The organism is Haliscomenobacter sp., from assembly GCF_041740695.1.
Taxonomy (GTDB): domain Bacteria; phylum Bacteroidota; class Bacteroidia; order Chitinophagales; family Saprospiraceae; genus Haliscomenobacter.
The window spans coordinates 1-182,777 of sequence record NZ_JBGSLK010000026.1 but is presented as its reverse complement, the minus strand read 5'-3'; the positions used below and the strand labels follow the sequence as shown (position 1 = coordinate 182,777).

Below are 182,777 nucleotides of genomic sequence, written 5' to 3'. Positions count from 1 at the left end.
GATCAAAAAACCGTCGATGAGGTTTTCTACTGCTTTAATCTTTTTCTCGCCCCACTTATTTCGTTTGGCAATGGCACGAATTTCTCCAAGTGATACTACGGAAACAACCAGATTATGGGTTCCATTTAGCAGGTTTAAGCTTGTTTCAAGCTTTCGCGTCACCTCAGTATCGCGTACATAAGCCACTATAATATTGGTGTCCAGCAAATAATTCATCAATCCAGCATTTCCAAGAGTTCTTCCAAAGATTCATCCCACTCCAATTCCTCCGTTTGACTAAAAAAGGTTTCTTTTGTAGGAGGAGTATAGTGTTGGTGGGCAATCATTTCATCCAGAGTGATGGATTTCCCCACTGGCTTAATTGCTTCTAAAAAGCGCAAATCATCCACCTGTTGGAGTGCGGTAACTTGGTGCTCCAATTTGCTCAAAGCAGACTCATCTTCAAGGTTAATGATCTGTTGGATAAGCCTATATTTTCTATCGTTTAGATTTTGAGTCATGCCGAAAGTGCATTTATGCCAGTCAATTTACCCATTTTTTATGATTTCGGCAAATATTGAACAGTTCTAAAACTTGTGTCCAATAAAAAAAGCCTCACAACCCAGCTATGCTTTGATTATGAGGCTTTCGTGACCCCGTCAGGATTCGAACCTGAGACCTACTGATTAGAAGTCAGTTGCTCTATCCAGCTGAGCTACGGGGCCAAATCAAACTTGAACCAAACGCCCTTTCGCGTTCGCCCGGCAAATGTACTCTATTTTTATTTTTCGCGCAATCTGGCGATCAAAAAGTCCAAAAAATCTCACTTGACTTTGTGGCCAAAGAAATGTATTTTGGAAAATGGGGTTGAGAAAAGGTTGAGAAAGTTGAGGAAGGTTTAGGCTACCGCAGCAATTTGGACAAGGACATGCCTAAGTCGCTGCGGTAGCCCTCAACCTTCCTCAACCATCCTTTGTTCCAAATTAGTCCTTCACCTACTCTGTATTGCTACCCACATTCACTCATGTTAACCCATGTTGCCATGATACATCGCTATCTATACCCACTTTTTTCCCGCAAGCGCTTTTACGCTTCGGTGGTTTTGTTCGGATTTTTGGCTTACACTTACGACTTGGTTGAGGTAAGACTGACCGATGAAACGATGATGCGCAAACTCGCCGAAAACGCCTTTGCTTACGTACCCAAGGTGACCCATTTCCGGCAGTGGGGGCGCGAGATGCGCTACGTACAGGTGGGTGACGCCACCAAACCCCTGATCCTGTTCATTCACGGAGCACCTTCTTCTTCCTCATTCTGGATGGACATGTTGAGCGACAGCACGTTGCTCGCCCATGCCAAACTCATGGCCGTCGACCGCCCCGGCTATGGCTATTCCGGGTATGGCGATCCCGAAATTTCGGTCAAAAAGCAAGCGGCACTCATTGCGGGTATTTTGCAGGAAAAACGCGCCATCCACCAGCAGATCATCGTGCATGGCTCCTCGTATGGAGGCACGGTCGCGGCGCGTTTGGCGATGGATTACCCCGAATTGGTGGATGGACTGCTCCTACAATCGGCCTCCCTGAAACCCGGTGCCGAAACCACTTACTGGATCTCCTACCCTACCCATCATTGGTCATTGCGCAATTTTATCCCCGGTTCGTTCCGCACCGCCAATGCCGAAAAACTCTCTCATAAGACTGAATTAGAAAAAATGGTTCCCCTCTGGTACCGGATCCGCAGCAAGGTCATTTTGTTGCAGGGCATCGATGACACCTTGATTTTCCCTGAAAATGCGCCTTTTGCGGCCAAAAATCTGGTCAATGCGGCTTCGGTGAGTTTGACCTTGGTGCCCGGCTCCAAGCACGATTTGTTGTGGACGCAAACGGATTTGCTGAAAAGCTCTTTGCTCAAATTGATTCAAATCACCAAAAAATAATTAAACCGCCTAAACCCTACATTATCAATACTCAAGCCAGCATTTTAGGAATTTTCCAAAAGAAAAATTCATTTCCACGAAATTTTTCCTGTGTTTCGTTTAGGGATATAGGCACTTTATTCTACTTAGTAAAAGAGAGCGCTACAAATCAAGCCAACTGATTACAACTATGGGGGTAAAAGAGCTTACTGACAAACAACTGGTCGACTTGTTGCAAGCAGGCAATATCATGGCGTATGAAGAAATTTATCAACGCTACTGGTATAAGTCATTTACCTGGGCTTCGCATCAGGTGGGCGCTGCCGATGCAGAGGAATTGGTGCAGGAACTCTTTTTGAGTTTGTGGACCCGCCGAACTGAGGTAGTGATCAAACGACTGGATTTATACCTCGCTGTGGCCATCAAAAACCAGGTCTACACCTTCTTCAAATCCCAGCTCAGTTACCGCAAATACCAGGAGTATCTGCTTTTCAAAGAATTGGAAGAATCCCCCGATGGCAACCAAATCCTGAACTTCAAAGAACTGACCTCCGCTATTGAAAAAGCCCTGAATCGACTCCCCGAAAAAAGCGCTGAAGTATTCCGGCGCAGCCGCTATGAGAATCAACCCGTCAAGGAAATTGCCAAGCACCTCAACCTGAGTGAAAAGGCGGTAGAATACCACTTGACCAAATCACTGAAATTTTTGAAAGACACTTTAAAGTCATATCAGTCTGAGAATTGATAAACCTTAAACTATGTTGAAATGACCCAAAAGGAGTTCAATGAACTGTCCAAACGTTACCTTGATGGAAGAACCACTGCCGAAGAGGACCGAAAAATTCAAGCTTGGTATGACACACAGCTGGAGTTTCATCAGCACAATGCCCCTGATGAAGCATCCCAAACGATAGGCAAACGAATCTGGAGCAACATCCGCCAGGAGATGTATGATTCAACGACTGGCCGAATCACCCGCATGGCTTGGATAGTGGGCATTGCCGCTAGTATGCTTTTGGCTTTTGTATGGCTGAGCCATTTTGATTTGCCCCCCCCAGCAACTAAGACCGCCGATCAAACCCCTCCAGCCGTTGCCCAACGTGGGATCGAACTCAAAAACACCACTTTTTCTGATCAAAAAATCACCCTGGCCGATGGCTCTCTGGTCGTGTTAAAGCCGGGAAGTAGCCTGATTTACAACAAGAACTTCAATAAAACCAAAAGAGAATTACACCTGCATGGTGAAGCTTTTTTTGATGTGACTAAAAATCCCCAGAAACCTTTTATTGTACACGCAGGCAAATTGACTGCCGAAGTATTGGGCACCTCTTTCAGCATCAAAAATGCCGAAGACTCAAAAAACGTTTTAGTCGACGTATTATCGGGGAAAGTATCCGTTTACGCGGAAAAAAAAGCGCCGATCGCGTCGAATTCAACCTTAGATCGGCCGAGCGTGATCCTTACCCCCAACCAACGGGTGAAATACCTCAGCGCTGAAAATCGACTCGTCAAATCCATCGTTGAAGCCCCCAAGTTCGTCATCAGCAAAGCCGAAGTGCAAAAACTCAGCTTTGTGGATGCTCCAATCTCCCAGGTTTTTGACGCCATCGAAAAAGCCTACGGCCTGGAAATCATCTACGACGAAGTGGTGATGCGCGACTGCACCATGACCACCTCTTTTGACGAAGAGAACCTGCACGACAAATTATCCATCATTTGCAAACTTTTGAGCTCTTCCTTTAAAATGGTTGATGCTCAAATTGTTATATCCAGCAATGGCTGCCAATAATGTCGCCATTGTGCCACGAACAAACATTAACTTTTTGCTTATCACAAAATTTCATTAACTTAACCAACATCAGAGGCATGAAAAAAAATCTACTGCACCGTGAAAAATTGCTTCAGCTCATGAGAATCTCGCTTGCTCAAATCATTCTGGCTGGGCTTTTCGCGGGTATGGGTTACGCTAACCCTGCTTTTTCTCAGAAGGTGTTATTGCAAAAGCTTAGTCTCAATCTTCAAGACAAAAAACTATGCGAGGTACTATTTCTGATTGAAAAGAAAGCCGACGTTCGTTTTTCCTACTTACCGAAACAGATTGAAGCCGACAGAAAAGTAAGCATCCAGGCCGAGGACGAAAGTCTGGAAAAAATCCTGGATCGGGTGTTCAAAAAAACACCCATTCGTTACGAAGTTTTTGGGTCAAAACAAATTTTGCTGAGCAAAACGCCTCTGGAGCGTTACGAGCAGCAGGATTTTGAAAGCCTGCCCAAAATAGAGCCGATCACCATCCAAAAACCTGATTTCAGGATACAAGGCATGGTGACTGACAAAAGTGGAGAGCCTATGGTAGGCGCTTCAGTAGTGTTGGAAGGCACCACTCAGGGCGCGATCACCGACGCCAGCGGCAAATTCAGCCTGGACTTGGCCGATGCCAACCGCAACGGTGCACTGATCGTTAGCTTTGTAGGCTTCAGCACCATCCGCGTGGCTATTGATGGCCGTACTACGATCAATGTGGTCCTGGAAGAAGGTAAAGCCCTGGATGAAGTGATTGTAGTTGGTTACGGTACCCAAAAGAAATCGTCCTTAACTGGAGCGGTATCTTCGGTAACCCAAAAAGACTTGAAAGCGCTACCGGTCGTCAGTTTGACCCAGGCCATTCAAGGGCGGGTACCTGGTGTATCGGTCACCAACAACAGTAGCCCCGGTTCGGATCCGATCATCCGCATTCGGGGGATTGGTTCGATCAGTTTGAACCCCAATCCATTGTTCGTTATTGATGGTGTGCCTGCAGGCGGCTTAAACAACATCGACCCAAAGGATATTGAGTCCTTGGAAGTACTCAAAGATGCGAGTGCTGCGTCTATTTATGGCTCAAGAGCAGCCAACGGAGTTGTTTTGATCACAACAAAAAAAGGAGTTGCCGGTAAGATGAAGGTGAATCTGGATTCTTACTATGGAGTGCAATCCGCTTGGAAAACCCTTGATTTACTCAATCGCGACGAGTACATCCGCTATGGTACCGCCCTGCTGACTGCGTCTAATCAGCCAGTACCCGGTCGCTTCACCAACCTGAATACGCCCATTTACGACGGCGCGAGTACCACTTTTGGCCAAACCGATACGGATTGGCAAGATGTGATGTTCCGCTCCGCACCCATTACGGATCACCAATTGTCGATTTCTGGTGGCAACGATGTATCCCGGGTGTACACCTCTTTGGGCTACTTTAGCCAGGACGGGATCATGCCTGTTACCGATTACCAGCGCCAAAGTTTCCGCATCAACTCGGATCACAAAGTGGCCAAGTGGTTGACCCTGGGTCAAACCCTGTTGGTTGCTACGGATCAGCGCCGTTTGGAGCGTGACGGTGGGGGCCGTACTCAGATCCAGAATATCATGCGGATGATCCCTTACTGGCCAGTACGTGACCCAACTAAAATTGGTGGATTCAGTACTACTGCTCAAGGTTTGGACGCTACCGACCCTGAAAACCCGCTGCGCATCGCGGAGCAGGAGCAACAATACCAGCGCGACAATGGGGTAAAAATGCTGGGTACTTTTTTCACCGAAGTGAAATTCACCAATTGGCTGAAATACCGCTTCGTAGCGGGTGCTGATTTTGCCAATGGCCAGTTTACCAGCTTCTTGCCCATCTACAACGATGGCAACCGTAGCCGTGTCATTGCCGCACTGTCTGAAAACCGGAATAATTTCTTCTCTACCGTATTTACCAACCAGTTGACTTTTGATCAATCTTTTGGCAATCACAATGTCAACATCATTGCGGTAGCGGAAAAACAGGATGCCAAGTCGGAAGGCATCTCAGCCAGTGGTCAACGCCCTGACAACAACATTCAAGTATTGCAGGGGATTTCCAACCCGAATGGTTCTTCCTCTTTGTCTCAAAACTCGTTGATCTCCTATGTTGGTCGTTTGACTTACGACTACGCCGGAAAATACCTGTTAGGGGCTTCAATTCGTCGGGACGGTTCTTCCAAATTCGCTCCAGGCCGCAAATGGGGTATCTTCCCATCTGCATCGGTGGGATGGCGCATTAGCGAAGAGCCATTTATGAAATCGATTACAGCCATTTCTTCGCTGAAATTGCGGGCCAGCATCGGTCAAACGGGGTACAATGCCATTGGTGATTACGACTGGCAACCACTCATTTCGGCCAACAATACCATTTACCCATTTGGCAACACCACCACCAACTTGGGCTCATACTTCAACCGCTTGGGCAACACGGGCTTGAGCTGGGAAGAAACGACCATGAGCAACATTGGTTTTGACCTGTCTTTAGGCCGTTTCGACGTAAGTGCCGAATTTTACAAGCGTAAAACGAATGGCTTGCTGTTGAGCGTTCCACTACCTGAATCATTGGGTTTCTCTTCTAGCCCTCTGGCCAACGTAGGAAGTATGCAAAATACCGGTTTTGAACTCGCGCTCGGCTACAACCACCGCAGCACCGATTTCAACTGGAGTTTGACGGGTACTTTTGACATGATCCGCAACAAGGTTTTGAGCCTCGCAACGCCCAATGCTACCATCAACTCTGGCAACAATGCCGACTTTGGTGGTTTTGACATTACCCGTACCGAAGCAGGTCAACCTATTCAGTCGTTCTATGGCTGGCAGGTAGATGGCATCTTCCAAAGTGCTGCTGAGGTAGCTGCGGCCAATGCCCTGGGCAACGACAATGCGCCTTATCAAAACACGTCTACTGCGCCTGGTGACATTCGTTTCAAGGACTTGAATGGCGATGGTAAAATTGATGGCACTGACCGTACTTATTTGGGTAGCTATTTGCCTAAATTCTCCTATGGTTTGAACTGGGGCGGTACTTACAAAAACTTTGATTTTGCGGTTTACCTGCAAGGTGTAAATGGCAATAAAATTTACAATGGTGTCAAAGTCATTGGTCAAGGTATGCTGCGCCTCTTCAACGCCAGTACGGACGTCTTGGATGCCTGGACGCCACAGAATACCGACACCGATGTACCTCGTGCAGTAAGTGGTGATCCGAACCAAAACACCCGTACCTCCGACCGTTTCATTGAGGATGGTTCCTACCTGCGGATCAAAAACATCAGCATTGGGTATACCTTCTCCAGCGAAAGCCTGAAGGAAATGACCAACAATGTGCTCAGCCGGGTTCGTGTTTACGTATCCAGCCAGAACTTGTTGACTTTCACCAAGTATTCTGGATTTGACCCTGAGGTGGCTTCAAGAGGCAATAACCTGCTCAACAATGGTATCGATTATGGTCAATACCCACAGGCACGTACCGTGTTGTTGGGTGTAAATCTTGGCTTTAACTAAAAAACAATAATGCTTTGCCCTGTCAGTTGGGGTCTTCTCCTCCTGACCAAAAACTCAATTCATTATGAAAAAAATTGCTTTTTTAACCAGCATCATGATCCTGGGTCTGACTCTCAGCTGTAATGATGAGGTGCTCGATAAAGTCAACCCAAACGGGGTAACGTTGGATACCTATTTCAACAATGACGCTGAACTCACTGCGGGCGTAAATGCAGTTTACGCCTTGGTTCAACACAACGGTTTGGTATCCCGCGAATGGTTTTTCCTCCATGACCTGCGCAGTGATGAGGTGGCCACTGGCGGTGGTCAGTTGGAGACCCCTCGGGCGCAATTGCTCAATGGGGTAAACGATGCAGGAAACTCCGTGTCCAATTCGGTTTTTACCGGTTGGTTCCGCGTCGTCCACCGTGCCAATGTTGTCATTGAAGCTGGCGCTGCTGCCAAACCCGGCATTACTGATGCAGTTCGCACCCGTGTAGTGGGTGAAGCCAGGTTTTTGCGTGCCTGGGCTTATTATGAGCTGGCCACTTTGTGGGGTGGCGCTCCACTGTATACTGAATACGCTAAATCTGTAGAAGGTTCTAAGGCGCGTTCCAGCCAGCAGGATGTGTACAACCTGGTCATTAGCGACCTTAAGGCTGCTGAAACTGCCTTGCCTGCTACCTATACTGCGGCCAATTTAGGCCGTGCGACCAAGCACGCTGCACAAATGCTTCTGGCGCGTACTTACCTACAGTTGGGTGATTACAACAATGCCAAAACTGAGTTGCAAAAAATTGTCAGCTCCGGCTTGTACAAGTTGGTGGACAATTATCTCGATCTCACGAACGAAGAAGGAGAATTCAATACTGAATCTATCTTCGAAGTCGTGTATGCTCCATCTGGTGGTGCTTACAACTGGGGTGGAGATGGCGACGGTACGGCAGTACAAGAAGAAACTGTACGTACGCAGGAGTATTCCGCAGTGGGTTGGCGCAACCTGATCCCCTCCAATAAAATTTTGAACGACTACGAGAGGGCTTCTAAAGGCGATGCCAAGGATGACCCACGCTACGATATGTCTTACTGGAAGCCCGGCGACAAATTCAACAATGGTGCCAGCACCATGACCGATGATCGGGTACAAGGCAATACCTCAGTTGTAGACGGCCAAACGGTCAAAATTAGCTGGCGGAAATACTCTATTCTGTACAAGGTCGACAATGGCTTCTTTACGAGTGGCATCAACATGCGCATCATGCGTTATGCCGATGTACTGCTGATGTTGGCCGAATGCGAAAACGAAGCGGGCAATTCAGCTGCTGCAATCAGCCTGATGAACCAGGTTCGCGCCCGTGCATCGGTACAAATGCCACCGTATCCAACCAGCAATTATCCTTGCAACAACAAGGATGAAATTCTTCGTGCGCTGCAACACGAGCGTTTTGTAGAACTAGCTTCCGAGCAGGTACGCGATTTTGACATCCTGCGCTGGCGCAAGCACAAAAAGCTCAAAACTGAGCCTATCTCTTTCTTTGTAGCCAACAAACACGAGTTATTGCCGCTCCCACAAACTGAGATCGATAATAACCCAAACATTGAACAAGCGGATCAGAATCCGGGCTACTAGGGGCGATAAAAAATAAGTGTTCATTTTGCCAAAGGATTAGATAAGTAAACGCTTCAATTCAAGTGTCTTATCTAATCCTTTGGCTCAGGAAAAATGAATGCTTATTTTTGCCCCACTACCTAGGCGGTACTACGCATGAACTATAAGCAAATGAACCATTATTGAACAATGCCCTCCTTCCGTACTGGAAGGGGGGTATTGATTTTTAGAAGACTTGAAGGGAGTTGGTTATCAGGTAATTGATAATTTTCTTTTTTTTTGACTTACGAGTTTAGAATACATGACTTACGAGTTTAGAAGTGAGCTACCGCAGTTACTTAGACACAGCCTTGGTCTGAGCCGCTGCGGTAGCTCACTTCTAAACTCATAAGTCATGTATTCGGAACTCGTCACTCAAAAAATTATGCATTAAATCAATTGCCTAATAATCAACTCACTATTATGTTTGCATAGGCCAAAAAATCAACTCTTCCTATGTCACTACGCAACCTGTATCTATCATTGTTTGTCCTGGCAATTTGTGGCCTCCTCGGCTGCAAAAAAGCAGATCTACTTTTTGAAAAAATCACCCCAGCCCACTCCAATATCCATTTCAACAACCAGCTCAGTCCAGACGCTACCTTGAACGCCTTCAGCTTCACCAATTTTTACAACGGTGGCGGCGTAGGTGTCGGTGATTTTAACCGCGACGGACTACCCGATCTCTTTTTTACCGGCAATCAGGTCAGCTCTGAACTCTACCTCAATCGAGGCAATTTCCAATTTGAGTCCATCACCGAAAAAGCGGGCATAAAAACCGATCGCTGGTGCAGCGGGGTATCCATCATCGACATCAATCAGGATGGCTGGGACGATATTTACCTTAGCGTAGCCGAGGGGCCTGGTTTAAAAAATGTGCGTAACCTGCTGTACATCAATCAAAAAACCAGCAGTCCCAGTTTTAAAGAATCCGCACAGGCTTATGGCCTTGACTATGCTGGATTTACCACCCAAAGTGCTTTTTTTGACTACGATCTCGATGGCGATCTGGACGCTTTTTTGCTAAACACTGCCCCCGATTTGCAAAATCCGACCACCTTGCGCCGCCAAATGAACAATGGATTTTACCCCTCTACCGACAAACTCTTGCGCAATGAAGGCATCGGGAAAGACGGGCACCCGGTTTTTGTAGATGTATCCGCAGAGGCCGGGATTCGCTTTGAAGGTTTGGGGCTAGGCCTCGCCATTTCCGACCTGAATCAAGACGGCTATCCCGATATTTATTGCTCCAATGACTTCATGAGCAGCGACATCCTGTACCTCAATCAGGGTGATGGGACTTTTAAAAACGTCATCCAATCCGCTATGGCGCATACCAGCCAATTTGGGATGGGCCTGGATGCCGCCGACCTGAACAACGACGCCAAAATTGATGTATTTCAACTGGACATGTTGCCCGAAGACAATGCCCGCCAAAAACAAATGTTGGGCAAACACGATTACGACAAAAAAGAACTGAGCATTGCGCCTGAGTACGGCTACGAATTGCAGTACATGCGCAACATGTTGCAAATCAATACCGGAAACGACGCACAAGGCCCCATCTTCAGCGATTTGGGCCTGCTGGCGGGCGTGGCCAAAACCGACTGGAGCTGGGCTACCCTACTCAGCGATCTGGATCTGGATGGCCACAAAGACATCTTCATCACCACCGGCTACCGCAAAAACATCACCGACCTGGATTTTATCCATTACTACCAGGGCTCCACTTATTTTGGCAGTGATGCCAGTCGGGCCGAAGTACGGGAAAAACTGCTGGCCCAAGTGCCTGAAGTGAAATTGCGCAACTGTGCTTATCGCAATCGGGGTGATTTGGGGTTTGAGAACGTCGCCAAAGCCTGGGGACTCGACGAATTGTCCTACGCCAATGGGGCAGCTTATGCCGATTTGGATCAGGATGGCGACCTGGATTTGGTCGTCAACAATGTTGATGCTGAAGCCTCGGTATTTAAAAATCAAAGCCGTGAACGGCAAGGGCAAAATTACCTCAAAGTGGCTTTTCAGGGGCAGGAAGGCAATCGGAATGGCATTGGTGCCACCGTAAAAGTTTGGACTCAAGGCAAAGCCCAATTGTATGAACATTTCCCGGTGCGGGGCTACTTGTCTTCGGTTGAAGCAGGGGTGTTGATTGGTTTGGGCAAAAACCAAATTGTTGACTCCATACAGGTATTTTGGGGCAAAAACCTCCAGGAAACCAGGTACAAGGTTGCCGCCAATCAAACCCTAGTTTTTAGACATACGGAAGCAAAGCCAAAGCTTAAAAATGCAGCACCCACTGCAAAAATATTTGAAACACTCCCTCAACTCCTCCCCTACCAGCACCAGCAATCCGACTTCAACGATTTCAACCAAACCTTTGCCTTGCACAAAATGCGCTCCAAAAATGGCCCGGCTGCTGCCGTGGGCGATTTGAACGGTGACGGCTTGAACGATGTGGTTTTTGGCAATGCGTACCGGGGTCGTCCTGGCAATATTTTTCTCCAGCAAAAAAATGGCAGCTTCAAAGCGCTACCCGGTTTAAATACAGCAGAGTTTGAAACGGGTGACCTCGCTATTTTTGACGCCGATGGAGATGGTGATCAGGATATTCTGAGCGTAGGTGGTGGCAACGAACAAGCTTTGACCGTCAAAACCGCTTATCAACCCATCTTATGGCTCAACGACGGACAGGCTCATTTTACCCAAACCAATCAATTCCCTACCCTCGCGGTAAGCAGCCAAGCCGTTCGTCCCTTTGACTACGACGACGATGGCGACCTGGACTTGTTCATTGGGGGCCGCCAAATCCCGGGGACTTACCCATTGCCTGCGGCCAGTTATCTCCTGCGCAACGACGGCGGTCGATTTACGGACGTCAGCCAGACCGTAGCGCCTTTATTGCAGCAACTGGGATTGGTTTGTGACGCATTGCCCCTGGATGTGGATCAGGACAAGGACATTGATCTGGTAATAGTGGGCGAATGGATGCCAATTACCATTTTGGAAAACCAAAAAGGTCGTTTCGTGGCCAAAACTCTGCCCAACTCCGAAGGCTGGTGGAATAGCCTGGCCGCGGGTGACTTTGATCAGGACGGCGACCCCGATTTGTTGTTGGGCAACGAAGGCTTGAATACTTTTTACCGGGCCTCCCCTACCGAACCCATCGAAATGTTGGCCAAAGATTTTAATCAAGATGGCAAGGTTGATCCCATCATGGGGTATTTTATCCAGGGCAAGTGTGTGCCCGCCCTGCCTCGCGATGCGCTCAACCAACAGATGGTACAGTTTCGTAGAAAATACGCACTTTATGCCGATTATGCGAAGGTGGGTTTTGCCGACTTGTTCAGCAAAAAGGAGCGTGCCGATGCGCAAGAGCTGCAAGCCAAGGAACTGCGGAGTTGTTATGCCGAAAATCAAGGCAATGGGCAATTTGTACTCAAGCCTTTGCCCTTGCTGGCGCAACAATCGCCCATTTTTGGGTTCCTGGTAAAAGATGTCGACGGAGATGGGCACTTGGATGCTCTGGCTACGGGCAATTTTTACGCCAATGAAGGGCATATGGGCAGGCAGGATGCTTCGCGGGGGATTTGGTTAAAGGGGAATGGGAAGGGAGGCTTTGTGGTGGTGCCGAATGAGGAGAGTGGTTTGGCGATTACTGGTGATGCCCGCAGATCTTATTGGATCGATACAAACCGATTTTTTACCACACTGAACGGTGGGGAGGTTTTGGCGCAAAGGATTAAATAGCGCATCTCTGAGGTGCTTCTTAAGTGCCTTAGTAGTGGGGCAAAAATAAGTGTTCATTTTCCTTGAGCCAAAGGATTAGATAAGACACTTGAAATGAACCTTTTACTTGTCTAATCCTCTGGCAAAATGAACACTTATTTTTTTATCGCCCTTAGGTTTCTTAGGTGGTGAAAGAAAAGATTTTTTCACCACCTAAGAAACCACAGACACTTAAGGAATCACTTAAGGCAGGTAACGCACTAATTCACCACTACCCTACCCATTTTCCGTTCCTTCCCCATGAACACCTCCACGAAGTAAGTTCCCCTTGGCCAATCGCCCACCGAAATCACTTCCTGTTGAATTCCCGGGAACATCACGTCCATCACTTTGCGGTAAATGGGTTGTCCCAAAGTATTTAAGACCCGAATCTGAATCGGGCTCTTCTCTGGCTGATCCACCGAAAGGGTGATACTGGAACGCGCCGGATTCGGATAAATCAGCATGCCTTTGAAGTCGTCGGGCACCGTGCGACAATCCTGGCGCAGGTGCTCCATACTTCGGTACACATTCAAGCGACCACCCGTTACCGTGAGCTCCTTCAGCGCTTCCACGTCATCTACCCCTTTGATCAAGGCCTCCTTGACCCGGAGGGCCGTTGCCGAGGGCTCAACCAAGGTTTTGAGGGCAAAATCATTACAAGGCACACTGTACAGCAGTGCAATCGACCCTGCGAGGTGGGGCGCTGCCGCCGAGTTGCCGTTGAAGCTCCCGTAATTCCCAAAAGGTTTGGTCGTAAAGGAGTTTTGCCCAGGGGCGCCCATGTCAATCGACGTTTTGCCATAAGCCGAACCTACGTAGCGCTGATCCACTTCGGTGGTATTGAGCACCGTGAGCAGGTATTCGCTGGGGCAGGTAGTTGGCATGTCGCCCACTTCGTCCACATCCCAGGGATTATTGGCTGCACCGGCGGCGGTGAGGATGCCTACTTCGCCCATTTTGTCGTACATGTCGCCCCACATGACCTGATCCTTGCAGAAGAGGCGGTTGATGCCAAAAGACGCGTTGGTGGCTACGATGAAAGCCCCGTCTTTGCCTTTAGAGCGGTTGTAGCGATCGCGCTGCTCCAGGATGTATTCGTAGGCGGAAATGATTTCCGAAACCAGGCGAGCCTCCAGTACCATCACCTTGATGTGCCAGTTGATGCCCGTCACCCCGATGCCATTGTTGCCAACCGCACCAATGATTCCAGCTACGGATTGACCATGTTGTTCAACCTGGTGTTTGTTGCTGTTGCGGATAAAATTCCAGCCTTGCACATCATCGATGTAGCCGTTGCGGTCATTGTCTTTGTTGTCGTTGGGGGTTTCACCTCGATTGACCCAGATATTGGCGGCCAGATCTTCGTGGTCCACGTCAAAGCCGCTGTCCAATACCGCCACTACGATGGTGTCGCCTCGCGCAGTGACCCCACCCGTGGAGATGGCCCAGGCTTTTTGGGCTTCGATGGTCGCCAGACCCCATTGTTCTTGTAAGTTGGGATCGTCGGGGTCGGTGCGGTTTTCCACGTAATAATCAAAGGTGACCTCTTCTACCTCGGCTTGCAGACTCAACTCATACAGGAGTTCCTCCGCGTTGATCGTGGTAGAGTCGTACATCATCAGGTGTACATTGGAGCGGGTGCTCAGCGCTTTTTCCAGCCAAACTCCGCCACCTGCCCGGCTTTGTGTAGCAAATTCGACCATGAATTGCGCTGGTGTGGTCGTTTCTTTTAGCTTCACCAATACCCTGGCCTTGATTGGCTCTGTCTGAGCAAAACTCAGCAAAGGCAATAGCAAGAGTAGTGGCAGCAGAAGTGTTAGTCTTCTTGCCATATCTATGTTTTTGCGGTTTTTAAAAAAGGAGGAGGTACCGGGGATTCTTAACCAAAAGCCTTGCCAAACCGCGTCAGGAAAAAAGTTTTTTACTTTTTTTTTAATATGGAACAAAAAAGGCTGCTTTTTACACCTCTTTAAAAAACCTTATATCCCTATGAAATTTTCATTTTACAGTTTTATTCTGCTGCTGATGGGTTGCCAAGCCCCTGCTCAAGTCAAATGGCCTGCCTTTAGTGGAGGAAAAGTATCACTCATTAACGGTGTAGAAGCTGAGCAACGTTTCAAAATTTCGGAACGCCTGGGCACCATGGAGCTTCATGGCAAACCGGGTAAGGTGAAAGTGGCGGTGATTGAAGGCGAAAACATTGTGATGTCTAATTTACAGGATGAGGAATGGGGAAAACTGGCACACATAATCGTGATCAAAGGCAACCTCAAAGTGGATTCAGCCATTACACTCACTAAAAGTCAGCCCGATTTGCTGGTTTTGGGCAATCTTGAGACCAAGGTATTCATGGCTGGAAATGCACACCAACGCATCACCGGGGATGCCCTTATCCAATATGCACTGCTGGGTGGTGGAAACGATGGCGCCATCAAAATTGATGGCAAAACTGCCGTACCTTATGTTATTTCAATGGACCACGACATCGGCCTGAACGCACCTTACGCGGAATGGTTTGATTGGAATGAAGGAACAATTAATTTGCTATTGCGAGAAATTTACAACCCGGTGCGGGATCAATGGAATTTTGAATATTTGGTTCAACGCATTCGTGAAGGCAAACCCATTCGGAGAAGTGCAACCCGGGATACCACTTTCCAGGGCATTTGGACGGAATGGCTTGAGTTGTACGGCAGAGATTCAAGCTCCTTGTTTTTTGAATCTTTTACCAGCTTCCTGGAGCAGGAAAACATCATTCTTTCTTTCGATTACTCCGATGGTTATGACTTACCTGCGGAGGTTTTTACGCTTGAGCATCTGGAAGAGCTCAATTGTATGCACGTAGAACTCAATTCCCTACCCTCCGCCATTCAACAGTGCAAAAAGCTCAAAAAATTGAACCTGACTTTTTGCAAACTGGAAAGTATTCCCGCAGAAGTTGGCAACTTGTCAGAACTGGAGGAATTGTGGCTTTCGGGCAATCCTTTGAAAGAATTACCAGAGAGTATTTTTGGGTTAAAAAATCTCACGATGCTCGTTCTCGACGCTGAGCCATTTGACAAGGAAAAGCAAAAACAAATCCAAAAACGATTGCCGAAGACGGCGGTGATGTTTTATTGATAAGCACGAAAAAGGGCCTTCTGGCATTTCTTTAACCCTGCTTTACCAAAAGCGATATTATTTAATCACAAAGGGAAAATAGAGGGCACCAAGGACACAAAGCAAAGCACTGTCAACGTCTAACTTTGTGTCCTCTGTGTCCTCTATTTTTATTCTTTGTGCTAATTAAATGTCGCTTTAGCTTATTTGAGACTAAGCCCCTAACTCCTCACTTAAAATCATCCAAACTCCGTGGCTTTTCACCATTCAGCATTTGCTTCCGCATCTCCGCCTTCAGTTTTTCATAATTTTTCAGCTGCGCTTCGCTGAGCATAGGCTTCAACTCCTTCTCCTTGCGCTTGTTGATTTCACTGCCTTTGGTGTACATGGTCCATTGAGAAGCCCCTTGATCAAAAACCTCTTTTTGCATGATCTTGGCATATTTGAGGTTGAGTGTATAAATTTTGTCGATTTGGTCGGTCCGCAGGGGCAAGGCCGCTTTCATTTTTTCGGTTTGGAGTTTGGCTCGCTCCATAGGTGTACCAAAAGGGCTTTCCGTTTTGCTTTGTTGGGATTGAGCGCTCAGGGCAATGGTGCTCAGCAGGCTAAGTAGCAGGATCATTAGGGATTTCATGTGGATGGTTTTTTAGGTTGAGAAAGTTTAGGGAGGTTGAGGAGGTTAAGGCTACCGCGAGCGTCTTAGACAAGACTATTGTCAAAATCGCTCGCGGTAGCCTTAACCTCCCTCAACCTCCTAAACCTCCCTAAACCCTATTTTTAATCTGATTAAACGTGTTTTCATACTCCGGGTGATTCGTGCCCATCAGGCGATCCCAGATATTGAAATACAGGCCAAAATTGTAGTGTACCTTGGCGTGGTGCATGTTGTGGTGTGTAGGGGTGTTGAACCATTTCCAAAAGGGATGATCCACAAAACCTTTGGGTGCAATCTCATACCCCAAATGCCCCATTACATTGAACAACAAAGACCAGGTGGCAAACAAAAATAAGACCAGCGGGTGAAAAGGCATCACCAATACAATCAGGGGTACTATCCCAATTTCCAGAATGGCCTCCAGGGGGTGAAAGGACAAGGCAGCCAATGGCGTAGGGTTAAAAGATATATGGTGTACCCGGTGAAAAATGGGAAATAATTTGGGGTGGTGTACCATGCGGTGCATCCAGTAAAAGTAGGTGTCGTGCAAAAACACCAGAAACCAAAAGGAAAAGAACAAATAAGCCAGCCCGTATTCACTCATGTTCAGGTAGATGTGGGTGAACCCATTTTTGCGCAGCCAATAAATACCCAGGCCAACCGTGCCCCAAATGAATGCCGTGGCGATAGAATGCGACAACTCATTGGCAATGTGCTTGGTTTTGGGAGAAGTCTGCTGAATTTTTATCCCGAAATATCGCCGTTTGAAAAGCACGTAGAAGATCAAAAAAGCAGTACCTGCAAAAATCAGGTACCGCATAAAAATGGCCATTGACCCCAGCAACCAGCCAGGCAACAGACCGAAATGTTCAATGAGATAATCCATGGTATATTTTTTATGGTTGATTTTGGTTGTGAAAAATGATTTCGATGCCACAAAACAACCCCTTTGGATCCTGAGGTCAAAATATGTTCAACCAAGTGTAAAAAACCTTCAATGAATGGGTAGAGTTACAAGTTTTGAGTTTTTTTATTCAGTACGGATAGTTGGGTTCGTTGAAGAATTCTGACTGTTGGTTGAAAATGCCCGGTTATGCGCACTCCTTTGTGTAATTTTGGAAGTATACATTCAAGTAATGACAACGAATTCCCATTTTTTGAACAATCAGCGCCTTAAAGTCGCCTTTCACATTGGCGTTTGGGTGGTCTTGATTCTGGTTTACGCCTGGGTTTTTCAACCTTTATTTGGCGCAATGAGTATTGGCATTTCGAGAGGGCTCGGCAATTTGCTGCCCATGGCGCTGCTCTTTTACGCCAACCTTTGGCTGGTGGAGCGCTATTTTGAAAAAAACCATTACATCCAGTTTTTGCTGTGGTCAACCTTACTGATAATAGGCATTGCCGCTATTCGGGTCAATTTGAACCAGTTGTTTCCGGAAATCAAACCTGATGCAGTTCTACTGGTCCAAGGCAATAAGTGGTGGGCAGGCGCGATTTTAACCAATATCCTGACGCTGCTGGTCAGTACCTTTTACCAAATTCTGGAGATTCGTTTTCGGCACGAGCAACAAAACATGGCCATCATCAGCAAACAAAACGAGGCCCAATTGCAGTTTTTGCGCGCCCAGATCAACCCACATTTTTTGTTCAATACCCTGAATAACATCTATTCACTGGCCGTAGTGCGCTCGCCCCAAACGGCGGATATGGTGATGCAACTCTCCAAACTCCTGCGCTATGTGGTGTACGACTCCAAAGCCGAACAAATACCCCTGGAAACCGAAATTGCCCATATTGAGCAGTATTTACAGCTGTTTCGCATGCGCAGTGAAACGCCGCTCGACATTACGTTTAAAGTCAGTGGCCATATTGAAGGCCTGCGCCTGGAACCCATGTTGCTGATTCCCTTGGTCGAAAACTGTTGCAAGCACGCCGATTTCGAACTGAATGAAAAAGCCTACATTCAGCTTGAATTGAGTACCGAAAAAGGCTGGCTACATTTTAAAACCCGGAACAGCAAGGACGATGTACAGCACGTGCAAAAAGACAATGTCGGCGGGATCGGTCTAGACAATCTGCGCCAACGCCTGGAGTTGTTGCACCCCGGAGCTCATCATTTTGAAATCCAAGACCAGAACAGCAACTTTGAAGTAACTTTAAAGCTGAAGTTATGATCCGCACTTTACTCGTCGACGACGAATACCTCGCCCTCAATTTGTTGGAAGCCTACGTCCAGCAAGTGCCCGATTTGGAATTAATCGGCAAAGAGAAATTACCCATGAAAGCACTGGAGCGTTTGCAACAAGGTCAGGTTGATTTGTTGTTTCTCGACATCCAGATGCCAGTCCTGAGTGGCAATAACCTGCTCAAAACCCTGCAAAATCCGCCCCTAGTCGTTTTCACCACCGCTTACACCGAATACGCCATCGAAGCCTATGACCTCAATGTAGTCGACTACTTGCTCAAACCTTTCCCCTTTGAACGTTTTTTACAGGCCGTGCATAAAGTCAAACAGCTGCTGAATGCCCGGCAGTCAGGAAGCACCGGAGAGAGCACTACTGCCCCAGATTTTTTATCCCTAAAAGTGGATGGCAAATTGGTCAAGGTCTTTTTGGAAGACATCCTCTACATCGAAGGGCTGAAAGAATACGTCCGCTTTGTGTGCAGCGGCAACCGCAGGTACGTCACCCTCGAAAGTTTGCGCAACCTGGAGGAACAACTCCCGGTACAACAGTTTAGCCGGGTTCACAAATCCTACATCGTCGCCAAAACCAAAGTCAGTGCGCTGGATGGAAACATGTTGGAGATTGGTACAGTAAAAATCCCGATCAGCAGAGGGAAAAGGGATGAGGTCGTAGCGGACATCTTTAGGTAAAACCCTTACACATTCCAATCAATCTCTCCCATGCCATGCTCTTTTAAATAAGCATTGGCTTTGGAAAAATGTTTGCAGTTGAAAAAGGCACCACCTGCCAAGGGTGAAGGGTGCGCCGCTTCCAGGATCAGGTGTTTACTCCCATCAATCAAGGCCGCTTTTTTCTTGGCGAAATTGCCCCAGAGCATAAAGACCAAATGTTCCCGTTCCGTAGAGAGGGTGCGGATAACCGCGTCCGTAAAGTGTTGCCAGCCCGAACTTTGGTGTGAACCAGCCCGGCTTTTTTCCACCGATAGCATGGCGTTGAGCAAAAACACCCCTTGGGTTGCCCAATTGCTCAGGTCACCGTGACTGGGGATGGGAACTAACAGATCCGCCAACAGTTCTTTGTAAATATTTTGTAAAGACGGAGGCGTTTTTACACCTTTGGGCACGGAGAAAGACAGGCCCATGGCTTCGCCGGGATTGTGGTAAGGGTCCTGGCCCAAAATCACCACTTTGACTGCGGCCAAGGGCGTCAGTTCAAAGGCATTAAATAGGAGCGGCCCAGGAGGAAAAATGACTTTCCCAGCGGCTTTTTCCTTTTTCAAAAAATCAATCAAAACCTGAAAATAAGGCTTTTCAAATTCCTCGGCCAAGGCGGCTTTCCAGGAGGCTTCAATTTTTACGTCTGGCATGGGTATGGGTATTGGATGGAGCAAGGTTACGGAAAAAAGTTGAAAAGTTGAAGGGAGGTTGAGAAGGTTGAGGGAAGTTGAGGAAGGTTTAGGCTACCGCGAGCGATTTTGACCATGTCGATGTCTAAGTCGCTTGCGGAGCCTAAACCTCCCTCAACCTTCCTCAACTTCTTCTTAACCTCCTTTGGTCGATATTTTTTCAATTTTTCATCCAAGAATTTACAACAACAGCGTTCTTATGCCAACTTTTAAGCTTGGATTTGTCTTTATAGTATAATCCAGACACTTTATTTCTCCATTAAACCAATCAGCCTTATGCGCATTACGTATTCCCTGCTGTTATGCGTCCTGAGTTTGCCCTTTTTGGCCAACGCTCAGTTGAACCCAGTAAAATTCGAACGTTATACCTTGAGCAACGGCCTCAAGGTCATTTTACACGAAGAACATTCTACCCCAATTGTAGTGGTGTCCGTTCTGTATCATGTTGGTTCGAAAAACGAAAACCCGGAACGCACGGGTTTTGCACACTTTTTTGAACACCTGCTGTTTGAAGGTTCTACCAACGTAGGCCGCGGTGAGTTTGACAAATACCTCTCGGGTGCTGGTGGTGTCAACAATGCCAACACAAGCCAGGATCGTACCTATTATTACGAAATTTTACCTTCCAACCAGTTGCCACTAGCGCTGTGGTTGGAATCCGAACGGATGTTGCAAGCCAAGGTAGAAACCAAAGGCATCGAAACCCAACGCCAGGTGGTGAAAGAAGAGCGCCGTCAACGCATCGACAATCAACCCTATGGCCGCTTTTTGGAAGAAATGGCCGTACGCCTGTTCAAACAACACCCTTACCGTTGGACGCCCATCGGCTCGATGGAGCACCTGGACAATGCCACCGAATCGGACTATGTCAATTTTTACAAAGACTTTTATGTGCCGAACAATGCGGTGTTGACCATTGCTGGTGACATTAATCCAGCGCAGATCAAACCGATGATCGAAAAGTATTTCGCGACCATTCCCAAAGGGACTCGTCCGATTTATCGCCCAACCATCGTTGAACCTGCCTTGGGGACTGAAGTTCGGGATACCATTTTTGACAAGGTACAATTGCCTGGGGTCTTTATGGCTTACCGCACGCCGGCTCAAACCGACCCTGACTTTTATGCCTTGCAAATGTTGAATCGCCTGCTTTCGGGTGGTCAATCTTCGCGGATGTATAAAGCGCTGGTAGATGAAAAACAACTGGCCGTTGCCGCACAGTCGGTTTCGCTACCATTGGAGCAACCCGGCGCCTCCATTATCTTGGGCATTGCGGGTTTAGGTATCGCACCTGCCAAAGTAGAGGAAGCCTTGAATGCTGAAATTGAACGGGTAAAAACCGAATTGGTGCCAGAAACGGAGTTCCAAAAGCTGCGCAACCAACTCGAAGCCGATCTGGTTGACGAAAACAGCACCCTGGAAGGAATCGCCGAAAACCTCGCCAATTTTGAGACCTACTACGGCGATGCCACTCTGATCAATACCAACATCAACCGTTACCTCAAGGTGACGCGTGAGGATTTGCAGCGGGTAGCCAAAAAATACCTGGACAAAAACAACCGCGTAGTGCTTTATTGGCTGCCTGAACAAAAACAATAATTGACTAACCCGAAGAACTGTCAAAACATGAAAAAATACATCATTTACGGAATATGCTTTTTATTGGGTTTAGGCTTGAGTTTAAACCTGAAAGCACAGGAAGATTTTCGCAAAAAGGCACCAGCCGCTCTTCCTGCACCCAAAATTCAATTGGGCAATTATGTACAAAACGTATTGCCAAACGGGCTCAAAGTCATTGTGGTAGAAAACCACAGACTGCCTAAGGTATCCTTTCAGCTCTTCATTGATGCCCCACTTAACCTCGAAGGTGAGTACGCCGGGGTAGGTGAAATGGCGGGCTCACTCTTGAGCAATGGTACCAAAACCAAAACCAAGGCCCAACTGGACGAAGCCATCGATTTTATCGGCGCCAACATCAGTTCCAGCGCTACGGGTTTGTTTGGATCAGGTTTGACCAAACACCAGGACAAGGTGCTCGCTTTGATGAGTGACATGTTGTTCAATCCTGCATTTCCAGCGGAGGAGTTTGACAAACTGAAAAAACAGACCTTGTCTGCCTTGGCTTCTGCTAAAGATGAACCTGATGCCATTGCCGGGAATGTAGCCAATGTGGTGCGTTATGGCAAAAACCACCCTTATGGCGAGTTGAGCACCGAGGCCACCGTAGGTAAAATCACCTTGGAGCAGTGTCGTAAATATTATGCTACTTATTTCAAGCCCAATATTTCCTACTTGATTGTGGTAGGTGACATCACGCCAGCTCAAGCACTGGTTAAAGCCACCCAATATTTTGGCAAATGGCAAAAAGGAACGGTGACTAAAACCCCTTTTGCAGCACCCCTTGCACCCAAACAAAAGCAGATCGATTTTGTCAACCGCGATGGTTCAGTACAGTCCGTCATCGATTTTACTTACCCGATCCAGCTCAAGCCAAGTCAACCTGATTATTTGCCCGTAATTGTGATGAATACTTTGTTTGGTGGCGACGCCAATAGTCGTTTGTACCAAAACCTGCGTGAAGACAAGGGCTACACCTACGGTGCCTATTCAAACGTCAACCCCGATATTGAAGTGGGTTATTTTTCCGCTTCGGGTAGCTTCCGCAATGCAGTAACCGACAGCGCCATCGTGGAGTTCATGCAAGAATTCAAAAAGATGCGCGAGACATTGGTAAAACCAGAAGAGTTGAGTCGCGTTAAGGCCGTGATGGCGGGCACCTTTGCCATGCGTTTGGAAAGACCCCAAACCATTGCCAATTATGCACTCAATACTGCACGCTATGGTCTGCCCAAGGATTATTACAACACTTACTTGGAGCGCCTGAGCAAAATTACTGCTGAGCAAATTCAGGCCGCAGCCCAAAAATACCTGCTCCCTGAAAATGCACACATTGTAGTGGTAGGCAGCCAGGATGATGTGGTGGATAAGTTGAAAGCCTTCGGAACGGTCAATTATTACGATACGGATGGCAATCCGGTTAAAGCTCCTGCCGCTCCTGCCGTGGGTGGGATGAGTGCAGAGCAAGTCATCGATAAATACATCCAGGCCATTGGTGGCAAGGAAAAATTGATGGCCATCGTGGATGAATCCATGAGTATGGAAGCCAGTGTACAAGGCATGACCCTGGAAATGGTATCCATGAAAAAAGACCCAGGCAAAGTCAAAATCAGCGTAACCGCCATGGGCAATGAGGTACAATCGCAGGTTTTTGATGGCAAAAGTGGCAAAGTAACCCAGCAAGGCCAATCTGCGGCGATGGGTGAAAAAGAGCTGAAAAAAGCGTCGGGCGATGCATTAATTTTCCCCGAATTGCACTACGCAAAATTGGGGTACAAACTCAGCTACAAAGGCACCGAAGCCGTGAATGGCAGCGAAGCCCACAAAGTGGTGATCGAAGACCCGCAAGGCAACAAAGAGACCACTTTCTTTGATGTCAAAACGGGCTATATGGTCAAAAACGTTGAAGTCAACGAAGCAGGCACTCAAACCACTGAGTTTGCTGATTATCAAGAACAAAATGGCATTTTTGTGCCGCGCAAAGTCGTCATTGCCGGAGTATTACCTTTCCCCTTGGAGTTCAAGGTCAAATCCATCGAATGGAATAAGGGCCTGGATGATGCCAAGTTTAAGGTAGAATAATCCTAAATTTGTGGGATATTGAATAATGTAGAGGCGCAAGATTTTGCGTCTCTACGTTTTTATACCCAATACCATGATCCAAATCTTCGTCACTGGCGGCACCTTCGACAAAGAATACAATTACATCAAGGGAGAATTGTATTTCCAGGACACCCACCTGCCCAAAATGTTGGTCACCGGGCGCTGCACCCTCGATGTGGACGTCAAGACCCTGATGATGATCGACAGCCTGCAGATGACCGATGCCGATCGCTCCATCATTGCCCACAATTGCCAGCGCAATGCCCACCAGCAGATTTTGATCACCCACGGCACCGATACCATCGTCGAAACCGCAACTTACCTGGCCAATACTAACCTTGAAAACAAAACCATTGTGCTTACCGGTGCCATGATCCCTTATGCTTTTGGCACCTCTTCGGATGGGTTCTTCAACATGGGTAGTGCACTAGCCTTTGTGCAAATGCTCCCCCCTGGAGTATATGTGGTAATGAATGGCCGTTATTTCCATTGGGACAATGTGCGGAAAAATCGAAAAACGGGGAATTTTGAAACCATACACCCGGAATAGTTAAATCACGTTGACCTCTACCTCCAACACCACGCCAAATTTTTCTTTAACCGATGCCATAATTTCTTGCGCCAGTGCCCAAATTTCTGCACCCGTAGCCCCTCCTAAATTGACCAGCACGAGCGCCTGTTTTTCATAACAGCAAGCATTGCCCCTGCGTTGTCCTTTCCAGCCGCACTGTTCAATGAGCCAGCCAGCGGGCACCTTCACCCGGCCTCCTGGGGCAGAAAAATGAGGGATTTGGGGATATTCAGCTTCTAAGCGGTAGAACCGCTCAGCCTCCAATTCCGGGTTTTTGAAAAAACTCCCCGCATTGCCAATGAGTGCCGGGTCGGGCAATTTGGAACTGCGGATTTCCACCACCGCTCTGCTTACATCCTGAATGGTAGGTTGATCAATGTTAGCGGCTTGTAGTACCTCCTTGATCGCGCCGTAAGAGACGTTGACCACTGGCTGTTTTTGCAAGGTCAAATACACCCGGGTGATGAAATATTTGCCCTTGCCCGCCCTTTTGAAGTAGCTATCGCGATAGCCAAAGGCACAATCTTCCATTGAAAAAACCAACTCCTCGCCACTTCTCAACTCGATGGCTTCCAGCCCAGCAAAGGTATCTTTCAATTCAACGCCGTAAGCGCCAATGTTTTGAATGGGCGCAGCACCCACGGTGCCAGGGATCAGGGAAAGGTTTTCCAGGCCACCCCAATTGTGCTCAAGTGTCCACAGGACCAGTTCGTGCCAATTTTCACCAGCCCCAATACCAACCGTAACCTCACTATCCGTTTCCTCCACAACTACCTTACCCTTGATGCGGTTGAGCAGGACGGCACCGCCAGGGCTTTGGCGAAACAACACGTTGCTGCCTCCACCGAGGATGAGGTAGGGTCGTTTGGCACGCGTACTCAACAGTTCCAAGAGTTGTTCGCCTGATTCGACTACGAGCAACTCGGGTGCCAGGGCGTCTACTCCAAAAGTATTGTAGGTTTTTAATGAGGTCATGTTTTAGACTTTTTTGGGGCGATAAAAAAATAAGTGTTCCATTTTGCCCGCGGATTAGATAAGTAAACGGTTCATTTTAAGTTTCTTATCTAATCCACTGGCTTAGAAAAAATGAACGCTTATTTTTGCCCCACTACTTTTCGGTGCACACCCGAGGAGTAGGTTTGGAAAATCAAGTCTTTGACTTGTTGATAAGCAGCTGCTTCGTTGGCAAAATCGAGGTCTTCCAATTCGATGATCAGAATCGGAATAGAATTTTCGGTACGGAAAAACTCCAGGTAGGCGGCTTGGATTTGTTCCAGGTAGGCATCGCTGATGTCTTGCTCAAATGCACGGCCCCGTTTGCGGATTTGGTACATCAATCTTTCCACCGGGCGATGTAGGTAAACCAACAAATCGGGCCGGGGAAAGGTTGAATTCAGTACATTGAACAAGCTTTGAAACAAGCGGTATTCTTCTTCTTTGAGGTTGTTTTTGGCAAAAAGTAAGGTTTTGATGAAAAAATAATCGGCGATGATGGACTGCTGAAAAAGGTGGGTTTGGGACAATTCTTCCTGGAGCTGTTTGTGCCGTTCGGTCATAAAAAATAGCTCAACTGGAAAAGCGTAACGTTCGGGATTGTCGTAGAAGAGTGGCAAAAAGGGATTATCGGTAAACTGTTCCAGGATCAAGCGACAGCCGTACTCTGCGGCCAGTTGATTGGACAAGGTTGTTTTGCCAGCGCCGATGTTGCCCTCGATGGCGATGAACTGGTATGGAAAGGTGTCGTTCATAATCAGGTCGTTCAAATCCGCTCCACTTTCAGGGGATCGGGGCAGGCAGCCGCCAGTTCACGAATGCTTTTTTGTAAAACAGGGTGGCAAAAATCCGGTGCAATTTCAAGTAGCGGTTGCAACACAAAATTGCGCTCCTGGATAAAAGGATGCGGTATCGTCAGTCGTTGGGATTGGGATACCAGATCTCCATAAAACAAAATGTCGATGTCGATCAATCTTTCCCCCCAACGGATGCGGCGCTCACGCCCCATTTGGCGTTCGATGTCCATTACGGCCAACAACAAGGTTTCGGGCTCCAAATTGCTGTCTACCGCCATCGCCTGGTTCAAAAATTCCGGTTGGTCTTCAATGCCCCAGGCGGCAGTGCGGTACACCCCGGAGACTTGTACAATGTCGCCAACGTAACCTTCGATAAGCTCCAATGCCTTGGCCAGATGAGCCGATTTGTCGCCAATGTTGCTACCTGTAGCGAGATAAACCCTTTCCATGTGATTATTAGTAGTGGGGCAAAAATAAGTGTTCATTTTTTTAGGCCACAGGATTAGTTAATACACTTAAAATGAACCGTTTAATTAACTAATCCTGTGGCAAAATGAACACTTATTTTTTTGTCGCCCCTTTGCCATTATGTCAATTCTTCAAATAGCCCTTCAATGTCTTTTTCCACGCTGCGCAGTTTGTCGCGGCAAAAACGAATCAGTTCAGCCGCGCGTTGCAACTGCACAGCCAACTCGTCAATGCCGATTTTGCCCTCCTGCAAATTTTGCGTGATTTGTTGAAGTTCTTCCAAAGCGCTTTCGTAAGTCGTTTCCATAGCGAGCAAAGATAAAAATTGTTGGAAACATGAGTCATCCCGAATTTTTGAAAAGCCAAAATCGGGCTAAAATCTAATCGCTGAGCGATTGAATTTTGAATAGCCCCGGTCGTCCGGGGCTATTCAAAATTCAACCGCTTTCGCGGTTCGTTCTCCCAAAAATTCGGGATGACTCATGTTTACTCAACACCACCCCATCTTTAAATTCAGTCTCCAACATTTCCCCAGCCACAATATCCTGCGCCGAAGCAAGCGGCTTGCCATTTCTGGAAACCAGCGCAAAGCCCCGTTGCAAAGTCCCTTCAATGCTCAACAATTGGCAAATCTGCTCCAGCTGTTCGATTTTTTGTCCTTGCTCGCGTTGTTGGTAGCGGGCAACGAGGGGTAACTCCGCCGCGATGCGCTGCAACTTATCCTGATGCCGAGCTAAAAGCAGTTGAGGGGCAGTTTGTAAGGCTTGGATGCTGGTGCTGAGCTCCAATTCCGCCGAATGTAAACTTTCAGTCACCTGGTAGCGTAGGTACTGGCTCAACTCCAACAATTGGCTTTCAAAATGCAGGTTGTGTTGCAGCAAATAATCAGCAACCGCCGTGGGCGTCTTCAGCGCTGTATGCGCCACCAGATCCACCAAGGTTTCATCTACATCGTGGCCAATCCCGGTCAAAATCGGCAAGGAAAAATTGGCAATTGCTTCACACAAAGCGAAACTATCAAAACCCGCGAGATCCAGTTTGGCACCACCGCCCCGAATGAGGACTACAGCATCAAAACTAGCTGCCCGGCGGCGGATGGCCCGCAATTGTTTCAACACCTCAGCCTCCACCAAGGCACCTTGCATGGCGGCTGAAAATAAGCTGGATTTAAAGGCATAGCCGTAGGCATTTTCGCCCAGGTGTTGCAAAAAATCCTGATAGCCCGCTGCCGTTTCAGAACTAATCACGGCGATGCGCTGCAAAACCGGGCGCAAGGGCAATTCTCTATTTTTGCCCAACAGTCCTTGTTGCTTCAGTTGCTCATACAGTTGGCGGCGGCGTTGTTCCAGTTTGCCCAGGGTATAACTGGGGTCGATGTCGTCCACCATCAGTTTGAGGCCGTAGCGCTCGTGGTGTTCCACTTTTACCCGCAGCAGGAGCTCAGCGCCTACCTGGAGCAGGGCTTTCCAATTGGTGGCACCTAATTTGCTTTGTAAGCGCCGCTGCGCACTTTGCCAGATGACCGCCGAAGCCTGAGCCGTAGGTTCATTTTCATTTTCGGATTTTTCCACCAATTCAAGGTACACATGCCCCCGCGATTGGCTCAGTTGTGCAATTTCACAACGCACCCATAGTGCATCTGGAAAATTCAGTGCAACGACCTGGCGCAGGAAGGATTGGAGTTCGAAAAGTGAAATGGCTTGCATGAAGAGTGAAGAGTGAAAAGTGAAGAGTGAAAAGTGAAGTTGAAGTTGAAGTTGAAGTTGAAGAGTGAAGAGTGAAGAGTGAAGAGTGAAGAGTGAAAAAAAAATCGATAGCAGTTGAAAAACAATTGGTGTACATGCTCTGCACTTTTCACTTTTCACTCTTCACTCTTCACTTCTTCTTCCGATAATACTTCTCCAAATCCATCACTTCCACTTTACGAAATTCCACCGGATGGCTTTCACTTTGCAGCGAAATACTTCCCGAGGTAAGCATCTGGCCATCTTTTTTGACCGCAGGATCAAAACCGCTGACCGTGCCGCCGCCAATTTGTGGTTTGTAATACGTCAATACCGTATCCCCATTCACGATGTGTTTGATGATGGAATCGCCCAAGACCATCACCTCTACGCGTACCCATTCATCCCCGTAGTAGGTTTTGGATTTGGAATTGGTGCAATGGGGGGTGTACAATTTGCCATTCATCACGACGTTGGTGCCAGGGGTACAAAGGTTCGCGGTGGTGCGTGGTGCCTTGATGTTTACGTCCTGTCCCAGAAGTTGCACTTCAATGGAGATGGGAAAATCCTGGTCTTTGCCCATGGTTGCGGCGGGTTGGCCGTGCACCATGATGCCGCTGTTGCGAAAGGCCCAATCCGGCCCTTTGGGCGCTTGTTGGCCGATGAAGCGGTATTCCGCCGCTACGATGTAGTGGCTATAAGGTTTTTTGTAAAAAATGTGTCCAAACTGTTCTTTAAAGTCGGAGTACGCTTCATAATTCACTTGCATTTTCCCGTCTACCACCCGGAAGGTGTTGCCGAAATTTTCGTTGAGGGCATAACCCCGTATTTTCACATCCCAACCTTTCAGATTTTTGCCATTGAAGATCGGTTTCCATTTGCCTTTGAATTGAGGCTGAGCCAGGCAGAGTTGGCTCAAGGCCAGGAGGAGGACGACAAGTGTGAGTCTCATGATCATTAAATTTTGCCACAACATACTAAAAAGACTCAATGAACAGAAGTTGAAATTTTTCTTTTTAAAAGTCGCCAATAAGTTTTTATATTTTTGCTGTACCCAAGTGGGGTATGGTGAAACACCTATTATTGTCATGCGCAAAATCATCCACATCGATATGGACGCCTTCTTTGCCTCGGTGGAACAACGAGACAACCCGGAGTTGCGCGGCAGGCCCGTGGCGGTGGGTGGAGGTGGTACGCGGGGCGTCGTGGCGTCGGCCAGTTACGAAGCGCGTAAATTTGGGGTGCGCAGTGCCATGTCGGGTGGAATGGCGCGGCGACTGTGCCCGGAGATTGTGTTTGTGCGTTCCCGCTTTGACGAATACCGGACTGTGTCCAACCAAATCCGGGAGGTTTTTTTGGATTATACCGACCTGGTCGAGCCCCTTTCGCTAGATGAAGCCTACCTGGATGTGAGTGAAAACAAAAAGAACATGTCTTCGGCCACCCTGATTGCGCAGGAAATACGCCAACGCATCGAAAAAGAGACGGGATTGACGGCTTCAGCGGGGGTTTCTTTCAACAAATTTTTGGCCAAAATTGCTTCCGACATCAATAAGCCCAATGGCATCAAAGTCATTACCCCCGAAGAGGCCATCCCTTTTTTGGAACAACTCCCCGTGGAAAAATTTCACGGCGTAGGCAAAGTTACTGCCCGCAAAATGCACAACATGGGCATCTACAAGGGGGGGGATCTCAAACAGCGTAGCGAAGCCGATCTGGTGCGGTTTTTTGGAAAAGCCGGGCGGCATTATTACCGCATTGTGCGGGCAGAAGACGAACGGGAGGTGAATCCACACCGCATCCGCAAGTCGATTGGTGCCGAGCGCACATTTAATGACGATGTGAGTGACCCCGAGGTCATGAAAAACAAGCTCAGCGATTTGGCCGAAGGGGTACACCGCTACATGAGTCGAACCGAGAATTTTGGACGTACGGTGACCCTCAAGCTCAAGTCACCCGACTTTAAAATCCTTACCCGCAGCCGTTCCTTTGCTTCAGAAATTCGGAACCTGGATGAGTTGATTCGGATTGTACATGATTTGCTGGATCAACACCTGGAAGAAGCGCCAGTGGTAAGGCTGCTGGGGGTGACCCTATCAAACTTGGAGAAGGAAAATGAGGCAGAGGGCGGGATACAGCTCGAATTGGAATTCCCTTAGGTGATTCTTAAGTGTCTTCGGTTTCTTAGGTGGTGAAGAATACTATACCTGCTTCGCAGGTTTTTTCTTTTTCACCACCTTAGAAACCTAAGACACCTAAGGGACACCTCAGAAGGTAATGCTTACACTCGTACCCAGTGTCCAATAAACTGGGCGCTATTGTCAATGATGCGGTGAGCGCTGCGCCGGAAACCGATTCCACAGGCCTCATACGCAAAAAACAAACCCGCCTGATAGTAATTCCCAGCCTGATCACGCGCCAATTGCGCCAGCGCTTGATACACCTTGATTTGATTTTCGTATTCCCCACTGCGGGCAGTTTCAGGCAGGCCATCGTCGTCAAAAATGGCCACATTGGCACCTTCACGGCCCAGGACTACTTTTTCCACAAAAGGATAATTTTCACGTCCTACGGGTTCTTCCAGGGTGGTTTTTAAGAGCAAGGGGTCTTTGGGGTTCAGTTGCCAGAGGTACGCCATGAGCGCCTTGGATTGGAACAACATGGTGTAGGCCGGGTTGAGCACGATGGCCAGACCACGGGTAACGATGTTGGTCAGGATGCGCAACAAATCCGGTTCGTCCTCGGCGATGTATTCCCAAGGAATGAGTTTGAACCAAAAGGGATATTGGGTGGTATTTCCATCTTCCTCTTCGACGAAGATGCCATTGACATCCGAAAAGATGACTTGATCGATGTAGCGAAAAGTGGTCTCAAAACCAGCTTCCCGCGCCGCCGTTTGTAGGAGTTCTACATTGTGGTCATCTTCTGGTGCTCCAGCTAGGGTGGAAAACAAAATCGCGGCTTCACGTCCAGGATTGAGTTTTTTCAGCCGTTTAAAATTGTCGACCAGTGCTTCATACAAGAAGTTGAATTGTCGGTCTTCCGAAATGCCATTGGCCCGCAATTGAGCCCATTGAATGATGGCCGTTTCGGGCACCGATGTGGGCGTATCAGAATTGAATTCGAGTACCTTCATCGGCAGACCATCGACTCCTCCAACCAGGTCAAAGCGGCCGTAGAGGTGCAAGTGTCGCTCGTCCTCCCAAGTGTACTCAATCAAGTCGTATAAATTGGGTGGAATGCCCAAGGTGTGCAGGAGGTCATTGTCCAATACGTATTCCGCAGCTTCTACAAAGCGCTCATATAGGTGGTTTCCTGCGGTATAAAAAGCATCCCTTTCCTCGGCGCTGATTTCAACAATTTCCTCGGTCAGGTATGCATTTCCTTCGGGAGACAAAAAGTAGCTCCAGCCCATTTCCTCGTACACGGCGCTGGGCAATTGGGGCAATTGATGGGTCTGCATGTCTTTAGTTTAGGAACCGAAACGAGAGCGACCGCTGCCGCCAAAAAAGCCAGTTCTTCCCCGTACAGGCCGCATTTCGGTGCGGGAGAGGGAAGTGCTGCGCAGTTGATCGGTTACGCCTGAACTGGCAAAACCATTATTGCGGTAGACATTGTACGGAGAGGGGCTGTTGAAACCTCGTCCCATCATGTGCCCAAATGAACTCCAGTACAGTACAGGACCAATCCCATAACCATGTCTATAATGGGTTCTGTTATGTGTAGAAACGGTATCCTGACTGGTGACCAGTGATTGTGCTTCGGCCAGGCCCAGCGTATCTACTTGTCCACTTAACCGTTTGATGATGACGCTGGAAGCAGCTTTACCTTCGAGCAACTGCTCGTCCACCACTTCAAATTTATCGGGTTCCACTTCTTCCAGGGTGGTTTGTACCCCTTTGGTGACTTCATAAGTGGTTACCGCTTCCCAATCACCACTACCCCCGCTGTTGGTACATTGGGTATGGGTAGCCAACAAGGCGGCAACTGCGACATAAAGACCACCTTGGCGTAGACGATCATTGAACTTTGGGTTTGTACTAAAATGACGAGCGGGAGTCATGTTTGTTGTTTTGTTAAAAAATGTCTACAAATATAGCAAAACTTCCTGCACAAGGCGCAGATTTACGACGAGTGCCTAGGAGCTTTCTACCTTTGTTACAATACGCCACCCATTCTGGGTTTTTTCTCTATTTTACAAATGGTTTTCAAAAGATAATTTTGAGCTCATCAATGATTGTTTAAAGAAATTTCCATGAAAGGACTCTTGAAAAAACTTTGCGCACTACTGAGCCATACTGTCTGTGGTCTAATCCTGCTTTTAGGCTTGTCCCATCATGGATTTAGCCAGCAAACTGCGGATCAAAAAGCCACTAAAGCAACCCAGCGTTTGTACAGCGACCTACACCGAGCCATGAAGGACAGCCTGCTGCTTTTTGGCCACCAGGATGATTTGGCTTACGGCATTGGCTGGAAATACCAGCATGGGCAGTCCGATGTGCTGCGCAGCGCGGGTGCTTACCCAGCGGTTTTTGGTTGGGATTTGGGACATCTGGAGTTGGGTGCAGCCACCAATCTGGATTCAGTGCCTTTTGATCGCATGCGGGACTTCATCAAACATGCGCATAAAATGGGAGGCATTAACACCATCAGCTGGCATTTGCGCAACCCCCAAAGTGCAGGTAGCTCCTGGGATACGGCTACTGCCATCCGGCACGTTTTGCCAGGTGGAGAAAAACATGCCCTTTACTTGAGTTGGCTAGATAAAGTGGCCGATTTTATGCTGAGTTTAAAAACGGGGGTATTTGGTAAAAAAATTCCAATCATTTTCCGGCCTTACCACGAACATACGGGTTCCTGGTTTTGGTGGGGGGAAAAATCCTGTACCCCTCAGGAATACATCGCCTTGTGGAAACTGACGGTTGATCGTTTAAAAGCGCGAGGTGTAAACAATTTGCTATATGCCTATTCTCCAGCTGAGTTTCGCTCCGTAGAGCACTATTTGGAGCGCTACCCCGGTGATGACTACGTGGATGTGATTGGTTTTGATACCTACCACCACAATCCCCAGGATTCCCTTTCCAGCGTTTGGTTTTCTCAAAGGTTGTCCCAAAGTTTGGCTACCATGAGTCAAATTTCCGCCGCACATCAAAAAGTAATGGTGCTTTCGGAAACAGGTTGCGAACAAATTCCGGTACAAAACTGGTGGACTTCCGTGCTGTGGAATGCCCTTAAAAATTACCAGGCTGCTTATGTACTGGTTTGGCGCAATGGGCGGACGGATCACTACTACGCGCCTTATCCAGGACACGCCAGCCAGGAAGATTTTAAAAACTTCCAAAGCCAATCACGAGTGCTTTTTCAAGACAAGTGGAAAGCGTTGCGCAAGCAGAAATAGGCATCGCGAATGAAAGGAATGAAATACGATTTGTGAGCATTGAACTACCTTGAATGCGTAAAGTGCAAGCCAGCTATACGTTCCTTTTCCATTTCAACATGTTGCAAATATGCCTTTGCCACCGGAGATAAGTTTTTACCTTTCAGCCAGATTAATTGCCAGGCGGTTTGAATGGGCAGACCTTCCACCGGAATAATTTTCATCGCCCCACTTTGTAGCTCATTGCGTATGCCGATCAAAGGCATAATGGAGTAACCTAAGCCTGCCAATACGGCTTGTTTGACTGCCTCGTTGGAAGTCAATTCCATTTTTTTCGGCACATTGAGCTGTTGTGTTGTGATGAATTTCTCCATTGACTGGCGAGTACCGGACCCTTTTTCCCGAAAAATCAAAGGGCTTTGCTCAAATAACACCTTTAAATCAACTTGTTCGGATGGGGTTGTATCTCGATTGCCAACCAAATAAAGCTTGTTGTCCAATAAATCGATATGGTTCAAAGCCAAGTGCTCTGGCAAAATAGAAACCAGTGAAAAGTCCACCTCGTTTGCCTCCAAGCTCTTAATGACTTTGGTTTTATTGGTCACATCCATCTCTAGCTCAACACCTGGGTTTGCGTGCATAAAAGCAGTCAGGAAGTAAGGCATAACGTATTTTCCGGTAGACACCACCGAAACCTTGAGTTTACCAAACAACTGGCCGCGGTAAGCCAAGGTTTTGTGCTGAATGGCATCCACTTGTTCCAGAATTTGCTCGGCTGCCAGGGCAATTTCCCGGCCAAAATCAGTGATGTAAATCTTCCGACCAATCACTTCAGTTAGGGGAATGACGAACTGGTTTTGAAAATTGCGCAATTGAATGGATACCGCTGGCTGAGTAAGATGCAATTCCTCCGCAGCTTTGGTCACGCTCCCGGTTTGGGCAATTTTCTGGAATACTTGCAATTGGTTTAAAGTGCAATTCATAAATTTTGTTTATGATTTTCATTGCAAAGATAAATAAAAATCTATGAATAAAACTCCAGAGTTTTGTGCCGTCCACAATCAAAAAGACGGATATGACAAAGATAACTGTAGCAAAAGGGGATGGAATTGGTCCCGAAATCATGGACGCCACACTGGACATTATTCTGGCTGCTGGCGCTCAAATTGAGATTGAAGAAATTGAGGTAGGTGAAAAGGTTTACCTTGCTGGCAATACTGCTGGCATTGCCAAGGAATCCTGGGACATCATCCGCCGCAACAAGGTATTCTTGAAAGCGCCCATCACTACTCCTCAAGGGGGTGGCTACAAAAGTTTAAATGTGACGACGCGTAAGTTTTTGGGGCTGTACTCCAACGTACGCCCTTGCATGAGCTTACATCCCTTTGTCAAAACCAAACACCCGCACATGGATGTAGTCATTGTCCGGGAAAATGAAGAAGACCTATATGCGGGTATTGAACACCAACAAACCGATGAGGTGGTGCAATGCCTCAAGTTGATTAGCCGACCTGGCTGTGAAAAGATTGTACGCTACGCTTTTGAATATGCCCGTCAATATGACCGCAAAAAGGTAACCTGCTTTACGAAAGACAACATCATGAAACAAACCGATGGACTTTTCCATCAGGTTTTTGATGAAATCGCTGTGGAATACCCCGATATCGAAAACGAACACTGGATCATCGACATTGGTGCGGCGAAAATGGCGGATACTCCCGAAGCTTTCGATGTCATTGTGATGCCGAATCTTTATGGGGATGTACTTTCGGATGTAGCCGCTCAAATTGCTGGTTCAGTGGGGCTGGCGGGGTCAGCTAATATTGGCGAAAGTTGTGCCATGTTTGAAGCCATCCACGGCTCCGCACCACGGCGTGCCGGGCAAAATATGGCTAACCCTTCCGGCTTGTTGCAGGGCGCCATCATGATGCTCAACCACCTTGGCCAAACTGAAGTAGCTGAAAAGGTGCAAAACGCCTGGCTAAGAACCATCGAAGACGGCATTCATACCTACGACATTTACAAAGAAGGAGTGAGCAAGCAAAAAGTCGGCACCAAAGAATTTGCGGCTGCCGTAATTGCCAATCTGGGACAACAACCGCAACAATTGACGGCAGTGAGTTACGCCAAAGGCAAACCCCTCCAATTGCCACGATACCAGCGTAAAAAGCCAGCCAAAAAAGAACTTATGGGGATTGATTTGTTTGTGCACTGGCCTGGCACTAACCCTGATCAACTGGCCAATCTGATGAAAGAACTCGAGGTAGAGGAGGTCAAGTTGAAGATGATCACCAATCGAGGCATCAAGGTATGGCCAGAAGGGTTTGAAGAGACCTTCTGCACCGACCACTGGCGCTGTCGTTATCAGAGTCAGCAAGGCAAGTTCATCAAACACGATACCATCACCTTACTCATCAATGCCATGAAACATGAGATTGATGTCGTAAAAACGGAGAACCTGTACGCCTTTGATGGCAAGCCAGCCTTCTCCCTGGGGCAAGGACAATAAGAGCATCCACTTTTTCCTACTATTGTTGTTAATTTTCAATGCAAAGGCTTAGAGGACACCTGTTCCTCTAAGCTATTTTTTTTGAAGGCCGTAATGCCCAAAACAAAAGCCCACAGCACCATCAAAAAACAGCACTGTAGGCCACAGGGAATAGCAGTCTGATAATTTGAACTAAACAACTAAAACTTGAGTGAGGCGAAATACGCCTCCTTCACCGCAGGGTCACCTTTTTGTTCCAAGCTATTGAAATTCACGGTGTAACTTTTTATCCCTTTTACAAAGATCAGCTGGCTGATGATATTGACCTTTCCATCTCTGGGAAATTCGAGGTCAAGAGCCAGTGCAGGTTGGTCGTTGACTTGAATGCGTGCTGCTTTAAGCAATTTAGAATTTGTAAGCGCTTGCACAGAACTACTCTGCACTTGATCCCAAAACTCTGAAGTTTCTGCGGCTTCGCTCAGTTGCTCCGCGCTGATCCCCAGATTGCTCAAGTCGCGAACAAGCACGGTGAGTACGGCAAGGCTGTCTGCCGTTTTTAAGCGAAACAAGGTGATCCCACCATCCATATCGCGCTTGCTAGGAGCCTGAGGGTATTTGATGGAAACACCTTCACCAAGTTCTGTTTGCACCCAGTTTTCACTTTGTGCTTGCACATTAAGACCTACAAGGAGGCCAAGAATAATACAAATGGCTACAATGAGATTTTTCATGTTTTTTGGTTTTTGATTCAGGTATTTATTCTGCTTTTTGGAGTTTAAACACGTTTACACCAATGGCATAGCCATAGTGCTGGCCTTGCTCCTGATAAATGCGGATTTTGTTGCAAGCACGGCCCAGGTCTATTTTTGACCAGGTTTGGCCGCCGTCTTTGGTTTCGAAGCCGGTGCTCATCGTGCCAACATAGCCGTGAACTTCGTCCAGAAAACCAATACCAAACTCGCGGGCTTGAGCATCTTCTACGAGGTTGAGCTCTTGCCAGCTCAGGCCCCCATCGGTGGTTTTAGCCACACGCTGTTGCTTCACATTGGGGTCAGGGTTGTAGGATTGGATGGTGACATAGCCCACCTTGCGGCTAGGGAAAGAGACTTTCCAGGTGGTTTCAAAAGGGCGGCTGGATTGGAAGACGGGAGCCCAGGTTTTGCCCCCATCTTTGGTGTGCAAGATCAAGGCGTTGGATTCGGCTATATCGGCGTTTGAGGCTGCGCAGGCGATGCCTTCCTTGGTGTTGAACATCTTGATGTCGAAAAGCATACTGGCCTTTGCATTCAGATCGCTTGAAGTGAAAGTTTTGCCGTCGTCGTGAGAAACCATCATCATGGCTGGACTACCCACCCGGCCCACGGCGTAGATGTGGTATTTGTAGCCGATGTTGCCATGGTTGATGAATTGCTCTTTGACGATGTCAATGGCACAAAGTCCTTTGACGTAAGGCCCCTGGTAAGCGACGGGTGCCCAGCTTTTGCCCCCATCCAGGGTGCGGTAAAGGGGAATGGTATCGGTGACATTGGGGAAATAATCCGTACCCACCGTACCCGCGAACCCACGCAAGCTGTCCAAAAAAGCCACACAGCGGAAAAAGGTACCTTTTTGTTCCAATTGTTTTTCCCAGCTTTGGCCACCATCGCGGGTGCGGTAGATGCGGCCGTAACCATTGACGTACCAGCCCAGTTTGGGGGAGACAAAACAGATGTCGTCCTGTTTGCCCGGATAAGGCTCAGTGTTGAGTTTCTGCCATTGTAGTTGTTGGGCGGGGAGATAGGCTGCGCACAAGCACAGCAGCAAAGCGCAATAAAACTTCATAGTCGGGTGATTTGAAGTGAAAAATGGAGAGAGTATCAGGCCGTAGCCAGGAGCATGAAGAGCAACTCATCCTGCCCCCCATGGTATTCTCGGACGATGTCTTTCGTCAAGATGAAGCAGAGGGCCAGGAGCAGCAACAAATGATCTACTTCCAGCATGAAATTGCCCAGTTCAATGCGGAAGGGAGATTTTTGTAGGCCAAGCTGCAAGGAGTAGCGAATGACTTGCTCCGTACCTTTGCTGATGAGCAGGCTGAGTTGAGGATCGTTCTTGTAGCGCATTTCCAGGGGCTCATCCAGTGCCGGGAAGGAAATGAAGGCTTTGCTACCCCAAAATTGATGTTGCATGCGCATCACCTGGGTACCATCCTGGCTTACCTGATAGATGGGATTCCAGAAACCCGTGCGCTCAAAGAAGAAACTGCGCCCATTGATGCGGCACTCTTGCTCGCCTGATTTCAAAAAAAGTAAATCCAATAGCAGCTCCTCTCCACTGAAGAGTTGAAAATGATTGGTTTGGCCTTTCCAAACGAGGGTATCACTGGTGAATGCAAACATTTTGGTGTCGTTTTTATGACTCAAAAATGTGGCATTTGCAGAAGGGAGGAAATTCAATTTACAGGAATGCAGAAATGTGGTGATGAACGCAACGAAGAATACAAAGGGGCCGATTTAAATCCCCATCCACTCCTTAAACTTGACCGACTGGCGCTGGCTGATCTCAACCTTACGCCCTCCTGGCAAGTCCACCATAAGGGTATTATTAAAGTAAGCCTGGATGTTTTGGATGTACTCAATGTTGAGAATATGCTGACGATTGGCGCGAAAAAAGTGGCTGGCCGGGAGTTTTTCTTCCAGGTAATTGAGCGACTTGTGCAAGAGTGGCTTATTGTTGCCGTAATACATCCGGGCATAATTGCCCACACTTTCGATGAGGAATACTTCCGCAAGGGGTACAAAAAAACATTGCTCACCGTCTTTGATAAAAATGCGTTTATCAATGCTCAATCTCGTGGGATTGGCCTCTTCTGGCAGGAGTTGCTTTTTGAGCTTTTCGATGGCTTCGGCCAAACGCTGCGGATTGATCGGTTTGAGCAAATAATCCAGGGCACTCACTTCAAAAGCTTTGATTGCATACTGATCATACGCGGTGATGAAAATGACCAGTGGGGCTTCATCCAGTTGTTCGAGCAAATCAAAGCCGGAGGCACCGCGCAAGTTGATGTCCAGGAACAACAACTGGGGTTTGAGCCTTTGAATCTGCTCAATAGCGGCAGGCAACGCATCGGCAATGCCCAAGACCTCTACCTCGGAATGTGCGACCAGCATTTTGCGCAATTCTTCAGCAGCCAGGTATTCATCTTCAACAATTAAGGCAGTGTAGCTCATGGCAATCGTTTGGGTAACTTGATTCGGATCAATACAGTATTAGACTTTTGTTGTTGCGTAAAATCAGCAGCCTGGCCATAAATGGCTTCCAGGCGACGCTGGATCAACCTTAGTCCTACACCTCGATGTGCCTCATCGGGTTGCCAGCTGCCCGAGTTGGTTACTTCAATGCAGATAATGTTGTGTTCCAACCTTAGTTCGATCCGCACTTGAATGACCCCACGATCGTTCGCCTGGCCATGCTTGATGGCGTTTTCTACCAAAGTCAGCAACATGCCGGGCGGAATCACCTGATGACGGACCTGATCATCGAGTTGCCATTCCACTTCTAAGCTAGTGCCAAAGCGGATTTGCTCGAGTTGCAGGTATTTTTGGACTTCTTCGATTTCCGTTTGTAGCGCAATTTCCTGCTCCTGCCCATAGTTCAGTGTAAAGCGCAGCAGTTCTGCCAGCACCACAATGGCCTCCCGGCTTTTTTCAGGATCAATACTGACCAGGGCTTTGATGCTATTGAGGGCGTTGAACAAAAAGTGCGGATTGAGCTGGGAGCGCAACAGCTCCAACTCGGCACTTTTGGCCAAGGTTTCCACGCTTAATTTCTCCTGTTTGAGCGCCGCATTAATATCCATGATTTTGTACAAAAAATAAATGATCACCCATACCCCGACGTAGCGCATCCAGTTCAGGGTAAGGCCCAACAAGCTGATGGGCGTAAGCTGTTCGCTTAAGGGGGTTCCCAGTACAGTGTTGATGCCAATGTTGGCGCAGGTCAGTAGCAGCGATAGGGTCAAGGTATACAATAGGGCACCCAGCCAGATTCTGAATGTGGAATTGTTTTGAAAAAAATTCAATCTAGCCAACAGTAACTTAAGGGCATGCGTAAGTACAACACCCACAAAGGCTAAAGACAGAAAAAACAACAAGTACTCAATGCTGAATTTTCCAATAATAAAAAAGGTAAAGTTGATGACTTCAATTGCCACCATGCCCAGCCATCCGGTAACTTGGCAAAGCCAATAGATTTTGGTTTTGTGCATAAAAAATGAATTCGCGCTAAAAGCTTGTCTAAAACTAATATGCTTTGGCTAAAGATGTAAAAATAGTCCACCAGTTTGCTTTTCCTTCATTTTTTCCAAGTCTCACCAAGATTAAGTCCTTAGCTGGATTTACATACACAAATTGTCCTAAAATTCCTTCCGCCATAAAGTCTTCACCAGGGGTTGGCAACCACCATTGGTATTGATAGTACCTGACACTACCATTCGTTGTATCCAATTTTGTGGATGCTTCAACCCATTTTTGCGAAACAACTTGCTGGCCATTCCAATTGCCTTTGTTTTTATACAATCGCCCTATTTTGGCAAAATCTCTGGCCCTTGCATTTAAACAGCAAAAGGTTTTTTCCAGGCCACCTTTTTTTCGGTCAATGCTCCATGATGCCTCATATTCCATTCCAAGTGGAGACCATAATTTCTCCTGCAAATATTGGGTGATTGTTTTTCCTTTCAGTACACGCTCCAAGATCAAGCCCAATAGTTGAGTATTGCCACTGATGTACTCAAACTGCTTTCCGGGCTCGCTTTTTAACTTCATTTTCCCAATTTGTTTTCTGAGATTGCGTCCGTAATAAAATAAGGCTGCATCCCCAAAAGGATTAGCATAACTTTCATTGAATTGAATCCCAGAGGTCATTTGCAAAAGATGTTTGATTGTTACCTTATCAAATCCATCCTTATTCAATTCAGGCAGGTATTTCGTAATTGGTTCGTCAACCGATTTGATGAGTCCTTCGTCGATGGCACAGCCGATTAGAATGGAAGTTATCGATTTTGCCATTGAAAAGGAGGGCACAATACTTTCGTGGTCATAACCTTTGAAGTACTTTTCATATTGAATCGTATCGTTTTTGATGATTAAAAAAGCTACTGTTTTATTGTCCTCAAGGTATTGGTCAAACGGAGTATTGTCAATCTCTTTGGGGAATTTACCGATAGCTGCCTTCTGAAAGCTGAATGCAGCAGCGCCCTTGTGCAAAGGTCTCGACTGAAATTTTTTATGGTCATTGATGTCAGCAAAGTTGTAAAAAACAAAGCGCCCCAATTGGCAGGAAGTAAATAGCAATGAGCTGACAATTGCGGTAAATAGAATCCTAGTGAATGCAAACATTTTGGCGTCTTTTTGATGGTCCAAAAATGTCGAATTTAGAGAAGGGAGGAGATTCAATTTACAGGAATGCAGGAAAGCGGGGATGAACGCAGATGCCTCAAGGGTAATGCCATTGTGAAATTTTTTCAGTCAAAAAATTATGAGTGTTAAAAATACACTTATCTTTGTTTTCAACAAGCAAACAAAAAACATTAGGCCAAACACGATGAATAAATTCCCTTTACTATTTTGTACGTTTTGGATCAGCACCTGGGTTGCCTTGGGTGCTCAAAGCGACCCTTTCCTCCATGCCTTATACGATCGCTTGCACGACTCCCCCCTGCAACAAAAGATGCGCCGCATAGCACCTATGCCCATTGGCGCCGTGTATGTACAGCGCCCCGGCGAAGGTGAGGCCGAAATTCGGGCGCATTTTAGCAACATGAAACGATTGGGCTTTAACTGCCTGAAACAAATCATGACCATTCCCGGCTGGAGCATCGAACAGGTTCAATTGTTGGCACTCGAAGAAGGTATTATCCCCTGGTGGTATGGCGAGGGTGGCTGGGTGGCCATCAGCGACAGTCTGCTTCAGCGCCTTGGTATTCCCCTACAGACCCCCATTGCCCAAATTCGACAAGACGCCCGGGTGCTGGCCTACCAAAAAGAACAAATGCGCCAGCGCATATTTCGCAGCATGGCCTATCAACAACAGCAACAAGGCAAGGCTTTACAAGACCGCAGCGTAGCCTACGAACCCGAACTGGGAGGCCGCGGCTTCGACCTCAGTGCGCAAGGCAAAGCCCTTTTTAAAGCCTGGGTAAAAAAGAAATATGGCAGTATCCAAGGACTGAATCAAGCCTGGAACCAGTACCATTCCGGTTTACAAACCGACGAAAACACCCCTTTTTTATCCTGGGAAGACTTTGAGCAGCGCTACGAAAAACTGGGCGGCAAAGAATACCACCATCTGGTAGATATCCTCGATTTCAAGGTAGAGCACAGCCTAGAGAACATTCGGCGCACCTGCGAAAACTACCGCAGCGTACATCCCGACGGGGTTTTCCGCGGCGGTGGCGAAATTGGTTTGTTCCATCCCCTGGCCTGGTACGGCGTAGACTTGGAGCGCATTGCCGACCTCATGCAGACCTACGGTTCTTTTTACCCTTCCGTACATTTTGCCTGGCATTTTGGGGAAACCAACTATGAGGTAGTGCGGCCCTTTTACATGCAATCTGCCCTGGCCAACGACTTTTTTAAGGGCGGATGGGCAGCCACCTGGGAATCGACTGGCGGGCCACAACAATTCAGCGGAGGTAAAGGCGGTGCCTACTTTACAGTTGATGCCCAAACGATGACCCAATTCTTACTATCCCAATTGGCTGCGGGATTCAAAGGCTGGGGCACCTGGACCTGGAGTACCCGTAGTGCCGGTTGGGAAGCCGGTGAATACGGCTTATTGGATCGCAATAACCAGGTCAGCGAACGTGCCATCCGCTGCGGTCAGATCGGACAAGCAGCCAGTCGCTACCGCGACGAACTTTGGCAAGCACACAAAGAACCCCTGGTAGGCGTTTTTTACGACTGGTACAATGAAGCCTATTGGGCCAGTATGACCGAAGCCGGGCGTACCGATTTTAAGGACGAACCCATTCAGGCGCGGATTGGCATCAGTCGAGCATTGATCAATGCCAACATCCCCTTTGAGTACGTCACTGCTACCGATCTGCGCAAGGGACTTGCCGCACGCTACAAGGTGATTTACCTACCCGCAGTGCTGAGCCTGAACCAAGATCTGCTGCCATTGCTCAAAGACTATGTAGAAAAAGGTGGCCGAGTGGTGATGGATGCCCCTACTGGGTACTATGATGAAAACGGTGCACTGCTTTCCAGCGCAAATGGCAGTTTGTTCCATAAGCTGTTTGGGGTAAGTATTCGGGATTATCAGGGTGCCGGAGTCAATCGGCAGTACCTTTTGAATGGCCAAAAACTGGAGGGTTTTGTGCTGGATTTAGATCCACAACAAGCTACGGTATTGGCGCGTTTTGACGCTGGATCTGCCGCCGTGACTCAACATCAGTTGGGGCAAGGCACTTCAGTTGTGCTGGGTTATGAAGCGGCCAAATCCTGTTTCAAAGCCGGGAATAAGCAAGCCGAAGCCAACCTGCTGCGCTATACCCTGGGCACCCTAAAAGCGCCTTATCAATGTCAGGGTGCCATCGTTTACCGTCTGGCCGCCCCTCAGGCCGACCATTATTTTCTCATCAACGACGGACCTGCTACAACTGCCCTTTTGCAATTCCCTACCTACAAATACCGCTCCATTAAAGATGCGGTAAGCGGACAATCCCTGCGCCAGGGAACACCCATTCCATTGGAAGGGCATTCCGGACGTTGGATTCGTTGTGAAAAATAGAACCATAGGATACCAACTTTTTTTACCTTTATGCAAGCTATAAACACAACAATCACAATGAACAGCATCAACAATCACCTTCCACGCCCAGCTTATGCACCGCTGTACCATGCTGGAGAGATCAGTCTGCTCAACTCGGTGGACTGCGTGATCTTTGGCTTTGACGGCAAGGAGTTGAATGTGTTGCTGGTGCGCTTCCCTTACGAACCCTACCGTGGTCACTGGGCCTTGATTGGAGGTTTTGTAAAACCTGAAATCAGCTTGAATGAAACCGCACTCCAGACCGTACAACGCATGACTGGCCTGGACGATGTGTACATGGAGCAAGTAGGTATTTATGGCGAAGTAGACCGGGTGCCCAGCGAACGGGTCATTACCACTTGTTACTACGCCTTGATTCGGGTGGAGCCCACGCTGGAAAAACTATCCAAACAATTTGACGCTACCTGGTTTCCCATCACTGAATTGCCGCCAATGGTATATGACCATGCCCCGATGCTGGAACAAGCTTTGAACAAACTCCGCAGCAAGGTGCGCTACCGCCCCATTGGCTTTGAGTTGTTGCCTGAAAAATTCACCATGACCGAGCTGCGCAATCTGTACAGTTCCATTTTGGGGAAAGAGCTCGAAAAGCGCAACTTTAACAAAAAAGTCCTCAACATGGGTTTGCTCAAAAAGCTCAATGAGCAAAACAAAGTCACCTCTCGTCGGGGCGCTTTTTTCTTCCGTTTTGACGAGAAACAGTACCAGCAACTCATCACTGAAGGCTACTTCCTGGAGTTTGTAGCTTCCAAAAAACCGAATAAAAAAGAAGCAAGTACCCAAGTCTGAAAAATGACATAAGGGCTGATTGCTTTTTTTTTCGTCTAAATTTTATGAGTGTCTTTTGTACACTTATTTTTTAAGTGTTATTATTACACTCATTATTTCATTCACTATACCAAGGCGATTTTCGCCATAAAACACGAGTGTTTATGAAAAAAACCTTCCTACTGATCGCACTATGGCTATGCTGCCTGAGCACACTCCTGGCCCAGAACCAGACCTACAGCGGTGTGATCAGTGATGCCGCCGACAAAAGCCCCTTGCCTGGGGTTAGTATTCTACTCAAGGGAACCAGCAGCGGAACGGTCAGCGACGCCAATGGGCAGTTTTCGCTGGTGGCAAGTCCGGGCAGTACCCTGATCCTGAGTTATACCGGATTTACGAGCAGTGAAATTGTGTTGGATAATTCTACCGCATTAAAGTTGATTTTGAGCGCCGATGTCAAGTTGCTCAATGAGGTATTGGTTGTCGGTTACGGTTCGCAAAACAAGCGCGAGGTAACCGGTGCCATTGCCACTGTGAAGGGTTCCAGCATCGCCCAGCTACCGGTCCCCTCTTTTGATGCCGCATTACAGGGCCGGGCAGCAGGTTTGCAGGTCTCCCAACAGGGCGGCTCGCCGGGTAGCCCGGTGCGCATCCAGATTCGGGGTACCAGTTCGATCTCCTCGGGTACCGAACCCTTGTACATCATCGATGGGATGCCAATTTTTCAGGACATTGGTGGATTTGCCTCCGGTAGAACCAACAACAACCTCAATCCATTGGCCAACATCAATCCGAATGACATTGAGTCAATTGAGATCCTGAAAGATGCCGCCGCCACGGCCATTTACGGTTCTCGTGGGGCCAATGGGGTCATCATTGTTACGACCAAAACTGGCAAAAAGGGGCAGGGTCGCACCACCCTGGACGTCAACCGGGGTGCTTCCGAAGCCATCAACCTGATCGATTATGCCGGAGGTAGCGACTGGCTGCGCGTGGTAGACGAAGCCCGGCGCAACAGCATCAACTACGGGATTACCGCCGGGCAAGAAGCTTTTAACCCCGCAGTGCTGTCCAATAATGCACTACCTACTCCAACTGGGGTGAGCGGGCCACAGTTTGCGCCACTTTCTACCTGGACTCGCCAACTGGCGGAGCAAACCAATACCAACTGGCGGGATGCCATGTTGCAACGTGGGCAAGTGCAAGAAGTCAACCTGAGTACCAGCAATGGATTTGACAAAGGTGGCTTTTTCATTTCCGGGCAATACCGCGATGAAGAAGGCATTGTCAAGACCCATCGTTTGCAGCGCTATGCGGTGCGGGCCAATTTGGATTTTGCCCCTAGTGACAAACTCCGCGCCGGGGCCAAGTTCAACTTTTCCTATTTAGAATTCAACCAACCCCAATTGGGCATTGGCAACAACGGTGGAGGAATTGGCCGACAGAACTTTGGCGCTACCGGTGGCTGGTCACAAGCCAACATAGGTGCCTTGCCCATCATGCCCATCTACAATGCCGATGGCACTTACTTCGACCCCCTGCGTGGGCGCAACGTGCTGGCGAGCATCGATCCCAACAATTTTACCAGTGTGAGTTATCAGAACCGCACCATGGGTACCGCTTATCTGGAATACGACCTGCTGAAAAACCTGAAACTGCACGGTGAAGCCTCTGTGGACTTTCTGAATTCTTTGACCAAATACTGGGCTGGAGACATCATCCGCTACAACCGTGTGGGGCAGGAAGAAGGGCGTTACATCAGCAACCGCAACTTTAATGCCTACCTGACTTATGATTTAGTGGGTAAAGGCCAACACGCCCTAACGGTGGTAGCCGGTGCCGAAACCCAGAAGACCAATACCCGTCGGCAGGATTATGCTTTTGAAGGGCTGCAAGGTGCGCAACAAGAAATTGGTGAAATCTCCAATGGGCAGACCCAGTTCATCACTGCGGTAGCTGGAATTTTTCCAGATCGTTTTTTCCAATCCTATTTTGGCCGCGCCAACTACAAATTCAAAGACCGTTACTTGCTGGGTTTGAGTTTCCGCCGGGATGGCTCCACGGTATTCGGGCCGGAAAATCGGTATGGCAACTTTCCTGCGGCTTCCGTAGGTTGGATTCTTTCAGACGAAAGTTTTATGAATAGCGGGTTCTTGGGCAAGCTCAACCTACTCAAACTGCGCGCCAGTTACGGGCAAACTGGAAACGCCAACATTCCCAGTTTTGCCTTTGTCAACACTTACGCCAACTGGCCGGTTTATGGCCAATCCCCTGCCCTGGGCTTTGGGGTGTTGGCCAATCCTAACATCGGCTGGGAGAAAAACAACCAGTTTGACACCGGGTTGGAATTTGGACTCTGGGGCAATCGCCTGTCGGGTTCCATTGGCTACTACGACCGCCTTTCTAAAGAAATGCTGTTGAACGTACCCGTAGCGCCCAACGTCGGCATTGGCACAGGAGCCTCTCAGGTGATCACCAACATTGGCGACTTGCGCAATCAGGGTTTTGAATTACAACTCAGCAGCGTCAACATCAATACGGGCGATTTTCGCTGGTCGACCGATCTGAATTTTTCCACCATACAGAATGAAGTGACGCGGTTGACTCCACAATTTGAAGTATTGCCAAGCGGTTCCTTGCCCGTTGCAACTGGAATCCAATCCGGTGGTGCCACCATCACCCAAATTGGTGGTCAACTGGCTACTTTTTACCTGGCCGACTATGCTGGACTGGACGCACAAGGCTACGAGACCATTTATGAAATTGACAAAGAAGTTTTGCGCAGTACAGGAAAAACGGTCAAAACAGGTAATGTCATCCGAGCTACCCAAGCCAACATCAACGCCAATCGCATGGTACACAAAGGCAAAACGGGCTTGCCAACCTATTTCGGAGGGATGAGCAATAGTTTCAGCTACAAGGGTTTTGAGGTTTCAGCACTACTCACCTTCCAGGGCGGCAATTACATTTACGATGGGCATGAAGAAGCCACATCTTACGTCCGAACCGGCACCAACGCCATCCGCGCCGACGTGCTGGACAACTACTGGACCGAAAGCAACACCGACGCCAAGTACCCTCGGCTGACCTGGAACCTGCGCGACAACAACAACGATGCCAGCGGTAGGCCAGCAGCCCAAACCCTGGGCACCCGTACCACTCGTTATTTGTACAAAGGCGATTTTATCCGCCTAAAAACGCTGCAAGTAGCCTATTCCTTGCCAGGTGGAGTCTGTCAAAAATTGGGTTTACAAGGGGTACGCATTTACGGGAATGCCCAAAATCTGTGGACATCGACCCAATTTCCAGGGCTTGACCCTGAGGTAGTTTTGTTGGGCGGGAGTCAGGATCGCAACCTCAACCAAGGGGTGATTGGCAATTTGCCTGTACCACAGGTCATTACCTTCAATGGAGGAATCAGTGTAACGTTTTAAAAACACGAACCATGAAAAAATTACTTTTCAATAGCGTATTCATCTTCCTGATTTTAGGCTTCAGTGCCTGTGGCGAAGATTTTTTTGATGATGCCATGCAGCAGTCCAACTCGGCGAGCGACACCTGGGGCAGCACCAACGACCTGGAGCGCTTGGTGGCCGGGGCTTATTATGGCATCAGTGGCTACGCGGGCTTTCGGGGTTTGCACGGCCTCCAAGGGGTTCATGAAGCCTTTATGTCCGATTTGGGCTACCTCCATACCAACGGCGCTACGGGCGATTGGGAGCAAGATGTGTACAACCGTAAAAACAATCGCAACGACATTTCAAACTACAGCAGTACCTGGAGTGGGGGCTATCAAGCAGTTGCCCTGTGTAATGAAGTCATTGGTTGGGTGGAGAAAAACGGGCCCTTCAAAGACCAGTATGGGCCACTGTGGACGGATCGGCTGGTGGGTGAATCCCTCTTCCTTCGGGCTTGGGTATACTTTCAGTTGGTGCGCATGCATGCTCCTGCCTATGGTGCCAACAACAGCGCTCCCTCGATCATTTTGAATACCAAACCCTCCAAGGAGCCTTTTGCCAACCCTGGCCGGGCAACGGTACAACAAGTATACGACCAAATGCTGGCCGACCTGACCGAAGCCACCCGTTTACTGCCGGAGACCTACGACTCCAAGCGGGACCCGCTCGAATACCAGGATCGCGCCAATCGCGATGCGGCGCGCTTCTTAATGGCGCAGGTACATTTTCAGATGAAAAATTACGCCAAAGCCAAAGAGCAGATCGACCTCTTGATTGCCCCCAATCGCTACCCACTGAGTGAAGACCCCATCGAAACCTGGAACAAATCTGGGCTGGGTGCCAAGGGCAAAGAAGTGGTGTGGCAGTATGTACAATTCAGTACTTCGCAGCAACAGTGGAAAGGTTCGCCTGCCGGTGCTTTTTTTGGTTTCACCACACGGGGCAATTCCTCCCAGATCAATAGTGGGCGCATCCTGTCGGCCAGTGATGCCTTTCTGAATGCGGCAGGTTGGAATGCCGATCAGTTGAACATCACCAATCTCCCCGCGGCACGTCCTCCTGGCACCCTGGGAACCCAAGCGAATTTCACCATCAACCATCCGGACAAACGCCTGGCGCAGTTGTGGCGGGCCATTCCGGCAGGTTACGACCCACGCACCGAATTCACGGGCTACACGCGTACCTACGTGTGGTGCAACAAGTGGAACCGCCTGTCGGGATCAACCAACAATAACCTCTTCAGCTTGCCCTTGATGCGGATAGCAGAATTGTACCTTAACCGTGCCATCATTCGTTTCAATGAGGGCGACCGCAAGGGGGCAGCTGAAGACCTTAATGTGGTACGCAAACGCGCCGGACTTGATCCCGTCGCCGAAGCAGACCTCACGGCCAACCTCATCCACATTGAGCGGATGAAGGAGCTGGCTTTTGAAAACGATCGTTTGTACTACCTACAAGCGCTGAGTTTACCGATCCCTGCCGGAGACCGGGCCGACCAAACGCCAATTCCCTGGAACGATACCCGTTTTGCGATGCCGATTCCGGCGAGTGAGTCGGATTTGAATCCGGGGGTTAGGTAGCGTTAGGGCACTAAAAATTGAAATGGTCTTGAGTTGTAGGTAAACTCAAGACCATTTTACTTTTCAGTATTTATTGGGCCTGGTTTATTTTTTTGTTCAAGCAATATTAGACCTAAGTCAGACATCTGACAAAACTGCTATTTCCCCCTTTTTCCTGTCAACAATCCCTGCTCTTTTCAGTTAGAAAAAACATATTTTTAAAAACCAAAACCATTATGAATCAGAAAGTTCACCTCAATTCAAGAGGCTGGCGAAGCTTTGCCTACAGCCTTTTTTTAACCCTGTTCAGCTTTAGTATTGCTACCTCAGTCCAGGCCCAAAACAGTTGCCGCGCTGGCATCGGTCGTTTGGGCGAACTCAAAATGTGCCAAACTGGCGCTACTACCAGTATCCAAGCCACACAAGTGGTAGCAGCCACCGTACCTACCGGATTTCAAGTGCTCTACGTACTGACGAAAGGGGATAGCCTGGTCATCCAAGGCGTAAGCCGCTTTCCCTACTTCCGCGTAACACCCGATGCCAATTACACCATTCACACCCTCGTGTACAATCCCAGCACCCTGGATTTGAGCATTGTCAAACCAGGTGTAACGACGGGTTTTGACGTCAATGGCCTGCTCGTGCAGGGTGGCGGCAACATTTGCGCTGTCCTGGATGTAGCTGGAGCCAAGTTCAGCTTTAGCGCTTGTGAGGAACCCTGCTTTGCCAGTGCTGGAACCTTACGCCCAGAAACCCGCGCCTGCCTGGATGGCGATACCCTTACCTTACGGGCGACGGTAGCTACTGCACCTGTGGTGCCCGATAGCTTCCAGGTGGTGTATGTCCTGACGCGTGGTGACAGCCTGGTTATCATCAACGCTGGTGCCAAACCTGAGTTCAAAGTCACCGCACCTGGCTTGTATACCATCCATACCTTAGTGTACAACCCAACTACCCTGGATTTGGGCATTGTACAACTTGGCGTCACTACGGGTATAACTGTCAATGGCTTATTGCGGCAAGGAGGGGGCAGCATTTGTGCTGCCTTGGATGTCGCTGGAGCGAAATTTAACGTAGAGGTTTGTCCTTGTACTGCCAATGCCGGAACCTTGCGCCCATTGACCGATGGTTGTTTGCAATCCGGTTCGGCCAACTTAAGAGCCGTACAGGGATCTCGTCCCGTTGTACCTGCGGGTTATCAAGTAGCGTATGTCCTTACGCGGAGTGACAGTTTAGTGATTGTCGGTGCGGGAGCTACGCCGAATTTTACCGTAAATGCTGCTGGCAAGTACACCATTCACACCCTGGTATACAATCCGGCCACCCTGGACTTAGGGATTGTACAACTTGGCGTCACTACCGGGTTTGACGTCAATGGATTATTGCGCCAAGGCGGGGGCTCTATTTGCGCTTCGCTGGATGTAGCAGGTGCGAAATTTGACGTATCTACTGCGATTTGTTGCAAAGCCAGTGCGGGTACTTTACGTGCATTGGGCAGTTCGGCTTGCTTGCAAGGTGGACGGGCCGTGCTTGCTGCCAGCATCCGCACGTTGCCTACTGTACCTACGGGTTACCGCTTGTTGTACGTGCTTACTTCGGGCAACAATCTGGTGATTCAGCAAGTGAATAATCTGCCTTTATTTACAGTACGCGATACGGGCCGATTCACCATCCATACACTGGTGTACAACCCGGCGACCTTGGATTTGGGCATTGTCAAATTTGGTCAAACCACGGGTGTGGACGTCAATGGTTTGCTGATCCAGGGCGGAGGTGCCATTTGTGCAGCACTGGATGTAGCCGGAGCGCCCTTTACGGTAAGGAATTGCCCTTGTCAAGTGAATATCGGCCGGATTGTACCGCAACCAAACACTTGTCTGAGTGGAATACGCTCAGTTAGACTCAAGGCGAGCATTCTGCATCAGCCCAGTGGCCCTAGCGGCTACCGTTCGCTATGGGTATTGACCGAAGGGGATAGCCTGATCATTCGGGCGGTAAATACCAATGGCCCAGAGTTTTTTGTAAACCGCGAAGGCAAATACCGCATCCATACGTTGGTGTACAACCCAGCTACCCTGGATTTGAGCATCGTGAAACTGGGTCAAACGACGGGCTTTGATGTAAACAGCTTATTGGTACAAGGTGGAGGTAGCATCTGCGCCGGGCTGGATGTAGCCGGAGCAGCCTTCGAAGTCAGACGCTGTGGCAGTCATGCCGTAGGTACTTTTCAGAGCTCGGCGATCTTCCCCAATCCCGCTAAGGACTTGTTGAACATTCAATTGGGCAATAACTTGGGAACTGGCAAAATCACCCTTGAGGTATTGGACCTGAACGGCAAAATCACCCAGCGCCAAAACCTGGAAGCAGGTAGCACTCAAGCCGAACTGGATATCCATACCCTTCCGGCTGGAATGTATTATCTGCGCGTGTTTGCAGAGGGCCAGGCTGGCGAGATGTTGAAATTCAGCAAACAGTAACAGTAAGCAAGGCTTGTTGAAACAGGAGTTGCTGGGAGCGCCTGGATTTTGAATGATTTCAAAGTTCAGGCGTTCTGATTTTATGCTTAATTGGCATTACAGTGAGTAAGTGTTTTCAGCGGGGCTTGTGGGACCAATGGAACGAATGGTTGAGGCAAAAAAAATCTTGGTTTTTACCAAGGTTTTTTCTGCCTAAGTCGCCCACCTTTGCCATAAAAATACTTATGAACCACGCTTGGCTCGATCAAACCGAATATCCTTTCAAGTCTCACTATTTCCCGGTCAATGGACAGCAATTGCATTACATTGACGAAAGGGAAGGTGACCCAATCCTGTTTGTACACGGCACCCCTTCCTGGAGTTTTGATTACCGCAAGGTCATTAAAGCCCTGCGGGTTACCCATCGTTGCATCGCCATCGATCATATTGGCTTTGGACTATCCGATAAACCAAAAGTGTACGATTATTCTACCCTTAATCACAGCAATACCCTGGAAAAGTTCATCCTGGAACAAGACCTCCAGGATCTAATTTTGGTGGTACATGACTTTGGTGGCCCGATTGGATTCAACTTTGCGCTTAAATATCCCGAACGCATCAAAGGAATCATTGTACTGAATTCCTGGCTTTGGAGCAGTGAAACTGATGCTGATTTTTTGGCCATCCGCAAGATCCTAAAAAGTCCCTTGCTGCCGGTTTTATACCGTTACCTCAACTTTTCGCCCCGATACATTCTACCTCAATCTTTTGGTGAGCAAAAATTATCCAGGTCCTTACTTCGACAGTATACTCGGCCTTTTACCCATATTACTGAGCGTGAGGGTCCACTGGCTTTCGCCCGTTCGCTGTTAAATGATCAAGCCTGGTTTGAATCGCTGTGGGCGCAACGCAATATACTCCAAGACAAACCCATGTTATTCATTTGGGGAATGAAAGATTCCGTCATTAAACCTAAAAATCTGGACAAATTTCTGGACGGATTTCCACATGCGAGGGTTAAAAAACTACCCACAGCCGGGCATTTTCCTCAGGAGGAACAGCCCGATCAAGTTACGGCAATCCTTCGGGAGTTTTTGATTTCCCATAGTATTGATAAAATCTAATTTTTCTCATTTCATGACAATCAATAAATTATTTAAAACACTGAACTAAAAATGCTTTTAAAGGCTCGGTTATCGCTGTTTCTCCCGGTGCACCAATGGCGTCATTGATGCCTTCATGGTCATACTGATTAGCGGTAACTTCGCTAACCGAAACGCCAGTAACCTGAAGTTTTGTAATAAAAGCGTTTGCATAACCAATACGTGAGTTATTTCCTCGCTTTGCTATAAAAAACTTGGGGTATGCGGTTGCTGTAAATAAATTATTGATGGGCGATGCTTCAAACCAGAACGTATTTTCCTGCCCAAAGGCATTAAGATATACTTCATTCTTTTCTTTACATCTTGCTTCCACATCGTAACCTTCTGTATCTATACAAGCAACACCTTTCAACGTACTCAATCCGATATTTCTTAAAGGAAGGAATTGATTGCTCGTCCCGGTTAAGGCAACTAAGTGTGCGCCTGCACTATGGCCTAAAAGGGCAATTTTTTGATTGTTACCACCATAATCACCAATTTTGTCGTAAATCCATTTTATGGCATCGGCTACATCATTATTGTGGGTAGGATACATGACTCGGTAGGGGTCTGTGCTATAGGATGCGGGGCTTAATCTATAATTGATGCTCACAAAAATATACCCTAAAGATGAGAATAAGTTCTGTTTATTGACCAAGTTATTGGCTTTGTCCCCAACCGCAAAGCCCCCTCCGTGCACATAAACTACAACAGGTTTTTTAGGTGTGGCCTGTCCAAAGTGGTAGATGTCAAGACTCAGCAAATTTGTATTCACTCCAGTTACAGATTTGTATTGCACCGTATTTTTCAGGTAAGACAGTGGTTGAAGTGAAACTTCTGTATCGGTTTTTGAGCAACTTGTCAAACTTATCAAAGTAATCGATAAGCATAGAGCGGTAAGGCTTTGTGTCATTTTGTTTAAAAGTATAGATTACTTAATGCTCATGTCACTGGTTAGACAAGGCTATTGTGTAAAGGTTTAATGGCTTTCACCCGTTCGCTGTTAAACGATCAAGCCTGGTTTGAATCACTGTGGGCTCAACGCAATGTACTCCAAGACAAACCCATGCTATTTATTTGGGGAATGAAAGATTCCGTCATTAAACCTAAAAATCTGGACAAATTTCTGGACGGATTTCCACATGCGATGGTTAAACAACTACCCACAGCTGGGCATTTCCCTCAGGGGGAACAGCCCGATCAAGTTACGGCAATCCTTCGGGAGTTTTTGATTTCCCACAATGGTCAAACAGCAAAGAAAATTTAAATAGGGTCCTAATTTAATTTTGCTGGTCTCCACAGCGGGCCTACTGCAAGAAACAGCACAATCACGTTAAACAAGGCGTTGGAAGCATTTCCGGAAGCAATGGAACCAGTACTGTCGAATACGAACCAGGCCAAAAGGCCACCCAGTACCGCTTTTCTAACACCTTCGGGTGCAAGGTCGTACACCCATTTTTGCAAACACCAAATGCACACTCCCCAACCAAGCAAAAAACCACCAGTAAGGGCAGAAAGGAATCGGGTAGTGGCTGCTTCATAACTTTGTACGCCATCCACGGGAAAGCTTAAAAAGTCGAGGGTCCACCTGGCTGGCTCAGAAGTGGCAATCATGGTGCCTAAAAAGAATATTGGGCCAAAAGAACCGACCACAAAAGCGGTAAACTTCAAATACGATTTGTGCGATTTGTGGGTCATTACATTGCTCATTTCATCGTGATTTTGAACAAAAGTAATGGCCCTTACCCTGCCATTTTAGACGCTACCGTACAATGGACTCGAAATTTCGGGCAATCCGTTTCAGGTTGTTGAAATAGGCGGATAGCCAGGCGGAATTGAGGTTTTCAGCGTTGATTTGCAGATAAAAATTCTCCAAAGCCAATTCAAATAAACTTTCTAACTGCCGGTGGTTCAGGTTGAGGTTTAAGTCTTTTGCCCAAAGTTTTACAAATTCGTTTCCAACAATCTGATTGGATTTGTCCAGTGTTTCTTTGTAGTGTTGGTGCTGTTGGTTGATCCGCAACTGCCGGTTAAACAGCAAGTCCATCTTGTGTTCTACCAAAATATTGATCAATTCAGGGTCAATATTTTTTGCGTTTTTTTCCTTGTCAGCCATCACTTCAGACTGGTGCAAGTGAAATGTCAAAAGATATTCTATGAAAATTTCCAGGTCAGCAAAGTGGTGGTAAAAGGAAGACTTGCTAATGCCTACTTTTTTAGCAAGGACTTCGATTTTTAATCCATTTTCACCCGACAAAGCAAAAATTTCGTATCCCGTTTTGATCCAGATGTCTTTGTTTTCGGTCATAAGCGTCAACGTCTTTTTTAGCGCTTTTTTCAATTAAACGATTGCCTGTATTCGAGGGGTGTAAAGGTTGTTTTGTTTTTAAATAGTTTATTGAATGACTGTGGGTACTCAAAACCCAACTTGTGGGCAATTTCGCCAACGGATAAATTTGTTGTTGTTAAAATATCTTTTGCCTTATCTATCAATTTATTATGAATGTGTTGTTGCGTATTTTGGCCGGTTGCTGTTCGCAACATATCACTCAAATAACTTGGCGATAGATTCAATTCTTGTGCTAAACTGTTTACTGTTGGCAAACCTGTTTCAATACTGTCATTAAAATATGTTGCCAAAATATTTTCAAATTTTACCAATAAATCATTACTCGCTAATTTCCTGGTAACGAATTGTCGGTTGTAAAATCGGTTGCAATAATTTAACAACAACTCGAGATTAGAGACAATTACATCTTGGCTGTAAACATCAGTATTTGACTGATATTCCTGTTCGATATTTCTGATCAAATTTTCAATAATCGTTTCTTCTTTTTCTGAAAGATGCAATGCTTCGTTTACTTCGTAAGCAAAGAAGCCATAGTTGTGAATAGTTTTGCTCAAATTATAATTTCTGATCAAATCGGGGTGAAACATTAATGACCAACCATCTTTATTCCTATTTTCATCTTCGTCGATGGAAATCACTTGATTAGGAGAAATAAAAGACATTGTACCTTCATCAAAGTCGTAATAATTTTTCCCATATTTCATTTGCCCATGAAAACTTCGTTTGATGGAAATATTGTAGAAATTCAAGACCAAACGCTCATTGTCTTGATTGGGTGCCGATGTAATGTCGCCGTGATTAATCAGTGTAATCAACGGATGCAGAGGTTTGGGCAAGGTCAATAAACGATGCAATTCTGAAACTGAATTGATGATTTTAATCGGTCTTTTGTCCATTTTCATTTTATATACACATTGCCACTGGGGAGAATCATTTGATTGTTCCCCAGTGGCTTTTGATGTCATTTTGTCAAAAAATCAGATCCGTTGCTTCTGTCCATTGTCATGACCTCGATTACATTTCCGGGATATTCCTTGCTGAGTTGGCTAACTTCGTCCAGTGTTTTCAACTCATCAGCAGTAAATACAACCTCAATAGATTTTAAGTTGTCTTGCAATTGATGAAGTTTAGTTGCTCCAATGATAATACTGGTTACCGCCGGTTGATGTAAAAGCCAAGCCAGTGCCAGTTGAGCAACCGAAACCCTTTTTTGTTCTGCCATTGGGTGTAGTACATCTAAAACATTGTAGGCTCTTTCTTCATTAAAGGGAGGAAAAGGAAATTTGTTTAACCGACCTTCGGCACCTTGCAAATCTCTTTTATACTTGCCTGACAGCAATCCACCACTCAACGGACTCCAAATCAATAAACCTACTTTTTGGTCTACTAACAATGGAATAATTTCCCTTTCTATGTCTCTTGTATCAAGTGTATAGTTTGCTTGTAAGGATGCAAATCTATTCAGATGATGACGATCTGAATAGGCCAAACCTTTCATCAAATGCCAAGCGGCAACATTCGTTGCTCCGAAATAGCGAATTTTTCCACTTTTTACCAAATCGTCCAAGGTTCGGATGGTTTCTTCAATTGGAGTAAGTGGGTCAGAAGTATGAATTTGATACAAATCTATGTAATCGGTTTTTAGTCTTCTCAGACTACTTTCCACTTCTTGAATGATGTGCTTACGAGACAACCCTCGGTCGTTTTCTCCTTTACCCATTGAGCCTCTAACTTTGGTTGCCAGAACCAAGTCGTCTCTTTTTAGAGAGAGATTTTTAATGGCTTGTCCGATCATTTCCTCCGACAATCCTTCCGAATAAATGTTGGCGGTATCAATAAAATTGACACCTGCATCGGTTACAGTCCGAATCTGTTCGTCCACTTCGTTTTGGTCTAAATTGCCCATGTAGCCGAAGAACCCTTTCCCGCCATAATTCATGGTCCCTAAACAAAGCGTGGAAACTTTTAATCCTGTAGTTCCTAAAATTTTGTACTGCATTTTATTATTTTTTGTGTAGCACAAAGATCAGGAGGGTTTAAACCAAAAAAGTTTCCAAACCAAAGTTAGTCGTATCCAAAATGAAGTTTTATGATTTGACTGTAGTCAACTAAGTGCTAATAAACCGCGCCTTCAGCAATGTCGCGATAGTTATCGAGGTCGGTTTGTACACTTGCTAACTTGCTTGTCAACGAGTGCACCGCAACTTTCCCCAGTGGTAATCGCAAAGGCGGCGTGTCAAGGGTAGTAAGGTTGTAAATGGCTCTGGCGGCTTTACGGGGGTCGCCTTCTTGCAGACCATCCACACTTTTTAGCTTCTCTCTAAATACCCCTGCGGTTGCGAGGTAGTCATCAATTGTTTGCTCAGCAAATTTGAGGCTACTGCCTGCAAAATTCGTCCGGAAAGGTCCGGGCTCAACGATGGTCAGTTTAATGCCCAAAGGCGCAATTTCCTGTGCCAATGCTTCACTAAAACCTTCCAAGGCAAACTTACTGGCATTGTAAATACCAAATCCGGCAAATGCTTTAAAACCTCCGTGCGAAGAGATTTGAATGATGTGTCCACTTTTTTGTTGGCGGAGCAGGGGGAGAAAAGTCTTGGTGAGGTTTAAAACCCCAAAGAAATTTGCTTCAAAAACGGCTCTGGTTTCTTCGTCGCTCGTTTCTTCGATTGCCCCTGCAAAGCCAAGTCCGGCATTGTTCACCAATACATCAAGTTTGCCGAAATTTGCTAATACCCATTCAAAAGCATGTTGAATTTCTGTTGAATTGGTCAAGTCAAGTTTGATTCCGATGGCTTTGTTTTGATGCAAATCATTAAAAGCATCAATTTGTGCTTGCTGGCGAAAGGTACCGATGACCCTATCGCCATGCTCAATAACGGTTTGGGCCAATGCCTGACCCAAACCACTTGAAATACCGGTGATCAACCAAGTTTTCTGTGTCATTGCCAGAATATTTTAAAATTAGTTTGTCATTATTGACTATGCAAAGGTGCGGCAATGTGGAGCCTGGATGTTATAACAGAACCTACCTTGTTCGGTATTTTTCGGACATTTTACTTCTAAAGTCCTGTGGCGTATGGTTGGTAAAAGATTTGAAGGTTTTGGCAAAGTACGAACCGTCAGAGAAGTTCAATTCAAAAGCAATTTCAGCAATGCTTTTGTCGGTAAAAGTCAATAGCCGTTTGGCTTCAAGAATGCTTCGGGCCCTAATGATGTCCGTCGCGGTGTTGTTGGTGATTGCTTTGCAGATCAGGTTGAGGTGATGTTGGGTAATGTGCAATTGCTCAGCGTAATAATTTGCGGTTTTGTTTTCCCAAAAGTGATCTTCTAGTACTTGTTTGAATTGCTTGAACTGGATCAGGTATTTTTTTGAAACTATGGTAGGATTTATAGTATCGATGTATCGCTGAACTTGAGCAAGCAGGATGTGCAAGTACGCCTGAATGATGCTGGTGTTGCGGTCTTTGCGCTTTTGTTCGGCTTCAATTTGGTAAATGAGATTGGATACCTCGGCAAAGGATTTTTTGGTAAATTCAATACAAGGATTTGAATACAGGTTGTCTAAAAAACTCAATTCAAATAAAGGGTCCTTGTTGCTTCGGTTGAGCAAATAAAAATCTTCTGAAAACAGGATTGTTCCGCCGGAAAGTGGTTTCCATTCTTCAAAGTGATGCACCTGGTTGGGCGAAATAAAAAACAGGCTATTTGGTTTTACTTCGTATTCGTTGTAGTCAATAATTTGTCTGCTTTTGCCTTTTTCGGTCCAAAGTATTTCGTAGAAACTGTGTTTGTGAAAGTCATCAACATTGGGTTCAGCCATTTCGTCAAACCGCAGGATTTCAAATTCAGTCGGGTTGTGCGGCTGGTTGATAAAATGCCCAATGTTGTACATTTGAAAAATGTCTTTCATCTTGTAAATCTGCTCTTCCGATTTATCAAATGGTAATTTGGCAAAAAGGTTTGAATAAAAAAAATGAAGCGCAATACTGTCGGGGTACATTAGTACGAACGCACCCCGACAGAAAAATTTTCATACTTTTCAATATTTCTTAATGACTGCGATGCTGAAGGTGCCAACGATCACAAAAATTGCTCCCCATAAAAGGTTTTTAACAAAAGAAGAACTGCTGTCTTTTACAATCCATTCTGCATTTTCCACACTCAACAGTACTTCTTGGTTATTGGTATTGTTTAAAATGAATTGTTTCTGCGGTAAACCTTTCGCCGTAAGAATTAACTCACACTGATTGCTCGGCATGTCTTCAAAAAATGCGTTTCTGATGTAGTAAGATTTGATCGTTTGGGGCACCTTGGCCAATTCCGCAACAACTGTTGTTTCGTGCCCAAGTACAACCTGTGGATTGATCAATCTAATGGTGTCGTTGTTGATGATTACACGACAAGTATGCTCAAAACGTTTGATCACCAATTGGATGAACGCTTCCGGCGTTTTGTAAGCCCCTTTCTTGTTGTGAAAATCAACCTCCCCCTCAAAAGCCGTCAGCGCACTCCTGATCATCAATAGATTTTTGCCATCTTGCTCAAAAATCATAATGTTAGATAAATCAGGTTGATGCGCATGAACGACACCAGTACACAACAACAGAAGAGTCATCGTGATCAACCTCATTTTTGAAATTCTATCCATTTTCATTGTTACTGTGCGTATGCACCAGCTAATTTATTGATGAAGTTATTGGAACCCGGTTTGTCCACATGATAATGGTAGCCTCTGGTCGCATCATAATGTCCACGGTTGGCATCCAAATCGGTGTATTCGGTTCCACTTGCACTCAATCTTTCAAAGAGGCCAAAACCATCCATTGCATAACCAATCATTGCGGCATGGCCATCTGCTTGAGCAATTTTTGTTGTCAAGCCCGTTGCAGCATGATAATGATAACCCGCGCCTAAATTAATGTGACCGCCAGCATCGTCAAACGGAGCCAATGTATAAGCACCTAATATCGCATTCGTAGGAGCAGGTGCATCGAATACGACGCCATTGAACGCCAGACCTCTCGTGGATGGTCCCATTGCGCCCGGTCCATTGCCAAAACTCACCGCTGTAGTCAGTTTTACAGGCGTAACGGGAATGTAATAGGTTTTTGTCAAGGTTGAAACATAAGACGGCAAACATTCAACACAGTAGTTTTTATACGCTGCGCCAACATTTGGGTTGGCCGCCGCCTGACAATCGGCCTGCGTTAGGGTTCTGGTGATGGCACCCGTAGTGGTGTTGTACATGGCCCAGGTTGTGTTGTTGTAAAATGTTGCCAGGTTTTTAATAAACGCACCGTCAACATCATAAACGTTACCACCTTCTAACCAAATGCCTCCTTTACTTTTGTCATCAGAGATATTCGTCGGACACCATGGGCCCATGTTGTGGTCGGTCGGGGTAGCTTTAGTTACGATTTTGTAGCAATCGGCGGTTGTACCGTTCGAAAGCGTACGAGAAACAGTCGTGATGGGTTCGGCCAATCCAGCAACAAGAAAATCAGTAGCTTTCACCTTGATGACCGTATCCGTGGTGGTCGTAGTGGTGGTGGTCTCTTCTTTGTCACAAGCAGTTATGGTCATCATGAGCATTAAAGCTCCAAAAAGAACATTTTTCATGTTTTAAAAAATTAAATGCTTAAAAAATTGGTTGTTATAATTATATAGACACATTGGGCCCTTAAAACTTGCGTTTGCATCTACTTTTTTGCTAAAGCAGCAGCTTTTTTTGCACGCCTTTGAATTATTTTTGCAATACTACTTTACGGGTCGTCTGAGCTTTGCCGTCTGAGATTTTAACAAAATAAGTGCCTGCATACAAAGTCTGTGTATCAAAATAAGCAATCGTACTGCCTTTATTGATCTGAGTAGATTTGACCAATTTACCAGTCATTTCATACAAATCGATGGTGTAATCTTCCTTGACCAAATCACCTATTTGGATAGAAATCAAGTCGGCGGTCGGATTTGGGAAAACCTTGATTTGTAAATTGTTTAAAGCACCTTCTTTTGTACTCGATAGGGTATTGAGGTAGGTGGTTACTGGCTCTGTAACAGAAGTTACTTTTGATGCGCTCAATACGCCATAAAAAGTAGGCCCAACGGCATAAGGGTAGGCCGAATTCCAACTGGCATCTACTGTAACAAAATAGCAATAAATGCCATTTGGATATTCAGGTGTTTTACAAATCCGGCCATTGTGAACATCCAGGTAATCGGATGCGGTATTGCCAACGAACTCGTAGTCTTCTCTAAAATAACCCAATGGATAAGTTGTAGTAGAAGGAACCGTACCCGTGCCCCGGGTTGTTTTTAACTGATAGCTCGATTTCATGCGGGCAATACCGCCCGTGCCATCCGTGTTTTTATACCCGTAAGCGCCGTAAATGGGAAAACCATCGTAAGCAAAACCGATAAGGGGCGAATGTTTGGTGCTGTCCAGTTTGTACAAACCGTCAGCATCGTACAGGTTACACACCGTTGAAACGACCTTCAAATCCAAATCGAAAGCGCTGGGGTTTTGATGGTGGTGGTAGTTGCCCATCGCAGGATGCCCTTTGGCACAATCAAAACCCGCTCTTTCTGCCAAAATAGCATCTCTGTTCCAGGCCTGGGTTGCGGCCATACCTCCTGGGCAGGTGGGGTTGCCGGGGCCGCCACACAGTGTATTGGTCGTGGCATTCCAGGCTACACCGTCCCGATAATCAAACAAGGCCACACCATTGATGAATACGCCAATATTCCCGCCGGTGGTAGCCCTTTTTGTGCCCGTGTTTTCTGCGGGTGAAAGTGGGAACTTAAAAATTGCATTCTGGTTGCTTGCCTGGCTGGGGTTCCCATCTTGAAAGGGGCCCGTTGCATATGCGGGGATACCCGTGCAAGTCACGTATGCGAAGTTTGTTGAATATTGCACCTTCTGGCAATTGACCAAAATATTGTTGGGGATTGACATTGAACCACCTGCGACGGTGTAGTACCTTCCCGTAACTGTAGTGTTTTGCAGCCATGATGTGATGGCTGGATTGGTTTGGGCAAAAAGCACTGGTGCCAATAAAGCCAGGGCGATTGTGGTTAAAAGGTTTTTTTTCATTTTTAATTCACTTAAAAACAGGTGATTGAATCGAGTATTACACAATAGTCTCTTCTTTAGTAACTGGTTTGCTGAGAAACTTGCGCTGCGTTTTAAGTTTTTTTTCAAAAAAGAGAGGGGGAAATAGGGAGAGAGATTTTGGGAAATATTTTTCAAGCTGTACCACAAGTTTTTTGTCAAATGGGTTACCAACGAAAGGGTAGGCAAATACAGCGATTGTAAGCACGGTATTGCTACATTGAGCAAAAGCACTGAACAGCAAAACGAAACTGGCTACGAAAACAAACTTATTTGGACCAACAAACCATCGAAACAGCGTTAATTGCCCAACTTCGACAAGGCAATGAAGCGGCTTTCAAACAGGTGTTTGAGGCGCATCAAGACCGCATATACAATACGATTTTATACATGATACAATCCACCGAAGAAGCCGAAGATCTGACCCAAGAGGTATTTGTGGATGTTTTTTTAAACATAGACAGCTTTAAAGCTCAATCTAAACTCTCGACCTGGATTTACCGCATTGCAATCAACAAAGCCTTGAACCATCAACGCTTTAAAAAAGCAAAAAAACGATTCGGTGCAGTCCTATCTGTTTTTAATTTATCCCTCGTAGATGAGGTGTCTGATTTTGTACATCCTGGCATTCTTTTGGAAAACAAAGAATTGTCGAAATCACTTTATCAGGCGATTGACCAATTGCCCGAAAAGCAAAAAACCGCTTTTGTGCTGCGGCAATTAGAAGACTTGTCTTACGCTGAAATCGCTGAAGTGATGCAAACAACGCTCTCTTCGGTAGAAGCTTTACTTTTTAGGGCTAAACAGAATTTGCAAAAGATTTTGAAAAGTTAAAGTACTCATGAGCGCAAGTTTCTCTATTACTAAGTGTCTAAACACTTGAAAAACACAAAGAAATGGACAATTTCGATGAAAACAAATGGGTAAAACAGTCCGCTGCCGCACCCGCAGGCATGTATGATCAAGTGCGCCAACGCACCATACAGAGGCGTATCCGAATGGCTCAAACCCAGCGCCAATTGGTTGTCGGATCGGTTTTGTTGTTTGTTATCGGCGCGTTCAATATTGGCATTGTGCTTACAAACAAAGAAAAACAGCCTGTTTTTGAAGCAAATGCGGAGCAGGTATTGTATGAAACTTACTTTGACAATGCCTTAAACTTGTCCTATGAAAAATAAGGCGCTTAAATACTTAGTGGCAATCACCTTAATCATCAATGCTGCGACCTTGCTTTTCTTTTGGTGCCACCGCCCGCCACATGGAGGCAATCCAGGATTAAGACCAAAGCGTGTGCTGGTTGAAGCATTAAAAATGGATAAAAAACAACAAGCCCTTTATCGACCTTTGCATCAAGGGCATCACCGGATTCATGATAGTTTGTTGACCCTAATTGCTGCAAAAAGGCAAGTCCTGTATGCTCAAAAACAAGTAGCAAATGATTCAATGTTTCAAGAAATAGGCCTTTTGCAAGCCGAAATTGAGCGCGTAACTTACGAGCATTTTAAAGATGTGCGTAAAATATGCACGCCCAAACAACAAGCACAACTGGATGCCTTATTGGGTAAAACGGTTCAAAGAATTTTGATGCCGAAAAACAACCGACAAAAGCCTGGAAATGAGCGTTAAATCCCGAATTCTTCTCTTCCTCTTGTCTTTTTATGCCTATCCAGCCATCGCGCAGTTTAGCATTTTACCTGTTTTTGGGGATCAGCCAATCGTAGAAAACACCTGGTATGTAAGCACAAAAGGGGATAGTATCCAGTTCGACAACATCCGATTTTATCTGTCCGATATGCAGTTTGAAATGGACGATAAATCCAGGATCAAAGACACCGTAAGTGCCCATTTAATCGATGTTTTTGACCCCGCTACGCTACACATAGCGTTACAAAAAATAGACTTAAAACGCCTCAAAATGATACATTTCAACCTCGGTATTGACAGCTTGACCAATGTTTCAGGTGCCTTAGGTGGTGATTTAGACCCACAAAAGGGGATGTACTGGGCATGGCAAAGCGGCTACATCAATTTGAAAATTGAAGGCAGAAGTCCTCGGTGCAAGACCCGAAAAAACGCATTTCAATACCATATCGGTGGCTATTTACCACCGTTCTACAGCATGAGAAAAGTGGAATTACCCGTAAAAAACGCTATTGTAAATCGAAATCAGGACGCAATCCGGCAAGAGGTCACTATAGCCGTCGACTTCTCTCTATTTTTTGGAAACCTATCCATCGCTACCCAAAACAGCATCATGATGCCCGGCAAAGAAGCAATGCAATTGGCCGATTACAGTACCTCAATGTTTTCCATTTATGCGCCTAAAAATTAAGCACGTCATTTATTGCCTCTTCGGTTTTTTCACCCTCATCACCTTCGCTTTTAGTGAGCTAAAAACCACGCCGATGCCGCTCGTTATTCCCGAGGGTTGGCCAAAACCAGTGTATGATTTCACTAAAAATCCCTTAACAAAAGAAGGATTTGAGTTGGGTAGGCAACTGTTTTATGACCCCATTTTATCGCGAGACAGTACCATTTCCTGTGCCAGTTGCCATTTGCAAGCCACTGGTTTCACGCACGTTGACCACGATTTAAGTCACGGTATTGAGGGTAAAGTTGGTACACGCAACTCCATGGCGATCATGAATGTGGCCTGGAGTAAAAATTTCATGTGGGATGGCGGGATCAATCATTTGGACATGCAGCCTTTAGCCCCCCTCAGTAGTTCGGTAGAAATGGATGAAAAACTGGAGCATGTGATTCAAAAATTAAGTGCCGCTAAAAAGTATAAAACTCTATTTTTCAATGCTTTTAATGATAGTTTAGCAAGCGGTCAAAAAATGCTGCTGGCCTTTTCACAATTTACGCTGCACCTCAACTCTTACAATTCAAAATACGATAAATACATCCGCAATGAAGCAGGTGGGGATTTTACTGAACAGGAAAAAAATGGTTTGCAGCTTTTCAGAAAGCATTGCGTGTCCTGCCACGCTGAGCCTCTTTTTACCAATCAAAATTTTGAAAAAAATGGACTCCCCATCGACCCCACTTTGAATGATTTGGGCAGATTTGCCATCAGTCGTATGCCCGTCGATAGTTTTAAATTCAAGGTACCTACCTTGCGCAACATCCAATTCACTTTCCCCTATATGCACGATGGGCGTTTTAAAAAGCTGCGAGAAGTCCTCAATCACTATACCGAAACCGATGCATTAAAAGCACAAATCATCCTTAGTTCCAATGAAAAAGCCGACATCATCGCTTTTTTGTTGACCTTGACAGACAACGATTTTCTGTTTGATAAGCGCTTTGGGTTTCCAAGAGATTAATTTCTTTGATCATCAATTGTAAAATTCCTCACCCAATGATCCGATTGTCTTTCGCGACATAACGCGCAAAGCCCAATAATGCTCCAACAACCATGATGTTGCGGAAAAAATTCACCATTTCCAGCTCCATTTCGCGGGCCAAGTCAGCTGTCATCATTTCAGTGCTCAGTTCATGGCCATTGGCTCGTGGCAAGTGTACCAAGACAGCCATTAGAATGACGTAAAGCGCCATGAGGATGTAAGCCAATTTATCGTATTTGCCAATCACCGCACTGATGATGAACAAAACAATACAGACCATTGTGAAATAATTCCAGAACAGTGGAAAAGGAAGATAGTCGGGTACAAAACCTGCACCTACTTCGGGTTTGCCCAAGTGTAAGCCCACGTACATCAAAAACGACAGCGGGAATAAATAGCGGCCAATGCTCAATAACTTATCCATGATGATTAGATTTCGAAGGGTGACATAGGACGGATTTGGGTATCAACAGCATTAAGCCCGCGTCCATCATGTGTCAATTTGGTGATTCAATGCCACAAATTTCTGGCAATGGACCCAAATGACTCTTGATAAATGTCAATGATTTGAGCACTTAGGGGCGATAAAAAAATAAGTGATCATTTTGCCCCACGACTTATAACTTTCCTTTGAGGCGGGTCATGGTTTCGGGGGTGATGCCCAGGTAAGAGGCAATCAGTTTGCTGGAAAGGCGGGTCATGAGTTTGGGCTTATTTTCCATCAGCCACTTGATCCGCTCAAGCGCATCCAAGGAAGTCAAGGTGTTGACCCGGTACACGGTATTGCTATAAGAAAGCTCCAAAATCTGCTGGTAAATCTGTGCGAAGGCTGGAACTTCAGCCGAAAAATGCTGAAATGCATCGTAATGAATGCGGAGTAGTTTACAGGGTTCGGTACACTTGATGTATTCATCTGAAGGTTGTTGGTTTTTGAACCCAAAAATGTCGGTTACCCACTGCTCCTCGGTATAGAACTCGCGGGTGGATTCATTGCCATTTTTATCGATCACAAATACCTGCAAACAGCCTTCAACGATGAAGTAGACATACTTGCAGACTTCCTTTTCTCGAAGCAAATAGGTGCCGCGTTTGAGCCGAAGGGGTTCAAACGCTTTAGCTACTTCTTCGAAGCGCTCAGGAACTTTCCCTAAACGTTTGATGATGTGTTCTTGAAGTGCAGCGTACATAACCATTAGTTTAGACAAACAGTTGGTTAAACCATTTCAATAGTCCGTAAGATTTGAGGAGGCGAGGCCATAATCTTACGGACTATTGTTTCTAAAAATTCAGCAAACTTATCACCAACGGCGAGGATTACCAAAACGACGATACACCACGATACCAAAATTCATGTAAATATCTTTGGCATCGGGTCCGGCGGCAAAACTGATCCCATCAAGATAATCGGTAAAGCTGGCCCGGATACATCCCTCAAGGGCAACGGTGAATCCTTCTGAAATGTCAAATTTCATCCCCAATCCAAGGGGAACACTTACGCCTAAAATGGAATTCCCATACGCCCGGTCTTTTTGGATTCCCGCTTTTACATCATCGCTGTTCCCATTGTAATTGGAAAAATTGGTGTTGAGCACGCCCCCCATCAAACCCACTCCGGCATACAAATAAGGGGAAATCAATTTATCCATGTTGACATTTCCAGCTGCATCGGTATAATAGCGATTGGAACCAAAGGGCTCCCATTCGCCCAAGACACTGATTTCTATCAGATTAGTGGTAAAATCAAAATCGCGGGATTCACGACCTGTGTAGTTGTCATCGTCTCCCTGAAGTTTGAGGTAAGTAATGCCGCCCCTGAAGCCCAAGCGGTTGGATAAATTTGAGCGGGCAATCAAGCCTATGCTTGGGGTAAAGTCCTGGAAGCGAGGAGTAAGTGTTGGGTTAATATCCCCTGAGTAGACCGCCATTCCAGCGAAAATTCCACCTTCCCACACAGATTGAGCTTTGATCACGGTCATACACATGATCAAGCACAGAAAAAGTACTGATTCTTTCATACTTAAATAGTTTTTGGAAAAAACACTACTGCACAACATCCAATACAAATTCAACTCGGCGATTGAGCACCCGTCCTTGGGCTGTTTTATTGCTCGCAATTGGTTTTGTTTCGCCGAGTCCATCATGCTCGATTCGTTTAGCGTCGATAGAACGCAAAAGCAAGTAATCATAGCATGATTTAGCGCGTTTTTTTGACAAATTTAAATTAAATTCATCTTTTCCTTGACTATCTGTATGTCCTTGAATGCTCAATTGATACGCAGGATAGCTCAGCATCAACGCAGCTACTTTATCGAGGATTTTTTGGGAACTAGGCAATAGTATCGCGCTTCCGGTTTTGAACCGGACTTCCTTGCGAGCCCTCAAAAGTACGGCCTGGTCTTCCTTACGCAGTTCGGGGCAACCGAATTTATTTAACAATCCGGCTACTTCTGGGCAACGGTCGTCTAGGTCGATCAAACCGTCTTTGTCGGTATCCGGGCAACCAAAATGCCCAGCAGTGGTATCCGCTATCTCGGGGCAACGATCATCGGGGTCGGGAAACCCGTCGCCATCGGTATCGGGACAGCCTTTGAATACCAATGATCCAGCTTTATCTGGGCAGCGGTCGTCCAAATCGATTAAACCGTCTTTGTCCGTATCCGGGCAGCCATATTGATTGGTCGTATCAGCTACTTCGGGGCAGCGGTCATATTTATCAATCAGACCGTCGCAATCGGTATCGGGCTCCGGGCAACCATTAGAGCCAGGCAAGCCCTTTTCGTCTGGGCAGGGATCATCTTTGTCAGATACCCCATCCCAATCGGTATCGGGGCAGCCCCCAAAGCCAGGCAGGCCCGGCAGATCGGGACAAGCATCGTCAATATCCGCAATACAATCGTTGTCTCGGTCGGGGCAGCCCTCGGTTTCCACAATACCGGAGTCGCGGGGGCAAAGGTCGGCAGAATCCATAAACCCATCGCCGTCTGTATCCGGGCAACCACCACTGATGAGGCTACCTTTTACTTCCGGACAGGCGTCTTCGGCGTCTTCTACCCCATCGCTGTCACTATCCGGACAACCTCTGGCCGATTCTACCCCCTTCAGTCGGGGGCAGGCGTCTATTTTATCCAAAAAACCATCCCCATCACTGTCACGTACGCCCATCCGCACGATTAAATTGACACCGGCTACTGCATACCAGTCCCGTCGTTTGGGGTTTCCTGAAGCACTAACCCCATCAATGTAATCACTATCGGCAAAACGGAGTGCTCCTTCTAAAGCGATGGTGGTGGATTTACTCAAATCCAGGCGCAAGCCGCCGCCAAAAGGCACTACTGGCAATTGTACCGTGCGGCTTTGGGCCTCATCGGCTAAGATGGGAGGAGCAATGTTTTCATCCACTTTAAAATCGACCCGATAATCTGTTTCTGGTTTGAATCTAGCCAACCCAATGCCCCCGAAAAAATAAGGAGTGACCTTGGGATGATAGCGGTATTTACTTTCTGGATAATGGGATTTGCCAAAAGGATCCCATTCAAAAGTGAGGCTGAATTCGGTGAATTTGGTCCGAAAGGAAAAGTCGCGCAAGCGATGTGGCGCGTCTTGTGGAAAATTTCGGTCACTTCCACTGAGCTGAGTGCTCAAACCCCACAAACGGGTCGAAAATGAAGGCGTCAGATAATAGCGAAAAAATCCACCATAAGCTGGATTCAACTCTTTCAACAGCGGATAGGTCTCAGGGTTAAGATCCCCTTGGTATCCAGCACCTCCTAGCAACAATCCAGTTTCCCACCTTACTTGTGCAGCAAGCCAAATGGGCAAAACGCAGCACAGTAAAGCAATGGTGTAGTTTCTCATTCCTTCTCTCATTTTCGTAGCTTCGTGTAGGAGCTCTCGAAATTAACAATAACTGAAGTAAACCTGGACGACGATAAGTTGGTTATGGAGTCAGTTGGTTATGGAGTCAGTTGGAAAAGTATGCTTTTTTTAACGATTTTTTAAGACTTATGGTATTGTGGCAAGGTAAAAATAACAAATAAGAAAAAAAAGGGTGAACCTTATTCAAACGGTTCACCCCAGTACCAGTAAGCAACAAAGAGGGATTCTTTTCAGCATCCCTGTATCTTAAAATCAAAATTATTTCTTTTCGATTTTATGTAAAATTAACACCATCAAAAATCACTTGTAAAGAATAGTTATCCACACAAAGTGGAAAACTTTTATAAGCCCTACAAAATCAGCAAATTAAAAGGAAGAATTATTTTTCCACATGTGGATAACTCAAATAAAATGTGGAAAACCCAGCGAGAAACCTACCTTAAAACAGGCGTTTGCGTTGAAAATACAAGGCGAGTAGCAAACTGATGACCAAGGCCAGCACAATAATCAAATACACGGCAAAGCGGCTGCTTTGAAATGGCAAAGGTACGTTCATGCCAAAAAAACTGGCGATCAAGGTTGGAACAGCCAGGAAGATGGTGACCAGGGTGAGGCGATGGATTGTAACGTTCATGTTATTGGAGATGATGGACGCATAAGTATCCATCGTTCCACTGAGGATATTGCTGTAAACGTTCGACATTTCCAAGGCCTGTCCATTGTCGATGATGATGCCTTCAAAGAGGTCAAATTTTTCCTCATCATCCCGGATGGCCAAAAAATCGGTACGTTTCATCTTCATGTTGAGCAAGTCGTTGGCGCTAAGTGAGTTTACAAAATACACCAAACTTTTTTCAATGCTCAACAATTGCCGCAGTTCCCGGTTGCGGCTGGAGTGGTAAAGCTCCTGTTCGATGAGGTTGCGCTTGAGGTCCAGTTTTTTCAGACAAGTCAAAAATCGATACACGTTTTGCTCCAGGATTTGGAGCACAAACTGGATGTTGTCCGCCGGATCAAAGTTTTTCACCTTGTCGTCCAAAAAACGTTGCAAAACCGGATTTTCGATGGAAGTGATGGTGATGACATGTTCATCGGCCAAAATAATACCAATGGGGACCGTGATGTAGATGGCATCGTTTTCTTCTTCGGTTGGGTTGAGAACTGGTGTATTGACCAGAATGAGTCGAACCTCTTCTTCGGTTTCATAACGTGAACGTTCGTCAATATCCAGCGAGTCGGTAAAAAATTCGAGGGGAGAATCAAAGGTTTGTGCCACCTCCTCCAACTCTTCTTGATTGAAAGGGGGGGTAATATTGACCCAACAGCCTGCTTCAGGTTGCTCCAGTTCCTTCAATCGACCATCCACTTTGAGGTAATATCTGACCATAACGTTTAGCGTTTGGGTTCCAGAATCTGGTTATTTCCCGACTCCTCAATTCGCCCGCAAACTTAACAAATCTGTTCCTAAATCCGCCTCAAAAACGGTTTTATGTTGCATTTCGTATCTGGTCGATGAAGGTTTCGTACAAAGGAAGGTCTATAGCACAGGCTTCCGGTGCCCAGGAGGCCTGACGATCCTGGAGCAGTAGGAAATAGTCCATGACCAAATCCCCTTGTTGCTCCAGGTTAAATTCGGAAATGTGTTGAGCATTTTGCAAAGCAGCTAAGCCCCCGTAATTGTAGCCCATGGCCGAACCTTGCGCCCGCAGTGCCCGTGGAATGTAGGCTGCGCCTTGCTGGTAATATTGCCATACGTGCACCAATTCGTGAATCAGAATGGCCTCCGAAAAGGGGCCCCAACTATTGATGGTAAAGCCGGACACATACACAATGCCTGTACTGCGGGTGCCAATTCGAGCACTTTCATCGATGCGCACCAAATCCAAAGGAATGACATTGCCAAAAACCATGCGGGCGGAAAATTTTTCTGCGTCGCTTAAGGCCCGGGTGTTTAGTTTGAATACAGTAGCATTGAGCAGTTCAAAGCAGTCCAACACCCCAAAAAGGTCAAGTACAACAAAACCAAAATCAGCTAAATGTTGATAGCTAGAGCGCTCAAACAACCTGCGGATACGCTGCGGGTAAGTCCAAAACCACCAGTTCAGCCGAAGCAATAAATAAGGTTTTTTTCTTTGGCGCATGCGTGGGTCATTAATCAAAACGAATGGCCTTCACCGGGCTAATCCGGCTGACCAAATAAGAAGGAATGACCAAAAACAGCAGCGTAATCACCAGTGTACCAATGTTCAGCAACAAAATACTCCAAAGGTTGAAGTGAATGGGGGCATAGGATAGGTAGTAGTTCTCCTCATCCAGGCGAATGAATTTGAAATATTTTTGCAAGAGGCACAAGCCAATGCCCAATAAATTGCCCCAAAACAAACCATTGAGGATGATGTACGCGGCGTAGTATAAAAAGATGCGCCGAATACCCCAATTGCGCGCGCCCATACTTTTCATTACTCCGATCATGTTGGTGCGTTCAAAAATGAGGATCATCAAGGCCGTAATCATGTTGATGATGGCCACGATGACCATCAGGCTGAGAATCACCACCTCATTGATGTTTTGCAAATCCAGCCAGTTGAAAATACCAGGAAATTTTTGGCGGATGGTTTCGGCGTAGAGTTCGTTGGGAATATGGTTGTAATAAATGTCTTCTGAGAGGGGTTTCAGGTCGTTGATGTCGTCGAGGAATACTTCAAACCCGGCAACCTGATTTTCGGTCCAGCCGAGTAGTTGTTGGATTTTTCGGATGTCCACCAGGGCAAATTGGCGGTCGTATTCTTCCAAACCCGTTTTGTAAATGCCGCAGATTTTGAAGCTGCGTTTGAGTTGTTCGCCGTTTTGCACAAAATGAACCCGAAAGCCATCCCCTACCCCCACTTTGAGGCGATTGGCGGTCGTACGCGAGATCAGGATTTCGTTGGATGCCGTACTGTCTTTGGTGTTGATGGGGCGACCCGCTACAAGGTATTGGCTCAAAAATTGCCAATCAAAATCCTGTCCTACTCCTTTTAAAAAAATCCCTTCAATTTCGTCTTTGGCCTTGATGATGCCCCCTTTGAAGGCATACACCTGAATGTGCCTTACTCCACCATTGGTAAAACGGGTGCTTTTGACCTCCCGGCCCAATATGTTGCGTTTTTCGATAAAGGCTACACGATCAATGGTATCCAAAGAGGGGTAAAAGTCCTGGTTCATGTCCACATAAGATTCTTCCAGCAAATTCTCATATACACTGGCATTCGTGATGTGGATATGCCCCCAAAAGCCAAAAATTTTACTACTGATTTCCCGCTTGAATCCCGAAACCAGGGCCGTAGCGCAAATCATCACACTGATACTCAGGGCAATGGCGATGACCGCGATCCGAATGATCACTCGCGCAAAGGACTGTTCGCCTTCGGCAGCAACTTTTTTGGCGATAAAAAAGGAGTAATTCATGGAGGCGAAGATAAGGGTAAGAGTTGAAAAGTTGAGGGTTGAAAAGTTGAAAAGACACAGGTAACTCAAGATTATTGCATCACTTCTAAAACACTGCACACGCTTGACTATCTAACTTTCCCTCTTTTCAACTTCATTTCAACATTTCAGCCCTAAACTTTTCAACTAATACAACACCATTTTCAAGGTCTTCCGATACATTCCGGCTTGCAAAGTATACAGTAAGACGCCAGATTGGTTTAAATCGGCTTTATCAACCACAATTTGATGATGGCCAGCAGGGTAGGTTTGAGTGAAAGATTTGAGGATCCGGCCCGACAAATCGCTGATCTGCAAGACTGCCGGGCCCGCTTCGCTCAAATCAAATTCGATGGTCGTAGATTGGCTGAAAGGGTTGGGTGAATTGGGATAAAGTTGGGATTGGGGCAGTGTGGTCCCGGCATCAACAGGGTGCTGAAGGACAATTTTTTCTATACTTTCCTGTAGGGTGTACCCTTCTGGGCTTAGATCTCTTTCGGCAAGCTTGAACAAATCACTGGGCGCAATCGATTTTTTTGCCCTGAATTGTAGGGTAGCCAATTGACCTGCTTTTTTACCCGTATTGATCCAGGATACCCGCACCAATCCACGTTCGAGCTCACTCAGCCCAAAACTTTCCATTCCGGCATCCTGGTATTCGATCTGGTTAAACGCCAAAATCTCTGGGTCGAACTGTAAGCTGAACTGAGCGCCCAACAAGTCGCTGGCATAAGGCAGGTTTAAGGCCATGGTATACACTTCCCCTGCTTTTATTTCGCTGGGTAAAGCGCCAATTTGTAAGGGTCTTTCGGCCTGATCGCGTAACTCCGGAGCTGCACTTAAATTTTCCCGGGCCGCATTTCCACTGACATCCCCCATTTTTATCCCCACAAAGTCCGCCCCCAGCATTTCGCTGTTCAGGTTGTTGTAATTGCGCAATTCAGGGAAAATTTCCGCCAAGGGGTTTTGATTGTCTTTGAAGCGGAAGGAGGCATCTATAAAGCGCCAACTTGGGCATTTTTTAAATTCCAAATCCAGGCGCAGCACCACTTTGCGGATTTGGATGATGTCCAGGGTAGACACATATCCTGACAAATCCACATCTGCGGCAATAAATTTATAAGGGTTATCAAATGGCATAGCCCCTAAAATATGCCGGGTAATGACAACGATGTCATAAGTACTCACCCCTTCCAAATGGTTGGTATTCAACTCAGGCGAAATGGTATAATCATTGTTTTCTTTCAATTTCTGAAAGCTATATTCCCCTTTTGCACTGCTGAGTGTTGCTTCGTTTTGAAGCCCGCTCAATCGTACATTTACATTTTTCATGGGGTTATTGGTGAAGGTTTTAATGGTGCCACTGATGCTGGCCTTGCCTGCTGTAGAGCATAGCCCACGATTGTCCTGCACCAAGACATAGGTTTCACAATAACCATAATTGCCTCGGGTGTCCCAGGCATACACATACACCAGGATACTGGGCTGATCATCACAAGTTAAGGCCACGCTTGTGTGGTTGGGATCGGGCTTTTCAAGGCCACTTTCAATGTCATCGGCCCGATGAATCGAATACCCTACGATGCCTGAGCAATCTTCCACCTTGCTGGCAACAAAATCTTTGGCCCAAACTACGGCTGCTCCCGGATCGAGGTCACCATCGCCATCAATATCTTCCGGTACAGGCAGGGGCATAAGTTCCACCACCAAGCCATTGATACAAATTGGCGCAGGGCCTTTTGCATCCCGCACTTCAATTTGGATGGTTTCACGACTTGTATTTCCGCAGCCATCGGAGGCTACAATTTGGACTTTGTGAATGCCAATCGGCAATCGCTCCAGGATGCGGTAGCGCGGGTAAGTGCCTGCCAATTTCAAACTGCGGTCAATTTTTCCATCGGCTTTTTCATCGTACAGGGCCTCCACTTTAAGGTCCTGGCTATTGCAATTTTCAGCGATTGAAAACTGGTAGTTTACATCTCCGGTACAATCATTATTGCGGGCATCAAAAAAGCTACTGCTCAACAGGGTTATTTTGGGTGCCTCATCGTCGTAAACCTTGATGAGTTGGGTATATTCCCAAATGCCCCGCGACTGCAAAAGAGGACGTTCGATGCTATTCGTCCAGTGTCCTTTGGTATTGGGAATGGTATTGTTCACAATTTTATCCTGATCGATGTAAGTATGCCCATCGGGTTGAACCAGGAGCCAAAATGCTGTATTGCCACGCTCTCCATCATTATCATAGTCACGATCTAGAATAACGGGCAAGGTACCTTCCTTGTATTCACACCAATTGATGATCGTCCAGGTGCGCAGAATTTTGTAACATTCTTGTCCACTTGCCGTAAAACGTACATCGTTGACACTGAAGGCGAGAATGTTGCAGCCATTTTCCTGATGTAGCAGCTTGTTGCCAGGTGGAATTTGCTGACAATTGACCGAGGTATCCTGGGGAAAACGGATGGCATAATCCCGAATAGCAGTGAGCCGAATGACCTGATAGCACTCTGGGCTGCGCTGTTCATTGGCCTTACCCAGGTTGCGCACCACTTGCCAACGGCGGGTAATGGTGCCCACGCCACAATTGTCCAGTTTATCAAGGGTTGGCAAAGCCACAATGTTCAACAAACCACATGGATCATTCAAGACCCTGGCCGTACCATAGACACTGAGGTTAGCCAGGTTTTTATCGGTACACAGGATATTGGTGTCAGCAGGTACTGCGCATTGCAACAAAGTTTTGTCTTCTATTGGAGCGTCCAGCCAACACTTGCTGGTATTGCCCGCAGCGTCGGTAGCAATGAGCTCTACCCGCACTTTGCTGCCAATGTCACAGCAAAAAAAGTCGACCCGCTCGGCGGGTAAGGTATAAAAAATACCGTTTTCGAGGCTCAGCGCGTCTGCGGTATCCAATTTGCCATTGCCGTTTTGATCAAAAGACATCGTACAGGAAGCGGGTACTGCCCGACGTACCTTGAGCGATTGCAATTGGCAATTGTCGCTGGAGCCTTCGTCTACATCGGCCACCGTAAGTCGGCCATAACCATTGCTTACACTGACATTAATCACATTGTCGCAACGCACCTGTGGAGCAATTTTATCTTTGACCTGCAACTCGACGGAGTCGCGGCTGCTGTTCAAACAGGGATCATTGGCATAAAAAATCAAGCGGTGTTTACCCACTGGCAAATTGCTCATTACCCCATTGCTGATGGGGTAGACTTTTTCTTGCCAAACCGAATCGCCCACACTGGGCCGCAATACATACGATTTTACCTTTACACTCAATTGCACCGCATCACAATCACTAAAACCAATCTGGTAAAGCCGCTGCAACTGATCGGGAGTGACGGGCATCGTTGCAGTGCACCCCATCGGTTGGGTGGAAACCTCAATGGGTTTGTTGGGCTTGGAAATGACGGGTGCTTGCAGGTCCCCGATTTTCATTAAGGTGGTATCCGTATGTACAATGCCACCTGCACACCAATCAAATAACTTCAAGGATTGAATCACTTTACGGCCCCGGCGACAAATCAGAATTTCAGTGACCTTCCGCTCAATGGACAAACCACAATATTCCCGGTCAAAAAAGGTAGTGTCTCCTACGGCATTGATCCAGAATGGATACAGTATCGGGGTGCGGATGATCTCCGGGATGCAGGAATGAATAGCCGTATCTCTGGGGAAATGTAATTTTTTCCAGTCAGGTCGCCAAAAAACAATCACCTGGGTGCTGTCTTTGCGGTTGCCAGAGGCATCTTCTGCCGAAAAATTGCGGTATATTTTGGCGTAAAAAGTACTGTCGCAGTCCCCCAGTACCAGGCGATCATTGACCTTCAAATTGCTGAGGATTCCATTACAATTGTCGGTGAATAGTACGCTCCCGGTGTAGTAGTTGTACTTTGTTTTTTGCCAGGAAGCGGGAATGTTATAAATACTGTCAATGTCAAAGCACAACCAATCCAGTGTATCACGCGCCCAGTCAAGCGCTTGCACCCTGGGTGCTCGTTTGTCCTCGGTGATTAAGGTACTTTGGCAAATGATGCTTCCAGAGACAATATCGCGTACGAGGTAGGCATATCTTCCAACCCCATCGGCAACATTGCGGTTAAAGGGATTCTGGTCGTTGACGAGTACCTGCAAGCGTGCCCAATCGGTGGCATCGTCGCCATCTAGCAAAACCTGTTGTGGGTTGATGGTAATTTGGCAATTTTCATCGAGGGTAAAAATGACATCTTGGCGGCAGCTAAGTGCGGCAAAACTCGACTGAGACGATCGGGGTTCCCAAAAGAAGGACTGTTGTGGAAGGGTCGCAGCAATCGCCCCCACAAAAAGATAAGACAACCATGCGGCAGTAGACAATAATCGCATAGTTTGGTTTGATAGATCGCCTTAATAGTTGGGCAAAAATAAGTGTTCATTTTTCTTGAGCCAAAGGATTAAATAAGGCACTTGAAATGAACCGTTTACTTATTTAATCCTCTGGCAAAATGAACACTTATTTTTTTATTGCCCCTTACAAAATCTACGGAGCTTTCCTTTTAAACAAAAAGCTGTACCGTTCGCTCAAAATTAACGCGCATTTGGATAATATAAGGTGTTTGAAGGGAAAAAGTTTAGTCTGAGGGGGTACAAATAGTGAATGACGAATGTTTTGAATGATGAATGACGAATTGGGTGGTAGCAACTAAGATTTTTTGGAAGCGCTGAACTTGGATTCCATTTGTATGAACTTACGAACAAATTTGGAGGGCAATGCCCTAAATTCGTCATTCGTCACCCGCTGGTACAAACTTTAATGTTATGAAAAACATACTCTTAGTCGCCTGGCTGTTTTTTTTGCTCGGGTGCGATCATTCCGCGCCTTGCAAGCCAACATTTTTTAATGCCTCTACGGAACTCGTAAAAAACGGATTGCTTACACTTGAACCAAAGCAACATAAAATAGGTGAAACTCCTTACTGTGGTTTTGACATGAGCATCAATTTATTGTGCGACTTCAAAATCGACCCCGATTTTTACCCTACACACACCTTTCGAGGCTTCATCTATCTGGATGCAAAGGGCAAACTTGTACAGTATTCTTCCTTTAACTCAAAGTCAAAAAGCTACCCTCTATTTGATTTTAGTGCAAAAAAAGGTGAAAGTTACACCACAATCTGGGTAGGTGATTTTTTTCAAACCAAGACCAAACAGACGGTTGTCAAAAACATCCCTTGCCAGGTTACCCTGCACGACAAGTTCATGGTTTTGGACTCCGCTACGCAAAAAATGGACACGATCTATTCCTTCCACTTTAAGCATTTGAAGTTAGTCACCAATGAATATGACCAAGAAGAATTGGTGCTATTAACCAGTATCCGCAGAGGCATTGTAGGAATGTATCATTCCCTCCGAGGTGAGGATCATGAAGGAATATTTTGCTGGAGGGGTAACATTCACCGTGAACGGATAGACTCCACCAAGGTGGATTTTTTGAAGAACCTATTCCTGGAATAAAAATTGCTGAATCCTAAAGTGAACGATCATTAGGAACAAGTTTCATAAACCAATTCTTGCATCTATTTTTTTGCCCTTGTTGCTATTGTTTTTGGTTTACAAGCCACTTGGTGTAAATGAACAAGGACCCACTCATTCCGATTTTTTAAAAGCCAGCAGCTACGCTGTCTTAAGCAGTTTAGTAGAACGCCACGACTACTCAAAAATAGTTGACCTGACTTTTCCTACACTGGATACAGAAGCGGGCAAATTAGTAGCAGTGCTTCAGCAAAAATACGGGAGTAGTATAAGCAATTTTAAAGTATACGAATTCGGGATGTATGCCCCCTCGGTGTATGCAGGGAAAAGTCTGGAATTTGACCAGGCATTCTCGGCTTTCGATGCCCAGTATTCAGGAGCAAGTGGTGATCCATATCTGCTCATTGCAAGGCAATTGCAAGGGAGCGGGATTTCGATGCGCTTCAAAGTTAAGTTAGAATACAGGATAAAAAAGATAAATATGCCAGCCAAGGCAATGAGAAAATCGCTAAAATTCCCTAGTCAGCTCATGACAATTGGTTGTTCAAGAAAAACGGCGCTGATTTTGCCTACAATTACCAGCCTGTTTTTGGTTTCGGAGTCACGTGTGGAGTGGTTGATGCTGTGATTGAGCAATTTAATTTGATTGCTTTCTTGGGGCAACTGGCAGTTGAGGCCGGAAAGTACATCTTTGCAACCCATTGCGAGAATATTGCCACTTCTTTGAATTTTATTGCAGACTACATCCTGTATTCTTCTGCCTTGGAAAAAAAGCTTAAGCTAACGGCAGAGAAAATCAATCGTCAAGCCAAAAAAATTAAGGCGGATTTACAATTGATCAACGGATTGTGGGAAACCCTGAAAAACTTTGACCCTGTAACTTTTGTGAAAGAATTCGTTGAGGATTTGAAAAAAACATTTGGTAAAAAAACTGATAATGCCCATTTAACTCATTTTCCAAATCATACGTGGCATCATCACCAGGATACTAAAACCCTTTTGTTGGTTCCTCGAAATTTGAACAGTGCTCAGTTTAGTGGAATATCTCACACTGGAGGTGCTGCAATAATTCGCTATAATTGGGGCAAGAGTGACAAAATAGAATTCAAATAAAAAACTTTACACATGAATGCTAACCTTTTTGTAGTTCATAAATCATCTTCTCGTAGCGAAGATTTCATTCAGAAGCTAGAATCCGTCCTAACATTCAAGTTACCTAAGGATTATATTCAATTTATTATTGAATTCGAAAAATTTAATTTTCTAACACTTCTAATTGATCCAATACCAAAAGTTCAGGGCCTTGATTTATATTTTTCCGAGCGAATGGTAATCGAAGAGATATTTAACTTAGATACTATTAAAAAAATATACTTCGAAGAGAAATTCCTTAATCTCCAACTTATTAAAAAAACGGGAGTGTTGCCAATAGGCACTTTCCTTGGATCTAGAGACATGATTGGACTCGGCTTCATAGAAGGAAATTACGATCAAATTATTTTTCTGGACGGAGATCAATACCCTATGAGTAATGAAGAGCTTGAAGAGTTTCCAAATTTTGGTTTAAATATGGAACTCTCATTTAAAGAATTTATCTCTAGAGTAAAAGAGCCAGATTCTTTGGAATAGAAGTAAACCACCCACTAACACCACAACCATGAAGCACCTCTTCACACTTTTCCTTTCCCTCTACACCCTAATCCCCGTTGTAGCCCAATTCACCTACACCGGCGGCCCGGAGGGTTACAACATTACCCATATGGCCGCAATGTTTTTAAAATTGAAATGAGTGACCCCGCTTCACGAGGGTTCTTGCAGGTGGATTTGCAGGATAAAAGTGGACAGCAGGTTTGGTTGAAGGTGATGTAGGTCAGGAATTGAAGGGAGTTACGAATTTTTCGAATGACGAATATCCCCGGCACTTCGGCTCCGCTCAGTGACCGGGGATATTCGTCATTCGTCATTTGAAAAATTCGTCATTTGCTCCAGTTCTCCAGGGTTAATGTTCAAAAAAGCACAAATATCCGCGTCGGGCAAGCCTGCGGCACGCATGCGAAGTAGCGTTTGAAGTTTTTCTTTGGAGAGTTGATCTGCGCGTTGTCTTTCCTTTTCGGCGTGTTGTTTCACTTCTTCATTCTCCTGCTTTACTTGCTCATTCTCCTGTTTCACTTGCTCCACTAACACACTTAGCTCTTCAATCTCACGATCCATACCTTGCAACTCATCGATGATGCCATCTTCCAGTTGCATTTGTTTTTTGATTTCCGGACTTTGAATGGCCTGTTGCAGTTTGCGAATAATGCTACGGTATTTTTCCGGGAACTCCGCTTCGTTCACATTGAGGATGTGGTGTTCCACATCGGTAGCATTGTTTTGATCAAATACGCTGAGCAGAATCTCCAATTCAGTGCGGCGTTGTTGGGTCAGGTAAGGAATTTGAATGACGTAACTATCCAGCGTGAGGCTTTCAATAAAGCTCTCTCGGGTTTCAATGATTTCGTTGGTGATCAAATCCTGGTATTGGCGGCTCACTTTAATAGCGCTGGCAGTGGTGTGATCGAGTTTATGTCCCAAAAAGTAGACGCTGATGATGGGTACGCCAATTTTGCGTACCCGCTTGTTGATTTTTTTGCTGATGATGTTGCGAGGATCATTGAACTGTTCACCCAAGTAGCGGCGAAAACGAATGATGTCCGTTGGAAACTTAGCTTTTTGCAATTCAATGATGACCTGTTTTTGTCCTTCCGGGGTTTGAATTTGGGCCGAAAAATCGAGCCGATAAACAGTGAGGCCAGTTTTGTGCGTCTTTTTAACACTTTGTGTATCGATCTCGGTAGTAAACTCCTGGGGCAAAAAGGAAAGTTTAGTGATGTTTTCGCCAGTGATGGAAGAGAGCATGATCTTGGCGATCTTGGCATCCTCCATCAGGTATTTGAAAACTACATCATAAATTGGATTGGCGATCAACATTTTTTAACGCAATTTGTGGCAAAAATACGGTTTATTCCTGGGTTGCACAAGCCTGTCCAAGATACTCGACCCATGTCCAAGTCCTTGTACCAGCTTTATCGCAATTTCCAGTGCAACAAAGCTGCAAAAAGTCAAATCTCCAGGCAAGTTACTTTAGCCACATTTTGACCAGCCCAAATTCTGATGATTGGCAGTCCAGCATTCCTCATTCGTCATTCGAAATATTCCCCATTTCTCCCTACCTTGCCCCCATCATTCCCTGCAAATATGTGCACATCCATGAGAGGCTATATCCTTGTATTTTTACTGAATCTATCCATCCTGCCCATTTTTTCACAAGCTCCTGATGTCCAATCGGACACGGTGGTGGCCATCCCCATTTTACAATTGGCCGAACAATTGGGCAATTCTGAATTGTTCCTGCGCAACCAGTTGCGGCCTGTGCTGGAAAGCAACTCCGTGTTGAGCAGTGTCCAAGAGTCCGTCGATTCCTTACGCCGAGCGGCGGATAGTTTGCAAAAAACTTCCAACTACGTGTGGGAGCAGCAAGTAGCCAGCCGCATCAGTGGTAGTTTGGCGGGGCGCTGGCGGCGTTACCTGCGGCAATTGGTGGATGAAGAAAAACGCTTGCGAAATTATTCCGGTAAACTGCAGTCCTTACTTGAACAGCTGGGCACCATGCAAGAACAATGGCGTTTTACCACTACTGCCTTCAAGGACATTCCTACCGAAGTCAAACAGCGCATCGACTCGCTTCAATACGACCTCAAACAGGCAAATACTGGGCTCTTGAGTCAGCGCAATGCGGTTTTACGGCTGCAAAGCACGGTATTGGATCAAAAACTTTTTTGCCAATACCATCTTTCCAACATGGAGGGTTTGGAAAACCTGGAATTGCAAAGCATGCTGACCAAACGACGGCAAAACATCTTTGAGATACCAATAATCAGTCAATCCACGGATGAACAAAGTTATCGCCGGGTCGCGCTGGATTATTTCCAAAAAGAATTCAACGAGTTTTTGCGCAATAACCGCGATCGGATGTTTTTGCACCTCATGCTCTTCCTGGGCATTGGGCTGTTTTTTATGTTGGGCAATTCCTTTTTCAAAAAAGACCGCAAGTACAACAAACAAAACGAATTTAACCTGGCCACGGAGATTGTTTTTTCCAAACCACTCACCACAGCCTTTTTGATCACCTTGTTGATGACGCCTTTGTTGTACCCCAATCGCCCCTCGGTGTTTAGTGAAATGATTGTCATGGCGCTGGTAGTGCCTTTTGTAGTGATTGTTCCTCGCTTTGTCATCCCCAATATCCGCTGGAGCATTTATTTGGTCGGTGCCCTGTTTTTTGTACACCTGATGCTCAAGTCGGCCATTGCCAACCAGGTGATTTTCCGCTGGTTCATGGTGCTGGAAAGTATCTCCCTTGGCTTGTTCGTTTTTTCGGTGGGTTTTCGCGACCGACAGTGGTTCCGCGAGCCCTTGACCAGTGCTGTATTCGCTCGGATCATGCAATTTGGAGCGCCAATTTTTTTGGTCGTAGCCAGTATGGCGGCCCTGGGCAACATTGCGGGTTATGATACCCTCGCGGAAGTGTTCAACCTTTCTCTCGAAAAAATTATCCTGACTGGCTTGATTATTTTTAGCGCCACGATGGTTGTTGAAGGGCTCCTGCGCTTTTTGCTCAACCTACGCCCGCTGGAAGAAGGGCATAGCGCGGCTAAAGACCGCACCGCTTTTTTGAGTGGAACGAGCAAATTGCTGCGCATCAGTGGCGTATTGGTCTGGCTAGGATTTATCCTCAATGCCTTGCGCCTTCTGGGGCCTTTGGAATACACCTTTGGGCAATTTTGGGATGCAGGGTATAGTTTTGGGGCCGTGCGGCTGACGGTAGGTGGAGTACTGGGTTTTTGTGCCATCATTATAGTCGCTTGGTTGCTTGGAAAACTATGTAAATACCTCCTGGAAGAAGAAATCCTGGAGCGCTTCCAGTTTGAATACGGTGTGCCGATGGCACTGGGGCATTTGGTACAATACCTGCTCGTTTTGATCGGTGTACTGCTGGCCATTGCTTACCTCGGTTTCGATGTACAAAAATTGAGTTTGATCATTGCTGCACTTGCCATCGGGTTGGGTTTTGGCCTGCAAAGTTTTGTTGCCAACATCCTGGCGGGTCTGGTTCTGATTTTTGAACGGCCATTTCGGGTTGGCGACAACGTGATTGTCAATGGGGAAGAAGGAGAGATATTGGAGATCAAATTGCGCAGCAGCAAAATTCGGAAAATAAACGGAGGTATTCTGGTGGTACCCAATACCGATTTGGTGTACAAACAAGTGGTGAGTCATAGCTGGTCGGCAGGCCCCAGAATGTACGAGTTGAACATCCGCACCCAGGCGAGTTCCGATCCCAAGCGGGTCATGGAAATGATCAAAGCCTGTTCCATTCGGGAAGAAGCCATCCTGACCCAACCTGAACCTTTGGTGGGTTTTGAAGGGATGGAAGCCAGTGGTCAGCAGGTTTTCCGCATTCAGTTTTGGGTCAATCAAGCGGGTCACCAAGCCCAAAGTCGCCTCGCTTCCCGGATTTACTCAACTTTAAAGGGAGAAGGGTTACTTTAATAGCCAAAGAAATTTATGCCAATGGGGAAATTAGCTGAAATTAATTTTTCCGAGCCCCCGGATTTTTCTCTTTTATTTTCTTTTGAGCATTTTTGTAAAATTCTCCACCTGAAGTTGAGAATATTTCAAAGAATTACTCTTACTTTTGCCATACAACTAAAGCAAAAATTTTTTTTTAACCCTTTTTTCTAACTGCTTTAAGATCAACTAAAGCTTTAAATCGGAAACGGTATGACACAATTGATTACGAACAAGCCGATGGCTACGTTCAGCTTTGTGCTGCTCATCATCATCTCTATTGTTGCCTCTATTTATCCTGCAACTTTTCCAACACCAGCAGAAGGCGTAACATTCGATGCAGGCAACATAGCTTGGCTCTTGGTAGCTTCCAGTATGGTACTCCTGATGACACCTGGTCTCTCCTTCTTCTATGGAGGGATGGTCAGCCCTAAGAACATTATTTCTACTATGCTCCAAAGCTTTATTGCATTGGGCATCATCAGTATCATTTGGTATGTAGTAGGTTTCAGTTTGGCCTTCGGTGATTCCATCGGTGGTATTGTTGGCAACCCAATGACCCACTTCATGTTCAATGGAGTAGGTACGGCACCAGCAGCTAACCCTGGCATCAACCAAGGTATTCCTTTTGTATTGTTTGCAGCCTTCCAGTTGAAGTTCGCCATCATCACTCCAGCCCTGATCACGGGTTCGTTTGCTGAGCGGGTACGCTTCTGGAGCTACATCGTCTTCATCGTTCTGTGGAGCTTGCTGATTTATGCACCATTGGCACACTGGGCATGGCACCCAGAGGGTTGGTTGTTCAAATTGGGCGTGCTTGACTTTGCAGGTGGTACTGTTGTACACATTTCTGCTGGTATTGCTGCCCTGGTTGGTGCAATGGTACTCGGAAGAAGAAAAACCCACATCGAAGGACAATCTCACGCTGTACTTTACACACCATATGTAATCCTGGGTACAGGTTTGCTGTGGTTTGGCTGGTTTGGTTTCAACGGTGGTTCTGCATTGGCTGCAAATGGTCAGGCGGTTACTGCTTTTGTTAACACCAACCTGGCTTCTGCTGCTGCAGCGATTGCCTGGATTCTGGTAGACACCATGCGTGGCCGCAAACCTTCTGCTATCGGTGCCTGTATCGGTGCAGTAGTTGGTTTGGTTGCCATCACACCTGCCTGTGGTTACATCAACTACGGCCCAAGTTTGTTGATTGGTGCAGTAGCTGCTACGATCTCCAACTATGCAGTTGTACGCAAGTCTCGCACTAGCCTGGATGACACCTTGGATGTATTCCCATGCCATGGTATTGGTGGCATCGTGGGTATGTTGATGACGGCTATCTTTGCTACGGATGCATTTGGTGGCGTGATCGCAACAGGTGACCCTAAACTGCTGATCAATCACTTGATCGCCTTGGTAGCGGTAGTGACTTTCACCGGTGTTGGTTCTTGGCTGGTTTACAAATTGACCAACCTGATTACTCCACTTCGCGTATCTGAAGATCAAGAGGAAGAAGGTCTGGACATCAGCCAGCACGAAGAAACAGTGGTTGAATTGGCAATGTAATTGGCTAATCTAACGGATAAATAAAAACGGGTTTGGTGCGGTGCATCAAACCCGTTTTTTGTTTGGCCTAACTTTCTAGAGTTTATTCAATCAAGCGCTGCTGCCTGGCCAACTTCAACAACATCTGCAAACTATTCGCCTCAAACTTCTGCATCAAATTTTTCCGATGGGTCTCCACAGTCAGTGGGCTTAAAAAGAGCTGTTTGGAGATTTGTGGGCCAGTTAGGCCCTCGTTCAGGAGCTGTAAAATCTCCTTTTCCCGGCGGGTCAGCACGGGAGCCTGTTGCGTAGCCACTTCTACATTGCGGTATTGCTCCAAGATTTTTTCATTGGCACCCTTGCAGAGGTAGATTTTTCCCAATTGCACTTGTTCGATGGCTTCGATGAGTTCCTGGCGTTCCATGTTTTTGAGCAAATAACCATTGCCACCACGTTGGAGGAATTGAGTGATGATGCCTGTTTCGTTGGTGGAGGTCAGGGCAATGATTTTGGAGCTTTGGTTGTTTTTGCGAATCTCACTGCATAGTACCAGTCCATCCATGTCCGGCAAGCTGAGGTCGAGCAGGATTATTTCGAAGGTGGATTGTTCAAGCAAATTCAAGGCTTCTTTGGCAGTTTTTGCCGCAGCACTTACCACAATCCCTTCCTGGGTGGCCAACATGGTTTTGATGCCATCCGTTACGAGTGGATGATCATCGATGAGCAGGATGTGTACCATGTTGTAAAGATAAATAAAACTCCATCATCACCGTAGTACCAACTCCTTGGGTAGAATCAATATTGAGCTCCCCATTGAGGTAATTGACCCGGCTTTGAATGGTGCTGAGCCCTGCGCCCGCTTTGTCTTCGCTAGCGTTGAAGCCCCGGCCATTGTCTTCGATGGTGATGCTAAGGCGCTCATCATGCCGATTGAACTGGATGATGACCTCCGTAGCCTGAGCGTGTTTGATGATGTTGTTGAGCAGTTCCTGGACAATGCGGTACAACATAATCTCGGTATGAGGATTCAGGCGTGCTTCCATGCCATAGGCTTGCAAACTGATGTTGAGCAATCGGCCAGTGTTGATTTGGTTGCAGAGATCCTGGATGGCATTGATCAAACCCAATTTCAGCAATACTTCAGGCATGAGGTTGTGGGCAATGCGCCGCAGCTCTTCAGAGGCCGTGTGGGTCAGTTCTATACTTTTTTGAAAAAGTGGATTGGTGCCCAATACCGGTTGTTCATGCGCCAAAGTACTGAAATACATTTTTACGGTTGAAAACAAGCCCCCCAAACCATCGTGTAAATCTTTGGCGATGCGGTTGCGCTCGGACTCCTGCCCGGTGATCATCGATTGCAGGGAAATCACTTGTTGTTCTTTTTCAAGAGAAAGAATTCGTTCTGCTTGTAGCTTTTTGTCTTGCTCCAACAATTGACGCTGGTTGCGGTCATAGCGGGTTTTGAAGGCAAAAAAGATTCCGAGTAAAGCCAGAATGCCCATGGCCGCCAAGAGGTAGTAGTTCCGCTTTTTGAGCAGTAAATCCTTTTCTAGTTGTTGGGTTTTAAGTCGCAAAATTTCACTTTCCCGCTTTTTATCTGCAAAAGCTGCTTCCAGGTAGCTGCTGTATTGCCGGGTTTCTGCTACCAGGATACTATCGTTGAGATGAGTGTATTTTTGCAGGTACTGATAGGCCAGAGCAGGTTTGCCCACTTGAGTATAATATTCACCCAAATCGCGGCAGATTTGGTCGTACAAGTCTTTGGCCTTAGTTGATAACGCCTCCTTCTCGGCACGATGTAGGTATTCTCCAGCAGCGGGTAAATCCTGGAGCCGCAGGTAGGTTCGGCCAATGGCGTGATGGTATTGGGCACTTTGATAATCGCCACGGAGGGCTTTTTCCAGGGCTTGTTGATAAAAACCCAGGGCACGTTGGTAATCTTTACGTTTGAAATGGTACAGACCGATCACATTGTAGGCATCCGCAGCCAGGCTATAGTCCTTGGATTGTTGCACAAAAGCCAATAAAAGTGCCACGAAGGGTTCTGCTGCGTTGAGTTGATTTAAGGCGATGTAGTTGTTGCTCAGGTAATAATAGGAATACGCCATTTGCAAACTGTCGCCGCGTTGTTTGACAATAGCAAGCAAACGTTTGCTGCGGGTGATAGCGCGCTCGTAATTTTTGGTTTCACCCAATACTGCAATCAAATTCTGGTAGGGAATGACTTCCAAAAGGGTGTCTTTTAACCGATGAAAGAGATCCACCGCTTGCCCATATTCACGCGCAGCCTGCCAAAGTTCACTTTGTAAGTAATGCCAATTGCCCCGGGCATTGTGAATTTTCCCCAACATGTCCGGGCGCTTTAAGGCCCTGAAAATTTGTGCTGCGGTATCCAGGTGCGTTTTTGACTGCTGATAATCACCCAAATCTAGGTAAGTATTGCTCAACAAATAATGGGTGCGCCCCTCCCCTAGTCGGTACTTTATTTTTTTGCTCAATCCCAAGCCACGGTGTGCGTAATCCAGGGCGGCCTTCGCGTCGTAATAGCCTACGTTATTACCCAAATCCATCAACAATTTCACCCGGTTGGAGTCTGCCTTTGCACTACGTAAGGCCTGTTTCAAACTATCCACCAGGGGATCAGCAGGTTGTGCCATTGCTGAAACTAAAACTGATAAGGTCGATAAAAAGGCGAGGCCAATACGAATGCTAACACTCATGGGTTCAAAATAGGGTATGAAGAATTAAGTATAAGCTCAAAATTACTCCTTTTCCACATCCGCTTGTGTACAATTCACTACCTGAATCCAGGTAATTTTCTCAATTTAAAACCCTGTCATTCAGGGATTGTGCTGGGCAGGTTTTGCCTGTAATTTTGTTTCAAGATAATTTATCAACCCAAAACAATCCACCATGAAATGCCTATCCCTTTTGTTCACCTTGGCCATCGGTCTGGCCTTAAACGCCCAAAATACCATGAAACCATTCATCATCAACGATGAAACTGTCAATGCCACCACCCTGGCCGAATTGGAAAACACCTACAAAGTCAAATTTACCCCAGGCAACTATTGGTACGACCGCCTGACTGGGGCATTTGGCCTCAAAGGTGGGCCCTGTACCGGAATTGGGGTAGCCGGATTGAACGTCGGCGGAGCACTCAAACCCAATGCCTCGGGAGGTGGAACGGGTGTTTTTATCAACGGACGCGACCTGCATCCTCAAGATGTGGCCGGTTTTCAAACCTTCATGCAAGTGATTCCCGGTCGCTACTGGATGGATGCCAACGGCAATTTTGGCCAGGAAAACATGGCTTATGCCCTTGGCAATGTATTTCAGTTGTACCAGGCTCGCTTTGGGAAAGGAGGCAGCAACTCCTACTACAAAATCCACAACCATTGGAGTGGGGAAAAAACCAGTTTCGGAGGCGATGGCTCTTTTATGTATTTCTCCTCCAAAAAAACGGATGGAACCACCTATGAATACTTCTCGGACCACTGATGAAGCCCCTATTCCTGAGCCTAATTTTGCTTTATACTGGACTGGAGGCTGAAAAACCTTTGAGCGCCATATTGCTCCGGCCCTTGGGTGAACATGAACTGGTCACCCTCACCCTCGCTGCGGATGTGCCCAACAACCAAAAGCCAGCCCAAGTGTGGTACCGAAAAAACCCGGGCCATGTATTGCTCATTTTGGAACGTTTGGACACCCTGAGCGGCCTGCAATCGACTTTATCCTGGGGTTTTTATCCCCGCCAGCCCATTTCCAGCGTCTTTTTCCGAAAAGTGAAGTCGGAACTACGCGACAATGGAGGCGATGAATTTGAAGCAAAAATCACAATCAACCTAAACGACTCCTCTTTTCAGCACTTACAAAAACAAAGTATTGCCTTAGCTAAACGCAGCTACCACCTCAATCGCTACAACTGTTACGATTATGCGCTTGAGGTATTCAATGATGTGATTGACAGACCAAAGTTGTTACAACAAACTGTAAAGTTCCCTCTCCCTCTGGTGATGGGCAGGGGTGGCTCACCCTGCGCCCTTTACCAGCATTTGCAAGCATTAAAAACTGATTCCTGCTGGGCTAAGGCCATTTCATTTGGCCCTTTTGTAGCGCCAAAAAGTGAGGAAAAACTGCTCAATGTGGAGCAACTCAGCTCAGAAAATCATCTCTTAATCTCCAAAAAAACAAAAACATGTACAAGTTATTGATAAACCTCTTGTTTGTAGCACTGGCTACCCAAAGCCTGGCGCAGACCACTTCCGGGGAATCCAGTGAAGACGTCATCAAACGGCGCAACTACGATACCTACGACGGCAAATATACCAAGTGGTTCAAAAAATTGGGCGGCTTGACCGAATTCCTCCTCTACATGCGCATCAATCGAATTATTGGACAAAGTGAAAGTTACGATGGGTCAGTAGTAGGATTGGGGTTGGGTGTGCGATTCAACTTATTGACACTGCCCAATCAAACCGAGATCAAAGCTGGTCTCGCCTATTCAATGCAGGGTGGGGCCTACGAAAATTACCAATATGAACCCGGTGGCAACATGAGGGCTTCCAGTGCCAATGTTCGGCTTAATTACTTACAAGTGCCTTTGAGTGCCCGCTACAAAATCAAAGAATCCTTTTTTGTAGAAGCTGGTCTGCAGCCGGGCTTATTGCTAAGTGCCAATGATCGACACGATGGCCGCAAAGACCAGATTCGGGAAATTTTCAATCCGCTTGATGTTGGCTTGATGTTGGGGGCAACTTATCAGTTTCCACAAAAATGGGGCATTGGGTTGCAACTCAACCAGGGCTTGACCAATATCAATCGCAAAAGTGGGCCATATGCGGAGGTTAGGGACCGCAATGCGGGGTTAGGATTGCGGGTGAGTTATATGTTGTAGGTTGCGTCGTTCCAAATTTTCACCACAACCAAAGCGACATTTTAAAACACAAAGGAAAAAAAGAGGACTCAAAGGACACAAAGTTAGAAGTTGACAGCGCTTCGCTTTGTGTTCTTTGTGTCCTCTTTTTTTTCCCTTTGTGCTAATTTCTTCATTTTGATTTTCATTTGGTTTTTCCAGTGATTATGTAGTTCTTTGCACGAATGAACCTTTTTAGCACAAGGTTGTTTGGAGCTAATAACATCACGAGGGAAGTTGTAGAATATGAGCTTAGCTAAAAAAGTAAACCTGATCATCTATCGCTTCCGCGAACGGGGGCTAGAAATATTTCTGGTGAATGCCCCGGATACTGAAGAATGGGCCATTCCTCAAAATCAAACCGAGGCACCCAATTCCCTCACCAGCGATGCTGTTCGTTTCATAGAGTTAGATCCAATCCATGCAGAAAATGGTGCCAAAGAAGAAGCCTTCGCGGTAGAAGGTGAATGGCACGACATCCCCTCGCTCAAATCCATGCTGTACGAAGATGCAGTTCAGCTAAAGGACAAGCTCGAAAGCGAGATGAACCAGGGCGCTTTTGTGGTTTTTAAAGAAGCTTTCAAAAAAGTGATGCCCCATCAGTACGCCTTCCTGAAGGAGTTAAAAGATATTTTAACGGATCGGAATTCGGTGAAAGACTTATAGATCAATTCCGGGCTTCAAAGGCCATACTTCTGCACCAGGCCAGGTAATCTTTCATGTACAAACAAGATCTGCTGATTTTTTGATTCAATTGTTTGATCTTCAGGTTCGGCAAATTGCTTTCTGCTATTTTTGCCCCTAATTCTTCCCGTAAATAGGTAATGCTGATGATGTGTTGAGCGACAGCCGAGTCACACTGGTTAGGCGCTGGTGCCTGTAACTTTTGTTTAGCCTGTCGATAATAAACGGAGGCCTGATCCAGGTAGTTTTCCAAATCTTCCAGTTTTTTCATTTCAAAAGGCTGATCGGGCGCAAATAAGCTCCGCAAACGCAAACCCAGATTATAGGAACTGGGGTCACTTTGTTGCGTTTCCAGGTGACTCTGGGCAGCTTCTAAGTCCGTCACTAAAGCTGTCAACTTTGTTTTGACGGCTGCATCCAGGGGTTTTTGCACCCAGTTTTGTGTCTTACCAAGGGATTCAGCTAAAAAATCCAGTCGGTTTTGCAATGCTTCCGAATCGAGCATCTCTGGCCATTCGGGTTGTTTATTTTCCAATTTGGCCCAGTCTCGCTCCGTTTTGTGGAGCCAATTTAAGGCGCTGCGATCGGGGGAACAGGCTACCAGGATGGTCAGGCATAGCCCGCCAAAGATTAAAAGTGTGTTGGAGGATCTCATGTCGTTAATGCATTTCCATACGATGTCGGGCCAGTAGGGCGCAAATGGCCAATTGTTCTTCTGGAGTCAAATTGCTGTTGTCGATCACAATGGCCTCTGGTGATCTCATCAAGGGGCTGTCGGAACGGGTAGAATCGATGTAATCCCGCTCGTAAAGGTTGTGCAGGATGTCTTCATAATCCACGATATGCCCTTGTTCAAATAGTTGTAGCTGCCTCCGTTCTACCCGGCGCTGAACCGTGGCCGTCAGGAAAATTTTGAGGGCTGCGTAAGGAAACACGACCGTACCAATATCCCGACCATCCATTACGACACCATGGTTTTTGGCCAGTTCGCGCTGGCGTTGTACCATTTTGCGTCGGACTTCGGGAATTGTGGCCACTGGACTTACTTTGGCGGCTACATCCATCTCCCGAATGCGATCTTCCACATCGCGCCCATTGAGGATGGTACGGTTGCCTGTGTCGGCCAGTCCAAAACTCAGTTCAACCTGACTCAGGTATTGCTGAATCATGGCATGGTCGTATAAATCCACCTGGTTTTCTAAAAAGAAAAGGGTAACCGCCCGGTACATGGCACCGGAATCGATATAGATGTAGCCCAACTCATGTGCAAGGGCACGAGCCAAGGTGCTTTTTCCACAGGAAGAATGACCGTCGATAGCTATTTGGAACATTTCAACACTCAACTTTTCAACGCTAAAAACACAAAAAAGCCCCGCTGTTGGGCGGGGCCTCTATGTCGTGTTGATGCGGGCGAACCCGAATCAATCAATACTCATCATCATTGAAGAGGAAGTCATCCTTTTTGGGATAATCGGGCCAAATGTCCTCAATGCTTTCGTACAGTTCATCCCCATCGTCCTCCATAACTTGCAAATTCTCAATGACCTCCAGAGGAGCGCCGGAGCGAATAGCATAGTCAATCAACTCATCGCGAGTAGCCGGATATGGTGCGTCTTCAAGGTGAGACGCAAGGTCTAACGTCCAGTACATATTGATTTCAAAATTTAAATGAATGCCATATTAAAGCAAATAATCCCAGAATCACGGTAAGAATTCGTTCAAGTTTTTGAATTAAAAACTTAAATAAATTCAAAAGTTGGGCAAAAGAACTAAAAATTTTGCAGGATTAATTGAATTGTCCCAAAATTTCGTACTCCTGGCCGATAAATTCTTCCGGCAGGCGTCCAATTTCCGCAGAATTGGCGGGCCCTGTCGGGTCACAAAAATAATATTTTCGTCCCTGATATTCAATAGCATCGCCATCAAAATCGGGAATAGACACTGCAATGGTCAAATGATCAGGGAATCCAATGATCAACATGGGCCAGCCCAGTAGTTCTTTCACCAGGGCGTAATACAATGCTGAGCGGTCTTCACAATCGGAATAAGGATAATGAAACAGTTCATCGGGAATCATGGGTTTGCTCCGCCCGAAATATTCTTTGTCCTCTTTGTACTTGAAACAAGAACGGGTAAACACCGTAAGTAGTTCCAAGGCTTCCATCCCACTTTTTCCCTTAATCACCTGTGTCAATTGTGGCAACAAACTACTGCGCAAAACTTCTGACATAGGTGCCTTGAGGTATTCTCGTTCGTCAATCAAAGGGTGGCGTTCCAACATGCGCACCAAATTGCGATCAAAATTGACTTCTAAGCTGTAATTTTGCCCTTTGTAAGTAAATCCCAGCGACTTTTTTTCCACTTGAGGTTTTAGTCCCGGAAACACTCCTAAACCAAAGACAAAAGATTTTCCATTTGGTTTCGCAGCGAAGTCAAGCAAAAAAACGCCTTCTTCATCTGCTTTGGTATTGCTCGCACTCAAATTGACAAAAGTTCGGCCTCGATCTTCAATCAAAGGTGCTTCGTAAATTTCACTTTGGGTGTATACACATACAAAGACGCGCTGCTCCCGAAAAGTCACACGGGTATCAAAACCACTTTCAGACATACAAAACCATAGGAGCAGGTTCTTCTCTGCGTTGGAACGTCCATTGAAAATTTGTTCCGTTGCGCCACGTAGCATTTCATAATACAACCAATCATTGAGCGCCAATGCGTCTCGCTGAATTTTTAAATCGTTCAACAAAAGCTGGTGCGTGGTTCGTTGCAGTAAGGTATAATAATTTTTAATATTTTTCCCTTCGATTATTGGCTTAGGCACCTGAAGCAAGTCAGTATTGTAGTTGAGGCGGATTTTTTCACTATAAAAATTGAATTCTACGGTGCGAACCTCTGCCACAGTGAACGAATGGCTAAACAACAAGGCAAGGAAAGTGTGTAGGAATAAGATAGGGCGCACAGTTTATGGGTTTTATGGATGGGTCGAATAGGGTTCGGGTCGCTCAAAAATTTGCCTCCGAACCCTACAATCACCTATAATATCATCATAGAATCTCCATAACTAAAGAAGCGGTACTCTTCTTTTACTGCTTCTTCATAAGCCTGCATTACCAGTTCGTAGCCTCCAAAAGCACAAATCATAATCAACAAGCTGGATTTAGGCAAATGGAAGTTGGTAATCATTGAATCCGCAATGCTAAACTCGTAGGGCGGATAGATGAATTTATTGGTCCAACCTTCGGCTGGTTTAAGTAAACCTTCGGCAGATACAGCCGATTCAATGGCCCGCATTGAAGTGGTGCCTACTGCACAAATATGGTGATTCCCATCCTTGGCTTTGTTGACCAAATCAACGGAAGGTGCTGGAATGCGGAAATACTCGGCGTCCATTTTATGTTTGGAAAGGTCTTCCACATCGATGCTTCGGAAAGTGCCCAAACCAACGTGAAGCGTCAACTCAGCGAAGTCTACTCCTTTGATTTCCAAACGTTTCATCAATTCCTTGCTAAAGTGCAGGCCCGCAGTTGGCGCTGCTACCGCACCAATTTCTTTGGCGTATACGGTTTGGTAGCGATCCCGGTCCACGTCTTCAGCAGGCCGAATGATGTATTTGGGTAAAGGCGTGTTGCCCAGGGTAGCGAGTTCTTTTTGGAATTCGTCGTCCGTGCCTTCGTACAAAAAGCGAATGGTCCGGCCCCGTGAGGTGGTATTGTCTACAACTTCTGCTACCAGAATGTCGTTGTCGTTGTCATCGCTGAAATACAACTTATTGCCTACACGAATTTTGCGGGCTGGATCAACGAGTACATCCCAAAGGCGGGATTCATTGTTGAGTTCACGCAGTAGAAATACTTCAATTTTGGCACCCGTTTTTTCTTTACGCCCATACAAACGAGCTGGAAAAACCTTGGTGTTGTTGAAGACCATCACATCGCCCTCGTCAAAATAAGTCAAAATGTCTTTAAAAACCTTGTGCTCAATGGTACCAGTTTTCCGGTTGATGACCATCATGCGGGCTTCATGGCGGTTATCGGCGGGGTATTGTGCAATCAGTTTTTTGGGTAGTTCGTACGTGAATTGAGAAAGTTTGGTCCTCATCTCTACAGTTTGGTTTTCCTTTTAGTGGTCAAAGATAAAAAGCACAAAGATAGTAACATTGTTGGGAATACGTCAGTTTGAAAAAAAATTTACTTTATTCAAATTGAGTCAAAATGCCTTAGTTGAAACGTTCAACCGGAAAAAATAGTTGTTGATCGATTGAAAATGGTGCTTTGCTGGGCATTGACTATGTTTGTACAAATAAATAAGCGCGGATTATGGGCATCGTTTTACGAATCATTTACGAGAGTGTGGTACAGGCTTTGGGACAACTCAATTCCAATCGCCTGCGTAGTTTTTTGTCCTTGCTGGGGATCACCATCGGTATCTTTTGCATCATTGGCGTTTTTTCAGCGGTTGATTCCCTGGAAGACAATGTACGGGGCAGTTTGGCTAAATTGGGAGACGATGTCATTTACATCCAAAAAATCTCCTGGTCGGAAAACCCCGACAACTGGTTCAAATACCTGCGCCGCCCCAATGTCGATTACGAAGATTACGAAGTAGTCAAAGCGAAGGTCAATTCGGCTCAATTGGTAACCTATTACGTGGGTATTGGCCGAAAGACCATAAAGTACCTAAAATCCAGCGCTGACCAAGCCTATATGTTGGGGGTTACAACTGAGTTTTCGGAGATGTTCAAACTCAATTATGAGATGGGGCGCTTTTTCTCCCCTAATGAATACCACTACGGCGCCAACAAATGTGTGTTGGGTTTTAAGGTAGCAGAAGCCGTTTTTGGTAGCTTGGATCCCATCGGAAAAACCGTTAAAATCGGTGGCCGGAAGTATGAAGTAATTGGTGTCCTTGAAAAATCGGGCGAAAGCATCATCAACGTCATGAACTTCGACGAGGTGATTCTGGTCTCTTATGAATTGGCACGTAAAATCGCCAACCTTAAATCAAATAACCTCTTCGGAGATGCAAGCCTTTGCGTCAAAGCAGCAGAAGGCGTTTCTCTTGAACAAATGAAGGATGAGGTTACAGGAAAATTGCGTGCTCATCGCCGTTTGAAACCCAAACAAGAGGATAACTTTTCGATGAACCAATTGTCCATCATCTCCAATTTCTTGAGTGGCTTTTTCAATGTACTCAATATCCTGGGGGTTTTTATTGGCGGTTTTGCCATCCTGGTGGGCATGTTTAGCGTAGCCAATATCATGTTCGTTTCTGTCAAAGAGCGCACCCGTTTGATTGGCATCAAAAAGGCTCTAGGCGCCAAGCGCTACATCATCCTATTGGAGTTTTTGATCGAATCGATCATTTTGTGTATCCTGGGAGGAGTTGCTGGCTTGTTGTTGGTTATGGCGGCCATGTATGGTTTATCCCAAATAACTGACTCTTTTAAAATGTACCTCTCCGTCGACAATGCGGCTTTGGGCATTATTCTTTCCACCGTTATTGGGGTGTTGGCGGGGATGATCCCGGCCATGCAGGCTTCCAGGATGGATCCGGTGGAAGCGATGAGAAAATAGGTTGAGAAAAAGTTTAGAAGGTTCAGGCTACCGCAGCGGCTTAGACAATGTCCTTGTCAAAATCGCTGCGGTAGCTTGAACCTTCTAAACCTCCCTCAACCTTCTAAACCTCTAAAAAGAATTTGTGTTCTTAATCTAAAAAAACTGCATCTTTGTACCGAATTTTGATTTTTATTGTCAAGTAAATAGATTAACGTTGAATTTCACTGATTTTGGCCTACATCCCGACTTGTTAGATGGCATCGATGCGATGAACTATAAGACGGCCACCCCAATCCAAGAAAAAGCAATTCCGGTCATCCTGGAGGGTAAAGACCTCATTGGAATAGCCCAAACGGGCACTGGCAAAACCGCCGCCTTCATCCTTCCTGTCATAAACGAGATCATCGAATCCGGCGTAGCCAACTCTACGCAGGCCCTCGTCATTGTGCCTACCCGTGAGTTGGCTGTACAAATTGATCAGGTGATCGAGGCGTACTCGTACTTCACTGGAGTCTCTTCTATGGCCATTTATGGCGGTGGGGACGGCAAAGAATTTGCCCAGGAAAAAAATGCGTTCGTGGGTGGTGTCGACATTGTGATCGCTACCCCTGGCCGCTTGATTTCCCACCTCAACATGGGGTATGTCAATTTTTCCAAACTGCGTTTCTTGATCCTGGACGAAGCTGACCGCATGCTGGACATGGGTTTCCAACCCGACCTGATGCGCATCATTGCTAAAATCCCGGCCAAACGTCAGAACCTGCTGTTTTCAGCTACCATGCCCGATGGCGTGATGAAACTGGCGCGCACCCTGATGAACAGCCAACCGATCACCATCAGCATTGCCTTGTCCAAACCAGCCGAAGGGGTTTCTCAAAAGGCTTACGTGGTGTACGAAGAGCAAAAACTGGCCCTGGTGACCGACTTGCTCAAAGACCGCAGAGGCCAACGAATTGTGGTGTTCTGCTCCTCGAAAGCTTCGGTGAGCTCTTTGTACAGCAAACTGCAGCGCAAAAACCTTTCCGTAGGTCAAATGAGCAGCGACGTGGAGCAAGACCAGCGTGAAGAAACCATGCTGGCGTTCAAAAACAGCAAAATTGACATCATCGTAGCCACCGATGTAATTAGCCGCGGCATCGACGTGGATGGCATCGACCTGGTGGTCAACTACGACGTGCCCCGCGACCCCGAGGACTACGTACACCGTGTAGGGCGTACCGCCCGTGCCGAGCGCAAGGGTGAGGCCATCACGCTGGTATCACCGACGGATCAGCACCGCTTCCGCCGGATTGAAAAACTGATTGATAAAGAGATTGAAAAACTGACTCCACCCAAGAACTTGGGAGATGGGCCAGAATATTCACCAAATGCACGACGGGGCAAAAGCACCGGGCCTCACTCTCACCGCCCCGCCGGTGGACATGGTCAGCATGGCCGGAAAAATCCGGCAGCACCGGGGAACAGAGAAGGTGGCAATAGTGGTGGCCAAGGCAAAAAGAAACCCAACAATAACCGCTGGGGAAAACCGAAACCGACAGGGGAACGGACGGAGCCGGGGAGAGATGGGGTGCAGTAGGGATTTACTTGCCTTAATAAGACTATGAGAGGAGCTTACTAACAAGTCAACCTGAGTTCTGAAATTTATCGCTCAAATACATCTATAATCTTGTAACCCGCCGCTTTATCGGCGGGCTTCAAAGCATACCTACTCTTCACATCTAACATCCTTCCAGAGGCTTACATCTATACAATTTCATGATGCAATCCTCTGGAAGGATGTTAGATGTAAAGGGTGGTTGCGCTTAGATCCACCCGTTGAAACGGGCGGTTACAAGATGACAGATGTGGTTAGTGCTAATTGTATTCAATCCTTTTAAATATCTTCGAACTCACCTTAAATTATAGTTGAGCTATATGAACCCATTCTTTTTTTCCGTGATCATAACGAAATTTCTTTCTTGATGATAGTAGCTGAATTTCTTCTTCCTTTGACTCTTTTTCAACTAACTTTAGAGCATCTTGAAGATGCTCCCTTAAATTTGTGTTATCTTCATTATTTTTGAAAATAAAATCAATTCGTGTTAATTCATCTATTTTAAAACAAACATAAAGATTCATTTCTATTTGTTCAATTTTAGTCCCCCCAGTAATTTTAGTTAGTTTTTTGTTTTTTATATTTTCTCTTGTTACTCTTACCCAATCTACAATTATTTCCCACAATCCATTTCCCAAAGCGCCCAATAAAAGATTACCAGTTACTTCACTACCTAAAATTAAGACAATAGAAGTGAAAATATCTGAGATAGAATTATAAGCCTCTTTCGATTTATCCTTCTTGGTAAATAAAACCCCATATGATTCAATGTCCTTTGTTAATTCATCAATGGATTCATCTGTTATTGTGTTATTAAAATATTCTAAATGAATAGATTTTTCAAACTGAGATTTATCTGGTTTTGAAACTATTAAGTCCTTAGCCATCTTATCTAAATCTGCTTCAGGAATTAATTCTCCATGAATTTCCCGAAGCGTTTTTTTGAATCTACCTAACAATTCATCCATGTATTAAAAATTAAAGGTGAAAAATAATCACTGTCACTCCCCCACTTCCGGTTTCCGAAACAACTCCTCCACCTTCACCTCAAACCCAGCCAATACCTCCTTCGCCGAACAAACATCCTCTCCAATACAAACTGTCATTTTTTTCAACCCTTTTCCCGAGTACACGTGCACTTGTTTGATCAGCGGAAAAACATGCCAAACAATTTTCACTCCACCTTCCCGGTAATTTTCCATTTTTCCGTGGACCAGGTTCATTTGGTCTTTGGTGGAGATGATTTCAATAACAAAGGCTGGCACTTGATTTTCTCCGTGGGCAGTCCTGGCAATTTGTTCTTTACTCAAATAGGCCACATCCGGGCGGCGATGATTGGGGCCGAAGAAAATATCTCCTTCGGGCATCAACATGCCAGAAACTTGTCCAGCAGCACGCAATTGTTCAAATAATTCAAGGAGTTTATGGACGATGAAGAACTGGGAATAATCCATATTTTTTGACTTAACGACCTGTTGATTTACCCATTCATATTTGTACCCATCCTCTCTACTGAGGTATTTTGTTTGAAATTCTGCCCAGGAAATCGCACGAAGCTTGCGTTCAGGTTTGGCCTGCGCTCCAGTTTTATTTTCAGCATTGGGTAATGAGACTGTATTGGCTGACATTATCCTTTTTTTACAAAAATAGCGGATTCCACTACAAAGTGCAACCCAAACACAAGCTTAAAACAACTCCGCCTGCACCCCAGTACTTTCCACTTCCGGCAACTCCCCTACCCCAACCTTCGGCACAATCGTCGGCAAAATGCGTTTGATCAGCCGTAGCCGTTTGCTGTACAGTTGGCGAGTCTCGTCATAAATTCCGTAGTGATCCAGTTTATCGATGCGCACGCCACCGAAACAGTGGATGACCTTCCCTTCGGGCATGAGGATACCCACGTGGCTGATGCGGCCCTGGTTGTTTTCAAAAAAAGCGAGGTCTCCAGTCTGGGCATTTTCGATGAAGTCGATGTTGTCGCCGATTTCGATTTGTGCAGCGGCTTCGCGAGGTACTTTGTAGCCCGCCATTTGGAAAACCATTTGTACCAGGGCCGGACTGTCCATCCCAAATGGGGAGCGACCACCCCAGAGAAAAGGAGTATTCAGGTAACGTTTGGCCAGTTTGACAATAAAATCAGCGCTTGGCTTGAAATCACTGGGGGCTACGGCCTGGCCACTGAAGGTATAAAACACCTCCCCCAAACGAAAACGGATGCCGTCAAACTCGGGCAAACGGGCGCCCATGGTGATGGGGATAAAATGATCGGTGCCCATGACCGGTTGTACCAATTCCAGGCTATAGGAAAAATGCGTGTTGAAACGTTCAAATTCGGAGGGGGTAATGGCCTTGAGTTGATTGGTTTCGACCCAACCGATGAAGTTGTCGCAGGAGGCGCGTACTTTACACCACTGCTTGCCTTTTTCCTCCATGACTTCCACTGTTTCACCAAACAACAATTGGGAAATCATCTCACTACGCTGAGAGGGGGAATGCCGCACTGGCACAACGCTCAGTGGACAAATGGCTAGATGAAGGTGGCGTTTGCTTTCCAAAGGCAATGGATATTCGTGGTCGTACGTTCAAAAATAATAAAAATTGCTGAATACCGTTGTGAATGTGGAAAGTAAAAACATAAACCAGCCATAAGAGCTTGTTTATGTTTTTGGGATCGAGCTGCAAACGGCCCATTTTAGCCCAAGTTTCGTTCCGAAAATGCTCATTTAGCGCTGCTAAACTACGCTTTTCGTGCCTCATTTGGGCTAAAATGGACTCGTTTTCGCTTTCGCCCCAAAAATTTAAACAAGCTCCAATTCACAAAAAGCCGGGTTGATTCGGTACTTTTGCATCCAATTTCAAAGAATACTCCTATGCGAAAACGATACGCGATAATGGTTTTGGCCATGTTGGTGATCTTCACCAAGTTAGCTGGTCAGGACTCCCATTTTTCTCAGTTTTATGCCTCCCCACTGTACCTTAATCCCGGTCTGACGGGGGCTTTTAATGGCAAATACCGACTTTCCACCATTTATCGCGACCAAGGTCGTAACTTGCTGGATGAGCCATATACCACCTTTTCAGCAGCCGCTGATTTTCGTTTTGATGTGGGTTCAAAAGGCAAAGACGCGGCGGGTATGGGCATGATTTTTTTAAATGACCGCAGCGCCTCGGTCAATTTTTACACCAATACCATTGCCATTTCGGGTGCTTACCACAAAGCCTTAAACCGTTACGGAGATCAATACCTTTCCCTAGGTGTGCAATTTGGCATTGGCCAACGCAACATCAACTACGAAAACCTAAGTTTTGAAGACCAGTTCAACGGCCAGGATGGTTATACCGATCCCACCGCCGAGGTTTACCCTTTCAACAACTTTGGCTACGGCGACATCGCCGTAGGCCTCAACTATACCTATGCTCCGAACGACAAACTGGCGGTTTATGCCGGAGCAGCCATGCACCATGTGCTGGAACCGCAGATCAGTTTTTATGCCCGCGAAGAGGTAGAAGAACGCCAAAATGACAATCGGCTGTTTCGCAAATATTCAGCTTACATCAACTTACAATATCCAATCAACAATCGGGTGCAGTTTTCACCCCGCATCCTGGGTTACATTCAAGGGCCACACTTGACGTTTAATGCGGGTGGCAATTTCCGTTTTTTATTGGATGACATTGCAGGAACAGCCTTACACCTGGGTGGCTGGGTGCGCCCGGTTCGGAATTTTACCAATAAATTTGTACCGGATGCCGTCATTTTGATGACCGGGATAGAATACAATAATTTCCTGATCGGCGTCAGTTATGATGCCCGTTTGGGCAATCTGGCCAGTTCGGGACGCCGCTTGGGCGCATTGGAAATCTCCCTGGCCTTTTTAGGGAATTATGACAATGAGACGGTGTTGTGCCCGAAGTTTTAGTTGAGAAGGTTGAGTGAGGTTGAGAAGGTTGAGGCTACCGCAGTGACTTGGACAAGGACATTGTCAAAATTGCTGCGGTAGCCTCAACCTTTATCAACTTCCCTCAACCTCAAAAAGGTACATTCTCCACAATCTCCAAGCCATATCCAATCAAGCCGACTCTACGCCGGGGATGATTGGTCAACAAGCGCAGTTTGCAGATGCCGAGGTCACGCAGGATTTGCGCGCCTACGCCAAAGTCGCGCTGGGTCATTTGGTTGCGGATTTTCATTTCTTTGCCTTGATCACGTTGTTGTTGTAGTTGCTTTAAAGCGGCTAACAGGGCTGCGTCTCCTTTCTCGGATTGCCGCATGAACAACACCACACCTTTGCCTTCCTTTTGAATGGCCTGGATCGCCTGGTGGTGGTGAAGGCCCTGTTCTTCAAACAAGTTGCCGATGATGTCGCCAGCTTCAGAGGAAGAGTGGACGCGCACCAACACGGATTCATCTTCAGTCCATTCGCCATGTTTGAAGGCCAAATGGATGTCACTACCTGGAATTTGTTCAAAAGCGATCACTTCAAATTCTCCAAAACGAGTGGGCAATTGCACCGAAGTGACACGTTTGACCAAACGTTCGGTTTGCATCCGATAGGCGACCAGCTCATCAATGGAAATGATTTTGAGGCCAAAGCGTAGGGCAATTTTATACAAATCTGGCAACCGGGCCATCGTCCCATCTTCATTCAATACTTCTACCAATACCCCAGCTGGGTAAAGGCCCGCCATCCGGGCCAGGTCGATTGCGGCTTCGGTATGTCCGGTGCGGCGCAATACTCCACCTTGTTTTGCCCGCAAGGGGAAAATATGCCCCGGACGGGCGTAATCTGTACTTTTGGTATTCGGATCCACCAAGGCGCGAATACCCGTGGCCCGGTCGTAAGCAGAAATACCGGTGGTGCAGCCGTGCCCAATCAAGTCGATGGAAACGGTAAAGGCCGTTTCGTGCAGGGCAGTATTGGAGGAGACCATCATCGGCAGGTTAAGCTCGTCGGCACGGCGCTCGTCCAATGGGGTACAAATCAAGCCACGGCCGTGGGTAGCCATGAAGTTGATGATTTCGGGGGTTACAGTTTCCGCAGCGCAGATGAAATCGCCTTCGTTCTCGCGGTCTTCATCATCTACTACAATGATGACTTCTCCTTTACGAATGGCTTCAATGGCTTCTTCTACGGTATTGAGTTGAGTGTTGGTTTCGATGGTCTGAGCTTCCATGTTTTATATAATGGTGTGGGATTAAAACCCAATTTTACTTTTTTCTCCTTGTTGCAGTTGCTTTTTAAGGGCAGCCATGCGGATGGCAGTTGCACCCGCTTCTACCCCTTTGTTGCCATGTATACCACCAGCCCGGTCAAGGGCTTGTTGCTCGTCATTGGGGGTAAGCACTCCAAAAATACAGGGAATATTGATGGCAATACTCAAATTGATCAAACCCATTGCTACACTGTTGTTGATGTACTCGTTGTGGTTGGTTTCCCCTTTGATGACACAACCAATGGCCACAATGGCATCCAGTTTGTGGGCACCAGCCAACATACGGGCAGCAGCAGGCAGTTCAAAGGAGCCGGGCACTTGTACCATGTGGATGTTTTCCTCCTTGGCACCGTGTTTGAGCAAGGTGTCCAAACAGCCCTGGTACAACGCGTGGGTGATCTGGGCATTCCAGTCTGCTACTGCGATACCAAAGCGCAAATCAGCGGCGGATGGCAGGGTAGTTTCGTCGTAGTGGGAAAGATTTTTAAGGGCGCTAGCCATGTATTGCGGTTTTGGGTTGAGAAGGTTTAGGAAAGTTGAGGAAGGTTGAGGCTACCGCAGTGATCTTGACCATGTCCTTGTGTAAGTTGCTGCGGTAGCCTCAACCTTCCTCAACTTTCCTCAACCTTCTCAACTACTGAACAAAAAAAGGTAAGAAAGCCACGATGCCTCCTTACCTTTTTCCAAACAAGTGACCTTTGGAAAAGATTATTTTCCTTCCAAGAAGATCAAATATTTTTCGGCATCCTGGCCTTCAGGGGCACTAGGGTATTCGTTTTTCAACTCTTCGTAGTACTTGCGGGCAGCCGCGAAGTCATTGTCCTTTTGCGCAAGCATGGCCAAACGCTTGAGGTAAAATGGAGTCAGCAAATCGTTTGCCTTAGCATTGACTGCTTTTTGGTAGTAGCTCTTGGCACTTGCAAAATCCTTCGTTTCGGAATAAGCATCACCGAGTGCGCCATTTTTCATGATCGGCATCACACTTCCTTTCGGGCTAAAATCCTTGAGGTAGCTGATGGCTGCTTCGTATTTGCCCAGGTTCAACAAACAAACGCCAGCGTAGTAGTTGGCCAGGTTTGCTGCGGGTGTACCCGAGTAATCTTCAATGATTTGAGGAAACCCTTTAAAGCCGCCGGGCAGGGTTTTCAACATTGCAGTAGCGAATGAATCGCGTTCAAACAAACGTTCCGCCTGGCGCATTTGCTCTACGGCTTCTTTTTGCTGAGAGCCTACATAAACGTTCCAAGCGATAAAAGCTATTATGAGCACTGCCACAGCAGCACCTGCAATCATCAAAGGTTTACGAAAACGATTCAACGTGTCCTGTGCACGGTCGCGAACTTCTACAATGTCCACCAAAACCTCGTCTTCCGGCCGATTCGCAGCCTTAGGAGCAGCACCCCTGCGCACCTGTCTTCCTTTTGCCATTTTCTGTCTTTGTTAGCTGGTTATATTTAATTCGCAAATCACAACTAATGGTGATCTGCGAATTAGGAACGCAAAAATAAATAAAGTTTTGTTTCCCCCCCTATTAAAGACAAAAAAATACGGCGACAGCTAAAAAGCTATCGCCGTATTGGGGGCGATAAAAAAATAAGTGTTTCATTTTGCCAAAGGATTAGATGAGTAAACGGTTCATTTTAAGTTTCTTATCTAATCCTTTGGCTCAGAGAAAATGAACACTTATTTTTGCCCCACTACTTGGTCTATAATTTTGAATTTGAGTGCCTTAATACTTGATGTAAGGGTAGTCAGATTCGGTGTAGTTGTCGGTATAGAGCTCCGAAGCATCTGGATAAGGTGAGTTTTCTGCGAATTGTACACAGTCCTCGATCTCTGCTTTGATCTTGTCCTTGATGGCTTGAATCTCTGCTTCGGTAGCAATTTTTCCGTTGATGATCTTTTCTTCCGTCACCTTGATCGGGTCGCGATCCTGGTAAGCTTGGACTTCTTCCTTGGTGCGGTACTTGGCCGGGTCGGATACCGAGTGGCCTTTGTAGCGGTAGGTGCGGATTTCCAGGAAATAGGGGCCTTTGCCCTCACGAATGTGCTCAGCAGCGCGTGAAATGGCTTCGTGTACGGATTCGGGGCTCATGCCATCGACCGATTCGCTGGGCATTTCAAAACTCAGGCCGATCTTCCACAGCTCCTCCACGTTGGACGTACGCTCCACGGAAGTTCCCATGGCATACCCGTTGTTTTCAACGATGTACAACACGGGCAGTTTCCAGGTCATGGCCATGTTGAAAGACTCGTACAAAGCCCCCTGGCGGGAAGCTCCGTCGCCAAACATGGTCACGCAGAAGTTTTTGGTGCCTTTGTATTTTTCAGCAAAACCGATGCCCGTCCCGATTGGAATTTGTGCACCCACGATGCCATTGCCACCAAAGTATTTGTTGCTGGCGTCGAAAAAGTGCATAGAACCACCTTTACCTTTGACGATACCCGTGGCTTTGCCATACAATTCGGCCATAGCCTGGCGTGAACTTACCCCTCTGGCCAGGGCGATACCGTGCTGCCGATAGGCCGTTACGATGCCATCCTGTTTGGTAATGGCCGACTCAATCCCTGCGGCAATAGCCTCCTGGCCAATGTAAACGTGACAGAAACCGCGAATCTTTTGCTGTCCATACATCATCAGCGCGCGTTCTTCAAAACGGCGGATGCGCAGCATCAATTCATACCAGAAAAGGTACTGCTCTTTGCTGTAAGTGACCTGATTGCTGCTTTTTTTGGCTGATGCTTTCTTTTCTACAACCGAACCCATGTGCACTGTATGTTTAGGAGTGGTTTAAAAATTTGCGCTTAAGAGCATGTCTAATTTCAAACCTTCTCTAGCGAAATTTCGCTATGTTTGTTGAATAGTCGAGCTAAAGATAAGGCAAATATATATCTTCCGACAAAAGTGTCTGGCAGATTTTTATTTTTACCTTCAACGCCCGAATTGTGATAAAGTTGAGGAAGGTTTAGGGAAGTTGAGAAGGTTTAGGCTACCGCAGCGGCATTGCACCTCGGCTCCGCTCGGTGACCTTGCCACTGCGGTAGCCTAAACCTTCTCAACCTTCCTAAACTCTCTCAACCTATCCAAGTAAAGTTCACACACAATGTACCTCGAACGCATTGCTTTAGCGAATTTTAAAAATTACGAAAATCAAAAGCTTGACTTTTCCACCCGCTTGAATTGCCTGGTGGGCAACAATGGTATGGGCAAAACCAATCTGCTCGACGCCATTTATTATTTGTGCATGGCCAAAAGCCACTTCAACTTGGCCGACAATGCCATCACCCGGCACGAAGAAAATTTCTTTCGCCTGGAAGGTCATTTTATTTTACAGGAAAAAAAAGAAAAAATCGTGGCCAAGGTGATGCCACGCAAGCTCAAGGAATTGGAACGCAATGACATTCCCTACTCCAAACTTGCGGAACACATCGGCCTCTTGCCCGTAGTTTTTATTGGTCCTGACGACATTCAACTCATTCGCGAAGGCAGTGAAGAACGGCGGCGTTTTTTGGACAATACCCTCTCGCAACTGGATCAGCGCTACTTGTACGAACTGATTACCTATAATAAGGTGTTGCAACAGCGCAATGCCCTACTGAAAAGCCTGGCCGAACGCAGCGGCGGCAGCATGAGCCTGTTGGATGTGTACGATGAGCAGTTGATCGACCCGGCTTTGTACGTTTTGGAGCAAAGAGCGGTGTTTACCCAAAAGTTTACGGCCATTTTTCAATCGACCCACCAATACATCACGGGCCGAAAGGAGGCGGTGCAATTGAGCTACGAGTCACAACTGCTGGAAAACGACCTGGAAGACTTGTTGAAACAAAGTCGGCAAAAGGATCTGGCCCTACAGCGCACCACCAAGGGCGTCCATCGCGATGATCTGGTCTTTAGTCTGGGTGAGCATCCGCTGAAAAAATACGGCTCGCAGGGGCAGTTAAAATCCTTTTTGCTGGCACTCAAACTGGCGCAATACGAGATGTTGCGCCAAAACAAGGGCGTGTCGCCGATTTTGCTGCTGGATGACTTGTTTGACAAACTGGACGCGCAACGGGTTACCCACCTGATCCGCTTGCTCACCGAAGGACAGTTTGGGCAGATTTTCATCACTGATACGCATGAGACGCGGATTGGGGAGATCGTGGAGCAGTTTGGGGTGGATTATCGGAGGTTTTTTGTGGCGGGGGGAAAGGTGGAAGGTATTGGGCTGTGAATTTGAAATTGCAAGACCTAAGTAGTGGGGCAAAAATAAATCATTTTTAACATGGAGTTTTTGAAATTAATGGTTCAAAATTGTGTTGGTTTTATTAAATCACTGGTTCCCAATACTATTATGCGAACAATCAATTCGGATAAGATTGGAGATGAGGAAAGTTATTACACCTATTTGTTTACAAAAGATGTAGGGTGGAGTAAGTCTAGTCCTAACAAAAATGAGTTGTTAAGGTGGGGGCAAATTGAAAAGAAAGTAAAGAATATTCTATCAGGCGATGAATTTAAAGACAGAGCTCCCTACATTATTGACTTTGGGTGCGGTAGAGGATGGCTGGCATTTCTGCTCAGTTCCTATGGAAAAGTTACGGGTATAGAACCTGTGGGAAAAGTGGTTGTGCATGCTAAGAAAATTTACCCTCAAATTGATGTTCGGATGGGAAGCTTAGCTATTTTAAATAAGCTCGAAACCAAGCCGGATATCATTGTTTCTTCTGAGGTAATAGAACACATACCGCATGAGGAGAAATTATCCTATTTCGGTTCATTCAATGCAGCGCTTCAAAACAAAGGCTTTCTGATTGTTACAACCCCCAGAGCAGAAGCATGGGAAGAATGGAGTAAATACGCGCTACCAGATCAACCGGTTGAGGAATGGATTAGTGGAGCGGAACTAGAGAAACTTGCAACGGAATCGGGATTCACCACTATTGAATCAGAAGTATTCTCAGAATCGCCAAATGAGGAAGCACCCGCGATTGATGTTTACCAACTTTGGGTATTTCAAAAAAATGAGCAATGAAAATTTAAATCCGACATTCCCCACCCCTTAAATGCGTAAATAATATTTTTGAACAAAGCTGCCCATTAAGTCAGTGATTTTCTTTTTTGTATCAGTAAGATTTAGAATAATAGGTTGATTATCATTGAGATAAAGCACATGTACTCCGGCCATCATTGCAAAAATCCACCTTGCAGTAGGGTTCTTCACTTGTTTATTGAGCTGATTGGGAAGGGTTTGATCAGTCTTGATCAGCTCCTGTCACGCTTGATATTCAATGGCTGCATATACGCTCAAGCAGAGCGTCATAATAAAAAGTAATGCTTCCACCCTTTCAGGCTTTTTAACAAAGAATGAAACGGTACTCCGAACCTAAGTCTTTCATTTCACCCCCCGACTCAATGGCTACTCGCGCCTCTTTGATCGTTTCTGGAACTCGGCTAATCCAATGAATACTGCCACTGTGCTCTTTGATCGTTTCGGCGGTATATCCCGCACCATCCATCAATAAATCAGCCACTTCATAGGTCCTTTGTAATTGCGATATGTGTGCTCTAATTGTTTCTCGGAAAATCGCCTTGTCCGATTTTTTCCCACTATGGGCCTCCATGTGTAGAACAATACCCGCTTGGTTCTCAACAATTAAATTGAGCACAACCTGGTTCAAATCTGGACGATGGTCTCGGCTGTAGCCTCAGGTTAAATGTAATACTTGGCTGCCCTCTTCTACCTCCAGTTCACTGTTGTACTTTCCATATAAATGAAAATCGGTACTGTCCATGCACAATTCAGTAGGAGTTAAGTTCAAACTTTTGCAAATCTGTGGCGTTAACTCTGAATATAACTTAGTACACCCATATTCGTGTATCTCGTCTAATATTCGTCCCAATACACTGTCATTGAGGTGGTTGGATTCTATGTCTGGCCCTAATAATAGTTCTACTGGCAGGTTGTCAAAATAATTACTTACCAGATACAACGTTCGCTGCGAAAAACCCAACCCGTTGATGAGCATAGCCTTCACCCCAACTCCTATACTCACATGACAATCCCTCATCTCTTGCTTTACCCTCGAATCTATGCCCGCAACTAGCCCTAATTGGTCAATCATCCCTGATACTATGCCCAAATGATTCAGTTCTTTACTCTCCAATGTGTTTTTTACCCGTGAAATTAATTATTTTTTTCGCTCGAATTGGGTGGGGAATGGCGGTTATATTTTTCTTGACAAACCACAATACCTGTCTGGTGCCAAACGCCCTTCGCGGGAACAGGCCTTGCGTGTGCAGAATGCGCTGCATCGAGTAGCGCGACAGTTATTGGATATCCGACTGGTTTGAATTTAAGCAACAAAGGCTTGCCCCTCTAGTCCAAATCTTCTCCCCTAAACAGGAGGATAGACTCATGGTTGTAAGGCATTCTAAACTGCTGAGTCCAGTATTTCGTCACTTCCTGCTTCCACATTATCCTCCACCATAAAATCAGCATCTACCACAAAGGTTCCACCTATTTTATCGTGCCAACCCTGTCTGTTGCGATCAAAAACAAGCCACAGAAAGCCAAGGCTCAGGGGGATATAGGACAAAATCTTGCAAAAATTCCGGATTGCTGACTGCTTAAAGTTTAGCCTGTTACCAGAAGCATTAATTACTTTTATTCCCATGATCCTTTTGCCCAGCGTTCCTTGTTGTGCTGAAGCCTCCAAGATGAAAGCATAAATGATCCATACCAAAAAGGAAAAATCGCGAATTCTATTTCTGTATTGTAAGAACTCAACTCTTGAAAGTAAATCTCCCCTTTTATGCAAATAATTGTTCCAGACCTCATCCAATCCTAAAAAATTATAGCACAATAAGAATAGGATCAAGACAATAGGTAAAATGTCGATCAAGTAGGCGAGTAGACGTTTATAACGCGCAGCCAAATAGTATTCGAGCGATTCCATAAGGGTTTTGCTTTTTTGAATGAATGGGGCGAATTTAAATACATTGACTAAAAAAAAGCATTTTTCAATGTATAAATTCACTTACGTGTGGAAAAGGTCATTAAAACCTACTTCAAGCGGTAAACCAAAAAAGGCTGACCAGATTACCCCGGCCAGCCTCAACAATAGAACACTGTTATGCTTAATATCTTCGAGCTTGTTTACTTCTTCTCAAAGCGAACATTGTCAATACATACATTCACCGCAGAGCTCCCCGAGTTAAACGCCACCCCAAAGTCCTCTGTAATCGAAGCCAGGTTCACAATCCCCTTGCTGCCATCCGAGAAGGCCGTAATCGGAACAGTCACTGTGATCCAACCGTCGGTTTTGTAAGAGCCGCTAGCTTCCCAAGGCTTCCAGCGGTACCAGAAGTCCCCCTCGGAACCTTTTAAGCGCCAGGCAAATTCCCCACCAGTGATGGGCGTGAGTACATTCACGTCAAACTTCAAAACGTAGTTGTTGATTTGGGTTCCGATGACGCTGCCGGGGAAATTATTCCCGCCGTTGCGCCAGAAAAAGCCCGTCCAGCCGTTGCAACTTTGGTTGACCCGGAAATAATTGCTGCCATCTACACTCAGGTTGGGATCTTTTTCATTCACCCCGGCGTCGCCCCACCAACGATCGAGACCGTCAAAGTTGAAGAACACCAGGCTCAAATCAGCCACCGGATCGATGCCCTGAATGTTGATTTCAGGAGATTCGATGGTTTCCCCTTTGGTGGTGATGAATTTGATTTTGCCAATCCCATTTTTAACTTTGATGGGTATTACTACTTCAATGATGCTATTGGATTTTGCCCCAAACATCGTTGCAGCTATCTCACCTGGGAAAATCACCTCGCTGATTTCATCCAGGTTTTCACCCTCGATGCGGATTTTTTGACCCGGCTTGGCATTAGTAGGCATTTTGGTGATCACCGAAGAAGTTGAAGCCAGGATATTGAGTTGCTGGGTAGAAGCCACTTCGTCGCCATTGTTGGCCACCAGCGTGATGGCGCCAGAAGTAGTTCCCACCGGTACAATCACTTTGATTTGGCTCCCCGTGGCATTTTTTACGTCCACTTCTTTATCCCCACTGAATTTCACTTTAGCCACAATATCCAGATCATCACCATTGATAATCAGCTCTTTGCTGACCTGAATATCGGTAGGGGTTATGGACGAAATGCTGGGTTTAACCAGGCTCAGTGCTTCGGAAGAAGTCACCGATTTGTTGGATGCCGTGCCAAAACTCACGGTACTTACCGTTGCATCCGCGGGTACACGTACCTGCATTTCGCTTTCACTGCGCTCCGATTGGATGGTACCCGTTTTGTTGCCTCCAAAAGTTACGGATGTCACCAGATCCAGGTCTTTGCCTTTCAAGGTGATGAGCCCACCCGTTTTGGCAGGATTGGGCGCGATGCTGCTGATGGTCGGCGACAACATGGTGACCGTAGGCGTGCTGCTCACTTCTACCAGAGAAGCCATGCCGAGTTTAATGACACCGTCCTGGCTATTGGCAGGCACTTTTACCACAATTTTGCCCGCTTCAATGCTTTCAAAAGTAGTGACTTTGGTTCCACCTGGGAAAGTGATTTCTTTGGTCAAATCCAGATCGGTTCCTGTGATGGTCATGCTTGCACCCGCTTTTACTGGGCTAGGCGCAATACCACTCACCACCGAAGTAGTAATGTCCAATGGAGTAGCCGACTCAATCAAAATCGGATCAACCAGGCCATTCGAGATGACAAAGGCACCGGTTTGAGCATCAGCAGGTACGACCACTTCCAGCTTGGTTTCAGTTTGGCTTTTGAATGCGGTTACTGATTTTTTATTGCTAAAAATGACCTCCTTGATCAGGTTCAAATACGTCCCTTCGATGGTCAGCGTAGCTCCTGGCCGCAGTTTGGCCGGGCTAAAGCTGGTGATCGCGATCGGTTCGGAAATAGTCAAGAGTGACTTCGAAGTGATGTCACCACCTGGCGTTTTGAGCGTCACTTTACCATCAACTGTTGCTTTCGGCACATCGATTACAATCGATTCGGAAGTTTTGGTTTTGAACGTAGTGACTTCTACATTATTGGGTAGTACAATGGCGGTTACCTTGTCCAAATTCACCCCAATGAAGTGCAATTCACCGCCGCGCAATGCGGGCGAAGGGCCAAAACTATTGAGTTGGACCAGCCCACTGGCAATGTCATCATCCTTTTTGCAGTTGTTGAGCACAAAAAGCACCACCAACAACAAGCTGGTCAAGAGGACGGGTTTTATGGATAGCTTGCGAAACATAGTGTCTTAGGTTTAACATTAATTTTGAACGATGCGAATGTTGTCGATAGCTACTTTTATTGGGTTGGTGCCAGCGGCAGGGCCAAAGAGCATAAAGGTCACATTCGTTAAATTGGACAGGTTCTCAATTTTGCGGGTGCCAATTTCATCGGTATCAGAATCGTCTTTGCCGTATTTGAATTCAGTCAATGGAATGGAAATGGTAACCCAGCCATTGGTTTTGAAGGGGCCATTTTTCCAGGGCTTCCAGCGCGCCATGGCGGTACCTGCAGCGTCACGACCGTGGTCTTCAGCAAAAGGACCAAAGAACATTTCCATACGTACATCTTTCCATTCTTGCGGCACGTTGCATTCAAACTTGAGGGTCAAGTCATTGAGCGAGCCCGTTGCTACTGGAACTCGGCCACGGCCACGCGGTGCCCAATATTGCATGGTCAGCTCGTTGGTCCACTGCCAGGCACCATTGGAATTGTGTTTGAACAAGACATAACTACCATCACAACCCAGCATGCTTGGATCGGCATTGGCAGCGGTGATGGGTGCAGTCCAGGTTTCGTGGTTTTGACCATCGTAATTCAGCAGGATGTTGCGGTTGTCGCGGAACAAAAAGCGCGACTTCACCTTGCCGAAGTTGGTTTGGATGGTGATTGGCCCAGGTTTGGCTCCAGCAGGCACTTTAACCGACAAAGCAGTTTTGGAAATGCTTACAATTTCGGCAGCCAGGTTGTCGGTAAAAAACACCTTGGGCTCAAAGAAGAAGTCTCCTTCCAGTTGCACTACGCCCCCATCGGGCACGTATTCACAGTCGATGCTGTTGAGCAGTGGCGCAGGTACATTGACTTTAAAGTCGTACAGCAGTTCACTGCCATCGGTAAAGACAAAACGGATTTTGTCGGTCACCTGGCTGGGCACCGTACTCGGCACATTCACCAAGATGGTTTTGTTGGTGATGTAAGTGGGGCTCAACGTGGCCTTTTGGTCATTGAACCACAACTCCTTCGTGCTTTGCAGGTTTTCCCCCACAATGGCTACCAGGCTGCCCATAAAGGCACCCACTACCAATGAATCGGCTGCCTTGGGATCGGTGATCCGCACGTATTTGATTACTGGCGTACCCGTAGTGGCGCCATCATTGTCATCCTTTTTACAGGAAAAAATGCTGACAGCCAAAACGATAAATAAGGCAGTATATGAAAAAAAGGATTTCATGTTGTCTGATTTGGTCGTTTAACAATACTACTTGAACTGATATTCTTCCGCAGCCACACCGGGTGCCAACTTCGCATTGGCAACAACCTCTGCGGCGGGGATGGGTAAAAACATTTTTGCGGCGTCCACCCTGATCAAACTCGGTGGAGGATTGATTTGATAGCCCGCTACGGTGTTTTCATCCGGTGCACTTGGCGTGTTGATACGGAAATAGGTGTTTTCCTTTTCCTGTGCACTCAAATAGGCCAAACATGCTGGTGCGTCACGGTAGAAAAAGCGTTTGATGTCGAACCAGGTGATGCTCTCCAATCCGAATTCGATGCGGCGTTCTTTCAAAATATCGGCAAAAGTGATGCTGGTTTTGGAGGCCAATCCCGCACGGGTACGAATGGCATTGAAGTACTGGAGCGCTTTGGCATCCGCAGTGGATGGTGCAGCGCCTAAGGTTGCTTCGGCATAAATCAAGTAGACATCGGCCAAACGCATGATGTATTGATTCAAGGCAACGGCTTGTCCAGTCGATACTTTACCAGCGTTGTCTTGCGCACTGCCGACGATGTACTTTTTCAAACTATTGAGCACGGGAGGGGCATTTTCCAAAGTGATATTGGGATCACTGGGATCGCGGTTGACCAGGTTGAAGGTATAGCCCCCATTGTCCTTGTTGATTTCGGGATAATGGTCGCCGGGCTTCATGTAAATAGAAGACTGGCGCTTGTCACCAGCTTCAACGTCCTGGATAAAGTCGTAAGTCACTCCTTTGCCACCACCCCAGGCTTCACTGTTGCCCGTGATGACGCTGCTGCGCGCCCAGTTTGCCTGACGGCTATTGCCCAAGGCGTAAGAACCTTCCATCCACTGCATCGCAAACAGAGACTCAGGGTTGTTGTTGTTTTCGATTTTGAACAAATCGGCGTAGTTGCTCATCAAGGACAAACCGCTGGTTTCGATGACTTCGGCTGCCAGTGCTTTGGCTTTGGCAAAGTTTTCAGCCGACTTGGCATCACTCAGGTTTTGGGCCATGGTGAGGTGTAATTTGGCCAACATACCTTTAGCCGACCATTGGGTAGCCCGGCCAGGGTTGTCCGAAACAGGTAGGTTTTCGGCAGCAAATGCCAGATCACGACGAACAAATTCATAGACGCTGGCGCGGGTGTTTTTGGGCAAAATCAGGTTATTTGCAGCTACCAGTTCGGTAGAATTTTCTACGATTGGCACATCACCCCAAAATTCAGCCAACATGTAATAGGCAGTACCCCGGATAAAACGTGCTTCACCCAATGCCCTGTTGATCACTACCTCACTCACCTTACCTGCGGCTGCGGGAGGCATGTCGTTGATGATGGAGTTGGCGTAGGAAATTACGCGGAACAAACCTCTCCAACCAGAAGAAATGTGGGCATTACCCTCCGTAAAGGAAAAATAGAAAAATTGCCCTTCCTGATCCCAGGTATGGTAAATGTTCCCCGACATCTCGTCGCCCGCACACCAGAAAAACTTATCGTTGAAGTCAAACCAGGGGAAACCGTACAAGGAAGCGGTTGAAGCCTTGATTTCGGTTTCGTTGCGGTAAAAATTGTCGGCAGTCAAACGATCCACTGGCGTGATGTCCAGAAAATCCTTGCCACAAGAGCTGATCAGCAGAACTGCACAAAAAGAAATGATGTATTTGAAATGATGTTTCATGTCTTGATTTTTAATTGTTGTGTAGAGACGCACGGCGTGCGTCTCATTCCCCAGTCCAAGACGCACGGCCGTGCGTCTCTACCGGTTAGAAATCCACATCCAAACCAAAAGTGATCACCCGAGGCGTTGGGTACCGGCCCATATCCACGTTTTGCAACAATGGATCCTGGTTGAAGGCACCAATTTCAGCGTCGTAACCAGAGTAGTTGGTAAAGGTGTAGATGTTTTGGGCGTTCACGTACAGTCTCAACTTCTGTACCCGGATTTTCTGCAACAGCGTTGTAGGGAAAGTATAGCCCAAACGGATGTTCTGAATGCGGGTATAAGAACCATTCTCGATGAAACGATCCGACATCCGGGTATTCCGGTTGTTGTCGGTAGTGGTTGGTCGAGGCAAGGTGGCGCCTGGATTGGCGATTACCACGTTCGCTGGATCGAGGTCAGAACCGGTCGGGTTTTTCAATGCGTAGCGCACCCGATTGTCCACCGTCCGCGCTTGGTTGCCGAAAATCGTAACCTGGCCTTCCGTCAATACGCGGGAGTAGTTCAATACCTCAGCACCGTAGGAGCCCGTGAGGTACACCGTAAGGTCTAAGTTTTTGTAGGTAAAACTATTGTTCAACCCCATGGTGAAATCCGGGTTGGGGTTGCCAATGATGGTTTGATCCTGGGTATTCACCACGCCGTCGCCATTCAGGTCTTTGAACTTGATGTCGCCAATCCACACCCCGGTTCTTTTGTCCACCAGGTTTTTGCCTTCATTAGATGGATCAGGAATTTGTACGGCATGGCCCAGAATGTCTTCCTGGCTGGTAAACAGTCCATCGGTTACGTAGCCATAAAACTGTCCTACTGGCAAACCAACTCCGGTACGCGTCGCAGTCTGGAATTCGCTGTACCAGTACAGGTTCCGCCAGTAGATGCGCGCGTCGTTGTCCAAGGCCAAAACTTTGTTGCGGTTCAAAGACATCGTGAAGTCGGTATTCCAGCTGAAGTTGTCGGTTTTGATGTTGCGGGTATTTAACCCAATGTCGATCCCCTTGTTCTCCATCTGGCCTACGTTGGCGTAAGGCGCACGGATATCGTTGTAGCCCGAACCGCCCAGGTAGCTGGGTACGGAGAGCTGGAGCAACATGTCGTTGGTGCGTTTTTGGTATACGTCAACCGTCAGGTCGGCGCGGCCTTTGAACAAGGACAAGTCTACCCCTACGTTCCATTGCTGCGTCGCTTCCCACTTCAGTTTGGGGTTGGCAATTTGTTGCAAACGGTAAGCTGTTCCAAAAGGAGTGGTAATGGTTTGTAGCGCAGAGCCAAAGAGGTAGTTGCCAATGGCCTGGTTGCCCACTTCGCCATAACCAATGCGCAGTTTGATGTCGGTATTTAACCCTTTCATGAACTCTTCTTCACCCAATCTCCAGGCAAAAGAGCCGGAAGGGAAGTAACCCCAGCGGTTTTCAGGGCCAAATTTGGAAGAACCGTCCGCCCGCATGGTGAAAGTAAAGAGGTAACGCTCGCCAAAGTTGTAGTTGAAGCGGCCAAAGTAGGACTCGATCGCCGCGCCATCTTTCCAGCCGGAGGTGCGTGAAGTCACGTCTTCACCTTCACTGAGCACCTGGATGTCGTTGGAAGCAAAGTTTTTCTTGGTCACGACAGAGCCTTGCCAGTTGGACTTCTGAGCTTCCTGACCCAACATGGCGGTCAACTTGTGTTTGGTGCCAAGCGTAAAATTGTAAGTCAGGTAGTTTTTCAAAATCCAGAAGAAACTGCTTTCTTCACGCTGGCGCAACTGGTTTTCGCGGTTGACCAACACGCCCCACTTGTAGGTAGGCTGGAACGCTTTGTTCAAGGAGCTGTTGTCGTCAAAGCTCAATTCAGAGCGGAACGTCAAGCCCTTCATCAAAGTTAGATCGCCATACACGTTGGCCATGATGCGTTGGCGTTGCAAGGTGTTGTTGCGTTGCAGCGCAGCCGCTACGGGGTTGAAAGAAGAGGCACCAGCCTGGGCTTCTGGCCCAGCATAGTCGCCATTGATGTCCTTAACGGGTACATCGGGTGCCATCACCAAAGATTGGATAATGACCCCATCACCACCATCATTGAGGGTGATTTTTTCGTTGGTATTGGCGTAGGCAAAACTACCGCCAATTTTGAGCCAACTTTTTACTTGATTGTCTAAGTTTATGCGGGTGGTGTAGCGGTTAAAATCCGAACCAATGATGATGCCGTCTTGCTGGAACAAACCACCAGAAATGGCATAAGTCATCTTGTCGCTACCGCCCGAAACCGAAAGTTGGTGGCTGTGCATACCAGCCTGACGGAAAACTTCATCCTGCCAATCGGTACCGGGGCCCAAGAGGCTGGGATCGAGGTAACGTTGGTTCAATTGTAAGCCCAAATCCGCCGTAACCTGTGCCTGATAATCGGCAAATTGCGGCAAGTTCATCATTTCGATGCGGCGTGGCAATTCTTGCTGGGCGTAGTAGGCGTTGTACGAAACCTTTGATTCGCCCTTTTTGCCCCGCTTGGTGGTCACCAGGATCACCCCGTTGGCGGCACGAGCACCGTAAATGGCTGAAGCCGAAGCGTCTTTTAACACTTCGATGCTGACAATGTCGTTGGGGTTAATGGCCGCGAGGGGGTTTACCCGGTTTTGGCCATTGGCACCACCGGCCCAGTCAAAGCCCGATACGCCCGACCCGTCGCCCTGGAAAGGAATCCCGTCGATGACGTAAAGCGGTTCGCTCGAACCGGTAATGGAGTTGGCCCCCCGAATGCGGATCGAGGCTGCGCCACCCGGTGCACCCGAGTTTTGGGTCACTTGCACCCCGGCGATCCGGCCTTGCAGCGCCTGGTCAAAGTTGGTGAACACCGAACTTTTGATTTGTTCGCCAGTAACCGAGCCAACTGCCCCAGTCAGGTCACTTCTCTTAGCGGTGCCATACCCTACCACTACCGTTTCTTCCAAAAGGGTAGCATCGGGTTCCAAGTCAACATTCAAAACTGTTTCGTTCCCTACAGTCAGGGTTTTGGGACTGAGCCCGAGGTACGAAAACACCAGTACTTCGCCTTTGGCAGCTTGAATGGCGTAATTGCCGCTGGCATCCGTCACCGTGCCGCGCTCGGCAGCCGCTTGTACTTGTACGGTTGCCCCAATCAGCGCTTCTCCTGCCGAGGAACTAAGTTTCCCGGTGATTGTCCGCATCTGCGCACTCAGTAGGGTGGCGAATAGGAGCCCCAGGGGAACCATCATCCACCTCATCATTCTTGGAAAAGATGTAGAAAACTTCATAAGTGAGTGAATTAGCAATTTGGTAAGTGTATTTGCAGTGATCTGTCAGTGTCCGTTGACACGTTGGTACGCTCACAAAGTACACTCCCAAAAGTCCGATCTCACTAGCAGAATAATAGGGGGAAAATTGTTCAAAAACAGGGGGGATTTATGACAGGTGCAGCCTTTGAGCATAATTATCTTTGGAAATGTGCATCCTCAATGGTTGAACCTGAGTTTTCCGGGAACCATTTGGCGGATTGCCGACGTTTTTTCCCTACTTTCATTTTAAAATGTACACAAGAACAAAATGACCGATGAATCTTTTCATTCTCCCATCCCTGTCCTTTTTCACCCCTTGAAACATCATCGGGGTTACCTCCAGTATTTCATTCAAAGCAGCGTTGATGAGGAATTTTATATGGCGATACCCCGAATTGGGGCTTCTCAAATGGATTTGTACTGCGGCGAACTCAGTCCGCATGGCATCGGTCAAGAAATTTTGGGGCAATTGAAAGAAAGTGGAATGGAGACTGAGCTTGATTTTATTTCCTTTTTGGCAAACAAACAAGGGTACCAAAATTTGACAATTTCTGATGGTTCGACCTGGACTTTACTGCGTGGTGATGATCCTGAGCGATATGTACACATCCATCCGGCGCGTTATGCCCAGCACTGCATCCGGGTCAAAGCGGGGTCACTCAAAACGGCGATAATGATGCTGCGGCATGATCAAACACCAACTTGTGAAACTGAACAGGTCAATATCTTGCGGAAGTCGATTGGCCTTTCGCCGATTAAACATTTGCAGGAGAGTGAGGGGATTGGGCGAATTTGGGAGGTACTGATGACAGCTTATTCGATTTGATCTGCTTTACTAAGGTGTTCCTTAAGTGTCTTCAGTTTCTTAGGTGGTTAAGGAATGTTTTTTCACCATCTAAGAAACTGAAGGCACTTAAGGGGCACCTCAGCTATTAAAACTTGTTTAATTTTCTTTAATTTTTCAAAATCTTCCCAGGGATCTGTTGGCTTTTTTGCCCGTAGGTCACTTTGAAATGGTAGATTTCACCATCTTCTTCCATCGGGATCAGCATGACCATCCGCGAAGCATTGGCTGATTTCAGGATCATTACCGCTTCAATGGTGCCGTCGATGATGGTAAAAGTGCCGTCTTTGGCCAATTTCCATTTGTAGGTTTCAATGGGGCGTTCGGAAGACACACAACGCTGGTGGCGCTCAAAACTGACGGTATGATTGGGATAAATTTTCATCACGTCGTCGAGGGCACAGGTGGGCGTTTCAGTCATGATGTCGGTGGTTTCGTACCCATCACCATTGACGTCGCAAGGTTTGTCAGCGGTAATGCTGAGAATTTTCCAACTGCCTTTCATCAGGTACTCGGTGTCGATATCCTGGAGGAGTGTTGACTCCGCTGGATCGACTTTAGCAACCGCAATAGTGGCAGGGGTGGTATTTTCGGATTTGGCTTCTTTTTCTACTGATCCATTGGGTTGAATCGCAGATGCCAAAAGGGTGGAAAGCAGGATGAGGATACGCATGGGACAATGTTTATGGGTGTATGTGTATTTATACGTAAAAACGTCACACTTGTAACAGTGAAAAATGCATTCCTGTCCCAAAAAAATGAGTTTTTGTGGCTTTTTGGTCGAAAATGTGGAGGGGCTGGGGAGAAATGCCTCAATTTGGGGAAAACATTGGCCCTTATTTTGTTAAAAATTCCTGCTTCTTTCGCGCAAGGAGTAGGATTTCAGTAGGTGCGACCGTCGAGCCTGCTCGCGCAGCGAGCATTTTAGGATCGACGAGCGCCCACGTAGTAGCGGGTAAGATGCCCAGCTTAACACGAGGTACTTATTTTGAGACGTGATGGACAAGATTTTACACCATCTGCCCCACTTCCATTTCCAGCTCAATCTCCTGCGCTTTAATCAGCTCTCCACTGCGGTACACCCTGCTTTGTTGATAGCTATTTTCCAGCGCATCCCAATACACATGCACCTGTTTTTTATTCAAATCAATCACCCAATACTCAGGGATGCCACTCTCGGCATACAAGGGCAATTTCACTTTGGTATCATAACTAAAGGTGGTATCGGCCACTTCGATGATCAGGTGGATATCGGTGCCGTGGGGCAGTTCATTTTCGTAAAAATCGTCGCGATAGTTTACCAGGGCGATGTCTGGCTCTGGCTCGGATAGGTTATTGGCGATAAAGGGATTTTGTGAGCGAACGATCAATGCTTTACTCAATTTTTCATTCAATAGCCGAGCCAATTTGTCTACTTTGGCGGCATGTTTACTTCCAATGGGGCTCATTTTAATGATTTCTCCGTTGATCAATTCTATTCCACGTTCTGGCAAAATCCCCTCCGCTCCCATTTTATGGTAGTCTGCGATGGTAAACAAGTGCCGCTGGATTTGGATGGACATAATCTTCCGATTTTGTAGGCAAGTTACAATAAATAGGTGGGGATTGCAAGCAAGCCGCCCCCCGCTGCCGGTCGGCTCGTGCCTCGCACGACTGGCGGCGGGGGGCTCCCATTGTCCCACTATTTTTCTTTTTTCTTTTTCTTTTCTTTTGCTCACGGGCTTGTTTGGATGCCAGGCCAGCTGACTGGAGGGGGAAACAACATCACCCGAAAACCCACAGAGTCGTTGCGGCTGGCTGGGTGATCGGCGTCCCGAAGCGAGGAGCGGCAGAACCGCGCATTAAAGGGCCAGCTACCGCCGCGCAGCACCCGATAAGCACCAGCATCACCGTGTGTCCAAGCAGTACCATCCGCCGGAATTTTGCTTTCTTCTGACTGATACTGGTCCTCACACCATTCCCAGACATTGCCACTCAGGTCGTACAGCCCCAGTTCATTCGGCAGTTTCAACCCTACGGGTTGGGTTTGGCGATGGCTGTTTTCACCGTACCAGCCCAGTTCGTCCAGGGTATTGCCTCCCGCATAGTCGTAAAGGCTACGCTGGCTGGCACCAGTAGCCGCGTACTCCCAGGCGGACTCGGAAGGGAGGCGATAGCCGGGGTTTTCAGGGTGGATAAATATGGGAAGGGAGTCTCCATAATTCAGTGCTAGGGTCATGCTAAAATCCAGTGCTTTTTGAAAGCTTGCATCACAAAAATAGCGAGGCGGATAGTCACACAGGCGATTCAGCGCATTGCAAAAAGCGGCGGCATCGTACCAGCTGACTTGTTCTACTGGGCGGTTCGTACCTTTGAAATGGGCAGGGTTTTCGCCACCCATGACGGCTAGCCAGAGGGCTTGGGTGACGGGGTATTTGGCCAAGTAGAAATCAGGGACCTGGATTTCGTTATCGGAATTGCCGATAAAAAAGCTGCCTGCTTTGATTCGAATTAGATCGAAGGAAGTACCGTTGGGGAGTGACTGACGGTGCTCCATTTCTGCAAAACTCATGTCCGTCATTTCATTTTTATTGTATCGCAGAGATTCTGTACTGCCTTTCTAATTTTATTTCTCTCTAATCCAGCCTCTTGAGGACTAATGGTCCCGTCGCGCACATCTCTATCCAAATTTTTCAACCTACCTCGCGTATTGACAAAAGAATCGTATTCCTCTTCAGGTAACAAAGTTTCCATCGCTTCCAATGCTTCGAGTAATTGGTCATTGGCAATTAACTCCCGGCGGATGCGCTCTTTTTCAGTCGGGTTAGGGTTTGTTTTCCGAAACCCAGCCTCACCACTATGCTCTTCCCAGGGAAACTTGCCAAATTTTTTCAACAGTTCCACATCGAGAAAATCACCTTCGTATTTCATTTTGATGCCAGGCTTCAAATGGTGCAAAAATCTGGAGTTTTTGAGGTCTTCCGTGATTTTTTCCAACGTTGTAACTAGCATTTCATAAAACACAGCTGGATTTGTGCCTCTGAATTCAGCCTGGATGCGGCGGTTTTGCCAGTCCTCCTCAACCAGGGCAAAAGTATTACTCGAAGCATCGTGAAGTACCCCACCATTGCCCCAAATCAATCCATTGTAGATATATGCGTTTAGAGATACCAGCAGCTTGTTGACCATCCCGGCCGGGATAAACGGTTCGAAACAAAATTGAAAAGTATAGTCTGCAGCTTGTTGCAGAACAGGGTACCTGTTCAACGCTGGTTTGCCTTTATTGAACAAAGCCGCTGGTACCATGTAATCCGTTTCCCCTTCGAGAGAAGTAATTTCATAAGCCAGTTTGTATTTATCGTTCAGCATCAGTTTTACCAAATTAGCGCGATCTGCTGCATCCGGGTACTCACTCCAGATGGTATCAAAATAGACCTCTTTCAGGATTCCGTCGCGTTGCATCAAGGGGCTATCGATGACCCTGCAAATGGCATCCTTGACCCAGTTGGGGTTGATGATGATCCAATCCTCCTTGTTCACAAAGTTCCCGGTGTAGATGACACTGCCGATGCGGTCCAGTACCGTGAGCCAGGTTTGAGCCTCCTTTGTGTCCAGGCCTTCATCCTTGCAAATCCCCAGGTAAGCGCCATAAGTGAGATGCTGAGCGTTTGAGCCTTCCAGCCGTGCTTTGACCCGAAACCACTCCAAGTTGAAGCGGTTGCTAAAAATATCCCTACTAACACTAGGCAAGATTTCCCGAAGGTTACTGACTAATTGGTCAAACCCAGCGTAGTTTTTACAACTGATTTTTACAAATTTGACAAGATTCTTGTACTTCTCCCGGTTGAGTGTTTCGTTAATTCCATCGTCCCTACTGTCCACTTTGTTCAACACGTAAATAACTGGACTGGCTTCCGCAGCGTCCTGATCAAAGCTATAAGCATTGACCATTGACAACCAATAGTCCAAGCCGATGTAGTCTTCATTGTCAGGTTGATCATCGTAGGAGGTTACGTACAGGTACAAAGACTTGCGGCTACAAAACAACTGCTGAATTTCCCGATAGCGACCCTGTCCGCCAAAGTCCCAGATGTTCAATTGAAAGTCAATGTTTTCGTCTAGTTGGGTCAGATGTCCAGGTAAGTTTTTGAGCAGGTAGGGCTCAACGTCCAGTCCAGGAGTGCGGTCGTTTTCCTCAGGCAAAGGGGCTTGTGGATCTTTCAACTTGATGCGAATAGAACTTTTACCGACCATCGGGTTGCCGACCAAAATCATTTTGGCCTCGTGAAGGTAACGGGTCTTTTTGCCGTGGATGGACATCAGATACGTTAGGATATCGGGGGCAGAATTGTGCGTATCCCCGCTTCCGACCACATCCTGAGAAATTGTCGAGAGTGGATTCCCTGATAAAAAAAGCATATCCAGTTGACGCATACCCACAAAGCATTCGGGTAATGATTCAAGCAGATTTTTTTGCAGGTGAATGTATTTGAGGTAGCGAAACCCATCGGGCATCACCAGGTCTTTCATACCATTCCCACTCCCATCCAACAACTCCAACTCCGGGCAATCCCCTTCAAAGACCAGTTCTTCAAATTGATTGTTTTGCACATACAATTGCTTAAGGGCAATGAAACCAGCCGGGATATGCAAAGCCTTCAGGCTACAATCATTCAGGTACAAATGGGTCAATTCCGGCAAAGCGACCTTGAATTCAAGCTTTGATAATTTTTTATTGCGCCCCAGGTACAGGTGCTCCAAATGGGCGCAATCCTCATCCAGATAAAGCTCCTCCAAGTCCTTTTCCGTCATACTCACCGCCACAAGTTTACCCTCCCTATCGAGGGCATACGCATTACCTTGCCGGCGCACGGCTTCAACGTTGTCGAGGGGAGTTAGTTTTAAGTCTTTCAGCAGGTCTACGGTCAGTTTTTGCATTTGCGCTGGGCTTGAGGTTTTAAATTCCAAACACACTCTTAAAAAAATTGGGCAGTAGAACCTTCACCATCAACCGGGTTACCAATACTACTGCCGCAGCGGCAAATCCGCGTTTTTGTCTCCACGAGGGAGGAGTACGGGACAAACAACTGTTCAGTGGCTGTCATCCAACTAGCCCGTGAGCTGGAGGGGGAAACAACAACACCCGAAAACCCACATTGTTGTTGCGGTTTGCTGGTTGATTGTTGTTCCGATTCGAGGAGCGGCAGTTCTGCGCATTATTGTTCCAGCTACCGCCGCGCAGCACCCGATTAGCACCCTTCGCTGTTTGCCCTTGCGTCATATCGCGCAGGGTATAAAATTAAGAAAAAATTATTTGCTTCCGAAATGCTTTTGCATTGGCGTGTTCGGTGAAGGCAATCAGGGGCAGGGCGTGGCGCTGACAGTGGGCTTCCGACCACTCGCCGGAGTGGTATTTTTGATCGATGTAACGGATTTTTTGCACAAATCTTCGTCGGCTGCGCAGGGAGAGGCGAGTATCATAGGGGCGCAGCACATGCCCTACAAAGGGCAAACCCGCCGAAGTAAAGTTCATCAGCATGGGTTTTAGCGCGCATTGCAGGCTTTGCTCCACAAAATTCGTTATTGCCTGCTGGCATTCCTTCAGCACCGAGCGTTCATTGTGCCACAAAACCATATCGTCCATGTAGCGCACATAAGCTTTGATGCGCAGTTGTTCTTTGATGAAATGATCCAACCCAGTTAGGTAATGGTTGGCAAAATACTGGCTACTCAAATTGCCAATGGGTACCCCACGATCAGGCAGCACGCAATAACTATCGATAATCTGGCCAAAAATCAGCAACAATTGCTGGTCCTTAAACATCCGATCCAGTTGGGTTTTGAGCACGGCGTGATGGATGCTGTCAAAAAATTTGCGCACATCCAGTTTTAAAAAATAGCGGTACTGACGGGTGAACTGTTGCGCCAGGTGCAAGGCCGCATGTACTCCTTTACCGGGCCTACTAGCAAAGCTTTGCCCAATCTGCACCCGCTCAAAGTACCCGTGGCATACGTTCATCAAGGCATGGTGCAGCACCTGTTCTCCAAAAGCGCTGGCGCAAATCTGGCGCTCCTTGGGGTCGTACACTTTAAAATAGCGATACTGGCCTACCTGCACCTTCACCGTTAAAATCTGGTCTCGTAATCCGAGGAGGTTTGTATCCAGATTTTTTTGGTAGGCCAATACTTCTTGGGCATAGGACTTGCCCTTGCGGGCTTTCCAAAATGCCAGGCGCAGATTGTCCAGGTCGGCAACGGGTTCCAATAAGTTATTCGCTCTTTTCATCAGATTTGAGGATAAAATGGCTGCCGTATTTTTCCACTTTTTTTTCACCGATGCCTTTGATGCTCCGCATCTCGGCCAACGTTAGGTTTTCCATTTTGGCCAAGGATGCTAATTCATCATTGGTAAACACATTGTACGCCGGGATACCTTCGGCGCTGGAGATTTGTTTGCGGATTTCCCGCATGCGCGAAAACCGGGCAAAACTCGCCTCATCCAACTCCAGGCGGTGATCTACCGTGTTACGTTCTTTAAACGCCCCCGACGGATCGTCCAGATAACTGACGCAGCAGCACCAAAATGCTTCGGCACCCAACACCACCAACTGCTTTTCCAACTTGATGATCTTTTTGGCGCGCAAAAAACGATTCAGCTCTTCATTGATGTTTTCACCACCCGTGATGGGGATACTAAATATTTTCAACTGCATAACCTGTATTTATTTCTGGCTTTTTTTCGAGCAATCGCTGCCCGCTGCCGGTCGGCTCGTGCCTCGCGCGACTGGCGGCGGGCAGCTCCCGTTGTCCACCCCTCTTTTTCTTTTTTTTTCTTTTCTTTTGCTCACGGGCTATTTTTGGATGCCAGACCAGCTGACTGGAGGGGGAAACAACAACACCCGAAAACCCACACCGTCGTCGCGGCGAGCTGGTCGATAGCTGAACCGATACGAGGAGCGGCAGTAGTGCGCATTAAAGTACCAGCTACCGCCGCGCAGCACCCGATAAGCACCCGCGTCCTGATCCACCCAGGGAGAACCATCTGTTGGAGCACCTTCGTAAGTTTCGTGCCATTGGTCTTCACACCATTCCCACACGTTGCCACTCAGGTCGTAAAGTCCCCATTCATTGGCCATTTTTAGTCCCACGGGCTGAGTCTGACTATGGCTATTTTCGTCATACCAGCCGACCTCATCCAAGACATTGCTGCCCGCGTAGCGGAGTCGATCGCTGAGCGTAGCCGAAGCACGGTCACTTCGACTTCGCTCAGTGACCAAGCTGAGCGCAGCGGCGTACTCCCATTCTGCTTCTGTAGGCAAACGAAAACCATAAGCCGCCGTATCAACATAAATGGGCATACTTTCACCAGATTTAATGGATTGGGCAAGCGCTATATTCAGCACCTGACTGCGTTTTTCATCTACATAATACTTTGCAGAATAAGCAAAGCAGGCATTTAAGGCATTGCAAAAAGCTACTGCATCGTACCAACTCACCTGCTCCACCGGGCGGTGGGCACCTTGAAAATAAGATGGATTTTCCCCACCCATCAAGTCCAACCACAAGTCCTGGGTCGTCGGGTATTCCGCCATCCAAAAACCTGGGACGTTTACCTCGTGGATGATTTTTTCATCGCCGTAGGCGTCTTCATCGTCATTGCCCATCAAAAAGCTGCCTCCCTCTACTTCCACCAGGTGAAAGCTAAAGCCAGATGGGAGCGTTACGGGGCGGCGGGTAATGGTGCTGGTCATGGAGCTGGTGTTGTACGTTTTGTGGTGTGGAGGCAAAATAATAAAAAAATGTAACTGTAAGGCTGGAGAAGCCTGCCTCGCTTAAGGCCTTGGTACAATATTGGATGAGCCGTAGGATTTAGGTATGTGCGATCGTCGAGCCTGCTCGCCTAAGCGAGCATTTTAGGATCGACGAGCGCCCACGTAGTGGCGAGCAAGATGCCCAGCTTAACACGAGGTGCTTATTTTGAGACTTGATGAACAAGGTTTTTCCTTGCTCCGCAAGACTTGCCAAAGCGACAACAATAGCAGCGCGGATAACACGGATTGGGGCGGATTTACGCGGATTTTTATCCCGCCTGCGGCGTGATGGGAGAAAAATTGCCACGAATTACACGAATTTTCACGAATTCGACCTTCACCTTGTTCAGGTCAAGGCGCTTTTGCGCAAACGAAGTTTGTGCTTTAATTCGTGAAAATTCGTGTCATTCGTGGCCAAAAAACTTTCGCCGCAGGCGAAAGAAAATCCGCGTAAATCCGCTTTATCCGCGTCATCCGCGCTGCTATTGTTGTCGCTTTGGTATAAACGATGTTTGATTGAGTGCAAGTTTTTTTATCATCGGCAGAGTCGAGCATCCTACCCACCACTACGTGGGCGCTCGTCGATCCTAAAATGCTCGCTGCGCGAGCAGGCTCGACGGTCGCGGGTTTTAGAGCTTACGTAGCGCTTGGTATCACCGCAAAAACAATCGAGCGATTGAAACATATGTTCAACCGCTCGATTGTTTTTCAAGAATGTGCAGGATTTCCCCTTACCCATTCACCTCCTTCTCCAGCGCTTCAAAAAACTGCTTCGACAACATGTTCGCTACTGGCGTAATCACCCGGCCGCCCATGGTGGCGAGCATGCCCGAAAGTTTCACGTCGCCGCTGAAGCTCACTTCCGTTTGGGTATCCGAAAGGGCTTTGAGGTTCATGTTTACTTCGGCTGCGGCATTGCCTATTTTGCTGTTTTGTTGAATGACCAGTCGGAAGGATTCGGGTTGGACTTTGTCTAGCATTTTAAGGTTGCCCGAAAAAGCGCCGCCAACCGGGCCAATTTTCACTTCGGCGATGGCTTTGAAGTTTTCGTCATCCAGTTTTTCCAGTTTGGTGATGGCAGGGGTAATGCGCGCCAGGATTTCTGGATCCATCATCATGTCCCAAATGGTTTGGGCGGAGGCGTTTACAGTGTAGGTTCCGCTGAGCGTCATGGTGCTGATATTAAATTAAGGTTACGATACTTCCTAAAGGTAACTAAAAATCAAGATGAATGTTTTGATGAGGCAAAAACTTTAAGCCATTGAGATAATATTTTTTGTCGCTACAATTAACCTATTTGGTAAAAAATTTAAAAAAACTTAACATTCTTTTATAAAAAATTTAAAAAACCATTTAGATTTGTTAAACTTCTTTTGATTGTTTGTCACCTATTCTCGATATGTCAGTTAAAAAAGACAAAAACAAACGTGGTTTAATCCGAGAGCTTTATTTCTCTCGCATGTTGTCTTGCGCCGATTTATGTGACAAGCTGGACAAAAGTTTACCCCTGATCACTAAACTAGTCAACGAGTTAATTGAAGAAAATAAAATCGTAGAGCGTGGCCTGGCCGCCTCTACGGGTGGAAGAAGGCCGGTGATGTATTCGATTCGGGAAGATGTCAACTACATTGTAGCCGTGTCCATGGATCAGCTCATTACCCGCATCACCCTGCTGAACATGCACAATGAGTTCATCGGTGAGATGGTCAAGGTAGATCTGCCCCTAAAAGGAAATGACGATGCTTTGAGCATTTTAACCCAAGCCATTGGCACTTTTGTCCACAATAGCTCAGTTCCTAAAGAAAAAATCATCGGCATCGGCATTGCCATGCCAGGATTTATAGACGCACAGAAGGGGATCAATTATTCTTTTTTGAAGACAAACAGAAGCATTACTCATTTCATTTCCAAAGCCTTAGAGCTTCCAGTTTTTATTGACAATGATTCAAGCTTGATTGCCTTGGCGGAACTGAGGTTTGGCGCAGCCATTGCCGAAAAAAATGTCATGGTCATTAACATGGGTTGGGGGGTTGGCCTGGGTATGATTCTGGACGGAGCACTCTATCGGGGCGAAATTGGTTTTGCCGGCGAATTCAGTCATATCCCCTTGTTCAACAACAACAAACTATGTAGTTGTGGCAAACAGGGCTGCCTGGAAACAGAAACCTCTCTTTTGGTGCTCGTCGAAAACGCCAAAAAAGGGCTACAAGCAGGCCGTATCTCCTGCCTGCAAAATGTACCTTTTGACCGGCCCGAAGAAGCCAACAAGATGATCATTCAGGCTGCCCTGGAAGGAGATCAATTTGCGATAGAACTGCTTTCGGACATTGGCTTGATCGTGGGGCGTGGGGTTGCGATTTTGATTCATTTACTCAACCCCAAATTGATTGTATTGAGTGGTCGCGGGGCAATGGCCGGGAGAATCTGGAAAGCTCCGATTCAACAAGCTCTGACGGAATATTGTATTCCCCGACTTGTCCACAATACCAATATCAAGGTATCCGAACTGGGCCATCAGGCCGAAATGATTGGTGCCGCTGCACTCGTCATGGAAAACATCGAGCGACTTAATCCCACAAAAATAGAGATCCCCAATTACGAGCAAGTCTTGTAAGGGCCAATACAACAGTTGTTATTTTTTAACCTATTACCATCTTAAATTTGCACTCTATGAAAAAAAGCCTACTTCTGCTTGTTGTGTTGTTCTGCACAATAAGCTACAGCGCTTTCGCTCAAAAGGTATCTGGTAAGGTAACCGGAACCGACAAAGAGCCACTACCCGGCGCTTACGTACTTGTTAAGGGAACTTCAACGGGTACCGTAACCGATGAAAAAGGAGAATTTTCATTGACCACTGCATTGACGAATACGCTCGTTTTTTCCTTTACGGGATTTCAGAGTTTGGAAGAACCGATCAATGGACGCAATGTAGTAGATGTGGTCATGTTGGAAGCTGCTGCTCAATTGGAAGGAGTGGTCGTTACCGCCTTGGGCATGAGTAAAGCACAAAAGGCAGTGGGCTATGCCACCACTACCATCAGGGCGGAAGACCTGACCAATGCGGGTACGCCCAACTTGGCTACGGCGCTGTACGGCAAAGCTCCAGGGGTGCGGATTGCCGCAACGCCAGGTGGTGCCACTAGTGCAGTCAACATCAACATCCGTGGGGTGAACTCCATTACTGGCCGCAGTCAACCCCTGATCGTATTGGACGGGGTACCCATCCGCGATGGGGAAGTGCGCAACAACGATTACTGGAGTGACCAGCGTCTGCGTGGTAACGGCCTTTTGGACATCAACCCGGAAGACATCGACAACATCTCGATCCTGAAAGGTGCATCAGCTGCCGCGCTCTATGGTTCTGAAGCCGTAAACGGGGTGGTGCTGATTACGACCAAAAGTGGAAAGGGCAAAAAAGGCATGAACGTAGACTTCAACGCCAGCTATGGTGTGGACAACGTGGCCTATTTGCCCAGATACCAGAACATCCGCGGTGCGGGTGCGCCGCTCCATGTGAGCAATGGTGGCCAGGACGCGGAAGGTTTTATTTATTATGACACCAACGGTGATGGCACCAAGGAAACCAGAGGTATTACCAACTTTTCCATCAACTTTGGGCCAAAATTTGACGGCAAGCCAACCATGGGCTGGGATGGAATTGTACGCCCATACGAAGCACAGGAAGACAACTACGGAGGTTTGTACCAGCAAGGGCACACCGCCAATGTTAACGTAGCGGTTTCGCAGGCAAGTGAAAATAGCAACATTCGTTTTTCGCTGACTCGCCAGGACAACGCGGGTTTGAGCCTCAATGCTGGCAACCAGAAAAACATTGCCAACCTCAATAGTACCTTCCGTTTGGGCAGAAAGTGGTCAACGGATATTTTGGTTAACTACATTAACCAAAAAACCGAAAACCGCCCCTACTCTATCGACCGGATGATCAACAACTTTACCGGGATGATCGGACGTTTTGACAATGCGGATTGGTACCTGAACAAGTACCAAACCAGCCGGGGGTATCGCTTCGTAACAGGCACGGGACAGAGCTTAACGCCTAACGAAAACATCATCTACAATGGATTCAAAGGGGACATCGCCGACTACGTATGGCGGGTCAACAAAAACCTGTTGGATGAATTTAGCAACCGCGTGATCGCCAGTATGACGCACCACTACCAGATTTTGCCTGATCTGAAGTTCCGGGGTAGAATTTCTACTGACTTCACTTCCGAGCGCATTGAAACCAGAAACTACACCGAAAGACCATTGGCTTTTGGCAACTCTGGCTACTTTGGACTAGAAAACAACCTCTACTCCATCCTCTACGGCGACGCCTTGCTGACTTACACCAAACGTTTGTCTCCTAGCTTTGAGCTGAACGTGATGGGGGGTTATATGGCGACCAAAGACGTTGCTACTTTTGTAAGCCGCGGTACGAATGGTGGTTTGAGCACCGAAAACCTGTTTGACATTGCCGCAACGATCAACGTAGCCAATAGTGGATCAAGCCGCTCTGCCCTCGTGAAGGACGCCTATCTTGGTACCATTAACCTCGATTACAAAGGCTACTTGTTTGTAGAAGGTACCATCCGCCGCGACCGGACTTCTACCATGAATCCAGAGAACAACAGCTTCATTTATCCTTCGGTCAATACCAGCTTCATCTTTACTGATGCCTTCAAATTGCCTAGCTTCATTTCCTTTGGTAAACTCAGAGGATCTTATGGGATTGTGGGTAACTATCCAGACATCTACCGTGCGAACATCGCTTACAACCAAGGAACGCTGGGCGTTCAGGCCGTGGGCGGTTCTCCCGTGTTGTACACCAACATTTCCTCTTCATTTGGCAATGACGTGATTCGTCCCGAGCAAAAGAAAGAGTTTGAGTTTGGTTTGGAAACCCGCTTCCTGAAAAACCGGATTACGTTCGAAGCATCCTACTACAATGCCCAAATCGTTGATCAAATTTTGCCTTTGACTTTGGCTTCAACCTCTGGTGCAACTTCTGTATTGACCAATATCGGTACACTCCGCAACAAAGGTATTGAATTGTCGCTGCGTGGTACAGTAGCCAAGTCTACCAATCTTTTCTGGGAAATTGGGGTCAACTACTCCAGCAACAAAAACGTAGTCGAAAAACTGGCGAACAATGCCACTGAATTGTTGCACGCCGATTACGATGGTAGTGCAGCACAGTTGCGTTCGGTAGTTGGTCAGCCAATGGGTGACTTCTATGTACCTCCGGTTGCTACCAACACTAACGGTCAGCAAATTGTCAATGCCAACGGTCTGTATCAATTGGATTCGCGCAACTGGGTCAAAGTAGGTAACGCGATGCCAAAAGCAGTAGGTGGTTTTTTCAGCACCCTGACTTTTAAAGGAATTACCCTGGATGCCTTGGCTGATTTCCGCTTCGGTGGCCACGTGATGCCGACTGGTATCAACTGGATGATCAGCCGCGGTTTGTTGGAAGAAAGCACCAAGTTTATGGATAAAGAAAGTGGTGGTTTGAGCTACTACGTTTCGGGAGGAAAGGGTGTTCAAACTACTGGAGACAAAGGTCCAAACGGCGAACAAGTGTTCAACGATGGGGTGTTGACTCCCGGTGTATTGGCCAATGGCGAACCCAATACCAACGTCATTTCGCAGGCTTACTACTACTGGAATACCTACAACTGGGGTGGCCCTCAGTACAGCTCTTCTCGGTATGAGTTGTACATCGTGAAAAACTCTTACATCAAAATGCGAGAGTTGACCCTGGGTTACAACTTGCCACAAAGTATGATCAGCAAGTTGGGCTTCAGCAAACTGAATCTGTCGGTATTTGGCCGCAACCTCTTCTATTTCTACCGGACGATCAAAGACATCGACGCTGAACAGTTGACCTCGGGTTCTCGCTGGACTCAAACGGTCAACAACGCGGGTACCAACCCCTCTTCTCGCACCATGGGTGTGATGATCAGAGCCAGCTTCTAACCTTTATTTATTCTGGTAAACTTGAAAATTTGTCAACAATGAAATCAAAAATCTATATAGCGTTTTTCGCTTTGGCGGTGCTTTCGGTGGCCTGCCAAAAATCCGATTTCGCGTCGAGCTATGCCGACCCTTCTAAAATCACAGCCACTACCGTCGAAAAACAATTCACCGGTTTTTTGAATGCCAACAAGTGGTATGTTTTGCCAGACTACTGGAACTACTTCGTTGTGTTGCGCACCTCGCTCCAGCACTGGAATCAGGCAGTGGGCTGGGTAAATACCGACAACCAGTACATTCCACCTTCAGCCGGTTTAGGTGACCGTTGGAACACCTACTACGGGTTTCTGGCGCAATACCGTGAATTGGAAAAAGTTTTTGGTCAACTTGAAGCAGTAGACCAAAAAGATCGCCGCATTTACCTGGTTGCTGCCACCATTTACCTCTACGACCACACTCAACGGGTAGTGGACTTGCATGGCGATATTCCCTGGTCGACAGCAGGCCGACTCAGCGAAAACGGTGGTGATTACGAAAAATCCTATGCCAAATATGATGGTGCCGAAGTGGTTTATGCCAAAATGCTGGACGATCTGAAAGCCTTTGCAGACGAGCTGAATACACTGACCGTTAGCCCAGGCATCCAGGTCGGTTTCAAAACCCAGGATTTCGTCAACAAAGGAGATTTAGCTTCGTGGAAACGTTATTGCAACTCCCTACGTTTGCGCATGTTGACTCGGGTTTCTGGAGTACCTTCCTTGCAAGCAAGGGCTAATACTGAAATTGCCAGCATCCTGGCTGATCCGGCCAAGTACCCTGTGGTGACCAGCAATGCACAAAACATCCAAATCAATGTACACGATTTGAATACTGATATTCATTCCAAGAACTTCCGTTCTGGTTTGGAAGATTGGGATGGCAACGTTGCAGGCCAAAAGATGATCGACCACATGAAAACGAGTGGAGACCCTCGTCTGCGTGTGATGTTTGAGCCAGGACTCAATGCCGCCGGTGAATACAAAGGTCTGGATCCACTTTTGGATGCTTCTGCCCAAACCGCACTGGTTGCTGGCGGTACCTTGTCTTTGTACAACCGCTCCACGATGAGCCGCAACCAGTTCTTCCCCGGCGTGGTGATCAATGCTGCTGAAGTTAGCTTGCTTATGGCCGAATATTACATCAAGGGCAATAACGATGCTCAAGCCAAAGCGGCTTATGAAAATGCCATCAAGCAGTCGGTGGAATTTTACTACAACGTCCGCAAATTGAGCAATGACGCCACTACTCCGGCACCTGCGGCAACCAATGATACCGAGATCAATGATTACATCACCAGCGCTGCGGTGAACTGGGGAAGCAATACCGACAAGTTGAACCTGATTGCAACTCAGAAGTGGATCCACTTCAACGTGGTACAGCCAGTAGACCTCTGGGCTGAAATCAGACGCCTGGATTTGCCGAAGTTGACCTTCCGCGACGACATTGCCAATGCCCAGAAACAACCTCCGGTACGTTGGTTTTACCCAACTAGCGAGTCCATTTACAATCCGACCAACTACACCAGCGTAAGTGGTAAGGACAATTTGGCGACCAAGATTTTCTGGGACGTAAAGTGAGTTTCATACATTACAGATATTTGAACTAGTTTTTTTTATTTTTGATAGACTGCTAATGGGTTTTGCTCGTTAGCAGTTTATTTTTTTTAGACAAACTATACCATGAGCAGGAATCAGCTGTTTTTAATTATTGCTCTCCCTTTAGTGATTTTGAGCTTATCCAATACCTGGATTCAGCAGCGTACCATAGCGACTGTTGATGTAGCTGCGCTTCCTGCTGATTCCATTGCAAAAGGAAAAAAACTGGCGCTCATCCACTGTCAGCGTTGCCACCTCTTTACTGATCCCTCCCTTTTGGATAAAAAAACTTGGGTGAGCAGTGTTTTGCCCAATATGGGCCTCCGCCTGGGCATCAAACCCAAAGGCGCCCCAAATACGCCCTACCTCAACGCCGAAGATGCCAAAACCCTACAAGAATGGAACATCTACCCTGATCAGCCCTTGTTGGCGCTCAAGGATTGGAACCTGATCGTCAAGTATTTTGAACACGAAGCCCCCAGTCAACTGCCCTTACCCGCCACGAATGCTACTGCCCCTCAACAGCTCAGTTCTTTTTTAGGCCAATACGTCAGCTTCGGAGATCACCAGTTTCCCCAAACGACCATGATCAAATATGACGCACGTTCGGGGCACTTTTTTATTGGTGATGCCCAAAATGACTTGTACCTGATGAATACCCGATTTCAACTGGTCAATCAATCCCAAATCAAAAGCCCAGCGGTCGACATGGATTTTCCCCGCAACAAAGCGCCGCGTTTGTTGAGCATTGGTTCCATTGTTCCTTCTGATCAAAAACAAGGTGAACTACTTTCGCTGGATGGCGACCCGAATGGATTAAAGCTCGGCCCATTGGCTCGTCCGGTACAATTTGCCGCCGGAGACTTGAATGGCGATACAAAAGAAGACCTGGTGGTCTGTAGTTTTGGCAACCATCGGGGCCAATTGGCCTGGTACGATCAGGGTGACCCTACAAAAGAGCACATCCTCAGCGCCTTGCCGGGTACCCGACAGGTAGAAATTCGGGACATGAATGGTGATCAAAAAAATGACCTGATCGTGCTGCGTGCCCAGGCTTACGAAGCGGTGAGCATTTATTACAATCAGGGCCAAGGGCGTTTTGAGGAAAAAGTGGTCTTGCAGTTTCCCCCCGTGTATGGCTTGAGTTACCTTGAAACAGCAGACTTTAACCAGGATGGTTTCCTGGATTTCCTGGTGACGAATGGAGACAATTGGGACTTATCCGCCATTTTAAAGCCTTACCACGGCATCCGTATTTTTTTGAATGATGGTAAAAATCAATTCACCGAAAAATTCTTTTATCCCCTTTACGGGACCAGCAAAGCCCTGGCCCGCGATTTTGACCTGGATGGCGATTTGGACATTGCTGCCATTGCTTTTTACACCAATCTGGAGCAGCCCGAGCATGGTTTTGTGTATTTGAACAACGAGGGAAGCTTGAACTTTACGGCTGCTGCTACACCTGATGCAGCTGCCGGGAAATGGCTGTGTATGGAGGCTGGCGATTTTGATCGGGATGGCGATCAGGACATTATTTTGGGGTCTTATTTTCATACGGCAGCGGAGGTGGCGCAGTTGGCGGTGCATAGTGTGAGTAGTTTTCCGCAGTTGTTGGTGTTGTACAATCAGAAGAATTAATGGGCATTTTCAATAATCAAACAAGGCATCCGAGCAACCTATTCATTGTCAAGTTGATGAAAATAACAAACTATATTTGCTTGGAGCTTTCATGCTATTGGTTTATATTTACAATGCAGATGCAGCAAGTAAGCATATTTCTGTGTTGGCAGCAATAAGTTCGGGACACAATCTTCAAAATAGTGACAAAGAAAAATGTGCAAAGTTCATAACTCAGTTGGTTGTTTAACAACGGTAAAAACACATTTGAGGCGACACAATATTGATGACTTCAATTCTTTAAACGAGGTAATAAATTTTCAAAAGAGCTTTTCAACTTTAAGACAGCAAATCATTTCAAACCACGAACAACTGATAGAAAATGAAAAGATTACTCTTGACGCTGAAATTTTACAATTAGAGAATGCTATTAAAACGGATAAAATGCTTTTCGAAGACATTTTTCGCAGTGAGATTGAAGCGTTAACGCTAAAGCTAAATAGCTTATCCACTTCAAAGGGTTTGAATTTCATTAAGGGATTTGTCAATTATACAAAGCGGCGGTCTTTAAAAAGGAAACTTCAAAATTTAGAACTCAATTTGAATACTAAAGTTAGTTACGCAGTAGGAAACTTAGTTGACCAACATCTAAATAAAACTTATCGCCGCCAGTATATCACTTCGCATTTTAGAGACGCAGTAAACAAAAGCTGTTTAACCGAGATAAACAAACTTGAATATAAACAGCGTATAATTGATGAAGTGAACAATTCAATTTATGGAGCGTTAGGCGAACATAAAGTTGTAAAAGAATTGGAAAACTTATCAGACGAAAATGTTTTGATTAACGACTTTGCTCTAACTTTTCATCCTCCCATATACAACCGACAAGAAAACGATTACATCAAATCAATTCAAATCGACCACTTGCTTGTTACACCTTCGGGCATCTTTCTTATTGAGACAAAAAATTGGAGTGAAAAATCATTAGCTAGTTTGGATTTACGTTCTCCAGTTCAACAAGTAAAACGAACAAACTTTGCACTCTTTAAAACACTAACCGAAGACATTTCAAGTGGAAGAGTAAAACTTCCGCAACATCATTGGGGAGACAGAAAAATACCAATAAGAAATATGATTGTATTGACCAATTCAAGACCAAACGAAGAGTTTCAGTATGTAAAGGTTTTGACGGTAAATGAGCTTCTTCGTTATGTTAGATATTTCAAGCCACTTTTCACAAGTGAGGAGACACAAGCAATTGCAAGTTATTTGCTTAATTTGAATGAATAATAGTATTTGACACAAACCTCGCCTAGAGCAATACTCGAACGTTGTAAACAACGCTATGATCTCCTACCACCTTGCAATTAGACCACACAAATCAATAAACTCCAATTAAAGAACTGGTAATAATTGACAACGTTCTGGTGTTGTACAAAAGATTTACATCTTAGTTACATCTTTTTACAATCAAAAAGCCATGGGAAATTTGAGAATGATTAGGTTTGGCTCTGGTGGTGGAGTGTATCGTTATGATGGAAAAACCATTACTGACTTTAAATAATGTTAGGCCATGAAAGTGAATTCAGACAATCAAAACTTTTTCATCCTTTGTTGGGCATTTTTGCTAGCCGTAACCATCTCTTGCAATAGTCAAAGTCAATCCAATAAGGGAAATCAGGCAGTACAGGCTAAACCTGATAGCCAATTGTTAAATTACACCACCGGAGTTCGTTCAATTTTAGAAGACAGTAAAGGAAATATTTGGTTTGGGAGTCATAACGAAGGGGTGTGTATGCTTCAGCATGGTCGCTTGCAATATTTCACCACCCAAAACGGATTAAGTAACAACCAGGTGAGGAGCATTTATGAAGATAAAAATGGCACCATCTGGTTTGAATGTGGGGTTGGATTAAGTAGCTATGATGGTAAAGAAATGACTATCTACAATGAAAAAAATTATGATGTAAAAAACAGGTGGAAATTAAGGGATAGTGACCTTTGGTTTAAAGGGGATGAAACTGCTGGTTACAATAAAATTGAAGGGGGGCCGGGAGTGTATCAATATGACGGGAAAAACCTCTATTACCGCAGCTTCCCCATAAAAACAAAATCAGGAGAGGAAAACGCCTATTCAATTTCAACACCTTTTGTCAGAAGTAAAAATGGAGCGGTTTGGTTTGGAACTTATAATGCATTGGTTTGGCATGATGGGAAGCAATTTAAAGTGTTTAATGATGACTCATTAGGATTAAATGGCCCCCCAACCGAATCTTTGCATATTCGATCCATCATGGAAGACAGCAAGGGTAATCTATGGATTGGAAACAATAGTGGTGGCAGCCCAGTTGGGGGCATCGGAGTCTTAAAATATGATGGTAAAAAGTTCACCCATTTTACAAAACAACATCAATTAAGAAAAGAAGACACCAAAGGTGGTAATTCTCTGGACAGGGTTTTTTCGATAGGTGAAGACACTTTGGGTAACATTTGGTTTGGAACAGTAGAATCAGGTGTGTGGCGATACGATGGACATACGATGAAAAATTTCACCCAAAAAGATGGTCTCGATGGGAACTTTACTTGGATTATTTACCAAAGCAAAACCGGTGAATTGTGGTTTGGCGGAGGTCCCAATGGGGTGTATCGTTTCAATGGTAAGTCCTTTGAACGAAAATATTGACTAAAAGTATGAACGCACAACATGGGGTTTTATGCAAGTCTTAAGAAACCTTGTGCTGCTGAAATGGAAGTCAGCAGAGATCAACAAATCACATCATCTTCAAAACCAACTTCCCCAACTCCACATCCGCCAGCAAGCCCTTCAAACCCGCCTGCCCGCCCGTAGTCAAGTCCTTCAACAAGGTGAAACGAATGTCATTCGGAATAAAGTCAATTTTTAAAAAGGCTTTCAGATTGTTGAACTGAGCCGGACTAAGCGATTTAGCGTCCTGCAACAAATAATTGGCCAAACGCGTACACAAAGCCGCAATGATGTCCACCCGAATTGGCTGTTTGACTACCATTTTTTGAAAAGGCAAAACGACCTCTTTTTCAAAATCCTGGGCATTGCAGATTTGCTGGGGGGTAATCAACTCGCTCAGGTTGTGGTTGACAAAAGAGATAAAAGCTGTAGCGCTTTGTTCGTCCAAACAGGAATCGGCCAGAATCCGCACCAGGCCCAGATTGGCACTCAAGTCTTTGATCGATTTGATGGCTTCAAAAAACTGCACCAAAGTCCGCGGAGTGGTGCGTTGCCCGGTGATGATTTCGGGATAAAGTAATACAAAATTGATCCCTCGGGCATCCACCTCATTTTGTTCGGCCCATTGCACCCAGGTTTTGAGGTCAAATTCCAAGGTGACGTGCAGCATCCGCGTTAGCATGGCATCGTCCATAGGAGTAACCGAATAATCCCCACCATCGGGGTTGGCGGTCAGGATGATTTGCCAGTGGGGCGGCAATTGCCAACTGATCAGCTCGTGGTTTTGCAACAACTGCATGATGCCGCGCAGGATGCGTTCATCGGCGCGGTTGACGTCGTCGATCAACAATATGCCGGGCCCTGGGGAGTCAGGCACCCAGGCGGGTGCTCGAAAAACGGTGCGCGCCCCCTCAATGGCGGGCATACCGACCAAATCCCCCATTTCTTCAAATTGAGCCGGGGCGAGGTAGACGTATTGGTAGCCATTTTGCTGGGCGAGGTGCTCGACGATCTCGGTTTTACCTATGCCGTGGCGGCCCCAGATGCAGATGGGTGATTTGCGCTTCCCCTCTCCTTCCAGCACCTGATTGGTTTGGAAGATGTGTTGGATAAAACTGCTCAGTTCTGTCGCGTTAACCCGAGTTCCGTAGTATTGGTAATTGTGCATAGTTAATTTACATGCTTATTTTTCTTCCAGGCAAATGTTCCCAATTGTTTCCATCCCTGCCTTGGTTGCCTTTGCTGATCATCCACAACAGTGGTTTACGGCAAGATAAACTGGGCGCAGGGCCCAATCCATCAGTAAAATACACCACCGCATCCGCATTCGATTTTTGATTGGCATATTCAATTGCCGCATCAAAATGGGTGCCCCCTCGACCAGCAACGACTACTGGAATCGTGCCCCGATAAATATAGGCATTGTTGATCTGGGTATCACATTCCAGGATAAAAATTTCGGTTCCCAAACGCCAAATCTGCTGGATTTCCTGGAAAAAGGCTTGTATTTCCGCATCGGCAATACTCGCTGAAGTATCCAGCGCAATCAGCAATTTGTGCTTGTTGCGGATGCGCAAGCCTGGATTGGTGCCGTAACGCCGGGAAACTTTACGCAGGGTGTTTTGCAAAAAAGTACGTTGTCCTGCGCCGACAAATAAACGCAAAAAACGCCGCCAATCCAGCGCTGGCTCAGGCTTTGTAAGCAATTGGTTTAATTGTGTTTGCAAGATTCCTGGCAAGCTGCCCAGGCCTTTGCTGCCTACCCGCTCAAGGGCATTTTGCACAATCTGTTGCATTCCCGTCGCGAGCACTTTTTTTTCAGCAGCACTCAGCGTCCCTACCTCATTTTGCCATAAGTCATGCCCAGCTAGAGGGCCAGTACCTGCTGCCATCAAGTCAGATAGTTTCGGGCTGATGATTTGCCCACGGCGCAGCGTTTTGTCCCAGGCGCTCGCTAGTTCATCGTAGTAGACATCGACCGGGCGATAGGGTTGCAAATCCAGTTCGGGGAAGAGGTTCAGGGTGAGTGAAGCTGGGCTGAGTTGTTCAGGGCTCAAATATTGATTCACCGCCAAATCCGCAGCCAGGTGAAAGATGCGCAGATTGGTAAAGTCCCGTTCCCGTAGCAGGTGACCAAATACCAAGTGCAATATTTCGTGTTTGAGTGCACCCAAGCGTTGGGAGGGAGTGTTCAAATCAGCTTGCCAATAGGTTGGATTGATCGCGAGTTTGGGCGTTTTGTTGACATTCACGCCCAATGACAGACACAGAATCTCAACATTGAGCTCCTTAACCAGTCCCGTCAATACATGCCCATAGAAAGGCTCATGCAGGATGAGCTGAATACTGGCTTGGGTTACCTGGTCTAAAATCTGCTGGGTTTGCATGTCTGCAAATGTAATTTTTTGGGTTCTTTTATTCGAAAAAAGCTATAACAAAGTTAAAAAACTGAAGGCTTGAAAAAAACGACACCTCGACTCCGCTCGGTGACCGTTTTTTTCAAGCCTTCAGTTTTTTAACTTTGTTGTATAGTAAAGGTTTACTTCATCTTCTTCAAGATTTCACGCGCTTCTTTGGCAAAAGAACTATTCTCGTTCTGCGCGATGGTTTTTAATTTGGATTCAACGGCAGCGTCCATCGGCCCTAGCTTCAGGCAGGCCAATATATAATTCCACTCCCCTTTTTCTTTGAATTTGGATTCGTTGGAATTGGCCGCAATTTCAAAAGCTTTTTTAGCTGCGCTGAAATTATTCAACCCCACTAAAGCGTGGCCAAGGTAGAATTGTGCTTCCACATATAGAGGGTCGCCTTCAGGAATCCGCGCAAAATCTTCTACTGCATCGGCATAACTTTCTTCCGCCAGGGCAGTTTTGCCTGTAGTCAAAGCATTTTGAGGCACCGCTCCACCGCGCATACTCGACTCAGTGGGTGCTTCATAGTAGCTTGCAAACAATTCATCACTGCTTGGTGCAGGCATCAAAAATGGGCGGGCAAAAAAGACCAGCAACAAAACTGCCGCAGCAGCGCTCAGGATAAAAATACCCCGGCGCAAGGAAATAATCCGACCGCCAGAAGCAGCACGATTGCCTTCTTGTTCCCATTTTTTCAAGTCATTACGCAGGCTTTCTTCCACTCCGTAATCCAGTGCGCTCAAACTTAGGCGGTATAATTCTTCAGCCTGGCGCAAATCACTGTTGCTGCCGAGTTCCCGTTCAAAGCTTTGACGATCTCCTGTCGACAATTCCCCAGCATGGTACTGGTCGATTCGGTCGTAATAATTTTCAAGCTTCATAACACATCTTTAAGTTGTTTTACCATGCCTGGGTTTTTTTCCAGGAATTCCATCAAGGCCAGGTGGCAGCGGTACTTAATTTTCCGGGCGTTAGCCTCGTTGCTGAGTTGCAGGGTTTCTGCAATTTCCGCCATTGAGTACGACAATTTCCACATCTCCAACACTTTGCGACATTGTTCGCCGAGTTGATCAAGCAGGTGGCTGAGTAAGTTTTTCCGTTCTTCGGTGCGGAAGGTAACTTCTGGAGTTTCCAGATCGGGTTCTTCCTGCGCTGGTTTAATGGGATCAACCAGGGATACACGTTCTTGTTTGCGCATTTGGTTCATCCACAAAAAACGACAAATCGAATACAGGTAACCTTTTACGGGTGCTTCACCCCGGAATTTATCTTCCCGGATGTTGCGGTCCAGCACAATGATTCCTTCGTGAAACATATCGGTACCATCTTCTTGGTTGCCCCGATTGTTTCTGACGAATGAAACGACGCGCTGCTGCAATTCTTTGTCGTCGTACAACCAGCGGATTGCCGTTTGTCTTACGGTGCCGCCATTTTTGATCGCCGCTACTAATGACTCGTTCGTGTAGGTGATGGCGTTCATGGAGTAGGTGTTTTTAAGCAGAATAATGTGCCAGGTTTGTCGAAATATTTTAGCAAATCGTCCATATATTCTTTTTGAAGGCGTAGGAAGTGTATTAAACCCCTTCATCTAAGTACAAGAATGCAGACCATAGGGTTTATTTTTGCGAAAATAACTATTTTGCCCGTGTGCAAGGGATAAACAAGGGACAAACACGTTCAGAAACGTTGATAAATGAGGAAGCATTGCATTTTGTTGGCTAGTTTTCTGCTCTGGGCTGGACTGGGCTGGGGGCAAAATCAAGCCCTGGGCAAGCTTCAAAAAGCACAAATACTCTTTGATTCCCTTCGTTATCAGGAAGCTGCGACCATAGCCAAAGGCGTTTTAAGCACCCAAAAAAATCCTGAAATAAATGCACAGGCCCTGATTCTATTGGGCGATATCGCCATTGAACAAGCCGATTTTCCCAATGCCAAGGCCTTCTTTTTGCGTAGCCTCCAACAATTACAAGCTTTTCAAAAAAAAGGTCACCCACTCATTGCCCAAGCCTGGAATAATCTAGGAGAATACGAACTCAAATTGGACAATTTCGGCCAGGCTATTCAGTGGCACCAAAATGCACTCAAACTCCGCACCGTGCTGTTTGGCGAAAAACATGAAAAAACCGCCGATTCCTACAACAATATTGGCAATTGCCAGCTCAAATTGGGCGATTACGCAGGTGCACGGCGCATGCACCAACAAGCCTTGCGCATCCGCCAGGCCATCCTGCCCCCCAATCACGCCGACATTGCAGTGAGCCACAATAATTTGGGGAATTGCGCCTATTTCACAGGTGATTTTCAGGAGGCCGCCCGTGAATACCGCGCGGCGTTGGAAATCCGGGAAAAAACCTTTGGCACAAATCATTTAAAGGTTACCCCTGCGCTGAACAACCTGGGCAAAGTATTGTACGAAATGGGGCAATGGGATCAGGCTCAGGCTCTATTTGAAAAAGTGTTGGCTATTCGCCGAAAGGTATACGGAGATAAAGACCCTACCTTGGCCCCTACCTTCGAAAACATTGGTGAAGTGCTGCTGGAAAAAGGGGACTATCCTGCTGCGATCCCTTACTTGCAACAAGCAGTTTTTCTTTATGGCGGCCCCAAACAACCCGCCAGTGCGCCCGCCTGGCATAAAATCGGTCTTTGTCACCAACGATTAGGCGATTACGATCTGGCCGTACACCATCACCTCGACGCCTTGGGGCCGATCGAATCTTTGTACAACGATCAGGTCTTTGCTGCCACGATTTACAGCAACATCGGGGTTTGTTATTTACAAAAACAGGAGTACGTCCAATCTATTCTCAATTTCAAGATTGCCGCCACTAAGCTACATCAAAACCTCCCCCAGGGGCACCCCGATTTGGCACAAATCCACAACAGTATGGCCGTTGGGTACATCCAACAGGGTTTTTTGGATACTGCTAGCATGCAGAGTCTTTTGGCCATTCGAGCCCTGCAACAAATCGGGCAAATGCAGGGCTTGGGTTACGCCCAGGTATTGCGCACCCGGGCTGAAATCCTCCTACAACAGGGTAAAATAAATGAAAGCAGCAAGCTCTTGCAAGAGGCCTTAACAGCCTTAGCCTATCAGCCCGGTGAAACCCTCTGGGGCAGTGAGATCACCCTGGAAGTGATGAAAGTATTGGCCCAACAAGGCCGTACCTGGAAAGCGGTAGCCTTGAGCAGCAAGTCGCCTAAAGCAGTGTTGTACTGGCAAAAAAAGGCGGCCCAAGCCAACCTTGAAGCCATACGTTTGATGGGTTTTTTACGCCACCAATTGAGCAGTTCAGGTGCCCGGCAGCTGTGGTTGCAACAACAATACGTACTGTACCGCGAGGCCACCGATTTGTATTTTCGCATTTGGCAAAAAAGTGGCCAGCATACTTACCTCGAAAAAGCTTTTTTGCTCAGTGAAAAAAGCAAAGGGGTGCAATTGCTAGAGGGAATCCAACAAAGCCAATCCAATGCACAAACCAATATCCCCAAAGACTGGGCAACGCTGGAACAAAACTTGCTGGGTCGCTTGGCGGAATTGGAAAGTGAAAAAATCACCAGCCCCAGTAAGGTCGCACAGCTGGATCGGAGCATGTTGGGCTTGATGCAAAAACTGGATAGTTTGCAAAAAGTGATCCGCCGTTGGCAACAACAAAAAGGCATCAGGATGGCTACCGATACTACTTATAGTGCCTCTTTTTTGCAAAAACGCTGGCTACAGCCCAAACAGGCGCTGGTGGAATATTTTGAAACGGAGAGTAGCCTGCTGGTATTTGTATTGACCACCCAGGGACTAAAGGGCTTTGCCTTGCCCAAATCGCAGTCACTGGTGCAGGAGGCCAAAAGTTTTCGGCAACTCTTGCGCAAATACCCGGCCCTCAATGGCGCTGCGCTCGACAGCAACCTTCTGGCTTGGTGTCAATTGTCGAATGCCTTGTACGGTGCTGTTTTTAAGCCGCTACAAAGTGCTTTAAAAGACAATGAATCCTTGATCATCGTAGCGGATGGACCCTTGAGTTACCTGCCTTTTGAGTCCCTGTTGACCAAAATGCCCAAGAACACGAGTTATTTTAAAAGCCACGCCTACTTGTTGCGCCAGTATGCCATTCAATACAGCTACTCGGGGAGTTTGTCCTGGGAGTTGTCGCGCAAAAGCCATGTCCGCTGGTTTAAACCGGGGATATTGTCGATGGCACCGGATTTTCGGGGGCATGCCTTGGGTTTGGGGGTTTTGTACAACAGCCAAAAAGAGGCGGAAGCGCTGGGCAAATTGTGGGGGGCGAAAGTACTCACGGGTCGCAATGCTACCCTGGCAGCTTTCCAAAAATTTGCGCCTCGTTATCCCATCTTGCATCTGGCCACCCACGGCAAATATTTTATCAACGTGGACAATTATTCGGCCCTGGCTTTTATGGAGCAAAAAGATACCATCAGCAATGAGTACCTCTACACCCGCGATTTGTACGCCATGCGTTTGCCTACCGAACTGGTGGTGCTGAGCGCCTGCGAAACGGGCATTGGTGACTATCATTCTGGCGAAGGCATCATCAGTTTGGCGCATGGCTTCATTCATGCCGGAGCCAAAAGTGTGGTGAATACGCTCTGGAGTGTAGACGATGCGCGTACGGCGGAATTGGTAGTCAATTTTTTCCAGTTGTTGAAAAAGGGGGCTAGCCGGGATCGGGCGCTACAACAGGCCAAGTTGAATTTGTTGGAAAATCGGCCCCACGATGAGGTACATCCGTATTTTTGGGCGGGATTGATCGGGATTGGGGCGACGGAGGCGGTGTATGATCCGCTGGGGAAATACATTGGTTTGGGTGGGGTTTTGTGCCTGTTGCTGGGTTTGGGCTGGGTTTGGTTCAGGTACCTTAAGCCTCGTTTTTTGTAACTTTTTAGCTTCGATTGCATTCTGCATAAACAAACCTAACCTTTATGCAAAATGCCCTGCTCATCCTTGTAACAATCACCTGTTTTTCAACAAGTGTACTGGATTTGAAAAAGCCACAGGTAGCTATATCCACCAGAGAATGCAATTACCTATATCAGGGCGTAAACAACCCAGTCATCATTGTCGCTCGACAAAATCAAGCTGTTCAGGCCAATCAAATTACTGCTGAGATTGACACGTATGACAGTGATGAGGTTTTTTACGCCCAGGTTAAGGGCAAAAATGGAGAATTTTCGATCAACCCGAAACAAGATGGGCAATTGACCTTGAAGGTAAAAACCAAAGATGGGATTTGGGAAAAAAAATTCCATGTGCGCCAACTTGAAGCCGTTGCTAAAATAGATAACACTAACAAAGGCAGTATGCGTAATGGCGTATTTAAAGCCCAGGGAGGGGTCATTCCTGTTCTCGAGTGTTGTGGCTTCGATGCTCGTTGCGATATTATTGAGTATTCCATCATCAAGATCAGCAAAGATGGGCTCGTACAAAGAGCCAAGAATACAGGAGGAAAATTCAACGACTCCATTCGCCCCCTGATTGATAGCGCCCAACCCGGCGATATTTATTGGTTCCGAAAAATCCTGTGCCGTTGCCCTGGCAATATAGCTGAACATGAAACATCCGATATAGCCATCGACATTGAGTAACTCACATTACGCATTTTATTTACCGCAGAGTTTCACAGAGTACACGCGGAGTTTCATGGAGTTTTTTTAGGAGCACCTGCGGTGCAGAGAGTCCACGGAGGTCGCATTTGCTGAAGCTTGGGTCCTTACCTTTTATCAACTCCTACTATGCTTGGTTTGATCTTAAGCAAGATTTTCCTAGAGCACAAACTCCAGCCACCGCAGGTGGCAAACTCCTTAAAACTAAAAAACTCTGTGCAACTCTGCGTGCACTCTGCGAAACTCTGCGGTAAAAAACTACGGTTAAATTGAAATCGTATTATGGATCAGAGACGATCATCTTTACTTTCATCAGAAGTTGATGAATAGCACTGCGTAATGTGAGTTAATAAAGCAGGGTCAAATATTCCTCCATCTTTTTCCAAATAATATTTCAGTTTATTTATTTTTCAACAAACATAAATCCAACCAAAAGGCATTTTTTTACAATTAAATCTTTTTTTTATCCCCCATTTTTTTCTCTTCCTTTTGTCCAATTTTTTTGGCAATTTTGTCCATCAGTCAGTTACATCACGTCCTTTATTACTCGCCGTAGATTGCTAATCCAGCACCGACCAAATTCGGAAAGAAATTTATTTGCATCAAAACATACATTCATCATGAATAACTCGAATCTGAGTCGACGCAGTTGGCTGCGTTCTTCCCTTGTCATTGCTTCTGGTGCTGCGGTAGCGCCTGCGGCATTGGGTCGCACTACTTTTGCTACGGATCAGGCCAGCCTTTGGGCTGAGCAAAGCCGCCTCAAAGAAATTGACTACCGTTTGCCACTGATCATGCCTCCTAGTGTGGCGCGTTTGAATGCCAACGAAAACCCCTTTGGCCCATCGCCCAAAGCCCGTTTGGCCGTCATCGAATCCGCCATCAATGGCAACCGCTACGCACATGGCGAAGCGACCAAGCTGCGCAAAATGATCGCAGAAAGAGAAGGCGTGAGTGAGGATTACATCATGATGGGCCCTGGCTCGACCGACTTGTTGGAAAAAGTGGCCATTACCCACTTCTTGGAAGGTGGCAACATCGTTTCAGCCGATCCAGCCTACATGTCGCTGATCAATACCGCCAAGGCATTTAAAGCGACCTGGAAAAATGTGCCGCTGAAAAAAGACTGGTCACACGATTGCGCCGCTATGGAAAAGGCCATCGACGCCAATACCAAACTGGTGTATGTGTGCAACCCCAACAACCCAACGGGTTCACTCACCGATGCTGCTGAGTTGCGGGCTTTTTGCACCAGAGCTGCGGATAAAGCGCCCATTTTTGTGGACGAAGCCTATATTGATTACCTGGAAAATCCAATGGCTTCCAGCATGGTGGATTTGGTCGCAAAAGGCAAAAACGTAATTGTGGCGCGTACCTTCAGCAAAATTCACGGGATGGCGGGCTTGCGCATTGGCTACATCGTAGCACTGCCCAAAACCCTGGAAAAAATCGAAAACATGGTGCGTGGCAATATGGGCATGTGCATTACCTCCGTAAACGGCGCGATTGCCAGTATGGAAGACAAGGAATTCCAGGAACGCTCCCGGAAATTGACTGCCGAAGGTCGCGAATTCGTTTGTGCTGAACTCAAAAAAGCAGGCTTCAACTACGTGCCTTCTCACACCAGCTTCATTTTGTTCCCCATTGTGATGAATGGCAAGGAATTCCTGAAAAAAATGTACGAGTCTGGAGTAGCGGTGCGCTCCTTCGAGATAGACGCCAAAACGTACTGCCGCGTGAGTGTAGGTTTACCGGATGAACTCAAGTTGTTTACCGATAGTTTGAAAAAAGTACTGGCATAAGCAGTCGACCACATTAAATGATTGATTTAATGTGGTCAACTACTTAATAGCAAATATTTTTTTGCTTGTCCTTTTAACTAAAGCACATGAACATCGCATTGCAAAAGGCCGTCGCGCTTTTGGCTTTGATCGCCATCGGTTTACTTTTGAAACCCAAAATCAAAAGTAAAGAACAAGCTGATGGCCTTAAGATCATCATCCTGAGTTTGGCCTTACCCGCCACCATTTTTATTGCCCTGCTCAAAACAGAAGTAAACATAGAGTTGATCAGTTTGCCCATTTTGGCCTTGGTATTCAATCTGTTGTTGTTTGGTTTGTGTTATGTTTTGCTGCCGTACATGGGCATTGGACGGGGCACGCCGGATTTCCGCACCTTGTTGATGATGGTTCCTTCGTTGGCACCGGGTTTGTCTTGCTTCCCCATTTTGGCGGAATACCAGGGCGATCAGGCAGTGGCTTGGGCGGCCTTGGGCGATTTGGGCAATAAGGTGTTTGTTTTGATTATTCTGTACTTGTTGGCGATGCGTTGGTACTATCGCTTTTTTCCCAGCGAGAATGTATCTACCTCCGCCAAAGTCAAAGACCTGCTGTTGACCTTGGTGCGGGAGCCCGTCAATATAGTTCTGGTTTTCGCCTTGCTGTTCCTCAGCTTTGGTTGGCATCTGGACAATTTACCTGCGTTTTTACAGGATGTGGTGCTCAAAATTGGGGCCATTATGACGCCGTTGGTGCTTTTGTACATTGGCATCTCGGTGCAGCCGCGTTGGACAGAATTGCGGATGATTGGTGGGTTGCTATTGCTGCGGGCGGGTTTGACTTTGCTGATCAGTGGCATCTTTTTGAGCATTGCTCCGGCAATGAGTCCAGCAGCAGCGATTTTGGCGGTGGTATTTCCTCAAAGTGCAGTGAGTTTTTGGCCTTTTGCGCACATTGCTTCCGTTCATGCGCTCGAATCAGAAAAAAAAGTGGCTAATCGGATTTTTAACCCCGGCCTCGCCTTGAATTTTATCGCTTTGTCTTTACCGTTTTCTACGTTGTTTATTTTGTTGATCTGTACCATTGGGGTGCCCGCTACACAACCACTTTCACTTGGTTTTGCGGGCATTCTGATGGTCGCAGTTGCGCTGTTGCCTCCGCTGTTGCGGCGGATTCGGCTGCCTAAGATGGAAAACGAGGTGGAGGTGATGGTGGAAAATTGACGCGTAGAGACGTTGCATGTAACGTCTCTGCACCATAACATCAATGTTTTTACCTTTTCAAAATCAAATATTTAGGCCCTCACAGTAAAAAAATCAAAAAAAATCTCCCAAAAAATTTGCTTTTCCCCAGCTCGCTGTATTATCTTTGCGCACGCTGAAACGAAAATGCATTAGCAAGTACTTCCAGCCCAAGGCACCACACACACACTACCACACCTTCACACACCCACACCCCATTTCGCGGATGTAGCTCAGCTGGTAGAGCGCAACCTTGCCAAGGTTGAGGTCGCGGGTTCGAATCTCGTCATCCGCTCTAAAAGGAAGTTGAAAACACAAGTTTTCGGCTTCCTTTTTTTGTTTCTACTCCTCCCGGAACGAATCCACCAAGAGTTGCGTTATGACAGCTACGCCGAAACTCGACAACTGGTCACCACAAGCCATCAATTCATATCCATCATGCCTAGCACCCCCTACTTCATGAACGTCGACCTCGACATCCACGCCCATGCTGATCTACAGCCGCTTATTGACCACTGGCAAGATCAGCTTATTCCTCTGGTAAGCCCAACAATTGCAGGTGCTCATTTTGTGCGTTTTGAACTAGCCGATTCCTACCCCACTGCCTCCGAGACTATCCAATATTTTTGTACAGCAGTGGAAAATCTTCCGCCCGATCTGCTCCAGTTTTGGCAACAATGTCCGAAGCGCATTCTGGATATTGGCTATGAAAGTGGCACCGAACGACCAATGTTGCAAGATGCTTTACCAATGGAATTGCTGCTCAAAATTGCACAGTATTTTACCAGTCTCGACATTTCGCTTTACCCCAGCGAATAAATACCAAATGAGCTACGAAATTCAACACTTTTCACTCTTCACTCTTCACTCTTCACTTTTCACTTTTCACTCTTCACTTTTCACTCTTCACTTTTCACTCTTCACTTTTCACTCTTCACTTTTCACTCTTCACTCTTCACTTCAAAACAGTCACACTCCCCGTAAACATCTTCTCCACCCCATCAATGAACTCAATCACGGCCTTGTACACGACCACCTCATTCCCCATCGATTTGCCCCGGAAAGTCCCGTCCCAACGAGGGCTATCCGAACTTGAATCCGCATCAAAAGCAAAAGCCACTTCGCCCCAACGGGTAAAAATTTCCAATGACTTGATGCGCAAAGTGCTGGTGCCTGGGAAAATTTCAAAAAAGTCGTTCTGCCGATCCCCGTTGGGGCTAAAAACATTGGGGATGTAAACCTTGTAATTTTTTTGCACCAAAATCCGCAGTGAGGTTTTGGCCAGGCAGCCATTTTCATCTACGGCTTCCAGGCTAACGGTTCCATTGGCAGTTACCCTCGGAATATTAAGCTCGGGGCAAGCCGCACAAAGATCGGGGTAGCTTCCATTCCAGCGGTAAGTTGCAATCGGCGCACTGCCCTCCGGCCGCAAAAACAAAGCTGCGCCCAAATCAATCGTAGTGTCTTTGGGCAAACTCACCTGAAACAATTCCGGGGCAGGCAATTCGATCATGCGGGCAATTTTGCAACCACTTTGATCAGCAGCAAGCAGCATATAGGTACCTGGCGGCAAATTTTGAAATATGGAATCCCGACCCATTGGTCGGTTGCCCAACTGGTATTGGTACTCGGGGCTCCCGCCCATGGCGCGTACGGTAATCAGTCCATTTTTATCACCAAAACACTTGCTGGGGATAGCCGTGGTGTTGATTTCCATTTTTTGCACCTCCACACTGTCCCGACGTTGACAACCCTGAGCGTCGGTTACACTGACTTTGAAACGCCCAGCCTGGTTCATTTGGATGCTGCGGCTCGTGTCGCCACTGCTCCAGCTTACGGTATAAGGTGCGGTGCCACCCTGGATGTTGATTTGCGCCCGCCCAGCCTGCAAGTCTCCACAAGGTTGGGCCAAAGTCAAGGCCGATGCCTGGAAAGCGGGCGCTGAGGGCAGGTCAAAACTTCGCTCAAAGGTACAGCCCAGTCCTGGATCGGTGACGGTGACAAAATAGTTTCCGCCCGCCAATTGGCTGATGCTGGCCGCCGAATCGCCGGTACTCCAGGCGTATTGTAAGGAACTGCCCCCTTGCAGGCTGATGCGCCCGGTAGGTGTGCCATCACACTTGGGTGAGTCGAGTTGGGCGGTTACCCGTGGCTCGGGGAAAGTACGGGATTGTACCGAATCCTGGAATACACAAGAGCGATCACGGGCTTCGAGATAGTACATCCCCGACTGAGTGAGTTCCACTTGTTTTTCGTTGGAAACAATGGGGCCATTTTTGCCCAATCGCCAGACAAAGGTTTCAAAATTGTCGTCGATGGGGGTGACGATTTGGGGCTTGTTGCCACAAAATTTCACGCTGTCTTCTGCCAACAGGTCACGGGTGAAACGCTCGGGAATTTCAAACTCAAAGGTAAACTGGCAATCTTCGGCCAAACTGTTAAACGGCTTTACCGTCAAAAAAACCTTACTTCCCGCCTGCGGTTTGTTCAGGTTGATGCTGCGGGTCGTTTGCCCGGTGCTCCAGCGATAGGAGGAAAACCCTTCTGGTGCGGTCAGGGTGATCGTAGTATCCAAGCCCGGACAAAAGTAGGATGGGTAGATTTTGGCACTCAAACATTCGGCATCCAGGTAGGCGTAGCCGTAATGTAGCCCTTCGGTGCAATCATTCACCGTAAAGCGCAGGGTAATCACTTGCCCGATGTAGTCGCGCAGGTCGATGGCGGCAGCCGTCCAGTTGCGGATGCGGAGTTGGTTTTGGTTTTTAAATCCAGGGATGTTTTCGGCAGCAGCCACTTCGTACAAACCGCAGGGCGTGCGCACATTGCGCTGGTTGAGGACTTCTACCGTAAAGCGGGGTTGCTGCTTGGGTCTGTGATCGGGGTCTTCCATCACCACCGCAAACTTGTATACGAACAGTGAATTTTCCTGCGTTACCCGGAAAGAAGTGATCAGGCGTTCAAATTCTTTGCCGTTGCGGGAATTGCCAAGACGGGCAGCGAAATTGCCGATCGAAACCATGGGCAGGGCTTCAATTTTGACCAAAAAATCGTTGCCCATATTTCTGCGCACAATCGTGTGGCGCTGTGGAATCAATCCAGTTTTGACGTCTTCTTCCTTGGGTCGATTTCCAAAAGTGGGGTCTTTGACGGTGCCATATTCCCCTCGCCAACCTTCAAAAGTGCCTTTTTCAAAGCCGAGATTGGAGCAGTCATTGAGGGGGATTTGTTGGGCAAGGAGTGGAATGGTGATGGTCGAACACAAAATTAACCAACAATAGACAACGGCCTCCCAATACATGGTTAGGTAGAATTTTAGTCTCATAGTAAGCTGTAGCAGTTTTTAGGTTCAATTTTCAGGCCGTCGTTAGACCAAAAATAGGAAATTTTGAGAAAAAGAATACCTTCTAGTCCTTTAACATCAGTTTAACGCTAGTTAAAGTTTTCGGGCAGAGGGTTAAAGTAAGTTATGGCTATAGGGGGAAGCCCATAGATTGTTTATCATTGAAATGTGTTTGATGGGCGATAAAAAAATAAGTGTTCATTTTGCCCCATTAATCGGAACCAAACACAAGTCCAAATTCTAAATGATCCAAAAGCAATGCTCATGAAATTTACATTCAAGCTCTTCATTTATGCTGCTTTCATCATCATGGCCAGCGCCTGTACCGACGAATATCGTCTGGAACGCAAGGAGGACCGCCTCTACGGTGCCTGGATTTTTGAAAGTGCTTCGTTCAAGGAAAACGGGGATTTGTTTCGTAAAAACCGCGATGCTGAATTTGTAGGCGACATCATCGAATTTTACCGCGATTACACTGCTTCTTTCGACGACCGCCTTGATCGGGTGGTGTACCCCGGCAACTGGGAATTGATCCTCGATCGAGCCACTTATGATGGGGAAGACGATGCAGAGTTTTTGCTGGACATGGACTTTTTTGATCGGGGTCGACCCGCCATGACCTACCTTTGCGGGGTCAATAACCTGAGTTGGGAACGGCTCAATTTGCGGGCCAATGTGCGCGGTGGAGTGTACTATTTTAGACTGCGCAGGTTATAGATCATCAGGGGTTGCAAGGGGCATCTTCATTAATCTGTTGCATCTTGTAACCCCCAAGCCCATTCCTTCGTATATTTCGCCTAAAAGTTTTTAACCTAAAACCGAAGGTAATGGCTACACACTCCACCGAACACAAGCTGGGCATTTTGAACATCATTGTTATTTTTCTTTCCATTTACATCCTGGGTGCGCTCATCATCGATACCGCCTACGAATTGCCCCCGGAGACCTCTACCCTACTTCAGTATTTCGACAATGTCATTTGTATTGTCTTTTTTATTGAGTTTTGTATTCGTTTTGCCAAGGCCGAAAACAAGTGGCAATTCATGCGCTGGGGTTGGATCGACCTCATTTCCAGCATTCCGATGGTCGATGCCTTGAGAGCCGGGCGCTTGTTGCGGCTCGTCCGTTTGTTGCGGGTAGTCAGGGCCTTTCGTTCGATCCACAACCTGTTTCATTATGTATTCAAGGACAAGGCCAAAGGTGCCTTAACCTCGGCCTCGCTGACCGCAATTCTGCTGGTTATTTTTTCCGCCATCGCCATTTTACAGGTAGAAACGGATCCCAACAGCAACATCAAAACCGCGGAGGACGCCATTTGGTGGGCTTACGTGACCATCACTACGGTTGGGTATGGCGACAAATTCCCAGTCACTACCGAAGGGCGGGTTATTGCGGCAATTCTGATGACGGCGGGAGTGGGATTGTTTGGGACCTTTACGGCTTATGTGGCGTCGTGGTTTGTGGTGGAGAATAAGGTGGCGCAAGAGGAGACGGTGCCTAATTCGGAAAAGGAGTAGCGGTGATAAATATTAATTATCTCAATTTTTTTCAAAACAACCAAAGCGACATTTTTTTAGCACAAAGAAAAAAAAAGAGGACACAAAGTAAAACGTCGTCAACGTCTAACTTTGTGTCCTTTGTGCTTCTTTGTGCTTTCTTTGTGAAAATTATGTCGCTTTGGAATTATTTTGAAAATTCGGGCTGACAAATGTTTAAGTCCTCTTTTTTTCCTTTGTGATAATAAATTGTGTTGCTCTATGTTTTCCGTCACTCCGACTTCAAAGACTTCGCCGGATTGACCAAAGCGGCCTTAATCGATTCATAACTCGATGTCAGCAACGCTACACCCAAAGTGATGAACACCGCAAAAACCAGGGTCCCAAACCCAATCGGAATTCGGTAAGTGTAATCCTGCAACCAGGCATTCATCAAATACCAGCCCAAGGGGGCCGCCACCAGGAAAGCAACGCCGACGAGGATGGAAATTTCTTTGCCAAAGAGGCTCAGAATTTGCGCCAAATTGGCCCCCAGTACTTTGCGCACCCCAATTTCTTTGGTTTTTTGCGCAGCCATAAATCTGACCAAACCATACAGTCCCAAACAGCCAATAAAAATGGCGATAAGCGAGAAAATCTGCACCAGGCGCAGCATAGTGCGAACAAATTCGTAATTGCGGGCGATGCTTTCATCCAGGAAAGACTGCTCGTACAAGTGATCGGGGAAATAACCGTTCCAGAGTTTTTCGACCTCCTTCATCGTCTTTTGCAGGTTGTTGCTGCTGAGTCGCAAGCCACAATTGTAGTGAATGTCCTTGTAAGTAAACACTGCAATGGGCGCAATGTCCTGTTCAAACGAAGCATTGTTCCAATTCTTCAACACGCCATAAATAGGTGCATCAATTCCCCAAACCCGCAGTTTTTTACCAATGATGTCTTCCGGGTTTTTCACGCCCAAACGTTCTACTACTTTTTCGTTGATCAAATAGCCTTGTACTGTGTCGCTAGCTGGAATGTTTTTTCCAGCTACCAAGGTCAAGCCATAAGTATCGATGTAGTGATGATCCGCATTTTTGGTGCTCATTTGCCACACTTCATCTTTTTGACGGGTATCAAAGCGGAAATTGGTCGTATTGCTGGAATTGGTCGTAGGTGAAAACAAATAAAAAGTAGCATCCTTCACCCCTGGAATGCTCAACAAACGCTCGCGGAAGGTGGTTTGATTGATCTTTTCAGGGCTGGGAATGGTGATTTCTGCAAGCCCTTTTGTTTGGTAGCCCACCGATTTGTTCATCATAAAGTCAACCTGACCATTGATGACCAAGGTACAAATCACCAACAATTGAATGAGCACAAACTGCACCACTATCAAGCTGCGGCGAATATTCAAACCTCCCGCCTGTTGTTGGTTGATGCCTCCCTTGAGGGCCACCACTGGGCGGAATCCAGCCAGAATCAATCCCGGATATGATCCCGCCAAAAAGACTACCGTCAAAAACAAGCCGATGATAAACGCCCACAACATGGTATCATTCCAGCTCACCTGGCTGGGCCAGCCCCCGCCTAGGTCCAACCACTTGTTCAGGGAAGGCAATGCCGTTGCGGCCATGACAAAACCTAATACCAGGGCCACTGCGGTGATTACTCCGGTTTCAGCGATAAATTGAAAAAATACTTGCCCTCTTTGTCCTCCAACCGCCTTGCGAATACCCACCTCTTTGGCCCGACGCATCGCTTGTGCGGTGGCCATATTGATGAAATTGAAACAAGCCGTCGCGATCAAAAAAACACCAATGGTCGCCATGATGTAGATCCACTTGTAAGGCACTGGCCCGTAATAGCGCTCAGAATGGTGGATTTCCCGGAATTTAATGACCGGATGAGCATATGATTTGTAGTCCTTTCCGTGGTATTTTTTGTTGATGGCGTCAATTTCTTTTTGAAAACGCGCCTCCGTCATCCCCGGTGGAAACAATGCAAAACAGTAAGTATTGGAATTGACCCCACTCCAGGTAGTCAGTTCTGGCCCACCATAAACGAAGTCTTTGTTGTTTTCCAAGGTCGCAAAAGAGACAAAAAACTCGTAAGGCAAATCGGTATTGTCGGGCGGATCATTGACGATCCCGGTCACTTCCAGATTCAGTTGGTTTTCCAACTTGATGATGCGGCCAATGGGGTCTTCATCCCCAAAATACTTCTCGGCCATTCTTTTACTGATGACCAAAGTATTGGGCTTGTCCAGGGATTTGGCAGAACCAACCTGCCACTGGTAATCAAAAACCTTGAAGTAAGACGGGGCCACATAAGCCAGCTTGGGGCCGGGCCCTTCCTTGAATTTTTTGACAGGTCGCCCATTGGCATCAATCAGCGCCATGAGTTTTTCATAACCTTCGATACAAATCGTGGCTGCAGTAGCCGATGTTTCGTCCCGCACCGCTTTCCAGGTGGGTGGCGGTACGCCCCGCGAGTAACTGGTTCCATCAAAATGAAACTCGGTGGTGACCTGGTAAACCCGCTCGATCCCCTTGTGAAAAGCATCGTGGGTGGTATGGAAACGGATGAACCAAAACACCAAAAGTCCACAGCCGATGCCCAGGCTTAATCCCACTACATTGAGTAAGGCGTAGACACGATTGCGGCGAAGGTTGCGCCAGGTGATTTTTAGATAGTTCTGCAACATAGGATAGGATTGTGCTTGCTTATTGACCTAAATAAGCTAAAAAAGTGCCAGTTTTTGAAACGTATTGATTTGCAGCTTTTTGGAAAACAAATAATAAAGAACAGTGTCCGCATTCGAACAGATTTTTGTTCAAATGCGGACACTGCTGCAGCAAAAAGCCTAATTCCAGCGCGGTTTGCCGATGATGACCATCAAAATGAACAGTGCGTACAGTATGCCGGGAATAGCCAGTATGCTAAGCAATCCTTTCGCCATCCCAAGCTGGTCGATCGATTTAAGCCATAAACTGCCAAATACCACCACCGCCAGACCAATCAACAAGAGACTCCAAATCCCCATGTTGAATGAAGAAACCGATCCATCCGCGATGCCGATGAAAAAGAAGTACAAGGCGATCAGGGCAATCAGGACATCAATGCCCCATAAAATCCAAAAAAGGCTCATGTGATTTGGGTTTTTATGGATGTGTCTTAAAGCTTGTTTTTGTTTTTTGGCGGAAGCGAAAACGAGGCCATTTTTGCCTAAATGAGGCACGGAAAGCGGAGTTTAGCAGCGCTAAATGAGCATTTTCGGAACGAAATTTAGGCAAAAATGGGCCGTTTGTAGCCCGCCAAAAAAACAAAAACAAGCTTATGGCTTGGTTTTGTCGTAAAATCGCCACTGAGTTTTGAAATCTTTTTTCAGATTTTGATTGGTCAAAATAGCACGAAGCATCTCTACTGGCAAGGCATTTTCCTGCAAAATCGCATCGTGGTATTGTTTGATGCTCATCTTTTTGCCGTCGACCAGTTCTTTTTTAAGGGCATAAAACTGTAGGCCACCTACCATGTACGCCAATTGGTACAGGGGGCCGTAATTGCCCGTAAAGGATCGGCGTACTTCACCTTCCGCGTTGGCGCGTTCGTGCCCTACCCGATCCACCAAAAAGTCGATGCATTGCTGGGGCGTCCATTCTCCAAGGTGATAATTCAGGGAAAAAATGATCCGGGCACAGCGGTGCATGCGCCAAAACAACATGCCGATGCGGTCTTCCGGCGAGCGGGGAAATTTCATATCCCACAACAAAAACTCCCAATACAAGGCATTGCCTTCGTGCCAAAAAGGAGTACCAAATTTGCGGTACGTTTTGTTCCGGTTGTTCATAAAACCCTGCAAATGGTGCCCGGCAATCAGCTCATGGTGCACCGTCGCTCTTGAAAAATGCGGGTTGTTGCCGCGCATGCTCATCATTTTTTCATCGTAGCTCATGGTCGGCGTGGGGTAGGAAATGATCAGCGATTCTCCACCGAGGAAAAAAGGGCTGACCAATTGCCGCTCCGCCGACATCATATTGACCCGCCAGGTTTCTTCGGCGATGGGCGGGATGGTCACCAGATCGTATTTTTTCAAAAAAGCCACCGACTGGTCGTAGAGTTCCAACATCGCTTCGGGCTGTTGGCCAGGAGCTACAAAACTGTTTTTGACCTTCTCCTGAGCCGCTTTCCAATCGCTGCCAAAGCCCATTTCTTTGCTGGCCTTGAGCAATTCTGCATCACACCAGGCGAACTCCTTATTGGCAATCTCAATCAATTCATCAGGAGTATAAGGGATAAATTCAAGCTTGAGTTGGCGGATCAATTCCTCCCTTCCGATTGGCTTGCCCACGATGCCACTGCCGTCGTCTTTTTGGGTACTGGTGCTTTTGCCTTTGCCCGCCAGGCCTTTGGCGTAAGTTTCGAGTTCGGCATCAAGACCAGTGTAGGTTTTGGGTACCCACCAGGAAAACAATGGGTCGTAAGCATTGTAAAAATTGTAGTAACTTTTGAGGATGGCCTGCATCCCTTTGACGGATTCGGAGGCCAGATTGGCGAGGTTTTGATCAAATGCTTCTACGCCTTTGAGTTTGGTATTCGCTTGTTTGACCTCGTTCCGAATGTCGTTCATTGCTTTGGCTACCTCTTGCCCATTCACACTTTGGCCACGGTTGCGGGACTTGATGAGGGTATACAGGCGCTCGGAGAAGGGCAAATGTTGGGCAATTTGGTCGTAGTTCTTTTGCTCGGCTTGCAGTTGGTACTGCTCGTCTTCCAGGTTGCGCTTGAACAAGAGGAAATCGACCTTGCCGTTGACGTTCATTTTGTCAAAATCGACCGATTCCAGTTGTTTGAGATTGGCAGCAATCAGTCCGAGTAAGCGTTGGCGCCGCTCTGGCGAGTTGTAGCTGGAACCCTGACCGCGGAATTCCATCGGATTACTCGTCGCATAAAAACGCATGATGCTGCCCTTGTCTGCGTCGTATTGAACCATCTGGTTGGCCATCTCGCTGGTTTGCAGGTAGAGCGGATTGGTGTTTTGCGCCTGAGTCCAATGGGTAGCCAGTGATAAAAGAAGACAAAAAGTAAGTGTTTTTTGCATGGTTATTTATTTGGTAGAAAAAAGATTCAAATTTTCTATGGGACATTTTACTCCAAGCGATACAACACCCCCTGATACACAAGCCAGGCCTCTGCCCCCGCAGCACTGAGGTAATCATTCTGTGAAAATTGGACATAAAGCGGTTTGCGCGAGCGGTTAGTCGTGGCAAAACGAGCTTTTTTTCCTCCGATCAGGAGTTCGTACTGAATGGCCGAGCGCGACTTGTAATTCGGATAAACCAATTGTGTGCCCATCGAGACTTCAGCGGTGGTTTCCAAAACTGTGCTTCCATCTTGCACCCGAAAGAGCCCGGTAGCTGAATTGTATTTCCAGCCAGGGTTTGCGGGTGGTTCAAGTTGGTCGTATTCTTTCATAAACTGATCAGCTTCAAGAGAGTCCAAAATGGTCCAGACACTCCTTTTTTGCTTCGCCGATTCTAATAAAAGCACGATGACTCTGGTCCTGGGTAAACAGAGCACTCGGGTTGAAACGCTGTTTTTGAGGGCTTTAGCTCGGGCGGGCAGATACAACTCCAATTGCTCTTCCGGGAATAGCTCTACCAGGTTTTTAGTGGATGGAAAGTCATGCTTTACATAACAAGGGATCTCTTCCGTCGCTTTCATGCTCTCGGCATTGTACAAGCGAACTTTGTCATCCGCAAAAAAAACCAGATTATTCTGTTCCAGCCAAAGGTAAGCGGGAGAACTATGCCTCGACCCCGGCAATTCCCGGCGTTGCAACACCTGGCCCTGGGCATCCAGGTGCAGGAGCAAATAATCAGTGCGAAAACGATCCTCCAGCTTGTAATCACCACTTTGCTCAACCCTGGTGTGCGCCAAGACATACACTTCCTTCCGCTCGGGAGCGACTAAGAAGGTTTGTACAGTATAGCCACTGTCCAGCGGGATTTCCATGACTTGTACGGCAGGATTGTCGGTATTTGGAAACCAGGGAAGGTCTTGTTTCGGCTTTTTGGAATTGCGACCGCCGCAGCCAAAAAGTAAGGAAAGCAACCAGATGAACAATAGGGCGAATTGTTTCAAGGTGATGGTGTTTTCGAGCGTGCTTAAGTTTTTAGACAAAAAGTAGATTATTCAAAAGTAAATTATTTCTTTTAAATCCTTGCAACAAGTACCATTAAAACCTGAGCCCCTTAAAACCTGCACGAAATGACACGTACCCTATTGCTGCTCTGCCTGATGCTCCCCCAATTTATTTTTGCTCAAAGTGCACCAAAGCTTCGCCATCAAAGCGCCGAATTTGAGGTAGGCTCCTTTGTCCTCAATGGAAAAACCATTTACACCCGAGACGCGGTTTTTCAACGGCAAATTCAGGACACCACTTATTATCAGTTGGGAAAGCTCAGCCTGGCCTTTTGGCCAGAAAAAGCAGCAGGTGAATACCAAAAATATGCCCTACGTTTTGACAACAACAACCCCAATGATACCCTCACCCTGGAAAACGTGGTTCCCTTTGGCGTGAACGAGGAGCGGACCTACATGACTGGCCTGGGCAAACACGGCCTTTCCCGCACCCACCTTTTTCGCCCAGGGCAAAAACCCGTCAACGTAATCGTGCCCGACAATGCCTGGCACCTCGGCTATGCGGATGCCAAGACCAACAACGGCCAAAACTATTGCGCCCTCGCCCGCCGCGTAGCCTGGAATCAAAAAATCCAGCGCCGTCGTTTTGAAACCATTTTATTGCCAGGAGGCACTACTACTTACCAGTTTTGGATCATGCCTTATCGTGGTGATTGGCAGGAGGGCCTGCGGCGCATGTTCCAGGAACAGTATCTTTTTGATTTGGAAGGGCAACAATTTGACGAAACGCTTTACCAACGCCCTGACTTGCAATGGATCCGCAAAACTTACGCCATGCACCTGATCATGGCCTGGGACAAAGATTTTTACGATCCTCAAACCCAAAAGTACCGCTACGAAGACTTTTTGAAAAAAGCCAAGACCCTCTACGGCGGCGATGAAGTAGTGGGCATTTGGCCCAATTGGCCGATGTTGGGACTGGATCAACGCAACCAATGGGACATGTACCGGGCATTGCCGGGTGGCCTGAAAAGTTTAAAACAACTGGCCGAAATGGGGCGCAAAAAGTACCAAACCAAGTTTTTCATCAGCTACAATCCCTGGGATGAAAGCACCCGCTGGGTAGACCACCATACGGGGATGACCGAAATGATTGAAGCCATCAGCGCCGACGGGGTGGTGCTGGATACCGAAGGCAAATCCACTCCAGAGCGCCAGGCTGCCGCCGATAAAGTTCGCCCCGGGGTCATCATGTACAGTGAAGGGATGGCCGTGCCCCGCGACATGCCGGGGATTGTATCCGGCAGGGTACACAACGCCTTGTATTACCCGCCGCTGCTCAATTTGAACAAGTTCATCCGGCCCGATTTTGCCATTTTCCGGGTAGCGGAGTTGTACCTGGAACCAATTCGGCGAGAGTATGCCCTCTCGATGTTCAATGGTTACGGCACCGAGGTCAATCAGTTTCGTCCCGGCCACCCGAATTGGGTAGAAGATGATTATCGTTTTTGGGGCCGAACGCTGCGGGTGTTGCGCGAAAATGCGGCCGTTTTTTCCCAAAAACAATACGTGCCGCTTTGGCCGAGTCAACGTGATAGCATTTACATCAATCAATGGCCAGGGGTGGAAAAAACGCTGTTTACCCTATTCTGTCTTCAGCCTGCTGGGTACCGTGGGCCTTTGTTTGAAACGCCCGTAAAGTCAGGTTATCACCTCGTTGACCTTTGGAACCATGAGGAGTTGAAGCCAACAGAAAAGAATGGAAAATGGGCAGTCACAGCTGACCTGGAAGCATTCTCCCAGAAATGGCTGGGCACCAACAATGAAGGAGCAGTGGGGGCGATTGCCGTTTTGCCAAATGTGTTACAAGTGGAACGTAGGGGGGATGTATTGAGTTTTTCGGCGGTGCGGGGGCAAGAAATCCGCATTTGGTCGGGGCATCCGGCCTATGATCAAACCCCTAAAGTATACAAAATCGCCTTCCAACAAATTGCCCTGCACAAGGTATTTGAACACCCCGAAGGTAAGTTTGTCATCCAGCTTTTTGACCAGGGTGAACTACTGGATGAAAGAGTAATTATGGTAGAAACTGGCATGGCCCGCCTGATTAGTCAAAAAGCGACATTTTTTCCCAGCAAAAGTATCCCCGCAGGTATGGTGCCAATTCCAGCGGGGAATTTTCGAATGAAGGTGAAATACGGCGACGATTTTATCCCCAATCCCCGCGAATACCCGCAGGAGGAGCTGCCCATCCCAGGTTTTTTGATGGACAAACACCCGGTAACCAATGCCCAGTTCGCTCAGTTTTTGCTCCAATCAAAGTACCGCCCCAAAGATACCAGCAACTTCCTGCGGCACTGGCAGGGTGGAAAAATCCGCAAAGGCCAGGAGCAATTTCCAGTTATTTACGTGAGTTATGAGGACGCCCAGGCTTATGCCCGCTGGGCCGGAAAACGCCTGCCGACCGAAATGGAATGGCAGTACGCCGCCCAAACTTCCGACCTGCGCGAATGGCCCTGGAGCAAGGACGCACAGGTGAAACGCGAACAACAGGTGATCACGGAAACCCTCACCGTGTCCAAATTGCAGGTGGATTCGACCTTGTGCAACACGGGCAATGGCAAATTGTACCCGGTGGGCGCCTACCCCAAAGGCGCTAACCCCCACGGACTGGAAGACCTGGTGGGCTGCGTGTGGCAAATGACCAATGACTTGTACAGCAATGGTACGAACCAGTACCTGATCCTCAAGGGAGGCAGTTATTACTTGCCCGCCAGCAGTTGGTGGTACGTGGAAGGGGGGCCGCGGGAGTTGAATTATACGCAGAAGTTGATGCGGATAGCGCCGGGTTTTGAACGGAATGGGACGACGGGGTTTCGGTGTGTGCGGTGAGGGGGAAGGTTATCATTTTGAACCGACTAATCCCTCCGATTTGCCCTGGTCAAATCCAGTCAAAAGTGCCTTGACTGCCTTCGCCTGTCTCCCTATCTTGGTCGCGTAAAACCTCCAATCCCTCCTGCCCTCTTTACCTGTAATAAGTATAACACCATGAGTGAGATTGTCAAATTTGATTACGAAGGCCAGCACATCAGCTTTGAATTTGCTGATGGCAACCGAATGATCAATGCCACGGAAATGGCCCGCCCTTTCAGCAAGCGAGTGAATAATTTTCTCCGCATGGAAGGCACCAAGGAGTACATTCTGGTGCTTGAATCCCGTTACGCGGATTCGCGCAACGGAGAAAATGCGGGTCGTACAGGGTGGTACGCCGGAACTACAAGGTTGATTGGTTCTAAATTGAGCGCAGTTTTCAACCCCGAAAGAGTGACAGGATTATAGAAAAAAAGGAATGTCTACGCCATAGCTAGAAAAACCCCGAAGGGGTGACAGGATTATAGCAAAAGATAACCGGTTAAGTTATCAAAGAGAAACCCCGAAGGGGTGGTATTATTCTTTTGCGTGTCGCCTTAAAATAAAATAATGCCACCCCTTCGGGGTTTCTCTAGGAACGGCATGGGCATTGATTCTATAATCCTGTCACCCCTTCGGGGTTTCTCGACATAGAATGTCCATAATTATTTTATTCGATTCACCAAAACGATAAAAATGGCTGGAACCTATACTCAAATCTACATCCAATATGTTTTTACAGTAAAAGGTAGGCAAAATTTGCTGCAAAAACCATGGCGGGAGGAGGTATTTAAATACATGGCGGGCGTCATCAAAAACAAAAACCAGAAGTCGATTATTGTAAATGGTGTAGCGGATCATGTCCATGTTTTTGTTGGTCTCAGGCCATCCATGTCGGTTTCAAATTTGATCCGCGATGTCAAAAACAACAGCAGTGATTTCATCAATGATCGGCAATTCCTTCCGTATGAATTTTCCTGGCAAGAAGGCTATGGCGCATTCTCCTACGCCCATTCCCAAATGGATGCGGTGTATAAGTACATTTTGAATCAGGAAAAACACCATCGCAAAAAGACCTTCAAGGAAGAATACCTGGAGTTTTTGCAAAAATTCGAAGTCGAATACAACGAAAAATACCTTTTTGATTGGTTGGAATGACAAAATTACTCCCCGAAGGGGTGACAGGATTATAGAAAGATGAATGTCCACGCCGCCCCAAGAAAAACCCCGAAGGGGTGACAGGATTATAGAAATATGCCGTGCCCATGCCGTTTTTGGGGAGAAACCCCGAAGGGGTGACATGATTATGGAAATATGCCAGGCCCATGCCGTTCCAAGAAAAACCCCGAAGGGGTGGTATGATTATAGCAATGTGCCGTGCCCATTCCGTGCCAAGAGAAACCCCGAAGGGGTGACATGATTATAGCAATGTACCGTGCCCGTGCCGTTCAAAGAAAAACCCCGAAGGGGTGGTATTGTTCTTTTGCGTGTCGCCTTAAAATAAAATAATACCACCCCTTCGGGGTTTCTCTTGCGAAAAACGCTGCGATTCCCATTTGCTATAATCATGTCACCCCTTCGGGGTTTTCAAGGTACTGTCTAACAGTTTGTCTGTGTAACCAGCAGCATCCCATCAATAGTTAATATACCCTTTTCCACTCAGCCGATATATTTTCCCATCAAATTTCCCCTCTAGTGTAATAGAAGCAAGCCTAAATTCCCAGTTGTTGCCTAGTGCGAAACTATTTACCCAAAAAACATGGGTTGCATTTGGTTTTGCGTACAGGGTATAGCCCCCATTAAGCTTAAGAATAGAACTGCCAGTCAACAACAGCGAAAAGTTCCCCCTTGCACATCGGCATTCTTCATTGTACTGAGGCTCCTCCAACCGACCCCAATTCAACCCGATCAAATTACCCGTGTAAGAAGAAGTCCCGGTGACGTCGACTTGTTTCGGAATAAAAAAGGAGAGTTGGTCACTGGTTTTTACCTCATAGGGAATAATATTCGGGCTTTGGGCTAAAACCAAATTCACAGTAATATCCCTATTCATTGGTTGATACGGCTCCTCACAATCTCCCCAAAGACACAAATGAAAAGGTTCACAGGAAGAAACGCTGAACAACAGCGCGATGATCAACACAGCTGATGTTTTCATAACTCGAGGTTTTAGCATACACCACATGAAGCATGCTTGTGCTGAAGTTTACATGGTTTTTGAGGGTTTTGTGCTAAGAAAGATCAGCTAGACGGATGATAAAATATTTTCGGCAACGACGGAGGCGGTTGAATGTGGTTTCTTGCGGCGGAATTGTAGCTAGCTGGAAAAATATCCAACATTGTGCAACCTTTCCCCTACCCTTCCCGTATAAACCTCAAACCACAAAACCAACTCCCATGCCGATTCTTACCAAAGAAGAAAATAGAGAAACCCACCCCTACCTCGAATTGGGTCGCATCCCCGGTGCCAAAAGTATGGTCCTTGGCAGTTTCCCCGTCTACGCTTGTACCGATCCCGATACAGCCGATAAACAAAAAATGCGGGCCGAAAACACCAAAAAGAAGCCAATCCGCTTCTTCTACGGAAGTGCTTCCAGCAGTTTTTGGCCACGCTACCAACAATACGTCGATCCTGAGCTGATCGCACCTTTCAACGAAACTGAGCTCCGGGAAAGCATCGCCAAAAAGAAAATAGCTTTTTCCGATACAATCCAATCTTGTGTACGCAAAGGCGAAAGCTCCCTGGATAGCAGCCTTTCTGAAAAGGAATGGAATATACAAGGTGTACAATCTTTGCTCCAATCCGGCACCTCCAAAGTGCTGTGCACTTCTAAAGGAGTCCTTCGCGACCTGGAGCATAAGATTATTAAGCATGACCCCACCCATCCCTTTGGTCAGGTCGATGAAACTCGCTCCATCCAATTCCAAGCTGCTTTTCTTAAAAAATTAGGCATCGCTAACCCTGTTCTCACGAGCCCCGTCGCCCGGGTGTTTTTGGTAGATGGTCAATTGATTGAAGCCCTGGCAATCCCGTCCCCGGGGTCACCACATCGGCAGTTGCGGCATTTTGGATATGTGGAAGGGGAAAGGAAGGTGTTTTCGGATGGGTATTTTGACGCTGCATTTGGGTGGTTGGTGGGGAATGAATGAGGGCTCTAGGAGAAGCTAACAAAAAACCGAAGGAGACTTTCTTTAGACCAATGCTGAAAATTAAAGTAAGGGTTTTATAAACAAAATTAAAATTTTGTTAAAACTCTGTATATTTTAACAGTTTCGGGAGAATTACATAGTTTGTATTTGCGTATAAGTAATTTTTGAATTAAATTGATTTCAAATAATTTCTCTTTCTGAGAAAAGCTCCATTTGGAACCCTATGACAAAAAAAATATTCGAAGAGGTTAGAGCCTTGATTGGTTCCGACAAAATACATGAAGCATTTCTGACGGTTAAGCATTTAGAGCTTAATCAAGAGTATTTAAATGACCTCATTTTACTTGAGAATCAATTAAACAATTGGGAGCATCGCTTCAGAATGAATATCGGAACAACTGATACTGAGCGAAACAGGATCACCTATGGCTTATTGGCAACGCTCAGTAAAATCGAGGGCTCCAATCAAAAATCTACAAAAAACCATAAACAATACGAAGTAGAATCTCTGTTGGAACGAACTTTCCATAAGTTGGCCGAACTGGAGTCGCCATCCAACCAGACTGAACATATCCTAAAACAACTTGAAAGGAGTAATCCAGAAAGGTACAAGCAACTCAAAAATCTGTCAATTCAACTCAAAAAAAATCAAAACCTTCCCAATAACATCGATAACATCATCCAATTTTTTGGACGCCAGTTGGGCTCCGTAGAACAGCTAACAGAACATGATGCAAATATTATCATCCAACTCCTACTTAAAAATCCGGCTACACTTATAGCTACGTTGAATGATAAACGCCACAAAGAAGCAAGCATTGGTTTGTTGGAAAAACAAATCGCAGCTTTAAAAGCCAAATATGAAAAGATAAAAATCGCAGGCATTGCATCGATTGCGGGAGCCTTAAGTACTGCCCTATTTTTCAATACAGCTAACGAAAGTGTTTTCGGAAAAGGTTATGATGAAAACGCTTACAATATGAATGGTTATGACCCTGATGGATTCAATCGCTCAGGATTCGATAGAAACGGGCAACATTTTTTAGGCGAAGAACTGAGTCCTGAAGACTTTGATGACAGCAACCATGACGATAATGATGATTTCGACGACGAAATAGATGCTGATTAACCGAAATCACTTTTAAACAATTAACCCTAAATCCTTCACCTATGGTCTACTTCATTTTCCTTTGCTCAACCATTGCCTACCTTGGATTGAGGATTGCACAAAATTTTCTTGATTACTATGATGCAGATTCTAGTATCAAAAGCAGTTTTAGGAACAAAGATAACCTCATCAATTTTACAGTTTTAGCCAGTAAAAAGCCCAATTGGGTAATAGCTAATCCCAAGTTTCGATGGCATCGCCTCGCCACAGAAGTACTATTGTTTTTGTTGATGCCATTAATGGCTGCCTCAGGCTTTTTTTCCATTTTACAAACCTATTTTAACTATATCTACACCGTAAATCCAGAGACGACAATTGCCGAAATAGAGCACATGATTGATACAATAAAGCATCATACCAGCCCCTTACATTTTCTCAATGGATTAGGGATGTATGCGAGCTTGTTCATTTTGCTGCTAGGCTTGATGTTTCCACTCGTAAGGCGCGTTAAGATCGGCCGCAAATTTAGCCAAGTAAGGAAGTTTGTTTTTAGTACCTACTATGTTTTGTGCGTGTTTTCGTTTTTCACTTTTTTTAGTGAACAAGAACTACTTCGCCAGGAAGATTTAAGTACAAAATTAGAGGCTAACATAAAAAAAACCAAGGATCGATACAAAGGTTTGGCACGCAAAGCTGCAGCGGTAGCCGCAGAAGAAATCGCCAATCAAATGCTGTTTGAACCAGTGGTGATGAAGCTGATCCGCCAGGAAGAAATTATTGAAGAAGAAAAAAAGGAGAATGGATATCCCTACGAAACAGCAAGTTGGAGGGCAGTCGAAGTGTTCAATGGCTTTTTAGAAGATCTACTGGAAAAACAAAATTGGCAAAAAAGGCTTAATTTAAAGGAAATTGGGGGGGGATATGACCCGAGCCAGAAAGGAAAAGATCTGGATGACCTGATCCCTTATTGGGAACCCGACGGCCCCGACCCTAAACCCAACAAGCCATCAACACTAGCTGCCAAGCCACCCCATACAACCGAGGATAGCCCCAAGAAAGACCAACCTGATCCGAAAATAAATGGCCCAAGAGGTCCCACTGATCCACCGGTCCAGGGTAATGTAAGCACAGCTAAACCTGTAAAAACAGCGAGTACTACACCTGTTGTAAATACCGACGAAGTAAAATACTTTACTACAGCCAACTGGAGTGAAGCTGGCGCAGATCGAATTGAGGCAAACATTAAGGAGCAAGAAGCCAAAGTTGTTAAAAACAGAAGCACTACTACAAGCAAAAATAAGTCGATTTATGTTTCAGGAGTTAAAAAAATAACCTCAGCCATCGTTTTTAACTTATTTGAGGCCGTGAAGGAGATTGCTCTTGAAAGCCCAGTTTTCTCCGCAGTAGCTGACGCAGTTTACATTAAAGCAGTTGGACCGAGTATTTCGAACTACGTAAAATCAATGGCAGATGAAAAATTTGATCAAGCTGCCACCTACTTAAAAAAGGCCAGTAGGGAGGTAAAGAAAGATTTCGAGCAAAAGGTTACACAGTCTGATGCGATTCAAGATTTAATGCTTGAAATGAGATCAGCTGATGACAAAATGACAAATGCAAAAAATACGCTTACCTCCGAACTGCAAAGAATTGAGCAAGAATTAGCCAAGGAAACGGTCATTGCCTCCGAATCCTCTCAAACACCCGAAGTATTTGATTTCCCCTACGCCCCAGGACAGCAGAACAAATTGGCAGTGTATTCTAGAAACTCAAATTTGTTAGAGATGTCTCATGTAGATGAATTTACGACTAGAATAAAAATGGAATTTCCTAATCTATCTAATACAGAATTAGGAAATTTTAAAAAAACGCTTATTCGAAATCACGAACAATTGGAGCGCATAAAGCTATTATTTGATGCTGAGGAAGTCAATACTCAACCTTCGTGCGGATGTCCCAAATTATAATTTACAGAAACACAAGTCAAAGTTAGGATTAAAATTCTCAAACAATCAGGGGGAGAGGTTCACCCATACCTCTCCTTCAACCATCCAAACGTCACATGCCCTTGCACCTCATCATGTGGGATCAACACATAGCTCCAAGGCTTTTTCCCATTGTTGAGCATGTAATCCGATACCTTGGTACAAAAGGTTGTTGCTGCTTTGGCCTTTTCTTGTACATCGTAATCGTCTACCTCATTGGCAGCTTTTACCTCTACAATGTAAATCCCGTCCTTGGATTCAACCACAAAATCGGGTTGATACTGCCGGGAATTGTGGTTCCAGTAAATTTTGAATTGGTTGGGGGCAGGTCGTAGCCATTTTTCAACACTAGCATCATTTTCCAACACATTGCTGAACAGCAATTCTGAGCTAGAATCAAACGTGTATTCCGCATGGCAGGACTTTTGGAAGCCCACAAAGATGTGTTTGCGAATGTCACTCTTTTTAAAGTCAACATTTTTATAATCGAGTCTTCCTGCGGAAAGGGGGACTGAGATGTTCCAGGGTTCGATGGTGCTGAAGGGCAAAATGTTGTTGACGATATACCCCGTTTCGCGCAACGAAAAATGCTTTTTCATTTGAGCATAAATCCGGCGAGCAATTTCTTTTTTGTTGTGCAGCACCGCTAGTTCAATAGTCTCATTGGGTCGTAGGCTGGCTTCAATGGCTGCTTTAGCCTGGCGGGCCAGCTGGAAAAGCAAGTGCGAACAGCGGTCATATTCCACTTCAGGAAACAAAATCAACTCCGCGACAATCTTCATTTCCGGGGTTTCTACATTGCGGCCCTCCGCGCCACGGATGACGCCAATGTAATCGCGAGTATGTTCGCCTAAACTTTCTCTTACAATTAACTCGTCAGAAATGTGAAATTCAAATTTGGATTCAATGGCGTTGCCGCTGGTATCCAAATCAAAACTTTCAAAATACGCCTCGGGTTTGCCAGCTTGCACAACCAGACGAGGGATTTCAATAACGTTTTTGCCGTAATCCGTAATCACCCTTTCATAAACCCCACGCGCCTCAGCTACAATCTGATTTTTGAACAAACTCTGCTGGCCACGTTCCAGGTCTTCTTGGATGATTTCCAAAGCAGCAGTCTTTGCTTCCGGTTTTTTCAAATCTTCAATGCTGCGAATCCCGGGAACCCGATTGGCAATCAGCGGAATCGCATTGACCAGCGCACGGGTAGCATCATGGGTATGTTGGGCGCGTTGTTTGTCCACGCTTTCTTGCATGTGAGCAATCCGCTCCTGCTCCTTGCGCATGCTTTGGGAGATGCGATCCTCGATGATGACCAACTCGCGCTTGCCTTCCAATTCCGCTTCCACCAACTCAATGTGCTGCATTTTGTTAAAAATGGAATGCGGGTCCTTCGAGGCCTCGATGACCTGATTAAAATGCTCATGCGAAACGACGGTCAAGGTATCCACTGCTTTGTCTCCAGTACGCTCGCCGTAGGGCAAACGCAACCCACGTCCAATGGTTTGTTCGATTAAAATCAAGGCTTTGCTGGCACGCAAAGGTACAATGGTATAGAGGTTGGACACATCCCAACCCTCTTTGAGCATGTTGACATGGATGACAATTTCAATCGGGTTTTTGGTGCTTTCCAGACTGACAAACTGTTTTTCGATGTCCTCCGTGGTGCGCGTCGTACTATCAATTTGTAAGGTTTTGCCAGCATAGGCTCCACTGAAAAACTGCATACTGGTGATGTAGTCAAACACCTCCTTGGCGTGACTGGTGTCTTTACAAACGACCAGTACAAAGGGTTTGACCTCCGGCCTGCCCGTTTCAAGGGCGTAACGCTGCAATTCCACTTTGGTCTTTTCGTGCACACTGATCGCATCTTCCAACTTGATCTGTTCAATTTCTTCCTCGGTTTTGCTGCGCGGATCGAAGTTTTGCCGGGTCGCAATGGCGGGTTCTTTGATGTATTTGCCGTCCTTTAGGGCTGCCGCCAGGGAATATTCGTACACCACGTTTTTGAACATCACCCCTTTTTCTTTGTCGTTGTTGACATAAGGGGTGGCGGTGAGTTCAATGCCCAACATAGGGCGAAGCTCGTTGATGGCTTTTTTACTTTTGTCGGCGTGGTAACGGTGGGCTTCGTCCATGAGGATGACCAAGTCGTCCAGCCGAGTCAGGTAACTCCAATAGGACTGCCCTAGGTATTCCGAAATCCGTTTGATGCGGGGCAAACCAAAACCGCCCTTTTTACCTGTATTTTCGTTGGTGTCTTTGTTGAATTTGGAGATGTTAAACACATTGATGCGCATCTCCTGGGCCTCAAAAAGGCTGGAGGCTTGGGCGTAATTGTCGCCCGTAATGATTACGGGAGGATGGTTGGCCAGTTCGCCAATGCCTTTGAACACGTATTTCGAAAAGGTGGGATCACCAAAATCTTTGATTAGTTTTTCATAAATGGTCAGGTTCGGGGCTAAAACGAAAAAATTCTTGCTAATGCCTTCCAAAAACAGATACGCCATGATGGCGCCCATCAAGCGGGTTTTGCCTACGCCCGTAGCAATGGAGAACGCGATGGAAACAAACTCCCGCTCAAAATCCTGGCAGGTGGGATACAAAGCTTGGATGCGGGCCAGCTCCTGGTGCAAAACCGCAGCGTCACTGGCCGATTGCCGATCCAGGTCTTCTACTATGTCGACCACGATCTGTAGCGACTTGCGCAGCGGAGTACGCAAGGAAAGTCGGTTTTCGAGGTAGTTCAGTCGGGTCGAGTTTGTTGTTTTTGTTTGCATCTTGCTCTCTTGTTTACGGGTCAACTTATGGAGGGGGGGCAAACCTAAATACACTAGTCTTCTCCTGAAAATTTATCCAATTCTTTGCGTACTTCAGCTTTTAGTTGGGATTCAGTGGGTAAATGCAACTGATATTTGGAGGCAAAAATCTGACCATTGTTTTCGGGTAAAGAGTACCGGACCACCACATCGTTTTTATCCGCACAGAGCAATACGCCGATGGTCGGGTTTTCAAACTCCGCTTTGACCTCCCGGTCGTAATAATTGACATACATCTGCAATTGGCCCAAATCCTGATGGGTGATTTTGTCAATCTTGATGTCAAACAATACGAAACATTGGAGCAAACGGTTATAAAAAACCAGGTCTATTTTGAATTCGTCGCCGCCCAGAATGATGCGCTTTTGTCGAGCCACGAAGGAAAAGCCATTGCCCAGTTCCAGTAAAAACTCCTGTAAGTGCGTGATAATTGCTTGTTCCAGATCGCTCTCGTAATATGCGGCTTGGGGTTTTAGGCCCAGGAATTCTAAAATGGTGGGGTCTTTGATGATTTCCTGGGCTTTGTTGGGTAAGGCCTCCCCTCGGGCGATGGCCAATACACTTTCCTTGTCTTGGCTCAGCAGTAAGCGGTCGTACAAGAGGCTATTGATTTGGCGCTCCAACTGGCGCACCGACCAAGCGTTTTTGATGCTTTCGGCAATGTAAAATTCTCGCTTTTGAGGATCATCCAGGCGGATCAAAATTTTGTAATGAGTCCAGGTCAATTCTCCACTCACTGCGTGGAGAATTGGGTAACTAAGGTAAAACTGGCGCATCAGCCAGAGGTTGTTGGCAGAAAATCCGGTGCCAAATTCCTTTTGCAAATGAACTGACAGGTCTTTTACCAACTTTTTTCCATACACTGCCCGCTCTTTACCTTCTTGCTCATCTTCCACCAAACGCCGTCCAATTTGCCAGTAGGCCACGGAACGTTCATGGTTGACCGAGCGGGCCACCCGCTCGCGGGATTGGGCAATGATGTTGCGGATGTCTTCCAGTATAACTTGCATGGCTTCCGTGATGTCATGAATTAAAACAAAGAGCCTTGGCCCTCGGTATTTCCTTTGGCTTTTTTTCCTTTTGGGTTTGATTTCACCGTTGGGCTTGAGTCTTTTTCAGAAAGGTCTTCTTCCAGGTCATCAAGGTCGGGTAGTACATTTTCCACGTTCAAAGAATAGTCGTTCTGATCCCAGTCGTAACGGCTCATAAAGGCCTGGGGAATTTTTTTGAGGTTGATGTTGGGAAAAGCCTGCTCACAACCTTCACCATAGGCCGGACAACAGATGAGCAGCGACTCCGCTGCCTTGAGCTCAGCCGCCAACTGCTCCAGCCAGGGCCGGGTGATGAATACCTTGGTGACGTACAAAAAGTCTTGCTCAGAAGATTGTCCTTGTTTCCAAAACACCTCCGGATCGGGGTTGTAGCGATAACCTTCCATTTTGGCGACGGCCTCGGCTACCATTTCGTCGGTAAAGTCGGGATTGAAACGCAACATCCCCTCTTCATCGCGCTCCAGCAGGCTTTCGGCCAGGCGGCAGGTTTTGAAACCACCGCCACCCTTCCAGTCCTGGGCTTTGCTGATGCCGCCCTGGTCTTCGCCACTCGCTACCTTACGCAAGCGGGGTACGCAGTGGGTGTAGGCGTGCTCGCCCAGCTCGATGCCAATCCAGCGCCGCCCCATTTTGTGGGCGACAGCAGCGGTGGTGCCGGAGCCAAGGAAGGAATCGAGGACGAGATCACCGGGGTTTGTGGCGATGTGGATAATCAACTCCAATAATTTTTCGGGTTTTGGAGTCTCAAATGAAGCTTTTTCTCCAAATATTTTTTCGATTTCACCAGTTGCGTGCTGATTAAGTGCAACATCATACCAAATTGAAGAGGTTGTCATTCCATCTCTAGCTTCGAAAAGGTATAATTTTCTCATTGGAGTTTTTGCTTTACCATCTACGCCCCAAAAAAGTCTTCTTTCACTTTGCAACTTCATCATGTCTTCCTTATTGTGACGCCAACAAGTTCCTTGCCTGGGGTAAACTTCTTCGCCTGTATAAGGATTAGTAATAGGGTATGTAAGACTTTCAACATACCTACCACCTTTTGCGTTTGCAGTAGTGTCAATTTTTCGGAAAGGCCCTTTTGGATCAGGACCACCTGGCTCAGAAAAAACCTGATAATCTTTGTTTGACTTTTCAGTTCTTGGACTTAAATTGAAACTTTCTTCAGCAAACGTTTTTTTTGAAGCTTCCTTTTTAGTTTTGCCAAAAACAAGTATATGCTCATGAATTGTGCCGATCTTTCTATCATTAGGCGGACCGTCTCGTTTTCTCCAAATAATATCTGCAATAAAACAGTGCCTATTAAAAATTTCGTCCATCATTACCTTTAAATAATGACACTCATTATCATCAATCGAAACCCAAATCGACCCATCCTCCGCCAACAAATTTCGCAATACCGTCAAACGCTGGTACATCAAATTCAACCAAATCGAATGTTCCACCCCATCGTCGTAATGTTCAAAAGCATTGCCCGTATTGTAAGGCGGATCAATATAAACACACTTCACCTTCCCGGCGTAGTCTTGCTCCAGAGCTTTTAGGGCCAGCAGGTTGTCGCCGTGGATGAGTAGGTTATCGGCCTCGGGGTCGCCGTGGCAGTGCTCGGGTTCAAGGAGCAGCAGGCGGGGTTCAAGTTTGGGGGATTCGCCTTTGCCTAGCCAGGTGAGTTCGAGTTTTTGGTTGTTCGTCATGTTCGGTTAATCGGGTCAATGGTTGCAGGTAATCGATGCAACTGTTCATTCAGTTCGAGCAAATGTGCTCCCAGCTTTGCTGCATCGTCGTAAATATCGGTATTTAGTTTGAGTTTGAGTAAGCAGATGGTTTGTTTTGCCCGTTTAAACTTTGCTTTTACTCCGCCTCGATAAAGGTCTTGTTTTTGGAGTTCGGCAGCAAGTACATCTCTAAAGTTTTTATCAAATCCTTCTGTATCCTTTTTTAATCTAACCCTGACAGAAAGAGAGAATGTAGCAAGGTTATTTGCTTCTAACCATCCTAAATCCAAATAGGGTTCATATTCATGTTGATTGCTGATGTTGGTCACCGATACTTTTGGCGCATTAAAAACCAATTGCCGTTGGTGAGCATTTTGTTGGTCATGGATTTTTGAACCCTCCTGAAATTTTGCTTTTAAATGGGTAAAAAATCCCTTCCAATGCCAGTAACTCCAACCCTTGACAGGTATAGTTGTATAGTTTTGATAATCAAACTGAGCTTGCAGGTATTTGAGGTGTTTTTGCTCAAGATGTAAGCCATAATCGGTAAAAATGGCATTGTGAATGTTTTTGGAGCTGCCCGTTTGCCATACTTCGTACAAATCAAAGAGGGTAAACAAAGTATATTTTTCATTGCTGGGTGATTCAGTATGGAAACTCGTTTTAAGCAATATAGGTAGAATATTGGCTTCTTCGATTTCACGAAGTTCGGTTAGTTTTTCGATGTACCGATCAAGTTGATCTCCATGTTCATTGGCATTTACCTTGTCCTCTAAAAGAATGTAGCGAGTGGTGTCATCTGTGCAGATCAATTCAACCAGGATGTCAATTTTGTCTTTTTGGGTTATGACTTTCAGTTTGGTAAACGGAGGCACTTCTTTACCTGCTTTCTCATATAGTTTTTGGACAAAAAAATGGCCTACTTCATGCAGTTGAGGGTCAGCTTGGGCATATAGGGGATCGGCCCAGCGGATTAGCCAAGCGAGAATGGCGTCTTGGCTGAGTTCGCTGGTGGCGTGTTTGAAAAGATTGGGCTTTTCCAAAATAGATGAATTGTTCATGGGCGTTTGAATTATGTCAGTGAATAAAAAAGGGACTTATACTTTCAGGTGCCAGCGAATGGCAAACAACATCTCCTGCTCCGGTTTCACATCCAGCTTCTCCTGGATTTCATCCAAAAAGCGGTTTTTGCGTACTTCGATGGTATCTTCTTCGCTGTGGAGGGCAAAACGTTTGTCGGCCAGTTTTTTTTCCAGTTCGGCAATGTGGCGTTGTTCTTTGACCCTTTCGGCCAAGGTGGGTGCCTGGCGTACGAGGTTGCGGCGTAGGCGAATGTCTTGTTCGATCTCGCGTAGTTCGGTATGCAGGGCCAGGCGTTGGTCGCTGGCCCAACGATCGAGTTTGTCCATTTCGAGGTCAAAAAGCTGGATGTCGCGTTGATTGCGGCGCTCCATCAATAGGTTGCGTTGCAGTTGAATTTCTGCTTGCAGGGCCTGCGTAATGTGTTGATCCTGCTCCCAGCCAGAGGAAACTACCTGACCAGGCAATGAAAACATCCGGCGGCAGCGTTCCTGTTCGATCAGTTCGCCCGTATCGTCCATGCCTGCAAAAACCAAAAAATCTTCATTTTCCAGGCCTTCAATGCAGAGGCGATCTACCCTCAGCCAGCCGGAGGCACCTACCAGTGGTTCCAATGCCGAAACTTTGCGGGCCGCATTTTTAAAATCAAAAACTACTTCGGCCACAGGAAGTCCCTGGCCTTGGTGTGTTTTTAACAGGTGGCGGGCCAAAGGGTGTCCAATGCGGTACACCTGAGCGTCTTTGGGCAAACGGTCGTGCGGCAGGCGGTGGGATAAAAAGCGAAAATTGCCTTTGGGCACATCGCTCAAAGGAGAACGCAAGAGGCGAAAAGAATGGTTTTCATCATCAAATTGATTGGCATATTCCGCTAAGGCAAAACGGCTGAAAGCCCAGAATTTTTCTTCAAACGCATCCAGGCGCTGCTCACTTTCAACTTTGATTTTTTCGAGCACTTCCTCGTCAAAGTTTTCCATGAGTTGCTGGTGGGTATAATCCAGCCGTTGCGCGATGCTCTCGTCCAATTCGGCCCGCAGGGCATCGAAGGCTGCTTGAATTTCGGCTTCGGTGCGGCAATTTTGATAAATTTGTACGATGCGTTTTTCAAAATCAACACCACTTTCAATGCTGCCCAGCACCTCATCTGAAGCTCCAAAAACCCCGTTAAAGAGGGCAAATTTTTCGTTGAGTAATTCATGCACCCGCACATCGGCGGCATTGCGCGCATTGAGGAAATTGATCACCACTACGTTGAATCGTTGCCCATAGCGGTGACAGCGGCCAATGCGTTGCTCGATGCGCTGGGGGTTCCAGGGCATGTCGTAATTCACCACCATCGAGCAGAATTGCAGGTTGATGCCCTCGGCTGCGGCTTCGGTTGCGATGAGAATTTGAGCGTCTTCTTTGAAGTACTCTGTCAGTGCAGCGCGAATATCGGCAGCGCGACTGCCCGTGATGCGGTCGCTATGTTCGTGTTTTTTGAGCCAATGGTGATAAATTCGGGTGGATTCGGAGTCGCTGTTAGAGCCGTTGAACAAAACAATCTTGTCTTTGAAACCACTTTGTTCCAAAATCTCCTTGACGTATTGTTGGGTGCGGATGCTTTCGGTGAAAATTACGGCTTTTTCAGCGGCACCCAATTCGCGCATTTTGGCAAAACCCTGCTGGAGGGCAATCACCAGATTGTCGCCTTTGGAGTTGCGTTGGATGTTTTGGGCTAGTTCGTGAAAGAATTGGACCTCGGTCAACTCCTTGCGGATTTCCTCCAACTCAAAAGCTGAAAAATACCGTTCGGCAGCCTCCTGCACTTCATCGGCAAAATCAGGATCATCGTTCCATTCATCTTGCAACTCGGCACTCGTTTCAAAATCCACCTGCCAAGGCTCTTCGGCGGTTTGAAGGATTTCATGGCGATCCAAAATAGCCTGTAGTTTTTCGGCTAAACCCTTCAAGGTATCCGCTATGGCAAAACTGGAAGAAGCCAGGAGTTTGCGCAGAATCAAGGTCATCAAGGTCCGCTGTCCTGCGGGGAGCGCGTACAGGGTTGGCTTGCGTAGGTATTCCGATACTTGGGTGTAGAGTTCGTGCTCGTCGTCCGCAGAGGAAAACTGGCTGGTGATACAAATGCGCTCCGTGTAGCGCACGTACTCGCGTACCTGAGCACGTAGGGTGCGTTTGCACACGGGTTCAATCCGTCGCTTGAGTGCGGAAAACTGTTCCTCCGAACTAATCCGGGCGTATTGCTGGCGGAAACTGCGCAGGTCGCCAAAAATGTATTCGTCTACGAGGCTAATCAAACCATACAATTCCAATAAACTATTCTGTAATGGCGTGGCAGTGAGTAGGATTTTAGGCCGTTGCGCCAATGCCTCTTTGAGGGCGTTCCCAATTTTATTGTCTTTGCGGTATACGTTGCGCAAGCGGTGGGCTTCGTCGATGACGACTAAGTCCCAATTGGTGTGGCTTACGTAGGCTTCCTTGGCCCTGGCAAATTGAAAGGAGCAAATGACGATTTTGTCTTTTTGTTCGAAGGGGTTGAAGTTCTTTTGTTTGGTGCTCTCGTCAAAGGATTTTTTTTCCAAGATCAGACTGGAGAGAAAAAATTTGTCGCTGAGTTCCTGGCTCCACTGTTTGCGAAGATTGGCCGGGGCGATGATGAGGATACGGCGTTTCCTTTCCGCCCAACGTTGAGCAATGACAATGCCTGCTTCGATGGTTTTGCCCAAACCTACCTCGTCTGCCAATATCACCCCTTGTGACAAGGGCGAGCGCAGTGCAAATAGCGCTGCATCAACCTGATGTGGATTCAAATCTACTTGAGCATCGGAGAGGGAGGCCGTTATCTTGTCCAGATTATCAGCATCATTGAACCCTTCAGCCGTCACTTTTGAGGCAAAGCGCTGGGTTAGTTCGTAGGCAAAATATTTGGCATGATAAGGCGTCCAGGTCATGCTTGGTTTTGTGGTTTTCTCTTTAGGATAACAAGATAGAAGTTTTTTTGGTAATGTGAGAGAATTGTTGTTGGGAAATTTGAGGGAAGTGGCTAATAGTTTAGAAGCTATCTCAAAACGCCAACGGCCCTGCAAGGGTAGTTTTTTGAGATAGCTTCTAGTCAAAAGTTGATTAAAATTTATAAACGTACCCTACAGCTACAAAAACAGCAGTCCCTAGGCGCGATACCGTCCCTTGAATCGGTTGGGTATAGGTAGTATTCTTGTCAACAGCTTTACCAATGCGATCAACATAGCCCATGATCAATCCGGCATCAAAGGCCAGCATATGGGTTTTGCCAAAACTAAGACCTCCGCCGAGTAAAAAACGTGGTCGAACTTTTTGTGTGAGGGATAGCCCAAGGCCAAACGTGGCGTGAACACCCACGGAATATTCTTCCTGAAATTTCATTCCTCCCCTCAATAAAGAGGCAGTACCCATTTCCCCCTTTCTACTATCTTCTTCAACTATTTTATACGTAATACTTTTGTCAGTTTGAACCGTGCCAACACTGGAAATGACTTCATCTTTCAGCCATGCCCAGTATAAAGAAGGCCCAACGCCCCAATAATTTTTCTGATAGGATGGAAAACTGAATTTGGTTTCGTATCCAGGAAGTCCTGAATTTTTATCGATTGGGCTGATAAATACTTTTACTGTCGCTCTATCTTCCATGAATTGCAAAGGCAGTGAGTAAAAACTATTATTCCGATTATTATCGATATTGATTAACGATAAAAAGCTTGTATATATAGAATCAGCAGTTAGTCCTTTTCTAACTTCTGCTAAAGTATTTCCAAACTCAGCATACAATTTCTTAATGTTCTCATCAGTAACCTTTAATGAGTTTACCTGAGGGACGAAGCCCTGATTACTGGACTTCTCACCTTCAGCAATAATCGGGGCAATATTTAAATCTGAATACTTAATATACTCTTCTTCATTTTGGCGTACATCAATGGATATTTGGTTTAATCTTTTCCGAATACCATCTATGCTCGACCATAGATGAGTATAGTTTAGATCATTGCCATAATTTGGAGTGTTCCTTTTGGCTTCCAATAAGATTTTATTAAACTTGAGTCTCCAATTATCAAGATTCATTTGTAATTTACTTAGACTGTCCTTCAAAGAAAATGTGGCATAAATTTCAAACGTAAGTCGGCTCAATGAATCAGGTTTAAAAACATTACTACTGTTCTCCATTAACGAAAGGGTGTTGTTGTTTTTTACAATACCTGAAACCGAAGTGGACAGGCTACTTACCAACTTGTTGATCAAGTCCAAATTAAAGCTTCCAAACTCTAGCGCACTCAGTGGTTTTGACAATACCGAATCCTGTTGGTTGATGCCGACCTGGTAGATATTCAGATTGATTCCCTTGATGTGAATTTGGTAAAATTCTCCTTTTTTTATTTTTTGAAGCCCGCCAAGATCAATTTTTTCACCTTTACTAGGAGGAAAATTAAGTTCTATCACCTTTTGGGCTTGCAAAAAAGGATTCACAACTAGAGCAAACAAAATAAAACACAGCCATTTTAACTGTTTCATGATGTAATTATTTATGATTTTAAAATTGAGTTGCTAATTTTTTTAGCCAATACATACGCTGAAAGAAAGGGTAAATACATAGATAAAAAACTCTACAACGGATAAACACATAAAAATCGTATTGTATGCATTTTAATTCAGCTGCATTTAGCATTTGGCCAACAGCATTACAATAAAAAATGGTAACTATTTAGCAGCCGCCTTCGGCGGCTGCTAAATATGAAAATAAAAAGTATCTTAGGGCATCAAAAACATTGAGTTGGAGCTACCAAAAACAGTCGAAGGCTGCCACGTTGTGATCAATCAACTGCTGTTGATTAT

General features: G+C 46.6%; 149 protein-coding genes and 2 tRNA genes. 64 read left to right on the top strand and 87 right to left on the bottom strand.

Annotation, left to right across the window (positions count from 1 at the left end):
• The 3 genes from ACEW9O_RS06175 to ACEW9O_RS06165 form a co-directional block, all read right to left on the bottom strand.
• The coding region (locus ACEW9O_RS06175) for a type II toxin-antitoxin system VapC family toxin (RefSeq protein WP_373549263.1) at positions 1 to 216 on the bottom strand (216 nt) is incomplete at its 3' end.
• Positions 216 to 500, bottom strand: coding sequence for a hypothetical protein (locus tag ACEW9O_RS06170; RefSeq protein WP_373549262.1), 285 nt, complete (start codon positions 498 to 500; stop codon positions 216 to 218). The genes ACEW9O_RS06170 and ACEW9O_RS06175, both read right to left, overlap by 1 nt.
• 130 nt (positions 501 to 630) lie before the next feature.
• Positions 631 to 704 (bottom strand) — tRNA-Arg (locus ACEW9O_RS06165).
• A gap of 317 nt (positions 705 to 1,021) precedes the next feature.
• Here ACEW9O_RS06165 and ACEW9O_RS06160 point away from each other — a divergent pair.
• The 6 genes from ACEW9O_RS06160 (at position 1,022) to ACEW9O_RS06135 (ending at position 12,599) form a co-directional block, all read left to right on the top strand.
• Positions 1,022 to 1,918, top strand: coding sequence for an alpha/beta fold hydrolase (locus ACEW9O_RS06160; RefSeq protein WP_373549261.1), 897 nt, complete (start codon positions 1,022 to 1,024; stop codon positions 1,916 to 1,918).
• 169 nt (positions 1,919 to 2,087) lie between these two features.
• Complete coding sequence (locus ACEW9O_RS06155) at positions 2,088 to 2,642, top strand: sigma-70 family RNA polymerase sigma factor (RefSeq protein ID WP_373549260.1); 555 nt, start codon at positions 2,088 to 2,090, stop codon at positions 2,640 to 2,642.
• A gap of 21 nt (positions 2,643 to 2,663) precedes the next feature.
• Positions 2,664 to 3,686 carry a FecR family protein gene (locus tag ACEW9O_RS06150; RefSeq protein WP_373549259.1) on the top strand — a complete coding sequence of 341 codons (1,023 nt, stop codon included), beginning with the start codon at positions 2,664 to 2,666 and terminating at the stop codon, positions 3,684 to 3,686.
• A 77-nt stretch (positions 3,687 to 3,763) separates the two neighbouring features.
• Positions 3,764 to 7,225, top strand: coding sequence for a TonB-dependent receptor (locus tag ACEW9O_RS06145; protein ID WP_373549258.1), 3,462 nt, complete (start codon positions 3,764 to 3,766; stop codon positions 7,223 to 7,225).
• A 64-nt stretch (positions 7,226 to 7,289) separates the two neighbouring features.
• Positions 7,290 to 8,834, top strand: a complete 1,545-nt coding sequence (locus ACEW9O_RS06140) for a RagB/SusD family nutrient uptake outer membrane protein (protein ID WP_373549257.1) — start codon at positions 7,290 to 7,292, stop codon at positions 8,832 to 8,834.
• 474 nt (positions 8,835 to 9,308) lie between these two features.
• The gene (locus tag ACEW9O_RS06135; RefSeq protein WP_373549256.1) at positions 9,309 to 12,599 is read left to right on the top strand and encodes a VCBS repeat-containing protein; all 3,291 of its coding nucleotides are present in this window, start codon (positions 9,309 to 9,311) and stop codon (positions 12,597 to 12,599) included.
• A 239-nt stretch (positions 12,600 to 12,838) separates the two neighbouring features.
• Here the strand turns inward: ACEW9O_RS06135 and ACEW9O_RS06130 are convergent, their stop codons facing one another.
• Positions 12,839 to 14,452, bottom strand: a complete 1,614-nt coding sequence (locus ACEW9O_RS06130; RefSeq protein ID WP_373549255.1) for a S8 family serine peptidase — start codon at positions 14,450 to 14,452, stop codon at positions 12,839 to 12,841.
• 157 nt (positions 14,453 to 14,609) lie between these two features.
• Here ACEW9O_RS06130 and ACEW9O_RS06125 point away from each other — a divergent pair, with 157 nt between their 5' ends.
• The gene (locus ACEW9O_RS06125; RefSeq protein ID WP_373549254.1) at positions 14,610 to 15,740 is read left to right on the top strand and encodes a leucine-rich repeat domain-containing protein; all 1,131 of its coding nucleotides are present in this window, start codon (positions 14,610 to 14,612) and stop codon (positions 15,738 to 15,740) included.
• A gap of 208 nt (positions 15,741 to 15,948) precedes the next feature.
• On the opposite strand, the gene ACEW9O_RS06120 is transcribed toward ACEW9O_RS06125, so the two are convergent.
• Positions 15,949 to 16,353: a hypothetical protein gene (locus tag ACEW9O_RS06120; RefSeq protein WP_373549253.1), complete on the bottom strand. Its 405-nt coding sequence runs from the start codon at positions 16,351 to 16,353 to the stop codon at positions 15,949 to 15,951.
• Positions 16,354 to 16,483: 130 nt separating this feature from the next.
• Positions 16,484 to 17,260, bottom strand: a complete 777-nt coding sequence (locus ACEW9O_RS06115) for a sterol desaturase family protein (RefSeq protein ID WP_373549252.1) — start codon at positions 17,258 to 17,260, stop codon at positions 16,484 to 16,486.
• A gap of 250 nt (positions 17,261 to 17,510) precedes the next feature.
• Here ACEW9O_RS06115 and ACEW9O_RS06110 point away from each other — a divergent pair, with 250 nt between their 5' ends.
• Both ACEW9O_RS06110 and ACEW9O_RS06105 read left to right on the top strand, forming a co-directional pair.
• A complete protein-coding gene (locus ACEW9O_RS06110; RefSeq protein WP_373549251.1) occupies positions 17,511 to 18,548 on the top strand; it encodes a sensor histidine kinase in 1,038 nt (345 codons plus the stop codon).
• On the top strand, positions 18,545 to 19,249 hold the full coding sequence (locus ACEW9O_RS06105; protein ID WP_373549250.1) for a LytR/AlgR family response regulator transcription factor: 705 nt from the start codon (positions 18,545 to 18,547) through the stop codon (positions 19,247 to 19,249). The genes ACEW9O_RS06110 and ACEW9O_RS06105 overlap by 4 nt, the downstream gene beginning before the upstream one ends.
• A 5-nt stretch (positions 19,250 to 19,254) precedes the next feature.
• Here ACEW9O_RS06105 and ung read toward each other — a convergent pair whose 3' ends face one another.
• A complete protein-coding gene (gene ung, locus ACEW9O_RS06100; protein WP_373549249.1) occupies positions 19,255 to 19,926 on the bottom strand; it encodes a uracil-DNA glycosylase in 672 nt (223 codons plus the stop codon).
• A gap of 315 nt (positions 19,927 to 20,241) precedes the next feature.
• On the opposite strand from ung, the gene ACEW9O_RS06095 reads away from it, so the two are divergent.
• The 3 genes from ACEW9O_RS06095 to ACEW9O_RS06085 all read left to right on the top strand — a co-directional run bounded on the left by ACEW9O_RS06095 (position 20,242) and on the right by ACEW9O_RS06085 (position 24,235).
• Positions 20,242 to 21,564 (top strand): M16 family metallopeptidase, encoded by a 1,323-nt coding sequence (locus ACEW9O_RS06095; protein ID WP_373549248.1) that lies wholly within the window; start codon positions 20,242 to 20,244, stop codon positions 21,562 to 21,564.
• Between the two features lie 27 nt (positions 21,565 to 21,591).
• Positions 21,592 to 23,664, top strand: a complete 2,073-nt coding sequence (locus ACEW9O_RS06090) for a M16 family metallopeptidase (RefSeq protein WP_373549247.1) — start codon at positions 21,592 to 21,594, stop codon at positions 23,662 to 23,664.
• Between the two features lie 73 nt (positions 23,665 to 23,737).
• The gene (locus ACEW9O_RS06085) at positions 23,738 to 24,235 is read left to right on the top strand and encodes an asparaginase domain-containing protein (protein ID WP_373549246.1); all 498 of its coding nucleotides are present in this window, start codon (positions 23,738 to 23,740) and stop codon (positions 24,233 to 24,235) included.
• Here ACEW9O_RS06085 and murB read toward each other — a convergent pair whose 3' ends face one another.
• The 6 genes from murB to ACEW9O_RS06055 all read right to left on the bottom strand — a co-directional run bounded on the left by murB (position 24,236) and on the right by ACEW9O_RS06055 (position 29,190).
• Positions 24,236 to 25,231 carry a UDP-N-acetylmuramate dehydrogenase gene (gene murB, locus ACEW9O_RS06080; RefSeq protein WP_373549245.1) on the bottom strand — a complete coding sequence of 332 codons (996 nt, stop codon included), beginning with the start codon at positions 25,229 to 25,231 and terminating at the stop codon, positions 24,236 to 24,238.
• A gap of 119 nt (positions 25,232 to 25,350) precedes the next feature.
• A complete protein-coding gene (locus ACEW9O_RS06075) occupies positions 25,351 to 26,004 on the bottom strand; it encodes a deoxynucleoside kinase (protein ID WP_373549244.1) in 654 nt (217 codons plus the stop codon).
• A gap of 11 nt (positions 26,005 to 26,015) precedes the next feature.
• Positions 26,016 to 26,495 (bottom strand): 2-amino-4-hydroxy-6-hydroxymethyldihydropteridine diphosphokinase, encoded by a 480-nt coding sequence (gene folK, locus ACEW9O_RS06070; protein WP_373549243.1) that lies wholly within the window; start codon positions 26,493 to 26,495, stop codon positions 26,016 to 26,018.
• 137 nt (positions 26,496 to 26,632) lie between these two features.
• Positions 26,633 to 26,821 (bottom strand): exodeoxyribonuclease VII small subunit, encoded by a 189-nt coding sequence (gene xseB / locus ACEW9O_RS06065; protein WP_373549242.1) that lies wholly within the window; start codon positions 26,819 to 26,821, stop codon positions 26,633 to 26,635.
• A 130-nt stretch (positions 26,822 to 26,951) separates the two neighbouring features.
• The gene (gene xseA, locus ACEW9O_RS06060; protein WP_373549241.1) at positions 26,952 to 28,220 is read right to left on the bottom strand and encodes an exodeoxyribonuclease VII large subunit; all 1,269 of its coding nucleotides are present in this window, start codon (positions 28,218 to 28,220) and stop codon (positions 26,952 to 26,954) included.
• A 169-nt stretch (positions 28,221 to 28,389) separates the two neighbouring features.
• Complete coding sequence (locus ACEW9O_RS06055) at positions 28,390 to 29,190, bottom strand: DUF1080 domain-containing protein (RefSeq protein ID WP_373549240.1); 801 nt, start codon at positions 29,188 to 29,190, stop codon at positions 28,390 to 28,392.
• 136 nt (positions 29,191 to 29,326) lie between these two features.
• Here ACEW9O_RS06055 and dinB point away from each other — a divergent pair, with 136 nt between their 5' ends.
• A complete protein-coding gene (gene dinB / locus ACEW9O_RS06050) occupies positions 29,327 to 30,397 on the top strand; it encodes a DNA polymerase IV (protein ID WP_373549239.1) in 1,071 nt (356 codons plus the stop codon).
• Positions 30,398 to 30,519: 122 nt separating this feature from the next.
• On the opposite strand, the gene ACEW9O_RS06045 is transcribed toward dinB, so the two are convergent.
• Both ACEW9O_RS06045 and ACEW9O_RS06040 read right to left on the bottom strand, forming a co-directional pair.
• Positions 30,520 to 31,701 carry a glutathionylspermidine synthase family protein gene (locus ACEW9O_RS06045; protein ID WP_373549238.1) on the bottom strand — a complete coding sequence of 394 codons (1,182 nt, stop codon included), beginning with the start codon at positions 31,699 to 31,701 and terminating at the stop codon, positions 30,520 to 30,522.
• 9 nt (positions 31,702 to 31,710) lie between these two features.
• A complete protein-coding gene (locus tag ACEW9O_RS06040; RefSeq protein ID WP_373549237.1) occupies positions 31,711 to 32,301 on the bottom strand; it encodes a hypothetical protein in 591 nt (196 codons plus the stop codon).
• A gap of 192 nt (positions 32,302 to 32,493) precedes the next feature.
• On the opposite strand from ACEW9O_RS06040, the gene ACEW9O_RS06035 reads away from it, so the two are divergent.
• Positions 32,494 to 33,636, top strand: a complete 1,143-nt coding sequence (locus tag ACEW9O_RS06035; protein ID WP_373549236.1) for a glycoside hydrolase family 26 protein — start codon at positions 32,494 to 32,496, stop codon at positions 33,634 to 33,636.
• Between the two features lie 44 nt (positions 33,637 to 33,680).
• Here ACEW9O_RS06035 and ACEW9O_RS06030 read toward each other — a convergent pair whose 3' ends face one another.
• The gene (locus ACEW9O_RS06030) at positions 33,681 to 34,598 is read right to left on the bottom strand and encodes a LysR family transcriptional regulator (protein ID WP_373549235.1); all 918 of its coding nucleotides are present in this window, start codon (positions 34,596 to 34,598) and stop codon (positions 33,681 to 33,683) included.
• 92 nt (positions 34,599 to 34,690) lie between these two features.
• Here ACEW9O_RS06030 and ACEW9O_RS06025 point away from each other — a divergent pair, with 92 nt between their 5' ends.
• Positions 34,691 to 36,124, top strand: coding sequence for an NADP-dependent isocitrate dehydrogenase (locus tag ACEW9O_RS06025; protein ID WP_373549234.1), 1,434 nt, complete (start codon positions 34,691 to 34,693; stop codon positions 36,122 to 36,124).
• 179 nt (positions 36,125 to 36,303) lie between these two features.
• Here ACEW9O_RS06025 and ACEW9O_RS06020 read toward each other — a convergent pair whose 3' ends face one another.
• From ACEW9O_RS06020 to ACEW9O_RS05995, 6 genes are all read right to left on the bottom strand, one after another.
• Positions 36,304 to 36,834, bottom strand: a complete 531-nt coding sequence (locus ACEW9O_RS06020) for a hypothetical protein (protein ID WP_373549233.1) — start codon at positions 36,832 to 36,834, stop codon at positions 36,304 to 36,306.
• 25 nt (positions 36,835 to 36,859) lie between these two features.
• On the bottom strand, positions 36,860 to 37,924 hold the full coding sequence (locus ACEW9O_RS06015; RefSeq protein WP_373549232.1) for a WD40/YVTN/BNR-like repeat-containing protein: 1,065 nt from the start codon (positions 37,922 to 37,924) through the stop codon (positions 36,860 to 36,862).
• A 35-nt stretch (positions 37,925 to 37,959) separates the two neighbouring features.
• Positions 37,960 to 38,481 carry a hypothetical protein gene (locus ACEW9O_RS06010; protein WP_373549231.1) on the bottom strand — a complete coding sequence of 174 codons (522 nt, stop codon included), beginning with the start codon at positions 38,479 to 38,481 and terminating at the stop codon, positions 37,960 to 37,962.
• 114 nt (positions 38,482 to 38,595) lie between these two features.
• A complete protein-coding gene (locus ACEW9O_RS06005; protein WP_373549230.1) occupies positions 38,596 to 39,312 on the bottom strand; it encodes a LytR/AlgR family response regulator transcription factor in 717 nt (238 codons plus the stop codon).
• Positions 39,309 to 40,349, bottom strand: a complete 1,041-nt coding sequence (locus ACEW9O_RS06000; RefSeq protein WP_373549229.1) for a sensor histidine kinase — start codon at positions 40,347 to 40,349, stop codon at positions 39,309 to 39,311. Before ACEW9O_RS06000 ends, ACEW9O_RS06005 begins: the two co-directional genes overlap by 4 nt.
• Positions 40,350 to 40,383: 34 nt before the next feature.
• Positions 40,384 to 41,502, bottom strand: a complete 1,119-nt coding sequence (locus tag ACEW9O_RS05995; protein ID WP_373549228.1) for a serine hydrolase domain-containing protein — start codon at positions 41,500 to 41,502, stop codon at positions 40,384 to 40,386.
• Positions 41,503 to 41,683: 181 nt separating this feature from the next.
• Here ACEW9O_RS05995 and ACEW9O_RS05990 point away from each other — a divergent pair, with 181 nt between their 5' ends.
• From ACEW9O_RS05990 to ACEW9O_RS05965, 6 genes are all read left to right on the top strand, one after another.
• A complete protein-coding gene (locus ACEW9O_RS05990; RefSeq protein WP_373549227.1) occupies positions 41,684 to 43,873 on the top strand; it encodes a beta-galactosidase trimerization domain-containing protein in 2,190 nt (729 codons plus the stop codon).
• Between the two features lie 57 nt (positions 43,874 to 43,930).
• Positions 43,931 to 44,704 (top strand): NUDIX domain-containing protein, encoded by a 774-nt coding sequence (locus tag ACEW9O_RS05985; RefSeq protein WP_373549226.1) that lies wholly within the window; start codon positions 43,931 to 43,933, stop codon positions 44,702 to 44,704.
• Between the two features lie 143 nt (positions 44,705 to 44,847).
• Positions 44,848 to 48,117, top strand: a complete 3,270-nt coding sequence (locus ACEW9O_RS05980) for a SusC/RagA family TonB-linked outer membrane protein (protein ID WP_373549225.1) — start codon at positions 44,848 to 44,850, stop codon at positions 48,115 to 48,117.
• An 11-nt stretch (positions 48,118 to 48,128) separates the two neighbouring features.
• Positions 48,129 to 49,721, top strand: coding sequence for a RagB/SusD family nutrient uptake outer membrane protein (locus tag ACEW9O_RS05975; RefSeq protein WP_373549224.1), 1,593 nt, complete (start codon positions 48,129 to 48,131; stop codon positions 49,719 to 49,721).
• A gap of 215 nt (positions 49,722 to 49,936) precedes the next feature.
• A complete protein-coding gene (locus ACEW9O_RS05970; RefSeq protein ID WP_373549223.1) occupies positions 49,937 to 52,177 on the top strand; it encodes a T9SS type A sorting domain-containing protein in 2,241 nt (746 codons plus the stop codon).
• 224 nt (positions 52,178 to 52,401) lie between these two features.
• Positions 52,402 to 53,280, top strand: a complete 879-nt coding sequence (locus ACEW9O_RS05965; RefSeq protein WP_373549222.1) for an alpha/beta fold hydrolase — start codon at positions 52,402 to 52,404, stop codon at positions 53,278 to 53,280.
• 28 nt (positions 53,281 to 53,308) lie between these two features.
• Here the strand turns inward: ACEW9O_RS05965 and ACEW9O_RS05960 are convergent, their stop codons facing one another.
• Complete coding sequence (locus ACEW9O_RS05960) at positions 53,309 to 54,211, bottom strand: alpha/beta hydrolase (RefSeq protein WP_373549221.1); 903 nt, start codon at positions 54,209 to 54,211, stop codon at positions 53,309 to 53,311.
• Between the two features lie 69 nt (positions 54,212 to 54,280).
• On the opposite strand from ACEW9O_RS05960, the gene ACEW9O_RS05955 reads away from it, so the two are divergent.
• Positions 54,281 to 54,565, top strand: a complete 285-nt coding sequence (locus ACEW9O_RS05955) for an alpha/beta fold hydrolase (RefSeq protein WP_373549220.1) — start codon at positions 54,281 to 54,283, stop codon at positions 54,563 to 54,565.
• An 8-nt stretch (positions 54,566 to 54,573) separates the two neighbouring features.
• On the opposite strand, the gene ACEW9O_RS05950 is transcribed toward ACEW9O_RS05955, so the two are convergent.
• The 9 genes from ACEW9O_RS05950 to ACEW9O_RS05910 all read right to left on the bottom strand — a co-directional run bounded on the left by ACEW9O_RS05950 (position 54,574) and on the right by ACEW9O_RS05910 (position 62,741).
• Positions 54,574 to 55,008, bottom strand: a complete 435-nt coding sequence (locus ACEW9O_RS05950) for a hypothetical protein (RefSeq protein WP_373549219.1) — start codon at positions 55,006 to 55,008, stop codon at positions 54,574 to 54,576.
• Between the two features lie 52 nt (positions 55,009 to 55,060).
• Positions 55,061 to 55,606, bottom strand: a complete 546-nt coding sequence (locus ACEW9O_RS05945; protein ID WP_373549218.1) for a TetR/AcrR family transcriptional regulator — start codon at positions 55,604 to 55,606, stop codon at positions 55,061 to 55,063.
• A 29-nt stretch (positions 55,607 to 55,635) separates the two neighbouring features.
• Positions 55,636 to 56,613, bottom strand: coding sequence for a helix-turn-helix domain-containing protein (locus ACEW9O_RS05940; protein ID WP_373549217.1), 978 nt, complete (start codon positions 56,611 to 56,613; stop codon positions 55,636 to 55,638).
• Positions 56,610 to 57,647: an aldo/keto reductase gene (locus ACEW9O_RS05935; protein ID WP_373549216.1), complete on the bottom strand. Its 1,038-nt coding sequence runs from the start codon at positions 57,645 to 57,647 to the stop codon at positions 56,610 to 56,612. The genes ACEW9O_RS05940 and ACEW9O_RS05935 overlap by 4 nt, the downstream gene beginning before the upstream one ends.
• 116 nt (positions 57,648 to 57,763) lie before the next feature.
• Positions 57,764 to 58,594 carry an oxidoreductase gene (locus ACEW9O_RS05930; protein WP_373549215.1) on the bottom strand — a complete coding sequence of 277 codons (831 nt, stop codon included), beginning with the start codon at positions 58,592 to 58,594 and terminating at the stop codon, positions 57,764 to 57,766.
• 82 nt (positions 58,595 to 58,676) lie between these two features.
• Positions 58,677 to 59,561 carry a helix-turn-helix transcriptional regulator gene (locus tag ACEW9O_RS05925; protein WP_373549214.1) on the bottom strand — a complete coding sequence of 295 codons (885 nt, stop codon included), beginning with the start codon at positions 59,559 to 59,561 and terminating at the stop codon, positions 58,677 to 58,679.
• Positions 59,562 to 59,690: 129 nt separating this feature from the next.
• Positions 59,691 to 60,170, bottom strand: a complete 480-nt coding sequence (locus tag ACEW9O_RS05920) for a hypothetical protein (RefSeq protein WP_373549213.1) — start codon at positions 60,168 to 60,170, stop codon at positions 59,691 to 59,693.
• Positions 60,171 to 60,307: 137 nt separating this feature from the next.
• Positions 60,308 to 61,237 (bottom strand): YHYH protein, encoded by a 930-nt coding sequence (locus ACEW9O_RS05915; protein ID WP_373549212.1) that lies wholly within the window; start codon positions 61,235 to 61,237, stop codon positions 60,308 to 60,310.
• A 157-nt stretch (positions 61,238 to 61,394) separates the two neighbouring features.
• Entirely contained in the window at positions 61,395 to 62,741 is a 1,347-nt protein-coding gene (locus ACEW9O_RS05910; protein ID WP_373549211.1) for a YHYH protein, read from the bottom strand.
• A gap of 291 nt (positions 62,742 to 63,032) precedes the next feature.
• Here ACEW9O_RS05910 and ACEW9O_RS05905 point away from each other — a divergent pair, with 291 nt between their 5' ends.
• The 5 genes from ACEW9O_RS05905 (at position 63,033) to ACEW9O_RS05885 (ending at position 66,088) form a co-directional block, all read left to right on the top strand.
• A complete protein-coding gene (locus ACEW9O_RS05905; protein ID WP_373549210.1) occupies positions 63,033 to 63,593 on the top strand; it encodes an RNA polymerase sigma factor in 561 nt (186 codons plus the stop codon).
• Positions 63,594 to 63,655: 62 nt separating this feature from the next.
• Entirely contained in the window at positions 63,656 to 63,937 is a 282-nt protein-coding gene (locus tag ACEW9O_RS05900) for a hypothetical protein (protein ID WP_373549209.1), read from the top strand.
• On the top strand, positions 63,927 to 64,385 hold the full coding sequence (locus tag ACEW9O_RS05895; protein WP_373549208.1) for a hypothetical protein: 459 nt from the start codon (positions 63,927 to 63,929) through the stop codon (positions 64,383 to 64,385). Before ACEW9O_RS05900 ends, ACEW9O_RS05895 begins: the two co-directional genes overlap by 11 nt.
• A complete protein-coding gene (locus tag ACEW9O_RS05890; protein ID WP_373549207.1) occupies positions 64,375 to 65,091 on the top strand; it encodes an MbnP family protein in 717 nt (238 codons plus the stop codon). Before ACEW9O_RS05895 ends, ACEW9O_RS05890 begins: the two co-directional genes overlap by 11 nt.
• Positions 65,075 to 66,088 (top strand): cytochrome-c peroxidase, encoded by a 1,014-nt coding sequence (locus ACEW9O_RS05885; protein ID WP_373549206.1) that lies wholly within the window; start codon positions 65,075 to 65,077, stop codon positions 66,086 to 66,088. The genes ACEW9O_RS05890 and ACEW9O_RS05885 overlap by 17 nt, the downstream gene beginning before the upstream one ends.
• Positions 66,089 to 66,116: 28 nt before the next feature.
• On the opposite strand, the gene ACEW9O_RS05880 is transcribed toward ACEW9O_RS05885, so the two are convergent.
• From ACEW9O_RS05880 to ACEW9O_RS05845, 8 genes are all read right to left on the bottom strand, one after another.
• Complete coding sequence (locus tag ACEW9O_RS05880; RefSeq protein ID WP_373549205.1) at positions 66,117 to 66,533, bottom strand: hypothetical protein; 417 nt, start codon at positions 66,531 to 66,533, stop codon at positions 66,117 to 66,119.
• 193 nt (positions 66,534 to 66,726) lie between these two features.
• On the bottom strand, positions 66,727 to 67,296 hold the full coding sequence (locus ACEW9O_RS05875) for a Crp/Fnr family transcriptional regulator (protein ID WP_373549204.1): 570 nt from the start codon (positions 67,294 to 67,296) through the stop codon (positions 66,727 to 66,729).
• Positions 67,297 to 67,407: 111 nt separating this feature from the next.
• On the bottom strand, positions 67,408 to 68,124 hold the full coding sequence (locus ACEW9O_RS05870; protein WP_373549203.1) for a DUF6089 family protein: 717 nt from the start codon (positions 68,122 to 68,124) through the stop codon (positions 67,408 to 67,410).
• A 25-nt stretch (positions 68,125 to 68,149) separates the two neighbouring features.
• The gene (locus ACEW9O_RS05865) at positions 68,150 to 69,964 is read right to left on the bottom strand and encodes a DUF6089 family protein (protein WP_373549202.1); all 1,815 of its coding nucleotides are present in this window, start codon (positions 69,962 to 69,964) and stop codon (positions 68,150 to 68,152) included.
• 460 nt (positions 69,965 to 70,424) lie between these two features.
• The gene (locus ACEW9O_RS05860; protein ID WP_373549201.1) at positions 70,425 to 71,372 is read right to left on the bottom strand and encodes a magnesium transporter CorA family protein; all 948 of its coding nucleotides are present in this window, start codon (positions 71,370 to 71,372) and stop codon (positions 70,425 to 70,427) included.
• A gap of 100 nt (positions 71,373 to 71,472) precedes the next feature.
• Positions 71,473 to 72,126: a hypothetical protein gene (locus ACEW9O_RS05855; RefSeq protein ID WP_373549200.1), complete on the bottom strand. Its 654-nt coding sequence runs from the start codon at positions 72,124 to 72,126 to the stop codon at positions 71,473 to 71,475.
• Between the two features lie 10 nt (positions 72,127 to 72,136).
• The gene (locus ACEW9O_RS05850; protein ID WP_373549199.1) at positions 72,137 to 73,432 is read right to left on the bottom strand and encodes an ABC transporter permease; all 1,296 of its coding nucleotides are present in this window, start codon (positions 73,430 to 73,432) and stop codon (positions 72,137 to 72,139) included.
• Between the two features lie 165 nt (positions 73,433 to 73,597).
• On the bottom strand, positions 73,598 to 77,824 hold the full coding sequence (locus ACEW9O_RS05845; RefSeq protein WP_373549198.1) for a T9SS type A sorting domain-containing protein: 4,227 nt from the start codon (positions 77,822 to 77,824) through the stop codon (positions 73,598 to 73,600).
• A gap of 603 nt (positions 77,825 to 78,427) precedes the next feature.
• Between ACEW9O_RS05845 and ACEW9O_RS05840 the strand changes: the two genes are divergently transcribed.
• From ACEW9O_RS05840 to ACEW9O_RS05820, 5 genes are all read left to right on the top strand, one after another.
• On the top strand, positions 78,428 to 78,952 hold the full coding sequence (locus ACEW9O_RS05840) for a hypothetical protein (RefSeq protein ID WP_373549197.1): 525 nt from the start codon (positions 78,428 to 78,430) through the stop codon (positions 78,950 to 78,952).
• A gap of 76 nt (positions 78,953 to 79,028) precedes the next feature.
• Positions 79,029 to 79,598 (top strand): hypothetical protein, encoded by a 570-nt coding sequence (locus ACEW9O_RS05835; RefSeq protein ID WP_373549196.1) that lies wholly within the window; start codon positions 79,029 to 79,031, stop codon positions 79,596 to 79,598.
• Positions 79,511 to 80,083 carry an HNH endonuclease gene (locus tag ACEW9O_RS05830; protein WP_373549195.1) on the top strand — a complete coding sequence of 191 codons (573 nt, stop codon included), beginning with the start codon at positions 79,511 to 79,513 and terminating at the stop codon, positions 80,081 to 80,083. Before ACEW9O_RS05835 ends, ACEW9O_RS05830 begins: the two co-directional genes overlap by 88 nt.
• 12 nt (positions 80,084 to 80,095) lie before the next feature.
• The gene (locus ACEW9O_RS05825; protein WP_373549194.1) at positions 80,096 to 80,599 is read left to right on the top strand and encodes an SMI1/KNR4 family protein; all 504 of its coding nucleotides are present in this window, start codon (positions 80,096 to 80,098) and stop codon (positions 80,597 to 80,599) included.
• 28 nt (positions 80,600 to 80,627) lie between these two features.
• Positions 80,628 to 80,759, top strand: a complete 132-nt coding sequence (locus ACEW9O_RS05820) for a hypothetical protein (protein WP_373549193.1) — start codon at positions 80,628 to 80,630, stop codon at positions 80,757 to 80,759.
• 164 nt (positions 80,760 to 80,923) lie between these two features.
• Here ACEW9O_RS05820 and ACEW9O_RS05815 read toward each other — a convergent pair whose 3' ends face one another.
• Positions 80,924 to 81,940 (bottom strand): hypothetical protein, encoded by a 1,017-nt coding sequence (locus tag ACEW9O_RS05815; protein WP_373549192.1) that lies wholly within the window; start codon positions 81,938 to 81,940, stop codon positions 80,924 to 80,926.
• A gap of 279 nt (positions 81,941 to 82,219) precedes the next feature.
• Between ACEW9O_RS05815 and ACEW9O_RS05810 the strand changes: the two genes are divergently transcribed.
• Complete coding sequence (locus ACEW9O_RS05810) at positions 82,220 to 84,562, top strand: mechanosensitive ion channel family protein (RefSeq protein WP_373549191.1); 2,343 nt, start codon at positions 82,220 to 82,222, stop codon at positions 84,560 to 84,562.
• A 231-nt stretch (positions 84,563 to 84,793) separates the two neighbouring features.
• Positions 84,794 to 86,140 carry an ammonium transporter gene (locus ACEW9O_RS05805; protein ID WP_373549190.1) on the top strand — a complete coding sequence of 449 codons (1,347 nt, stop codon included), beginning with the start codon at positions 84,794 to 84,796 and terminating at the stop codon, positions 86,138 to 86,140.
• An 82-nt stretch (positions 86,141 to 86,222) separates the two neighbouring features.
• Here the strand turns inward: ACEW9O_RS05805 and ACEW9O_RS05800 are convergent, their stop codons facing one another.
• On the bottom strand, positions 86,223 to 86,858 hold the full coding sequence (locus ACEW9O_RS05800) for a response regulator (protein ID WP_373549189.1): 636 nt from the start codon (positions 86,856 to 86,858) through the stop codon (positions 86,223 to 86,225).
• Complete coding sequence (locus ACEW9O_RS05795; RefSeq protein WP_373549188.1) at positions 86,833 to 88,839, bottom strand: ATP-binding protein; 2,007 nt, start codon at positions 88,837 to 88,839, stop codon at positions 86,833 to 86,835. The genes ACEW9O_RS05800 and ACEW9O_RS05795 overlap by 26 nt, the downstream gene beginning before the upstream one ends.
• Before the next feature lie 193 nt (positions 88,840 to 89,032).
• Between ACEW9O_RS05795 and ACEW9O_RS05790 the strand changes: the two genes are divergently transcribed.
• The 4 genes from ACEW9O_RS05790 (at position 89,033) to ACEW9O_RS05775 (ending at position 91,700) form a co-directional block, all read left to right on the top strand.
• The gene (locus ACEW9O_RS05790; protein ID WP_373549187.1) at positions 89,033 to 89,620 is read left to right on the top strand and encodes a hypothetical protein; all 588 of its coding nucleotides are present in this window, start codon (positions 89,033 to 89,035) and stop codon (positions 89,618 to 89,620) included.
• Entirely contained in the window at positions 89,620 to 90,333 is a 714-nt protein-coding gene (locus ACEW9O_RS05785; RefSeq protein WP_373549186.1) for a hypothetical protein, read from the top strand. Before ACEW9O_RS05790 ends, ACEW9O_RS05785 begins: the two co-directional genes overlap by 1 nt.
• Complete coding sequence (locus ACEW9O_RS05780; protein WP_373549185.1) at positions 90,318 to 91,016, top strand: porin family protein; 699 nt, start codon at positions 90,318 to 90,320, stop codon at positions 91,014 to 91,016. Before ACEW9O_RS05785 ends, ACEW9O_RS05780 begins: the two co-directional genes overlap by 16 nt.
• 264 nt (positions 91,017 to 91,280) lie before the next feature.
• Positions 91,281 to 91,700: a hypothetical protein gene (locus tag ACEW9O_RS05775; RefSeq protein WP_373549184.1), complete on the top strand. Its 420-nt coding sequence runs from the start codon at positions 91,281 to 91,283 to the stop codon at positions 91,698 to 91,700.
• A gap of 1 nt (position 91,701) precedes the next feature.
• Here the strand turns inward: ACEW9O_RS05775 and ACEW9O_RS05770 are convergent, their stop codons facing one another.
• The 5 genes from ACEW9O_RS05770 to queA all read right to left on the bottom strand — a co-directional run bounded on the left by ACEW9O_RS05770 (position 91,702) and on the right by queA (position 95,816).
• Positions 91,702 to 92,373, bottom strand: coding sequence for a hypothetical protein (locus ACEW9O_RS05770; RefSeq protein ID WP_373549183.1), 672 nt, complete (start codon positions 92,371 to 92,373; stop codon positions 91,702 to 91,704).
• Between the two features lie 4 nt (positions 92,374 to 92,377).
• Complete coding sequence (gene cmk / locus ACEW9O_RS05765; protein WP_373549182.1) at positions 92,378 to 93,049, bottom strand: (d)CMP kinase; 672 nt, start codon at positions 93,047 to 93,049, stop codon at positions 92,378 to 92,380.
• A gap of 94 nt (positions 93,050 to 93,143) precedes the next feature.
• Positions 93,144 to 93,368: a DUF2795 domain-containing protein gene (locus tag ACEW9O_RS05760; RefSeq protein ID WP_373549181.1), complete on the bottom strand. Its 225-nt coding sequence runs from the start codon at positions 93,366 to 93,368 to the stop codon at positions 93,144 to 93,146.
• 136 nt (positions 93,369 to 93,504) lie between these two features.
• Positions 93,505 to 94,677 (bottom strand): hypothetical protein, encoded by a 1,173-nt coding sequence (locus ACEW9O_RS05755; protein WP_373549180.1) that lies wholly within the window; start codon positions 94,675 to 94,677, stop codon positions 93,505 to 93,507.
• 74 nt (positions 94,678 to 94,751) lie between these two features.
• On the bottom strand, positions 94,752 to 95,816 hold the full coding sequence (queA, locus tag ACEW9O_RS05750) for a tRNA preQ1(34) S-adenosylmethionine ribosyltransferase-isomerase QueA (RefSeq protein WP_373549179.1): 1,065 nt from the start codon (positions 95,814 to 95,816) through the stop codon (positions 94,752 to 94,754).
• Positions 95,817 to 96,034: 218 nt separating this feature from the next.
• Between queA and ACEW9O_RS05745 the strand changes: the two genes are divergently transcribed.
• Together ACEW9O_RS05745 and ACEW9O_RS05740 are read left to right on the top strand one after the other, a co-directional pair.
• Positions 96,035 to 97,291, top strand: a complete 1,257-nt coding sequence (locus tag ACEW9O_RS05745; protein ID WP_373549178.1) for an ABC transporter permease — start codon at positions 96,035 to 96,037, stop codon at positions 97,289 to 97,291.
• A gap of 196 nt (positions 97,292 to 97,487) precedes the next feature.
• Positions 97,488 to 98,849 carry a DEAD/DEAH box helicase gene (locus ACEW9O_RS05740; protein WP_373549177.1) on the top strand — a complete coding sequence of 454 codons (1,362 nt, stop codon included), beginning with the start codon at positions 97,488 to 97,490 and terminating at the stop codon, positions 98,847 to 98,849.
• 323 nt (positions 98,850 to 99,172) lie between these two features.
• Here ACEW9O_RS05740 and ACEW9O_RS05735 read toward each other — a convergent pair whose 3' ends face one another.
• From ACEW9O_RS05735 to ACEW9O_RS05725, 3 genes are read right to left on the bottom strand one after another with little or no spacing between them, the layout of a single operon-like run.
• Positions 99,173 to 99,835 (bottom strand): hypothetical protein, encoded by a 663-nt coding sequence (locus ACEW9O_RS05735; RefSeq protein WP_373549176.1) that lies wholly within the window; start codon positions 99,833 to 99,835, stop codon positions 99,173 to 99,175.
• Positions 99,836 to 99,868: 33 nt separating this feature from the next.
• The gene (locus tag ACEW9O_RS05730) at positions 99,869 to 100,495 is read right to left on the bottom strand and encodes a Uma2 family endonuclease (RefSeq protein ID WP_373549175.1); all 627 of its coding nucleotides are present in this window, start codon (positions 100,493 to 100,495) and stop codon (positions 99,869 to 99,871) included.
• 57 nt (positions 100,496 to 100,552) lie between these two features.
• Entirely contained in the window at positions 100,553 to 101,368 is an 816-nt protein-coding gene (locus ACEW9O_RS05725) for an NlpC/P60 family protein (protein WP_373549264.1), read from the bottom strand.
• 369 nt (positions 101,369 to 101,737) lie between these two features.
• Between ACEW9O_RS05725 and ACEW9O_RS05720 the strand changes: the two genes are divergently transcribed.
• Entirely contained in the window at positions 101,738 to 102,787 is a 1,050-nt protein-coding gene (locus ACEW9O_RS05720; protein WP_373549174.1) for a PorP/SprF family type IX secretion system membrane protein, read from the top strand.
• Positions 102,788 to 102,896: 109 nt separating this feature from the next.
• Here the strand turns inward: ACEW9O_RS05720 and ribB are convergent, their stop codons facing one another.
• The 4 genes from ribB to pdhA form a co-directional block, all read right to left on the bottom strand.
• Positions 102,897 to 104,042 (bottom strand): 3,4-dihydroxy-2-butanone-4-phosphate synthase, encoded by a 1,146-nt coding sequence (ribB, locus tag ACEW9O_RS05715; RefSeq protein ID WP_373549173.1) that lies wholly within the window; start codon positions 104,040 to 104,042, stop codon positions 102,897 to 102,899.
• A gap of 21 nt (positions 104,043 to 104,063) precedes the next feature.
• Positions 104,064 to 104,582, bottom strand: a complete 519-nt coding sequence (ribH, locus tag ACEW9O_RS05710) for a 6,7-dimethyl-8-ribityllumazine synthase (protein ID WP_373549172.1) — start codon at positions 104,580 to 104,582, stop codon at positions 104,064 to 104,066.
• Positions 104,583 to 104,789: 207 nt separating this feature from the next.
• Complete coding sequence (locus ACEW9O_RS05705; protein ID WP_373549171.1) at positions 104,790 to 105,509, bottom strand: tol-pal system YbgF family protein; 720 nt, start codon at positions 105,507 to 105,509, stop codon at positions 104,790 to 104,792.
• A gap of 301 nt (positions 105,510 to 105,810) precedes the next feature.
• On the bottom strand, positions 105,811 to 106,848 hold the full coding sequence (gene pdhA, locus ACEW9O_RS05700; protein ID WP_373549170.1) for a pyruvate dehydrogenase (acetyl-transferring) E1 component subunit alpha: 1,038 nt from the start codon (positions 106,846 to 106,848) through the stop codon (positions 105,811 to 105,813).
• Positions 106,849 to 107,185: 337 nt separating this feature from the next.
• Between pdhA and ACEW9O_RS05695 the strand changes: the two genes are divergently transcribed.
• Positions 107,186 to 108,295 carry a DNA replication/repair protein RecF gene (locus ACEW9O_RS05695; protein ID WP_373549169.1) on the top strand — a complete coding sequence of 370 codons (1,110 nt, stop codon included), beginning with the start codon at positions 107,186 to 107,188 and terminating at the stop codon, positions 108,293 to 108,295.
• A 51-nt stretch (positions 108,296 to 108,346) separates the two neighbouring features.
• Complete coding sequence (locus tag ACEW9O_RS05690) at positions 108,347 to 109,096, top strand: class I SAM-dependent methyltransferase (RefSeq protein WP_373549168.1); 750 nt, start codon at positions 108,347 to 108,349, stop codon at positions 109,094 to 109,096.
• Positions 109,097 to 109,418: 322 nt separating this feature from the next.
• On the opposite strand, the gene ACEW9O_RS05685 is transcribed toward ACEW9O_RS05690, so the two are convergent.
• The 7 genes from ACEW9O_RS05685 to ACEW9O_RS05655 all read right to left on the bottom strand — a co-directional run bounded on the left by ACEW9O_RS05685 (position 109,419) and on the right by ACEW9O_RS05655 (position 119,513).
• On the bottom strand, positions 109,419 to 109,595 hold the full coding sequence (locus ACEW9O_RS05685; protein ID WP_373549167.1) for a hypothetical protein: 177 nt from the start codon (positions 109,593 to 109,595) through the stop codon (positions 109,419 to 109,421).
• Positions 109,596 to 109,769: 174 nt separating this feature from the next.
• Positions 109,770 to 110,228 (bottom strand): DUF4277 domain-containing protein, encoded by a 459-nt coding sequence (locus tag ACEW9O_RS05680; protein ID WP_373549166.1) that lies wholly within the window; start codon positions 110,226 to 110,228, stop codon positions 109,770 to 109,772.
• A 267-nt stretch (positions 110,229 to 110,495) separates the two neighbouring features.
• Positions 110,496 to 111,020, bottom strand: coding sequence for an RDD family protein (locus ACEW9O_RS05675; protein WP_373549165.1), 525 nt, complete (start codon positions 111,018 to 111,020; stop codon positions 110,496 to 110,498).
• A 200-nt stretch (positions 111,021 to 111,220) separates the two neighbouring features.
• Complete coding sequence (locus ACEW9O_RS05670; protein WP_373549164.1) at positions 111,221 to 113,329, bottom strand: glycan-binding surface protein; 2,109 nt, start codon at positions 113,327 to 113,329, stop codon at positions 111,221 to 111,223.
• Positions 113,330 to 113,347: 18 nt separating this feature from the next.
• Positions 113,348 to 114,538, bottom strand: coding sequence for a glycan-binding surface protein (locus tag ACEW9O_RS05665; protein ID WP_373549163.1), 1,191 nt, complete (start codon positions 114,536 to 114,538; stop codon positions 113,348 to 113,350).
• 27 nt (positions 114,539 to 114,565) lie between these two features.
• Positions 114,566 to 116,224, bottom strand: a complete 1,659-nt coding sequence (locus tag ACEW9O_RS05660; RefSeq protein ID WP_373549162.1) for a RagB/SusD family nutrient uptake outer membrane protein — start codon at positions 116,222 to 116,224, stop codon at positions 114,566 to 114,568.
• A gap of 85 nt (positions 116,225 to 116,309) precedes the next feature.
• Complete coding sequence (locus tag ACEW9O_RS05655; protein WP_373549161.1) at positions 116,310 to 119,513, bottom strand: SusC/RagA family TonB-linked outer membrane protein; 3,204 nt, start codon at positions 119,511 to 119,513, stop codon at positions 116,310 to 116,312.
• Positions 119,514 to 119,802: 289 nt separating this feature from the next.
• Between ACEW9O_RS05655 and ACEW9O_RS05650 the strand changes: the two genes are divergently transcribed.
• On the top strand, positions 119,803 to 120,360 hold the full coding sequence (locus tag ACEW9O_RS05650) for a hypothetical protein (RefSeq protein ID WP_373549160.1): 558 nt from the start codon (positions 119,803 to 119,805) through the stop codon (positions 120,358 to 120,360).
• A gap of 127 nt (positions 120,361 to 120,487) precedes the next feature.
• Here the strand turns inward: ACEW9O_RS05650 and ACEW9O_RS05645 are convergent, their stop codons facing one another.
• From ACEW9O_RS05645 to ACEW9O_RS05605, 9 genes are all read right to left on the bottom strand, one after another.
• Positions 120,488 to 121,051, bottom strand: coding sequence for a hypothetical protein (locus ACEW9O_RS05645; protein WP_373549159.1), 564 nt, complete (start codon positions 121,049 to 121,051; stop codon positions 120,488 to 120,490).
• A gap of 337 nt (positions 121,052 to 121,388) precedes the next feature.
• Positions 121,389 to 121,940: a Uma2 family endonuclease gene (locus ACEW9O_RS05640; RefSeq protein ID WP_373549158.1), complete on the bottom strand. Its 552-nt coding sequence runs from the start codon at positions 121,938 to 121,940 to the stop codon at positions 121,389 to 121,391.
• Positions 121,941 to 122,092: 152 nt separating this feature from the next.
• A complete protein-coding gene (locus ACEW9O_RS05635; RefSeq protein ID WP_373549157.1) occupies positions 122,093 to 122,929 on the bottom strand; it encodes a formylglycine-generating enzyme family protein in 837 nt (278 codons plus the stop codon).
• 5 nt (positions 122,930 to 122,934) lie between these two features.
• Complete coding sequence (locus ACEW9O_RS05630; protein WP_373549156.1) at positions 122,935 to 125,295, bottom strand: COR domain-containing protein; 2,361 nt, start codon at positions 125,293 to 125,295, stop codon at positions 122,935 to 122,937.
• 163 nt (positions 125,296 to 125,458) lie between these two features.
• The gene (locus tag ACEW9O_RS05625; protein ID WP_373549155.1) at positions 125,459 to 125,638 is read right to left on the bottom strand and encodes an SUMF1/EgtB/PvdO family nonheme iron enzyme; all 180 of its coding nucleotides are present in this window, start codon (positions 125,636 to 125,638) and stop codon (positions 125,459 to 125,461) included.
• Between the two features lie 18 nt (positions 125,639 to 125,656).
• Complete coding sequence (locus tag ACEW9O_RS05620; RefSeq protein ID WP_373549154.1) at positions 125,657 to 126,643, bottom strand: RNA-directed DNA polymerase; 987 nt, start codon at positions 126,641 to 126,643, stop codon at positions 125,657 to 125,659.
• Complete coding sequence (locus tag ACEW9O_RS05615) at positions 126,627 to 127,070, bottom strand: HRDC domain-containing protein (protein WP_373549153.1); 444 nt, start codon at positions 127,068 to 127,070, stop codon at positions 126,627 to 126,629. The genes ACEW9O_RS05620 and ACEW9O_RS05615 overlap by 17 nt, the downstream gene beginning before the upstream one ends.
• Positions 127,071 to 127,208: 138 nt before the next feature.
• Entirely contained in the window at positions 127,209 to 128,108 is a 900-nt protein-coding gene (locus ACEW9O_RS05610; protein WP_373549152.1) for a formylglycine-generating enzyme family protein, read from the bottom strand.
• Between the two features lie 791 nt (positions 128,109 to 128,899).
• Entirely contained in the window at positions 128,900 to 129,340 is a 441-nt protein-coding gene (locus tag ACEW9O_RS05605) for a CoxG family protein (RefSeq protein WP_373549151.1), read from the bottom strand.
• Between the two features lie 227 nt (positions 129,341 to 129,567).
• Between ACEW9O_RS05605 and ACEW9O_RS05600 the strand changes: the two genes are divergently transcribed.
• The 6 genes from ACEW9O_RS05600 (at position 129,568) to ACEW9O_RS05575 (ending at position 140,081) form a co-directional block, all read left to right on the top strand.
• A complete protein-coding gene (locus ACEW9O_RS05600) occupies positions 129,568 to 130,782 on the top strand; it encodes an ROK family protein (RefSeq protein WP_373549150.1) in 1,215 nt (404 codons plus the stop codon).
• A 56-nt stretch (positions 130,783 to 130,838) separates the two neighbouring features.
• Positions 130,839 to 134,147, top strand: coding sequence for a SusC/RagA family TonB-linked outer membrane protein (locus ACEW9O_RS05595; protein ID WP_373549149.1), 3,309 nt, complete (start codon positions 130,839 to 130,841; stop codon positions 134,145 to 134,147).
• Between the two features lie 38 nt (positions 134,148 to 134,185).
• Positions 134,186 to 135,760, top strand: coding sequence for a SusD/RagB family nutrient-binding outer membrane lipoprotein (locus tag ACEW9O_RS05590; RefSeq protein ID WP_373549148.1), 1,575 nt, complete (start codon positions 134,186 to 134,188; stop codon positions 135,758 to 135,760).
• A gap of 102 nt (positions 135,761 to 135,862) precedes the next feature.
• On the top strand, positions 135,863 to 137,416 hold the full coding sequence (locus ACEW9O_RS05585; protein WP_373549147.1) for an FG-GAP repeat domain-containing protein: 1,554 nt from the start codon (positions 135,863 to 135,865) through the stop codon (positions 137,414 to 137,416).
• Positions 137,417 to 137,611: 195 nt separating this feature from the next.
• Positions 137,612 to 138,688 (top strand): nuclease-related domain-containing protein, encoded by a 1,077-nt coding sequence (locus ACEW9O_RS05580; protein WP_373549146.1) that lies wholly within the window; start codon positions 137,612 to 137,614, stop codon positions 138,686 to 138,688.
• A gap of 283 nt (positions 138,689 to 138,971) precedes the next feature.
• The gene (locus ACEW9O_RS05575; RefSeq protein ID WP_373549145.1) at positions 138,972 to 140,081 is read left to right on the top strand and encodes a two-component regulator propeller domain-containing protein; all 1,110 of its coding nucleotides are present in this window, start codon (positions 138,972 to 138,974) and stop codon (positions 140,079 to 140,081) included.
• Between the two features lie 88 nt (positions 140,082 to 140,169).
• Here ACEW9O_RS05575 and ACEW9O_RS05570 read toward each other — a convergent pair whose 3' ends face one another.
• From ACEW9O_RS05570 to ACEW9O_RS05555, 4 genes are all read right to left on the bottom strand, one after another.
• Positions 140,170 to 141,270 (bottom strand): ATP-binding protein, encoded by a 1,101-nt coding sequence (locus ACEW9O_RS05570; protein WP_373549144.1) that lies wholly within the window; start codon positions 141,268 to 141,270, stop codon positions 140,170 to 140,172.
• Positions 141,271 to 141,277: 7 nt separating this feature from the next.
• Positions 141,278 to 142,489, bottom strand: coding sequence for a VWA-like domain-containing protein (locus tag ACEW9O_RS05565; protein ID WP_373549143.1), 1,212 nt, complete (start codon positions 142,487 to 142,489; stop codon positions 141,278 to 141,280).
• A gap of 152 nt (positions 142,490 to 142,641) precedes the next feature.
• Positions 142,642 to 143,394: a tol-pal system YbgF family protein gene (locus ACEW9O_RS05560; protein ID WP_373549142.1), complete on the bottom strand. Its 753-nt coding sequence runs from the start codon at positions 143,392 to 143,394 to the stop codon at positions 142,642 to 142,644.
• Complete coding sequence (locus ACEW9O_RS05555; RefSeq protein WP_373549141.1) at positions 143,391 to 143,993, bottom strand: RNA polymerase sigma factor; 603 nt, start codon at positions 143,991 to 143,993, stop codon at positions 143,391 to 143,393. The genes ACEW9O_RS05560 and ACEW9O_RS05555 overlap by 4 nt, the downstream gene beginning before the upstream one ends.
• A 213-nt stretch (positions 143,994 to 144,206) precedes the next feature.
• Between ACEW9O_RS05555 and ACEW9O_RS05550 the strand changes: the two genes are divergently transcribed.
• The 6 genes from ACEW9O_RS05550 (at position 144,207) to ACEW9O_RS05525 (ending at position 151,967) form a co-directional block, all read left to right on the top strand.
• Positions 144,207 to 147,404, top strand: coding sequence for a tetratricopeptide repeat protein (locus ACEW9O_RS05550; protein WP_373549140.1), 3,198 nt, complete (start codon positions 144,207 to 144,209; stop codon positions 147,402 to 147,404).
• A 44-nt stretch (positions 147,405 to 147,448) separates the two neighbouring features.
• A complete protein-coding gene (locus tag ACEW9O_RS05545; protein WP_373549139.1) occupies positions 147,449 to 148,111 on the top strand; it encodes a GldM family protein in 663 nt (220 codons plus the stop codon).
• 638 nt (positions 148,112 to 148,749) lie between these two features.
• Positions 148,750 to 149,931 carry a histidinol-phosphate transaminase gene (locus ACEW9O_RS05540; RefSeq protein WP_373549138.1) on the top strand — a complete coding sequence of 394 codons (1,182 nt, stop codon included), beginning with the start codon at positions 148,750 to 148,752 and terminating at the stop codon, positions 149,929 to 149,931.
• A gap of 86 nt (positions 149,932 to 150,017) precedes the next feature.
• A complete protein-coding gene (locus tag ACEW9O_RS05535; protein ID WP_373549137.1) occupies positions 150,018 to 151,130 on the top strand; it encodes a permease in 1,113 nt (370 codons plus the stop codon).
• A gap of 240 nt (positions 151,131 to 151,370) precedes the next feature.
• Positions 151,371 to 151,443 (top strand) — tRNA-Gly (locus tag ACEW9O_RS05530).
• 143 nt (positions 151,444 to 151,586) lie between these two features.
• Positions 151,587 to 151,967 (top strand): hypothetical protein, encoded by a 381-nt coding sequence (locus ACEW9O_RS05525; protein ID WP_373549136.1) that lies wholly within the window; start codon positions 151,587 to 151,589, stop codon positions 151,965 to 151,967.
• Between the two features lie 136 nt (positions 151,968 to 152,103).
• Here the strand turns inward: ACEW9O_RS05525 and ACEW9O_RS05520 are convergent, their stop codons facing one another.
• The gene (locus ACEW9O_RS05520; RefSeq protein WP_373549135.1) at positions 152,104 to 154,470 is read right to left on the bottom strand and encodes a gliding motility-associated C-terminal domain-containing protein; all 2,367 of its coding nucleotides are present in this window, start codon (positions 154,468 to 154,470) and stop codon (positions 152,104 to 152,106) included.
• A 282-nt stretch (positions 154,471 to 154,752) separates the two neighbouring features.
• Here ACEW9O_RS05520 and ACEW9O_RS05515 point away from each other — a divergent pair, with 282 nt between their 5' ends.
• Both ACEW9O_RS05515 and ACEW9O_RS05510 read left to right on the top strand, forming a co-directional pair.
• Positions 154,753 to 155,205: a hypothetical protein gene (locus ACEW9O_RS05515; RefSeq protein ID WP_373549134.1), complete on the top strand. Its 453-nt coding sequence runs from the start codon at positions 154,753 to 154,755 to the stop codon at positions 155,203 to 155,205.
• Between the two features lie 110 nt (positions 155,206 to 155,315).
• Positions 155,316 to 156,005: a potassium channel family protein gene (locus ACEW9O_RS05510; RefSeq protein WP_373549133.1), complete on the top strand. Its 690-nt coding sequence runs from the start codon at positions 155,316 to 155,318 to the stop codon at positions 156,003 to 156,005.
• Between the two features lie 250 nt (positions 156,006 to 156,255).
• On the opposite strand, the gene ACEW9O_RS05505 is transcribed toward ACEW9O_RS05510, so the two are convergent.
• The 4 genes from ACEW9O_RS05505 to ACEW9O_RS05490 all read right to left on the bottom strand — a co-directional run bounded on the left by ACEW9O_RS05505 (position 156,256) and on the right by ACEW9O_RS05490 (position 162,101).
• Entirely contained in the window at positions 156,256 to 158,664 is a 2,409-nt protein-coding gene (locus ACEW9O_RS05505; protein ID WP_373549132.1) for an ABC transporter permease, read from the bottom strand.
• Between the two features lie 159 nt (positions 158,665 to 158,823).
• Entirely contained in the window at positions 158,824 to 159,108 is a 285-nt protein-coding gene (locus tag ACEW9O_RS05500) for an osmoprotectant transporter permease (protein ID WP_373549131.1), read from the bottom strand.
• 186 nt (positions 159,109 to 159,294) lie between these two features.
• A complete protein-coding gene (locus tag ACEW9O_RS05495; protein ID WP_373549130.1) occupies positions 159,295 to 161,058 on the bottom strand; it encodes a DUF885 family protein in 1,764 nt (587 codons plus the stop codon).
• Positions 161,059 to 161,105: 47 nt separating this feature from the next.
• Positions 161,106 to 162,101 carry a hypothetical protein gene (locus ACEW9O_RS05490; RefSeq protein WP_373549129.1) on the bottom strand — a complete coding sequence of 332 codons (996 nt, stop codon included), beginning with the start codon at positions 162,099 to 162,101 and terminating at the stop codon, positions 161,106 to 161,108.
• Between the two features lie 126 nt (positions 162,102 to 162,227).
• Between ACEW9O_RS05490 and ACEW9O_RS05485 the strand changes: the two genes are divergently transcribed.
• The 3 genes from ACEW9O_RS05485 to tnpA all read left to right on the top strand — a co-directional run bounded on the left by ACEW9O_RS05485 (position 162,228) and on the right by tnpA (position 166,169).
• The gene (locus tag ACEW9O_RS05485) at positions 162,228 to 164,993 is read left to right on the top strand and encodes a formylglycine-generating enzyme family protein (protein ID WP_373549128.1); all 2,766 of its coding nucleotides are present in this window, start codon (positions 162,228 to 162,230) and stop codon (positions 164,991 to 164,993) included.
• Positions 164,994 to 165,149: 156 nt separating this feature from the next.
• Positions 165,150 to 165,440 carry a KilA-N domain-containing protein gene (locus ACEW9O_RS05480; protein WP_373549127.1) on the top strand — a complete coding sequence of 97 codons (291 nt, stop codon included), beginning with the start codon at positions 165,150 to 165,152 and terminating at the stop codon, positions 165,438 to 165,440.
• 267 nt (positions 165,441 to 165,707) lie between these two features.
• A complete protein-coding gene (gene tnpA, locus ACEW9O_RS05475) occupies positions 165,708 to 166,169 on the top strand; it encodes an IS200/IS605 family transposase (RefSeq protein ID WP_373549126.1) in 462 nt (153 codons plus the stop codon).
• A gap of 475 nt (positions 166,170 to 166,644) precedes the next feature.
• Here tnpA and ACEW9O_RS05470 read toward each other — a convergent pair whose 3' ends face one another.
• Complete coding sequence (locus tag ACEW9O_RS05470) at positions 166,645 to 167,169, bottom strand: hypothetical protein (RefSeq protein ID WP_373549125.1); 525 nt, start codon at positions 167,167 to 167,169, stop codon at positions 166,645 to 166,647.
• Positions 167,170 to 167,408: 239 nt separating this feature from the next.
• Between ACEW9O_RS05470 and ACEW9O_RS05465 the strand changes: the two genes are divergently transcribed.
• From ACEW9O_RS05465 to ACEW9O_RS05455, 3 genes are all read left to right on the top strand, one after another.
• Positions 167,409 to 168,161 (top strand): hypothetical protein, encoded by a 753-nt coding sequence (locus ACEW9O_RS05465; protein WP_373549124.1) that lies wholly within the window; start codon positions 167,409 to 167,411, stop codon positions 168,159 to 168,161.
• A 223-nt stretch (positions 168,162 to 168,384) separates the two neighbouring features.
• Positions 168,385 to 169,290 carry a hypothetical protein gene (locus ACEW9O_RS05460; RefSeq protein ID WP_373549123.1) on the top strand — a complete coding sequence of 302 codons (906 nt, stop codon included), beginning with the start codon at positions 168,385 to 168,387 and terminating at the stop codon, positions 169,288 to 169,290.
• A 41-nt stretch (positions 169,291 to 169,331) separates the two neighbouring features.
• Complete coding sequence (locus ACEW9O_RS05455) at positions 169,332 to 171,233, top strand: hypothetical protein (RefSeq protein WP_373549122.1); 1,902 nt, start codon at positions 169,332 to 169,334, stop codon at positions 171,231 to 171,233.
• Between the two features lie 59 nt (positions 171,234 to 171,292).
• Here ACEW9O_RS05455 and ACEW9O_RS05450 read toward each other — a convergent pair whose 3' ends face one another.
• From ACEW9O_RS05450 to ACEW9O_RS05425, 6 genes are all read right to left on the bottom strand, one after another.
• The gene (locus ACEW9O_RS05450; protein ID WP_373549121.1) at positions 171,293 to 174,031 is read right to left on the bottom strand and encodes a DEAD/DEAH box helicase; all 2,739 of its coding nucleotides are present in this window, start codon (positions 174,029 to 174,031) and stop codon (positions 171,293 to 171,295) included.
• A gap of 53 nt (positions 174,032 to 174,084) precedes the next feature.
• Positions 174,085 to 175,080 carry a YhcG family protein gene (locus ACEW9O_RS05445; protein WP_373549120.1) on the bottom strand — a complete coding sequence of 332 codons (996 nt, stop codon included), beginning with the start codon at positions 175,078 to 175,080 and terminating at the stop codon, positions 174,085 to 174,087.
• Positions 175,081 to 175,100: 20 nt separating this feature from the next.
• Positions 175,101 to 176,816: a site-specific DNA-methyltransferase gene (locus tag ACEW9O_RS05440; RefSeq protein WP_373549119.1), complete on the bottom strand. Its 1,716-nt coding sequence runs from the start codon at positions 176,814 to 176,816 to the stop codon at positions 175,101 to 175,103.
• Positions 176,813 to 177,898 carry a PD-(D/E)XK nuclease family protein gene (locus ACEW9O_RS05435; RefSeq protein ID WP_373549118.1) on the bottom strand — a complete coding sequence of 362 codons (1,086 nt, stop codon included), beginning with the start codon at positions 177,896 to 177,898 and terminating at the stop codon, positions 176,813 to 176,815. The genes ACEW9O_RS05440 and ACEW9O_RS05435 overlap by 4 nt, the downstream gene beginning before the upstream one ends.
• A gap of 36 nt (positions 177,899 to 177,934) precedes the next feature.
• Entirely contained in the window at positions 177,935 to 180,865 is a 2,931-nt protein-coding gene (locus tag ACEW9O_RS05430; protein WP_373549117.1) for an SNF2-related protein, read from the bottom strand.
• A gap of 172 nt (positions 180,866 to 181,037) precedes the next feature.
• Positions 181,038 to 182,456: a hypothetical protein gene (locus ACEW9O_RS05425; RefSeq protein WP_373549116.1), complete on the bottom strand. Its 1,419-nt coding sequence runs from the start codon at positions 182,454 to 182,456 to the stop codon at positions 181,038 to 181,040.
• Between the last annotated feature and the right edge of the window lie 321 nt (positions 182,457 to 182,777).

Bases quoted from the DNA above. Each gene is read 5' to 3' on its own strand.
- ACEW9O_RS06170 (WP_373549262.1), bottom strand. From the start codon at position 500: ATGACTCAAAATCTAAACGATAGAAAATATAGGCTTATCCAACAGATC.
- ACEW9O_RS06160 (WP_373549261.1), top strand. From the start codon at position 1,022: ATGATACATCGCTATCTATACCCACTTTTTTCCCGCAAGCGCTTTTAC.
- ACEW9O_RS06155 (WP_373549260.1), top strand. From the start codon at position 2,088: ATGGGGGTAAAAGAGCTTACTGACAAACAACTGGTCGACTTGTTGCAA.
- ACEW9O_RS06150 (WP_373549259.1), top strand. From the start codon at position 2,664: ATGACCCAAAAGGAGTTCAATGAACTGTCCAAACGTTACCTTGATGGA.
- ACEW9O_RS06145 (WP_373549258.1), top strand. From the start codon at position 3,764: ATGAAAAAAAATCTACTGCACCGTGAAAAATTGCTTCAGCTCATGAGA.
- ACEW9O_RS06140 (WP_373549257.1), top strand. From the start codon at position 7,290: ATGAAAAAAATTGCTTTTTTAACCAGCATCATGATCCTGGGTCTGACT.
- ACEW9O_RS06135 (WP_373549256.1), top strand. From the start codon at position 9,309: ATGTCACTACGCAACCTGTATCTATCATTGTTTGTCCTGGCAATTTGT.
- ACEW9O_RS06130 (WP_373549255.1), bottom strand. From the start codon at position 14,452: ATGGCAAGAAGACTAACACTTCTGCTGCCACTACTCTTGCTATTGCCT.
- ACEW9O_RS06125 (WP_373549254.1), top strand. From the start codon at position 14,610: ATGAAATTTTCATTTTACAGTTTTATTCTGCTGCTGATGGGTTGCCAA.
- ACEW9O_RS06120 (WP_373549253.1), bottom strand. From the start codon at position 16,353: ATGAAATCCCTAATGATCCTGCTACTTAGCCTGCTGAGCACCATTGCC.
- ACEW9O_RS06115 (WP_373549252.1), bottom strand. From the start codon at position 17,260: ATGGATTATCTCATTGAACATTTCGGTCTGTTGCCTGGCTGGTTGCTG.
- ACEW9O_RS06110 (WP_373549251.1), top strand. From the start codon at position 17,511: ATGACAACGAATTCCCATTTTTTGAACAATCAGCGCCTTAAAGTCGCC.
- ACEW9O_RS06105 (WP_373549250.1), top strand. From the start codon at position 18,545: ATGATCCGCACTTTACTCGTCGACGACGAATACCTCGCCCTCAATTTG.
- ung (WP_373549249.1), bottom strand. From the start codon at position 19,926: ATGCCAGACGTAAAAATTGAAGCCTCCTGGAAAGCCGCCTTGGCCGAG.
- ACEW9O_RS06095 (WP_373549248.1), top strand. From the start codon at position 20,242: ATGCGCATTACGTATTCCCTGCTGTTATGCGTCCTGAGTTTGCCCTTT.
- ACEW9O_RS06090 (WP_373549247.1), top strand. From the start codon at position 21,592: ATGAAAAAATACATCATTTACGGAATATGCTTTTTATTGGGTTTAGGC.
- ACEW9O_RS06085 (WP_373549246.1), top strand. From the start codon at position 23,738: ATGATCCAAATCTTCGTCACTGGCGGCACCTTCGACAAAGAATACAAT.
- murB (WP_373549245.1), bottom strand. From the start codon at position 25,231: ATGACCTCATTAAAAACCTACAATACTTTTGGAGTAGACGCCCTGGCA.
- ACEW9O_RS06075 (WP_373549244.1), bottom strand. From the start codon at position 26,004: ATGAACGACACCTTTCCATACCAGTTCATCGCCATCGAGGGCAACATC.
- folK (WP_373549243.1), bottom strand. From the start codon at position 26,495: ATGGAAAGGGTTTATCTCGCTACAGGTAGCAACATTGGCGACAAATCG.
- xseB (WP_373549242.1), bottom strand. From the start codon at position 26,821: ATGGAAACGACTTACGAAAGCGCTTTGGAAGAACTTCAACAAATCACG.
- xseA (WP_373549241.1), bottom strand. From the start codon at position 28,220: ATGCAAGCCATTTCACTTTTCGAACTCCAATCCTTCCTGCGCCAGGTC.
- ACEW9O_RS06055 (WP_373549240.1), bottom strand. From the start codon at position 29,190: ATGAGACTCACACTTGTCGTCCTCCTCCTGGCCTTGAGCCAACTCTGC.
- dinB (WP_373549239.1), top strand. From the start codon at position 29,327: ATGCGCAAAATCATCCACATCGATATGGACGCCTTCTTTGCCTCGGTG.
- ACEW9O_RS06045 (WP_373549238.1), bottom strand. From the start codon at position 31,701: ATGCAGACCCATCAATTGCCCCAATTGCCCAGCGCCGTGTACGAGGAA.
- ACEW9O_RS06040 (WP_373549237.1), bottom strand. From the start codon at position 32,301: ATGACTCCCGCTCGTCATTTTAGTACAAACCCAAAGTTCAATGATCGT.
- ACEW9O_RS06035 (WP_373549236.1), top strand. From the start codon at position 32,494: ATGAAAGGACTCTTGAAAAAACTTTGCGCACTACTGAGCCATACTGTC.
- ACEW9O_RS06030 (WP_373549235.1), bottom strand. From the start codon at position 34,598: ATGAATTGCACTTTAAACCAATTGCAAGTATTCCAGAAAATTGCCCAA.
- ACEW9O_RS06025 (WP_373549234.1), top strand. From the start codon at position 34,691: ATGACAAAGATAACTGTAGCAAAAGGGGATGGAATTGGTCCCGAAATC.
- ACEW9O_RS06020 (WP_373549233.1), bottom strand. From the start codon at position 36,834: ATGAAAAATCTCATTGTAGCCATTTGTATTATTCTTGGCCTCCTTGTA.
- ACEW9O_RS06015 (WP_373549232.1), bottom strand. From the start codon at position 37,924: ATGAAGTTTTATTGCGCTTTGCTGCTGTGCTTGTGCGCAGCCTATCTC.
- ACEW9O_RS06010 (WP_373549231.1), bottom strand. From the start codon at position 38,481: ATGTTTGCATTCACCAGTGATACCCTCGTTTGGAAAGGCCAAACCAAT.
- ACEW9O_RS06005 (WP_373549230.1), bottom strand. From the start codon at position 39,312: ATGAGCTACACTGCCTTAATTGTTGAAGATGAATACCTGGCTGCTGAA.
- ACEW9O_RS06000 (WP_373549229.1), bottom strand. From the start codon at position 40,349: ATGCACAAAACCAAAATCTATTGGCTTTGCCAAGTTACCGGATGGCTG.
- ACEW9O_RS05990 (WP_373549227.1), top strand. From the start codon at position 41,684: ATGAATAAATTCCCTTTACTATTTTGTACGTTTTGGATCAGCACCTGG.
- ACEW9O_RS05985 (WP_373549226.1), top strand. From the start codon at position 43,931: ATGAACAGCATCAACAATCACCTTCCACGCCCAGCTTATGCACCGCTG.
- ACEW9O_RS05980 (WP_373549225.1), top strand. From the start codon at position 44,848: ATGAAAAAAACCTTCCTACTGATCGCACTATGGCTATGCTGCCTGAGC.
- ACEW9O_RS05975 (WP_373549224.1), top strand. From the start codon at position 48,129: ATGAAAAAATTACTTTTCAATAGCGTATTCATCTTCCTGATTTTAGGC.
- ACEW9O_RS05970 (WP_373549223.1), top strand. From the start codon at position 49,937: ATGAATCAGAAAGTTCACCTCAATTCAAGAGGCTGGCGAAGCTTTGCC.
- ACEW9O_RS05965 (WP_373549222.1), top strand. From the start codon at position 52,402: ATGAACCACGCTTGGCTCGATCAAACCGAATATCCTTTCAAGTCTCAC.
- ACEW9O_RS05960 (WP_373549221.1), bottom strand. From the start codon at position 54,211: ATGACACAAAGCCTTACCGCTCTATGCTTATCGATTACTTTGATAAGT.
- ACEW9O_RS05955 (WP_373549220.1), top strand. From the start codon at position 54,281: ATGGCTTTCACCCGTTCGCTGTTAAACGATCAAGCCTGGTTTGAATCA.
- ACEW9O_RS05950 (WP_373549219.1), bottom strand. From the start codon at position 55,008: ATGAGCAATGTAATGACCCACAAATCGCACAAATCGTATTTGAAGTTT.
- ACEW9O_RS05945 (WP_373549218.1), bottom strand. From the start codon at position 55,606: ATGACCGAAAACAAAGACATCTGGATCAAAACGGGATACGAAATTTTT.
- ACEW9O_RS05940 (WP_373549217.1), bottom strand. From the start codon at position 56,613: ATGACATCAAAAGCCACTGGGGAACAATCAAATGATTCTCCCCAGTGG.
- ACEW9O_RS05935 (WP_373549216.1), bottom strand. From the start codon at position 57,647: ATGCAGTACAAAATTTTAGGAACTACAGGATTAAAAGTTTCCACGCTT.
- ACEW9O_RS05930 (WP_373549215.1), bottom strand. From the start codon at position 58,594: ATGACACAGAAAACTTGGTTGATCACCGGTATTTCAAGTGGTTTGGGT.
- ACEW9O_RS05925 (WP_373549214.1), bottom strand. From the start codon at position 59,561: ATGAAAGACATTTTTCAAATGTACAACATTGGGCATTTTATCAACCAG.
- ACEW9O_RS05920 (WP_373549213.1), bottom strand. From the start codon at position 60,170: ATGATCAGGAGTGCGCTGACGGCTTTTGAGGGGGAGGTTGATTTTCAC.
- ACEW9O_RS05915 (WP_373549212.1), bottom strand. From the start codon at position 61,237: ATGATGACCATAACTGCTTGTGACAAAGAAGAGACCACCACCACTACG.
- ACEW9O_RS05910 (WP_373549211.1), bottom strand. From the start codon at position 62,741: ATGAAAAAAAACCTTTTAACCACAATCGCCCTGGCTTTATTGGCACCA.
- ACEW9O_RS05900 (WP_373549209.1), top strand. From the start codon at position 63,656: ATGGACAATTTCGATGAAAACAAATGGGTAAAACAGTCCGCTGCCGCA.
- ACEW9O_RS05895 (WP_373549208.1), top strand. From the start codon at position 63,927: ATGAAAAATAAGGCGCTTAAATACTTAGTGGCAATCACCTTAATCATC.
- ACEW9O_RS05890 (WP_373549207.1), top strand. From the start codon at position 64,375: ATGAGCGTTAAATCCCGAATTCTTCTCTTCCTCTTGTCTTTTTATGCC.
- ACEW9O_RS05885 (WP_373549206.1), top strand. From the start codon at position 65,075: ATGCGCCTAAAAATTAAGCACGTCATTTATTGCCTCTTCGGTTTTTTC.
- ACEW9O_RS05880 (WP_373549205.1), bottom strand. From the start codon at position 66,533: ATGGATAAGTTATTGAGCATTGGCCGCTATTTATTCCCGCTGTCGTTT.
- ACEW9O_RS05875 (WP_373549204.1), bottom strand. From the start codon at position 67,296: ATGTACGCTGCACTTCAAGAACACATCATCAAACGTTTAGGGAAAGTT.
- ACEW9O_RS05870 (WP_373549203.1), bottom strand. From the start codon at position 68,124: ATGAAAGAATCAGTACTTTTTCTGTGCTTGATCATGTGTATGACCGTG.
- ACEW9O_RS05865 (WP_373549202.1), bottom strand. From the start codon at position 69,964: ATGAGAAACTACACCATTGCTTTACTGTGCTGCGTTTTGCCCATTTGG.
- ACEW9O_RS05860 (WP_373549201.1), bottom strand. From the start codon at position 71,372: ATGGTCAGATATTACCTCAAAGTGGATGGTCGATTGAAGGAACTGGAG.
- ACEW9O_RS05855 (WP_373549200.1), bottom strand. From the start codon at position 72,126: ATGCGCCAAAGAAAAAAACCTTATTTATTGCTTCGGCTGAACTGGTGG.
- ACEW9O_RS05850 (WP_373549199.1), bottom strand. From the start codon at position 73,432: ATGAATTACTCCTTTTTTATCGCCAAAAAAGTTGCTGCCGAAGGCGAA.
- ACEW9O_RS05845 (WP_373549198.1), bottom strand. From the start codon at position 77,824: ATGCGATTATTGTCTACTGCCGCATGGTTGTCTTATCTTTTTGTGGGG.
- ACEW9O_RS05840 (WP_373549197.1), top strand. From the start codon at position 78,428: ATGAGCATCAATTTATTGTGCGACTTCAAAATCGACCCCGATTTTTAC.
- ACEW9O_RS05825 (WP_373549194.1), top strand. From the start codon at position 80,096: ATGAATGCTAACCTTTTTGTAGTTCATAAATCATCTTCTCGTAGCGAA.
- ACEW9O_RS05820 (WP_373549193.1), top strand. From the start codon at position 80,628: ATGAAGCACCTCTTCACACTTTTCCTTTCCCTCTACACCCTAATCCCC.
- ACEW9O_RS05815 (WP_373549192.1), bottom strand. From the start codon at position 81,940: ATGTTGATCGCCAATCCAATTTATGATGTAGTTTTCAAATACCTGATG.
- ACEW9O_RS05810 (WP_373549191.1), top strand. From the start codon at position 82,220: ATGAGAGGCTATATCCTTGTATTTTTACTGAATCTATCCATCCTGCCC.
- ACEW9O_RS05805 (WP_373549190.1), top strand. From the start codon at position 84,794: ATGACACAATTGATTACGAACAAGCCGATGGCTACGTTCAGCTTTGTG.
- ACEW9O_RS05800 (WP_373549189.1), bottom strand. From the start codon at position 86,858: ATGGTACACATCCTGCTCATCGATGATCATCCACTCGTAACGGATGGC.
- ACEW9O_RS05795 (WP_373549188.1), bottom strand. From the start codon at position 88,839: ATGAGTGTTAGCATTCGTATTGGCCTCGCCTTTTTATCGACCTTATCA.
- ACEW9O_RS05790 (WP_373549187.1), top strand. From the start codon at position 89,033: ATGAAATGCCTATCCCTTTTGTTCACCTTGGCCATCGGTCTGGCCTTA.
- ACEW9O_RS05785 (WP_373549186.1), top strand. From the start codon at position 89,620: ATGAAGCCCCTATTCCTGAGCCTAATTTTGCTTTATACTGGACTGGAG.
- ACEW9O_RS05780 (WP_373549185.1), top strand. From the start codon at position 90,318: ATGTACAAGTTATTGATAAACCTCTTGTTTGTAGCACTGGCTACCCAA.
- ACEW9O_RS05775 (WP_373549184.1), top strand. From the start codon at position 91,281: ATGAGCTTAGCTAAAAAAGTAAACCTGATCATCTATCGCTTCCGCGAA.
- ACEW9O_RS05770 (WP_373549183.1), bottom strand. From the start codon at position 92,373: ATGAGATCCTCCAACACACTTTTAATCTTTGGCGGGCTATGCCTGACC.
- cmk (WP_373549182.1), bottom strand. From the start codon at position 93,049: ATGTTCCAAATAGCTATCGACGGTCATTCTTCCTGTGGAAAAAGCACC.
- ACEW9O_RS05760 (WP_373549181.1), bottom strand. From the start codon at position 93,368: ATGTACTGGACGTTAGACCTTGCGTCTCACCTTGAAGACGCACCATAT.
- queA (WP_373549179.1), bottom strand. From the start codon at position 95,816: ATGAGGACCAAACTTTCTCAATTCACGTACGAACTACCCAAAAAACTG.
- ACEW9O_RS05745 (WP_373549178.1), top strand. From the start codon at position 96,035: ATGGGCATCGTTTTACGAATCATTTACGAGAGTGTGGTACAGGCTTTG.
- ACEW9O_RS05735 (WP_373549176.1), bottom strand. From the start codon at position 99,835: ATGGATGAATTGTTAGGTAGATTCAAAAAAACGCTTCGGGAAATTCAT.
- ACEW9O_RS05730 (WP_373549175.1), bottom strand. From the start codon at position 100,495: ATGTCAGCCAATACAGTCTCATTACCCAATGCTGAAAATAAAACTGGA.
- ACEW9O_RS05720 (WP_373549174.1), top strand. From the start codon at position 101,738: ATGCGAAAACGATACGCGATAATGGTTTTGGCCATGTTGGTGATCTTC.
- ribB (WP_373549173.1), bottom strand. From the start codon at position 104,042: ATGGAAGCTCAGACCATCGAAACCAACACTCAACTCAATACCGTAGAA.
- ribH (WP_373549172.1), bottom strand. From the start codon at position 104,582: ATGGCTAGCGCCCTTAAAAATCTTTCCCACTACGACGAAACTACCCTG.
- ACEW9O_RS05705 (WP_373549171.1), bottom strand. From the start codon at position 105,509: ATGGCAAAAGGAAGACAGGTGCGCAGGGGTGCTGCTCCTAAGGCTGCG.
- pdhA (WP_373549170.1), bottom strand. From the start codon at position 106,848: ATGGGTTCGGTTGTAGAAAAGAAAGCATCAGCCAAAAAAAGCAGCAAT.
- ACEW9O_RS05695 (WP_373549169.1), top strand. From the start codon at position 107,186: ATGTACCTCGAACGCATTGCTTTAGCGAATTTTAAAAATTACGAAAAT.
- ACEW9O_RS05690 (WP_373549168.1), top strand. From the start codon at position 108,347: ATGGAGTTTTTGAAATTAATGGTTCAAAATTGTGTTGGTTTTATTAAA.
- ACEW9O_RS05675 (WP_373549165.1), bottom strand. From the start codon at position 111,020: ATGGAATCGCTCGAATACTATTTGGCTGCGCGTTATAAACGTCTACTC.
- ACEW9O_RS05670 (WP_373549164.1), bottom strand. From the start codon at position 113,329: ATGTTTCGCAAGCTATCCATAAAACCCGTCCTCTTGACCAGCTTGTTG.
- ACEW9O_RS05665 (WP_373549163.1), bottom strand. From the start codon at position 114,538: ATGAAATCCTTTTTTTCATATACTGCCTTATTTATCGTTTTGGCTGTC.
- ACEW9O_RS05660 (WP_373549162.1), bottom strand. From the start codon at position 116,224: ATGAAACATCATTTCAAATACATCATTTCTTTTTGTGCAGTTCTGCTG.
- ACEW9O_RS05655 (WP_373549161.1), bottom strand. From the start codon at position 119,513: ATGAAGTTTTCTACATCTTTTCCAAGAATGATGAGGTGGATGATGGTT.
- ACEW9O_RS05650 (WP_373549160.1), top strand. From the start codon at position 119,803: ATGACCGATGAATCTTTTCATTCTCCCATCCCTGTCCTTTTTCACCCC.
- ACEW9O_RS05645 (WP_373549159.1), bottom strand. From the start codon at position 121,051: ATGCGTATCCTCATCCTGCTTTCCACCCTTTTGGCATCTGCGATTCAA.
- ACEW9O_RS05640 (WP_373549158.1), bottom strand. From the start codon at position 121,940: ATGTCCATCCAAATCCAGCGGCACTTGTTTACCATCGCAGACTACCAT.
- ACEW9O_RS05635 (WP_373549157.1), bottom strand. From the start codon at position 122,929: ATGAGTTTTGCAGAAATGGAGCACCGTCAGTCACTCCCCAACGGTACT.
- ACEW9O_RS05630 (WP_373549156.1), bottom strand. From the start codon at position 125,295: ATGCAAAAACTGACCGTAGACCTGCTGAAAGACTTAAAACTAACTCCC.
- ACEW9O_RS05625 (WP_373549155.1), bottom strand. From the start codon at position 125,638: ATGACGCAAGGGCAAACAGCGAAGGGTGCTAATCGGGTGCTGCGCGGC.
- ACEW9O_RS05620 (WP_373549154.1), bottom strand. From the start codon at position 126,643: ATGAAAAGAGCGAATAACTTATTGGAACCCGTTGCCGACCTGGACAAT.
- ACEW9O_RS05615 (WP_373549153.1), bottom strand. From the start codon at position 127,070: ATGCAGTTGAAAATATTTAGTATCCCCATCACGGGTGGTGAAAACATC.
- ACEW9O_RS05610 (WP_373549152.1), bottom strand. From the start codon at position 128,108: ATGACCAGCACCATTACCCGCCGCCCCGTAACGCTCCCATCTGGCTTT.
- ACEW9O_RS05605 (WP_373549151.1), bottom strand. From the start codon at position 129,340: ATGACGCTCAGCGGAACCTACACTGTAAACGCCTCCGCCCAAACCATT.
- ACEW9O_RS05600 (WP_373549150.1), top strand. From the start codon at position 129,568: ATGTCAGTTAAAAAAGACAAAAACAAACGTGGTTTAATCCGAGAGCTT.
- ACEW9O_RS05595 (WP_373549149.1), top strand. From the start codon at position 130,839: ATGAAAAAAAGCCTACTTCTGCTTGTTGTGTTGTTCTGCACAATAAGC.
- ACEW9O_RS05590 (WP_373549148.1), top strand. From the start codon at position 134,186: ATGAAATCAAAAATCTATATAGCGTTTTTCGCTTTGGCGGTGCTTTCG.
- ACEW9O_RS05585 (WP_373549147.1), top strand. From the start codon at position 135,863: ATGAGCAGGAATCAGCTGTTTTTAATTATTGCTCTCCCTTTAGTGATT.
- ACEW9O_RS05580 (WP_373549146.1), top strand. From the start codon at position 137,612: ATGTGCAAAGTTCATAACTCAGTTGGTTGTTTAACAACGGTAAAAACA.
- ACEW9O_RS05575 (WP_373549145.1), top strand. From the start codon at position 138,972: ATGAAAGTGAATTCAGACAATCAAAACTTTTTCATCCTTTGTTGGGCA.
- ACEW9O_RS05570 (WP_373549144.1), bottom strand. From the start codon at position 141,270: ATGCACAATTACCAATACTACGGAACTCGGGTTAACGCGACAGAACTG.
- ACEW9O_RS05565 (WP_373549143.1), bottom strand. From the start codon at position 142,489: ATGCAAACCCAGCAGATTTTAGACCAGGTAACCCAAGCCAGTATTCAG.
- ACEW9O_RS05560 (WP_373549142.1), bottom strand. From the start codon at position 143,394: ATGAAGCTTGAAAATTATTACGACCGAATCGACCAGTACCATGCTGGG.
- ACEW9O_RS05555 (WP_373549141.1), bottom strand. From the start codon at position 143,993: ATGAACGCCATCACCTACACGAACGAGTCATTAGTAGCGGCGATCAAA.
- ACEW9O_RS05550 (WP_373549140.1), top strand. From the start codon at position 144,207: ATGAGGAAGCATTGCATTTTGTTGGCTAGTTTTCTGCTCTGGGCTGGA.
- ACEW9O_RS05545 (WP_373549139.1), top strand. From the start codon at position 147,449: ATGCAAAATGCCCTGCTCATCCTTGTAACAATCACCTGTTTTTCAACA.
- ACEW9O_RS05540 (WP_373549138.1), top strand. From the start codon at position 148,750: ATGAATAACTCGAATCTGAGTCGACGCAGTTGGCTGCGTTCTTCCCTT.
- ACEW9O_RS05535 (WP_373549137.1), top strand. From the start codon at position 150,018: ATGAACATCGCATTGCAAAAGGCCGTCGCGCTTTTGGCTTTGATCGCC.
- ACEW9O_RS05525 (WP_373549136.1), top strand. From the start codon at position 151,587: ATGCCTAGCACCCCCTACTTCATGAACGTCGACCTCGACATCCACGCC.
- ACEW9O_RS05520 (WP_373549135.1), bottom strand. From the start codon at position 154,470: ATGAGACTAAAATTCTACCTAACCATGTATTGGGAGGCCGTTGTCTAT.
- ACEW9O_RS05515 (WP_373549134.1), top strand. From the start codon at position 154,753: ATGAAATTTACATTCAAGCTCTTCATTTATGCTGCTTTCATCATCATG.
- ACEW9O_RS05510 (WP_373549133.1), top strand. From the start codon at position 155,316: ATGGCTACACACTCCACCGAACACAAGCTGGGCATTTTGAACATCATT.
- ACEW9O_RS05505 (WP_373549132.1), bottom strand. From the start codon at position 158,664: ATGTTGCAGAACTATCTAAAAATCACCTGGCGCAACCTTCGCCGCAAT.
- ACEW9O_RS05500 (WP_373549131.1), bottom strand. From the start codon at position 159,108: ATGAGCCTTTTTTGGATTTTATGGGGCATTGATGTCCTGATTGCCCTG.
- ACEW9O_RS05495 (WP_373549130.1), bottom strand. From the start codon at position 161,058: ATGCAAAAAACACTTACTTTTTGTCTTCTTTTATCACTGGCTACCCAT.
- ACEW9O_RS05485 (WP_373549128.1), top strand. From the start codon at position 162,228: ATGACACGTACCCTATTGCTGCTCTGCCTGATGCTCCCCCAATTTATT.
- ACEW9O_RS05480 (WP_373549127.1), top strand. From the start codon at position 165,150: ATGAGTGAGATTGTCAAATTTGATTACGAAGGCCAGCACATCAGCTTT.
- tnpA (WP_373549126.1), top strand. From the start codon at position 165,708: ATGGCTGGAACCTATACTCAAATCTACATCCAATATGTTTTTACAGTA.
- ACEW9O_RS05470 (WP_373549125.1), bottom strand. From the start codon at position 167,169: ATGAAAACATCAGCTGTGTTGATCATCGCGCTGTTGTTCAGCGTTTCT.
- ACEW9O_RS05465 (WP_373549124.1), top strand. From the start codon at position 167,409: ATGCCGATTCTTACCAAAGAAGAAAATAGAGAAACCCACCCCTACCTC.
- ACEW9O_RS05460 (WP_373549123.1), top strand. From the start codon at position 168,385: ATGACAAAAAAAATATTCGAAGAGGTTAGAGCCTTGATTGGTTCCGAC.
- ACEW9O_RS05455 (WP_373549122.1), top strand. From the start codon at position 169,332: ATGGTCTACTTCATTTTCCTTTGCTCAACCATTGCCTACCTTGGATTG.
- ACEW9O_RS05450 (WP_373549121.1), bottom strand. From the start codon at position 174,031: ATGCAAACAAAAACAACAAACTCGACCCGACTGAACTACCTCGAAAAC.
- ACEW9O_RS05445 (WP_373549120.1), bottom strand. From the start codon at position 175,080: ATGCAAGTTATACTGGAAGACATCCGCAACATCATTGCCCAATCCCGC.
- ACEW9O_RS05440 (WP_373549119.1), bottom strand. From the start codon at position 176,816: ATGACGAACAACCAAAAACTCGAACTCACCTGGCTAGGCAAAGGCGAA.
- ACEW9O_RS05435 (WP_373549118.1), bottom strand. From the start codon at position 177,898: ATGAACAATTCATCTATTTTGGAAAAGCCCAATCTTTTCAAACACGCC.
- ACEW9O_RS05430 (WP_373549117.1), bottom strand. From the start codon at position 180,865: ATGACCTGGACGCCTTATCATGCCAAATATTTTGCCTACGAACTAACC.
- ACEW9O_RS05425 (WP_373549116.1), bottom strand. From the start codon at position 182,456: ATGAAACAGTTAAAATGGCTGTGTTTTATTTTGTTTGCTCTAGTTGTG.